Below are 230,686 nucleotides of genomic sequence, written 5' to 3'. Positions count from 1 at the left end.
CCGCCCCGCCGGGTCGACAGTAGCTTGCGTCGCCTCGCCGGCTGGGCGATGCTCTGACGTGGCCCCTGCGGACCGGACGGACGACGCCCGGCCGGGGCCTTGCCGCGCCGAAGCCCGGGAGGCCTGCATGACCAGCGATTCGACCAAAGCCCAGCCGACGCCGGATGGGGCCGCATCGAGGCGTCAGTTCCACAGGACGGCGACCGCGGCGGCGCTGGGCGCGTTCGCGGCCCCGGCCGTGGTTCGGGGGCGGAACCTCAACGAGAAGTTGAGCATCGCCTGCATTGGCGTGGGCGGCCGCGGCGGATCGAACCTGGCCGACGTGAGTTCCGAGGACGTCGTCGCCCTCTGCGACGTCTACGAGGGAGCCGTCGCCCGCGCCGCGCAGGCCCACCCCCGGGCCAAGAAATACCAGGACTTCCGCAAGCTGTTCGACGACCTCAAGAGCTACGACGCCGTCGTCGTGAGTACGACCGAGCACACCCACGCCTTCGCCACCCTGCCGGCCCTGCTGCTGGGCAAGCACGTCTACTGCGAGAAGCCGCTGACCCACGACGTCTGGGAGGCGAGGCTGATCCGCGAGGCCGCCGCCAAGGCCAGGGTCGCCACCCAGATGGGGACGCAGATCCACGCCGGCGACAATTACCGCCGGGTCGTCGAATTGATCCAGGCCGGGGCCGTCGGCGCGGTCAAGGACGTCCACGTGTGGGTCGGCCGCGCCTGGGGGCGTCAGTCCCCCGAGGATGCGAAGGCCAACGGCGACATCGTCTCGGTCACCGAGCGGCCGACGGGTTCGACGCCGATCCCGACCGGCCTCGACTGGGACCTCTGGCTCGGGCCGGTCGCGTCGCGGCCCTTCCACGAGGTCTATTTCCCTGGCCCGAAATGGTATCGCTGGTGGGATTTCGGCAACGGCACCATGAGCGACCTGGGGAGCCACTGGATCGACCTCCCCTTCTGGGCCCTGAAGCTCAAAACCCCCAGCACCATCGAGGCCTTCGGCCCGCCCCCGCACGCCGAGATCGCGCCGGCCAGCATGAAGGCAGTGTACGAGTACGAGGCCCGGGGAGAGCAGCCCGCCCTGACCCTGACCTGGTACCAGGGCGCCATGAAGCCCGAGCCCTGGACCACGGGGGCGATCCCGAAGTGGGACAGCGGCGTGCTCTTCGTCGGCGAGAAGGGGATGCTCCTCTCCGACTACGGCCGCAACCTCCTGCTGCCTGAGGAGCGGTTCCGCGACTACAAACGTCCCGAGCCGACGATCCCGAAGTCGCTCGGCCACCACGCCGAGTGGATCCACGCCTGCAAGACCGGCGCGCCGACCACGTGTAACTTCGAGTACGCGGGATGGCTGACCGAGGCCAACCACCTCGGCAACGTGGCCTACCGCGTCGGCCGGAAGCTCGAATGGGACGCCGCCGCGCTGAAGGCGACCAACGCTTCCGAGGCCGACCCGATGATCCGTCGCGACTATCGTCCGGGCTGGTCCCTGGGCTGAGGGGCGACTCCTGCGGCTCCTGGCGGTCGTTAGAGCCGCAGGGATTCCCATCCCTGGTGCTGGACGACCAGACGCTCCATCACGGCCTGGCTCGACAGGGCGTCCAGTTCGTCGACCGCCTCATACCGCGACGGCCAGCAATCGAAGACGTTGTACTGGATCCCCGGGGTGCCGTCGGGCAGCAGGAGGACGATCGCCATGGAGCGGCGAAAATCGCGTCCTCCCGCGGTCCGGGTGGCCACGAGATCGGCCCACCTCTCGAAGGTGTCGTCGTTAGTGCGGGGTCGTTCCAGGATGATCGGGGCGATTCGGGTCAGCCCCGGCGACGAGCGGCCGGCCCCGGGGTCGCCCCCCTCGCGCACGACGATCACGCTCGTCCTGCGGCGGAGCCCCCTGATCCGGGACACCCTCACATTCGCGAAGCCGTCGATCTCGACCGAGAAATTGGCGGCCTGATACGAATCTTCTGCGCTGGACGTGGCGGGCACGATGCGCCCCCCGATGGAACAAGGATCGCTTGTCTGACTCACATCTCGACGCGTCAGTGTACCAGGGCCGTATCGTACGAGTCGCGGATAGAGTCAGGGCGCGGCAGGGAAACGTCCCCTTCGTCCGAGTCCCGACGCCGTCCCCAGGACGCCGCTAGCATGAGGCCGCACGCGGCCCCGTCTCGGCACGCCGATTGCGATCGTGGTCGAGTCATTGCAAGGGATTCGACTCACACCGGGAAGCGGCTCACATGGACTCGATCAACCAGAATCAGCCGGAACAGAATCACGAAGACCTCCACGGCCCGAAGGCCGTCGCCGAGATCCAGACGATCGTCCGCAAGGCGGAAAACGGCTTCTTCTGCACCGTGCCGATGGCCGGCTCGCGGGGAACCCGGCCGATGAACGTCCGGCAGGTCGACGACCAGGGCCATCTCTGGTTCCTGGCCGCGAATGACAGTCATCAGGTGCAAGAGCTCCAACGCGACCCGTCGGTGAAGCTCTATTTCCACGGCTCCCAGCACTCCGACTTCCTCTATCTCGAAGGCCGCGCCACCCTTTCCGCGCACAAGGCGAAGATCGCGGAGTTGTGGGAGCCCGTCCTCAAAACCTGGTTCACCGGGGGGCAGGACGACCCGCGCATCACCGTGATCGAGGTCGCGCCGACCGAGGGCTATTACTGGGACACGAAGCACGGCGGGATGGTCGCCGGGATCAAGATGCTGGTCGGCGCCGCGATCGGCGTGACCCTCGACGATTCGATCGAGGGGACCCTGGACGTCTGAGGCGGACCGGGCCCGCGGTCCTTCCTCAACTCGGACAAAGACGGCCCGGCTACCGCTTCCTCGGCGCGGGCCACGAACCGGTCAGTCCGATCGTCAGCATGACGAAGCCGACGAAGAGGCACACCCCGGCCGTGAAGGTCGGGGCTTCGACGGGTGCGAACACGACGATCCCGCCCAGCGCGAGGCAGACGCCCGCCATGCCGAGGGCGAGCTTGCGGAACAAGGGACGCGCCTGGGCTTGCTCTGGGGAGGCCATCCGCTTCTCCGATTCGATCCGGTCGATCCCGATGGACTCGGCGAGGTCGACGGTATTTGGGGATTTCTCCAGGAAGCCTTCGCCGACCCGACGCGTTTCTTGACCGTGGAAGCGTGCAATTCGCAGTCCGACCGGGAGAATCGAGACGGAGGGCGGTGAGTGCGGCGTGATCTGTATCTCGCCGGCCGGGGCTGTTAGTCTCTGCGGGAGACGCTGCGCCCGAGTACGGCATCTCCGGCGCCGACATCCTCTCCCTCAGGAGTCCTGAACGTGCAGCATCGTTCCGCATCCCTCGCGATCGCCGCGGCCGTCGTCCTCGGGCTCGCGTCGACGGGGGCCGCCGCCGACAAGTCTCAGCCCGTTCGCATGGGCTGCGGCCTCATGACGTTCGACACGGTGCCGGGCTGGGGCCTGGGGACCGACGGGAAGTCCCTCATCGGGCCGACCCACGGCGGGGTGGCCGTCGACAAGGACGGCAACGTCTACACGAGCGCCCACGCCGGAGTCTTCGTCTTCTCGCCCGAGGGCAAGTTGATCGGCAAGTACCTGGGCGACCAGTACTCCGACATGCACGACATCGAGATCCGTGACGAGGCGGGCGGCGAGTTCCTCTACGGGGCGCGTAACAACAACGCCGAAGGGGTCAAGCTCAACGCCCGGACCGGCGAGATCGTCCTGCGCCTGCCCTTCCCGAAGGAGTCGGGGCTGGACCTCAAGAAGTTCAATCCCACGGCGATCACCGTCGCGCCCAACGGCGACATCTTCCTCTCGGACGGCTACGCCAGCGACCACATCTTCAAGTTCGACAAGGCGGGCAAATACCTGAAGCACTTCGGCGTGAAGGGGAACGGCCTGAAGGAGTTCAACACCGCGCATGGAATGACGCTCGACACGCGTTACGAGCCTCCCCGCCTGATCATCTGCGACCGCAACCACCAGCCCAAGGGTCGGTTGCTCCACTACGACCTCGACGGCAATTTCATCGAGGAGATCGTGACCGGGCTGGGCATGCCGACGTCGGCCTCGGTGCAGGGCGATTTCGTCTCGGTGCCGGACCTCCACGGCCGGGTGGTGATCCTCGACAAGACGAATACGATCGTCTCGGTCCTCGGCAACAACCCCGACCCGGCGAAGGGGGGCAACTATAACATCCCCCAGGAGCAGTGGGTCGAGGGGATCTTCAGCGGCACTCATGGTTCGTCATGGGACAAGGACGGCAACCTGTACGTCCAGGACTGGAACGTCTCGGGCCGCATCATGAAGCTTGTGCGGGTGAAATAGGTGAGAGTCCTGGCGATCGTCCCCTTGACCTCTCGATTCGACCGCTGGAGCTTGCCATGTCCGAGAATTTCGTCCTGACCGTGACCGGCCCCGACCGCATCGGGATCGTCGAGGAAGTGACCCGCCTAGTGCTCGTCCGCGGGGGCAACGTCGAGACCAGCCGCATGGCGCGTCTCGGCGGCCAGTTCGCGGTCCTGATGCTCGTCTCGACGCCCGAAGGCAAGGGCGACGGGATCGACGCCGATTTCGAGGGGCTGGCGGGCCGGGGTTATAAGGTCGCGGTCGGCCACGCCGATTCGGACGCGGAATCCCACGTCGGCTGGGCCCCCTTCCACATCCAGGTGGACGGAGCCGACCACGAAGGAATCATCCATGAGATCGCGAGCCTGCTGGCGCGACACGGGATCAGCATCGAGGAGATGGACTCCGAATCGGCGCCGGCGCCCACCAGCGCCGCGCCACTGTTCGCCATGCGGGCGTTGGTGCTGGTCCCGCCCGACGCCGACGACGCCTGGACGGCCGGGATCGAGGAGATCGGCTATCGCATGAACCTGGAGATCGACGTCGAGCCCGTCGCCGACGATGAGCCTTCGGAGGACTGACTAGGCCGCGCCGGCGCCTTCGCGGGGGGCGGGGTCGAGTGATGCGTAAACGCCGGGCCGGTCGAGCCCGGGGCGGCCTCGCCGTGGTCGCCCGGGTCTTGTATACTGGGCTTTTACCACGACCGGGTCCAGGCTCACCCACCAAGGTTAGGCGATGGCCAAGCACATCTTCGTGACGGGCGGCGTTGTCAGCTCGCTCGGCAAGGGGCTCACCTGCGCCTCGATCGGCATGATCCTGGAACAGCGCGGGCTGCGGGTGCGACTCCAGAAGTTCGACCCCTACATCAACGTCGACCCGGGCACGATGAGCCCGTACCAGCACGGCGAGGTCTACGTCCTGGACGACGGTTCCGAGACCGACCTCGACCTCGGCCACTACGAGCGGTTCACGCACGCTACGCTCACCAAGGACTGCAACTACACGACGGGCAAGATCTACCTCTCCGTCATCCAGAAGGAGCGCGAGGGGCGGTATTACGAGGGCAAGACCGTGCAGGTCATCCCCCACGTCACCGACGAGATCAAGGCGGCGGTCCACCAGCTCGCGACCGACGACGTCGACGTGGTGATCACCGAGATCGGCGGGACCGTCGGCGACATCGAGAGCCTCCCCTTCCTGGAGGCGATCCGCCAGTTCGCCATCGACGTGGGCCGCGAGAACTGCGTCTACATCCACCTGACGCTGGTCCCCTACCTCAAGGCCGCGGCCGAGCTGAAGACCAAGCCGACGCAGCACTCCGTCGGCGCGCTCCGCCAGATCGGCATCCAGCCCGACATCCTCATCTGCCGCAGCGAGCAGCCGATCCCGACCGACGACAAGGACAAGATCGCCCTCTTCTGCAACGTCGACAAGAAGGCGGTCATCGAGGAACGCGACCGGCAGTACAGCATCTACGAGGTGCCGCTGAGCCTGGTCCAGAACGGGCTCGACAACCTCCTCGTCAAGCGGCTGGGCCTCAAGGCCAGCCCGCTCGACCTGACGGAATGGACCGAGATGGTCGAGCGGATCGTGCACCCGAAGCACGAGGTGCGGATCGCCGTCGTCGGCAAGTACATGAAGCACCGCGACGCCTACAAGTCGGTCTACGAGTCGCTCGACCACGCCGGGATCGCCAACCGGGCCCGGGTCTCGGTCGTGCGCATCGAGGCCGAAGAAGTGAGCGCGCGGGGGGCGGACGCCCTGCTGGGGGGCGTCGACGGCGTCCTCGTCCCCGGCGGATTCGGCATGCGGGGGATCGAGGGCAAGATCGAGGCCATCCGCTACGCCCGCACCCGCGGCCTCCCCTTCTTCGGCATCTGCCTGGGGATGCAGTGCGCGGTGATCGAGTTCGCCCGCACCGTCCTCGGCCTCGAAGACGCGAACAGCACCGAGTTCGAGAAGGACTGCGACCATCCCGTCATCGCCCTGATGGAAGAGCAGATGGCCGTCACCCATCGAGGCGGAACGATGCGGCTGGGGGCGTGGCCCTGCGAGCTGACCCCCGACCGGCTCGCTCGCAAGGCGTACGGGGTCGAACGCATCTCCGAACGCCATCGCCACCGTTACGAGTTCAACAACACGTACCGCGAATCCCTGGAAAAGGCCGGCCTCGTGGCCTCGGGCAAGAGCCCGGACGGCCAGATCGTCGAGATCGTCGAGCTGTCCGACCACCCCTGGTTCGTGGCCGTGCAGTTCCATCCCGAGTTCCAGTCCAAGCCGACTCACCCCCACCCGCTCTTCCGCGAGTTCATCACCGCCGCCCTGCAGCGCCGGAAGGCCACGACGTCGTGATCGTCCGGGGACGAGATTGGGACGGCCCACGTCGGGTCCAAATCGAGACCCGGGCCGGCATGATCGAGCGAATCGACCCCCTCGACGGCCTCGCCGAGGACGGTGAAAACGAGCGCTTCATCGCCCCGGCGTTCTGGGACGTCCAGACGAACGGTCGCTGGGGCCACTCCTTCTCCAGCCCGGGCCTGACCGTCGAGCAGGTCGTCGCCATCGTCCGCGCCCAGCGCGGCCTGGGCGTCGCACGCCTCTGCCCCACGCTCATCACGGCCCCGGTCGAGCATACTCTGCATGGGCTCAAGACCATCGCCCGGGCCTGCGAGGCCGAGCCCGATGTCGACCGGATGGTCGTCGGCGTCCACCTGGAAGGACCGTTCCTGTCCGAGCTTCCCGGGTACCGGGGCACGCATCCCGTCGAGGCGATGCGGGATCCCGACTGGAGCCTGTTCGAACGCTTTCAAGAGGCTTCCGGAGGGCGTGTCGTACTGACCACGCTCGCCCCCGAGCGTCCGGGTGCGGCGGAGTTCATCCGCCAGGCGACGGCGGCGGGCGTCGTCGTCGCCATCGGTCATACGGCGACGGATCGCCAGACCTTGCGGGCGGCGGTGGAAGCCGGGGCGACTTTGAGCACACACCTGGGGAACGGGATCGCCTCGGAGCTTCCCCGCCACCCCAACCCGATCTGGTTCCAGGCCGCCGAAGACCGGCTAAATGCATCGTTGATCGCCGACGGCCATCACCTCGACCCGGACGTGCTCCGCGTCCTGGTGCGGGCGAAGGGCTGGCGGAGGCTGATCCTGGTCAGCGACGCCGGCTGGCTCGCCGGGCTCCCCCCCGGAAATTACGGCGCCTGGGACGTCGATCCGGGGGGGAAGATCGTCCTCGCCGGTACGCCCTACCTGGCAGGATCGACGCAGGGCCTGGAGGCCGGGCTGCGGTTCCTCAACTCGGTCGAACCGGCGTTTCCGCGCCCTCTGCTCGACCTCGTGACGCTCAACCCGGCCCGGCTGCTGCAGCGACCGGAGCCCCGTATCGCGGTCGGCCAGCCCGCGGACCTCGTCCTGATGCGTCGCGACCCCGCGGGGGGGCTCACCCTCGAACGAACCTGCGTCGGCGGCGAGTGGTTCCCCCGCTCGGATTAATTCTACTGTAACTGTTTTTCCAGGCTCCTCACCTCGGCCCAAGGAGATCGTTCCGGCGGCCGGTCTTCCCGTCCTTCGACGTCAGGCGGGATCGTTGTGCCAGGGGCATCGCCGCCACACTACATCGAATTCCTCGGCGGATAGCACCGCATCGGCCGAGCGATCCATCTCGGATTCATGGCCGTAACCGAGGCCGCCGAATCGGTCCTCACGATGCTCGTGGCTGTAGCGGAGGCGGACCCCGCCGTCGTACTCCTCAACTTGGCGGGAGGGAGACCCGTCGTCGCCGATCTCGAAATACCACCAAGAGCCACCCCAGCCGGCGTATTCGTCGCCTCGATCCTCGTCCCAGCGATATTTCAGGTAGTGCATGCGTGGCGCCGCCTAACCGGTATTCGGCCTCGGCCGTCGCGGGGGGAACGTCCCGGCGGCCTCGTGCCAGCGGTAGATCCTCGACTCCTCGTTACGCCGCAGCACCCGCGACACCACGCGGGCGATCTCCTCCGGGCTCGGCGGCGGGTCGCGGAGCAGCCGGGCCAGGATGTGCCGCGTCTGCGGCACGGTGATCGCCGGGGTTTCCCCCCCCGACCCGCCGTCGCTCCAGGCACAAGAACCATAACGCCACCAGCGACAGCGTCATGTGGTGGCGCCAGCCGACCCAGCTCCGCACCTCGTAGTGGTCCAGCCCGGCCTCGCCGTTGCCGGCCTCGAACATCTCCTCGATCCGGTGCCGTCGCCGCTGGGCTCGCACGACCTCCGCGAGCGGGACCTCGGGGCCGGCGTCGGTCAGGGCGTAGTCGATCCGCGACTCGCCGACCACGCGGATCACCACCAGGCGCTCTTCGGGACCGACCCGGCCTTCCTGCCTGGTTCTCACCCGGGCCGTCATCGCGTCCACGACCAGCGGGCCCTTCTCGCCGTCGCGCACCTCGATCCGCTCCCAACGCGACTCCGACCGGCTCGCCGCCCAGGCGTCGGCGCGGACGAACGGCGTCTCGCGCTTGCGGCCGACGCCGGCCCGCTTGCGCGGCGGTCGCCGACGTTCCAGGTCGCGCACCGTGGTGTTGCACGGCACGTCCAGGGCGTAGCGTTCCTTCCGCCGACGCAACGCCGCGCGGAACTCGGAGGCCCGGCCGAATTCGTCATCGCCGGCGATCCAGCCGTGGGCCAGGCCGGGCAAGCTCCGATCCAGCATCTCCAGGGCGATCTGCCACCTCTCGCGGAATGCGACCTCCGGCGGGACGTGGCGCTTCTCGCGGCGGGCCGCGTCGCCGGACCAATCCTCCGGCAGGTAGAGCCGACGGTCCAGCGGGGCATAGCCGTCGCCGGCCGCGTAGGCGAGGAAGACGCCGACCTGGCAGTTGTCCACCTTGCCGAGCCGGCCGCACCACTGCCGGGCGACCCCGCACGACTCGGTCCCCTTCTTGGGGAAGGAGCTGCCGTCGACCACCACGACGCCGTCGGAGTCGGCCATCTCGTCGCCGACGTGCGCCCGCAACTCGGACATGACAGACTCGTCGTCCCACTTGCCCGAGCCGACGAAGAACTGGATCGGCTTGCGGGGCAGCCCGGCCTCGATGGCGATCGGCTCGGAGGTCTTGCGCTCCAGGCCGCCGAGCCGGCCGCGGATGACCAGGGCCGCCGTCGCCCGTTGCTCGACCCGATAGAAGCGAGGCAGGTAGCGTTGGAGAAAATCCGTCAGGCGGTCGTCCCGACCCCGAACGGCGTCGGTGGAGACCACAGCGTCGGCCAGCAGGGCCTGGGCCTCGTGATGATCCAGGAGTGACATCGGGGCAGTTCCCTGGGGTGTGCGTATCCTCCACACCCGTCAGAATATAAGGCCCGACCCGGGGTGTCACGAGAAATCGGTTACAGTAGAATTAGGTTCAGCGCATGTTCCGGGTTCTCGCCGTCCTGGCTCCGGTGCGAGGATAGATAAGCGCCCCTGCGTCTCAGGGGGCCCTGCGCGTATGGACCAGCTCGACGGCCTTCTCTTCCTTCCCCGTTGAATCGGTCGTGTACCACGACAGGGTGAAGTGATCGGCGTCGGTGAGGGTGTAGACGGTACGCAGGGGACGGGATCGGCCGTCCTCACGATCGAGTCGTTCTCCCACGCAAGTGATCGTCCGGCCGTCGTCGGAGAGGGAGCCTTCGTTGTGCATCACCGCGGTATCCATGCTGTCCATCTTCAGCTCGACGAACCTCTTCTTGCTGCGGTCGAACCCGAGGTACTGCACGACCTCGAAGGGTCGTTTCTGGATTTCGCTGCGGTAATCCTGCCGTAGGAACCGGCCGTCGAGCACCCACTTCGCATCGCATTGGGCGGTCCCCTTCATCTCGCGATCGGGGCCCAGCCTGTAGGTCACGACCACGTCCCAGCGGCCCGCCATGGCGTTGAGCCGCTTGTGCTCCTCGCCGGGGGCGCGTAGGTCTTCCTGCTCTGTTCGTTTCTCCTGCTGGGCCCTCCCCTGCTCCGGCGACCCGAGGATCAGGAGGGCTCCCAGGATCAGTCCGATGGTCGCGTTCAAGTCACGTCGATTCATGCTGGACTCCCGTCGACCGAAGTGTCGGAAACCGTGCGCGGGCCGATGTCGCATCGGAGTTTAGCCGACGAGGCGGCGGACGTCGCGGGCGAACCGCCCTCGCCCGGCAGCCGTCCTCGCGGTCGGGTACGTCTCGCGCATGACGACGCCCCGCGTAACGGCCAGAGGCGCGTCCCGCGGGGCGTTGATGGGAACGGCGTCGATCCGCGCCGGAAATCCGGCGCGGATCGACGCCTGTCGGCTCAGGCGCCGGCGGGGTCCTTGCCGTCGACCCAGGTGCCGCCGAGCTTCTGGTACTCGGGAGCTTCGAGGAGCGAGCCGGTCTCGCCGGCGTTCCAGCCGATGACCTGGTTTGGCTTGCCGCGGAGCTTGCTGCGCTCTTCCCAGCGGGCGGCCCAGGCGGAGTCGGCGTCGACGACCTCGCCGTTCTCCTTGTTGATGTAGTACGCCTTGCCTTCGCGGTAAGACTTGACGCCGAGGTTGACCGTGGCGATCGCGGCGTAGCCGAGCTCGACCGGGCAGAGGGTCTCGGGGTTGCGCGACCGGGTGCACTCGAGGAAGTGCTCCCAGAGGGCGCGGGTGTCTTCGCGAGGCTGCTCGGGGGTGAACTTGTCGCCGCCCTCGCCCTGGTTGGCTCCCGGAGGGGCCGGCCGGCCTTCGAGCTTCTGCTGGACGACCGAGTAGCCCCCCTTGGGCGTGGGGTCGAACCGGACGGTCGCGGTGTGGCCGCGGATGACTTCGGGGAGCTGGACGTCGTTGCACATGGTGGCCGAGATGAGGACCTGACAGCCCTCGTCGTAGTCGGCCACCACCGTGGCGACGTCGGGCACGTCGCGGCCGTCGTACTCCATGTAGAGGCCGCCGGCGCCGACGACCCGCCGCGGCAGGCGGACGCCCATCGCCAGGATCAGGTGGGTGAGCTGGTGGACGAACAGGTCGGTGTACATGCCGCCGCCGAAGTCCCAGTAGCAGCGCCACTGGGCGTAGCGGGCGCGGTCGAAGGGCTGGTCGGGGGCCAGGCCGAAGTCGGTGCCGAGGAACATCTTCCAGTCGACCGTCTTGGGCGTCATGTCCTTGGTGAGCTTGTAGTACCGCCACTGGCCGACGTTGCTGTTGCGGTAGTACGACGTCTGGCCCTGCATCACCTTGCCGATCTTGCCGTCGGTGATGAGCTTGTTGGCCTCACGCCAGCGGGGGTCGGCGGTGGACTGGACGCCCACGGTGAAGACCTGCTTGGTCCGATTGACCGTCTCGACGAGCTTGCGGGCCTCCTCGATGGTGTGGGTCATCGGCTTTTCGCAGTAGACGTCCTTGCCCGCCTCCATCGCGTCCTGGCACATCTTGGCGTGCCAGTGGTCGGGGGTGGCGACCAGGACGACGTCGACGTCCTTGCACTCCAGGATCTTGCGGTAATCCTTGGTGATCCGGTCCTTGTCCTTCCCCTCGGCGTCCAGGCCCACCTTCTTGGCGGAGTAGTAGAGCCCGCGCTTGGCGTCGTCGTTGCCGTCCCAGACGTCGCAGAGGCCGATGATGTCGACCAGCTTCGTCTCTTCCTTCAGGTGGCCCAGGATGCGGATGTGCTCCTGGGCGCGTCCGCCGGGGCCGAGGATGGCGACGTTGATCCGCTCGTTGGCACCCTTCACGGCGCCGACCGCGGGGTGGGCGAAGGTGCCGGCGGCCACGGCCGCTCCGGTCGCGGCGCCGGCCGTCTCCAGGAAGGTGCGACGATTCACGAGGGGTTTGTTCTGCATGCTGTAGGTCTCCGGACCACGTGTAAAAGATCGGAGCGGGAGACGGACGCGAGCGGGCGGTGCAGCGGGGCGACGGGAGGCAGGAGCCCGCTCTCGCGTCCGGGCTGTGCAGGGCGGAACGCTCGGCCGATGGTTCGCCTTCAAGGCTAACTCTGGTCGGACCGGCCAGTCAAGGACTCGCCGACGCATGCGTCGCGGCGGCCGGCCTCGGCGCAACTATAGCCCGCTGCGGCCCTCCGCCGCGTCGCTGACGCTCCTGCGACGCCCGAAATCGCCGGGAGGACCGGTAAGCGTCGGCCAGGTCTTCGATATTTACAGATCGTCAAACTTTCCATAGTCTATCCCGATGATCAGTCCAGGCTTTCGGTCCCCCCGCGCGTAAAGGCGGCCAGGTTCATGCGTCGGTTCATCAAAGAATCACGGATCGACGCGTCGCCGGCCGACGTCTTCGCGTTCTTCGAACGCCCCGACGCCTTCGACCGACTGATCCCGCCCGGCGAGCCGGTCGAGGTCGTCCAGGCCCCGAATTCCCTCGAAGTGGGGACGCAGGTCGTGATCCGGACGCGACTCGGTCCGCTGCCGATCGAGTGGGCCGTCGAGCATATCGAGTACGAACCCGGCCGGCTCTTCGTCGACCGCCAGATCCGGGGTCCGTTCGCGTCCTGGACCCATCGCCACGAGTTCGCCGACGACGGCCGGTGCGGCACCCTGCTCAGGGACGTCATCGACTACGCGCCGCCGCTCGGCCTGCTGGGCGCCATGATCGGCGGCCGGTTCCTTGAACACAAGCTCCAGAAACTCTTCGACCATCGTCACGAGGTCATCCGCGCGGTGTTCCAATCGGCCGGTGGGACCGTCGTCGGATCCGCCTGAACTCCGAAGGGCCCCTGGGCGTCATGAACTTGGTGATCTCCTTCCGGACGAGCCGCCGGCGCTTCTCCGGCACCGGTTCCTAAGTTCCTTCTCGGCCGGACGTCAGTAGGATAGAATCGCGTGGGTGGGTCGATCGGACGGCGTGGCCCGATGCGGCCCCGCCGGACGACGGGGCGGCCTCGGGCGGAACAGGCGGACCGAAGGGATAGGCGACGGGATCATGCCGCGCACCATCAGTTGCGAACAGTGCAAGACGGTCCTCAACCTCCCCGACCAGGTTCCGGCGGGGAAGCGGTTGAAGTGCCCGAAGTGCGCCCATCGCTTCACCGTGACGCCGAATGACGCGAATTCCGCCTCGACCCGTCCCGGCGAAATCGACGCGGCCAACACGTCCACCTACGAGATACCCAAGGGTGGATTCCCCATCCTCGACGACTTGCCGTCGCCGCGGGCGGAAGGCGACCTGCGCGAGACGTTCGACCTGCCGATGCTCGCCGGCGACGCCGAGAAGAGCATCGGGAACGCTTCGGCCGCGATCAGCGACGCCGCAGCCCTGTTCAAGGAAGAAACCCGCCGCAAGAAGAAGGCCGTCGGCGCCGAGGCCCGCGCCCACGCCCGACGCTGCTCGCGCTGCGGCGGCCTCGTCCCCAAGGGGATGTCGCTCTGCCCGACCTGCGGCACCGATCAAGACACGGGGATGCACATCGGCCTGGAGGACGACCTGTATCCTCCGCCGCCGCCCCCGCCTTCCGGCATCCCGCTCCACATCGCCATCCCCGGGATCTTCTGCGCGTTGGCCGGCGGCCTGTTGACGCTCCTCGCGATCATCCAGTCGGTCCGCGTCCCCGCGGGCATGTACCAGTACGGCTGGCTCATGCTGGGCGTGGTCGCCGGGTACGGGGTCTACGGCTCGGTGCAGTTCTTGAGGGGGAAGTCGCTCAAGGTCCTGCTCCTCGCCCTGACGCTCGGCGCCATCGTCGACGTGATCGCCCTGATCGGGGTGCCGATCTTCGAGGCCAACTTCGCCGACCAGAGCGACGTCGTGACCCGCTCCACCGCGACGGCCGACGACCCCTACGCGAACGAGCTGTCCGACTACGAGTACAAGCCGCTCGTCGACCGCCTGGATCAGCAGCGGATCACGCTGGGCGTGACGTTCATCATCGTCTACGCCTTGTTCTCGGTTTATCTGAACTCGCCCCCGGTGAAACGCTTCTTCGCCAAACGGCAGGCGGCGTTTTAGCCGATGCTCTCGGCGACCGGGCCCGTCGACCCGACAGTGCCGGCCGAGCATCGACGGGCAAGGCGCTGGTGTGCGTGCTGGGCTCTTGCGACGTCGAGCGTCGTGCTCGGTTCCTTAGCCCTGAACCCGATCATCGGCGTACCGCTGATGTTGATCTCAGCCGCGGTGTCCTTCTGGACCGTCCGGGAAGTGGACCGCCCCTACGGCTACGGCGCCTATCACTGGTCGAAGACTTACGGTCGCCGACGCTCATCCTGATCTTCATCGGGCTTCCGGCGGCACTCGCGACCGGGCTATGTTTCTGCTCACGGCGAATTTCGCCCCCCTGGGCTCGCCACAGGACGTCGTCTCCAGCCACGGCTTCCGACTGATCTTGGAGACCCCCGTGGGCGTCGAGACCTACCAAGCCGACCTCTCGGTCATGAAGTGGGCCGAGGAGGTCGATCGACGGGCCATGGCGATCCTGCGATCGCCATTCGTGCGAGCCGCGATCGACGGGATGCCACCCTTCGAAGCGCCTTTCGCATGCGAGGGCACACCTGCCAAAGCCGGCGCCGATCTCGCCGCGCTGATAAACTCCTTCGAGACCGAGGCTGCCACGAGGGAGGACGCCGAAGTGCTGGCAGCCCTGAAGATCCTGGATTCGGCCCTGCGAAGGGCGCAGGAGGCCGGGATCGCTTTCGACTCGTGGCGACGCCGAGCTATCCCGGCAGCCAATACCTAGCCCTCAGCGGGTCGAGGCGAGGCTATGACTGAGCCCGAAGTTCGCTCGTCCCGCGCTCAGGCCGTGGCCGAGTCGAGCGGGCTGCGCCAGATCGGCTGGATGGGGAACAGGATGCGGGCGGCGTCGAGGGCGGTGGCTGTGGAGGCCACGAATCCGTCCTCACCGGCCGCTTCTTCGACGCCGACATGTCCCATGGCGAGGCGGACGAACGTCGCCGAGCGGAGCGTCAGGTGACGACGGCTGAGCTTGTCGGGCTCGACCCTCGAGTTCTTGCCGTCGGCGTGAATCAGCCAACGATGGTCGTCGACGGTCAGGCCGAGTTCGAGCGGAGCGGTCGAGCCGGCCTCCTGAACCCGTCGGCTCAGTTCCGGCAGGATCGCCTTGAGGAACCGGCCGACGTCGGGCACGTGGTACATCGAGACCGAGCCGTCGACGGCGTCCTGATCGAAGATCCGACCGCCGGCCGCCCGACAGGCCTCGAGCGCCGGATGGTCGACGGGGCCGTTGATCGTCACCTCGGGATAGGCGCGTTCCAGGGCCTCGGCGCGTACCCGGCCGAGGAGGGCCTTGAGCGCCTGCGGCTGCGCCGGGTCGGTGGCCATCTCCAGGATGCGATGGTCTTTAACGAAGGCATAGCCCCTCACGGCCTCGCCCTGGCAGGCGACCCAGATGACGTGGGCGTAGCGGCGGCCGATCAGCCAGCGCCAATATTCTTCGGATCGGGCGGCCGTCCCCGTGGTCGTGCGGAACTGCATGTCGTAGAGGGCCATGAGGTCGCCCAGTTCGACCTGCCGCCAGGGGCGGACGTGCCAGCCGCCTCCCTTCCCTTCGACGACGCCGTCGGTCGCCTGGGGCAGGTTTCGGCTCAGCGTCTGCCCGAAGGTCCGGCGTCCGCAAACGCCCCAGCCGAGCGGCTTGTAGAAGCGCGGCATTCGCGTGGTGAGGGCCTGGACGACGGCCCCCGTCGCGCGCGAGCGTTCGTCGGCGAGTCGCATCAGGTTCTGGGCGAAGCCGAGGCCCCGGAATTCCGGGAGGGTGCCGATCCACATGATGCCGTTCATGGGGATGGTGACGCCGCCGTAGCGGATCTCCCGCTCGGTGAGGTGGACGTGGCTGACGATCCGGCCGTCGACCTTGACGAGCAAACGCTCGTCGGGACGGTACGCGGGATCGCTCAGCGTGCCCAGGTAGGACTCGCGATCCGGGCCGTGAAACACGTGGAGCAGCGTCTGATAGACCGCCTCGTGGTCGGCCTCGGTCCCCAGGCAGTACTCGACCGAACCTCGACGAAACGGGAGCCGCGTCTCCTGGGTGGAGGCTTTCATCAGGTCGACCATCTTTCGGACGCGCCGCGAGGGGCGGGGGCTGTCAACCGTGGAACCGGCGAGGGCGTCGCTGCTCACGACGAGACGCCGTGCACACCCCATTGTACGGCCTGGGGGGCGCTTCCGCCCGAAAAAGTGGTCGCGGGAGGCGCTTTTTCCCCACCTCGGACCGCCTTATGCGATTGTCACGATTCGACCGCCTCGGCGGCCGGCTGGAGCAGCGGATTTGCGATGCCCAGCATCACCTGTCGCAAGCGAGCATGCGAGTGTAAGACCAGGGAGTATTCGCGACTGCGAGCCGTCCGATTCTCGTCCAGTTCGTGAACCATCCGCACGCGCTCTTCTCGCAAGAGCTGGATGCGATCCGCGACGAGAGGATGGAGCCTCTCGTTGATCGAACGGATCTTCCGAAATCGATCCCGGCGTTCGCGAGGGTCGACCGGGTTTTCGGCGATGATGCGACGCTTTTCGGCGACGAGGTCCTGCTCCTCGACGGTCGCCGATTGGGGCAGGTGGCGGTCGGGATTGTATTCCAGGCCCCGGATCTCGCGTTCAAGCGCGAAGAGCCCTTCCACCGAGGCCGGAGACTCGGGCAAGCCGAGCCACGAGGTCAGCGAAAGGGTCAGGAAGCTCGGCGGGGACGCCCCGAAGAACCGGCTCGCGACCACGTCGCCCAGCTCGTCGTACTTCGCGCCTCCGATCCCGTGGATGAACAGGTCGCTCAGCAGGAATCGGCTGAACATCGTCGTGGTCAGGGCCCGAGTGCGCAGGCGGACGTCGGTCGCCGACAGTTCCATGAGACGCTCGACCGCGCAACAGGCCTCGCGACCGGGAGCGAGCGGGAGTTCCAGGAAGGGTTCGAGTTCCTCGGCGATCTTGAGGAGCATCGTGGGTCCGTCCTGGCGGACCATCAGCGGCCGACGCCGGGGACGCCCTGCACGCCAGACCCAGAATGGGGCTTCAAGCCAATCGCCCTCCGCCTTCAAGGCCGATACGGGGTGGTTCTTGCTGCGGATCCCATAGAGCCGGCGGTATTCCCATAGGGCCTGGTTGTGGATGACCTGGAACCGGGGCAACTCGGCGAGCAGATGGGAAGTGAACCAGTGGAATCCCTCGGTCTGGCAGAGGCGGCTGAACGGCACTTCCAGGTTCGAGACGCCCCAGGACGCTTCGATGCGTCGACGCGCCGCCGCCATCCTCAGGCCGAGCGTCAGGCCGCTCTCGGAGTACCGAGCCAACTCCGGCCAGAAGTGGTCGATCAGAGGGTCGGCGATCAGGCCGCCGAGCCCATCGCGCACCCGATCGCCGAAGGAAGCGAAGACCGCCTCGTCGCGGACGGGCAGGTCCTCATAGGGCGCTTCGCCCTCCCAGCGGTCGAACTCGATCCGTCGCAGGGCCAGGCGACCATCCTCCCGGTGCGGGACGCGGATGGAGGCCGACTTCGGGATGTCGTCGTCGATGATCAGGTTGAGGGCCGAGGTGCCCGCTCGGGCGGCGATCCCTGCCGCGGCGAAGTTCTTGACCCACACCCCGGGGTGGAACAGCTCGGGTTGATGTCCGGTGACGACCAGGCCGTCGAGATTCCCGTCCTCGGCGTCGGTCGGGGCAGTCGGCTCGATGCCCAGGCTTTTGAGGAAGAGACGGGCTTCCTCGACGGCCTGGCGGCGGACGAGCCCGCGCAACCAGGAGGCCGGGCGACCCTGGAAGTCATGATCCCACGACGAGGCGCGGGCGACGTTCGCGTCGACGAGCGAGGCCGCTTGATCGAGGGGAGGCGTCGCCAGCAGGCCGCCGTCGCTGGAGGGAGCCCGCAGGCGGGTGCCTTTCATCCGCGACAACCTCCGGCCACTTCCAGGCCTGCGGCCTTGAGAGCGTCGGAGAAGACCTGGCGATAGTGATTCAGACGGTACGTCGAGTCGTCGAGCGAGCCGCCGAAGGCGCGCGATTCGTCCAGGTAGATCAAAGGCACCGGCGTCTCCACGATCCTCAGGCCATGCTGGACCGCCTGCACCCAGATCGGCAGGGGCATGGCGTAGCCGAGGTCGGTGACCTCGAAGCATTCCAGGGCGCGGCGGTTGTAAGCCTTGAACCCGCAGAACGCGTCGGTGAGGTTGAGCCCGAGGCACTCGTTCAGCCAGCGGGTGACCTCGACGTTGATCCGCCGACGTTCTTCCGGCGGGCGTTGGGAGGGGTCGAAGACCTGGAGATAGCGACTGCCGGAGACCATGTCGGCCTCGGCGAGCTTGGCCGCGACCTCGGGGATCAGGGCGGGCTCGTGCTGGCCGTCGCAGTCGAGCGTGACGAGGGCGTCGTACCCGCCGTCGAGGGCCGCGCCGAAGGCCGTCCGCAGCCCCGCTCCGTAACCGAGGTTGGTCGGATGGCGGATGACGCGGACCTCGGGGAAGCCCTTGAGCAGTTCCGGCGTGCGGTCTTTCGAGCCGTCGTCGACCACGAGCACGTCGTCCGCGTGGCGGAGGACCTGGCGAAGCACCTCTTCCAGGTACTTCTCCTCGTTGTGGACGGGGATCGCGGTGAGAAGCTTCATCGCCGGGGTTTCCCAGAAATCGAGTCGTCTGGCGAGGCCTGGGGCAAGAGAACCCACGCCGGCCGCCCTTCGGAACTTACGCATTCTAGGTCGGGCCCGGTCGAAGTCAACGAGCCTCGCCGGCCACCCCCCTTGACCGCCCTTGGCGATGCCTTCTAGCATGAATTCTCCCCCTATCGACCGAGGAGCGCGTCGCCGTCCTTCCGCCTCGGCCCGATTTCGCGATCATTCGGATTCTCTTGCCGGCTGAGTCTCATGACACGACCCGACGCCTCCTCGCCCGTCCCCGACAAGAAACGCGACCGCGACGACGCCGACCTCCGCCACGGCGGCCCCGTCCCCGAGGGGTCCGAACCGCTCGACGCCGACGCCGAGCCCGAGCCGCAACCCGAGCCCTGGACCCCCGAGCGCGTCACCGAGTGGAACGCCTACTACGACCTGTACGTGCTAGGCGCCGCGCTCTTGCTGACGTTCGTCGCCTCGTTCCTGAAGACGAATCACGCGCCCTTGTGGTCCAACCTCAAGGTGGGCCGGGAGATCATCGCCAGGGGGACGCCGCTGGTGGCCGACGCGTTCTCCTACACCGAGGAGGGGAAGACCTGGGTCAACGTCCCCTGGCTGTTCCAGGCGGCCTCGGCGGGGCTGTACAACGCGGCCTACAGCCTGGTGCCGGAGGCCCCCGACGATCCGACGGCGAACCGCGCCTCGGCCGAGCAGATCGCGACCGGCGCCCTGGTGGCCTTGACGGCGTTCCTCAGGCTCGCGACGGCCTTCGTCCTGATCAAGATCCGCCACAAGGGACCAGGGCTCTGGTGGGCTGCCCTCTGCACGGCCCTCGCGCTGGGCGCGGTCTTCGGTCCGGCCGGGCTCATGCTCGGGGGGATCGCCCAGCCGGCGGTCGTCGGGCCCTCGACCTGGGGTGACTTGTTCCTCGCCCTGGAATTGTTCCTGCTCTTCCGGGCGTTCGGCCAGTCGCGGGCCGGAGCGCTCTACGCGCTCGTGCCGCTCTTCCTGGTCTGGGCCAACGTCGACGAGTCGTTCCTCTTCGGGCTGCTCATCCTGGCGTCGGCCGTGCTCGGCAAGTTCCTGGACGGTCGAGGGGCGGATGTCGAGGCGGGCGCCCCGATCAAAGCCGGTGAGGAGACGCCCCGGCCGCCGGTCTCGGCCGGCTTCGCGACCGCGATCCTGCTGGCCAGCGCGCTGATCGTCCTGCTCAACCCCTCGCACATCAGGATTTACCCGGCGGCGCTGGAGCCGGTGACCAGCTTCTTCTCGAGCGACGCTCCGCCTCCCACCCTGGATCAGCTCTCGTACTTCGGCAGGACGATCCGGTCGCTGTATCCGGGCGCGTGGCACTGGCTGGCGCTCTTCTACGTCGTGTTCGTCGGCCTGGGCGCGGCCTCGTTCGTGGTCAACGTCGCGCGATTCTCATGGGCACGGTTCCTACCGTTCGTATTCGCCGCGTTCGCCTGGGCCGTCTACACGCGCTACAGCGCCGGGTTCGCCATGGTTTTGGCTGCGGTCGCCGCGCTCAACGGCCAGGAATGGTATCAGCGGCGGTTCGGCGTGACGGGTCGATTGGGGAGCGGCTGGACCCTTTGGTCGACCGGCGGCCGCCTCGTCTCGCTCGCGGCCCTTTTCGGCTTCGTCGCGGTCGCCATCACCGGCTATGGCAAATCGAAGGGCGACCAGCGGTTCGGATTCGGCTTCGATCCCGACGACTTCGCCTTCAAGGCCGCCGAATACCTGGCGGCCCACGACGACATCAAGGGGAACGTCTTCAACTGGAACTCCGCCCAGGGCGACGCCGTGGTCTGGAAGGCGGGGCCGACGCGGAAGTCGTTCGTCGACAACCGCGCGAACCTGTTCCCGAACGCCCTGCTGGAGCAGCATCGGACCCTCCTCAACGCCCTGCGCGACGACGATCCGGCGATCTGGAAGCCGCTGTTCGACGAGCACAAGATCTCGACGGTGATGATCGACGCCGATTCGGCGAGGAACACCTATCGCCGCCTGTTCCAGAGCCCCAACTGGATCCCATTCTACGACGACGGGCAGGTCGTGATGTTCGGCCGATCGGACGCCGCCGAGCCCGACGTGGCGACCTTCCGCGCGAACCGCCTGGATCCTGAGCTCCGGGCCTACAAGATCGTCGCCCCGACGCCGGCCGCCGACCGGCCGCCGACGCCGGTCGACTTCATCGACGACTTCCTCCAGAGCCGCTCGCTGACGCCGCCGCGGTCGCAGACCAACGCCGCCCGCCGCTGGCTCGGAGGCGGCCTGAGCGCCGACGGCTCCCCCGCCCCGCCCGACCCCGCCAGGTGCCTGCTGGCGATCCGCGAGGCTCGCTCGGCACTGGCGCAGAATCCCGACGACTACACGGCGTATCGCTTGCTCTCCGTCGCCTACCGGGCCCTGGCCCAGCAGGAGGCCGCCGTCCTTTCGGGTATCGCCTTGACCCCGGAGAACCGCGAGCGCATCGCCGCAATCAAGCCGGGCGGCACGCTGATGAGCGAGCGGCTTAGGCAGCTCGTGACCGCGTTGAACTACGCGGTCCAGACGTCGCCGCCGCCCCACACGCAGGCCGAACGCCAGGAGCTGATGTCCGTCCAGTACGAACTCTACGACGCATTCCTGCAACTCGGGTTCGTCGACCTGGCTCGCGAGCAGCTCAGGGCGCTTCTGGCCACGGCCAAACCCGGCGACCTGGCCTCCGAGCCACGTCTCCAGTATCAGGCCCTTATGGAGCAGCTCAATCAGCAGGTCGCCCAGATCGAGCAGGCCGTCAGCAACCTCCAGATCGAGCGTCAGGCCGGTCCCATCGAACTCGGCCAGTACGCGCTCAGCCAGGGTGCGGCGGGCCTCGCCATCACCCAGTTCGAGGACGCCAACCGGAGCAACCTCAGCCCGACCGTCGTCAAGCCGCGCCTGCTCGACCTGTATTGCAGCACGGGCCAGCCCGAGCGGGCTCTTGAGGTCATCGCTCCCTCGGGGGCTGCTGACCCGAACCTCGGCGATTCCGCCCTGGCCCCGTTCCGACAGGGCCTGGTGTACAAGCTGATGGGGAATTATTCCTACGCCACGATGCTCTGGCAGACCCAGGCCGTACCCCGGCTGGCGTTCGACCGGACTTCCAAGGCCATCGGCATCGCCGGTCGATCGATGCGCGGCGACCTCGTCGGAGCCGCGAACGACGGGGGCCTGATCCCAGAGCAGGTCTCGAGGCAGGCCAACTGGGAGTTCGACCTGGCCCAGTGCCTGCTGGAGTGGGGCGAGCCCGAGCGCGCGGCCGAGCACTACACACAGGCCCTCGAACTGGTCCCCGACCTCGCTCTGCGACCGCTGATCACGTATTACCTGGAGAAGATCGGCAAGCCTGTACCCGCCAAGAAGGCGGAGGCACCGTCGCCCGAGCCCGCCAAGCCGGCGGCCGACGTCCCCATCCCCGACGCGGCCTTCAAGGCTGAAGAGCCCAAGTCGGAAGCCGCCAAGGCCGACGAGCCGAAGCCGGCCGAGCCGAAAGTGGAGACGCCCAAGGCGGAGGCCGAGAAGAAGCCGTGACCTGGCGGTCGTCCCCTGCAATCGGGCCGTTCAAGGTTCGATCCGAAGCCTAACGTTTTCCAGGACGCACACCACGTCCTGGAAATCGTCGTTGGTCGAATATTCCCAGCCGATCAGATAGCTGTTGGGGATCGTCTTCCCCGTGGCCTTGTCGCGATTCGGGTAGATCATGGCCTTGTAGGGCTGGGCGGCGAGCCGCTTATTGACGCGGGCCACCAGCGAGGGCTCGGAGAAGACCCCGCCGTCGTCCAGGGCGTCGTTCGACGCCCAGACTCCGAAAAGGGCGTCGCCCGGGTCGAACGCGAGCGAGCCCCCGGGCTCGAGCGGCGGCGGCAGGTTCGCGCCCGATTCGAGGTCCCGGGTCGTATTCTTGAAGGTGTAAGTCCAGGTCTCGACCTTGACGGGAGCGTCCGCGCCGGGGCCCGGAAGATACCAGCCGCCGCGATTGCGGGTCTCCAGGCCGAGCGCGATGACGGGACGGTACGTGACGGGGCCGGGACCGGCCTTTCTAAAGAGCCCGGGCGTCTGCGCGGCCGTCGTGCGCACGGGGTTGAGCAGGTCGCCGAACATCGAGAGCCCGTAGCGATCCCGCAGGACCACGTCCCAGTCCGGCTCGTTCGGCCCGGGGACGACCTTGGGCTGCGCGGGGGTCTGGCCCGGCGCCGCGCCGACAGTCGCCATGGCGAGGGAAAGGGCCGCAGCGGCCGAGCGAAAGTACGATCTCTTCGTCATGGCGTTAGGCTCCTCGTTTCGGGCCGGCCTCATTCCAGGGGAGCGCGACGACGGGGCGGCGAAACGCATGGAGTGCGAAGCCGAACGCCGCGAGCAGCCCCGCGATCGAGAGCATCAGGCCGAGACGGAACGACCGCGGCTCGTACTTGTAGACCAGCTTATGCGTCCCCGCCTCGACGGCCGCCCCGCGCATCATGCGGTTGACCCGGTAGACGGGGGCGGGCTTGCCATCGATCGTCAGCGTCCAGCCCGGATAGAAGACGTCGGCGAGCACCACGATCCCGGGGACGTCGAGCGAGACCGAAAGCTCCACGCGACTCGCATGGGGATAGACGACCTGCACCTTCTCGGAGGGCCGGACGGGCGTGCCCCGGGTGTAAGGCGCGAGGGCGACGGCGTCCTGGTTCTCGACCCAGGCGAGCTGATGAGGGTCGTGCGAGATCATCGTCGGATCCCGCCAGATGGGGTCCTGGTCGTCGTACATGATCTCCATCATCGGGCCGGATCGGTCCGCGCGCGACATGCCCGTGACCGGCCTCAGGGCCCTCGCGCTCCGCACCACCCAGGCGCGGGGGAATTGCCGACGATTGCGGCGGATCTGGTAATCCTTGGTTTCCACCCATTCCTTCGCCTCGGCGGCTTTCTGGGGCGTCTCGGGGCCGTCGCCGCGGGGGTGGACCACCTCGGTCTCGGCCAAAAAGGCCGCGAATCCGCGATTCTCGTCCATCCAGTCGTTGGTGAACGACGGTAGGATGAAATAGCGGGTGTTCCACATGTCGAACGATCGCCGGGGAAAATAGACGACCTTCTGGCCCGGCTTAATGCCAAGACTGCGGGCGAATTCGGGGCTCGTGGAGAAGGGGAAGCCGCCGAAGAACCACTCGTAATCGTACAACTCGGCGACGCCCACCGTGTGCGTATATTCGACGCCCAGGGTGATCCCGTACTTGGGCTGGATCGTGGCTCGCTCCCACTCCAGGAACTCGCGGACGCGGTCGGCCGACTTCCGGCTGGACCAGCCGACGGGGCTCCAGAGCGGCGAACGATGGATGCGATACGGGCCGTCCGCCGGCTTCTCCTTCTCCGCGGCGCGGATGACCTCCAGGACTTCAGGATCGACCTCGAGGAGAGCCTGGGGGGCCGTGGCGATCATGCCCCGGTTGGCCATCCCGAGGTCGGCCGTGACCAGCAAAAGGGCGACGGCGCCGGCCAGTGCCGGCCGCTTCGCGACCATGGCCACGATCCCCAGCAGGGCCGCCGCGACCACCGCCGCCTGCCCGAGGCCGAACAGCGTCACGCGATATGCCGCCTCGACGTCGAACGGGCCGAACGAGCTGGCGAGCTGGGCCGACGGGAAGGCTCGAAAGAGCCATCCCCGCCCGGCGAATAGGCCGAGGAATGCCAGCATCGTCAGTCCGAGAAGCCCGCGGGCGAGCCGGACCACGGGACGCGAGCGTCCCCGGGCCAGGTCGTCCCAACCCAGACCCGCGAGAGCGGCGATCCCGAGCACGGAAAAGGTCATCAGCTTGCTGGGGAAGCGGAACTGCTTGAAGGCCGGCAGGAAAGTCGTCATCGCCCAGTACAGGCCGCCGTCGCCGTCGCGGAGGTAGCCGTCCTTGCGTACGGGGGTCGTGTCGTCGGGATCGAACGGGCCGACCGGCCCGACGCCGAGGTGCAGAGTCCTGACCGCGTGCCGGGTGGCCCAGATCGGGCTGGTGTACTGGCCGAAACTGCCGAGCAGCGAGATCGCGACGATCCACGAGAGCCACATCCTCATCGCGGCCCCCCTCCGAAAGGCCAGGGCCGGCAGCGCCAGGAGGACGACGGCCGCGCCGAGGTAGAGCGAAGGCGTCCACACCTTGCCCTGAGACTCCGAGATCTTGATGAGGTCGATCCAGCTCGCGTTGCCGTGAAAATACGTCCCGAAGATGTTCGGCCAGAACATCTCGACGATCCGGAAGGGCTCGACGCTGAACGGGTAGATCTCGTGAGGACCTTCCTCGGACGCGCGGACGGTTTGTTGCGTGAATTCGAGCACGGGCAGGAGCTGCGCCGCCGTCATCGCTGCCGCCAGCGCCGCCGCCGTCCCCAGGCCGAACGTCAGCCGCCAGAGGATGCGTCGCGCGGGCGTCGGCCTCGTCCTGCCGAAGTAGATCAGCAAGACCATCGCCCAGACGATCGGCACGACCATCGGCGCCCACAGCATCCAGGGCAGGGAAGGCGTCGGCTTGTCCGGGAGATGCCGGGGCCGCAACATGGGAGCGAAATGGGCCACGACGAGGGTGACGGCCGTCCAGGCGGCCGCTCCCAGGAGGCAGAGGGCCGCGAGCGCGACGCGACGCGATCTCTTGGGTTCGGGCCTGGAGGTTTCCTCCCGGAACGCTCGGCCCGAAGACCAGGCGGCTGCGGCCGCATACGCCAGCGAGCAGAGGCCCAGCAGGTACGCCGCCTGCGGATCGCCGCCGAGCGTCTGCATCCCCAGCACGAAGGCCAGTCCGACCAGGGCCAGCCGCCGCCCGGTTCGGACCCAGCGGTCGACCGCCAGGAAGCCCAGCGGCAGCCAGGCCGCCCCGACCAGGAAGATGACGTTGCAGTACTGGAAAAGGATCGGGCCGCAGAACGTGTAGGACAACGCGCTCAGTCCGGCGCCCGTCCAGCTCACTCCCAGGGATCGCATCAGGGTGAGCATCGCCATGAACGCGAGCGCGACGTGCATCACAATATAGGTGCGAGCCGCCCAGGCGTAGGGCAGGACGGCGTAGACCAGCTTGCCGGGATAGAGGACGGCGGCCGTGGGATTGCCCAACAGGGGCATCCCCGCATTTTCCTCGGCTTCCCAGAGCGGCCAGCGGCCCGCCTCCCACTCGCGCTGGACGCGTTCGTAGAGGGGGTAGTAATAGTGGGCCGCGTCGCGGTAGGAAAATTGGTGGTCGTCGAAGAAGACCCGGTGGAAGCAGACCAGCAGCAAGGCGGCCAGGCAGCCGAAGACCAGAACTTTGAGCGGCGCGGCATCGCGGTTCATGAAGGCGTCTCAAGGCCCGAGATCGAGGCGGATATGAGGATGAGGGCGACGAGACGCTATCCTATCACGCTCCGGGTCGGCAGTCGCATCCCGTAAGCGGGCGGCCCGCGCGTGGAAACGCCCGACGACCTCGGTTCGAGGAGGGTGTCGGGCGGGATCCAGGCTCGCGTATCGAGTCGGGCTCAGGCCCCGGGGGCCGTCAGCGCCGCGACGGGATCGGGGGACTTGCCGTCCGGGCCCGGCGGCAGCGCCTTGGGCAGCAGTTCGGCCGTCGTCTTCACCTCGCCCGTCAGCGCCTTCATGAAAGCGATGACGTCGGCGATCTCTTCGGAGGTCAGCTTCAGGGGCTTCATGTCCTCGTCGAGCGACGGGTTCGGGTTGCCGCCCTTGTTGTAGTGGTCCATCACCTCTTCGAGCGTCTTCAGGCTGCCGTCGTGCATGTACGGGGCCGTGAGCACCGCGTTGCGGACGGTCGGGGTCTTGAAGGCGCCGAGGCTGAGATCGTCCTTCTGGCCGATCGGCTCGGGGGCCCAGCGGCCGATGTCGTCGTGCTTCTTCTTGGCCTCGTTCCAGCCGACGCCGAGGTTGTGGAATTCCTCGTCGGTGAAGTTGGCGCCGGCGTGGCAGAGGGTGCACTTGGCCTTCTGAAGCTCGACGGTCGGCTCGTACTCGTCGTCGGGGTCGGGGCGGATCCCGAAGAGGACCATCCCGCGTTTCTCGCTCTCGTTCATCGCCTTCAGGTCGCCGGTGACGTACTGGTCGTACTTCGAGTTGCCCGAGAGGGCGGCGACCCGCTCGAACGTCGCGATCGCCTTGGCCATGCCGTCAAGGGTGACGTCGGTGCCGAAGACTTTGCGGAACGTTTCGCGGTAGGCCGGGATCTGGCGGATCCGCTTGACGATGACCTCGTGTTTCTGTTCGCCCATCTCGATCGGGTTGATCATCGGCCCCTGGGCCTGGCCTTCGAGGCTGGGCGAGCGGCCGTCCCAGAACATGTTCTTGCCGTACGCCGTGTTGAAGACCGTGGGGGCGTTGCGGTTGCCGCGCTGGCCGTCGATGCCGGTCGAGACCTTGCCGCCGTCGCTCCAGCCCTTGTCGGGGTTGTGGCAGGTCGCACAGCTCACCGTCCCGTCGAGCGACACGCGGGGATCGAAGTAGAGCAGTCGGCCCAGCTCGTACTTGCCCTTGGTGATCGGGTTCCCGAGCGGGACGACGGTCTTGGGCGTCAGCGGCGGCAGCCCCTTGGGCACGGTCACCTGGAGCGGCTCATCGCGGATCAGGCTGGGGTCGGGCCGCTGCCAGAGGAACTCGGCGGGGCTGGCGGGATCCTCGTCGGGCGGCTTGTTGGGCTCGTCCTGGAAGCTGGCGGCCACGTGCGAGCCGCCCTCGGCGGCGGCCTGCATCGAATGCTGGACGAGGACCAGCCCCGAGGCGAGGAGCAATCCGGGGACCAGCAGCCAGCGCGCTTTCATCGGCATCATCAACGGGCTCCGAATGAGAGGAGACGGGTGGGTCGATCGGCGAGGGGAAGGCGGAGCCCCTCGGCGGTGTTTCGGGTCGAGCCGAGCCCGGCGTCGGCGGGGATGCACGGTGCGTCGACTCGTCGTCGGCTCATTTCCGCTTCTTCGCCAGGAAGCCCTCGACGTTCCGTTGGGCCCGGTCGACGATCGCGTCCCAGGCCTCGTCGATGTACCACGACGGCCCCCCCTTCATCGCGACGCGACGAGCCACGTCGGGGGTGTCGACCATGGCGGCGGCGTTCCAGGGACACAGTTGCGCGCACTGCTTGCAGCCGATGCAGCGGTCCAGGTCGACCTCGCAGAACGACCCGGGCCCAGGACGGCCCTCGCCTTGCACCTTGTAGATGCACGCGGCCGGGCAGATCTCGAGGCAGGCCTCGCAGCCCGTGCAGCCGTCGGCGTGGATCACGGCGAGGAGTCTGGGCACGACCTTCCGTGGTTTACCAGCAAGAGACGTCGCCATCGCCGTCCTTCCTCGAATCTGCGACCCTCGCTACCACTTTACGACCGAGGAGGTCGGTGGAGATCGCCAGGCCGCGCGACGAGGCTGGGCTCGTCAGGCGGCCGAGTCTCTTATATCGTATCGGCGAGGCCCTAATCAAGAATCATTCTCGATTCCCGCCGATCGCGACGGGGGTCGTTGCGGAGCGCGACCGTGAAACAGACGCCGAGGACCGGGCTGACGGGCGAGATGGTCATCGAGGTGGTGGAGGAGAACTGCATCAACTTCGCCGACGGCCGGATGCCCGCGGTCCTCTCGACGCCGTGGCTGGTCGCCTACCTGGAGTACGTGGCGCGAGACGCCCTGGCGGCCTGTCTGGACGAGAACGAGCGGAGCGTCGGCGCCGTAGTCCAGATCGAGCACCTGGCCCCCAGCCCGCTCGGGAGCCGGGTGACCTGCCGCGCGCGGGTGATCCACGTCGACGGGCCGACGATCACCTTCCACATCGAGGCGTTCGACGAAACCGAGCCGGTCGCCCGGGGGCTGCATAAGCGTCGCGTCATCGACGCCGATCGCTTCGCGCGGCGAGTGGAGAAGAAGCGCGCCGCGAAGACCTGAGGGTGCCACCCGCTAACGATCGGGGAGGAATGGGGGAAATTCCCCGGCTCGGTGACGGCGGGCCATCTCGCAGTAGTGCCGCCAGGATCGTTCGAGCCGCTCTCGGGCCGAATCGCCGATGAGTCGCAGGACCCGCGCGGGGGAGCCGACCACGAGCGAGCCTGGCGGAACTTCCATGTTCTCCAGCAGCAAAGCGCCGGCGCCGACCACCGTGCCCGCGCCGACCTTCACGTTGTTGAGCAGGATCGCGCCCATGCCGATGAGGCAGTCGTCCTCGACCCGGCAGCCGTGGAGGATCGCCCGGTGGCCGACGGTGACGCGATCGCCGACCACGCACGGCACGCCCGGGTCGGCGTGGATCATGGTCATGTCCTGGATGTTGGTCGAGGACCCGATGCGGATCGACTCCGTGTCGCCGCGGACCACGGCCTGATACCAAACGCTGGAATCGGCCCCGATCTCGACGTCTCCCAGGATGAACGCCCCGGGGGCGACGAAGACGGTGGCGTCGATCCTTGGTTGCTTCGGGCTCGGAGAATCGGCCATAATCATGATTGAGTCGTGAGCCGAACGATGCGATCCGTCTCGATCCCCGAGACCGCCCCGAGGAGCACCTCCCTGCATGCCTCCGTATCGATCCCTCGTGGCCGCGTTCGGCCTGGTCGGGCTCCTGGCGGCCCCCGCGCGAGGGGCCGAGGCCCCCGCGGTGGACTTCAGCCGCGACGTCCTGCCCATTCTCTCCGAGAACTGCCTGCTCTGCCACGGCCCCGACGCCGGCACCCGGAAGGCCGACCTGCGGCTCGACGTCCGCGAAGGCGCCCTGCGGCGGAAAGACCCGATCATCGAGCCGGGCAAGAGTGCGGAGAGCGAGTTCATCCTTCGCCTCACGAGCGACGACGCGGACGAGAAAATGCCGCCTGCCAAGTCGGGCAAATCGCTCACGCCCGAGCAGGTCGCCACGCTCAAAAAGTGGGTCGACGAGGGAGCCCCCTGGGGCAAGCACTGGGCCTTCGAGACGCCGCGGCGTCCCGAGCCTCCGGCCGTGCGTCACGCCGAGCGGGTCCGCACGCCCATCGACCGCTTCGTCCTGGCCCGCCTGGAGCACGAAGGGATCGAGCCCGCCGCCGAGGCCGACAAGCCGACGCTGATCCGACGGCTCTCCCTGGACCTGATCGGATTGCCGCCGACGCCCGCCGAGATCGACGCCTTCCTCGCCGACGGCTCGGCCGACGCCTACGAGAAGGTCGTCGACCGCCTCCTGGCCTCACCGCGTTACGGCGAGGCGATGGCCAGCGACTGGCTCGACGCCGCCCGCTACGCCGACACGAACGGCTATCAGAACGACTTCGCCCGGACGATGTGGCCCTGGCGCGACTGGGTCATCGAGGCCTTCAACCGCAACATGCCGTTCGACGCCTTTACGATCGAGCAGATCGCCGGCGACCGGCTCCCGGCCGCGACCCTGGCGCAGAAGGTCGCCACCGGCTTCAACCGGAACAACCGCACCGTCACCGAGGCCGGTTCGATCGAGGAGGAGTGGCGGATTGAGAACGCCATCGACCGGGTGGAGACCACCTCGACCGTCTTCCTCGGTCTCACCATGGGCTGCGCCCGCTGCCACGACCACAAGTACGATCCGGTCACCCAGAAGGAGTTCTACGAGTTCCTCGGCTTCTTCAACAACGTCAACGAGAAGGGCGTCTACACCGAGACGCGCGGCAACGTGCCGCCCCTGATCGCCGTGCCGACGCCGGCCCAGCAGGACCGCCTCAGACGGCTCGAGGCCGACATCGCCGAGGCCGCCAAGGCCGTCCAGCAGGCCGAGACCGAGCTGGGAGCGAAGCAGTTCGCCTGGGAAGAGGGGATCCGTCGCCAGCCGCCGGACCCGGAACCGGCCGCCTGGGCGTTCCGCTTTCCCCTCTCGGGCGACGTTCAGGCCCGAGCCGGGGCGAGCGAGGCGATCGCGGGAACCTTTCGCGGCAAGGGCGAGCCGACCTGGGTCGACGGCCCGTCCGCTCGCGCCATCGCCCTCGACGGCCAACCCGACTCCTTCGTCGAGGCCGCGGCCGGCCCGAAACTGGAATCGACCGAGCCATTCACGGTCGCACTATGGGTCCGCCCGCTGGGCGACGGGGCCTGCCTGAGCAAGATGGACGACGCGGCCGCCTATCGGGGGTACGACGTCTGCATCCTCGACGGCAAGGTCACCGTCCATCTCGTCCACGCCTGGCCCGGCGACGCCATCAAGGTCAAGACGAAGGATCCGCTCCCCCGCGCGCCCTGGTCGCACGTCGTGGTGAGCTACGACGGGTCGAGCAAGGCCGCCGGCCTGAAGATCCACGTCGACGGCCGGCCGGTCGCGACGGAGGTCGAGGTCGACGCCCTCAAGAACATGCTGGCGACCGACCAACCCCTGCGGATCGGCAAACGCTCCACGAGCCTGCCGTTTCGCGGCGAGCTGGCCGACGTCCGCATCGATCGCCGCAACGTCTCGCCCGACGAGGCAAGAGCCCTGTACGAACGCCCGGTCCTGGAAATCGCCCGCGTCCCCGACGCCGATAGGACGGCGACCCGTCGCGGGATCCTCGGCGCCTACTTCCGCGCCTTCGTCGACCACGACCTTCGCCCGCTCGCCGAGCATGGCGCGAAGCTCCAGAAGGAGAAGACCGATTTCGAGCAGGCGATCCCGACCGTCATGATCATGGAAGACGCCCCCGCGCCGCGGCCCCTGCACCCGCTGAAGCGGGGACAGTACGACCAGCCCGACACGTCGATGGCGCTGTCGGCCGGCGTGCCGTCCTGCCTGCCCCCCCTGCCCTCCGGACCCGCGACCGACCGCCTGGCGCTGGGGCGTTGGCTGGTGTCCCCCGACAATCCCCTGACGCCGCGCGTGACCGTCAACCGCATCTGGCAGCGGCATTTCGGCGAGGGCCTGGTGAAGTCGTCCGAGAATTTCGGCCTCCAGAGCGACCCGCCCGCCAACCCGACGCTGCTGGACTGGCTGGCCACCGAGCTGGTCCGCGACGGCTGGGACCTCAAAAGGCTCCACCGCCTGATCGTCACGAGCACGGTCTATCGACAGTCGTCCCGGGCCCCCGCCGAGTTGCTCCAGCGCGACCCGGACAACCGCCTCCTGGCCCGCGGCCCGCGTTTCCGACTGGGGGCCGAGGCCGTGCGGGACAACGTGCTGGCGATCTCGGGCCTGCTCTCGTCCCATCTGGGGGGGCCGTCGGTCAAGCCGTACCAGCCGGCGGGCCTCTGGGAAGAGATGGCCGGCGGGGCCGGCGAGGCGCCCTACGTCCAGGACAAGGGCGACGACCTCTATCGGCGCAGCCTGTACATCTATCGAAAGCGGACCGTCCCCCACCCCGTGATGTCGACCTTCGACGCGCCGAGCCGCGAGATCTGCCAGGTCAAGCGGGCGCGCACCAACACGCCCTTGCAGGCCCTCGAATTGCTCAACGACGTCGTGTACGTGGAAGCCGCGCGCAGCCTGGCCGCCCTCATGATCGCGAACGGCGGCTCGACTCCCGAGGACCGCATCGCCTTCGCCTTCCGTCGGTCGACCGGCCGCGAGCCCAACCAGAACGAGCGCCGGGTGTTGCTCGCGGGGCTGAACAAGTATCTCGAAAGCTTCCGCACCGATCCCGGGGCGGCCGGCGTATTGATCAAGCAGGGCGAGAATCCCGGCCCGCCGGGTGTCGACCCGGTCGAGCTGGCCGCCTACGCCGCGACCGCCGGGGTCATCCTGAATCTGGACGAGACGATCACGCTCGAGTGAGCCGAGCGGGCCGCACGGAGAACGCCTCGTGGACGAGCTTCAGATCGCGCAGGAGATGAACCGCCGCCTGTTCCTCAGGCGGTCGGGCCTCGGTTTGGGATCGATGGCGCTGGGGTCGCTGCTGGGACCGCCCGCCGGCGCGGGCGACGCGGCCCGGCCCGAGGTCGCCTCGACCGGGGCCCTGCCCGGCCTCCCCCACTTCCCGGCGAAGGCCAAGCGGGTCATCTACCTGTTCCAGTCGGGCGCGCCGTCGCAACTGGACCTGTTCGACTACAAGCCGGCGATCCGCGAGAAGCGCGGCGTCGAGCTGCCCGACTCGATCCGGATGGGCCAGCGGATCACCACCATGACGTCGGGCCAGAAAAATCTGCCCGTCGCCCCCTCGATCTTCAAGTTCGCCCAGCACGGCCAGAGCGGCGCGTGGCTGAGCGAGCTGCTGCCGCACACCGCGAAGGTCGTCGACGACCTATGCATCATCCGGTCGATGCAGACCGAGGCGATCAACCACGACCCGGCCGTGACGTTCGTGCAGACGGGTTCTCAGCTCGCCGGCCGGCCCAGCATGGGCTCGTGGGTCGCCTACGGCCTCGGCAGCATGAACGTCGACCTCCCGTCGTTCGTGGTGCTCCTCTCCCGCGGCCGGACCGACCAGCCGCTCTACGACAGGCTCTGGGGCAGCGGATTCCTGCCCTCGCGGTATCAGGGGGTCAAGCTCCGTGGGGGGAAGGACCCGGTCCTCTACCTGGCGAATCCTTCCGGCTGCTCGCCCCAGCTCCGCCGCCGTCAGCTCGACGACCTCGGCGAGCTGAACACCCTGCGCCACCAGGAGACCGGCGACCCCGAAATCCTCACGCGGATCGCCCAGTACGAGCTGGCCTACCGGATGCAATCGTCCGTCCCCGAGCTGACCGACCTGAGCGGCGAGCCGAAGTCGATCATCGACCTCTACGGCCCCGACGTCCAGCGCCCCGGCAGCTACGCCGCCAACTGCCTCCTGGCCCGGCGGCTGGCCGAACGCGGGGTGCGGTTCATCCAGCTCTATCACATGGGCTGGGACCAGCACTCCGACCTCCCCAAGCAGATCCGATCGCAGTGCGGCGACACCGACCAGGCGTCGGCCGCCCTGATCGTCGACCTCAAGCAGCGCGGGTTGCTCGACGACACGCTGGTCGTCTGGGGCGGAGAATTCGGGCGGACCATCTACTCACAAGGCGCGTTGACGGCCACCGACTACGGCCGCGACCATCACCCCCGTTGTTTCAGCATGTGGATGGCCGGCGGCGGCATCAAGCCGGGTGTCGTCCACGGCGAGACCGACGATTTCTCGTACAACATCGTCAAGGACCCCGTCGAGGTCTACGACGTCAATGCGACCATCATGCACCTCCTGGGCGTCGACCACACCCGATTGACGTACAAATTCCAGGGCCGCGACTTCCGGCTCACCGACGTCCACGGCAAGGTCGTACAGCCGATCCTGGCCTGACGCCGAGAGAATCGCCAGGATTGGGAAGGCGCAACGCAGGGTCTAAGTAGGAAAGCAAGGTAAACGAGCTCGGAAATCCTTTGCGAGCCCCATTCCGACTGCTAGACTGAACAATCACCCTTCGCCGAATTCTTTCAGATCCGACATCCGCGAGACGACGGCCATGGAACCCGTGGTGATTCGCTGCGTCGGTTGCGGTAAGGCCATCCGCATCCGCCGTCCGGACATCGATCGGCGGCGCGACTGCCCGATCTGCGGGGCGTGTCTGCGCGTCCCGTCGTCCCACGCCGCGCCCGACGATCAACCGTCGGAAGGCCGAAGGACGTCGACGCCGATGGACAACGCCAGGCCGCTTCGACGACGAACGCTCGTCGGTTCCTCGGGCCTGCTGGAGTTGATGATCCTCTTGATGGTCGCCGCCCCGCTGGCCGTCTGGTCGACCGCGGCCTGGACGTCGGCCGCGGCGGCCTCGCCTCCGATCGAGTGGCGGCTGGATAGCTTCAGGCGTGCTTCCGCGGCGATTGAGCGGACTTCAAGCACGCCTCCCATCCCGGCGATGGGCCTATCGGCGTTCCTGACGCATGATTTCGAGGCGGATCGACCCGGATTGAGGCTGCTGAAGGACGTCGCGACGAGTCGATTGGCGTCACCCGGCGGTCTCGCCCACGCCTGCGACGCGGCGGCTCGGCTGGCCTCGGCGGCATCGCCGATCGGGCGCGCACTTCGATTAATCCCGCTGCTCCAAGAAGCGACCTCCACCCCCGCCCATGGCGACTCGATCCCGGTCCCACCGCCGGTGGCACCCGTTCCGCCCTCGCTCCTGACCCCGCCGGATTTCGGCGTGCCCTCGATGGAGACGCTCGCGGCGTCCTTCCCCGCGCCCGAGGTGAGCCGATTCCTCATCCGCAACGAGGCAGGGAAGCAGGTCGCGGCTCGCCTGCACGGCTGTCACGAGGGCAAGTCGGTGCTCATGCTCCCCGACGGCCGACTGGGGATCCCCTCCATGATGGTCCCCACGGACGAACCGTTCCGGCCGCTCTCGGCCGATGAGGTCGCCAAGGGACTGCAAAGCGGCCCCTTCGAGGATTTCAAGCTCCATCGCACCGAGCATTACCTGATCCTGCATCAGAGCCCCGCCGAAGGCCCCGTGGACGACGCGTTCGTGAGGGCCAACGGCGTGCTCCTGGAAGGCCTGTACAAGCGCCTGATGGAAGCCTTCCGCAAGCACGACGTGACGGTTCATGAGGCCGAGTTTCCGCTGGTGGCGGTGATCTTCAAAACAGAGGAGGACTTCCGCGCCTACAGCCGCCAGCCGGCGGACGTGCAGGCGTATTACGAGATCTACTCGAATCGCATCTTCCTCTACGAGCATCCCTCCCGCGACCGGATCGAGCCCGAGGTCCAGGCCCTGCTCAAGCCCCAGATCGTGGCTCACGAGGGGACGCATCAGGTGCTCCAGAACATCGGCGTCCAGCCCCGGCTGAGCGAGTGGCCGCTTTGGCTGGTCGAGGGCCTGGCCGAGTATTGCGCGACGCCGGCCTCCTCGCGCAAGGGGGGGCCCGCCTGGGACGGGCTGGGCCAGATCAACAACCTCCACATGGCGACGCTCCGCGAGATCGAGGACCCGGTCTCGCTCTCGATGCCGGGCCAGGACGTGCGAACGAAGTCGCTCTTCCGGGAGCCCGGGCAGCCGCTCGTCGAGGCGATGATCCGCCGCCGCGAGCTGACGCCCACCGAGTACGCGCTCGCCTGGGCGATCACCCATTACCTCGCGATGAAACGGAGCGACGATTTCACCCGCTTCCTCCGGGTCATGGCCGCCGCCCCGCCGCTTGAGCCTCGTTCGGCCGACGACCACGTTCGCGCCTTCCGCCAGGCGTTCGGCGACGACCTGGGAAAGCTCGACAAGACGATCTACGCCTACCTGAACCGGCTGACCAAGCAGAAGGGCTACGACCCCATGCCCTACTACGCGGTCCAGTTCGAGCAGCCGCTGCCGAACGGCCAACTCCGTCGCGCGGCGATGGTGAGCCAGTCGCCCCAGCTCATCAAGCAGTGGATCGACGAGATGTCCAACCCGGCCGCCGTCCTGCCCTCGTGGCAGGCCACGCCCTTCCCGAGCCGCGCCCGCGCCACCCTCGCCGTGCAGGACTGGATTCGCGGGAATTGACCGCGGCGATCCCGTCTGGGCCGGGTAAACCGTCACACCGACTCAGTCCGCCGGCTGAAGCCCGATGCCCTGGATTTTGCCGGCCTTGTCGAGCGAGAAGCCGATCTTGAGCGACTCGTTTTCGAAGTCCGCCCGATAGCTCAGCCTCAAACCTTCGGGAGTCTCTTTCCGCTCCCGGAGCACGAACGACTTCAGGGCGCCGAAGCCGGCCAGCCGCTCCTTATCTTCCTTGATGCGTGGGACGAGCTTCTCACGGGCCTGGTCCGTGAACCGTTCCGGGTCGACCTCGCCCTTGACCGCGGCCTCGATGACGCCGCGCAGCCGTTTCGTCGTCGTCTCGTCCGGATCGGCGATCGTCACCGCAGGCTTCTCCGCGAGCGCCGGCACGAAGCGGCCCGCGATCCCCTTCGCCAGAACGGACGCCAGGCCGGATTCCGAGTTCGTCAGCACGATCACCGTCAACTTGTCGTCGAGATAACGGGAGAGCTGGGTGGAGAAGCCCGGAATGCCGCCTCCGTGCAACACGACGCGGTGGCCGTCTTCCTTCGAGACCTCCCAGCCGAAGCCGTAGCCCGCCTCGCCCCCCTTGCCGAGCGTCGCGGGCGTCCACATCTGCTGCAGGCTCGCCTCGTCCAGCAAGGCGTGCGACGCGAGGGCGGCGTCCCACTTCACCAGGTCGCGCACCGTCGAGACGAGCATCCCCGCCGCGAAGGGCTGGGTCGGGCTGACGTACTCCCCGTTTTTGAGCGTCTTGCCGTCCCACTCGTAGCCCTGCGCGCGATTCGGGACGATCTCCCGCAGGTCGTTCACGCGGGTCTCCGTCATGCCCAAGGGCCGGAAGATGCGTTCCGACATGAACTCGCCATAGGGCTTGCCGGCCACCTTCTCAATGATCATCCCGAGCAGGAAATACCCGGTGTTGCTGTACTCGAACTTTTCGCCGGAAGGGAACTGCAACGGATCCTTGGCGACGAGGTCGAGGATCTCGCGACGGGTGTAATCCTTACGCATCGTCTTCGCAAAATCCGCGACCGCCGTATAACTCTTGATGCCCGAAGTATGGTTCAGCAGGTTGCGGATCGTCACCTTATCCCAGGCGGCGGGAAGGTCGCCCAGGCGTTCCGGGAGCTTGTCGTCGAGGGCGAGTTTGCCGTCCTTGACCAGCATCAGGATCGCCGTCGCCGTGAACATCTTGGTCACCGAAGCGAGCTGGTAGACGGTCCGCTCCGTGGCCGGCGCAGACAGCTCGACGTTCGCCAGGCCGTATCCTTTCGACAGGACCACCCGGCCTTCTCGCACCACGGCGATCGAGACGCCCGGGACGTGCCGCTTCGCCATCAGTTCGTGAACGTAGGCGTCGACTCCCGCCAGATCCACGACCCCGGCCGCTTGGCTTGCAGTCTCCGCTGGGCGGGGCGTCTGCTGAGCTTGCACGGCCGAGCCGCCGAGGATGATGCCGAGGCTGAGGAGGATCGCGGCCGTGGTCGAATTCATGGCAAGTTCCGAGGTATCCGGTTGGTTTGTTTTCGGCCGAATGACGAAGTGCCGCGCGCCGACCGACTCAGCTAACAAAACGTCGACGGCCGGCCTCGCTCCTATTCGCCGTCGGTCCCGAGATATTGAGGCGCCGGCACCGTATCGCCACCGCGATCATCGACTCGCCTCGATCAGGAGCGGCCGGGCCTCGGCTGGCACGGCGGCTCGGGGAGGATTACGCTCACAGCGGATCCGGATCGTTCGACCGCTTTGCTCGACGCGGATTTTTCACGTCTCAGGAGCCGGGATATGCGACAGAGCCGACGTGCCTGCTTGAAAACCGCGCTCGGGACCTCCGTCCTGCCCTGGGGGGTCGGACGCAGTCGAGCCGACGAGGCTCAGCGGGCGACCGCCGAGCGAATCGCCAGGGTCGCGGAAGCCCCCGTCTTAAGGACGGACGGGCTCAAGGATCCGGTCCGGATCACATCGGTGGATTTGCTCCGCAACCGCCGCGAATTCCTGGTCCGCGTCAGGTCGAGCGACGGGGCCGAAGGGATCGCGATCCCCAATTCCATGCACATGATTCACACGTACCCGATCTTCCTGAACCGGGTCGCCCCGTTCTTCGTGGGCAAGGACGCCCGCGACCTGGAAGGCCTGCTCTGGGAACTCTACCGCCACGACGACAACTACAAGTACCAGGGCCTCGCCCTCTGGGTCTGCGTCGCGGCGGCCGAATTCGCCGTCCTGGACCTGATCGGGAAGGTTGCGGGCAAGTCGCTCGGCGACCTGCTGGGCGGGACGCTCCGACGCGACATCGCGGTCTACCGAGCGAGCGGCAATCGGGGCAACTCGCCGGAAGAGGAAGTCGCCTATCTCCAGGAGATCGTCGCCGAGAGCGGCGCGAAGGCGCTGAAGTTCCGCCTCGGCGGTCGGATGAATAAGAACGTCGACTCCCGACCTGGCCGGACCGAGGCCCTGATCCCGCTCGTCCGCAAGACCTTCGGCGCGGGCATGACTCTTTACGCCGATTCGAACAGCTCGTACGACGCGACCGAGGCCATCCGGATCGGCCGGCTGATGGAGGAGCACGAATACGCCTTCTACGAGGAGCCCTGCCAGTTCGACCACCTGGAAGAGACCAAGGCCGTCGCCGACGCGCTCCGGATCCCGGTCGCCGCGGGCGAACAGGAGTTCAGCGAGGACCGCTTCCTATGGACGATCGCCAATCGCGGAGTCGACGTCGTCCAGCCCGACCTGCACTACTACGGCGGCTTCATCCGATCGATGCGCGTCGCCCGCATGGCCCATGAGGCGGGGATGCTCTGCACCCCGCACATGTCGGGCTCGGGCCTGGGCTACCTCGACGCGGCCCATTTCGCCTCCTGCATCCCGAACCCCGTCCCCTTCACCGAATACAAAGGGAGCGCCGACGTCCCGATCAGCAGCGAGACGTCCTCGCTCAAGGTCGAGGCCGGCATGATCCGGGTGCCGTCGGGCCCCGGCTTCGGGATCTTCGTCGATCCGAGCTTCGTGCGCGAATCCCGAAAAGTCACGACGAATTGATTGATTCCGGGATGTGCGGAAAGTCTCGGGGGAGTGGAGACGAAGGGGATCGAACCCTCAACCTCCTGGTTGCAAACCAGGCGCTCTCCCAATTGAGCTACGTCCCCGAAAGGCTCGGCAAGATCGATGGCAGCCCATTCGGCCTCGATGCCATCCCGCCGACCTCTGAAATTCTAACCCTTTTCCCGGGCTTGGAAAGCCGATTCTGAAACGCGGCCGTCGGCGAGCCGCCCCTCGGCGCGAGCGACGGCGACCACCCCCGCGTCGGCCGGTGGTTCGGGACGAGCGTCCAAACGGCCCAATCGCCGTTTCCGGACGTGGTAGAACAGCACCGGGAGGAGCAGGTCGATGACCTCGTCGGCGATGAGGAGGCCGCCGAGGACCGGCGCCGCCATGGGGCGGATCACGTCGGCGCCGGGACCGTCGGCCCAGAGGACGGGCGCCAGGCCGAGGATGGTCGTGCCCTCGGTCAGGAGCTTGGGCCGCAACCGGTGGACGGCCCCTTCCAGCGTCGCGAGCCGCAGGCTTCCCGGGGTCATCCCCTCCAATCCGCCGTGCCGCGCGACGGCGTCTCGGAGGTAGACGAGCATGATGATCCCCGTCGAGGTCGCCATCCCGAAGCAGGCGAGATAGCCGATCCAGACGGTCACCGAGAACGGGAAGCCCATCAGCCACTGGAAGAACACGCCGCCCGCGATCGCGCCCGGCACCGCCAGGAGCATGAGCGCGGCGTCGACCAGGTCGTGGTACGTCCAGTACAGGATCCCCAGGATGAGCAGCAAGATCACGGGCAGCACGATGAGGAGGGTCCTGCGGGCGCGGACCTCGTGCTCGAACTGACCCGTCCAGTCCACGGCGACCCCGATGGGCAGGGCCACCTTGGTCGACACGACGCGGCGGGCCTCCTCGACGAAGTCGACGACCCCGCGGCCCTTCACGTTGAGTCGGACGTAATTGCGCAGGAGTCCGTCCTCGCCCTTGATGGTGGCCGGCCCTTCGCCGATTCGGACGTCCGCCACCTGCTCCAACGCGACGAACCGGGGCCGACCGTCGGGGCCGCGGGCGGCCGTCGGCACGAGGATCTTGGCGGCGGAATCCTCGTCCGCGCGGAAGTCTCGGGCGTAGCGGATGCGGACCGGTCGTCGCTCGCGACCCTCGACCGTCGAGGTTGCGATCCGACCGCCCAGCGCGATCTCGACCGCGTCGTTCAGGTCGCCGACGCTCACACCCAGTCGGGCCGCCTTGGGGCGATCGGGCCGGATTGCCAAATAGCCCTTGCCGCGGATCGGGTCGGCGACCACGTCCGCGGCCCCCGGCAGCGTCTTCAACTCCCTCGCGATCGCCTCGGAGACGGCGACGACGTCCTCGACGCTGCGGCCCAGCACCCGGACGCCGACGGTGGTGTTTACGCCTGTCGCCAGCATGTCCACCCGGTTCTGGATCGGCATCGTCCAGATGTTCGACCAGCCGGGCACCTGCACCGCACGGTCCAGCTCGGAGCCGAAGCCGACCAGGTCGGCCCGCTCCTTCCGCCAGAGGATCAGGCGACGGCGGAACTCGGAACTCAGCGTCTCCTGGATCGCCTCCAATTGGGGAAGTCCCGGCAGCGCGGGGGCCTGGGGCGTGCGGCTCATGGAGTGACGATCGTTGCTTGGACCGTGATGCGGCGGGACGACGGCCGGCTTCTCGCGATGAGAGCGAAGCTGGGCGAGGCCCGCGTCGATCTCGGGGTCCGTGGAACCCGTGCGCTCCAGCAGGTCCTCGATGGCCAGCCTGGTGAAGACTTCCGCACCGCGCTCGACGAGGTCGGCGTCGAGGTCCTTCACGTGGTCGCGCCAGAGAGCGAGCTGGCCCGCCGTGAGGCCGTCGTGGGAAGGGGGACCGAGCGCCGCGGCCTCCCCACGCAGGAACTCGGCGTTCCGCAGGTAGGCGTACTCACGCATCTGCACGTCGAAACGGGGCATCACGGCGGCGAGGCAAGGCTCGATGGCCGACTCGCTCCCCGTCGACTGTGTGATGAGCTTCCTGGCGACGAGATCGTCGAGGATTCGCGCCACCTGCCGCGTCGCGTCGCCGAGGTCGATCGACCTCCGCGGCCAGAGGTCGCGGGGGCGGAAGTTGACCATGGTCTCGATCATGTCCATGGGGGCGGGGTCGGTGGGCGTCTCGGCCCGGCCGGCCTTGCCGACGACCATGTCGACCTCGGGGAACCGGCAGAGGATCATGTCGCGAGCCTTCAGGTCGTCGGCCGACTGCGCGACGGAGGCCCTCGGCACGGTGATCGGCATGTCCATGATCATCCCCTCGTCCATGGGCACGAGGAACTCGCGGGCGATCGGCGTCATGCTCGACTCGGCCGCGAGGGCGACGAGCACGAGCGAGCCCATCGCCGCGACCCGTCCTAGACGTCCGACGACGACCAGCCCCACGGCCAGGAGCGACGCTCCCAGGCAGGCCAGCAACAGGGGGCGATTGCCCACGGGCGCCAAACCCACCACGAAGGTCATGCCGATAACCCATGCGAGGGCTCCGGGAGCTTCGAGCAGATACGAGAGCACAGGCCGATAGACGTCGATCACCCCGCGGACCAGAGGGCTGGACTGTTCGCTGCGGATCCGCCCCCGTATGAGAATCGAGCAAAGCGCCGGCACGAGCGTCACGGCGAGCACCGCGACGGTCGCCAGCGCGAGCGTCTTACTCAGGGCGAGGGGCCGGAACATCTTGCCCTCGATCCCCCCCAGGGCGAACACGGGCAGGAACGAGAGGAGCATGATCAGGATCGAGAAGAAGATCGGCCGACCCACCTCGAGGCACGCCGGCAGGACGATCGCGCGCAGGTCGCCCCGGGCGGGACGGTCGCCGAAATGCTCGCGAAGCCGGTGCATGACGTTCTCGGCCATCACGACCGACGAGTCGACGAGCACGCCGATCGAGATGGCGATCCCCGCCAGGCTCATGATATTGAGCGGGACGTCGACCAGTCCCACGCGCCGCAGCGCCTCCATGATCAGGAACGATCCGAGGACCGTGAGCGGCAACGTAACCGCGACGACGAAGGAGGTCCGCACGTGGAGCAGGACGACCAGGACGCAGATCGTCGCAGTGATCATCGCCTCGATGATCGTCCTCCGGACCGAGTCGATCGCCCCTTCGATCAGCGGCGTGCGATCGTAGAAAGGCCGGATCGACACGCCCCGCGGCAAGCCCGCCTCCAGTTCGTGGATCCGGGCCTTGATCCGGCGTGTGACCTCCAAAGGGTTCTCGCCCGAGGCCATGAGGACGACGCCGCCGACGATCTCGCCGCCGTCCTTCTCCAGCACCCCGCGTCGCGGGCCGGGGCTGATGGAGACGTCGGCGACGTCCTTCAGGAGGACCGTACGCCCGCCCGGTGCCGCCAGGACGACCGATTCCAGGTCCCGCACGACGGCCGCGCCGCCGTCGGGCGAACCGGCCCCGAGCCAGCCCATCCCGCTGACGAAGTATTCGGCGTTTCCCTTCTGCACGGCGTGGCCGCCCACCGAGGAGTTCGAGCGGGCCACGGCCGACTCGATCTCGTGCAGCGTCACGCCGCGGGCGCGCAGGCGGAGGGGGTCGACGGCCACCGAATACTCGATGGGGTATCCCCCGACGCTGGCGACCTCGGCCACGCCCGGGACCGAGGCGAGTTGGGGCTTCACGTACCAGTCCTGGACGGCGCGGAGGCGGCCGAGGTCGATCCCTTGCGCCTCCACGCTGTACCAGTAGATCTGGCCCGTCGCCGGGGAGTCCGGCCCCAGCTTGGGCGCGATCCCCGGGGGGAGAGATGCGCCGGCCCTGGCCAGACGCTCGCCGACGAGGCGGCGGCCCTCGGCGACCTTCGTCGAGCCGTCGAGGATGACCTGGATCGTGGTCATGCCGAAGTCGCTCGACGTCCGCACCGAGCGCACACCCCTCAGGCCCTGGAGTTCCAGGGAGAGCGGATACGTCACCTGATCTTCGACCTCGCGCGGAGCGTGCCCCGCCCACTCGGCGTAGACGATCACGGCGTCCTCGGACAGGTCCGGGATCGCGTCGATGGGCGTGATCCGCATCGCGTAAACGCCCGCCGCCGCGAAGAACAGGCTGACGAGGACGACCGCCCCCCGCCGGCGGATCGAAGACGCGATGATTCGATCGATCATGGGTGATGAGCGGGGGAAGGGGCCGGTTTGAGCTTGGCGAGGTATTTTTCAGGCTGGGCGTTCAGGGCGTCGACGCAGCCGTCGCAGCAGAGCAAGAGCGGCCGTCCTTTGACGACCGCCCGCACGGGAGTCCCCATCGAGCCGAGCGGCTTGCCGGTCACCGGACACACCTTCTGGCCCAGCGCGAGCGCCCGATCCGCCGGCTCCAATCCGTCGATCGCCCGGGATTCTCGGCTGGCAGGGTTCGCCGTCGCGGGCGCCGCGGCGGCCGGCTCACCGCGCTTGGCCCCGAAGTAGGCGGCGGCGAGGCTCGGATTGAGACGCGTCTCGGCGTCGACCAGGAAGGCCCCGGCCTCGGCGACGCGCCAGCCGGCTTCCAGGCCCTCGACGACCGGGTAATCGTTGCCGCAGCGAGGGCCGAGACGGACTTCCACCCCGTCGAACGTGCCCGGCATGCTTTCGACGTAGACGAGTCGCCGGGCGCCGGTGTCGATCACGGCCGACTCCGGCACGGCGAGCACCTGTCCGACGGGACCGTATGAGACGATTCGCGCGACGAGCTTCATCCCGCCGCATTCCGCGCATTCGCGACCGGCGACGTCGGCCGTGACCTTCGGATGCATAGGGCACCACCAGCCCAGCACCTGATTCGCCGCAAGCCGCGTCCGCTCCAGCGGCTTCTCGTCCCGGGGGCAGCGTCCGGCCTGGAGGTGAATCTCGCCGGGATGATCGGGGCACACGAAGACCGACCTCGGATCGCCGGGGCGAATCGACGGCTCGCCGCGCGGCATCGAGCGAAAGGGCTCGCGGCCGGCCATCGGCACGCTGACGACCGCGACGGCGAACCCGCCGCGATCGGCGACCCCCCCGGAGATTTCGATCGTCACCCGCGTCTGCGAGTCGACCGAGATCACCCGGCCGGACTTCGGATCTGAACCATCGGACGGGTCGAGCGTGACCTTCGCCGCCTGTCCCGGCTCGAGCCACGAGGCCTCTTCCGGACTCGTCTCGGCCGCGAGCGTGATCCGCCCGTCCTGGACCGAAACCGAGCCGCCCAGCCGGATCTCCCTCGCGAGCGGCCTGTATTGCACGGTCGCCGCCCGGACCCCGGCGAGCATGATGCGTTCGGGAGAGAGCTGGACGCGGGCGACCACGCCGTTGGGCAGGGGCCCCATGTCCCCCTTCTTGCGTCGCACCAGCGCCATGTGGCAGATGGGGCATTTGGCCGGCCAATCCGAGACCACGCCCGGCTCCATGGGGCAGAAATACTCGGTGTCCGTGGAGATCGCCCCCATCGCCGAGTCCCGGGCCGCCGGCGCGGTCCAGTGATCCCAGTAGGTGCGGATGTGGTCCCACCGGCCCACGACCACGAAGGCCACCGCGAGAGCGACGAAGAACCGTGCCCGGACCCAGACGGCGGTCAACGCCCAGGGGACCGCGTGCGGAGCCTTCGCCTTGCCGCCCGCGGTCGTCATCGCGGAGCGATCTGGGGGAGCATCGGGCGCTGGCATGGGCCTCCTCTCGATCGCGTCGGGACTCAAGGACGCACGGGCGGCGGGCTCGGGGCGTCGTCCCCGTCGGGGTCCATTTTATGTTCCCAGTGCATCATCAGATCGTAATCCTCCTGGCGGAAGATCAGGATCGGGTCGGCGCCCATCACGAGGAAGCGCACGACGGCCTCTTCGTCGGGATGATGGAGACTCACCTTCAGGCTGAACGTCCTCTCACGAGGCGAGGCCGACTCGGCGAGCATCCGATAGCTCGCGACCGTCTGGCCCGGCTTGCGACTGGAATCGACGACCTGGATGCGAGGCCTCGTCGCCTCGACGACGCCCGTGGGCCTGCCTTCTTTCCAGAACTCCATCGCCCGTTCCACGGCCAGCCGGGCGCCGGCTGCATCGGGCACCAGGACGGTCGGGATCGGACGCGATTCGCAGCCCGCGAGCAGGGACGCGACGCACAAGCCGCCGAAGATCGGCCCCATGACGACGCGACCGGCTCGGATCATCCCGTTCGACCTGCCGCAGGATGCACTCTTGATCTTGTGGTCCTTGCGAGCGACCTGATAGCCTATCTGGGTTGAGCCGAGGCAGGCGTTCGAGGCTCGTGGGCGGGTCGTCCTTCAGCCCATCGTTACGACGATCGCCGACCGACATGATAAATCAAATCCCCTCCTGGATGAATCCCCCGGCTCGCCCGGGCCGCGTTCGGCGAGCCGCGTCGGCGACGGTTGCGCTCGCGATCATAGCCTTGGCGACGGGCGCGCAGCCGGCGAGGGCCGGTTGCCGCGGCGGAGCCGCCCCGACAGGCCCGGGACGCCTCTTCGCCCCGTCGGCGAGGACGATCGTGTCGATCCAGGAGACCGCGGAGCCCGTCCCCGCGACCCCCGTCCCGCGTTGCCAGGGTTCGTGCCGCACCGCCCCGGCGGATGCACCGCCCCCGACGACGAGCTGGGAGATCCCACCCCGACAGGAACTGTGGACTCAGGCCGACCACGGCCTCGACTCCTCACAATCTCATCCAATCTCCCGCCCGGCGACGAAGTTTCGTCCGATTGATCAGGCCTCTCAGATCGATCCCCCTCCGGAATCCGGCGTCTGAAGGTCTGACGGCTCGTGCCCCGTTCAAGGCAGCAGCCCACGGTCGGTCGGATTCATCGACGTCATGGCCCACACGCTGAAAGTGAGCCCGATCGGCTCTCGCCCACCGCGTCGCGCCACGGATGCCAACTCATACGAGGTCGCCGCCGCGGCGCAGGCGATCCGAATCCGTCATCATCCCTTCGTTCCAGGAGGATCACTTGATGATCCGTCGAAATCGCGGCTTCACGCTGATCGAGTTGCTCGTCGTCATCGCCATCATCGCCGTCCTGATCGCGCTCCTCTTGCCGGCGGTCCAGTCGGCCCGCGAGGCCGCGCGTCGGTCTCAGTGCACCAACAACCTCAAGCAGATCGGCCTCGCCGTCCACAATTACGCGAGCACGTTCCAGGTGCTGCCGTTCGGCAAGGGGAAGAACTACGTCGATTCGCTCCCGGGCTCGGCGACCTACGCCCGCTGGTCGGTTCACAGTCAACTCCTGATGTACATCGAGCAGGGCAACCTGTTCAATTCCATCAATTTCTTCCTCCCTCCGGAAACGCCCGGGATGGCCGGCGACGTGGCGTTCATGCCGCCGTATCAGAACCCAAACCGCGAGAACCAGACGTCCTCGCTGACGCAGGTCTCGGTTTTCCTCTGCCCGTCCGACGCCGGCGGGAACCTGACCTCGCAGTGGCCCGGGGCCAACAATTATCTGGGGAACCTGAACACCTGGGCGTGCGACCTCAGCGAGTCCGTCCCCACGGCGGTCGACGCTACGGCGAAGCCGTCCGGGATCTTCTACTACCTGAGCGCGGTCAAGCTGGCCGACGTGACCGACGGCCTGACCTCGACCGCCTTCTTCAGCGAGAAGATCCGCGGCAAGGACGTGAACGACGGCAACGCCCGCTCCGACTCGCTGGTGATGTCGGGGACGATCACCCCGTCGCCGACGGGCTTCGAGGCGACCAATCAGAACTGCGAGGCTCTGAATCCGCTGACCACGACGCGGCTCACCCGCCGCCAGGGGATGAGCTGGGTGATGGGCGAGATGTGCTGCACCTCCTACAACCACGTCGGCGTGCCGAACGGCAAGACGTGCGCGGGGGTCGGCTTCGCGGGCAGCATGGCCAACATGCCGATGCAGGTGCCGCCTTCCAGCCTGCACCCCGGCGGCGTCAACGCGATGATGGGCGACGGCTCGGTCCGCTTCGTGAAGTCCTCGGTCGGTTTGCAAACCTGGCGCGCCCTGGGGACTCGCAACGGCGGCGAGGTCATCTCCAGCGACGCCTACTGATCCGCGTTTGACCGGTTTTCAACTCGTCCGCGACCGGTCCGCGCCACGCCCTCGCGGCGCGCCCAATTCGCGGACGAGCTTTTCGTCTTCACCCATGATAGACCCGGAAGCGATCGATGCGATTCGCATTCACAAGCCTGATCTTGATGCTCCCGATGGCCGGCTGCGGCGATCCTTCGGCCCCCCTGACCTCGGTCCAGGACGCGCGAAAGGCTCTGGAGGCCGGGCTCGACGCGTGGAAGGCCGGCCGGCCCGTCTCGACCCTCGCCGCGGCGAAGCCCCCGATCGATTTCGTCGATTTCCAGTGGAAGGCCGGCCAGAAGCTGTCGAGCTATTCCGTGGCCTCCGACGCCTCCGACCCCGAGGGGCACACGTTCAAGGTGGGGTTGAGCCTGGCCGGCGAGCCCGCCCAGAAAGAGGTCAGCTACACGGTCGTGGGGATCGATCCGCTGCACATCTTCCGCGACGAGGACTACGCTCGCACCCTGAACATGGGGGACGCCCCGACCGTCCGCAAGTCAGCCAAGAAGACCCGCTGAGCGGACTCTGAATCCGGGGCTCCCAGGCGGGTCCAACCCGCGTCACGGCTTGAGGACCACCTTGATACAGCCGTCTTTCTTGTCGCTGAACGTCTTGTACATCTGCGGGGCGTCCTTGAGCGGGACCGTGTGCGTGATCACGAAGGACGGGTCGATGTGCCCCGACTGGATCTTCTCGAGCAGCGGCTGCGTGTAGCGCTGGACGTGGGTCTGGCCCATCTTGAAGGTCAGCCCCTTGTTCATTGCGGCCCCGAAGGGGATCTTGTCGGGATAGCCGATGTAGACGCCGGGGACGGACACGGTTCCCCCCTTGCGGCAGCACATAATGGCCTCGCGCAGGGCGTGGGCGCGATCGGTGGCCATCCCGACCGCCGTCTTCGCCTTGTCGAGCACGGCGTCGACGGCCCCGGTCGAATGGGCCTCGGCCCCGACGGCGTCGATGCAGCGGTCGGGCCCGCGGCCCTTGGTCATCTCCATGAGCTGGTCGTAGACGCCCACCTCGTCGAAGTTGATCGTCTCGGCCTTGCCGTGCCTCCGGGACATCTCCAGGCGCTCGGGCACGCGGTCGATGGCGATGACCCGGCCTGCACCGAGCATCCAGGCGCTCTGGATGGCGAATTGCGCCACGGGGCCGCAGCCCCAGACGGCGACCGTGTCGCCGGACTCGATCTCGGCGTTCTCGGCGCCCATGTAGCCGGTCGGGAAGATGTCGGAGAGGAAGACGACCTTCTCGTCGGGCAGGCCGTCGGGGATCTTCACCGGTCCGACGTCCGCGAAGGGGACCCGGAGGTACTCCGCCTGGCCGCCGGGGAAGCCGCCGAGCATATGGGAATAGCCGAAGAGCCCGGCCGGCGACTGCCCCATGGCCTTGCGGGCGATCTCGGCGTTGGGATTCGACCGGTCGCAGAGCGAGTACATCTTCCGCTCGCAGAACCAGCAGCTTCCGCACGAGATCGTGAAGGGGACGACGACGCGGTCGCCGGGCTTCAGCTTCGTGACCGACTTGCCCACCTCCTCGACGATGCCCATGGGCTCGTGGCCCAGCACGTCGCCGGCTTCCATCGTGGGCATGAAGCCGTCGTAGAGGTGGAGGTCCGACCCGCAGATACACGTCGTGGTGATCCGCACGATCGCGTCGCCCGGATCCTGAATCTTGGGGTCGGGCACGGTATCGACGCGGACGTCGCTCTTTCCGTGCCAGCAGAGGGCTCTCATTGAAGTCGATTCCTGGATGATCGAGGTGGGTGGGGAATATTCGCGACGAGCATGAGGAAGTTCAGGAGCTTGCAGCCTGGGCCGCTCAACGGCTCCGCGCGGGGAAATCCCCGGAAGCCAGGCGGCGGCTGGAACCGTCGGCGACGAACCGCCGGTGCGTGCTCAGGGAGCCGTGGGGGCGTCCGCTGTGGAGCCGCTTCGCACACCAGTAGTCCAGCCAGGTGATCCCGGCGACCACCGCGGTCGCCGCGGCCAGGTTCGCCTTCCTGGGATTGTCCGGGGTGAATCCCGAGCCCAACGCCGCCAGGTCGAGGGCGTCGCCGGCGACCCGGGCCCAGACTCCCGCGCGCGGCTGATCCATTTTGAGGATGGCCACGCCCGCGGCGATTTCGCGGACGCCGAAGGCGCGCAGCAGCCAGCTTTTGTCCTCCATGCCCAACGCTCGGCCCAGTTGCCGGCCCGCGACGACCTCGACCACGCCCAGGCCGATGCTGAACCAGCCCAGGCCGCGGGCCACCTTCATCTCGTCCATCTTCGAAGTCCTTGATCGTGACCCGCCGTCCTCGCGGCGCGACAGGCCGCTAGGCGAAGACGGAAAGAAATCACTTGATGGATCCGGCTTTACGCGATTCACGTGCCCGGGTTGAAAAAACGCGGCGCAAGGGGGGCGGCGTCGGACGGAATCGCCCCGCGCCGGCATCCCGACGGACTCGCTGAAGCTTCAGCGACCGCGTGAAGTGATCAAGATCCGCACGAAATGTCGTGCCAGTGATGCCAGGGCCAGAACAGCCGGCAGGAAGGGAAAGAGCTTCGGAGATGAAGGGAGGAAGGACGGAAGTTGGGCCGGATTCTCGAACTCCCGTCCGCCGTTGGAGTACGCCGGATCGCGGACCGCTCACACGGTCACGACGACCTTGCCGATCTGCTGGTTGGACTCCAGGTAGCGGTGGGCGTCGACGATCTCGTCGAGCGGGAAGGTTTTGGCGACGATCGGCTTGAGGCTGCCGCCGGCGAGCCCTTCGTTGGTGAACTGGACCGCCCGCTCCAGCCGCTTGGGATCGCTGGTGATCTCCATCATGACGTAGCCGCGGATCGTGACCCACTTGGCGAGGACCTCGAACAGGGGCAGCGGCGTCGGCTCGGTGCTCAGGGCGCCGTAGAGGAAGAGGATGCCCAGCTTCGAGGTGGCCTGCAGGAGCTTCTCCACGGTGGGGCCGCCGACGGGATCGAAGACGACGCGGGCCCCCTTGCCGTCGGTCAGGCTCAGGATCTCGGCGACCAGGTCCTGCTCGTCCGACGCGATCACGTGGGCCGCCCCGGCGTCGAGGAGGGCCTGCCGCTTCGACGTCCCGCGCGTCAGGGCGATCGGGATCGCGCCGACGCGGTTGGCGATCTGGATGGCCGCGAGGCCCACGCTGCTGGAGGCGGCGGGGATCACTACCGCGTCGCCCTTCGTGAGGCCGCCGATGTCGATGAGGGCCCCATACGCCGTGACGTACTGCATCCAGACCGAGGCGGCTTCTTCCCAGGAAAGCGAGGCCGGGTGGTGTACCACTGCATAGGCGGGGGCGTTGGCCAGGTCGGCGTAGAGGCCGTACGAATTGAGCGAGAAGCTCGGGATCACGCTGACCACGTCGCCGACCTTGATCTTCTGGACGTCCGGCCCGACCGCCTCGACAGTTCCGGCCGCCTCGTAACCAAGACGCGCGGGAAGCTTCGGATCTTCGAGATACTGCCCGCGGCGGAACATGGCCTCGGCCCGATTCAACCCGATCGCCTTGATGCGGATCTGCACCTCGCCCTTTCCGGGCGGCGGCACGTCCAGCTCCTCGATCCGAAGAACTTCCGGGCCGCCGGTTTCGTGGAAACGTACGACGCGCGCCATGGCTCTCTCCTGTCAGGGGTCTCGTCGGATCGTTGCGACCCCATTCTAGGACCGTCGACAATCCCCTCCGCTAAAGCACCTATCGGCCGGGCCGCCCTCAGGAAGGCCAGCCTGCGGGCGTACGTCGTTCAATGGCCTGGGCCGAAGAAGACGGCGTTGAGGAAGAATCGCTGGGTGGTGGGGGTCATGGCGCGGTAGTTGGGGTCGTCGACGAAGGCGACGACGTGGCCCTTGCCGAGGGCCTGGTAGACGACCAGGGGCTTGCCGGCCATCAGCTCCAGGGTCTGCGGCCAGCAGAAGCCGCTGACGAGTAGGTCGCGGGGGGCGAAGGTGATCAGGTTGCGGCCGTCGGCCGGCTTGAGGGGGGTCAGGATGAGGTCGGTGTTGACCAGCGGGAAGATCTCGGACGGGGATCCGAACGTGACGAAGTGGTCGTCGTAGACGCCGGCTCGAAAGAAGGCCCCGGGGACGGGGTCGGGCGATTCCTCGTCCGCCTCCGTCCGGGGCTCGTCGGAAACCTTCGGCTTGTCGCCCGCGTCGGTCGCCTTGGGGTCGGGCTCGCCGGCCGTTCGGATCGGCTTCTTCACCACCCTCGAGGCCAGCAGGCCGGCGGATTTCTCGGTCGCCCAGGCCGCGGCGCCTTTCACGAGGATCAACGTCCCGCCGCTTCGGACCCAGTCCTTCAACTTGGCCGCGAAGCCCTCGGTCAACGGACCGGGATAGCGGCCGTCGGGCAGGACGACGACGTTGTACTTCGTCAGGTCCAACTCGGCGATCGCGCCGCCCGGGACGCGGGTCGCCGGGTACTTCCAGACCTGGTCGAATAGGTACCACGTGTGCCCGACGAACGGGGAGGCCGGCCGGTCGACCAGCATCGCGATCCTGGGGGGCTTCACCCAGGAGATGTGGAAGCCGCCGAGGCCCGTCCCCTCGTCCACCAGGCCCGTGTCGGTCGCCGCGACCGAGAGGCCCAGCCGCGTCGCCAGCTCGCGGACCTTGCCGTGGAGGGCTTCGGGGTTCTCGATGGTCCTCAGCAGGAGCGTCCCCTTGGCGAACTTCACGCCCCCCAGGCGGACGGACTCGTCCAGGACCTGCACCCGGAAGCCGGCGCGGAGGAGTTCCCCGAGCGCGATCATGGCCGCGTCGTCCTCGGCGTGGATCAAATATCCCACATTGGCCTTCTCCGGCCCGACCACGTCTCCGGTCGCCTTCGGGTCGGCGACGGCCTCGCTCGTCAACGAAGCGGGCCCGTCGACGGCGAGCGAGGTCACGCCGTGGGTCAGGGCCAACGACCAGGCCGTGAGGTCGTAAATTTCGTCGTCCAGCCGCCGTTTCTTGCGGTCGAGCTGGCGCTCGCGGAAGGCCTCCCCCATGTCGAAACGGGCGTCGAGCAGCGAGCGGGCGAGGCGTCCCGCGGGCTGGGCGATCGGCACGTGGTAGCTGCCGACCGGGGCCGACCATTCCTTCACCGACGTCTCGGCGTCCTTGCGCGCCTTGACGGTGGCCGGGGCCGTGAGTCGACGGACCTCCACGCCGTTCTTCACCAGCAGATCGGCCAGCTTCGCGGCGCGGGCGGGCGTCGGTCCGGGAAGCAGGAGATAGTCGCGGATAGGCCCCTCGCGGCCGAGGGCGACGGCCGAGGCTCGGTAGTCGTAGAAGTCGCGGACGATCTCGCGCGCGTTGGCCGCCGCGGTCTCGACGGTCGAGATGCCGCTCACGTAATGGCGACGGACGCCGTCGTGATAGTGGAGCTTGGTCTGGTCCTCGCGATCGACGACCAGGCCCCGCGTGCCGGCCTGTTCCCAGAGGATGCCGATCGAGCCGTGGAGGGCCGGCCAGGTTGTGCCGTAGCCGGGATAGAAGCCGTCGTACAACTCGCGGCTCGTATAAAGGAACCCATACTGATCGAAGCGACCCGCCTGGCGCCGGCCGAAGCGACCGAACCACTCGCGCTGGCGAGGGGTGATCAGGTCGAGGACGGGGTCGGCCGGGGGATCGAAGTAGTACTCGTTGTTGGTCCCCATCTCGTGGGCGTCGATGAGGACGTGAGGCTGCCAACGGAGGTACGCGGCGATCCGATCGCGGCTCTCGGACTGGGTCTGGAGGAACCAGTCGCGGTTCATGTCGAAGATGTAATGGTTGTGGCGCCCGGTCGCCCAGCGCTGGACGCGTTCGGCGGCGAGCGGCTCGGCGTCGGGCTCGACGCCCCGGCCTTCGCGATGGAAGTTCACGAAGCGGTCGCGGCCGTCGGGATTTTGCATGGGGTCGATCACGACCACGACCCGCTCCAGCAGCTTCCGCGTCTCCTCGCGTCGGTCGGCCAGTAGGTGATAGGCCGTCAGGATGGCGGCGTCGCCCGAGGAGATCTCGTCGCCGTGGACGCCGTAAGCCATCCAGACGATCACCGGCAGGGCGTCGAGGATCGGCCGCGCGTCGTCGCGCGACGTCTTGCGCGGGTCCGACAGCCGGAGGTTGTCCTCGCGGATCGCGTCGAGCCGGGCCAGATTCTCGGGAGACGTGATCACCAGGTAGCAGAGCGGCCGTTTCTCGATCGTCCGCCCGTAGGGGACGAGGCGGGCCCGGTCGGGGGCCGCCGCGGCGAGCGCGATGAGATCATGCTCGATCTCCGAGGCGCTGGAGACGTCCTGGCCCCAGGCGTGGCCGACGACCTGGGCGAGCGTCGGGATCTTGGGATCGGCGTCGACCTCGGGCATGGGAAGGAGCCAGCCGGCCTCACCTTTGACAGGCGTGGGGGCCTCCTGCGCCGAGAGCACCGGGATCCCGATCAAGAGCGCCAGGATCCCCGCACAAAACCGCATCGCCGCACCCATGAGCCCTGTCTCCCCCGATACCCAGAACGATCGCGATCGATCGAGGGTAGCCGAGCCGCATGCCTGGGGGCAAGTTGCGGGCTATAGAGAGCCTACATAAGTCGCCGGGGCCGGCGCGATCATTCCGAGAATAGGAACTGGCGGGAGCTTTAATTCGAAATGGGCGAAGGCCGAGAATACGTCCCGGCCTTCGCTTTCTTGAATCGAGTGACTCAGTGGGTCCAGCTTAGACCTTGCGCTGGACGGCTTCGCCGGCCTCTTCGACCTTCTCGCCGGCCTTATGGGTCTTATCCTTCAGCCATTCCTTCGCCTCTTCAGCCTTCTCGCCGACGGTGTGGCCGACTTCGTGGGCCTTCTCGCTGGCGGCGTGGCCGGCTTCGTGGGCCTTCTCGCTGGCGGCGTGGCCGAACTCGGTCGCCTTCTCCTTGAGATTGTGGCCGACTTCGCCGGCCTTTTCGGAGATCTTGTGACCGACTTCCTTGGCCTTCTCGGCGGCTTCGTGGGCGATTTCCTGGGCCTTGTCTTTGATCGAATCGGACATCGTCGGCTCCTTCGTTTGGAGAGGGGGGCGCGAGCTGCCGGGGGCGTCCGCTTCGACGGAGAGCTTGAACATCGTCTCCCGGTTCGCGTCCGACGAAGGATCGGGTAACGCAAAGGTGATGCCATTCGGCCCTGGACCCGCGGCATTTTCCTAAGGCCGCTCGTCGCCGGATTTCAGCGTCTCCTGGCGGAAGTTCAGGGGCCGTCGCTTCGCGGGGTCGTCTGCGGGAGTTCGAGGTGTTCGCTGCTGACCACCCTCCCGCGATCGTCGTAGAGGTTGAGGAAGGCCGCGCGGACGCCGTCGGAGATCTTCGCCGAGGCGACCCTGGCCGTGGGATCGATGCGGGCTTCCGCGGCCTCCCAGAGTCGTCCCGTCCAGGGGCCGCCGTCCTTCGTCGCGAGCAACTCGGCCCGGACGATCGAGGCCGCCCCCTGATAGCTCGCCTCGACGCCTTCGCCCTTCCGCGTGAGCGGGCCGACGCGGGCCAGGCTCGGGCCCCCCTTGAGGATGGAATCGGCGAAGGCGTGGATCTCCTCGGGATTCTCGCCCGCCCCGCCGTGGCCGTGGGGCATGCGCAGTCGCACGGCCAGGGTCGACTCGCCCCCCGCCGCGCGATAGGACTTCTGCAAGGAGTCGAGCGGATAGGCGAAGTCGTTGGTCCCCGTCACCCAGAGCTTGGGCATCGTCCCTCCGGGGAGGTAGTGCGAAGGATCCCACAGCGCCAACCAGCGACGGCCGGTGTCTCCGAGCTTGTCGATCTCGGCCTTCCAGGTTGAGGCCTCGCCCAGGAAGCCGCAGCCGTACACCGGCGCGGCGAAGCGGAACCGGCCGTCCAGGCCCGAGGCGATGCACGTGAGGTAGCCGCCCCACGAGATGCCCGTCAGGCCGATGCTGTCGGGATCGACGTCGGGACGGGCCCGCAGCAGCGAGTGGGCGAGGAGCACGTCGGCGACCGCGTGGTACGGCCACTGGTCTTCGGGCGTCACCATGGCCTCGGCGAAGTTGTTGCCCGGCGGGCCGCCGGACTCGTGGCGCTCCCACTTGCCGTAGGTGCCGCGCGGGACCGTCCCGCAGGTGTCCATGGCGATCGCCGCGTAGCCTCGTCCGGTCCAGAGGCGCACCCAGGCCTCGAACGCCGTCCCGCCCCCGCCGTGCACCAGGACGATCCCCGGAGCCTTCTCACCGGGCTTCAGCGCGGGGACCCCGACCCAGGCGAAGACCTCGGTACGCTTCCCCTTCCAGGGCATCCCCTCGTAGAACACGGCCGACATCCCATCGGCCTGGAAACCCTCGGCCGGCCGGGCTTTCGGGGCGACGAGCATCTCGGGGGCCGCCCGCATCGGGGCGGGCTCCTGGGCGAGGGTCGACGTCGTCCAGACGAACAGGGCGAGCGAGAGCGGACGGAGGCGGCGGGCGAATGGCATGAGACTCGGCTCCGGGAGGGCGGCGACGATTCACCGTCATGGGTCATAACGGGATCGGGGGCGGGGAGCAAGCCTCCACAGGACCCTTCCTCGAACGGGCGAGGCCGATGCCCTACTAACGCCGCCGTCGCGATACTGGTAGCCTGGGAGGGGGCAGGCCGGGGCATCGAGTCGCGAGGCTGCGTCCCGTGCGGCCGGCCCGCGAGGCGAGGAGTCGGCCCGACCGTGCGCGAGGTCCTGACGCAGGCGTATTACTGGATCTCGGCCGAGCTGACGACCCTGCTCGGCTTCGGCCTGGCGATCGTCTTCTTCGCCTACCTGATCCGCCAGAAGCGCTCGCCGGCCAGCACCCTGGCCTGGCTGCTCGTCGTCATCCTGATGCCCTACGTCGGCGTGCCGCTCTACATCTTCTTCGGCGGCCGCAAGCTGCGCCGGATGGCCGCGCGGAAGGCCCCCGTCTACGCAGGCTCGGCGCACCGCACGACGCCCGCCATCGACCTCGACACGGAACGGCTGCTGCGGTCGTTCGGCATCCCCGAGGCCCGGCCCGGCAACGCCGTCGAACTCCTGGAGACCGGCGAGGAAGCGTACGCGCGGATGATGGAGCTGATCGACGAGGCCCGGTCGTCGATCTACGTCACCACGTTCGTCCTCAGGGACGACGACGTGGGGGTGGCCCTGATCGGGGCCCTCGCGCTCAAGGCGAGCCAGGGCGTGAAGGTGCGGCTGCTCCTGGACGACGTCGGCTCGTGGTGGCTGCGACGACGGGCCCTCGCCCCGCTGACCCGCGCGGGGGGCCGCGTGGCCTACTTCATGCCGATGTTCCACCTCCCCTTCCGGGGCCGGACGAACCTGCGGAATCACCGCAAGTTGGCCATCGCCGACGGCCGCACGGCGCTCGCGGGGGGCATGAACCTGGCCTCCTCGTACATCGGCCCCTACCCCAACCCGGAACGCTGGCGGGATCTGGCCGTGGCGATCGACGGGCCCGCCGTCGAGGACCTGGAGTGGCTCTTCCGCTCGGACTGGAAGTTCACGACCGGCGAGGACCTCCCGGCCAGCCCGCGCCGCCCGCCTCAGGTCCCCGGCGAGAGGCCGCCCGCCCTCGTCACGCGACCCGGCCATGCCGTCGTCCAGGTCGTCGCCAGCGGCCCCGACGTCGAGGGCGATGCGCTCTACGAGTCGCTGCTCTCGCTGATCTTCTTCGCCCGCCAGCGGGTCTGGATCGCGACCCCCTACTTCGTCCCCGACGAGATGCTCGTCCGGGCCCTCGTGCTGGCGACCCGACGGGGGGTCGACGTCCGGCTGATCGTCCCCTGGAAGTCGAACCACCCGATCACCGACCTGGCCCGGGAGGGCTACATCCGCGAGCTTCACGAGGCCGGCGCGGAGGTCCTGCTCTACCGCCCGACGATGCTCCACGCCAAGGCCGTGATGTTCGACGACCGCCTCGCCGTGATCGGCTCGGCGAACATGGACAACCGCAGCCTGTTCCTGAACTATGAGGTCGCCCTCTACGTCTTCTCGACCGAACGGGTCGCCGACGTCGGCCGCTGGATGGAGCGCCTGGCCGCCGGTTGCACCATTTATGAGCCCAAGCCGGGCGGGATCCGCGAGATCGCCGAGAACGTCCTCCGACTCTTCGCGCCCCTGCTCTGAGATGGCTTCGGTTTGGCTTCTTTCGTCCCTCGACCAACAAAGCCATCGGACGTAAAACGTTATAAATTATCGACTTAATGTCAGGAAATCGGCCTCGGAGTCGCCCCCCGCATTTTGATTTTTCGCCCCGTCATCTGTTGACCCGTACCTTCCGGGAGACGCTTACGGTTATGCGGCCAGGCTGAGTAGCCGATCGACGGCCGCTTGAATTTCTGGCTCGGCGACACCGGGGCGTAGAGCCGCATGAATCTCGTCGCTGAGCAATTCCCGCCGCCACGCCCTCCGCTTGTCCGCATGGCTCGGCCGCCGCACCAATGAGCCCCACGGCGAGTCCGAGCGGTCCACCAGATCTCCCTCGTCGCGGCCCCAGGCCCATGCCTCGGTCATCGTGAACGTCCGCAGGCAGACCTGGAACGCCCCGACGCTGGCATGGATGAACCGCACCCGCTGCTGCCCCGCCCCCACGTTCTGGTTGCAATCGCGGAACGTGATCTCCAGGCTGAAGCGGTCGGCTCTCGTCCCGAGGATGTCCGCGACCGCGGCCGCCGGGTCGGTGCAGAAGTACGCCACCCATCCCGTCGGCTCATCCACCAGCACCAGCCGGATCGCGCCGCCCGCCGGCCGCCAGGTCGCCGTGAATGTCTTGTACCGCTCGGCCTCCCTCCCTCCGTACAGGTCGAACAGGCACGCGGACCAGCCTCGCCGTTGCCCCGCCCGCCTCGCCAGATCGATGCGGCGCTCGCCATAGATCCGCGGCCGGCCGCGCCGGCCCTCCGGAGGTGGAACCGGGACCGTATAGAGCGCCGCGTCCTTGCGGAGTCGGCTGACAATCGTCATCCCCAGCGCCTTGGCCGGATTGAGGACATCCGCCTTGGCATAGGCCCCATCGGCTACGAACCAGATCGGCCTGTCGAGCAGGCCCAGCCACGGTTTCGCCCTGCGGAGCAGCTCGACGGCCAACGCCAACTTGGTGCGGAATTCCGGCCGATGCCTCGGGTGGAAGCCGGGCAGGTCCTTCCGGCGGACATGCAGCCGGGACGATAGCGGCAGCGCGATCACACCCCAGGCGGGGTGGGAAGCCAGGAGCCCCAGGACGACGAAGACGTGGCCGTAGACGAACGGCGCGCCGGCCGGGCCAGGGGCCGGGTTGTGATGAAGGCCGGCCCCCTGGACACGTGGCCCGCAGCGTCCGGTCGTGGTGTCATCGATGGCGAGGGTTAGCCGCTCAGCTCCCCTCACCAGCGGCTTGACGACCCAGAGAACGAGGAAAGCGGCGACCGTATCGGCCTTCTTGCCGGCCGCCGCGACGGCCGTGTAGCAGGGTCGGAATTGCTCGCTCAGCCCGGGGGCGCGGATCCAGGCGGTGACCGTCCGCCGCCCGCGTACGAGGAGGGCCCCGAGGAATAAGGGGGCGAGCCGTGCGCGGACCGGCGGTCCAGCGCGGAGGCGAGCCGGGCGAACCACTGGCACGGGGCGGGCGACCGCTGCGAAGATGTCATGGCTGGCTCCGTCCGGGTTGATGGCCTGGTGTGGCAACCGCCATCGTCCCGGCCGGGCCGGCATTCGTCCACTCGAAGCTATTTGGGCAATCCGGAAGCGATCCACCATGTCATACTCGGTGCCAGCTTCTTCGGTGATCGACTACCCCGCCGAGGCGATGGCCTCGTTCCCGATCTATGCGTTCGAGTGGATCGACAACCTCCACTTCATCCAACCCCCCGATCGGTTCCTGCCCGATCCCTCGGCCCATGTCGAGGCCGCACGAGCGGCATTCCTGCATGCCGGCTGGGAGGGTACGGGAGAGATCGGCCTGCTGTGGCTGCCGACCTTCGTCTTCCCTATGGATTCATGGCCGTCTTGGGACGGTGTCGCTCTGTGGCACGTCAAGCAATTCGAGGACGGCACATCCTGGCTGATGTCCCCGATAGAGTTGCCGTTCGATGTGTTCGTGCGATGCTTGCCCGACCTCGAATCGTGACCGAAAGGATTGTCATAGAGATGCCCAACCCTGTCATAAAATCCCGGAAGGTGTAGCTGTTGACCCCGAGTTTCCAAGAACTACCAAGCTACGCCGAGCCGCCTCGTCCCATTAAGGACGATACATCCGATTCGCCGATTGCGGAGCCGAATCGTGTCGCTCCGAGACGGATTCTGAAAATGGTCTCTGTCGCTCGACGACGTCCTTACCCTCGCGGGGGGAAGGCGTCGATGGGGCCTTCGGAACGAGAGGTTCAGGCCTCGCTGACCAGCTCGCCGATGCCGTCGTCGTCTTCGATAGGCACGGCGTCGGGGACGCCGGGCGCGAGGGCCTTGAGGAGGGGCGGGGCGAGGAACGTGGTGACGATCACCATGAGCGTGACGCCGCCGAACTGGCCGCCGTTGAAGACGCCCTTCGCGAGGCCCATCTGGGCGAAGATCAGGCCGACCTCGCCGCGGGGGATCATGCCGACGCCGACGATCCGCTTGTCGCCGCGGAACCAGAACGGGGCGTAGCCGGCCGCCAGCTTGCCGACGACGCCGGTCACCGTCAGCATCACGCCCAGGCCGATGGCCGCCAGGGCCCCCGGTGTACGCGGGTCGAGCGCCGAGAGATCGACCGAGGCCCCGACCGCCACGAAGAACAACGGGACGAAGAAGTGACCGAGCGTGGTCACCCCGTGTTCGATCTCCTGGGCCTTGGCCGTACCGGCGATCAGGACGCCCGCCGCGAAGGCCCCGATGATCAGGGCCGAGCCCGACTTCTCGGCCAGCCAGGCCAGGCCGAGGGCCAGGATCAACGCCAGGATCGTCGGCGTCCCCGGGACGTCGATCCGGCTCGCGACGCGGATCACCCAGGGGAGGACCAGCTTCCCGACCAGCAGCACCCCGGCCAGGAACCCGAACGCCTTGAGCGTGGCCGTCGCCACGCCGGCGGCCGTGACCGCGCCGCCGTCGGCCAGGCCGCCCACGACCGTCAGGATGACCAGGCCCAGGATGTCGTCGATGACCGCCGCGCCCAGGATCACCTGCCCTTCCGGCGACTTGAGCCGGCCCAGGTCGGACAGCACTCGTGCGGTGATGCCCACGCTCGTCGCCGTCAACGTCGCCCCGGCCATGATCGAGACCACCTCGCCCAGCCCCATCAGGCGGCAGCCGACGTAGCCCAGCCCGAACGGCGCGGCGACTCCGACCACCGCCACGGCCGCCGAGGTCCCGCCCACCTTCATCATGGAGCCCAGGTCCGTCTCCAGCCCGATCGCCACGAGCAGGATCACGACGCCCAGCTCCGAGAGCATGTGGATCGTCTCGACGTGCGGGTCCACGAGTCCCAGCACCGAGCCCCCCACGACGATCCCGGCGATCAGCTCGCCCAGCACGGCCGGCTGGCCGATCCGCTCCGCCAGCGCGCCGGCGACCTTGGCCGCCGCGAGCATCACCACGAGCATCGCGAACAGCTGGGGGACTTCGAGATGTTCCATCAGACGACCCTTCGATCGAAAACGCATGGCGGATCAACGGCTTCGGGTCGCGACCGACGGCGTCGACGCCCGGACCTCCATGTTATCGGCGAGGAGCGTCGGGGGCATCGGGCAGGGCCCCTTCGCCGGCGTGATGGATGGTGAACATGCGCCTCGCGGCATTTTCCTTCTGGATCAAAACGGGGGTTTCTTCGTACCATTGTTAGACGCGGGGATGGGTTCGGATTGCTGGAGCGGCGGCGAAGGTCGGCCGGGAGGCCCCTCACGGGGCGGAACGGGGGCGTTCGGTCGTCCGCTGGTTTGGGATCGACCGCACAAACGCCACGATACCGGGACGCGAGCTAGGAACACGATGAAGAGACGGGACGACATCCGGAACGTGGCGATCATCGCCCACGTCGACCATGGCAAGACGACCCTCGTGGACTCGATGCTCCGCCAGTCCGGGCAGTATCGCGCCTCGCAGCTGACGGGCGAGCGCATCCTGGACTCCAACGACCTGGAGAAGGAGCGCGGGATCACCATCCTGGCGAAGAACATCGCCATCACGTACCACGACGTCAAAATCAACATCATCGACACGCCGGGCCACGCCGACTTCGGCGGCGAGGTCGAACGGACGCTCCAGATGGCCGACAGCGCGCTCGTGCTGGTCGACGCCTTCGAGGGGCCGATGCCCCAGACCAAGTTCGTTCTCCGCAAGGCGTTCGAGTGCCACATCCGGCCGATCGTCGTCATCAACAAGGTCGACCGTCCCGACGCCCGCCCTGAGGAGGTCCTCAACGAGATCTTCGACACCTTCGTCGAATTGGGCGCCAGCGACGAGCAGTCGGACTTCTCGTACATCTTCGCCTCCGGCCGGTCGGGCTTCGCCTCGAACGACCCCCGCGTCCACGAAGGCGACATGCGGCCTCTGTTCGACCTGATCGTCGACCAGGTCCCCGGGCCCGTCGTCGACCTCGACAAGCCGTTCTCGATGCTCTGCACGACGCTCGACTACTCCGAGTACGTCGGCCGGATCGCGATCGGCCGCATCATGACCGGCAAGGTCAAGCGCGGCCAGAAGGCCAACATGTGGAAGCGGGGCGACGTCGTCACCCCGGGGACGATCACCGGCGTGCTCCTGTTCGACAAGCTCGGACGGGTCGAGGTCGAGGAGGCCGAGGCGGGCGACATCGTGGCGATCGTCGGCCTGGCCACGATCGACATCGGCGACACGATCGCGTCCACCGAGGTCACCGAGCCCCTGCCGCGGATCGAGGTCGGCGAGCCGACCCTGAGCATGCTCTTCACGGTCAACGACTCGCCGCTGGCCGGCGAGGGCAAATACCTGACGAGCCGGCACATCAAGGAGCGTCTCGACCGCGAGCTGCAGTCGAACGTCGCGCTCCGGGTCGACCAGGCCGAGGACCTCGACGCCTTCATCGTCTCGGGTCGCGGCCTGCTGCACCTCTCGGTCCTGATCGAGACGATGCGACGCGAGGGCTACGAGCTGTCGGTCGGCAAGCCCGAGGTCATCATCAAGAAGATCGACGGCGTCGATCACGAGCCCTACGAGTTCCTGGTCGTCGACGTGCCCCACGGCCACATCGGCCCGGTCATGGAGATGGTCGGCTCGCGCCGGGGCGAGATGAGCAAGATGGACGTCAAGGGGGCCTACGCCCACCTGGAGTTCCTGATCCCGGCGCGAGGGCTGATCGGCCTCCGCAGCCGGCTGATCTCGGCCACCCAGGGCGAGGCGATCATGCACCACAACTATCACGACTACCGGCCGTTCAAGGGCGAGATCCCTTCGCGGGCCAACGGCGTGATGATCAGCATGGTCCGCGGCCAGGTCGTCGGCTTCGCCCTCGACAACCTCCAGCAGCGCGGCACGATGTTCGTCGCCCCCGGCGATCCCACCTACGAGGGGATGATCATCGCCGAGAACGCCCGGGCCGACGACATGGTGGTCAACCCCTGCAAGGAAAAGAAGCTGACCAACATGCGGGCCTCGGGCTCGGACAAGAACATCCTGCTCAAGCCCCCCCGCGACATCACGCTCGAAATCGCCCTCGAGTACATCGAGTCCGACGAGCTGGTCGAGATCACCCCCTCGCGGATCCGCCTCCGCAAGCGTTACCTCAGCGAGGAGAGCCGCAAGCGCTCCGAACGCAGCGGCAAGAAGGTCGGCGTCTGATCCGACCCGATCAACCGAGCTTCGCGACCGGCGGCTCCTCGCCCGAGGAAGCCGCCGGTTCGCATGCGCGCTGGTTCCGGAGCTTCCGGTAGAAGAGGATCTCCAGCCGGTTGTTCCGGAGCGCGATGTGCGCCTCGCGGATGAGCTGCACGCAGGCCGCGAGCATCAGGCCCACCCCCAGGATGGCGAGCGTCGTCGGCACGATCAGCAGCCAGCCCCCGAGCAACGTATTGAGCGCCAGGGTCAGGCTCGTGCCGACGTACATGGCCATCGCCAGGTAGAGCAGCGTCAGCGTGCGGCGGATCAGGTCGCTGCGGAGGATCATCCGGTCGAGCTGGACCGCGATGTGCTCCAGCCGGTCCTCGACGAAGTCCGTCGGCTTCACGCCCCGGCAGAGGTCGTCCCCTTCGAGGTTGAGCTGGCGGATGCGGTCGACGATCCGCGACATCCGGTTCGACGTCGAGATGATCAACGACCCCGTCGCCGTCATGAACAGCGCGGGGGTGATCATGGCCGAGAGCGTGGCGTACGAGTCCGTCAGCGAGGCGGCGGGCATGGGTCGGCCTCTCAGGGCCGAGGTGCGGCCGGCGCGGGGGCGGGGCCGTCGACGACGTTTCGCATCCGCTTGCGGAAGACGTGCGGCGGCTCGAACGGCATGGCGCCGGCCGACTTCGCCGCGGCCATGACCTCGGCGGCGAGCTGCGGCAGGCCGTTGTCGCCGTAGAACGTCACCGTCTCCTCAGCGAGCCTGGCCGTCACGATGAGGACCGAGTAGTTCTTGCCGTTGACGATCAGATAGCCCAGCGTCCGGCCGTAGGGATCGAGCGTCGCCGAGCGGACCAGGTCGATCTTCGTCGCCGTCGCGAAGGCACCCTGGGCGAAGGCCCGGGCCTCCAGGCCGAAGGACTGGTCGTAGGGGATCTTGTGGGCGTCGTGGCGGGTCTCGGGCGAGTCGATGCCCAGGATCCGGACCGTCTCCTCGTCGCCCGGCCAGTGGATGACGACCGTGTCGCCGTCGTCGACGGTCACGAGGGCCGGGTCGACGGCCAGGGGCTGGCCCTGGGGACGCGGCTGAGGCTTGGGCGGTGGGTTCTGCCCCTTCGCCGCGGCGGGCTGCTGCGCGGGGGCCTGCGGGTCGCCCGGCCAGGCCCCGAGAGCCCCGCCGAGGAAGACCATCATGGACGAGGCGGCGGCGAGACCTCGGGCGAAGCGCTGCGACATGGGCGGGCGATCCTCGATCGGGGATGAATCGGAGTTCAGGCGATGTTCTTCTTGATGAAGGCCAGGCCCTCGCGGCAGAGGCCCTCGGCGTCGGGGAACAGGGGCCGCCAGACGCGAGTCGCGGCGGCGAGCGCGGGCAGGGCCAGACCGAAGGCCTCGATCGTCAGGTAGCCGTCGTAATGCGTCTGCTTGAGGCCGTCGAAGAACGACTCCCAGGCCACCTGGCCCGTCCCGGGCGTGCCGCGGTCGTTCTCGGAGACGTGGACGTGGATCGTCTCCTCCTTGACCAGGCGGATGGCCGCGGCCTGGTCCTTCTCCTCGATGTTGGCGTGGAAGCTGTCGAACATCATCCGGCAGAACGGGTGGTCCACCGCGCGGATGAACTTGGCCGTCTGCTCGGCCGTGGTCAGGAAGTAGTTCTCGAAACGGTTCAGGGCCTCGACGGCCAGCCGGATGCCGCGGGCCTCGGCCTTCTCGGCGACCTGCTGCAGGGTCTCGACGCCGTACTGGAATTCCGACTCGGTCGGCCCCTTGCCGGAGAAGAGGCCGATCGTGGAATGGAGCGGCCCGCAGAGGATCTCGCAGCCGAAATGCTGGCCGCATTCCAGCACGCGGTCGAGATAGGTCACGGCCGCCGCCCGCGATCGGGGGTCGGCGGAGATCGGGTTGATCTCAGGCCCGCCCATCACCGTGACGGCCGTCGCGCCCAGGCCCAACGCCCGCAGCCGATCGCCCAGCCGCTTGTAGTCGCCCAGGTCGTCGGTCTTGAAGATCGGCACCTCGACCGCGTCGAAGCCGATGGCCTTGATCAGCTCCAGGACGCCGTCCTGGGCCTCGCTCACGTGGTCGGTCCAGAGCAGCAGGTTCATTCCGGTCTTCATGGCGACGGTCCCGAGGCCGAGGTTGGTGGAGAGGTTCGCAGGGCCGGCGTGCTTGCTGGGGGCTCAGACAGGGACGACCGCCTCCCACTTCTTGTGCTCGGCCGAGTCGAGCACGGCGTCGCACACGGCTTGCGTGGCCAGGGCGTCGCGGAACGTGGGCGCGGTCGACTCGCCCTTGGCGAGGTTCTCCAGGAAGTCGGCGACCTGATGCACGAACGTATGCTCATAACCGATCTGAAGGCCGGGCACCCACCAGTGCTTCATGTAGGGCTGGTCGCCGTCGGTGACGTGGATCGACCGCCAGCCGCGGAGGATGCCGTCGTCGCCGTGGTCGAAGTAGTCCAGCCGGTGCAGGTCTTGGAGGTCCCACTTGATCGAGGCCTTCTCGCCGTTGATCTCGAACGTGTACAGCGCCTTGTGGCCGCGGGCGTAGCGGGTGGACTCGAACAGGCCGAGAGAGCCGTTCTCGAACCGGCAGAGGAAGGCGCAGGCGTCGTCGATGCCGACCGGCTGGACCTTGCCCGTCTGGGTGTGCTTGCGCTCCTTGATGAACGTCTCGGTCATGGCCGAGATCGTCGAGATGTGGCCGTTGAGCCAGAGCGCGGTGTCGATGCAGTGGGCGAGCAGGTCGCCCGTGACGCCCGAGCCGGCGGCGGCGGCGTCGAGCCGCCAGAGCCCCGCGCCCCCCTGGGGGAGGTCGGTCGAGATCGTCCAGTCCTGGAGGAACTCGGCGCGGTAGTGGAAGATCCGCCCCAGCCGGCCCTCGTCGATGAGCTGCTTGGCCAGGGTCACGGCCGGGACGCGGCGGTAGTTGTACCAGACGGTGTTGATCACGCCGGCCTTCTCGACCGCGTCGACCATCGCCTGGCCCTGCACCAGGTCCATCGCCAGCGGCTTCTCGCAGAGGATGATCTTGCCGGCCTCGGCGGCGGCGATGGCGATCTCGGCGTGGGTGTTGTTGGGCGTGCAGATGTCGATCGCGTCGATGTCCTTGCGCTCGACCAGCTTCCGCCAGTCGGTCTCGACCGACTCGTAGCCCCAGTTGTCGGCGAACGCCTGCGCGGCGGCCTTGTCGCGGCCGCAGACGGCTTTCAGCACGGGCCGGTAGGCGACGTCGAAGAAGTCGTTGACCCGCTTGTAGGCGTTGGAGTGCGTCCGGCCCATGAAGCCGTAGCCGACGAGGCCGATGTTGAGCGCTTTCTTCTCGGACATGATCTCACCTGATGGGATGTGCGTAGGCGGTTGGGTTCGGCGGAGTTCACTCGGTCCAGCCGTGGGCGTCGCGGACCTGGATCATCGCGGCGAGGATGTCGTTCCAGGTCTGGGGCTTCATCATGACCTCGTTGGGGAACATGCAGCCGTCCCAGCAGATGTGCTTGAACGCCCTCGTCGGCCGGCCGGTCTGGTCGCGGAGCCAGAAGCCGGCGTGGTGGGGGATGTCGAGCTTGCCGTCGGGGTCGTTCGCCAGGCAGTGGCGGCCGGTGTGGTCGTGCGACCCCGAGCCGAAGACCGAGGCGTCGTTCTGGGCGACGTGGAAGTCGAGCGTCCAGGGCCGGAGCGCGTCGGTCAGCGTCTTCAGGGCCTCGTCGAGGACGTGCTTGTCCTTCCAGTCGTAGCCCTCGGGGAGGATCCGGTCCTCGGGGGCGTTCTCGCCCAGCGTGTAGAGGAGCGTATGGGCCATGTCGGCCTGGAAGCCCACCACGCCGGGCTCGTCCACGCGTTCGAGCAGGTCGAGCATCTTCCGCCACGAGTGCATGCCGCCCCAGCAGATCTCGCCCTCGGCGGCGAGCTTCTCGCCGTGGTCCTTGGCGATGGCGGCGGCCTGCTTGAAGGTCTCGGCGATCTTCTTCTGGTTCCCCTCGGGGTCGGCCGACCAGGCCTCGGGGCTGCACGCGGAGTCGAAGCGGACGACGCCGTAGGGCCGCACGCCCAGCTCGCGGAGCTTCCTGGCGATCCGGCAGCCCTTCTTGACCTGTTCCAGGAACTTCTTGCGACCCTCGCCCTCGTCCATCGCGGAGCCGCCGCCCGTCGGCGGCCAGACGGGCGCCACGACCGAGCCGATCGTCAGGCCGCGCCGAGAGGCCTTGTCGGCCAGCTCCTTGATCTGGTCGTCGGTCGAGTCGATGTCGACGTGAGGCGCGAACAGGAACAGGTCGAAGCCGTCGAACTTGACGCCGTCCACCGCGGCGGCCGCGGTCAGGTCGAGCATGACGTCGAGGTCGATGCTGGGGTCGCCGTCCTCGCCCCCCTTGCCGACCACTCCGGGCCAGGCGGCGTTGTGCAGCTTCGGGAAGTTGTGCGTATGGGTCGGGCTCATCGAATCCACCTCGCGCGTCGTTTCGTCGGGAGAGTCAGGGGATCGTCCGGGAGTCGGTTCACCATCGGGCGAACGGGTCGATGAGGGTCTCGCGCAGGAGCCGGTCGACGCTGCGGACCCGGCGGATGCCGAAGAAGCCGATCGGCCCCCGCACGAGGGTGTCGAGCCCCTCGAAATAGAGGTCGCCGGTGCCGTCGGAGTACTCGAAGCGGGTCGTGTCGGCGATCATGCCGGGGATCAGCGAGAAGGCGTCGAGGCCGCCGTCTTGGGCGTCGTAACGGCCGATGATGACCCGCTGGTCGGTCAGGGCGTAGACCGTCCGGGCGAGCGACCACCGCCGGGCCAGCCACGACCCGGCGCGTCGCGAGAGGTCGAGCGCGATCAGGCCGCCGATGATCGCCGGGGCCAGGCCGAAGGTCGTCAGCAGCGTCCAGGGGTCGACCGGGCCCTGGGGCATGATCCCCAGCATCGCGGCGAGCGACACGCCCGAAAGGGCGGTCAACGCGGCCACGAAGATCAACGGCATGGCGCGAATCCGCCGCATCCGAGGGAGCGCCGGGCGTTCGGTCCAGAGCAGGGTCTCTCCGGGTGAGAGTTCTCCCCTCACGCCGTCGCGCAGCGGATCTTCGTCGTCGTCCGGGTCGCTCCAGCCTCGGTCATCCATCACGGGGAAGCCCTCGGGACGGTCGCGGGGTCGTGCGGGTCTACACTTCGCCTTCGATCGAACTTTTGGGGGCGGAGGCCTTCGAGATCAGGTGGTCGATCTCGCGGCGGGCGACGGATGCCCGCGAGCCCGTCCGCAGCTGGTACTCCTTGACGGCCTCGGCGGTCTTGCCCAGGCGTATCAACGCCATGACCGATTCGGGGACGTGCTCGTCGTGGCCGATGCCGAGGTGCGTGAGGATCAGGTCGAGCTTGCGGTCGATGCGGTCGATCTGCCAGTCGACGTCGCCGCCGGTGGCCGCCCGCGAGAGGCTGAACATGATCAGGACCGCGAACAGGCCCCCGAGGACCAACAGCAGGACGATGGCGAACGCGGCCCAGTTCAAGACCATGCGGCGGACCTCGAAGCGTTGCGACGGCCGGGTCCGCCCGCTCGGCTCGCGGACGGACCCCGCAGAGGGGCATCCCGGAGTTCAAGCCCGGGACCTCGTCAGTTTAGCCGACCTTGAGGTAGTCGCCCACCTTCGGCAGGTCCGAATGCGCGTCGGGCCCGAAGTAGCGGAGGCTCACGAACGGCTCGCTGCCGGTGTTCTTGAACGTCACGCCCTCGCCGGCCCTCTTGTGGGTGACGAAGACCTCGTCCTTGGTCACCTCGCCGAAGCGGATGAAGTTGGGGCTGTCGACGTCGAGCTTGCCGATGTGGCCGCTCCCCTGCACCACGACCAGGCCGTAGGCGCCCGGGTCCTTGATCGTGACCGAGCGGCCCGGCAGGACGGTCAGCTCGCAGGCGCTGAAGACCTGCTTGCCGGCGACCGTGCCGTAGACGATCCACTTGTCGACGAACCCTTCCTGCTCCGAGCCGGTGCGGACGATCGGCTCCAGGTAGTGGTTGGCCTTGAACTCGGGGTCGACGTTCTGCTCCCAGTCGAGCTGCTCGACGAGGTAGTCGAGGTCCTGGTGGTACTCCTTGGGGACGTCCTTGACCAGCAGCTCCCAGGGGACGCGTCGGCCCTCGACGAGCGACTGGTACATGCCGAAGACGTCGGATCCCCACTGGGGCTCATAGGTGACGAGCGACCCGGGGGCGTGGAGCACGTCGGGCGGGACGAGCCAGCCGGTGCCGGGCTTCAGGCGGTACGCCTTCGACAGGTCGAGGATGCCGTTGTCGCCCTTGTTCCAGTCCTCCAGGCAGCGGCGGACCTGCTCCTTCGTGGTGCCCGGCTCCAGGCCCATGAAGGTGTAGGGGAAGTTGTTGCCGGTCCAGTTGAGCTGGGGGGGGAAGTAGTAGCTCTCGGGCTTCCCCTCCAGGCCGATCTTCTCGGCCTGCTCCTGGCTCTGGTGCATGTGGTGGGGGATCGGGCCGAGGTTGTCGAAGAACTTGCTGTAGACCGGCCACCGCTTGTACTTGGCGTTGAGCGCCGGGCCGATCAACTCGTCGGCGTGGGCCCCCACGGCGTCGCGGAGCGTGAATTTGGCGCCGTCGTGGACGACGTAGCTCAGGCCCTCGTCGGGCGGGGCGCCCTCGTTCGCGGCGGGCGTGGTCGAGGAGAACCAGCGCTCGTCGATGCCGCCGCGGTGGGTGCCGAGGGCGTAGAGGTCCTCGCGCGACAGCTTCAGCCGGGCGCCCGGCATCAGGAAGGAACGGGGCACCCAGGTCGGGGCCAGCCTCAGGATCCCCTCGCCCGCGTCGAGGGCCGCGCGCGTCCGCGCCGCCACGTTCTGATCGCTCATCCAACCCTCTCTCGTCTCTGAGGCCGTCGGACGCCCCTGCGCCGAGGCCGATCCACCCCAAGCAACCGACGCCGCGCGACACCCGCGACCGCCGTGGTCTCTCGCACGACGAGGCCGAATCGGTTGTAAGTCCTCCCGCCTCGCGACGCAAGCGCCGAGAGTCGCCCGGCGGCGATTCGACGCCCCGTCGGGACGGTCCCGCGACATGGGCCGACCGTCGGGCCGACTGATGGCCGGGCCCCACGCCAGGAGCTCGTCCCTTGACAGGCCCGGGCCGTCGGGCGAGGATCCGCGGACCACGCCTTGACGCAGGCTCCTCCCCCCGCCCCGCGAGCCCCCGCCATGATGAACTCCCGCCGCGCCCACCGTTTCTTCGCCGTGGCCCTGGCTTCGATCGCCTCCGCCGGGACGATCGCCCGCGCCGAGGGGCCCGCGATCATCACCCACACCCTCGCCGCCCGGGGGGACGCCGCCTCGTACGACGAGGCGATGGCGGCGGCGACGCTCCAGGGGATCATCAACCGAGATTCGCCCCGCGTCTACATCCGGTCGAACGCCAACAAGCGTCCCGACTACTGGCTCGAAATCCTCCGCCGCCCGGGAGGATGGCTCGAAGTCCGCGGGGCGCCGACTCCGGTCGACCTCGACGCCCTGGTCGAGCTGGCGCGCGAGCATCTCCGCGGGGCCGTGATCTGGGATCCGGCCGTCCCGGCGACCGTGAACGTCGCCACGACCGTCGCGGGCGTCGAGGACGCGGTGGTCCTCAGCCCCGAGCTGGCCGAGTCGCGTTTGAAGGCCTGGAAGCTCCCCATCCTCATCGACCTTCGCAATCGATTCGACGGCAAAGAGACCGGCAGCAAGAAGAACGACGCCTACCGGTGGGCCGTACGCGAATATCTCGACAAGGGTCGCTGCTCCTCGCATCGCCTGCTTCTGAACGAGGACGCCGCCACGCTGCGGGCCGTCGGCGGTCTCGGCGACGTCGTCACCCGCGACTGGGCGGTCAAGAATCGGTCGTTCGTCTTCGACCTCTCCCCCTGGGGCGACGAGGTCCCCGGCGACGACCCGGGCCAGCGGCTCGGGCTCGACCTGGAAACCTACCGGCTGATCCTGGATTCGGTCGCCCGGCATGCGGCCGGCCGCGAGCTGACCGAGTTGGCCGGCTTCTTCTCGTTCGCCAAGTACGCCGCCGTCCCCGGCCACGCCAGCCGGCACGACCCCGTCCCGACCGAGTGGGAGACGGTGCGGCTGATCTCGCCGTTCGGCTGCTACCAGAACACGGTCACCGGCGACAGCTTCAACCAGTCGTTCCACAGTCAGGCCCCGCGGAAGCCGCTGGCCCAGCGCCGCCCGCCCGTCCGGCGCGGGCCCGGCGACACGACGTACATCGCGATGTTCATGGCCGATTACGACTCGACGATGCCGCTCTACGAGATCCTGCCGCCGAAGTGGGACTCCCCGGCGCGGGGCAAGCTGCCGCTGGCCTGGGGGATCAACCCGAACCTGGTCGAGTCGTACCCCGACCTCATCGCCCATTATTACGCGACCGCCTCGCCCAACGACCTGTTCACGGCCGACGCCAGCGCGGCCGGTTATTTGTAAGCGTCCGCTGAACCACGTCTGGAAAGTCGCCTGATTCGCGGCGACGATCTCCTCGGCGGGGCGACCACCCGCCCGGGGAGCCCACCATGCCGCTTCGCTACGCCGATCCTATCCCCTGGCGCCAGGTCTTCGACGACCAGCGTCGCAGCGGCCTCACCCAGGCCGAGTTCTGCCGCCGCCTCGGCCTCCCCCTCCACGCCTTCCGCAAGCGCCTCTACGCCCGACCCTCCCCCTCCCTCGCGCCCGAGCCCACCGCCGCCGCCCCGAGCCCGACCGATCGGCCTCGCCTCGTCCCCGTCACCCTGGTCGCCGACCCGGTCGCCCCCGAGTCCGCCCCGACCGCCGACGCCCTGGTCCTGATCCTCGACGGCCGCCGCCGGATTGCCGTCGCCCCCGGCTTCGACGCCGAGACCCTCCGACGCCTCGTGGACGCGATCGAGGGCCGCCCATGATCGGCCTGCCTTCGACCCTCCGCGTCTACGTCGCCGCCGCCCCGGTCGACCTCAGGAAGAGCTATGACGGCCTGGCGCAGGTCGCCCGCGACGCCCTCGGCCAGGACCCGACCTCGGGGCATCTGCTCGTCTTCGCCAACCGTCGCCGCGACCGGATCAAGATCCTGTATTGGGACAGGGACGGCTTCGCCCTCTGGATGAAGAGGCTCGAGGTCGGCACCTTCCGCTGGCCCGATCCCGCCGCCGCGGGGATCGAGTGGACCCCCGCCGAGCTCGCCGCCATGCTCGGCGGGATCGACCTGAAGGCCGCCCGGCGGCGGCCGCGATATTCCCTCGCCACGCCCTGAAAGCCTCGCGGTGTTGCGCCAACGCGCGATCATGCGTCGTCGTATAATAGGGTGATGCGAACCGACGACGTCTCGCTCCCCGACGACCTGGCCGCCGCCCACCTCCAGCTCCGCGAGCAGGCCGAGACCCTGCGTCGGCAGGGCCTGCTCATCAGCAAGCTCCAGCACCAGCTCGAGCGACTCCTCCGGCAGAAGTTCGGCAGGAAGGGCGAGCGGGTCGACCCCGCCCAGTTGCTCCTCTTCGCCGCCGACGTCGTCGAGGTCCCCGCCCCGGGGCCGACCGCCGAGGTGGAGGCCGACACGCCCCCGGCGAACCCCCGCGGCGGCGGCCGCAAGCCGCTGTCGGCGAGCCTGCCCCGCAAGCGGATCGTCCACGACGTCCCCCTCGAAGACCGCGCCTGCCCCGAATGCGGGGCCGAACGCCGCAGGATCGGCGAGGAGGCCCGCGAGCAGCTCGAGTACATCCCCGCCAGCCTCGTGGTCCTGGAGCATGTCCGTCCCAAATATGCCTGCAAGGATTGCCAGGCCCACGTCGCGATCGCCGAGCGGCTCCCCGAGCCGATCGAGAAGGGGCTGCCCGGCGCCGGCCTGCTGGCCCACGTCGCGGTCAGCAAGTTCGCCGACTACCTGCCGCTGTATCGCCTCGAGGGGATCTTCCGGCGGAATGGCGTCGCGCTGGCCCGCTCGACGATGTGCGACTGGATGGCCGCCTGCGCCGGACTCCTCGAGCCGATCGTCAAGGCGATGGCCCGCCGGGTCCTGACCTCGGCGGTCATCGGCACCGACGACACGCCGGTGACGGTCCAGGACCACGACGGCAAGGGGTCCAAGACCGGCCGGCTCTGGGCCTACCTCGGCGACCGCGACAACCCGTTCGTCGTCTATGATTACACCCCGGACCGGGGCCGCGCCGGCCCCGAGCGGTTCCTCGAGGGCTACCGGTCGGGCTATCTCCAATCCGACGCCTACGCCGGCTACGACGGCCTGCACAAGCGCGGCCTGGTGGAGGTGGGCTGCTGGGCCCACGCGCGGCGGAAGTTCCACGAAGCTCGCACCAGCGACCCGGACCGATCGCACGCGGCGATCGCGCGGATCGGCCGCCTCTACGCGGTCGAACGCGAGGCCCGGGACGGCGGGTGGGGCGATGTCCGACTGATGGCGGCCCGGAGCGAGCGGTCGCGGCCGGTTCTGGAGTCGCTGTGGGCGTGGCTGGATCACGAGGCGATGAAGGTGATGCCGAAGAGCCCCATCGGCGAGGCGATCGCCTACGCCCGGTCGAACAGGGTCGCCCTGACGCGGTATCTCGAGTCTCCGCACCTGTCGATCGACAACAACGCGACGGAGAACGCGATCCGGCCGATCGCCCTGGGACGGAAGAACTGGCTGCACCTGGGCAGCGACCGAGGCGGGCGCACGGCGGCGACGCTTCTGAGCCTGGTGCAGAGTTGCAAGGCCCTGGGCAACGAGCCGTTCGCCTACCTGCGGGACGTGCTCGACCGGGTGAGCACGCACCCGGCCAGCCGGATCGAAGACCTCCTACCGGATCGCCGGGTGTTGCCGTGGCCGTCGGGCGGCCGAAAGGGATAGATAATGGTCACCCCGCCGGCGGCTCTTCGCGACGCGGTGAAACGAGGGGTTTGACCGTCCCGGCCCGGCGGGGTTTTTGGCCAGCGAGGGCCAGCCCATGCGTGCCGGACTTTACGCCCGCGTCTCGACCCACGATCAGCAGACCCTCGGCCTCCAATCCGAGGCGATGGCGACTTACATCGAGAATCGTGGCTGGGTCGCCGCGACACAAATCGAGGACGTCGGCTCGGGGTCGAAGGAGCGTCCGGGGCGGAAGTCTCTCTTGATGGCGGCACGTCGCCGCGAGGTCGACGTGATCGTGGTCTGGCGTCTCGACCGCTGGGGCCGGTCGGTGGCCGACTTGATGACCACGCTCCGGGATCTGACCGAGCTGGGCATCGGCTTCGTGTCGCTGACCGAGGCCCTCGACCTGACGACCTCAGCGGGCCGAGCGACGGCGGGGATGCTGGCGATCTTCGCCGAGTTCGAACGGGAGATCCTGCGAGAGAGGGTCCGGGCAGGGATCGCCCAGGCCCGCAAGGAAGGCCGACGGCACGGCCGGCCCCGGACGGCGTCGCTGAAGTCCGAGGAGGTTCTCCGACTCAAGGCCGAGCGGGTGAGCCACTCCGAGATCGCGCGACGAGTGGGGATCGGCCGGTCCTCGGTGCGACGAATCCTGGAGGAGGCGGGCTGAACGAGCCGGATGGGGTAGAGATCGCAGGTCGCGTCAAGAGTGTGGACGACCGGACGCTTACGGTTATTTCAATCCGAACCTGGTCCCGGAATCGAGCCTGCCCCTGTTCGTCGGGCACAACCGCAAGTTCTTCCGCGAGGCCGACATGACGATCGCGCCCTTGATCCTCGACTGGGACCAGCCGACGGCCGCGGTCAAGGACGCCTTCCATGCGTTCGCCCCCGACGGCTACGCCACGATCGTGATGGACCTGCACGGCCAGGGCGGGAAGCCGCCGAAGACCCATCTCTGGAAAGGCATGCCCGTCACGGAATTGATCAGCGAGCCCTGGGATTTCACCCAGTCCGAGGCGGCGGCCGAACTGATCCACGGCCGGATCGCGAAGCGGCCGGCGGGCGAGCCCGCCTTCCTGCTGTATCGCATCGTCTGGATGTCGCCCGACGACGTCGTCCGCGCGTTCGACGCGCTGCGGGCGAAGCATCCCGAGGACCGGTTCGAGCTGGTCGACGTCCAGTCGTTCTTCGGCCTTCTCCGAGAGGACCTGGAGCGTCGGGCCCGCTGAGGCGACCGCACGGGCCGGTCAGCCCGCGATCGGCTCGGGCCGCGTCGGGGCGGTCGGGGCGTCGCGGAAGAAATCGATCACGCCGCCGAGGATCTGGTCGAGCGACTTGCGGGGCTGATATCCGATGAGCGCGTGGATCTTGGAAAGGTCCGGGACGCGCCGAGGCATGTCTTCGAAGCCGTCGCCGTAGGCCTGCTCGTAGGGGATGTGGACGATCTCCGAGGTCGAGTCGGTGAGGGTCCGCACGCGTTCCGCGAGTTGGCGGATGGTGACCTCCTCCGTCGAGCCGATGTTGTAGACCTCGCCGACGGCGCCGGGGTGGTCCATCAAGCCGACGAGCGCGGCGATGACGTCGCTGACGTCGGTGAAGCAGCGCGACTGGGCGCCGTCGCCGTAGATGGTGATCGGTCGGCCGGTCAGGGCCTGCTTGACGAACGTCGGCACGACCATGCCGTACTGGCCCGTCTGGCGGGGGCCGACGGTGTTGAACAGCCGGACCAAAACCGTCGGCAGCTTGCGCTCGCGCCAGTAGGCCAGGGCGAGGAACTCGTCGATGGCCTTCGAGCAGGCGTAGCTCCAGCGCCCCTTGCTGGTCGCGCCGAGCACGAGGTTGCCGTCCTCGCGGAACGGGACGTCCTCGCTCAGGCCGTAGACTTCCGAGGTCGACGCCAGCAGGACCTTCTTCTTCTTCTTGTTGGCGGCGGCGAGCACGACCTCGGCGCCGTGGACGTTGGTCTCGATCGTCCGCACGGGGCTCTCGACGATCAACTTGACGCCGACGGCCGCCGCGAGGTGGAAGACGACGTCGCACTGGTCGACGAGTTCCGCCACGGTCGAGGCGTGGTGTACGCTTTCGATGACGTAGTGGAACTTCGGCCGCGCGCGGAGGTGGCGGATGTTGTCGATGCTTCCCGTCGAGAGGTCGTCGAGGATGAAGACCTCGTCGCCCCGATCCAGGTAGGCGTCGGCCAGATGCGAGCCGATGAAGCCGGCGCCCCCGGTGATGAGCACGCGCATGGAAACCCGATCCCCTTTCGACCCGACCGTCCGGCGTCGGGCCCGTTCTCGACCGACGCGACAGCCTCCAGCGTATCGCCCGGCCGGCCGCGAAGGAACCCGGCCGCCCGTCGGCCGGGCCGGAAATCCCGGCGTCGCCTGTCCCTGAAGACTCGGACTTGATCATAATCCGGGCGTGGGTCATCCTCCGGGCTCCGAGGGCTTCGGAGCCGTCCCGCCCTCCTTGATGAACAATGGACCAGGAGCCGGGCCGATGGCCGACGTCGCGAGCATGCAGGGACTCCAAGAGGGATCGGCGGCGCCCGCGGGCCTCCGCGCGATCCGGGGGCTGCTGGCGACGCAGTTCCTGGGGGCCTTCAACGACAACGCCTGGAAGCAGTTCGTCATCCTCCTGGCGGTGGCCGCGGCCGCGACGGAGAGCCAGGGCCAGAGCCGGACGGCGATCGCCCAGATCGTGCTCATGGTCCCGCTCCTATTCGTCTCGCTGCCGGCCGGCGTGCTCGCCGACCGCGTCGGCAAGAAGTCGATTATCGTCTGGATGAAGATCGCCGAGCTCGGCCTGATGCTCCTGGGGACGTTCTTCCTCATGGTCCACCCGGCGGGCGGCTGGCCCGTCCTGCTCGTCCTGGGGCTGCTCGGCGTCCAGGCCGCGCTCTACAGCCCGGCGAAGTACGGGATCCTTCCCGAGATCCTCTCGCGCGGTGAGCTTTCCCGCGGCAACGGGCTGCTGGAGATGTTCACGAACGTCGCCATCATCGCCGGAACCGTCGCCGCCGGGCCGCTGTTCGAGGTCACCCGGAAGCAGCCGTGGTTCGCCGGCCTGCCGCTGGCGATCCTCTCGGCGATCGGCCTGCTCGCCGCGATGCGGATCCCCACGGTCGCCCCGGCGCGGAGCGCCGGCGGCCTCGCGGAGACCCTTCGCATGGCCTATGACGCGATCCGCGCCGACCGCGTGCTGCGGCTGGCCGTCGTCGGCCAGGTGATCGTCTGGAGCATCGCCAGCCTGATCCCGGCCCCGGTCCTGCCTTATGCGAAGGTCGTCCTGCACCTCGACGCCTGGCTGGCGACGCTGCCGCTGGGGGCCCTGGGGATCGGCATCGGAATCGGCTGCTACCTGGCCGGCAGGCTGTCGGGGGCGCAGGTCGAGTACGGGCTGCTGCCGCTGGGGGCGCTCGGGATGTCGCTCTCGGCGCTGACGTTCGCGGCCTGGGGACCCGGGCTGTACGGCACAATCCTGCTGATGGGGCTGCTCGGCTTCTTCGCGGGGTTCTTGCTCGTCCCCTTGAACGCGCTGATCCAGTGGCGGTCGCCGGCGGATCGGCGGGGCGCCGTGATCGCGGCCACGAACGTGCTCGTCTACGCGGGGATGCTCGCCGGCTCGGTGTTGGCCCTAGTGCTCGCCTGGGCGGAGGTCTCGGGACGGGGCGTCTTCCTGATGATCGGGCTCGGGCTGGCCGTCGGGTATCTGTGGGCGATGACGCTCGTGCCCGAGGCATTCTTCCGCTTCGTCTTCCTGAGCATGGGCGCCACGATCTACCGCATCCGGTTCGTGGGCCGGGAGAACGTGCCCAAGGAGGGCCAGGCGCTACTGGTCCCGAACCACGTCTCGTTCGTCGACGGCCTGTTCATCATGGCGCTGTCGGACCGGCCGGTGCGGTTCGTCATCTTCTCCGAGTTCTTCGATAAACCGATCCTGGGCCGGTTGCTCAGGGCCATGCGGGCGATCCCGATCTCGGCGTCGGGAGGCCCGCGGTTGATCTTGCAAGCCTTCCGCGAGGCCGGCCGGGCGCTCGACGCCGGGGAGTTGGTCTGCATCTTCCCCGAGGGCCAGCTCACGCGCACGGGCCTGATCGGCCCATTCCAGCGCGGCTTGCAGCGGATCGTCAAGAACCGGACGACGCCCATCATCCCGATCCACCTCGACCGGCTGTACGAGAGCGTCTTCGCGCCCGTGAGCGGCCGGCGGCTGCCGGGGCGGATCCCCTTGCCCGTCACGGTCTCGATCGGCGCCCCCCTTCCCCCGACGGCCTCGCTGTTCGAGATGCGTCAGGCGATCCGCGACCTCGACAACGCCGCCTGGACCTATCGCAAGAACGACTCGCGCCCCCTGCATCACGGTTTCATCCGCGAGGCCCGTCGCCACCCTCGGCGGCACGCCCTGATGGACCTCCAGAAGCCGCCCCTGTCCTACAGCCGCACGCTGGCCGGGGCGCTGGCGATCGCCCGACAGTTGCGGCCGCACTGGGACGGCGAGACGAACGTCGGCGTGATGCTGCCGGCGAGCTTGGGCGCGGCGGTGATCAACATCGGGGCCGCCCTCGCGGGCAAGGCGGTCGTCAACCTGAACTTCACGGCCGGTCGCGCGGGGATGGAGTCGGCCGCGAGGCAGGCGGGGCTGAAAACCCTGATCACCAGCCGCCAGTTCCTCGCGAAGGCCAAGCTCGAAGCTCCCGGCGGGCTCAGGCTGATCTACGCCGAGGATGAGATGGCGAAGATCACCCGGAGCGACAAGCTGAAGGCCCTGGCCCTGGCCCTGTTCGCCCCGATCAAGACGTTGGAACGCTACGCCGGGGCGACCAGGCCCGTGTCGCTCGACGACGTGGCGACGATCATCTTCAGCAGCGGCAGCACGGGCGAGCCCAAGGGCGTGGTGCTCACGCATTTCAACGTCATCTCGGACATCGAGGCGATCCGCCGGATGTACCGGGTGCTGCCGCACGACCGCCTGGCCTCGATCCTGCCGTTCTTCCACTCGTTCGGCTACATGATGTTCTGGTTCGCCAAGACGAGCGGCATGGGGTCGGCCTTCCACCCCTCGCCGCTAGACGCGATCTCGGTGGGCCAGCTCGTGGAACGTTTCTCGGTGACGGTCCTGATGGCGACTCCGACGTTCCTGCACCTCTACATCCGGCGCTGCACGCCGTCGCAATTCGGGTCGCTGCGGCTCGTCCTCGCCGGCGCCGAGCGATTGCCGGACTCGCTGCTGGCGGCCTTCGAGGATGCATTCGGCATCCGGCCGATGGAAGGCTACGGGGTCACCGAGTGCTCGCCGGTGGTCGCGGTCAACGCGTTCGACTTCCGGGCCCCGCGGTTCTTCCAGCCCGGGGCGCGGCGCGGCTACGTGGGCCAGCCGGTCCCGGGCGTGGCGGTCCGGATCGTCTCGGCGACCACCCGCGACACGATGGGCCCGAACGAGGAGGGCCTCGTCTACGTCAAGGGCCCGAACGTCATGCAGGGCTATCTCGGTCGCGAAGACCTGACGGCCAAGGCCTTCGTCGACGGCTGGTACAACACCGGCGACCTGGGTTTGTTGAGCGACGACGGCTTCCTCAAGATCACGGGCCGGCTCTCGCGGTTCTCGAAGATCGGCGGCGAGATGGTCCCCCACGGCCGCGTCGAGGAGGCCCTGCAAGAGGCGGTCAAGGCGGACACCCAGCAGTTCGCCGTGACCTCGGTCGGCGACCCCAAGAAGGGCGAGAAGCTCGCCGTCCTGACCACCCTGGACGACGCCAAGGTCGACGCGGCCCTGGGAAGGCTCGTCGAGATGGGCCTGCCCAACCTCTTCATCCCGCGCCGCGACCACGTCTTCAAGGTCCCGTCGATCCCCATGCTGGGCAGCGGCAAGCTTGATCTCCGGGCCGTCCACAAGCTGGCCGAGGAGTCGCTCGCGGCCCACGAACCCGCCGCCTCCCGCGCCTGAGTGCGTGCGGCCATCCAATTTATGTGATTCTCGCGAAAATGCGAAGCTCCGGCTGACAGCCCCTTGCTGCGCATTCGCCGGTGTGAGAACAGCTTACATAGCAACATGCATTGGATCGGGAAACCTCGACGCCTGTGCGTTGGAACCTATCCGTCCTCTTCGAGGAGTTTTCCACGGTGAGTATCGTCGACGTGATCAAGAATCAGCTCTCGGGAGACGTCCTGGGCAAGCTGAGCGCGGCCATCGGTGAGCCCGAAGACAAGACGCAGGCGGCCGCCGGCGCGGCGGTGCCGTCGGTATTGTCGGTCCTCGCCAACTCGGTCCTGACGGGGAAGGGCCTCGACGGCCTGCTCGGGGCGCTGCGGAACTTCGAGGGGACCGACGTCATCGCGTCCCTCAAGGCCCCGTCCTCGGGCGGTTCGGTCTCACCCCCCGCCGGCGGCGACATCCTGGGGTCGCTGCTCGGCCCCAACCTCTCGACGCTGATCAACATCCTGTCGAAGTTCTCGGGCCTCGGCGCCACGGCGATGAAGACGCTGATGACGTACCTCGGCCCGATCATCCTGAGCGCCATCGCCGCCCAGCTCAAGGGGAAGGGGGGCCTGAGCCCCGCCAACCTGACGAGCTTCTTCACGACCGAGAAGGCGAACATCACCAAGGCGCTGCCCGCCGGCCTGTCGCTGGCGGACATGCCCTCGATCCCCGGCGTGCCGACGCCCAAGGTCCCCGACGCGGGCGTTCCCTCCTGGCTGCTGCCGGTCGTGGCGCTCGGCCTGATCGGCGCGGCCGCGTGGTTCTTCCTGAAGTCCCCGGCGGAGGGCCCGCTCCCCGAGGTCCCCGTCCCCCCGCCGATGAACCGACCCAACGTGACGCCCCCGGCCCCGGTCGACACGGCCAAGATCCCACCCGCCCCGACGGACGCCGCCGTCACGATCCCCTCGGTCGACGAGGTCACGAAGAGCCTGAGCGACGTCTACACCGGCGCGACCCAGGCGCTCGTCGACGTCAAGGACGTCGCCACCGCCGAGACGGCCGCGCCGAAGCTCACGGACCTGGGGTCGAAGCTGGACCTGGTCAAGCCGCTCTGGGACAAGTTGCCGGCCGAGGCCAAGGCCGCCGTCGCCAAGGTGACCGTGGATCACCTCGACACCTTCAAGGCTCTGGTGGCCAAGGCCGTCGAGCTCCCCGGGGTCGGCGACAAGCTCAAGGCCATCCTCGACGCCCTCGTCGCCAAGCTGGCCGGCTTCACGGCCTGACCTGACGATCGTCGCAATCGCGATCCCTGCGCCCCGCCGGCTGCCACCTGGGAAGCCTGCGGGGCGTGTCGTTTGGTAGAATCGACGACCATGCACGACAAATACAAGAAACAATTTCGCGTCGGCGCCGCGACCCTCAAGCTTCGCCGGCAGATCGCCCTCGAAGCGGCCCGCCGGCTGCTCGACGCGTTCGACGTCGCCAAGGACGACCCGATCCCGCTCGACCGCCTCGAAGCCGCGACCGAGGCCGACTTCTACGCCGCCAAGCGGAAGGCCGCCGCCGTGCTCGGCCATCGCGTGCGCCCCGGCGACCTCCCCTCCGACGACGAGATCCGCGAACAGCTCGTCGTCCTCCAGAAACAGCGCGCGGAGGATGCGGACGAGGAGGAGTCCGGCGACGAAGCGGCCCCCCCGGAGCCCGCCGACGAGACGCCCGTTCCCTCGCTGGCCGAGGCGATCGACCGCTTCGCCGTCTACCGGCTGCGGCTGACGCCCCTCGAAGGGGTCAAGCAGAACCCGGAGACGCATCCCGAGGGCGACGCGCTCTATCACAGCCTGCAGGTCTTCCAGCACGCCCGCGACGCCCGGCCCTACGACGAGGAGTTCCTCCTCGCCGCGCTCCTGCACGACGTCGGCAAGGCGATCGACCTCCGCGACCACGTCGCCGCGGCCGTCGACGGGCTCCGGGGGGCCGTCACCGAGCGCACCCTCTGGCTCATCGCGCATCACATGGACCTGGTCGCCGATCGCTACCGCGCCCTCGGCGTCAAGCAGCGCCGGGAGATCGACGAATCGGAGTTCGCCGAGGACTTAAAGCTCCTGCGCGAATGCGACGACGCCGGGCGCGTGCCCGGCGTCGTCGTCGAAACGCTCGAAGAGGCCCTCGCCTACATCCGCGGCCTGGAAAGCGAGGAGTATCTCGACGCCTGAACGGGTCGAAAACGGTCGACCTCAGGAGTCGGGGCCGACCACCTCGCCCCCGGCGGGCGTCAGCAGCGAGCGCAGGGTCTCGGCGCTGATCGCGTCGCGGAGGAATCGGACCGAGCCGTCCATCAACGCCGTATGGGCTCCGCCGAGGTGACGCGTCAAGACGGCCTTGGGATCGAGATTCGCCGGGACGTCCCAGTCGTCGGGCCGCGTCCAGACGACCGCCTGATCCAGGGGCGTTTCCAGGACCATGATCGTATTGGACGTCCCGTCCGTCACATCCTTGATCGTGATCCCGACGGGCCCGGTGAACGCCGTCCCCGCGCCTCGTGGCGTCTTGTAGATCGTCGTCCCCGCCGGCGGCGATCCCCCCCGCTTCGAGGGGCAGGCGAGGACCTCGGGCATGCGGGCGACGAGGGCCTTGTTGTGCGGCGAGTCCCAGGGCTCGTTCAGGTGGAACTCCTTGTAGAGCGCGTCCTGCTCAAGATAGGGCAGGATCAACACGCGCCAACTCAACAGCGGCTTCCCGGCCGCATCCGCGAGGTAGGCCGGCGGAAACGTGCCGTGCACGGAGAGGTAGTTGTGCATCGCCAGCGCGATCTGCATCAGGTTCCTCATGCAGGTCGCCCGGTTATTCGCCTCGACCATGGGGTCGACGAAGGCCCGGGCCCATCTGGAGGCGGCGTCGCCCGCGAAGTCGATGACGATTCGGTCATCGTCGATCCGGGGGCTCACCGCCTCGGCCAGGCTCTTGATCTGGGGGACGAACGAGCCGATCTCCTTCGATCCCAGCATGATCTGAACTCCCTTGCCCCCGACGGCGGCGAGTTCCTTTGCGGCCGAGGCGTCCTCGGCCTGGACGAGGAGGCGGATCGTCGTCGACGGCCCCATCTGGAGAGACGCGGTGGCCCATTTCAGGCCTCGCGTGAGGATCGAGGTGGGGCCGCCGCCCAGTTCGGCCGGCAGCACGGTCGTCAGCTCGTCCACGACGCGACGCAGATCGCCGGGCGCCGCGAATGCGGCGACGGCGGCGACGTCGCCCGCGGATTCCAGCGCGGCGACGAGGTCGGGACGCGCGACGGCCTTGAGGTTCCGCGCCCGATCGAGCGCCGCGTCGTCGCCCGCCAGGACGGCCCCGCGGATCGAGGCGCAAGTCGTCCAACCCGCCGGCCCCCCCTTCTCCGCGCCGCCGCAGAGCAAGGCCCCGATCGCCTGGGCGTCCGCGCCGGCGACGAGCGGCACCAGGGCGACCGGCTGCGTGGACGGCCTCGGGGGGAGGTTCTCCAGGGTCGCGAGGATGTACAGGTCGTGCGCGCCCGCCTTCCGCAGGGCGTCGATCCAGGCCGCATAGGGCTTCGCGAACGCTGCGGCGTCGCCCAGCGCCTCGCCGAGCTTGACGGCGTCGACGCGATCCAGCCGAATCCGACACACGGCGGCCACCTGATCGTCGAGAAACGTCTCCAGCACGTCGCCGTAGGCCGTCGTCGATGGTGGTCCGCAGACGACGACCAGACAGGCGAGGAGCAAGCCGATTCGATGTTCCATGTCAGCATCCTCTCGAGAGAGTGTCCGTAGGACGTGCCGATTCAACGGGCGATGCGAATTTCATAAGCGACGGCCGAGTTTGGGACGTTTTCATAGCCGAGCGGTGCGGGGCCGGACAGGAAAGCCCGATCGCCATCCCGCTTGTAGGCGAACGGACCGCCGGTGACCGGGTCGAAGGGGGCGGGCGAGTCCACCAGGTCGTCCAGCCGGGTCGGCAGATCGCCGCCGTGTGTGGCGGCGTAGAGCCGGAGGGCCTCGACGGCCTGCAGAACCGCGAGACGTCGTTCGAACTTCGTCGTCGCGACGAACGCGCTTCGGGCCGCCGGGACGAGTTGCAGGAAGGGGATGCCGGGCGACTTCGAGGAGAACGCCTGCTCGGCCGCGGCCCAGCCCCTGGCTCCCTGCCACGCGGGGAGGTAGGACCATTTGGCGAAGTCGTCGCGGCCAGCCTGGAAGGTGCGGTACGAGTCCATCCCGACGACCTGGATCATCGGCATCGCGGCGAGACGCTCGGAGGCGACGCCCGACTCCAGCAGGGCGCCTTTGGCGCGGTGGTAGTCCCGCGCGATCCACACGAGCATCCCGGCCTGCGCCGGCAAGTCCTGGAGGGCGGGCCGTTGGAAAGTGCTCATCGACCGCGGCCAGCCCTCGAGGATCATCCCGAGCTTCGTCGCGAGGACGTCGGCGAAGCTGCGCGCCATCTCGATCGACCAGACTTCGCCCTCCAGCTTGCCCAGCATGGGGATCTCCTGGCTGAGCATCGTCGCCTCGGCCTCCGTGGGCCCACTCATATCGAGGAAAGGTCGGGGGAGCGACGCCAGGGCCCAGTAGAGGTTGGGGCAGGACGGTTTCTGGATGAGTTCCTCGAGAACCTGGAGCGACTGGTTGCCGCAGGCGACGGCGACCAGCGACTGGATGTAGCTGTCGCTGCGGCCGACGTCGCGCGCCAGGCTGAGGCCGGTCTTCACGTTCCGAAGGGCGTCTTCGATGCGTCCTTCTTCCATGTCGAGGCGGGCCCGCAGGGCGATCCAGGTCGCCAGCTCGCGCGTGTCCTGGATCTCGGGTAGGAGGAGCATGAAGCCCTCGTTCCGACGTCGGAAGCCCCAGTCGCAGGTCTCGCGGAGCGAGCCCAGTCGAGCCTCCTCGATCGCGCGATCCCGGCGCTCCACGAGCTTCGCCGCCTCGGCCTTCGGGAGCTTGTCGAGCGGGACCGTGAGCCAGAGATAGGCTGACTCGTAGGCGGAAGTCGTCGCCGCGGCCGGTTTTTCCTTGATGGCCTGGACCTCTTCGCGATGCCGCAGGCCGATCAGGGATTCCAGCGCCCGATGATAGAAGGGCGCGGCGTCGCCGGCGATCTGCTCCTCGCGTGACGGGAGCAGGCGGATCCGAAGCGCCGGGGTCGGCGGCTTCGCGGGGTGGAGCAGGAAGGACTTCTCGACGGGCTTGGGCGGCTCCTCCCCGCGGGCGGTCGCGGCGAGCGCGGCGATGAGACAGGACGTGAGCCAACCTCGTTTCATAGCGGTCCTCCGGGGATGGAACGCAGGTCGCCGTTGCGGCCGTGCAGGGGTTTGAGGGTCTCGACGGTGTCCTCGGGCAGCGGTCCGAAATGGGCCGCGGTCAGCAGTCGCAGGTTCGGCTCGTCGTCGATTTCCTCGCGGCGAAAGCCGCGCGTGCGGAGCGGCTGGGGCCAAGTGTCGAGCGAGTCGGTCGCGGCGGGCTCGCGTCGGGTCAGGATCACGACGGGCTCGGAGGTCGGCGGCGGCGCGGGCCTGGGATCGGCGACGATCACGACTCGTGCCGCGGGGCGGTTGGAAAGGACGAACGCCTGACCGACCGCGACGAGGGCGAGAGACGCGGCGAGCCCGGGCCAGATCCAGCTCGTTCGGCGCGCGCCCAGCACGGATCGTCGTCCGGCCTCGAACATCAGGCGGTCGCGATCGAGGCCGCTTCGCGCGGGGACGAGGTCGGCGAGCGAACGCTCCAACGCCTTCAGATCGGCTTCTTCCGGTTGAGACATGGCACCCCCAGGCGTTCTCTCATGGACTCCAGGCCTCGGACGTAAAGGCGGTGAGCCGTGCTCGACGACGTCCCGGACGATTCGGCGATTTGCTCGAATGTGAGCCCGCCCCAGAGGTGGGCGACGATGACCTCGCGCTCCTCCCTAGGCAAACCGGCCAGGACGCGCTCGGCCTCGGCCGGGTCGACGGAATCGGGACCTTGAAGCCGAGCGTCCTCAAACCAGGCGACCGCTTTCGCGGCCGCCTTCGCCTCGTGCTTGCGACGCCGGCCGGCCGCGAGCGAGGCGTCGAGGGCCAGGTTCCGGACGACCCGGAAGAGCCACGCGCCGGGGTTCTCGGGCGCCCGCTCGAGGACGCTCATCCGCAGGAAGGCCTCCTGGACGACGTCCTCGGGCGCGTCGCAGAGCTGACGCGCGAAGAGCGTCAACGCGGCGGCGTGGCGGTCCAGCAGTCGTCCGAGCGCTTCCGGTTCCATCGCGTCCTCGCCTGATCCGTCCGGGTCTTCACGAGTAAGACGATTGTCGGAGAGGGCCGTCCCAGAAAATAGGCCCGCCGGTACCCGGGTTGCGGACGGCGTCGCGGAGGCTAGAATGGAACTCCTTCGGGCGGACGGAAATGGGACGAGGAGCGTGGACGTGCGCGTCGGATATTTCGATTGCTTCAGCGGCGTCTCCGGCGACATGACCCTGGGCGCGCTCGTCGACGCGGGGGTCGACGGCCGCGCGATCCAGCAGGCCGTGACGAGCCTCGGCTTGCCGGGTGAACTGTCGTTCGAGACGGTCAAACGGGGCGGGATGCGGGCCACTTACGCCCGCGTCGAGACGCCCCACGAGCACGCCCACCGTCACTGGCACCACATCGAAGCCATCATCGATAAGGGGGCCCTCACCCCTCGGCAGAAGGACCTGGCGAAGCGAATCTTCCTCAAGTTGGGAGAGGCCGAGGCGCGGGTGCACGGCGTCGACCTGGCGAAGATCCATTTCCACGAGGTCGGCGCCGTCGACTCGATCATCGACATCGTCGGCTCGGCCGTCGGGCTCGACCTGCTCGGCGTCGACCGTTTCGAGTGCAGCGCCGTGCCGCCGGGTCGCGGCTGGATCAAGGCCGAGCACGGCCGCATGGCCCTGCCCGCCCCGGCCACCGCCGAGATCCTCAAGGGGGTCCCGCTCGCCGACTCGCCGGTGGAGATGGAGATGACGACCCCCACCGGCGCGGCGATCGTCACGACCGTCGCCGAGCGGTTCGGCCCCCTGCCCTCGCTGACCGTCGAGGCGATCGGCCTCGGCGCGGGGACCCGCGAGGTCGCCGGCCAGGCCAACGTCCTGCGGATCTTCGTCGGCGTGCTTTCGACGTCGCCCAACGGCGATCGGGTGTTCATGCTGGAGACGAACCTCGACGACCTTCCCGGCGAGGTCGTCGGCTACACGACGATCAAATTGCTGGAAGCGGGCGCGCTCGACGTCTTCACCACGCCGATCCAGATGAAGAAGAACCGCCCGGGCGTCATGGTGAGCGTCCTCTGCGACGAGGCCCAGATTCCGGCGATGGAGGCGATCCTGTTCCGCGAGACGACGACCCTGGGCATCCGTCGGTTCCCGGTGAGCCGCCACAAGCTCAGCCGGAAGGCCGTCGAGGTCGAGACCGAGTTCGGCGTGGTGCGCGGCAAGCTCGGCTGGCTGGAAAACCGGCCGCCGACCTTCAGCCCCGAGTACGACGACTGCGCGCGGATCGCCTCGGAACGGGGCGTGGCCCTCCGCGACGTCTTCGACTCGGCGAGCGCCGCGTACGTCAGAAAGGCGGCCGAATCGGCCCCGGCTCCGGCCCCGGAACACCCCCACGTCCATTGATCCGATCGGACGCCAGGGAAGGACCGGCCGACATGAACGACTCGTATTTCTGGCTCGCCACCTGCCTGACCTGCCTGCTGGCGCTGGTGGTCCTCGCGGCCGCGACGTGCCTGTTCCTCGTCCGGCGTCTCGACGGCCTGACTCGGGCCCACGAAGCGACCCAGCAGCGACTGGTCCAAATCGCCTACGACCTCCGGCGGCTTGAGCAGTGGGCCGTCGACCCCAGCCGCCCACGATTCCCCGAGGTCGAAGCCGACCACGGTGCGGCGGAAGGGATCCTCCCGCTGATCTCGGTCCCCGACATGGGCTTCGAGGGGAGAGCGGACGACGGATCGGGACTCGCCGAGAAGCATCGCGAGGTTTGGTCCCTGATCGAGGAAGGCAAGACGCCCCAGGAGATCTCGCTCGCGACGAGCCGACCCATCGGGCAGGTCGAGTTGATCATCGGCCTCTACCGCCAGCATCAGGCCTCGCGGCCGCAAGGACGCCATGACACTTCCTCCTGAGACGGCCCCGGACGCTCTCGATCCCGCCTCGACTCGATGGCTCGAGAAGACCCGTTCCTGGGTGCTCAACGTTCTCGTCCTCGACGGCCTCTCCATCCTCGGCTCGGCCCTGGCCATGCGGCGTTGGGGCGGGATCACGTTCGACGTCGATCCGCTGATGATGAAGAAGGTGCTCTTCGGCTCCTTGTTCGCCGTGTTCGTCGTCGCGATGTTCGTGCTACGCCGCACGGGCGGCCGCGAGCGGCTGGAGGATCCGCAGACGCGAGGGGCTCGCTTTTTCGGTTCGCGGGTCGCGGCCGTCGCAATCGGCTGGGCGGCCTTCCCCCTCGGACTGGCGCACGGCCTGCTCTTCGACCCGAATCTGCAGGCCGTCGCCCCGTTCTGGCTGGCGGCGATGGTGCTGGGCAAGCTGGCCTATCCGCGGGCCGATGATCTTGAAGGATTCGACGAGCCCATGGCGGCCGTCGATGAGGGCTCGGCATGACTCCGCTGCAATCGACGATCCTTTGGATCTACGCCGGGATCATCCTCATCTGGCCGATCCGCTGGATCGCCCTCAAGATCATCCTGAGCCGCGGCGAATTCCTCACGCCCGACTCGCCTCGGCTGGACGTCGCCGATCCCCCGCTCGTCTCGGCCGTGATCCCGGCCAAGGACGAGGAACTGATGCTCGACGCGTGCCTCTCGGCGGTCCGCGATCAGGACTATCCGAACCTGGAGATCCTCGTCGTCGACGACCGCAGCGAGGACCGGACCCTGGAGATCGCCCGGCGGCACGAGGCGGCCGACTACCGCGTCCGGGTCGTCCAGAACGAGTCCCTCCCCCCCGGCTGGACCGGCAAGACCTACGTCCTGCACAAGCACGCCGCGATGGCGCGCGGCCAATGGCTCTGGTTCCTCGACGCCGACACGAAGCACGAGCCGCCGTACCTGAAGGTGATGCTCGAATACGCCCGCGCGAACGACGCGGCGATGGTGAGCCTGCTCCCCGAGCTGCGCTGCGAGACCTTCTGGGAAAAGGTGATTCAGCCGCTGGCCGGGATCGTGCTCATGCAGTCGTTCCCGCCTCGCAAGGTCAACGACGACTCGTCGAAGCTCGCATTCGCCAACGGCCAGTCGATCCTGGTGACCCGCAAGGCGTATGATGCGGCCGGCGGCCACCGGGCGGTGCGCGATCGGTTCGTCGAGGATATCGGCATGGCCTTCAAGGTGAAGGGGCTGGGCCTGCCGATCCGCCTCGCCCTCACCAAGGGGCTGGTGACCTGTCGGATGTACGCCTCGCTCGGGCAATTGGTGCGAGGCTGGAGCCGGATCCTTTTCGATGCATTCGATCGAAAGCCCTGGCGGCTGATCCTCAAGCTGCTCGACCCGATCGTCTTCTGCCAGAGCGGCCACGTGATCTTGCTGGTCGCCCTCGGATTGACGGCCAGCGGCCACGGCGGGCCGTTCTCCGGGTGGCTCCTGGGGCTGTCGCTCGTGCACCATGCCTTGATGTACGCGGTCTTCCGGATCATCTACGACATCTCGGTGCCCGGCTCGCGGTACGTGGCCACGTTCCCGCTCGGCAACCTGGTGACCGATTACATCCTGATCCGCGCCATCCAGATGTGCGTCACCGGCAAGGTCGCCTGGCGCGGGACCAGCTACGACGCGAGCCTCTCGAACGCCCAGGACGATGCCGAGGTCTGAGACGGCGGATCAGTCCGGTTGCTGCTGCTGGCCCTGCTGCTGCCGGAAGTTCGCCTGCGACTGCGACTGCATCTGGGTCATCCGCCCGCGCTGGGACTGGCGTTCCGACTGGATCCAGGATGCGGCCGACCAGGGGGCGTCGGAGCCTTCGGACCACTCGCCCCAGTCGGTCGGCATGCGGGTGATCGGCTCGACCTTCACCGCAACGCTGATCGACTCGTCGGCCTGGCCGCGGTAGATGCCTCGGTTGGGCGGCACGTCGACGTAGTCGCGGCCGAGCGCGATGCGCACGTAGTCGTCGCCGACGATCTCGCCGCGGGTCGGGTCGACGTCGACCCAGCCGTTGCGGCCGGCCCACACCTGGCACCAGGCGTGGGTGGCGATCTCGCCGGGCTCGTGGATGTATCCGCTGACGTAACGAGCCGGCAGGTCGAAGCCCCTGCAGGCTCCCAGGAACAGATGGGCGAAGTCCTGGCAGACGCCGCGCCCCAGCGCCAGGGCCTCGCTGACGGGGGTCCGGGACGACGTCACCTTCTTCTCGTAGACGAGCCGCGACCGCGTGGCCGACATGAGCTGCTCGACGACGTCGAGGACCGAGCCCTTCGGCCGGGGGATGCTCTCCAGGAAGCTGGTCATCTCCGGGCTGTGGTTCACGAGCTTGCTGGGGAGCCGGTATTCGAGTGCGTCGACCGCCTGGAATTCCTCGGACTCGGGCTCGAAGGGGATCTCGGCCAGCTTGGGCCCGCCCGCCGCCCGGTGGGTGCGGACGACGCTGGTCGCCCGCAGCAGCAGCTCGCGGTAGGGCGTGTAGACGTTGAACAGGTCGACGCGATTGCCGAAGCCGTCTTGGTAGACCGTCACCGGCGCGCCGGGGGTGATCCGCAGGCGATAGCCGAGGCAGGTCTGGTCTTCCTCGGACGGGGGGCCCATGCGGGCCTCGAAGACGGTCTCGGAGACGTCGTTCGAGTAGGTCAGCTTGGTCTCGTGCTGGACGCGGAGCAGCATATCGGTTCGGCCCCCTCGGCGTTCGGTTCACATCAGGAAGAAGGAGCGCTGGATCTCGTCGCTGACGCGGTGGCAGGTGTGCTGGAGCGAATCCAGGAAGCGGAGGAGGCCGCGGTCGAAGATCTCCTCCACGTCGAGGTAGCGGAGGTCGCTCTCGAGGCGGCCGAGGATCCGCTCGGCCTCGCAGCCGTAGGCGTCGTCGTCGCCGCCGGAGATCGACTCGAGCGACTCCTGGCAGCGGGCCGCGCTGTAGCGGATCGACCGGGGGAACTCGGGGTCGAGCACGAGGAAGCGGATGACCCCCTCGGGCTCGACGCGCTCGCGCTCGGAGCGGAGGAACGGGCCGTGGGCCGAGCAGCTCCGCAGCAGGCTCGTCCAGCGCACCAGTTGCATCGCGGCCTCGGTCCCCTCGACCTGCTGGGTCAAGATGGGACACTTGGCGCGGAGGATCCGGCACAGGACGTCGAGACGTTCGAGGTGCCGTCCCAGCTCCAGGAAATGGTAGACCTCGTCGCGCGGCAGGGTGTTCTGGATCATGCCGTCGATGAGCAGGCACGAATTCTTGATGGTGTTGAGCAGGCTCGATGGGCCCCGGACGAACTTGCGCTGGGCTCGGGTGCCGCCCAGGAAGAGGTACAACCGGTTGACCTCGCTCCAGACGTCGACGCCGATCGCCTCCTGGGTGCCGCGAGCGTTCTCGCGGGCGCGGGCGATCATGCTGAGGATCGACTGCGTATTGCTGCGGTCGAAGGTGAGGAAGCGGAGCACGGCGTCCCGCGAGGGGGCCTCGACGTCGAGCGGGAAGGCGTCGCGGCAGGCGAGGATCGTCAGGGCGATCTCGACGGGCGAGAACCGCTCGCCGCCGCCCAGGTCGGCGTCGAGTTCGATGAACAGGCCGATGTCGAGCAGGCGGGCGACGTTCTCGGCGCGCTCGATGTAGCGGCCCATCCAGTAGAGGCTTTCGGCGACGCGGCTGAGCATCTCAGGACCTTTCCTCGGGGGTCGGCCGTCCCGGGGCGCGGCGGCCGTCGGCCCCGGACCCGTGGAGCACCCAGGTGTCCTTCGTGCCCCCGCCCTGAGAGCTGTTGACGACCAGGCTGCCTTCCGGGAGGGCCACGCGGGTCAGGCCGCCGGGCAGGACGAAAACGTCCTCGCCGTAGAGGACGAAGGGGCGGAGGTCGACGTGGCGGCCGTCGAGCCTGCCGTCGATGAATGTGGGATGGCGGCTGAGCTGGATGGTCGGCTGGGCGATGTAGCCGCGCGGGTTGTCCTCGATCTTGCGGCGGAACTCTTCGCGCTGGGCCTTGGTCGACGCCGGCCCGATGAGCATCCCGTATCCGCCCGAGGCGTCCACCGCCTTGACGACGAGCTTCTCCAGGTTTTCGAGGATGTGCTGCCGGTGCGACGGGACGAGCGGCCGATAGGTCTCGACGTTGTTCATGATCGGCTCTTCGCCGAGATAATACTTGATGATGTCCGGGACGAAGGGATAGATCCCCTTGTCGTCGGCCACGCCCGTCCCCAGCGAATTCGCCATGCCGACGTTGCCGGCGCGATACGCGCCCATCAGGCCGGCGACGCCGAGGATGCTGTCGGGCCGGAAGGCCAGGGGGTCGAGGAAGTCGTCGTCGAGCCGGCGATAGATCACGTCGACGCGCTGCAGGCCCCGGGTCGTGCGTCGGAAGATCTGGCCCCGGTCGTAGACGAGGTCGCGGCCCTCGACGAGGTCGAGCCCCATCTGGCGGGCGAGGAAGCTGTGCTCGTAATAGGCCGAGTTGTACATGCCGGGCGTCAGCACGACGACCGTGGGGTCGTCGCAGCCGTCGGGGGCGATGTAGCGAAGGACCGAGAGCAGCTTGTCGGTGTAGTCGTCGACGGGCCGGACGTTGTACTCGGTGAACAGGAACGGGAAGATCTGCTTCATCACCTGGCGGTTCTTGAGCACGTAGCTGACGCCCGACGGCGTGCGGCAGTTGTCCTCGAGGACCAGATATTCGCCGGCCGCGTCCCGGATCAGGTCGATCCCCGAGACGTGGATGTAGATGTCCTTGGGCACCCGCAGGCCGAGACAGTCGCGGCGATAACCCGACGCCCCGAAGATCAGCTCGGCGGGGACCACGCGATCCTTCAGGATCGAACGATTGTGGTAGACGTCGCGTATGAAAAGGTTGAGGGCCCGGACGCGCTGCTTCAGGCCGCGCTCGATCCCGTCCCATTCGGCGGCGGAGACCAGGCGGGGGATCGGGTCGAACGGGATGATCCGTTCCACCCCCTGGTCGCGGCCGTAGACGGTGAACGTGATGCCCTGGTTGCGCATCGTGAGGTCGGCCACCTTGTGGCGGCGCTCGATCTCGTCGGGCCCAAGCTTGATCAGGCGGTCGTACAGCGGCGCGTAATGCGGCCTCGGGGTGCGGTCCGGCCCGAACAGCTCGTCGTACGACGCGAGTTTGTAGCCGCTGAACAGCGCGGCGCTTTCATCCGAGTGGGTCGCTTGCATGGGCAGGAATCGGCGGACCGGGTGTGCGCGATGGTCGACAACCCCACGTACCTGGGCGCGTGGGAACGGGGCGCTGGCCAAGGGAGAGGTGGTGCGCGGTACGTCGGGCGGCCGACCCAGGGGGAGAGGACGGCCTTCGCCCGTGCGGACGCCCGCTCCCGACCGATGCAGGCCGGGTCGGCGTCCCGCCCCCGCTCGGTTTTCGTTCCGGACCCTCCGCGCAGCAATGTTGTATCAGGATGCGGGCCCCTTGACCAGTCGGAAGCGGCGCCGCCGGAGGTCGCCGGGGCCGAAACTTTGAAAAACCTCGGCGACGGCGAGTCATCCGCGGGGACGGACGTTAGAATCTTAGGATGGCCATTCTCGCCGACCCCCCAGATCGACCGTCGGCCCATCGGTGACGCTCATGTTCACGACCTCACGACTCGCCGCCGTCGCCCTCGCCTGTTGCGCGATCCCGGCCCTGGCCGCCCTCGCGCCGCCGACCGCCCGCGCCCAGCCCCAGCAGGCCCAACCGCAGCAACAAGAGCCGGCCGTCCTCGCCGGCGTCCAGTACCTGCAACGGGCGTATGCGGGCAGGCAGGTCGGCGAGACCGCCATGATCGCGCTGGGTTTGCTCAAGGCCGAAACCCCCGTCACCGATCCGGCGCTCGCCGCCTGCCTGGCCAAAATCCGTTCCCGGTTCGTGAGCGGGGGTTACAAGGCCGAGCGTAACGCGGGTTTCGACATCTACGAGGCCGCCGCCGTCGCGCTCGCCCTGTCCAACCTCGAGACCGCCGAGCGCGGCAGCCTGCTGGAGACGATCGGCGAATATCTCAAGCGCAAGCAGAAGCCCAACGGAAGCTGGGACTACGACCCTCGGCCCCACGGCGACGCGTCGATCTCCCAGTACGCAATCTTGGGGCTCTGGGAATGCGAGAACAACGGCGTCGCCGTCCCTCCCTCGGTCTGGGACCGGGCCGCGCAGTGGTACATGTCGGTGCAGAGCTCGGCGGGGAGCTGGAACTACCACCGCGACGAGAACGACGCCGACTCGATTTCGATGACCGCCGCCGGCGTCGGCAGCCTCCTGATCTGCCGCCGCCAGCTCGAGAATTATCGGAGCTTCCAGAAGGGCCTCAACCCTTACCTCACGCCGGTCGAGGACAACGGCCCGCGGGCCGACTACAAACCGGCCTCCAGCCTCGCGCAGATCAACGCGTCCATCGCCCGCGGGATGACCTGGATCGGTTCGAACTTCAGCACCGCCGACACCAAGATCTTCGGCAAGTCGATGTTCTACGGCCTCTACGGCATCGAGCGGATCGGCTCGCTGTCCGACCGCGAGGCGATCGGCCGGATCGACTGGTTCGCGAAGGGGGCCGCGTACATCCGCGGCAGCCAACGGCCCGACGGCTCGTGGACCTACCCGCCTTACAGCGACGACGTCACCACCGTCTGGGCGATTCTCTTCTTGACCCGCTCGACCAAGAAATCCCTCCAACGGTTGGACTCGCGCAAGCTGGGCTCGGGGACGCTCCTGGGCGGACGCTACCTCCCCAGCGACCTGACCACGATGACCGTCGCCGGGGGGCGGATCATCAGCCGGCCGATGAACGGGGCCGTCGAAGGCATGCTCGACGTGCTGGAAGACCCCCGGATCGCCGACGCCGACACGGCCGTCGCCGGGATCCTGGACCGCTACCGCAAGCAAGGCCCCGTCGCGCTCCGCCCCCATAAAGACCGATTTCGGCGGATGCTCCGGTCCCGCGACGCCGGCCTGCGCGAGGTCGCGTCGTGGGCGCTCGGGCGCAGCGGCGACCTCGACGCGGCCCCCGACCTGATCAAGGCGCTCGAAGACGGCGACGAGAGGGTCGTAGCCGCGGCGCGACAGGGCCTCCAGCTCATCGCCCGCAAGATCGACGGCCCCGGCCCGGAGCCGGGCGCGACGGCCGAGCGGAAACGCGCCGCGGCCGAAGCGTGGCGGACGTGGTACGAGGCCGTCCGCCCGCTCGACTCCACCTCGGCCGACGCGCCGGCGACGGCGAGCCCGCCCGCGGGAGGCAAGCCATGAGCGTCTCCGCCCCTCCCCTCGAAGCCGTCGAATCGAAGCCGAAAGTCGGACGCGAGCCTCGCGTGCTGGGCGAGTCGCGCTACGACCGGGTCACGTCGTTCCTGATGGCCGTGGTCATGGGGGCGCTGCTGGTCGTCGGCTGGCTCGCCCTGATCTTCGTCAGCAATCAGGAGTTCGCCTCGCGCGTGACCTCGCCCCTGCACATCGTCGAGGTCTTCGGCGGCGGCGGGGGCTCGCCCGACGGCACGGCGGGGTCGACGGAGAAAGTGAACGTCGCCGGGGCCGACGCCGCGGCCGTGGCCTCGAACAACGAGGAGACGCCCGGCGAGTTCGAGCAGCCCTCGGTCCAGACCACCCCCGGCGCGATGCTCGACGCGGCCTTGGAGGCCGGCAAGGCGATCGCCGAGGTCGACGTGGGCGCGGCGATGCCCAACGGCGGCGCCGTGGCGACCGGGCGGCGGGCCTCCAAGGTCGGCACGGGCGGCCCGGGCCTCGGCTTCGGCCCCGGCGACGGCGGCGTCAGCCGCGAGAACCGCTGGAGCATCATCTACCCGGAAGGCCAGCGCCCCGAGGAATACGCCCGCCAGCTCGACGCTTTGGGGGTCGAGCTGGCCGTCGTGTCGGGCAAGGACCAGCTCGTCTACGCATCCAACTTCTCCAGCCCCACCCCCACCCGCCGCAACGGCGGCAGCGGCGGCGAGGGCCGACTCTACTTCATATGGGAGGGGCGGGCCCGCAAGGCCTCGGACATCGTCCTGCTCCGCAAGGCGGGGATCGAGGTCGGCGAGGGGACCGTCTTCCAGTTCTACCCCCCCGAGGTCGAGCAGCGGCTGGCCGAGCTGGAACAGCGCTACCGGGGCCGCACGCCGGCCGAGATCCGGGTGTCGCGGTTCGCGGTCGTCCCCAAGGGCGGTGGCTACGACTTCAAGGTGGTCGCGCAGGAAACGCTCCGATGACTCAAGACGCCCCCCACCGGAGGCGGCCGACGCCCCATGGCCACTCTTGAAATCCACGAAGGACCCGGCAAGGTCCGCCTCGTCGAGCTGGATCGGGAGCACCCCGTCCTGCTAGGCTCCGCCGCCTCGTGCGACATCGTCCTGCAGGGCGGGGGGATCCTCCCGGTCCACGGCCGGATCCGCTGGCGCGGGCGCCGCTTCAAGGTCGACGCCTCGCCCGACGCCGAGTTCCTCGAGGTCAACGGCCGGAAGATCGTCTCCGCCACCCTGCATCAGGGCGACGAGCTGACCATCGGCCCCTGCCGACTCTTCGTCCTGACGCTCGACGCCCCGAAAGCGGAGGCGCCGTCGCGGTCCGAGAAAAAACGCCGAAGGCCCGCGAAGGAGGAAGAGGCCACGAAGGTCTTCCAGGGCGCGGTGCCGATGTCCTCCATCGAGGCCCCCGTCGTCGTGACAACGCCTGAACGACGACCCTCGGTCTTCGATCAGGACGACTTCCTCGACGACGTCATCGAGATCCCGCCCGACGAGGAGCCCGAGGTCGCTACGTCGAAGCGCGGCGAGGTCCGGGGTCGAGGCCGCGAACCGAAGGGGCCGGGGCCCATCGCCCGGTTGTTCGCCCGCTGGCGGGGCGCGCGAGAGGCGGAGGACGCACCGGGCCGCGAGGTCGTCGCGGCCTCGCCGACCGTCCTGGCCCTCGTCGCCTTGCTGGGCGTGCTCGTCGGGATGGGCTTCTGGCTGAATGCGATCATCGCCCGCACGATCGCCTCGCGGACGTACAACCACGCCATCGAGCTGATGGAAGACGGCGACAAAGCGACCGCGATCCGCGACTTCGACGCATTCGTGGCCAAAAACCCGGCCGACCCTCGCGTCGGCAAGGCGAGGACGCTGCGGGCGCTCGCAAACGTCCGGCAGTACATCGCGGTCTCCGGCGCGACTTGGTCGAGCGCCCTCGATGCGGCCCGCGAGATGGTCGAGACCGTGGGCGACCTGCCCGAGTTCCGCGACGAGAAATCGGAGCTGGCCGACCTCACGATCCGCATCGGCGAGGGCCTGGCCGACCGCGCCAAGCGCGACGTCAACGCCAAGGCGCTCGCCGAGGCGGAGTCCGCCATCCCGCTGCACGCGCGGATCGCCGGGGACTCGGCGCCGGCCTTCCTCACGAAGTCGCGCCTGCCCGGCGTGCTCAACGAGGCGCGGGCCGCGATCCGCAAGGCCGAGACGAGGCTGAAGACGTTGGCGGCGATGGATAAGGCGATCGAGGAGAAGTCGGCCTCGCGGGTCTACAAGGCGCGCGACGCGCTCTTGCAGACCTACGGCGACCTGTCGAAGGATCCGCAGCTCGTCGAGCGGATGGTGCGGGCCAACGACCTGATGCGTCAGGCGGCCAGAATCGATCCGTCCCGTCGGCCCGCCGAGACGACGGAACGGCCCGACCCGCTCGGGCCGCCGACCACGTTCGTCCTGCGGTCCAGAACCGACGCCCCCGGGGCTCCGACCGCCGCCGACGGGGTCGTCTTCGCGGTCGCGGACGGGTCGGCCTACGCGATCGACGGTCGCTCGGGCGCGCCCCTCTGGCGGACCTCGGTGGGGCTCGCCTCGCCCTTCACGCCGACTCCGGTCCCCGGCGACCCGAGCGTCCTGGCGGTCGACGCCCGCCGCAACGAGCTGACGCGTCGCGACGCCCGCACCGGCCGCCTGATCTGGAGGCAGGAGTTGGGCGAGGCCGTCGACGCCCCGCCGCTGGTCCTCGGCGAGCAGGTCTACCAGACGCTTCCCGCGGGCCGGCTGCTCGTGATCGGCCTGGCGACGGGCGAGGTGGAGGCGGCCGTCGACCTTGCGTTCCCCGTCACGCGCAGCCCCGTCGGCGACGAGTCGGGCCGCTTCCTGTACGTCATGGGCCGGAAAGACTGCCTCTTCACCATCGCCCGCGATCCGCTCGCCTGCGTCGACGTCCAGTACCTGGGCCACAGCGAGGGCGCGATCCCCTGCCCCCCCGCGCGGTTGGGCCGATTCCTCATCGTGGCCGAGAACGACCGCATCCGCGACGGCCGCTGGCGCATCCTGGTGCTCGACGAGGAAGGGGCGAAGCCGCGGGCCGTGCAGTCGATCGATCTTCCGGGCTGGACCTGGGACGCCCCCCCCTCCTCGGGCTCGTCGATCTGGGCGATCGGCGATCGCGGTGGCATGGAGGTCTTCGCCGCCGGCGATTACGCCAGCGCCGACCCCCTAAGGTCGCTGGCGAAATCGAGCCCCGACGCGACGGCCTCGGGCCCGGCCTTCGGGCTCGCCACGTCGGGGCGCGAGGTCTGGGTGGCCGCCGGCCGCAGCGGCCGCTACGATCTCGACTCCGAGGGGGGCAAGCTGACCAGCCGCTTCCTGCTGGGCGACCTCGGCGTCGCCGCCGCGCCCGTGCAGTCGGCGGGACGGCGGATCATCGTCTCGACCCAATCGCCTGGCGGCGGCGTGGATCTGCGCGGGATCGACCCGTCGAGCGGCAAGCCCGATTGGGCCACGGTCGTCGGCGCCGCCTGGCCGACGCCGCTCATCGCCTCATCGGACGGCCAGGGCCTCGAAGGGGTCGATCGGGCCGGTCGCCGCATCCGCATCGCACGCTCCGACCTCGAAGGCGGGGGATTCGTCTCGGCGCTCCTCCTCAAGCCCGGCGACCCCCGCGCGCCCGACGGGCGGCTGCGGACCGTGACGCAGGACGGGAAGACTATATCGGTGATCGTCCCCGAAGCGCGAGGGACCGAAATCTGGGCGGAGGATCCGAAGGAGGTCGGAGGCTGGAACGCCACGGAGCTACCCTCGAGCCTCGCGACGACGCCTCTCCCCTGGTCGGGCGGGCTCCTGATCCCCGGCGAAGATGGACGCGCCTACCTGATCGACCCGTTGACGGGGAAGTCGGCCGCCGAGCCGCTGGTCCCCGAGTTCGAGCGCGAGCGCGGCGGACGGTGGCTGGCGCCCGCCGCCCTCGACGCCGAGTCGGCCGTGCTGGCGGACGACGCGGGTCGGATCCGACGCCTCGTCGTCCAGGCGGCCCCCGTGCGGAGGATCGTCGCAGAGGCTGAAACGTCCCTGGATCAGCACCTCCTCGCCGACCCAGCCTGCACCGGCACGGCCGTGATCGTGGCGACCGCCGACGGCTCGATTCGCGCGCTGGCCGGCCGCGACCTCAGCCCCATCGGCTCGTGGAAACTCGACGCCCCGCTCCTGGGCCCCCCCCACGCCGTCGACGGCCGCGTCGTCGCCTTCGACGCCGCCGGCGGCGTGCTCTTGCTGGAGCGGGACGGCCGTCGGGCCTGGTCGACCTCGCTGGGGGTTCCGGCGGTGGGCGCACCGCTCATCCGCGACGACGTCCTGTGGGTCGTCGACCGCGCCGGCCGGGCCCGCGGACTGGCGATCGCCGACGGACGCGAGGTCGCGGCCATCGACCTCGGCGTCCAACCGGTGGGCGGGCTGATCGCCGTCGGGCCCGACGTCTTGGTCCCCTCGGGCCGGGGAGTCCTCCAACCGCTCCGCCTCGAACGCACCTCGGAGACCAGGCCATGACGCCGAACGGCGAACGCCTCCGATCCCGCCATCGCACGCGACGTTCGGCCCTCGCAACGTCGACGAGCCTCATCCTGCTCGTCGCCGTGATAACGGCGTCACCCGCCCAGGACGGCGCGCGGCCGGCCGGCGTGGTGGCGCCAGGGGAGCTCCTACGATCCTTCCCGTTCGACCGACTCACGTTGCTCGACGATTCGGTCATCCTCGTCGAGCCGGTCAGCCCGCGGCCGCTGCCGCCCCTGGAGATCCCCAAATCGTCCCCGGCGCGCGGCCGCGGGACGGGCCCCAAAATTCCCCTCGAAGGCAACATCGGCCTGCCGGGCGAGCCCAGCAAGTTCGAGGCGGCCGACGCCAAGAAGGAAGCTCCGAACAGCCCCGATTCGCAGATCACCGTGCATCTGGCCGAGGAAGCCGCGACGGGCCGCGGCGACGCCCGAGACTTCAAGATCAAGCGCGGGCATCTCAAGAAGGTCGAGTACTTCGAGGACATCCTGCTGGCCGAAGGCGAGCGGCTGCAGCTCGCCCGCGACTACACGCGGGCTTTCGAGCACTTCCTCCGGGTCCAGCAACGCGATCCCAAATGGCCCGGCCTCGCCGATCGCGTCCATGCGCTGCTGCTCGCCGAGGGGAAGCAGGCGCTCGGCGACGGCGACGTCACCCGGGGCCTGCGCCTCCTGCGCGAGCTGCACGCGCGGAAGCCCGACTACCCCGGGCTCGTCGACCAGTTCGCCGCCGCCTACTCCGGACGGATCGAGAACGCGATCGGGCTCGGGCTGTATCCCGAGGGCCGTCGCCTGCTCCACGAGCTGGATGAAGTGGCGGCCGACGTCCGCCAGGCGAAGGACCTACGCGCCAAGTTTCAGGAGATGGCGAAAGCCCGCGCCGCGCGGGTCGGCGACGGCACGAACGCCGAGCGGCTCGACGCCCTGGTCGAGGCCCTGAGGATCTGGCCGACCCAGGCGGGCCTCGACGCCGAGTACGCCAGGGCGTTCGGGGCGGAGCCGACCCTCGACGTGGCCGTCGTCGACGTTGCATCGCCGGTCGGTCCGTGGGACCGATCCCCGGCCGACGACCGGGTCGCCCCCCTGCTCTTCCGGCCGATCCTCGCCGACGATTCGGACGAGTCCCGTCGCGGCGAGCGTCCCGGCCAGCTGGCCGAGGCCCTGGAGTCGACCGACCTCGGCCGCCGCCTCGTGATCCGCGTGCGGCCGAACGTGCCCTGGTCGGACGGCTCACGAAACGTCTCCGCGATCGACGTCGCCCGCACGCTCATCGACCGCTGCGACCCACGCAACGCCTCCAAATATCAGGCGCGCTGGGCCGACCTCCTCGACAAGGTCCAGCCGATCGACGAGCATCAGGTCGAGCTGAAGCTGAAGCGGCCGCTGCTCAACGCGGCCTTCTGGCTGGACGGCCCGGTGGCGGCGGCCCATGCCGGGATCGACGGGCGGGTCGTCGTCTCGGCCAAGGAACGTCGGCTCGTGGGGTCGGGGCCTTTCGTGTGCTTCGACTCGTCGCCCCAATCGACCGACCTGCGGGCCGCGGCCGACGCCTCGGGCGGCGCGGCGGGGGGCAAGGTTCGTCGGATTCGCGAGGTCCGTTACGATCGCCCGGCCGCGGCGCTGGCCGCGTTCCTGCGAGGCGACGTCAGCCTTCTCGGCCACGTTCCTCCCGATCAGGCGGCCAAACTGGCCGCGACGTCGGGCGTCGGGGTGGGCAAGTTCGCGCAGCCCGCCGTGCACGTGCTGGCGCTCGACGGCCGATCGCCGGCCCTCCGCAATCGGACGCTCCGGCGCGCGATCTCGTACGCCGTGGATCGGAAACTCTTGCTCGAAGAGACCATCCTCAAACGCCCGCCCGCCGATCCCGACTTCCCCGCGGACGGCGTCTTCCCTCGGGGCGGCAACGCCGACGCGGCTGGGGTCAAGCCGCTGGAATACAACCCCGTCCTGGCCGTGGCGCTCGCCTCGCTCGCCAAGGGCGAGATCAAGGCCGACGCGATCAAGCTCAAGCTCGAATATCCCGCGGTCGCCGAGGTCGAGGCCGTCGTCCCCCGGCTCGTGGAGGCGTTTCGCCTGGCCCGCATCGAGGTCGTCCCCGTCGAGGTCCCGCAATCCCGACTGGAGTCCGAGCTGCGGGCCGGGCGGAAGTTCGAGATGGCCTACCGCGTCCTGCGATGCGACGAGCCCGTCCTCGACGCCGGGCTGATGATCTGCCCGGGCTATGACGCGCCCCCGTCGGCGAACGCCCTGGCCTCGGCCGCCAGCCCGCGGATCCTGCAGCTCCTGCTACAGCTCGAACAGGCGGCCGAATGGCCCACGGCGCGGGGGCTGGCCACGCAGATCGATCGAGAGCTTCGCGACGAGCTGCCGGTCATCCCGCTCTGGCAGCTCGGCGACCACTACGCCTGGCGGTCGCGACTGAAAGGTCCCGCCGAGTCGGCCGACCGCCTCTATCAAGGCCTGGAAAACTGGGAGATCGCGCCGTGGATCGCCAAAGACCCGTGGTCGAGCGAGTAGCCTTCCTGGCGCTTCTGCTCGCGACGTCCGGAGTCGGACGAACTCAGGAGACCCCGCCGCCGCTCGAAAATCGGCCCTACAGGATCGCGATCCACCTCGCCTCGGCTTCCGCCGCGCGACTCGATGCGGGCCGGCGCGACGAACTGGTCGCGCGATGGTCGGAGATGGTCCGGCGGTTCGTGGGCCCCGCGTGGTCGGTTCAGCTCGCCGAGACGCCGAGCCCGCTGGTCGGGGAAGGGCTGGAACGCCTGAAGGCCGAGGACCTCGCCGGTTTCGACCCCTCGTTCGACAAGGCCTGGCTCATCTGGGTCGACGTCGACCGGGACGACGACGCACTCGTCTTCTCGGGGAGGGAGTACGACGCGGCTACCCGCTGGCTGGGGCCGCTCCAGCGCCGCCAGGCCCTCTCGCCGATGGACGCGCCGCGCACCTTCTTCCTCTTCACGATCGACCTCTTCAGCCCGTCGGCGCTCATCGTCGGCCAGGAAGGCGGCCGGGCCCTGCTGAAGGTTCAGGGCGCGGCCATCACGGCGGCCAGCGAACTCGGGGCCGTGGTCGCCAAGGGGACGACGTTCATCCCCATCCGACTCGTCACGACGAAGGAGGAAACCGTTCGCATCACCCGGATCGCCTTCACTTACCTTGCGGCCGAATCCATCGAAGGCTCGATCGCGCGGTGCGCGATCCTGAGCGCGTTCCGCGACCCCCTGTCGCAGCGGATCTCCCGGCCCAACACGCTGGCGGCGCTCGGGATCAAGGCGGGCGATTCGGCGCTCCACCTACGGTTCGTCGACAAGACGACCAAGGCCCCGGCGGCCGGCTACACGCTCACCGAGCGGCCCGCACCCGACGGGCCAGTCCGCAACGTCGGCATGACGGACCGCTCGGGCCGGATCCTCGTCGAGCCCGGCCCGACCCGCTCGGTCGTCAAGCTACGCCTGCTGGCCGGCGATTCCGAACCGCTCGCCGAGTTCCCGATCATGCCGGGCGAGAGCGTCGAGGAACGCGAGATCGCCGTCGACCCGCTGCCGCTGGCCTCGAGATACCAGGTTCAGCTCGACGCCCTCCGCGACGGGATCGTCGACCAGGTCGCCATGCGGGGCAGGCTCGAACGCCTGATGCAGTCGCGTCTGGAGGGGGAGGACTGGTCCGGGCTCCAGGAGCTACTCAAACAGTACGAGCGGCTGCCGGCCCCTGCATCGTTCGGCGACGCCCTCAAGAAGCTCAAGGAGGAGGCCACGAAACTCTCTTACGAGTCCACCAAGACGACGGTCCTGACGCGGCATCTCCAGGCCCAGTTCGACGAACTCCAGGGCCTGATCGACGGCTATCTTGGCGAGGACGCCTCGCTGGCATTCGCCGAGGCGCTCAGCAACAAGAAGAAGGAACAGGCCGACGCCAAGGCGGCCACCAAGAAGAAGTTGGAGGCCCCGCCCTTGCCGCCTCCCGGGGCGGAGAAGTCCGCCGAGCCGAAGGTCGAGGCCCAGCAGAAGGCGCCGGTGCGAGACGCCGACAAGCCCGGCGCGCCCAGGGCGGATACGCCCTGAGCCTGGGCTCGAAGTTATTGCTCGGACGCCTCCTCCGCGAACTCGTCGGCCTCACCGGCCGAATCGGAGGCGTCGAAGCCGACCTTGCCGGCCTTGCCGCGACGCGAGAAGAGCTTGGCGATCAACGTCCCGCCCTTGAACAGGCGGAGCATGGCGGGTGTAGGGAGGTTCTCGATCTGGCCGTACCAGTCGGTCACCATCCGCGTGAACGCCAGCATCTTCTCGAGTTGCTCGCGGGTGTAGGCCTCGGCCTCGCCGCCGACCTTGGCCTCCTCGATGCAGTGTTCGAGGAGGCTGATCGTCGGGTCCATCTCGCGACGACGGCGCTCGGCCATGATGACCCGGAACGTGTCCATCACGTCCTTGAGCGCTTCGAAGCGGTCGCGGCGATCGCCGATGATGTGCACCCGGCGCACCACGCCCCAGGTGATCAGCTCGCGGAGACTCGTGGAGACGTTCGACCGACTGACGTCGAGGAGCGTGCTGATCTCCTCCGCGTCGAGAGCCGAAGGTGCGATGAACAGGAGGGCGTGGACCTGGGCCATCGTGCGGTTGATCCCCCACGCCTGGCCCATCTCGCCCCAGTGGAGCACGAATTTCTGCGCGGCAGGTGTCATTTCCACGATTGTCACCGCTTCGTCAGGTTGGACAGTTTCTACTGAAAATGTACCGCCTGTGAAACGACTGAACAAGTCGAAGAAAGAGAAACCTCCCATGCGACGACGCGGTCTTACGGCTTTTTCGGGTCGGCCGGGCCGGAATCGCCCGATTTCGCCCCGCGCTTCTCGAAGTCGATCGACGCCGAATTGATACAGTAGCGAAGACCGGTCGGGTTGGGACCGTCGTCGAAGACGTGGCCCAGGTGGGCGTTGCACTTTCGGCAGAGGACTTCGGTGCGGCGCATGAACAGGCTGTCGTCGACCTCTTCCTTGACTTCCTTGCCGTCGTCGACGGGCTGGTAGAAGCTCGGCCAGCCGCATCCGGAGTCGAACTTCGCCGCCGAGTCGAAAAGGGGTTCGCCGCAGCCGACGCAGCGGTAGACGCCGTCTTCCTTGTGGTTCCAGTACTTGCCCGTGAAGGCCCGCTCCGTGCCCTTCTCGCGCACCACGTGATACTGCTCGGGAGTGAGCTTCTTTCGCCACTCCTCCTCGGTCTGGGGGACCTCGGCCGCCGGGGCTTGGTTTTCGGTCGGCATGATCTTCGGTTTCTCCAGGATCGGCTGGCCGGCCGGGGACACGCGTGCGGGCCGAAAAGTCGCCGCGATCGCGAGCAGGGCCATCAGTCCGATCGTCGCCGTGAGAATCGTTCGCGTACGCATGGCAAGAGTTCTCCCGTGCTCATTCTAGGCGCGAGGGTGGAACAGGCGTCGGTAAAATTCCAGGTAGCCGTCGACCACTCCCGACGGCTTGTATGGGAAGAGCTGCGGGCGGAACCCACCCGCTCGACGCTCGAAAACGACTTGGGGGGCGACGAACTCGCGAAGCCCGAGCAGACCGTGGGTGCGGCCGAAACCACTGGCCTTGAAGCCGCCGAACGGGGCGGCCGCCGAAGCCGTGGGGGTCACCGCCTCGTTGACGCAGACCATGCCGGCGACGATCCGCTCGGCGACCGCCCGCGCGGCCTTGCGGTCCGCCCCCCAGACGCTCGCCGCCAGGGCCATGCGGCTGGCGTTCGCGGCCTCCACCGCCCGATCGACGTCGGCGAAGCCTCGGATCAGCAAGACCGGGCCGAACGCCCCTTCCAGGACGCGCTCCGGCTCGGGCGAGCGCGCCATCAGCAGCGTCGGCGCGTAGAAGCAACCCGGACCCTCGATCGGCCGGCCGCCGGCGAGGATCTCGGCGCCCGCCTCGACGGTCGCGCGGATGGTCCGATCGAGCCGCGAGCGGGCCTGATCGTGGATCATCGGGCCGACGTCGATACCGGGACGCGCGGGATCACCGACCCGAAGTCGACCGGTCGCCTCGGCGAGCGCACGCGCCAGGGGGGCGGGATCGCCGACCACGAGGATCCGTTTGACGGCGACGCACGTCTGGCCGCAGCCGACGAAGGCGGCCCAGAGCAGGCTCCGCGCCGTGCTCTCGACGTCGGCCCCGGGGAGCACGACGGCGGGGTCGAAGCCGGACAGCTCGATCACGGCCGAGACGCCCCGGGCCGCGACGGTCTCGAGGGCTCTGCGGCCCGTCTCGACGCCGCCCGTGAAGACCATCTTGGCGATCGGCGATTCGAGCAAGGCCCGGCCGACGTCGCCGCCCCCCTGGACGATCCCGACGAGGCCCTCCGGCGTGCCGGCCTCGAGCAGGCTCGCCTGGAGCCTGGCGGCCGATGCGATCGCAAGCTCGGAAGGCTTCCAGACGACCCCGCATCCGGCCGCGAGCGCCTGGGCCATCGGCCCGGCGTTGAGGAACAACGGGTAGTTCCAGGTGCCGATCATGCCCACGACGCCCAGCGGCCTCCAGCGCAGGCGTCCGGTCGGCGTCAGCAGGAAGCGCTGCCACGAGGGGCCCAGGCGTTCGTCGGCCAGCGCGGCGCCGCCGTTCTTGACCGTCCACCGCAGGGCGTCGAGCGTGGGGATGACGTCGCCGGCCATCGCCTCGACGGCGGGCTTGCCGATCTCGTCCCGGATGAGTTCCGCCCACTCCCGGGCGTCGCGGCTGAGGATCCGCCGCCAGCGATCCACGAGCGCCCTCCGCTCGCGCCAGGGGGCCTCGGCCCAGGATGCCTGCGCTCTTGTGGACCGCTCGACGACGGCGGCGACGGCGTCCGGCGAGGTCGCCGCGACCCGACCGATTTCGGCGCCGGTCGCGGGATTTCGGGTGATCAACGACTCATCGAGTGCGGTCGCCATGGGGTCCCTCCGGGACGGGCTCGCCGATTCGGCGTCGCGAGCGGAGCCCTGTCCGCGCCACGATAACAAAATCCAACGCAAGCGCCGCCCTCGACCGCGGCGGCGGACCGTCCCCCGAAAATCACCGATTTCGTTTGGAGGCCGGCCGGGGGAAGGGGTATGATCCAACCGTGTCGAAGGGTCCAGGCCGCAGCGAACTTGCACGGGGACTCGACCACGCTTTCGAGCCCGCGAACACCGTGCGACCCCCCGCTTCGTCCTCGCCCCCCCTCGCTGGAATTCCGGATCGCGGCTTGAATCATCCCTCCCTTGTCGTGCGAAACCTCGGACGGCGGGCCTCGCGCCCTGCATCGTCCCGGGCGTGGGCGTGGTGCATCGGTTGTCGACCTCGGACGTTCTCCCAACCGCCACTTGCATTCGCTGGAGCGAGCACATGACCGACCCTCAGAATGGCGCCTCGCGTCGTGACTTCCTGAAGACCGGCGGCGCGGTCGCGACGGCCGCGGCCTTCGCGCAATCGGCCGCCCCCCTCGTCCACGCGGGCGAGGACAACACGATCCAGGTGGCGCTCGTGGGCTGCGGCGGACGCGGCACCGGCGCGGCCGAGAACGCCCTGTCGACCAAGAGCGGGCCGATCAAGCTCGTGGCGATGGCCGACGTCTTCGAAGACAAGCTGAACGACAGCTACTCGCAGCTCGAGAAGATCTTCGCCGAGTCGAAGCAGGTCGAGGTCCCGGCCGAGCGCAAGTTCATCGGCTTCGACGGCTATAAGAAGGCCATCGACTGCCTCAAGCCCGGCGACGTCGCGATCTTCGCCACCCCGCCGGCCTTCCGCTGGGTGCACTTCTCGTACGCGATCGAGAAGGGCATCAACGTTTTCATGGAGAAGCCGGTCACCGTCGACGGCCCGACCTCCAAGCGTATGCTCGAGCTGGGAGAGAAGGCCGCCGCCAAGAACCTGAAGGTCGGCGTCGGCCTGATGTGCCGCCACTGCAAGGCCCGCGGCGAGCTGTTCGACCGCATCAAGGGAGGGGAGATCGGCGACATCATCACGATGCGCGCCTACCGCCAGACCGGCCCCGTCGGCTCGGCCTACGTGCCGCCCAAGCCGAGCGACATCAGCGAGCTGATGTACCAGATCCGCAAGTTCCACGGCTTCCTGTGGGCGAGCGGCGGCTGTTACAGCGACTTCCTCATCCACAACATCGACGAGTGCTGCTGGATGAAGGACGCCTGGCCGGTGAAGGCCGAGGCGAGCGGCGCCCGCACCTACCGCGGCGACTGCATCGATCAGAACTTCGACACGTACTCGGTCGAGTACACGTTCGACGACGGCAGCAAGTTCTTCCTCGAAGGCCGGAACATCGACGGCTGCAAGTCGGAGTTCGCCAGCTACGCCCACGGCTCGAAGAACTCGGCCGTCATCTCGACCGCCGCGCACTCGCCGGCCAAGTGCCGCATCTACAACGGCCAGAAGCTCGGCTCGAAGAAGGACCTCGTCTGGTCTTTCCCCCAGCCCGAGCCCAGCCCGTACCAGCTCGAGTGGGATCACCTCGTCGAGGCCATCCGCACCGATCACCCCTACAACGAGGTGAAGCGCGGCGTCGAGGCCAGCCTGGTCACCTCGATGGGCCGGATGGCCGCCCACACCGGCGAAGTCATCACCTTCGACGACATGCTCAACTGCAGCCACGAGTTCGCCCCCGACCTCGAGAAGCTGACGATGAACGGGGCCGCCCCGCTCCAGACCCTGCCCAACGGCAAGTACCCGATCCCGCAGCCGGGCATCGTCCGCGACCGCGAGTTCGGTTGATCGCGAGGGCCTGCCAAACAGGTTGCAAAGAACCCAAGAAGCCCCGGGCGGCGACACATGTCGCCGCCCGGGGCTTTCCTATTTCGCGTCTTGCATCTCCGGCACCCGTTCAGTGCGTGGGGGCGTCGCCTTTGGCGAGCAGCTGCGGGATCAGCTCGTCGAGCTTGCCGCGAGCCTCGACGGAGGCGAGCTTGCCCTCCTTGTCGACGACGAACAGCGAGGGGATCGAGTGGATGCCCCATGACGAGCTGAATTCGCTCTGCCAGTAGTTGCCCTGATAGTACTGCGGCCAGGAGATCTCGTTCTTGGCGACGAACTCCTTGAGCGCCTTGAGCCCGCCGTCGGCCTCGGACCGGTCGAGGCTGACGCCGATGAACTCGACGCCCTTTTCGTGGTATTTCGCGTAAAGCTCCTTCATGCGCGGCAACTCCGCGACGCAGGGGCCGCACCAGGTGGCCCAGAAGTCGAGGACGACGACCTTGCCCTTGAGGCCGGCGATCGACACGTCGCTCCCCGTCACCGCGTCGGCGAATTTCAGCTCGAACGGCTTGCCGACCGCCTCCTGCTGCTTGCGAAGGCCTCGGATCGACCCGGCCGAGTTCGAGGTGGGAAAGTCCTTGAGGATTCGATCCTCGATCACCCGCTTATGCGATGCGTCTCCCATCGTGCGAGCGATCGCATAAAGGAGCGTGGGTCCTCGCGGATCCGTCGGGGCGGTCCTCAGGAAGTCCTCGACGAGCGGCTCGACGGCCTTCGGATCACCGCGGTGCAGCCCCATCGACGCGACGACCTTGAGGTACATCGCCCCCGCCTTCAAATCTCCGTCGGCACCGCCGGCCAGGACGTGGTCGGCCTCCTTCATCAAGTCCTCGGGCTTATTCTCGATCATGAGATAGGGGCTGCGCCAGCGCTCCAGCATCAGCGAGGCGAGCCGGGGGTGATCGGGATGGCCTTGAAACAGCTCGAGAATCAGCCTGGAGCGATCCGAAGCGAATTTTCGAAGGGCCGTGCTGTACTCCAGCACCGCGGCGCGGTCCTTGGCCTTCTCGCGATCGAAGGTCGGCTTGGCGATCGCGTCGAGGTCCTTCAGGATCGCGTCGGCCGGTCGATCCTCGGCCCGCACGACCGCCGGCGACGCGACCATGACGACGAACATGGCGACGACGACCCGCATCGTGCTCGCAAGACTGGGCTTCATCTGGTTCTCCTTCGGAATTCGGGAGTTCTCGAACACAGCCTTGAATCCTACGGCGGCCCGTGTGGGCGCGGCGAGTAAGCTCCCCGGTATTTCAGGCCCCAAGTCTTCACGACGGGCCTCGGACGGCGCGTCTTCGCCATCCTCTCGGACGCTCGGGAGCCGGCCTCTTCGCGCGGCCATTCGAGCATCGTTCTCGCGGCAAATCGCGGCCTCAGTTCGCTCGCGCGGCCCGGGGTTGGTCCTTGAGAAACCCGCGGGGGTCTGGTACGAAGCTTGGGGGTCTTTTGCGGGACGGGGAACGACCGACTCCCGCCGATCTCGGAGGGTATGTGATGACCGAACGATGGACGAGGCGAGAGTTGCTGGCCTATTCGGCCTTCGGGGCCGCGGCGACGGGCCTCGCCCCACGCACCCGCGCCGGCCAGGACGCGCCGGCCGTACCGAAAGCCAGCGGTTCGCCCAACGAGGCGATCGTGCTGGGCTTCATCGGGGTCGGGGGCATGGGATCGGGCCTGCTGAACATCTTCAAAGAGTTCCCGGACGTCCGCGTCGCGGCGGTCTGCGACGTGTACGAGCCGCACGCTCGTCGCGCTCGGGAGGCCGCCGGCGGCAAGCCCGACGTCTACGGCGACTTCCGCAAGGTGCTCGACCGCAAGGACGTGGACGCCGTGGTGATCGCCACGCCCGACCACTGGCACGCGATCCCGACGATCATGGCCTGCCAGGCCGAGAAGGACGTCTACTGCGAGAAGCCGCTGACCCATCGCGTGGCCGAGGGCCGCGCTGTGGCGAACGCCGCCGCCAAGTACAAGCGCGTCACCCAGATGGGGAACCTGATCCACGCCGGCGAGAACTACCATCGCGTCGTCGAGATCGTCCGCTCGGGCGTGCTTGGGAAGATCACCAAGACGCGGGCCTGGATGGCCGCCTCGCGCGAGAACCTGGGCCGCCCCGCCGACGCCTCGCCGCCGGCCGGCTGCGATTACGACTACTGGCTCGGCCCCGCCCCCGAGCGGCCGTTCAACATCAACCGCTTCACCTTCAACTGGCGATGGTACTGGGACTACGGCGGCGGCATCCTCACCGACTTCTGCTGCCACCTGATCGACCTCGTCCACTGGGCGATGGAGGTCGACGCGCCCCGGACGATCTCGGCGACCGGCGGCCGGTTCGCGTCGGACGACTCGGCCGAGACGCCGGATACCCTCGAAGTCGCTTATGAGTACGAGAAGGGCGACGACAAGTTCCTCCTCTCCTGGAGCCAGACCGACGCCAGCGACCACGGCTTCGACGGCAAGCCGCAGGGCGTCATGTTCCAGGGGACCGAGGCCACACTGGTCGCCAACTACAAAGAGCATCAGATCTTCCCGGTGAAGGGGAAGACGATCGCCGAAGCGCCCAGGTCCCTGCCGCGCTCGGTGGGCCACCATCGCGAATGGCTCGACGCCATCCGTTCCCGGGCGACTTGCTCGTGCAATTTCGAGTACGGCCACCGGCTCACGTCCGTCGGAGAGCTGGGGAACATCTCGCTCTGGACCGGCGAGAAGCTGGTGTGGGATGCCGCCGCCGAGCGGATCACGAACCACGTCGAGGCCAACCAGTTCCTCACCAAGGAATATCGCAAGCCGTGGGTCCTGCCCACCGTCTGACAGCACCCTCCTCGCTTCTCGTCCCACTCTCGGAGAATGCCATGAAACGGATGATGATCGCCGCCGCCTTCGCCGCGGGGGCGTCGTGGCTGGCGTCGTCGGCCTCGGCCGGCGAGCCCAAGTGGAAGCAGCACACGATCAACGGCAAGAGCGAGTTCGAGGCGGCCGGCGTCCTCGACGTCGACGGCGACGGCAAGCTCGACGTCGTCTCGGGCGACACGTGGTACCAGGCCCCGGATTGGAAGCCGCACCCGGTCCGCCCCGTGGATCGCGTGGGGACGTACTACAACGACTTCGCCACCCTGCCGATCGACGCCGACGGCGACGGCGACATCGACGTGGTGACGGCTTCGTACTTCGGCAAGGACGTCGCGTGGCTCGAAAATCCCGGCAAGGGGGGCGGCAAGTGGGCCCACCACCCCATCGACACGCCGGGCACCAGCGAGGCCGCCGCGGCGGTCGACCTCTCGGGCGACGGCGTCCCCGACATCCTGCCGAATTCGACCAACGTCGTGGTCTGGTATGAGGTCGCCAAGAAGGCCGACGGCAAGGGCGTCGAGTTCAAGAAGCACGACTTCGGCACGGCGGCCGCCGGGCACGGCGTCGGCTCGGGCGACGTCAACGGCGACGGCCGGGTCGACCTGCTCACCCCCAAGGGCTGGTTCGAGGCCCCCGCCGACGCCTCCCGCGAAACGTGGGCCTGGCACCCCGACTGGGAACTCGGCACGACCGGCATTCAGATCACCGCCAAGGACGTCGACGGCGACGGCCTGTCCGATTTGGTCTACGGCATGGGCCACGACTTCGGGCTGTATTGGGCGAAGCAGTCCAAGGGCGTCGACGGCAAATCCGTCTGGACGAAGGCCCCGATCGACGAGACCGTCGCCTCCGTCCACACTCAGCTTTGGGCCGACGTCGACGGCGACGGCAAGGCCGACGAGCTGATCTCGGGCAAGCGGGTCTACGCCCACGAGATCGAGCCGGGCGCGACCGACGGCTCGCTGGTCGCCTGGTACAAGTTCGATCCCAAGTCCTCGAAGTGGAACAAGCACGTCGTCTTCCAGGGCCAGCCGGCGAAGAACGCTCCCGAGAAGGGCGCCGACCGCCTGGCGCTCCGCGACTTCCCCGCGGGCACCGCAGGCACCGGCCTCCAGGTCACGGCGATCGACATCGACCGCGACGGCGACGTCGACCTCGTCTGTCCCGGCAAGAGCGGGCTCTACCTCTTCGAGAACCTCGGCTCCGGCAAGTGATCTCAGGGTGAGTCGACCCATCGCGGCGCGTCTCCCGAGCACCGGTGACGCGCCGCGATTTCTTCGCCACGCCTTGGCGCGGCACGGCCAAGGCTTTACTCTGCAAAGTCGCAGCGATTGCGACGGCGGATCGAAATCGAGACTCCCAACAGCGTCGAGCCGCGAAGGGGCCGCATGGAACTCAAGGAAGCCTTGGTCCAGATCACCGAGATCCGCACCCAGATGGCGCGGTCCGAGGTGTTCCGCGGCTACCGGGCGGTGCCCGCGGCGTTTTCGGGCGCGGTGGCGCTGACGGCGGCCACCGTGCAGGCGTTGGCGATCGCCGACCCGATGCAGCAGTGCCCGGCCTATTTGACGTTGTGGATCGGCTCGGCGGTGGTGAGCGGCGCCTCGGCGGTGATGGAGATGGTCATCCGGGCCCGAAACGCCGGCTCCTCGCTCACGCGTGAGCAGACGGCGCTGGCGATGGAGCAGTTCTTCCCCTGCCTGGCCGCGGGCGGCCTGACGACGTTGGTGATCGCGCGGTCGGCGCCGGCGTTGGTCTGGATTTTGCCAGGACTCTGGCAGGTCTTCTACAGCCTGGGGATCTTCGCCACGTCGCGGCTGCTCCCCAGGCCGATGTCGGCGGTCGCCGTGTTCTACGCGGTCACGGGGTTGACCACGCTGGCGACGGCCCAGGGCGAGTGGGCGCTCAGCCCGCTGGCGATGGGGGTCCCCTTCGGGGTCGGACAGTTCCTGGCCGCCGCACTGCTCTACCGCACCCTGGAGCGCGACGATGACGCAGCCTGATCCCAAATCCGCCGAGCCGACGGGCCGCTTCGCCTACGACGGGCTGGAGCGGATCTTCCACGAGAAGGCGCGGCTGGGCATCATGACGTCGCTGGTGACGCACTCGCGGGGCCTGGTCTTCGGCGACCTGAAGGACCTCTGCCAGCTCACCGACGGCAACCTCAGCCGGCACCTCCAGATCCTCCACGAGGCCGGCTTCGTCGAGATCTGGAAGGGCTTCCACAAGAAGCGGCCGCAAACGCTTTGCCGGGTGACGGAAGGCGGCCGGCGGCGGTTCCTGGAATACATCAACGTCCTGGAGACCGTCGTGCAGGACGCCCTGAAGGCGGCCACCGGCTCGGCCGCGAACGCCAATTTGGCCGAGGGGTGGTCCCCGGTGTGATGGCCCAGGACGGGCGCGACCCGACCGATTCCCCGGGAACGCGGGGTGGACTCATGCCCGCCGAACTCTGGAGACCCTCGCTCGACCTGGCCCTGCACCGCAACCGGCATCATTACCAGATGCGCCTGGTGCAACTGGCGACGGTCCGCCCCGACAGCCGGCCATCAATCCGGACGGTCGTCTTCCGGGGCTTCCTCGACGACGCCCGCCGGCTGGTCTTCACGACCGACGTCCGGTCTTCCAAACGCGGCGAGATCGAGAACAATCCGTACGGGGAGATCTGCTGGTATTTTCCCGAGACGCGTGAGCAGTTTCGACTCGCCGGCCTGCTGAGCCTGGTCGACGACTGCACCCCGGACGCGGGCCTCCGCGAGGCCCGGGGCGACGTGTGGGGCGGACTTAGCGACGCGACCCGGCTGAGCTTCACCTGGCCCGCCCCGGGAGAGCCGCGCGACCACGACTCCCCCTTCCCCTCGGTCCCGCCGGACGCCTCGCATCCCGTCGAGACGTTCTGCCTGATGATCCTGACCGCGACGGAGGTCGACCACCTGGAGCTTCAGGGCGACCCCCAGCACCGCTGGAAGTACGAGGCCGATCCACGCGGTCGCTGGTCGGGCCGCGAGGTCAATCCCTGACGTCGCGGCCCGCCGTGAGAGGTCGATTTGCGCTCAGGGACGCTTCTGGGAGAGCATCCAGTCGATCGTCTCCGGGTCGTTGTAAGCCCGGTCCCAGCTGTTATGTCCCACCGCCCGATATTCGGTGTACTCGGGATGGGCGCCCGCGCTCTGTAGGGCCTCGATCAGCGTACGCATCCCGAGGTGGAGGCGAGGCGAGTCGGCGTCGCCCACGAAGCCGCGGATCGGCAGCGATAGGAAATGGGTGACGTCCTCGGGCCGCCCGGGTCCGCAGATGGGGGCGATCGCGGCGAACTTCTCGGGATGCTGCGCGGCGATGTTCCACGTCCCCATCCCGCCCATCGAGAGTCCCGTCAGGACGACGCGCTTGGGATCGACGCGGTACGCCTTCGAGACCTCGTCCAGGGCTTTGAGCGCAGCCTTGGCGTCGTCGGAGTCGGCCTGCCAGGTCTTGCGAGCCTGGGGGAACACCACGATGGCCGGGATCCCGCCTCGTTGGACGATCGCGGGGCCAAGTCCCACCTGGGACGAGATCACGCCGTCGTCGCCCCGCTCGCCGGCCCCGTGCAGGAAGAGGATGGCCGGATAAGTCTTGGATTCGTCATAGCCTTCGGGGACGTAGATCGTGTATTTGTACTCGCCCTGGTCGGTAGTGACGCTGCGGAGGTGGAAGCCGGCGGCCTTGGGGTCGACGGAGGCGTCGGGCGACGGCACGCGCTGGATCATCACGTCCTTGAACTGGACCTCCATCGCATCGCCCGCATGGACCTGCAAGGCGATGAGGCCGTCGCGGGCGATCGCCGGGTCGGTTTCCTTGTAATCGACGGCCGTCACGCCGTTGAGATAGATGGTGATCCGGTCGCCGAAGGCGCGGATCATGTAATGGTTCCAGTCGGACTTGTTGAGCTTGGCGAGGGCCTCGGCCGAGCCCGGTACGAGCGTCTTATTGCGGCGCGATTCGTCATAGAGGCTGGCCCAGTAGCCTTCGCCGATGTCGGCCTGATACCCCGACATCTCGGTCCCGGGGACGCGGACGCTCCGCAACTGCACCCCGCTGTTGCCCTTGCCATCGACGACGCGGAAGGTCAGCGAAAGCACGAAATCGCGGTAGGGCTCCTTAGTCGCCAGGAAGACGTTGTGATCGAGCTTCTGCGACTTCCCGACGATCATGCCGTCGTGGACCGACCATACGGAGGTATCACCTTCCCAGCCCGTGAGGTCGCGGCCGTTGAACAGTGGGACGAAACCGGCCGTCTCGACGAGCGCCGGCTCGCCGTCGAGCTTCCGCGACCAGTAGGTCATGATCGAGGCCGAGTAGATCCCGCCTGCGTTGCCTTGACCGTCGGGCGTGTTCGAAAAGGTGCCGTCCGATTTCCGGCAGCGGGCGATGAAGGCCCGCAGGCGGTCGAGGTCGGGCTTCTCCTTCAGAAGGAAGAGGGCCCTCATGACGCGATACGAGCTGCCGAGGTCGGACGGGCCGCCGTCCCGGGACCAGCCGCCGTCGGCGTGCTGGCCCGCCTTGATCGCCGTGACGGCCGCCTCGCGATTGAGGAGGCTCCCGCCCGAACGGAGGACCGTGGCGGCTACGGTCCCTGCGGCGAAGGCCTGGCCGGGTCCTTCGGCGAACGTGCCGTCGGGCTTGCCGAGCTTCGAGATCTGCTCGACCCAGCGCTGAAGGTCGGGCGATCGACCGTCGACGGCCTCCATGCCGGCGACCGCCATGCGGACCTGCTCGTCTTCCTTGGCGTTCTCGTGGAAGAAAGCCACCGCGCCGTCGACCATGGCCCGATCGACGATCTTCAATTCGGCGGCGGCCATCAGGCCGGTCGAGGTCGTCAGCGAATCCGCCTTGCCGCCGGGCGTGGGGGCGAACCCGCCGTCGGCCTGGCAAGACTTCACGTATTTGATGCAGGTCAGGACGTCGGGAATCGACCCGCCGAGATAGCGGAGGGTGCGCACCGCGCCGCTTGTCGAGCCCAGGGACGAAGGCTGTCCGGGCGCGGGCCCGAATCCGCCGTCCTTGTTCTGGAGCGAGGCGACATACGCCGCCGACTGCGCCCATTCGGCCGGGGTTTGCGCCCGGGCCGGCGGGAGGGACGACGCCCCGACGAGGACGACGGCGAGAAATCCGATCGAACGTCTCATGGCGGCGGATGCTCCTGGATTAGGGCTCGACGGCGTCGGGACGCGGCCCCGACGCGTGTCCTCGCGGTGATGCGATCCGGAACTCAGTCTGCCGCGCCGACGCCTATCGAACAACTCACTGCCCCCGAGTCTCGGGCTGTCTCTCGGACCGGAAACGTTGGCGTCGGGCGGACGCGGTCGACTAAGATATCTCGATCTACGGAAACGTCGCTCCCCGGTCACTCGACGAGGATCTCGATGAGCAGCCCGTCCGCCAGGCCCCAGCGGTCTCTTCCGCCGTCGAACATCACCGTCCTCCGGGCCCTGCTGGCCGCCGCCATGCTCGCGGCGCCGGTCTCGATGCGGGCCGCGGACGACAACGACCTGGCATTCCCGAACGCCTACGCCGTGAAAGGCGCCAAGCTGTTCATCGCCCCCGGCAAGGTCGTGGACGACGGCGTGCTGGTCGTGCGCGGCGGCCTGATCGAGGCGGCCGGCCCCGCGGCGGAGGTCGCCGTCCCGTTCGACGCCGAGGTCATCGACGGCAAGGGGCTGGTGGTCTATCCGGGCTTCCTCGACCTCTTCACGTCGGCCGGGCAGAAGGCAGGCGTCGAGCGTTCGGCCACCGGTCGAGGCCGGCCGGTCGACCTTTCCGAGACCACGCTCGCCGCGACGCCGGCCGACAACCGCAAGGGCCTGACCCCGGAATTCCAGGTCGCCGACGCGCTCGACCTGAACGACGGCCTCGCCGATCCCCGTCGCCGCGTGGGCTTCACCGCCATGCTCACCGCGCCGTCCGGGGCGATCGCTACGGGCCGCAGCGCCGTGGTGAGCCTCAGCGGCCTCCCCCGGCGCGACGCCCTGCTCAGGTCGCCCGTCGCCCTCCACATCCAGGTCGCCCCGCCCCAGGAGCCGACCGCCGGCGCGGGCCCGCCGACGCCCGGCACGCCCGGCGGCCGGGGCGGCCGCGGATTCGGAGCCCGCGAAGGGGCCGCCGAGAATCCCTATCCCCGGGTCTTGATGGGAGCCGTCGCCCACCTGCGGCAAGCGATGAGCGACGCCGAGCATCATCAGATGCTGCTGGCGTACGAGAAGGCCCACGGCGGCGCACCCGTCGCGGACGACCCGGCTCTCGACGTCCTGGCCCAGGCTCGGTCGAAGGAGTTGCCGGTCTGGTGGCAGGCCGAGACCCGCGACGAAATTCACCGGGCGCTCGACCTCTCCAAGGAGTTCGGCACGTCCGCCGTCATCGTGGGCGGCCGGGAGGCCTCCAAGGTCGTCGACCGTCTGAAGGCCGAGAACGTCGCCGTCGTCCTGCGACTAGACTTCCCGGAAGAGCCCAAGGTCCCGACCGAGGAGGAGTACCGCAAGCGGATCGACGCCCAGCGCGACGATCCGCTCCGGGTCCACGCCGAGTATCTCGAACGGTGGAAAGCCCGGGTCTCCACGGCCGCCTTGCTCGCCAAACAGGGCATCCCGTTCGCGCTGGGGACCGAAGGGATCGACAAGATCGAGAACGTCCCGGCCAGGCTTCGTGCCCTGATCGCCCAGGGACTCACTCCTGAGCAGGCCGTCGAGGGACTGACCCTGGGCGCGGCCAGGCTCATCGGCCTGGAGCGTCGGCTGGGCACCCTGGAGCCCGGTAAGCTCGCCCACGTCGTCGTCTACTCCGCCCCGTTCCAGGACGAGAAGGCCAAGGTCAAATACGCCTTCGTCGACGGCCGCAAGTATGAGATGAAGCCCGACGACCAGCCCGCCGAAGGTCGCCCCGGCGGACGTCGCGGTCCCGGCGCGCGGGGCGGACGGCCCCGCCCCGAAGGAGAGCCCGAAGAGGCCAAGACCGAGGAGAAGAGGGACGACGAGAAGAAAGATGACGAGCCGAAGGACGACAAGCCCGCCCCTGATGCCAACCAAGAGGAGAAGGCCAAGCCTGACGACAAGAAGGACGACAAACCCAAGCCCGACGAGAAGCCCAAGGAGGAGAAGGCGAAGGAAGTGCCCCCCGCTCCCTTCGTGGACGTCGCGACCGAGCTGGACGCCGACCGGAAGCCGCAGATCAAGACCGGCGGCGACGTCCTGATCAAGAACGTCGTGATCCTCACCGGGACCAAGGGGACGATCCCGAAGGGGTCGATCCTCATCGAGAAGGGCAAGATCAAGTCGATTGGACCCGACGTCACGGCGGCCGAGGGCGTGCCGGTGATCGACGCCGAGGGGATGGTCGCGGCCCCCGGGGCGATCGACACCCACTCCCACATCGCCGTCCAGGGGAGCGTCAACGAATTCAGCCTGTCCGTCGTACCGGACGTCGGCGTCAAGGACGTCGTCACCGGCGACGACGTCTCGATCTATCGGGCGCTCGCCGGCGGCACGACCACGGCCCGCGTTCTCCACGGCTCGGCCAACACCATCGGCGGCCAGGACGCCGTCATCAAGCTGAAGTACGGCCTCCCCGGCCGCGACCTGATCATCCGCGAGGGCCCGCAGGGCGTGAAGTTCGCCCTCGGCGAGAACGTCACCCGTTCGACGGGCCGGTTCCCGAACACGCGGATGGGCGTCGAGGCCGTGATCAGCGGGGCCTTCGAGGAGGCGCTCGCCTACAAGAAGGCCTGGAAGACGTACAACGACAAGGTCGCGGCCACCGGCGACAAGGCCGGCCCGGCCCCGCGTCGGGACTTCCGACTCGAGGCCCTGGAACGCATCCTCGACGGTTCGATCAAGGTGAACAGCCACTGCTATCGGGCCGACGAGATCCTCATGCTGCTGCGGACGGCCGAGCGCTACGGCGTCCGGGTCCAATCCCTGCAGCACGTTCTGGAAGGCTACAAGGTCGGGCCCGAGATCGCCGCCCACGGCGCCCACGCCTCGACTTTCTCCGACTGGTGGGCCTACAAGATCGAGGCCTTCGACGCGATCCCCTTCAACGCCATGCTGATGACCCGCGCGGGCGTCGCCGTGAGCATCAAGAGCGACAGCGAGGAGCTGATCCGTCACCTCTACCACGAGGCGGCGAAGATGGTGAAGTACGGCGGCGCGACCGAGGAGCAAGCCCTGGCCTTCGTGACGATCAACCCCGCCCTCGAACTCGGGCGTGAGGACCGACTCGGCTCGCTCGAGGTCGGCAAGGACGGCGACGTCGCGTTGTTCAACGGCCATCCCTTCGACGCCCTGTCGCGTTGCGAGATGACCCTGATCGACGGCGAGGTCTACTTCCAGCGCCGACCGCTCGTCGACGGAAAGTCCGCGACGCGTCCCGGCGATCATACGAAGATGCCGCAACCGGGCGAAGCCGCCAGAAACCGCGACCTGACCTTCACCGCCCAGCCCAAGCAGGATTACGCACTCCTCGGCGCGACGATCCACCCGGTGAGCGGGCCGGCGATCGAGAACGGCGTTCTAGTGGTCGTCGGCGGCAAGATCGCCGCAGTGGGTCCCGCGGGAACGCCCGTGCCGGCCGAGGCCCAGGCCATCGAGGTCAAGGGGCTCGACGTCTGGCCGGGCCTGATCGACGCCGGCACGACCGTCGGCCTCGCCGAGATCGCCAGCCTGAACGAGACCCTCGACTTCGCCGACTCCGGCCGCTTCCAGCCCGAGCTGCACGCGGCGACCGCGATCCGGGCCGACAGCGAGCACATCCCGGTCACGCGCGCCAACGGCGTGCTCGCGGGCCTCGTCGAACCATCCGGCGGCGCGATCTCGGGGCAATCGGCCCTGGTCAACTTCCACGGCTGGGTGCCGCGCGAGCTGGCCTTCGTCGACCCCGCGGCGTTGTCCGTGAACATCCCCCGGTTCGTCCACCGCCCGCTCGGTTCCCAGCCCCAGTCCCGGCCCGGCGGACCGGGAGCCGGCCTCCCCGAGAACCCGGATCCCAACGCCCGCCGCAAGGAGCAGCTCGAAGCCCTCAAGCAGCAATTCCTCAAGGCCAGGCGGTATGACGAGGTGACCGTCGAGGCTCGCGCCAAGAACCTGCCGGCGCCCAAGGTCGACCCCCGACTGGCAGCCCTCGCGCCGTACGCCAAGGGTGAGAAACTCGTCGTGCTGCACGCCGACGAGCGCACGGAGATCCTCGACGCCCTGGCCCTCGCCAAGGATCTCAAGCTCAAGGCGGCGATCTCCGGCGCGGCCGACGCCTGGAAGGTCGCGGACGCGATCAAGAAGTCCGGCCTCCCCGTGCTGGTGGCTGGGACGATGAACTTCCCAGCCCGGGAGTACGACCCGTACGACGCTCCCTACGCCAATCCGGCGAAGCTCCACGCGGCCGGCATCGCGTTCGCCATCCGGTCGGCCCCCGGGGCGTCTTCCCCGCGCAACAGCCGACTGCTTCCTTACGAAGCGGCCACGGCCTCCGCCTTCGGCCTCCCGGAAGACGAGGCTCTCAAGGCGGTGACTCTCTACCCGGCCCAGATCTTGGGGCTCGCCGAGCAACTCGGATCGCTCGAACCGGGCAAGCGGGCCAACATCGTCGTCACGGCCGGCCACATCCTCCAGCCGACGACCGAAGTCTTGCTGCTGTTCATCGACGGCAAGCCGGTCGCCCCGGAGAGCCGCCATACCGAGCTTTACGAGAAATACGGCCGGCGCCTGGACGACGTGAAATCGGGTCGGGCTCCGTTGGGGCTCGATCGCCCCTCGACCTCCGTCGACGCGGCCCCGAAGCCGGCCGGCAGCCCCGCCGCCGGCGCTCCCTGACCGCGAAGGCCTCTCCCCATCGCCGCCGGTTCCGCGACCCGCCCCCAGGGGGGTTCAAGTGTTGGCTCGGCGGCCTCCGACGCTCAGCGCGCCGTCCCGATCGGCTCGAACGACGACCTCGCATCACCCGCATCGGTCAGGGCTGGCGACGTCGTCGTCGACGATCTCCAATGATGTCCGGCGATCGCAGACGACTCCGGGGAATGGGCGCTAAGCACGGAGCCCAGGACGTCATGGTGGTCCGAGTCGCTGACGTACTCGTCGACGCCCAGTTGATATAGGACCGTGGCCTCCTCGACCTGATAATCCTGCGCGAGGATCATCACCGAGGCGGGCCGCGCCTGCGTCGAGTTCTTCCACAGAAGGGGCGCGACGTCGTCGGAAGAGCACTGCGACCGCTTCCAGTCGACGACGATCAGGCGGGGCTTCGCGTAGGCCAGCAGCCGTTCAGCTTCCGCGATCGACTCGGCCACGACGAGGCGTCCGCGACCCGCGGCGTGCAACGCAGGCCGCATACGGATGAGCCAGTCCGAATCCTTCGTAATCGTCAGGATTGTGATGCCTTTCATGATCCCGATCCACTCCCGCGCCATGAGTAAAGCCGGCTCTCGTGATGACCCGTCGCATATCGGTCGGGGCGATCCCGACCCTTGTTCGTGTTCCGCGTCCCGCCAAACAAAGAAACCGCGGAAGCGTAACTTCGACGACAGGCTTTGCGACCGAATCCTCCATGTCGTGCACGACGGCCCGGATCCACCATAAATCGTCGTGCCCATCGAGGAGATCCCATTCCGTCGTTCGGTCGGTGACGGCCCACTCTAAGTGATGCTCCGCGTTTCGTTTATACGGTTTGCAAATTTTCAAGGTGACGCTGCCCTTGAAGGTCGCGGCCTGAGGTTAATACCCGACGGCCGTGACGCAGATCAACGCCATGAGGACTTTTTGCGTCAACGGCGTCATGACTCCTGCGTGGCTTCTCAGCATGCGTGCTGGCGAAAACACTCGATTCGAGCGGAGGTTTCCGCCGCCTGGACGCTTGCGTTCGCATCCCGACCTGACCACGATCGACGGTCGACCAGAGGTCGCGATTTCGCGGCTTTCGGAAGAGTTCGAGGGAGGGACGACGATGACCACGCGACGTCGACGCGGCGATTGGAAGTTGGGTGTATTCCTCATCGCCGGCCTGACCGGCTCGTATCTTGGGTCAGGGCGAGCCGTGGCCCAGGCCGGGGGTGCAGCTCCCGCGGCGGGATTGCAGATCTATTTCGTCGACGTCCTGGGCGGTGCGGCGACCCTGGTGGTGACGCCCGAGCGAGAAACGGTCCTCATCGACTCCGGCTGGCCGGGGCAAGCGGACCGCGATCCTGAGCGCATCCTGCAGGCCCTCAAGGACTCCGGATCGAGCCAGATCGATCACCTCGTCACGACGCACTGGCACATCGACCATTTCGGCGGGGTGGCCGGACTGGCGAAGCGGGTGCCGATCGGCCGATTCTGGGATCGCGGGCTTCCCGAGGACGGTACGGTCGGCCAGGATTTCCCGGACGGCCCCAAGCCCGAAGACGCCCTCGGGATCGCCTATCGGGCGGCTTCGAAGGGTAAGCGGCAGGCCCTCAAGGCGGGCGACGCCCTTCCCCTCCGCGGCGGCGTATCGGCGATCGTCCTTGCGGCGTCGGGCAAGGTGATCCCGGCACCCGCCGGCTCAGCCGCCAACATCGAGTGCAGTTCGGCCCCCGCCGACCATCCCACCGACGGCTCCGACAACGCCAAGAGCGTCGTCCTGAAATTCCGCCTCGGCGCGTTCGACTTCCTCGATTGCGGCGACCTGACCTGGAACGTCGAGAAGCAACTCGCTTGCCCCGTCGACCTCGTGGGCCAGGTGGACCTCTTCCAGGTCACCCACCACGGGATGGATATCTCGAACCACCCGACCCTCCTGAGCACGATCGCGCCGACCGTGGCGATCATGGACAACGGGCCCCGAAAGGGGGGATCGGCCGAGACGGTCCGCCGCATCAAGGCCCTGCCCTCGATCCGCGCGGCCTACCAACTCCACCGCAACGCCCAAACAGGCGACGCGGACAACACGGACGCCGCCTTGATCGCCAACACGGATCCAGCCGGGGGTCGTTACATTCGGGTCGCCGTCGCCCCTGACGGGAAGACCTTCCAGGTCCGCCTCGGAGCCGACGGCCCCGAGCGCACTTTCGATTCACGTTGACCCGCCGTCCGCCCTCGTGCGGCCGCCCTTCGCAGGAGTTGGTCCCTTGATGAAACGCCGCTTCCTCTGCCTGATCGCGGCTGCCGGGTGCCTCCCCGCGGCGGCAGCGGACGACGCCGATCGTCCACCGATCCTCCCGTATCCGATCCGCAAGTCGACGCTCGACAACGGCCTGGGGATCGTCACCGTCCCCTTCGACTCCCCCGGCATCATCGCGTACTACACGGTCGTCCGCACCGGATCGCGGAACGAGGTCGAGAAGGGCCTGTCCGGTTTCGCGCATTTCTTCGAACATATGATGTTCCGGGGGACCGAGAAGTATTCGCAGGAGGCGTACAACGACGCCTTGAAGGCGCTCGGGGCCGACTCCAACGCCTTCACGACGGACGACTGGACGTGCTACCACATGACGATCCCGGCGTCGGCCCTGGCGAAGGCCGTCGAGATCGAGGCGGACCGGTTCCGGAACCTGAAATACGACGAGCCGGCCTTCCAGAAGGAGGCCCGGGCCGTCCTGGGAGAGTACAACAAGAGCGCGTCCTCGCCGTTCCTGAAGCTGGAGGAGGCCATCGCCGACACGGCCTTCACGACGCACACATACAAGCACACGACGATCGGTTTCCTGGCCGACGTCAAGGACATGCCCAACCAGTACGCTTACAGCAAGGTGTTCTTCGATCGCTGGTACCGCCCCGAGAATTGCACGATCGTGGTGGCCGGTCAGGTCGACCACGACGCCCTCCTGGGACTGGCGAAGTCGCACTACGGGACCTGGGCCCGGGGCGGGAAAACCGTGGACATCCCCAAGGAGCCGGCGCAGGCGGAGCCCCGGAAGGCGGCCCTGACCTGGCCCTTGCCCACCTTGCCAACCCTGGCCCTCGCCTATCACGCCCCGGCCGCCGATCCGGCCGATCCCGACGTCCCCGCCCTGCGGGCCCTGCAAGAAGCGGTCTTCGGCGAGACGAGCCCGCTTTATCGCGCCCTGGTGCTCGATGAGCAGAAGGCCGAAACCCTGAGCGCGTTCGCCGATCCTCACCGCGACCCCCACCTGTTCACGGTCCTCGCCCGCGGCCGCAAGGTCGAGTTCATGCCTGAGATCGGCGAGCGGATCCGCAAGGCCCTGGCGGACGCCGCCGTAATGCCGATCGCCGAGGATCGACTCAAGTCCATCCAGTCGCACCTCCGCTACGCCTTCGCCGCCGAGCTCGACAGCGCCGACGCCGTGGCACGGGCCGTCGGCGAATCCATTGCCATGACCGGGAGGCCCGAGGCGGTCAACGAACTCTACGCCGCCTACGACAGGCTGACGCCCGCCGACCTCCAACGCGTCGCGGCGAGGTACTTCGCGGCGACTCACGAGACGGCCGTCACTCTGGAAACGAAGGAGACGAAATGACCACGGCACTCCCCCGCCGCCCGGCCGCTGCGGCTCTGCTCGCAATGGTCCTCGTCGCGACGACGTGCGCCGCTGAGTCCCCCGACGCCCAGGTCGTGCTCGTGCCCACGAGCGGGCCGCTCGTTTCACTACGGCTGGTGTTCCGAGTCGGCTCCCAGGACGATCCCAAGGGCAAGGAAGGGCTCGCGGCGCTCACTGCGGCCATGGTCGCGCAGGGCGGCACGAAGACCCTGAAATACGAGCAGGTGCTCGACCGCTTCTTCCCGATCGCCGCCGCCCTCGACGGTAATTGCCTGAAGGAAGTCTCCGTCTTTTCGGGCTCCGTCCATCGCGACAACCTCGGAGTCTTCATCCCGCTGGCGACGGAGATGATCGCCTCGCCCCGGTTCGCGACCGAGGACTTCGAGCGTCTTCGGGACGAGGCGCTCGACCACCTGACCAAGACCTTGCGCGGCAATAACGACGAGGCGCTCGGCAAGTGGACGCTTCAGACCAGCCTCTACGAGGGTCATCCCTACGGACGTCCCGACACCGGCCTCGTGGCGGGGCTCAAGGCGATCACGCTCGATGACGTGAAGGATTTTCACCGTCGCCACTACACCCGAGAGGCCCTCTGGCTGGGCCTGGCGGGCGCCGCCGATCCGGGGACAGTCGGGCTGGTCGAGGCCGGCCTCACGCCGTTGGCTCGAGTCTCGGAAGTCAAGTCGGTCGCGCCGCCGCCGGTCGCCCCGAACGCGGGGCTGGACGTAACCATCGTCGCCAAGCCGGCGGATGCGACGGCGATCTCGATCGGGTTCCCGATAACGCTCACCCGATCCGACGACGACTTCTATGCGCTGGCCGTGGCGAATTCCTTCCTGGGCGAGCATCGGACGTTCAACGGCCGGCTCATGCAAGACCTTCGCGGTCAACGAGGGCTCAATTACGGCGACTATTCGTACATCGAGGACTTCATACAGGAAGGCCAGTCGACGTTCCCGATCCCCAACAACCATCGGTCCCAGCAGTATTTCTCGATCTGGGTCCGACCCGTCCCGACCGACAAGGCCGTCTTCGCCCTCCGCGCGGCGCTCTGGGAACTGGACCGACTCGTCGAGAAAGGGATGACCGCCGAGGAGTTCGAGGCGACCCGTTCATTCTTGCTGAATTACAGCAAGCTCTGGGTGCAGACGCTCTCGCGGCGGCTCGGCTACGAGATCGAGGGGCGCTTATACGATCGCAAGAACCTCGTGGCCGAGCTGGCCGATCGGTTGCCGCGGCTCACCGTCGATCAGGTCAACGCGGCGGTGCGCAAGCATTTGAAGCCGAGCGGCCTGAAGGTCGCGATCGTCGCCGGCAACGCCGAGGAATTGCGCGGACTGCTGATCGCCGCCAAGCCCTCGCCGATCGTCTACGACACCCAGGGGACGTCCGCCGACGTGCTCGCCCAGGACAGGGAGATCGAGGTCTTCCCGCTCCGCGACGTCAAGGTTCGGATCGTCCCGGTCGAGCAGATGTTCGAGAAGTGAGGGCGAGGCTCAGCCGGCGGCGACCTCGGTCCGGGCCGTTTCCGGTCGCGAGGCCTTCTTGCGCGGGGCGGGCTGGTGCTTCCAGCGGCGGTGGAGCCAGAGGTATTGCGTCGGGTCCTGCCGGATCAGCTCTTCGAGCGCGCTTGTGTAGCGCTGGGTGAGGAGCCGGGCGTCGTCGGCCCCGCCGGTGAACTCTCCCGGCTCGATGATCTGGGAGCACCGCATCTCGTAACGGAACCCCGGTCCGACCCGCCGAGCCACACCTACGACCACCGGCGCGTTGTGCTCGATCGCCAGCAGGGCGATGGCCTTGTGGGTCGACGCCGGGCGGCCGAAGAAGTCGACGAACAGCCCGCGCGGGCCGGCGTCCTGGTCGGCCAGCATGGACAGGGTCCGGTTCGTCTCCAGGACCTCCACGATCTGGTCGTAGCCGCCCGCCTTGGGGATCATCTGCTGCCCGGTGCTCTCCCGGAACGAGCGGAGGTAGCGTTCGAGGTAGGGATTGTCGAGCGTCCGCGCCACCGACCACGTCGGGAAGCCGAACAAGCCGAAAAGGTAGCCGGCGATCTCCCAGTTGCCGTAATGGCCGGTCAGCAGGATCATGGGCTCGCCGTCGAGCATCCGGTCGAGGATCGGCCCGTGGCCGGCGAGCTTGATGAACTGGCGATAGTTGTCGAGCCGGATCCGCTTCGGCGTGTGGAAGATCTCCATCAGCATCATGCAGAAGTGGCGGTAGACGCCCCGAACCACGGCGTCGCGCTCGGCCTCGGTCATGCCGTCGCCGTAGGCCTGGCGGAGGTTTTCCAGGCCCACCTCGCGATGCCGCCTGTCGACGCTGTACATCAGCCAGGCCAGGCCCCGCGCCAGGGCGTAGGACTGGGCGATGGACATCGACTGGACCGTGAAGACCAGGATCCGGACGACGACGTAGACGAGGTAGTCCAACCAGGGGCGTTTGATCTTCTTCCGGGCCATGTGCGGTCGCTCCTTGACCAGCGGCGCGAGGTCTCCGCGGAGTATCTCCGGGAACCCCTAGCCCGTCAAGGCTCGCCGAGGCCGGTCAGGAGGCGGACGGATCATCGACGAGCGGGAGCGGGACGGCCTTCCCCTCGCGGGCCGAGCGGTAGATCGCCCGGATGATCTCGACCGACCTCCGGCCCTCGCGACCGTCGACGAACGGCGGCCGATCCTCGTCGATCGCCGCGAGGAAGTCGGCGATCTGGTCGCGGTGGCCGACGTGCGCGATCCCCCGCGGGTCGCTCGCGCCCGAGTTCACGCCAGAGCGGCCGGCGATCGCCGCGAGGATGATGTTGTCGCTGGGGATCTTCTCCTGGAAGTCCCACAACGTGAGGTCGTCCTGCTCGACGCGGGCCGAGCCGCGGTCGCCGTGGATCTCGATCCGCTTGGACAGCCCGGGATAGGCGCTCGTGGCCGCCTGGATCGTGCCCAGGGCCCCGTTGCGGAAGCGGACGCTGGCGACGGCCGTATCTTCGACTTCGATCCGGAGATGGGTCAGCATCGCGGTGTGGGCCACGACCGAGTCGACGTCGCCCATCAACCACGAGAGCAGGTCCACGTTGTGGATCGCCTGATTCATCAGGGCGCCGCCGCCGTCGAGCCGCCAGGTGCCGCGCCAGCCGCCGGAATCGTAATATTCCTGGGTGCGCCACCATTTGACATGCGAGTCGCCCAGGGTCAGCCGGCCGAATCGGCCCGCGTCGACGGCCTCCTTGAGCCGGCGGTTGGCCGGCGAGAAGCGCGAAGGGAAGATCGCGCAAAGACGGACGCCCGCGTCGTCGCAACTCTTGATGATCACGTCGCATCGGGCCAGGTCGACCTCGAGCGGCTTCTCGACGATGACGTGTTTGCCCGCCCTCGCCGCCTGCACGGCGGGCTCCATGTGGGCCCCGCTGGGGGTGCAGACGCAGACGACATCGAGATCTGGCTGCCGGAGCATGGCGCCCAGGTCGTCGTAGATTCGGCAGTCGTGGCCGGCGAGCCCGGCGACTTTCTCGGCATTCATGCGCGTGCGGCTGTAAGCGGCGACGACGCGGGCCCCGTCGATCTCGTTGATCGCACGGGTGTGATATTCCGCGATCATCCCGCAACCGATAATCCCGATCCCATGTTCGGCCATGCCGTCCACCTGTTGCTGGAGTCCGTTCGAGGCGTCGTCGGCGTCAGACGAGGCGGATCTCGGCGATCTTCCGCTTGCCGACGCGGACGACGAGCCCGTCGCTGACGTAGATCATGGCCCGCGGGTCGCTCACCGGCTCGCGGTGGGGGCCGACGTTGAAGCCCCCCCCTTCGATCACGCGACGGGCGTTGGACGTGCTCGACTCGAGTCCCAATTCCTTGATCAAGCTCGGGGCTGCGATGCGGCCTTCGGCGTCGAGCTTGTCGGCCGAGAGGTAGGCGATCGGGATCTCGTCGGGATCTTCGCCCGACGAGCGCCGCCGGAACGCCGCGGCCGCCTGGTCGGCGGCCACCTGGCCGTGGTACTGCGCGACGACGTACTTGCCGAGCGCCTCCTTGGCGTCCCTCGGGTTGCTCCCGGGCGCCAGCCATTCCTCGATGCGGGCCGCGGGGATGTCGGTCAGCAGGGTGAAATATTGGGCCATCGGCTCGTCGGGGATGCTCATCACCTTGCCGAACTGGTTTTCAGCCGAATCGGCCACGCCGATGTAATTCCCCAGGCTCTTGCCCATCCTTCGCACGCCGTCGGTGCCCACCAGGATCGGCATCGTCATGGCGACCTGCGGGTCCTGGCCCCGGACGGGCTGGAGTTGGCGTGCGACCATCAGGCTGAAGAGCTGCTCAGTGCCCCCCAGCTCGACGTCGGCGTTGATCTCCACCGAATCCCAACCCTGCATCAGGGGATAGAGGCATTCGTGGAGATAGACGGGCTTCTCGGCGGCGATCCGCTTGGCGAAGTCCTCGCGGGCCGAGATCTGGCCGAGGGTCATGCGCCGCATCAGGTCGAGGACGTCGAGGAACTCCCACTTGCCGAACCAGTCGCCGTTCTGGTGGACCTCGGCCTTCTCCAGGTCGATGATCCGGCCGACCTGCTTGAGGTAGTCGCGGGCGTTCTCGGCGACCTGCTCCTTCGTCAGCGTCGAGCGGGTCTCGTCGCGACCCGAAGGATCGCCGACGAGCGCGGTGTAGTTGCCGATGATGATGACGGCGGTGTGCCCGAGGTCCTGGAACTGGCGCAGCTTGCGGAGCGGGACCGTGTGGCCGAGGTGGACGTCGATGCCCGTGGGATCGATGCCGTACTTGACGCGCAGGGGGCGATTCTCGCGGACCGAGCGTTCGAGCTTTTTGAGGAACTCGCCCTCGGGGACGATCTGTTCGACCCCGCGGCGAAGGATTTCCAGTTGGCCTTGCACGTCCAGCATCGTTTCGTCCGGCTCCTGAGAGTTCGCCGCGCGGGCGGCCGTCGGCCCGGCGAGGCGGGCGATCCGCCGATTCTAGAGACCGGCCCCCCACTTCTCAAGGTGGCCGGCGGCGGGGGGGGCTGCTACGATCGATCGATCGGAATCGAGCACGACGTGGTCGCCCCTAGCTGCGAGGTCCCATGACGTCCGTCCAGGTCCAGGAGTTTCTGCTTCACGCCGTCTCGCTGCTGATCGAAGCCCTGGCTTTCGGGATGGTCGCCGCCTGGATCTGGATGCTCGTGCGAGCCGTGCGCGGCAAGCGCCTCTTTCCGAAGGAAGCATTCTTTCGCCTCGCCCCCGCGACTTGGGGCGTCGGGACCATCCTGTTCGTGATGTGCCTGTACGTCGGCTCGAGCAGCATCACCGTCGACGTCGGCCGCGCCCTACTCGGGATCAAGATCGAACAGCTCTCCGACAGGGAGGACGTTCTCGGTTTGTCAGGGAAGGATCAAGGTTCTCCGGCGCAGAAGGCCGCCGAGGCGGAAACCAAGGCGCGGCGTATCGCGCGCGTAGCCCGCGACACGCTGATCCTGAACGCCGCGATCAACCTCGTGTTCCTGGCCCTCCTCCCCTGGACCTTCCGCAAGGTCTCGGGTTCGACGGTCGTCGTCCTGGGGCTGACGACGAAGCGCTGGACGTCTCAGATCGGGACCGGCGTCGTCGCCGCGCTCGTGGCCACCCCGGCTATCTATTTGATCCAGTTTCTCGCCTTGCGAGTCTACGAGTCCGAGCCTCACCCCGTTCAGAAGATGCTGACGGACCATTTCGACGCAACCATGGCCCTATTCGCGATCCTGTCCACCGTCGTGTTGGCGCCCTTGGTCGAAGAAACGTTCTTCCGCGGAATCCTCCAGGGATGGCTGACGGCGGCGAATCGCCGCGCCGCAGGCGCGCGGCCTCGACCGGCGAATCTCACTCCTCCGCCCTCGTTCGAAACGACGAGGGAAGCATTTCCCGATCAAGCGACCGAGTCGCTTGATCCCTCCGTCGCCTCCGCCGAGACCGCCGCAAACCAGGTGTGCTGGCCTGCAGTCGTCGCGGCCTCGCTGCCGTTCGCGGCCCTCCACATCCAGCAATGGCCCACGCCGATCCCGCTCTTCTTCTTCTCGATCGTGCTCGGGGCGGTTTATCAGAAGACCGGGAGCCTTCTGACAGCCATGGTCGTCCACGGGCTCTTCAACGGCTGCAGCACGATGATGATGATCGCCCAACAGTTGAGCGGATCGCTCAAGCCGCCGGGCGAAATCGACGCCTTGCCCCTGCCCGAAGGCGTCATCTGCGGGATCTGGAAATTGGCAGGGCAATTCCTGATCTAAATGATCGAGAAGTGTTGGTTCGATTGCCTTGACAAAACCGATACGAAATCGCCCGCGGCGGCCGTTTTTGCTGGACGGACGTGTGGGCGACTGATAGATTTCTGGGACGACGGGGACGTTCGGGCCTATCTGCCTTCGGGGGTCGACGTCGGAGGGCCGTTGCGGCTCGTCGCGAAATCGCCGGCTGAAGAAATAGCCGGATGCGTCCGATTGTGTTAGGGTTCGCGAGCGCCGGGCTAGAACGCCTGGATTCGTGCGATCCAGCCAGCCTGGAGCGACGCCATCGCGGGGGCCTTGTCCCCTCCACGGGCTTGCTTGCGACCGATGACCGGCGGACGATGCACCGCTAGGGCGTCCTGCCAGGTATGGCGATGCCGCGAAGGATCGGGATTCTTCGCGGTCCAAGGGAGTGGTGGAGCGTCGTCCGGAAGTTCCGGTCGGCGTATCTGCTTTCGGGAGTGTCTTTCGATGAGCGACGAGAATTGTAAGAAGCCGGCCGCACAGACGGGTTTCGAGTGGGCGGGCGCCGTCGCCCGGGTCCGCCGGGGGGGCAAGTCCGCCCGCGCCGGCCGTCGCGCCGCGTTGCTGGGGGCCCTGACCGCCGCCTACGCCAACTCCTCCCGCAACGGTCGGGCCGCCGACCGCACCGCGAACGAGCGTTGAATCGCCGCGGCGTCGAGGCCCTCAGCGGGCCTCCGCCGCCTCGACGCGGGTTAGACCCTCAGCTTCTCTCGACAGGCTCCGCTCCGCCGAACGATCTCTCCGACACATGGTCGGAAGGGGTGGTTCGGCTTTTTTTTGGGTGGGGATGGCCCCCCGTCGAAGTCCCTGCCCCCATCACAGGATCACGGCGATTCCCAGCGAACCCTCGGTCCAAACCGATGAAGCGGAATACGTGTTTCGGGACTGCGTCCTGACGGTGAAACGGGGACGCCCCCTGCCCCTGGGAGCCGTCGCCGAGCTGGGCGGCGTCAACTTCGCGGTCGTCTGCCGCCACGCCACGGCCGCGTGGCTCGTGCTGGGAGATCCCCAGACCATCGGGTTCGAAACCGAGATCGCGCTCGATCCCCGGCTCAACCGCACGGGGGATCACTGGCACGTCCGCATCGACGGCCTGCCTGAAGAGTTCTGCTACGGCTACCGCGTCGACGGGCCGCGCGAGAATGGGCTGCGGTTCGATCCCGGCGTGATCCTGCTCGACCCGTACGCCCGCGCCGTGTCGGCCCGGGGCCCGTGGGGGGAGCGTTCGCCGAATCCTCGACGCAGCCTCGTGAACGAGGCGATGACCGAGCACATGCCGGTCGTGGGCCCGAACACCCCGCTCGAAGAGACGATCATCTACGAACTTCACGTCCGCAGCTATACCGTCCACGAAAGCTCCGGCGTCCTCCACCCCGGCACGTTCGCCGGCCTGGCGGAGAAGATCGAGTACCTCCACGACCTGGGGGTGACGGCCGTCGAGTTGCTCCCCGTCGACGAGTTCGACGAGACCGACTGCGCGTACGTCAACCCGCTGACCGGCGAGCGACTGCTCAACCTCTGGGGATACAACACCATCGCCTTCTCCGCACCGAAGGCGACGTACGCCGTCAATTCGGGGCGGGCCGAGCCGTGGGACGAGTTCGGCGCGATGGTCGACGCCTTCCACGAGCGCGGGATCGAAGTGATCCTCGACATCGTCTTCAACCACACGGCCGAATCGGGCGACGACGGGCCGACCTACAGTTTCCGGGGCTTCGACAACGCCCTGTATTACATCCTCGACGAGAAGGGGCGCTATCTGAACTTCTCGGGCTGCGGGAACAGCCTCAACACCGACCATCCGGTCGTCCGCAATTTCCTCCTCTCCTGCCTCCGGAACTGGGTCGCCGAGGCCGGCGTCGACGGCTTCCGTTTCGACCTGGCCTCGGTGCTGGGACGAGATCGGCGGGGCAACGTGCTGGTCAATCCGCCCGCCATCAATCGCATATCCGAGGACTCGCTGCTCTACGGCACCAAGCTCATCGCCGAGCCCTGGGATGCGGGTGGGCTCTATCAGGTCGGGACGTTCCCCGGCGGCGGACGCTGGTCCGACTGGAACGGCCGCTACCGCGACGACGTCCGGCGCTTCTGGCGAGGCGAACCGGGCCTGACGGCCGAGCTGGCGACCCGTATCTGCGGCAGCGAGGACCTCTACGCCGGCCGAGGCCCTCTGCACTCGATCAACTTCATCTCGTGCCACGACGGCTTCACCCTTCACGACCTCGTCTCTTACGACCATAAGCACAACGAGGCCAACGGCGAGGGGAACCGCGACGGCAACGACGCCAATTTCAGCTGGAACTGCGGCGTGGAAGGTCCGACCGACGACCCCCGCATCGTCGCCCTCCGGATGCGTCAGGTCCGCAACCTGATGGCCACCCTGCTGATCTCGCAAGGCGTCCCCATGATCCTGGGGGGCGACGAGATCCTGAGGACCCAGCAGGGGAACAACAACGCCTGGTGCCAGGACAACGAGGTGAGCTGGGTCGACTGGACCTTCGCAGCGTCTCATCGCGACTTCCACCGCTTCGTTCGGAAGCTGATCGCCCTCCGCAAGGCGCATCCGGTCTTCCGTCGCCGCACCTTCTTCGTCGGGACGACGGCGGCGGGCAGCCCCGACATTCTCTGGCACGGCGTCCAACCCGTGCGGCCCGACTTCTCGGCGACGAGTCGGGCCCTCGCCTTCGCCCTCGACGGCCGCCGCTGCGACCGACCCGGGTACGTCGACCGCGACTTCTACGTCGCGCTGAACTCCGACGACCAAGACCTCGAGTTCAGGATTCCGTCCTCACCTTCCGGTCGCCGCTGGCGGCGCGTGGTCGACACGGCGCTCGCCTCGCCCGACGACGTCGTCGACCTCGACGCGGGACCCGACGTCGCGGTCATGTCGGCCTACACCGTACGAGGCCGCTCGATGATCATCTTGGCCTCGCTGGGCTGAAAACCGGGCGAGCGCAAAGAAAACGCCCCGGGAATCCGGGGCGTTCGCGGGATGGAGCCGAGACGGTCGGTCGCCTCAGCTCCCCGACAAGGACTCGAACCTTGAACCTAGCGGTTAACAGCCGCTCGCTCTACCGATTGAGCTATCGGGGAATACGCCCTGGAGAGTACCGGCTGGAACGGCTCGACTCAAGGGCAATCTCGAGAATTCCGAGGAAATCTCGTGTGTAAATGAGCATACTTCGCTGCGTCTTCGGCCCCGGGGGGTCGAGGCTCGGTTCAGGCGGACGGCGTCTTGGCGTGATGCTCGATCGCCTTTTCCAGGATGCCGACGATCAACGCGTTGAGCGAGGCCTTGTCTTCCTTGGCCCAGCTCGCGAGCTGCTCGTGAAGGACGGGTGGCATCCGGATCTGGAAGTGGACGACGGTCTCTGGCATCGGATCGACTCCTCGGAGGGGAAAGGGACGCGAAGGCGCGTAGCGTCGACGGGCGCCAGCCACCCACGACCCCGGCGTCGCCGGATCGGTCGCGGGCATGCATGAGCATTGTACCCGGGAGCACGCACCGTCTTACAGGATTTTTACCCGGAGAGGACGTTTCGTCGACCTCTATTGTGGGGCTTCCCGTCCTGGATGCAAGGTCGTCCTGGGAATAAGGTTTGCGATTCCGGCGAGGGCGGGTGTAGGATCGATCGGAGTCGTACGACCCGTCGACGGAGGCAGGCGTCCATCCATGAAAGACGCCATCAGCCGAACAAATTCGGACACTTCCGAATGACCCCGCGTCGGGACGCCCGCCACGCATAACCGACTTTCGGATCCTCCAATCATGGCGTATCGTGGGCGGAGTTGAAGGCTGTCCGAAGATGCGGTGGCGGGCCGCGCGGCGACGCTCGTATCTCGGGGGAGGTTACATGGATTCGCCGACCCTGGAACGCTCGGCCGACGGTCCGCCGGGGGGGCCGGAATCGGGTGCGGACGTCCTGATCCGACGCTTCGTCGAGCACTGGGGCATGATGGCCCGGGCGTGGGGGATCAACTCCACCATGGGGGAGTTGTTCGCCCTGCTCTACATCACCGGCGGCGACTGGACCGCCGAGGACCTCCGGGCGCGGCTCGACGTGTCCCGAGGCAATGTGAGCATGAATCTGCGGGAGCTGCTGGGGTGGGGCGTCGTCCGCAAGGTGCATCGATCGGGCGAGCGCAGAGAACTCTATCGCGCCGAGACCGACGTGTGGACCCTTTTCCAGCGGATCATGACCGAGAGGAAGCGGAGGGAATTGGATCCGACACTCCAGGTCCTCGACGACCTTGCGAGGGCCTCGGAATTCGAACCGCGGCTCGGCGAGCTACGGGAGCGAGTGGAGACGCTGAGGCGTTTCTTGGGGGCCCTGGACGGCCTCTCGACGCGACTGATGGCCATGGACAGCCGCGACGTGGCGGAAGTCAGCCGCCTGCTCGTCGACGACGAAGACTCCGCGGCCGGTTGAAACGAGAAGGCCCCTCGCGACCGAGGGTTCGCGAGGGGCCTTTTGAGATACAGGTCGAGACGCTGGATCAGGGCTTGTCAGGCGTCGCTTCCGCGGGCGGCGTGGTGGTCGCCGGCGGCGCGGCCTTCTGGGCGTCGTTCCGCGACTTGGGTTCGGTGAGCCGGTTGAGGGCGCGCTGGTTCACGGCCTCGCTGCGACCCACGACCGGGACGTTCATGTCATAGCCGAGGTAGGCCAGCAGGCGACCGAGAGTGATCGGCCGGATGCCGTTCTGACGCGCTTCCTTGACCATCTCGCCGAACCGCTGCTCGAACACGGCCTGCTGGGCGATCGAGGTATCCGACTTGGCGACGTAGTTCTCGCGGAGCGCGGGGCGTTCCTTCTGGTCGTCCGTGATGTACCACTGGATGCGGGCGGAGAGCTTGCCGCTCTCCTTGCCGGCGTTGGGCGGGGGCAGGTCGTACTCGATGCTGCCGCCGGCGGCCTCGATCATCCGCTTGAGGTCGTCGCGGTCGTCGCGACCGTCCCGGTTTACGTCGATCGGGCCGATGAGGGCGAACTTCATCGGCTCGTTGGGCGACCAGGTGGGCGAATAGACGATGTCGCCGACCCGCAGAGGCTCGATGGGGCTCGCGGTCCGCGTGATCTTGCCGATGCTGAACTGGTCGCCGACCTGGGTCAGCGAGATGTTCCCCTTGGGCTTCTCGGTGGGGATGCCCGGAGAGTTGGCGTCGAAGATCGTCATGTTCATCTGCGGCCGCGCGCCCTGGCGGCGGGTGAGGTCGACGTGGACCTCGTTGCGATCGAAGTCGACGAACGTAATGTGTCCGTCCGGGTGGTCGAGGACGTTTTCCTTGCGATCGAGCTGGTCGCGCTGCTCTCTAAGGATGGACGTGAGCTGTTCGATCTTGCGGCCGTCCTCCTCCTTCAGCTGGCGGATCTGCGTCGTCAGGTTGGCGTTGTCGGTCCGGGCCTGGTCAAGGTCCGTGGTGAGCTGATCGACCTTGCTGAGGAGGATCTGTCGATCTTGGTCGTGCTTGGCGTGTTCGGCCTCCAGGTCCGCCCTGGTGCTCTGGGCCGACTTGGTCTGGACGTCGATCTGCTGCGCGGCCACGCTCGTCGCCGATTCGAGGTTGTTCCGGAGCGAGGCCTCGTTGGCGGCCAGCTCGGAATCGACGAGGGAGAGATTCTCGAGCAGCTCGATCAGGCGGTCGAGGGCCGAGATGTAGTTCTTGTTGGGCTCTTTCCGGTAGGAATCGATCGCGAGTTGGACCTTCTGCTTGGCGTCTTCCAGCTCGGGGCCCTGGGCGCCGGCGGCCTGGGCCTTGGCGACCGAGGCGTTGACGATGTTGGCGATGCCCATCAGGCGGTCTTCGACCTTCTTCAGGTGGGTCGCGATCTCGGTCTTGGCGGGGTCGAATTCCGTGGCGCGGGCGCCGATCGTCTTGCGGAAATCGTCATACTGGGTGAGAGCCTCGTCGGCCTCGCGCTTGGCCTTGCCGGCCTTGTCCGTCTCCGACTGGAGCAGGCCTTCGGACCGCGCGTAGGACGAGTAGAGGAAATAGGACGTCACGGCCAGGATCACCGTGAGCGTCACGAAGACCGCGACGGCGATCTTGAGACCTTGGGATTCGTTGGAGGCGGCCATGAATCAAAACTCCCTCGGAGCGGAGCGAAGGCGACAGCGCATGCGGTCGGCCGGTTGCAGATACTATGTCACATGGGATGGGAGAACACGAAACTTGCGTCGGGAAATCTTGCGCGGGCGACCCAGCCGGAACGATATTTCCGGGTGAATCGACGGCGAGGTCCGGGCGGGGAGAAGGCGGACCACTCCAGAATCCCGCGCGACGGGCCGAAACATGACGGACGGGATCGGCGGCGCGGACGCCCGGGACGCATCCCGACCACCCCTGGGAAGACTACGATGGCGAACCGCCCGACGTTCTACATTCTGGACGCGTACTCCCTGATTTTCCAGGTCTTCCACGCGATCCCCGAGATGACCAGCCCGTCGGGAGGGCCGACCAACGCTTCGTTCGGGATCTTTCGCGACCTGCTCAACCTCGCCCGCGACCGCAAGCCCGACTACCTCGCCGCCGCCTTCGACGGCGCGGGCCCCGTCTTTCGGTCGGACATCTTCGCCGATTACAAGGCGAATCGCGCCGCGATGCCCGACAACCTGGTCCCCCAGATCGCCGTCATCCGCAGCATCTTCGAGGGGTTCAACGTCCCGGTCCTGGTCATGCCGGGAATGGAGGCCGACGACGTCATCGCCACTCTCGCCCGCCGCGGCGAGGAGCGGGGGCTCGACGTCTTCATCTGCACCTCCGACAAGGACGCCCGCCAGCTCATCAGCGATCACGTCAAGATCCTCAACCTTCGCAAGAACACCATCATGGATGAGGAGGCCCTCGAGAAGGATTGGGGGATCCGCCCCTCGCAGGTGGTCGATTTCTTGTCGCTGACCGGCGACACGGTGGACAACGTCCCCGGGATTCCCGGGATCGGGCCCGTGCTGGCGTCGGGGTACCTGAAACAGTTCGGCGACCTCGACACCCTGCTGGCCAATCCCGACCAGGTGAAAGGCCCCAAGAAGCAGCAGGCCATCCGCGAGCACGCCGATCTGGCACGCCGGGCCCGGACCCTCGTCGCGCTTCGCGACGACCTGGAGCTGGAACTGGACTGGGAGGCGTTGAAGGCGTCGCCGCCGAACGTCGCCGCCCTGCGTACGATTTGCATCGACTCGGGCTTTCACCGCTTCATCGCCGAGCTGAGCGAGTCCACGGGGCCCGAAACTCCCGAGACGCCCCGGGCCGAATGGGTCGCACAGTATTCGACGGTGGACACCCCCGAAGCGTTCCGAGATTTCTTGGAAGAGTTGCGGAAACAGGAGCGGTTCTGCATCGACACCGAGACGACCTCGCTCAATCCGCTCCTTTCGAGCCTGGTCGGGATCGCCGTCTCCTGGAAGTCCGGGGAGGGTTATTACATCCCGCTGAGGGCCCCGATCGGCTTCCGCATCCTCGACCCGCAACTCGTGCTCGACGGCCTGAGGCCGATCCTAGCCGACCCGAAGGTCGAGAAGATCGGCCAGAACCTCAAGTACGACATGCTCGCCTTCAACCGGGCCGGGGTCGCGATCGAGGGGCCGATCACCGATACGATGATCCTCAGCTATCTACTGGAGAGCGGCGAACGCAATCACAGCCTGGACCAGCTTTCGGACCGGCTGCTCGGCCACACGATGATTCCGATTTCGGCGCTGATCGGCAAAGGCAAGAACCAGCTCCGCATGGACCAGATCGACGTCCCGCGGATCGCCGAGTACGCCGGCGAGGACGCCGACGCGACCTGGCGCATCTACGAGATCCTCGCCCCCCGGGTCCGCGAGGAGGGCCTCTGGGAGCTGTATTCGGACCTGGAGCGTCCCCTGATCTCGATCCTGGCCGCGATGGAGGAAATCGGGGTGAAGGTCGACGTGCCCCGGCTGGAGCAGCTCTCGGGAGAGTTCGCCGTCCGGCTCGCCAGGATGGAAGAAGAGATCCATCACCTCGCGGGCCGTCCCTTCAACATCAACTCGGTGCCCCAACTTCGCCAGATCCTCTTCGAAGAACTCAAGCTCCCCAAGCTTCAGAAAACCCCCGGCGGCGAGCTGAGCACGGCGACCGAGGTGCTGGAGGAACTCGCGAGCAAGCATCCGCTCCCCGCCCTGCTCGTCCAGCATCGACAGCTCACGAAGCTCAAGGGGACCTATCTCGACGCCCTCCCCTTGCTCGTGCACCCCGAAGACGGCCGGATCCACGCCTCGTTCAATCAGGGGGTCGCCGCGACCGGGAGGCTCAGTTCGAGCGATCCCAATCTCCAGAACATCCCGGTCCGGACGGAAGAGGGGCGGCAGATCCGCCAGGCCTTCGTCGCAGAAGGCCCGGACAAGAAGCTCCTGACGGCGGACTACTCCCAGATCGAGCTTCGGGTCCTCGCCCACTTCTCGGGCGACCCGACGCTTCAGAGGGCTTTCGCGGCCGACCACGACATCCACCGTTCGGTCGCGGCCAAGATCTACGGCGTGTCCGAAGACCAGGTCGACGACACGATGCGTCGGGTCGCCAAGACGGTGAATTTCGGCGTCATTTACGGGTTAAGCCCCTTCGGGCTCGCCGGTCGCTTGGGGATCAAGCAGGCCGAAGCCGCGCGGTACATCGACGCCTACTTCCAGGAGTACCAGGGGGTCGACCAGTTCATCACACGGACGCTCGAATCGGCCCAGACGGCGGGGAGGGTCGAGACCATCCTGGGGCGGCGGCGGCCGATCGCGGGGATCAAGGCGACGACCGGCCGGAACCGCAACCTCGCGGAACGGTTGGCGGTGAACACCGTCATCCAGGGGTCGGCGGCCGACCTCATCAAGCGGGCCATGATCCTCGTCGACCGCCGGCTCCGCGAGGCGAAGCTCAAGGCTCGCATGATCCTCCAGATCCACGACGAATTGCTGTTCGAGAGCCCCGTCGACGAGCTGCCCGCCCTGGCCGCGCTGGTCCGCGATGAGATGACCGGCGCCCTGGCGCTCTCGGTCCCGCTGCGCGTCGACCTGGCGGTGGGGGCGAACTGGCTGGACGTCGAGACTCCCGATTTTTGAGACTGCGCCGGACGCGCCGCGCCGACGACCCGCCGGCGGACGCAGGGCTGGATTTCAGCGAATCGCCATTGCAGCGTGGCGGTGGAAGGCGTATAAGTTAGTGGATAAATCGTGTAAGGCCAGCTGCCGGCAACCGGTGCTTTCCCATCACCCCCATCATCTCCCTCCCGCGGCCCGCGCCCCCGTGACACGCCCGCGAGCGAGATGACGGCCACGAGATCTTCCATCGCCCGCCCGCTCTTCCGGAGCCGCACGCGTCGATCGCGAGCCCGGGATGAGTCGGATCGTCCGACCCGACGCCGGTCGAACCTGATCGTCCCGGCGTTCAGACATAGGATGACCTTTCACACGCCTTGGCGAACGCCCCCGCCGTCGAGGGCCGTGACCACGCCCTCATTCCCTTTCCCCCGACGTGAGCAGCAAATCCGTCATGCCCGAGTCGTCCACGACTATCGGCGAGCCGATCGCGCGAGCGAAGCGATGGAAGCACGGCGCGATCCCCGTCGTCGGCCTGATCGGGGGCGTCGGCGGCGGCAAGAGCGCCGCGGCGGCGGCCCTGGCGGCCCGCGGGGCCTTCGTGATCGACGCCGACTCCGTGGGGCACGCGACCCTTCGGCGTCCCGAGGTCGTCAGGCGCCTTGCGGAACGCTTCGGGGACGGCATTCTCGACGTGGACGGCGGTGTCGACCGTCGGGCCCTGGGCCGCATCGTGTTCGCCGACGAGGCCGCTCGACGCGACCTGGAGTCGATCGTCCACCCCCTGATGGTCGACGAGTTCGAAAGGCTCACGGCCGACGCCGAGCGTCGCGACGACGCCCGATTCGTCATCCTCGACGCCGCAGTCCTGCTGGAGTCGGGCTGGGACCGGGCGTGCGACCTCGTCGTCTACATCGACGCCTCGCAGGCCATCCGCCTGGAACGCGTCCGTCGCTCGCGAGGTTGGTCGGCCGAGGAACTGGAGCGTCGCGAGGCGGCTCAGTGGCCCGTCGATCGCAAGATGGCTCGCGCCGATCGCGTGTTGATCAATGATGGAGATGTTTCGGATCTCGAGTCGCAGGTCGACCGGCTTGTCGCCTGGCTCGATTCCGCGGTCCCGCCGACGGCCGACCGACGGCCTTCTCCGGGCCCGCTCCCATGAACGAAAACCCGGCGGGCTCGGCCCTCGCGGCGATTCTCGGCGGGGATCGACGGCCCCACCTCGTCCTTTCAAATCTCGGTTCGACGCTTTTCAAAGGCTGCTCCTCGGTCATGCCCCTCGTCATCACGCCTCAGCTCCGACGATCCCCTCCCAACGCGAGGCTCATCTTCGATCGCCCACCCGGCGGACGGTCGAAGTCGCCTCGCCCCGTGTCATCCCCTCGCTTCCCCGGCACGGCCGAATCACTCGTCTAGTCTGAACAGGAGAACGGTACATCATGGCCAACGAGACACGCCCCCGCCGGGAGCCTTCCGGTAGCTCCCGCATCCGCAAGACGACCGCGTCGACCCCTTCGCCAGCCCAGGACGAGAACGTCGGCTCCGTCGCATCGACTCCGAGCTACTCCCCGCCCGCCGAGGCCCCGAAGCCCGCCGAACCTTACCGAGAGCGCGAACGGCCGAGCCGCGAGCCGTTCCGCGAGGAAGGCCCCGCCGACCGCGAGCCCATCCGGTTCATCCGCCCCCGCGACCGCGCCGAGGCCGGGGCCGAACGGCCTGAGCGCGAACCCGGGATGACGATTCGCGAACGTCTCGCACGCGACCGAGCCGAGCGCGAGTCGGCCGGCTCCCCGCCCGCCCACGACGGCATCCCGCTCACGCGAGATCGCGACCGGGACCGGGAAGCCCCCTCCTCCGTCCGCGAGCGCATCCGCGAGGCTCGCGAGCCCGAGCCGACGCCCGTCTACCGCGATCGCGAGCGGCCCGAGCGCGAGCCCTCGTTCAATTCGCGCGACCGCGACTACGCGGCGCCTGCGAAGTTCGAGCGTCCCGCCGCTCCGCCGGCGTTCCCCGCCGAGGCGCCCGCCGAGACGTTCCCCGACGTCGACGACGAGGACGTCTTCGGCGACGTGGCGATCCACGACCGCTACGAGGACATCAAGCGCGGCGAGATCCACCTCACCGAGCTGCAGAAGATGACCATGCCCCAGCTCATCAAGACGGCGAAGTCCGAGGGCATCGCCGACTTCATGGGCCTGAAGAAGCAGGATCTCATCTTCAAGATCCTGAAGGAGCGGGTGAAGCAGAACGGCCTGATGTACGGCGAGGGGACGCTGGAAGTCCTCCCGGACGGCTTCGGCTTCCTCCGCAGCCCCGACTACAACTACCTCCCCTGCCCCGACGACATCTACGTCTCGCCCAGCCAGATCCGCCGCTTCGGGCTCAAGACCGGGGCCATCGTGTCGGGCCAAATCCGCCCGCCCAAGGAGAATGAGCGCTATTTCGCGCTGCTGCGGGTCGAGGCGATCAACTTCGAGGATCCCGACAAGCTCAGCGAGAAGGTCGGCTTCGACGACCTGACGCCGCTGCACCCGCAGGGCCGGATCAAGCTCGAGACGAGCAACGAAGAGATCAATATGCGGGTCGTCGACCTGGTGACCCCGATCGGCTTCGGCCAGCGCGGCGTGATCGTGGCCCCGCCGCGGACCGGCAAGACGATCCTGCTGCAGAAGATCGCTAATAGCATCCTGACCAACCACCCCGAAGCCTACGTCATGGTCCTCCTGATCGACGAACGGCCCGAGGAGGTCACCGACATGGAGCGGTCGGTCAAGGGCCCGACGGCCGAGGTGATCAGCTCGACCTTCGACGAGCCCGCCTCGCGCCACATCCAGGTCGCCGAGATGGTCATCGAGAAGGCCAAGCGGATGGTCGAGTTCGGCAAGGACGTCGTGATCCTGCTCGACTCGATCACCCGCCTCGCCCGCGCCTACAACACCGAGGCGCCGCACTCGGGCAAGATCCTCACGGGCGGCATTGACGCCTCGGCCCTGCAGAAGCCCAAACGCTTTTTCGGGGCCGCCCGCAAGATCGAGGAGGCCGGCAGCTTGACGATCCTCGCGACCGCGCTCGTCGACACCGGCAGCCGGATGGACGACGTGATCTTCGAGGAGTTCAAGGGGACCGGCAACATGGAGCTGCATCTCGACCGACGCCTGGTCGACAAGCGGGTCTGGCCGGCCATCGACATCAACAAGTCGGGCACCCGCCGCGAAGAGCTGCTCATGGAGGCCGACGAGCTGCGGCGGGCCTGGATCCTTCGCCGGGTCCTCAACGACATGAACCCCGTCGAGGCCATGGAGTTCCTCATCGGCCGGATGAAGAAGCTCAAGAGCAACGCCGAGTTCCTCTCCAGCATGAACCTGTCCTGATCCGGGCGGCCTCCGGCCGGGCTCATTCCCTCGGAAACGGGTCCGGCCGAGCCTCTTCAGGCTCGGCCGGACCTTTTCCGTCTCCACTCCGCCTCCATCCAACCCCCCGAACGACCATGCCGATCTACGAAGGCGATTTCTCCCCCCCCCCGGGCCGGTTCGCGATCGTCGTCTCCCGTTTCAATGCGCTCGTGACGGAGCCGCTGTTGGCCGGCAGCCGGGACGTCTTCGTCCGTCACGGCGTCGCCGACGACCGCCTTGACGTCTACTGGGTCCCCGGCTCCTTCGAGGTTCCGCTCGTCGCCCGCAAGCTGGCCGAGGCCGGCCGACACGCCGCCATCGTCTGCCTGGGCTGCGTGATTCGGGGCGAGACGGGCCACTACGACCATGTCGCCGGCCAAGCCGCCGGCGGCGTCCTCCAGGCCGGCCTGGCGACGGGCGTTCCTGTGATCTTCGGCGTCCTCACGACGGAGACCGTCGAGCAGGCCCTGAATCGCGCGGGGCTCAAAGCCGGCAACAAGGGGGGCGAAGCGGCCATGGCGGCGATCGAGATGGTCAACCTGCTCGCGAAGATCGGGACCCAATAATCGGTCTCGCAGGACGAAGACCTCGCGGATGGCTCGTCGTCGAGCGGTGTCGAGACGGAAATCGGGGGGACCATGAACGCCTACGACTCACAACGCAACCGCCACCTGACGATCGGCATCTGGCTCGTGGGCCTCGGCTTCCTCCTGGCCGCGCGGCGAATCTGGCCGGGAATCCTGTTCGTCGGCGGCGCGGTGGCGCTGGTTCAAGCGTACTACGACCCAGAGCGACGCAACGCCGGCCGCGCAGGGATCGCGATGATCCTCCTGGGTTTGTGGGCGATGCTCAGCTTCAGCGCGCCGGTCCTCTTCGTCGGGCTGGGCGTCTGGATGATCTTCTCCGCGATCGCCGCATCGACCGCCACGCGAAAGCCGTTCGTCGATCAGACCCTCGACTGACCCCGCCGTCGGGACACCGAGATCGGAGCCTTCCCGTGTCGACCATCCTGCTGCCCCAGGCCTTCTGGTTCCGGGTCACCGCCTCGTCGCCGAAAGTCGAGAGCATCCCGCGCGAGGGTGACGCCGAGCGGATTCTCGATCTTCCCAACACGTGCGTGATTCCCGATCTCGCGGCCCTCGACGGCCGGAAGTCCTGGGCGTCGGTGCGGGTCGGCTGGAACACCCGAGGGCTCGGGATCGCCGTCCACGCCGACGGCTTCGGCCCGAATGCGAAGGTCCCTGACCGCCCCGAGGGCTTCGCCACGATGGTGTTCTGGATCGACACCCGCGACACTCGCAACGTCAGCCGCGCCACCCGACATTGCCACCGCTTCCAGGCCCGCTTGACGCTGGCTCGCGACAAGAAGACGCTCCGATCCGAAGTCGAGCAGCGACCCATCGCCCGCGCCACGGCCGACGCTCCGCTCGCTTCGCCTTCCTTGCTCCGGCAACGGGCCGAGCTACTCAAGAACGGCTGGCGGTTCGAGCTGTTCTTGCCGGAGGCGGCCCTGCACGGCTTCGATCCCGAGACCAGCCCCCGCCTGGGTTTCGCCTATCAGATTTCCGACGGAGAACGCGAGGATCAGTTCCTCGGCATCGGCCGCGACTTCCCGCTCGGCGAGAATCCCAGCCTCTGGTCGTCGCTCGATCTGAAGCGCTGAGATCGGGGATCGGGAGACCGCCCGTCGGTCGATCCTGTCCCGGCCGGGCGGGAACGCATAAAATTAAGGTTCGTCAGCGCCTCGATCGCACGACGCGGGCAGTCTCGCACCGCGCGGCTGCAATCGGGGTCTGCTGGAGGAACCGACGATGCCCGAATTCGCCTACCAAACGCCTTTCCCGCTCCGCCCCGACACGACCGAGTATCGCAGCCTCGGCAAAGACTTGGTCTCGACCGCGATCTTCGAAGGCGAGGAGATCCTCAAGATCCGGCCCGAAGCCCTGACGCTGCTCGCCCGGGAAGCCCTCCGCGACCTCTCGTTCCTGTACCGCCCCGCCCACCTCAAGGCCGTCGCGGCCATCCTCGACGATTCCGAAGCGTCGCCGAACGACCGAGGCGTGGCCATCGCCCTGCTCCGCAACGCCGCCGTGGCCGCCGGCTTCCAGCTCCCCATGTGCCAGGACACGGGCACGGCGACGGTCGTCGCCAAGAAAGGCCAGCGCGTCTGGACGGGGTGTGGAAAGGATGAAGAAGCCCTCTCGCGTGGGATCTACGAGACCTACCTCAAAGAGAACCTTCGCTACTCGCAGACCGTCCCATTGACGATGTTCGACGAGGTCAACTCGGGCACGAATCTGCCCGCGCAGATCGACGTCTACGCCACGAACGGTTCGACGTATGACTTCCTGTTCGTCGCCAAGGGGGGTGGATCGGCCAACAAGTCGTATCTCTACCAGGAAACCAAGGCCCTTCTGAACCCGGCGAGCCTGGAGACGTTCCTGAAGGAGAAGCTCCGCTCGCTGGGCACCGCCGCCTGCCCGCCCTATCACCTCGCCGTGGTCATCGGCGGGACCTCGGCCGAGGCCACGATGAAGACCGTCAAGCTCGCCAGCGCGAAGTACCTCGACGGCCTGCCGACCGAGGGGAACAAGCTCGGCCAGGCCTTCCGCGACCCGGAGATGGAAGCGAAGGTGATGGAGATCGCCCGAAAGAGCGGGATCGGGGCGCAGTTCGGCGGGAAGTACTTCGCGCTCGACGCCCGGGTGATCCGCCTCCCCCGCCACGGGGCCTCATGTCCCGTCGGCCTGGGCGTCTCGTGCTCGGCCGACCGCAACATCAAGGGCCGCATCGACCGCGACGGCGTCTGGCTCGAGGTCCTGGAACGAGACCCCGCGCAATACATCCCCGCCCGCTACAGGTCGGGCCTCGGCGTCGAGCACGGCGTCCGGGTCGACCTGGACCGGCCGATGAAGGAAGTCCTGGCGGAGCTGTCGAATTATCCCGTGTCGACCCCCCTTAAGCTGAACGGTCGGATGATCGTCGCCCGCGACATCGCACACGCCAAGATCAAGGAACGGCTCGACCGCGGCGAGGGGATGCCCGAGTACCTCAAGGCGCATCCAGTCTACTACGCCGGTCCGGCCAAGACGCCGCCGGGAATGCCCTCGGGATCGTTCGGGCCGACCACGGCCGGCCGGATGGACAGTTACGTCGACCTTTTCCAGTCGCAGGGCGGGTCGATGATCATGATCGCCAAGGGGAACCGCTCGCAGGCCGTCACCGACGCCTGCAAGAAGCACGGCGGCTTCTACCTCGGGTCGATCGGCGGCCCCGCCGCCCTGCTCGCCCACGACAGCATCAAGAAGGTCGAGCTGCTGGAGTACCCCGAGTTGGGGATGGAAGCGGTCTACCAGATCGACGTCGTAGACTTCCCCGCGTTCATCCTGGTCGACGACAAGGGGAACGAGTTCTTCTCGCAGCTGCCCGTGATCGCCTGATGAGCGGAGCTGAAAAGGGCGCAACGGCCGGGGTGGCTTCTCAGGGGAGCACGCCCCGGCCTGCGAAGGCCGCGTTCGGCCCGAGAGCTTCTTCGATCCGCAGCAGCCGGTTGTACTTGGCGAGTCGCTCCGAGCGGGCCACGGATCCGATCTTGATCTGACCCGCCGCCGTGCCGACGGCCAGGTCGGCGATCGTCGCATCCTCGGTCTCGCCGGAACGAGCCGAGACGACGGGCCGGAAGCCCGATCGACGGGCCATTGCGAGTGCGTCCAGCGTCTCGCTGAGCGTCCCGACCTGGTTCACCTTGATGAGGACGGCATTCGCCGCGCCGATCTCGATGCCGCGGGCCAGGCGCGCCGTCTGGGTCACGAAGAGGTCGTCGCCGATGAGCTGGGCGGACGCCCCGAGCCTTTTCGTGAGCGCCTGCCAGCCTTCCCAGTCATCCTCGGCCAGGCCGTCTTCGATGGAAACGATCGGATAACGGTCTGTCCACCGCGCCAGCATCTCGACCATGGCGTCCGAATCGAGCGGGCGCTCGACCCCGGTGAGCCGATAGCTGCGCGAGGCCGCGTCGAAGAAGTGGGTCGACGCCACGTCGAGCGCGATCGCGGCGTCCTCCCCTGGCGTCAGCCCGCAGGCGAGCATCGCGTCGACGACGATCTGGAACGCCTGTTCGTCGTCCTTGAGCTTGGGACCATAGCCCCCCTCGTCGCCGACGAGCACCGATTCGAGCCCGAGACGGGCTAGCTCAGCGCCCACCGCTCGATACATCGCGACGATCGTCTCGAGCGCGTGGCTGTAGCTTTCGGCCCCGATCGGGATGAAAAGGATGTCCTGAATGTCGAGGTTGCGGCCGGCGTGCAGGCCGCCCGAGATCATGTTGACCATCGGTAGGGGGAGCGTCGGCGCCTTCGGGACGTCCTCGCCGAGGCCCTCGGCGCGAGCCCTCCAGAGACGATTGATATGGATAAACAATTCTTCTTCCCGCGCGGCCGCCGAAGCGTGGGCAACGGCCATGGAGACCCCGAGCAGGGCGTTCGCCCCCAACCGTCCCTTGTTCGACGTGCCGTCGAGAGCGATGAGCGCGGCGTCGATCGCCCCTTGGTCGTCGACGTCCATCCCCTGGATGGCCGGGGCGATCGTCGAATGGATGCCGGCGACGGCCTTCAACACGCCAAGGCCGGCGTAGCGTGCGGGATCTCCGTCGCGCCGTTCGAGAGCCTCGTGCCGTCCGGTGCTCGCGCCCGAGGGGACGATCGCGCGGCCGATCGCGCCGCCGGCCACGATGGCGTCGACTTCCACCGTCGGTCGGCCTCGCGAATCCAGGACCTGTCGCGCCTTCAACGCCTGCAGAATCGGCATCGCGGATCACCTCGAGAAACAGGATGGGCTCATGCCCGGGAATGGACGGCGGCGTCCAAAATCCGATGCATCGCGTCCCAGTCGGCGGCGGGCTGGGCGAACAGGGCCAAGGCCGAACGGCGAGCGACCGCGCGGCCGGCCGCGTCGAGATACTCGACCGGGCTCTTGCCGTCGACCCGGGCGAGAAGGCAAGCCGCGGTGTGCGCGACGCCTCGCGACGTCAACGCCGCCTGCGGTCCAAGCCGATCGCCCAGCCCTGCGAAGTAGGCCCCGAGGAAGGCGTCGACAAGACCGCGATAAGCCTCGTCGCCGACGACGCCGTGGATTCGCTTGAGGGCGAGGTGGCTGAGGAAGAAACCCAGGTCGAACGCCGGGTCGCCCAGGTGCGCGCACTCGAAATCCAGCAGGACCAGGCCGCCGGAGTGAACGAGGATGTTTTTGGGGCTGAAGTCGCCCAGGACCAAGGCGCGTCGCTCAAAAGGAAGGTTCATCGCGGCGATGAGCCCGTCGAACCGGGCCGCCAGCTCGGGATGGGCGCGGGCCGTGGTGCGGTAATAGGGATCGACGCGAAGCTCATCGAAGAGGCTCGTGTCGGCGAGCAAAGCCGCCCGCGCAGGATGCCCCGGCGCGTCGGCGTGGATCGTCGCGAGATACGTCCCGAGCCGCGCCGCCACCCGCGGGTCGGCGTCGCCGCGCATGAGCTGAACCTTCCAGGTCTCCGAATCGTCGGCCGCGCAGGTCATCGCGAACAGGAACTCGTCGCGATCCTCGAACAGGACCTCGGGGACGACGCCGGCCGGGAGGAGTTGCGAGAGCACCTTCAGCGTCGCATGCTCGACCCAGATGCGATCCAACCGTGCTAGCCATTCGACCGCGACCCTCAGTCGCTCGCGGCATTGCTTGACGACGAACGGGTGGCGGCCGGCCGCATCGACGCGGAGGACGACGTTGGAAACGCCGCCGCTCAGCTCTCGCACCGTGACGGCCTTCGCGGGGTCGATCCTCCTAGAGTCGCGAAGATAGTCGGCCGCGTTCTCGGACGTCAGCTCTTGCATGTGGGGGCGACTCAGAGGAGCGTTTCGAGCAGCAGCTTCAGCTTGCGGACCTCGACCTCGCGGTCGAAGGCGTTGTCGGGGAGGTCGAGGATCGCCACGGTCAACGCCCGATTGTAGCCGACCCGGAGGAGTTGGTTCACGATCCGCGCGTATTCGATCTGCCCCTGGCCGATGCGGACCTGGAATTCGTTCGCGTTCTTGCCCGTGTCGCGGAGGTGGATGTTCTGGACGTACGGGTAGAGCAGATCGACTTCCGACTCCTTGGCCGGCCCGTTGACGAAATGGCTGGGATCGAGCGTCAGGCCGAGGCCCGGCACCGACTTGCAGAGCCGAAGCGCCGCGGCGGGGTCGCCGGTGATGGCGTCGCGATGGGTGAGCAGGGCGAGCACAAGGCCTTCGCGCATGGCGGTCGCCGAGAGGCTCGTCACCCGCGCCATCTCCTGCTCGACGGTCGTCCCCGCCGGCGACGCCGTGAGCGTGAGCACGGCGACGTTCAGGAGCTTGGCGAACCGGCAGTGGTTGTCGAACCGCTTCTTCTGGACGGGGTCGGCCCAGTCGACCGGCCCGAAGTCGAGGTAGAGCGTCGAGGGGATGAGGGCCGGCCCCCGCTTGAGTCGCAGGATGGCGCCCTCGGGATCCTCGCCGACCTCGGACGGCCGCAGGTGTTGACCGCTCTCGACGACGGCGAGCTCGAACTTGTCGAATTCCAGCTCGGCGATGTGTCGCAGAGCGGACTCCAGGGGCTCGTTCGCGAAGCAGAGCGTGCTACAGGCTACGAACACCGGCGTCTCCTCCTTCTACCCCATCGCGGCCCGCGTCGTGCGTCGCTGGCGACGCCCGGGCGGGCTCGGCCCACGCCCCGGCGTCCGCTCAGGAAGCGGGGCGGCCCCGGTCTTCCACCGGGCGCGACGATCTTACCGCAGGGTGCGGTCCGGTGGTAGGGCAGAAGCCTCGGCGGCCTGGGCGGCCGCCGGACGCGACTCGGATGCGGGGGCCGTCCGGTCGCTCCGGACCAGGGCCAGGACGCCCGGATGCCTGGTCCAGTGCGAATCGGCCAGCCTGGCGAACTCCGCGTAACGCTGCTCGCGATAAGCCTGGAGCGCCGCCAGGAGGGTCCGCTGGGCGTTGAGCCGTACGGCCTTGGGCGCGATCTCGCCGCGGACCCGGACGTCGTCGATCCAAAGCCTGCCCGGGACCGTCGACTCGAATCGGAGCCGGACGGAGTCGAGGCCGCCCGGGGGCAGGTCCGAAGCCCGTACGACGAGAGCCCGCCATTCCGTCGCGACGACGGCGTCGGAACGACGGGCGAACGGTCGGCCCTCCTGCTCGCCCTCGATCCAGACCCGGACGGGGGCCTGATCCTTGTCCGCCCGGAGGAACGCCTGGACGAGCAACGTCGCGCCGGCTCCCGGAGCGAAGTCGCCGCTGATCAGCGAGGCCGGGCCCTGGAGAGACTCCAGCTTGAGGCAACGCTGGCCGGCGTGGGGGTTCTTCTGGTCCAGAGCCACGGTCGCGCCGCGACCGGCGGGATCGAGCCTCCAGCCCCCCGGAGCCGACGCCTGGGGATCGCCGGCCGTCGTCGAGACCGGCGTGACGGGCTCCTGTTCGAAGCCGGCGTTGGGCGGTTCGACGATGGGCTGGGCGAGGCCGCGATTCAGCAGGGCGAGCTGGCTCGAAAGCTCCAGAGAACGGGACTCCATCGCCGCCAGAACCGGCTCGGGCGGGTAGATCGCCTGCTTTTCGAGCACGACGTCGGCGGCCCCGACCCGCACGACCGAGACGCCGTAGGGCGCCAGGTCGACGACCAGCCTCCGGCCCCCGTCGGCCGCCTGCGGGGCCAGCTTCAGGTTGCGCCCGAGGTCCTCCACGGCCGCGTTCGGATCGCCCTTGACCACGCCGGCCAGGCGCATCGCGAATGGGGTGTCGTTGACGATCTCCAGGACGGTCCGGCCGCCGTCGGCGAGCGTGCGGACCACGACGCCCGAATCCTTGACGCCCGCCGACGGCGGCGTCGGCCGCGCGACCATCGGGATCCGGCGGTAGACCTCGGCGAAGCGACGCACCCGTTCCTCGCGGCCGGCGACGGCCGTGATCGGGACGACGATCCGTTGGGCGTCCAGCGCCGAGACCGCGTGCGCCAGCAAGCCGTCGGCCCCGGACGACTCGCCGGGGGGGAGCGCCCGGGCGACCGGCCGCGATCGGCGGCCGTCGGGGTCGGCGTCCTGGGCCGTATGAAGCAGGAAGCCGCGTCGAGAGAAGCCGACGAGCTGGGCGTCGAGGTCGGGGTGCGACGCCAGGTCGCGCGCCAGGCCGTCGTCCGACGATTTCGCGCCCCGCAGCAGGAGCGGTGCCTCAGGCCTCTTGGGCCACTCCTCGAGATCGAGCCCGAGACTTCGCCAGGCCTGGCTGGGAGCCAGCCCCGCTAGGTCGACCCGACGGGCCTCGGCATCGGTGGGCCCGTCGTCGAGCGTCGGCGTCGCCAGGACCAGGACGCCTCCCGGCGCGGCCTTTCGGGCGGCGGCCGCCAGCTCGCCGTACAGGCCGGCGACGGCCTTGGCGCGCCAGGTCAGCCAGGGCATGCGGCCGATACCGGCGAGATATCGGGAGCGGACCGCGAACCGATCCGCCTCGGTCGTGCCGAGGCCGGGGATCTCCTTGGCCGCATCGGGCCCGAAGGACTCGCGGACGAAACGGGCGAAGGTCTCGTCGTCCATGCCCGTATCGGGCGTCCCCAGGAGCGTCGGGCCGCAGCCGAGACGTACGAGCACGCCCGCGAAGCCGGGACGGCCATTGCGGTCGGCGAGAGACTCGACGATCCGCCGCTCCAGGGCCGCGTGGACCCGGGGATGCAGGGGTTGGTACGCCCCGCCGTCGGCCGCCCCGGTGGGCCCGATCCGAGCCAGTCCCTGCTGAAGCGCCTCGGCCGAGTCGGGCGGAGGGAGTTCGGGGAAGGCGTCGTGCCGCCGGAAATCAGGCTCCAGCCAGGCGGACATGCCACGGCGCCGGAGCACCCGAAGGACCATGTCCAGGCGATCGGGCCCGGTCGCGTCCTCGGCCAATCGACCGTTCAGCCGACGACGACGCGATCGATCCTCGAGGCGTTCCGGGAGGATCACGAAAGTGGAGCCGCAGGCGCCGAGGTAGCTGGCGAGGTTCTCGGCCGTCGCGAAGGCGTCCTCCATCCCCGGCTCCGTCGACCCTTCGAACCGTTCGAGCGCGTCCGAGCCGACGAGCTGGATGCCCACCTCGCGGCCCGAAGCAGCGGCGACCGGCGGGGTCGCAGCGACGGCCGCCGTGGGCTCCAATTCGATCAGCCGGATCGCGCCGACGGTCACGTCGAACGTTGGATTGCGGTTGAAAAGCACGAGGATGGGTTCGGCCGTTCCGGGCCAGACGATCCACTCGAGGGGTTGACGGGTCCCGGTTGGACTCTCGGCCACCGTCGCGGTCCCGCAAGCGTCGAGTAACACCCTGGGCCGGCGATCGGCCGAGCCGGCGTCGACTACCAGGGCCCCGAGGGCGGAAGGATCGCCCCCGGCGATGGTCACCGTCAGCCGATGCGGCCGGTCGGGGTGGGGAGATCGGAGTGCGACGGCCGTCCAGGCCAGCCCCGAGGCGTCGACGGGTCCCAGCTTGGCGGGCTCGGCGCCGGGCTTGGTGATGAAGCCGCGGAGCCACTCCCGCTCCCTGTCGCGCCGGGACGACTCGACAAGGACTTCCGCCGGCACTTCCCAGACCGAGCCGCCGGAGGCCACGGGCGACCGCCCCCACGCCGCGAAGCGTGCGCTCCGCAGACGCGAGAGTTCGAAGGAGTCCACCTCGTTCGGTCGACCGGGCGCTCCGGACGCTGCGAGCACGGCGGGCACCGCCTTCGTCTGCGAGGCGAGCACGGCCAGGACGACGCGGCGCGAGGCCGTGCTGACGACCCCGGCGGCGCGGCGACGGCGGATGAGCCGCCCGATCCGAGACCCTTCTCGGGCCCCGGCGGACTCCCAGGTCGCCTGCACTTCCAGGATGTAGCTGCCCTCTTTCGCCGGAGCCGGAACCGACCAGAGCCGCGCGGGCGGCTCGGGCAGATTGGCGGGCAGGACCTCCCGCTGTTCGAACTGCCAGACGGGGTCAGGCTTGCCGATGGGACGGAGGACGGCCGTGGTTCGGACCGTGACTTCCCCGGCATCGGCCTGCAAGATGTTGTAGCCGATCGTGACCGGGACGGCAGTCCCGGGGGCGGCGACGCCCTCTTCGGCCCCGGCCCCGAAGTCGATCGCCAGGACGTCCCAGGGGAGGCGCTGGACCGTCAAGCTCAGGCCCGAGGGCTGGGGGACCGTCTGCGGCCCTTCGAGGATCGCCGAGACCGGCAGCTTGACGACCTGGTCTCCTCGGCGGACGAGGAGGGTGGAGGCTGGGGTCGCCTCGATCCGCATCCGGACGCGCCCGCTGGGCTGCGAGCCCAACCGCCAGGCGCCGGAGGGCGTGGGCGCAGGATCGGCTTGCCCCCGCATCGACGTGTCGGCATCCCACGGCCATGCGACCGCTTCGGTCGCGCGACCGTCGGTCAGTTCCAGCACCACCTCTTGCGGCGGCGGCTCCAGGGCGGGGGCTTGATCGGCGGCACCGGGGACGCTCCAGGTCAGCTCGATCGACAGCCCCGAGCGGGGCGTGGATTCTTCCCCGCCGCGAGCCGCCGCGCGGGGCGCAGGGAGGAACAACGTCCCCATCGCGGACACGGCCAGGATCGCCAGGACCTCGCGCCCTCGTCTGCGCATGAGCCCTTCGCCGCCTCTCCTCGTTCGAAACTCGTGAGCGTTCATCGACCACATCGCGGCGTCCATGCCGTGCGGGCGATCGCGGAGCGGATCGACCGATCCTCCCCCATCGGGCGCGGAACGCGCGGCGGCGGGGCGCTTGCTGGAAGTGCGTCTCAGATCAGGGATCGGCGGTCGATCGGCCGCACTTCAATCGAAATCGAGAAATCCGGCAAGGTCGAAGCGATTCGGGCTTAATCGGGGAGGCGGCCGGTGAAGTCCGCAAAGCGTCCGGGATCGCGCAACGGAGGCCCGTGGCCGAAGGCGATCAGCCGAGGCTCCAGGGCCGCCATCCGCCTCGCCGACCGACGATTCGCCGCCGGATCCAGCGAGAAAATCCGCTCCGGCTCGCGGAGCGTCGGGATTCCCAGATAGATGTTCAGGTTCGCGACCACGTCGCCGAGGAGCAGCACGCGGTCGGACTCGCGCCAGAATGAGACGTGGCCCGCGGTGTGGCCGGGGGTCTCCAGGACGGTGAAGCCGCCGACCACGTCGCCCTCGCGAAGCCTTCTCGCCACGGGGTGCGAAGGGCCGGTCCAATGCGGGCCGACCGCGCGGGTGAGCCAGTGGGGAGGCATCCTGGACATGACGAGGCCTTCGGTCTCGGCCGCGTCGGCGTCGGCCTCTCCGCACCAGAGGGGCACGCCGAGCGTCTCGCAGATGGCGTGGCTCGCCCCCTGGTGATCGGGATGGGCGTGGGTCAGGGCGTGAGCTTCGACCCTCCGTCCCCGAAGCTGACGCAGGATGCGTCGCATCGCGAAGCGCGTCCCCGCATCGACCACGACGCCGCCCATCAGGTAGACGTTGAAAGCGTAAGGGGGAAATCCCCGGAGTAATTCCAGATCGTCGGCCAGTCGGATCATGCTTCGAAGTTACCCGTGGGGATCGACGTTGACCATCCGTCGCCTCTCCATCATGATCGCCCCGCGCCTGCTCGGAGGGATGTGGATCCTGTCGGGCGCGATCCCACCCCGGAGGAGCGATTGTGAAGGGGAGCCGCCCTTGGCTGGCCGTCCTGTTGCTGTCCGCAGTCCTCGTGCGGGCCGCCGCCGTGCTGGTCCTTCAGAGCCACCACGTTCCCCGGTCGACTTACGAGCACGGCGAGATCGCCGCCTCGCTCGTCGCGGGCCGAGGGTTCGCGATGCACTTTCTGGGCGTCGACGGCCCGACGTCGCAACAGGCCCCGGTTTATCCGCTCGTGGTCGCCGCCGCGTACGCCCTGGGGGGCGTTGAGCGACCGAGATCGCTGCTGATCCTGGAGCTGGGGCAGGCCTTCCTGGGCGGCCTGATGGTCCTCGGCGTTTTCCGACTGGCGACCTGGGCCGCGCCCGAGCGGCCGGCCGTCGCCTGGTCAGCCGCATGGATCGCCGCGCTGCATCCGACGCTCGTTTACGCCGCGACGCACGTCCAGGTCGCGCTTCTCGCCGCGACGTTGGTCGTCTGGACGTTCGTTTGGGCCGTCAGGGCGGGCGCTTCGGGTTCGAACGGGGACGCCATCATCGCCGGCCTGCTGCTTGCCCTGTGCGCCCTGACGGATCCGATCCTGGGACTCGTCGCGCCGGGGCTGTTCGCGGTGCTCGCCCTGTCGCGAACGGAAGCGTCCGCGTCCCGATCGAGCTGGTCGCTGGGTGCCGTCGTCGTCATGGTCGCCGCCCTCGGCGTCACGCCTTGGATCGCTCGCAACGCGTTCGTCCACGGCGAGTTCGTGCCGATCAAGAGCACGTTCGGTTACGCCTTCTGGCAGGGGAACTGCGCCATCAGCGAGGGTACGGACAAGGTCGTCCGCGCATCCGTCGAGGGGGTTATGGACGGGGCGAAAGACGCAGGCAGCCTCGCCGCCTACAATCGGACGGTCTGGGAGGCTCGGCACACGGCGGGATACATCGACGACGTCGCATTCACCGCGGAGGATCGTCGCTACCTGGAGACGCTCTCCGAGCCGGAGCGATCTCGCGTCCTGCTTCGAAGGGCGATCGCCGACATCCGAAAGGACGCCCTGCGATATGTGGGGCTCTGCGTCCGGCGATTTCGGTACTTCTGGCTCTTCGACGAGACGAACCCGAGGTCTCGGGTCTTCATTTACCGGGCGTCTCATCTGGGCCTGACGGGGCTGTCGCTCCTGGGACTGGCGACCGCCGGCGCGACCTTGCGGCGACGGTCGGCCCCGATGCTGGCGACGGTGGGGGCGATAAGCCTTTTCCACGCCCTGACGATCGTCTCGGCCCGATTCCACATCCCCATCGAGCCGCTGATGGCGATCTGGGCGGGAGCGGGCCTGGTGAGAACGCTCGACTTCGCTTGGGGACGGCTCCCGGGACGATCAGTAGCCGCGGCCGGCGGGCTCGAACATGTCGGGGTCGTAGGCCGGCTTGGCTGAGGCGGCGGCGTCGGTCGAGGTCGACCGCCGATGCGCCCGGTGGAGCAGCACGCCCAGGATCAGGGCCGTGGTCAGCCCTCCCAAGGCCAGGAACAGCGACATGCTCCAGATGATCGCCGTGAGCGGCAGTACGTCCGGCGACTCCCACGGGATCGATGCAGTCGCGATGAGCGCGCCCAGGATCGAGACGATCGGGACTCCGGCGCCGATCGCCACGACCGAACCGGGCCCAGGCAGCGGGGTCGAGGCGGGGACGGGGAGGCCCGACTTGAGGGCCTGCATCCGTTCCAGGTGCCGGTAATAGCGCCTCTGGCCCAGATTCTTGGTCAGCATAATCGTGGGGACCAGGATCAAGGGGAGGGCGATACCGGCCAGGGGGATGATCGTCGGTGGCATGTCATCGACCTCGATTGAAGGGCCGTCGGGTCCCGCCGGTCTGGCGACGCGGTCCTCGACTCATGGTAGTTTGAAACGAATACCGCGACCAGATCACCCTGAATGAGGCCCTCTCCCATGGCCCGCGATCATCTCCTCGTCATCGACCAGGGCACGACGAGCACCCGCGTGATCGTCTACGACCTCCGGCTCAAGCCCGTGGGCCAGGGCCAGCACGAGATTCCGCTGACATACCCTCGATCGGGCTGGGTCGAGCACGACCCCCGCACGATCGTCGCCTCGGTCGGGGCCGAAGTCACGACGGCCCTGATCAACGCCCGGGTTCGGGCCGAGCAGATCGCCGCCATCGGCATCACCAACCAGCGCGAGACTACGATCGTCTGGGACCGCGCGACCGGCGAGCCGATCGCGCCGGCGTTGGTGTGGCAGGACCGCCGCACCGCCGACGTCTGCAACCGGCTCCGCCGCAAGGAGGGCGTGGTCTCGCGTTTGACCGGCCTCGTGATCGACCCCTATTTCTCGGCCACCAAGATCGCCTGGCTCCTGGATCACGTCGACGGTGCCCGTCGCAAGGCCGAGGCCGGCCAACTGGCCGCGGGCACGGTCGACACCCTGCTCATCCGACACCTCACCGGAGGGGACCACCTGACCGACGTGACCAACGCCTCGCGCACGCTGCTGATGGAACTCGCGACCGACCAATGGTCGGACGAGCTATGCGAGCTATTCGACGTGCCGAAATCATTATTGGCCGAGATCCGCCCCAGCGCGGGCGATTTCGGCGCGACCCGGGGGCTCGACTACCTGCCGGACGGCATCCCGATCACGGGCGTGGCCGGCGACCAGCAGGCCTCCCTTATGGGCCAGGGGTGCGTTAGCGAAGGCCAGGCGAAGTGCACCTACGGCACGGGCGCGTTCCTCCTGGCCCACACCGGAGCGCGCATCATCCCGTCGACGCACGGGCTATTGACGACGCGCGCGGCCACGACCCGCGACGAGCCTCCTCAGTACGCCCTCGAAGGGAGCGTCTTCATCGCCGGGGCGGCCGTGCAGTGGTTCCGAGATGGGCTGAAGGTCATCCATGACGCCTCCGAGATCGGCGACCTGGCGATGAGGGGCGATCCCGAGGGCGAGGTCGTCTTCGTCCCCGCCTTCACCGGCCTGGGCTCGCCGCACTGGCAGCCCGCCGCGCGCGGGACGCTCTACGGGCTCACACGCGCCACGACCCTCGCCGACATCGCCCGCGCGGCGATGGAAGGGGTGGCGTTCCAGGTCGGCGACCTGATCGAAGCGATCGAGGAGGACCTCAGCGAACCGCTCGCGGCCCTCAACGTCGACGGCGGGATGTCTCGCTCCGACGCCTTCCTCGGGTTCCAGGCCGACGTCCTCGGCCGGCCGGTCGTGCGCAGCCCGGAGACCGAATCCACGGCCCTCGGCGCGGCGCTACTCGCCGGCCTGGGAGCGGGCGTCTGGTCGGATCGTGCGACCGCCCTGGCGCTGCTCGCCTCGGGAGGCCGGACGTTCGAGACCGCCCGCGGCTACCTGTGGCGGGCGAAGGCGCTTGAGCGGTGGCGCCGCGCCGTCGAGACGACTCGCGGGCACTATAGGCTGGAGGCCGACTGAACCTCGGCCGCACTCGACGAAGGGCTCGCCGACCGAAGTCGACCGGCGAGCCACAGACTCACGACCGTGAACGCCGCCGCGAAGTAGCCGACGCGATCGAATTGCAGCAGGGATCCGTCCGGAGCCTCGCGCAAGATCAGGCCTCCGACGTAGGCGGCCATCCCCGCGGCGAGGTGTTGTACGGCCGAGTTGGCGCTCATGAAGCCGCCGCGTTGCGAGGGCTCGACACTCGCCGTCACCATGGCCATCGCGGGGACCATTCGTCCGGCGTTCCCCAGCATCAAGCAGCCGAAGACGGCCGAAGCGACCCAGATCGGCACGACCCCGAGGTTCGTGATGGCGATCAGCAGGACGATCGTGACGGAGGCCACGATCCGGAAGACGCGCAGCTTGCCGAACCTGTCCGCCGCCCGGCCTATCAACGGGGCTCCGATCAGGGTCAGCAGCCCGCCGCTGACGAACACCCAGGAGAGGTCTCCCTCGCGGAAGCCGCAGTTCCGCACCAGGTAGGCGCTGATGTACGGGATGACCGTGAAGCCGCCGAACATGATCGCCACGGTGAGCGCGAAGGCCCGGATGTGGTTCGCGTGGGCGAACATCTCTACGGCCTTGCGCCAGACCGACGTCGACTCGCCGCGGCGGATGTGGGCCCGGAGCGGCGGCAATACCTTCAGGGCGACGAAAAGCGTAGGAAGCCCGAGGCCCGCGAGGACCAAAAACGGGATCTGCCAGCCGAACGCGGTTCCCAATTTCAGCCCGACCGGGATCCCCACGACCGAGGCGATGGCGAAGGCCGACATCAAGACCCCCGTCGCCCGCCCTCTGCGGCTTTCCGGGACGGCGTCGCCGACGATGGCCAACGCCAGGCCCCCCAGGATGCCGCCGAAGACACCCGTGGCCAGCCGCGCGGCGAGGAGCGTGGGATAATTCCACGCCAGTCCGCAGAGCAAAGTGCCCAGCAGGAACCCCGCGTAGAGCGTCAGGAACGCGGTCTTCCGGCCGAATCGGTCCATCACGAACGACGCGACGAAGCCGGCGATCCCCGCGGCGACCGTGTAGGACGACACGATCCGTCCAAACTGGTCGGGAGTGAGCCCCAGCACGCGCATGAGCTGCGGCCCCAGGGGCATCACGATCATGAAATCGACGATGCTCGTGAACTGCACCGAGGCCAGCATGAGCACCAGGATCAGCTCCCGGCGCATCTGGACCCGGAGGTCGTCGAGCGGGACCTCCGTTCGGACCTCCTCCGGGTTCACGGCCCGGCGAATGGGCTTCGCTTCCTCCCCAACGGCCTGCGCTTCCATCCCCATTGCGTCCCCTTCCCTCCCGTACTCCGTTCATCCCGCAAGACCGTCAGACCCTCGATCGCGGCGAAGGTTCCCGCTCGTCGAGGAAATTCCTGCGAGTGAGGCTCACAGCGTCCCTGACACGATCTCGCCCCCCGCCCGGGTCGACGTCGCCTGCCAGACGGCGGGATCGATCTCGTCGCCGACGAACGCCGCGTGGCCGTCGCAGTAGAGCAGATTCACGCCCCCCGGATGCTGGCTCCTCGCGGCCGTCCAGCCCGGGTTGTGGTACGTGATGCAATCGACGCGACGGCCGTTGGGGGTCTCGTGGTGATTATAGAGGGTGTTCAAGTGGTTCCCGTCCCACCAGCCCGACCCCTTGTAGAAGAGCCATCCCAGCGGCGCCGCGGCGCAAGACTCGTCCGTCAGGGGGGCCGCGGCCCGGGCGAAGGCGCGGGAGAGCGGATGTGGGATGGGGGTTGGAGTCGTCTGCGTGTAAGGTCCGGCGATCCCCAGGAGGTGTTCCGAGGTCGTAGCCGTCCCGCTCGTGCCGTCGAGAACGTCGCGGATCGAACGCGACGGGCCCAGGATGAAGAGCCCGTTGGCCCCGGTCGCATCGCCGCCGTTCGATCCGTCGCCGGTGCAGAAGGCGTAGCTCGTCGGCCCCGAGTCCACTGCGGGGGCCGGCGCCCCGTCGCTCGGGCAGACGAAAAGTGCGACCCGGGTCGCCATCGCCGTCGAGTTCGCCGGGTGAAACGGCCAGAAGGCCGAGGCGCCCGTGGGCCGGTAGCCGACCGCGAAATCGAAGTTCAGGGCGTGGAACAACGCCTGCTGTTCGAGGAAAGGCGCGAGCTGCGCCAGGGCCGACCAGCGGTACTGCGACACCGAGGTCGTCGCCGGGACGGGGGCCGAGGGCACCAGGAATCCGACCGGGAAGCTCCCCATCGCGTCGTGGTAATTCTGGAGGGCGATCCCGATCTGCTTCAAGCTGCTCGTGCACTGAGCCCGGCGGGCCGCCTCCCGCGCGGCCTGGACCGCGGGGAGGAGCAGTGCGATCAGGACCGCGAGGATCGCGATCACCACCAGCAGCTCGATCAGCGTGAAGCCGCCGCGTGCGACCGGCCGGCGGATCTCATTTCTTGCCGACATGGGCGACTCTCCACACGGTCCCCGAGGCGTCGTCGGTCACCATGAGCGAGCCGTCCTTCGCCACCGCGACGCCGACGGGACGTCCCCAGACGTTCCCGTCCGGCGTGACGAAACCGACCAGGAAATCCTCGTACTCGCCGGTCGCGACCCCCTTCTCGACCGGCACCCGGACCACCTTGTAGCCGGTGCGCCGCGCGCGATTCCAGGAGCCGTGCTCGGCGGCGAAGATGTGGCCGCGATACTCGGCGGGGAACGCCTCGCCGGTGTAGAACGCGAGGTCGAGCGACGCGGAGTGCGACTGGAGCAGGACGTCGGGCGCGATGACCTTGTCCTTCAGCTCGGGATGCTTGCCCTTGTGCCGCGGATCCTGGTTCGCTCCGCTGAGATAGTACCAGGGCCAGCCATAGAAGCCACCTTCCTCGACGTGGGTGATGTAGTCGGGGACGAGGTCGTCGCCCAGGCCGTCGCGCTCGTTGACCGAGGTCCAGAGCTTGCCCGTGGCCGGGTCGATCGCGAGCCCCACCGGGTTGCGGATGCCCGAGGCGAAGAGCCTCTCGTTTTTGCCGTCAGGATCGAACGCCAGGATGTCGGCGCGGCGGGTCTCGCTGGCGTCGTCGGTCACGTTGGACCGCGAGCCGACCGAGACGAAGAGCGTCCTGCCGTCGGGCGAGAACTGGACGTCGCGCGTCCAGTGGCCGCCGCCGCCGACCGCCTCGTTGCCGGTCGGGATGTCCTTGATGAGGACCTCGCCCTCGCCCGTCGCCTTGAGGTCGCCCGACTTGTACGGGTAGCGGACGACCGAGTCGGTGTTCGCCACGTAGACGTACTTCGGGTCGGCGCCGAGGGGGTGGAAGGCGATCCCGAACGGTCGCTTGAGCCCGGTTGCGAAGACCTCCTGAGCCTCGGGCTTGCCGTCGCCGTCGGCGTCGCGGAGGATCCGCACGCGACCCGCGGCGCTCTCGGCGACGAAGAGGTCGCCGTTGGGGGCGGTGACGATCACCCGGGGTTGGTTCAGGCCGGTGGCGAACTTCGACACTTCGAATCCCGCCGGCGCCTTGGGCCAGGCTCCCTCCGGCTGCGGCACGACCCGAGGATGATTCTGGGCGGACGGGGTGTCGAACGGCGTCGCCAGGTCGTCGAGCTTGATCAGGCGACGGACGCCCGGCCCGTCGGTCGTCCAGTCACCCAGGGCGGCCTTGCCCTTGAGCACGGCGGCGGCCGGAGGATCTTCGGCGGCCGGGATCGCCGGCGGGGCGAGAGCAAGGAGTCCGAGGGCGATCGGCAGGGCGTCTTTGAGGCGGATCGGCATGTCATCGTCCCGTCGAGGTGGCGTGGTCGAACCGGGTCGGCCGAACCTCTACGCGAGGTCGCGGCCGCCCGTCGATCGTGCCCGAAAAGGGGGAGCAAAAACAAGACCGTCGGACCAGGGGGTCCGACGGTCTTCGTGGTCTTCAGCTATCGGCGACGATCAGGTCACTTGTCGCGCTGGACGGCACCGAGCGCGGCCTGGGCGGCGGCCAGGCGGGCGATGGGGACGCGGAAGGGCGAGCACGAGACGTAGTCCATGCCGATCTTGTGGCAGAAGACGACGCTCTCGGGATCGCCGCCGTGCTCGCCGCAGATGCCCACCTTGAGGTGCTGGTCGTGCTTCTCCTTGCGAGCCTTACGGCCCCGCTCCGTGCCCATCTCGACGAGCTGGCCGACGCCGCGCTGGTCGAGGGTCTGGAACGGGTCGACCGGCAAGATCTTCTGGTCGACGTAGGCCGGCATGAACGAGCCGATGTCGTCGCGGCTGAACCCGAAGGTGAGCTGCGTCAGGTCGTTGGTGCCGAACGAGAAGAACTCGGCCTCCTCGGCGATCTGGTCGGCCGTCAGGGCGGCGCGGGGGATCTCGATCATCGTTCCGATGAGGAACTCGACCTTGGTCCCGGCCTTCTTGAAGACTTCTTCGGCGACGGCCAGGGCCCGCTTCTTGAGGATCGCCAACTCCTCGACGGTGCCGACGAGCGGGATCATGATCTCGGGCAGGACGCTTTTGCCCTTCTTCTTGACCTCGATCGCGGCCTCGAGGATGGCGCGGACCTGCATGTCGCCGATCTCGGGGAACTTGATCGGCAGGCGACAGCCGCGGAGGCCCAGCATCGGGTTCGACTCGTGTAGCTGCTCGACCCGTAGCTTGACCTTCTCGACCGGGATGCCGAGCTGCTTGGCGACTTCCTGCTGGCCGGCGTCGTCGTGGGGCAGGAATTCGTGGAGCGGGGGGTCGAGGAGGCGGATGGTGACGGGCAGTCCGTCCATCGCCTCGAAGATGCCGACGAAGTCCTCGCGCTGGTACGGCTCCAGGGCGGCGAGGGCCTTCTCGCGGCCGGCGGTGTCGTCGGCCAGGATCATCTTCCGCATGTCGACGATGCGCTGGCCTTCGAAGAACATGTGCTCGGTGCGGCAGAGGCCGATGCCCTCGGCGCCGAACTCGCGGGCCTTGCGGGCGTCGGCCGGGGTGTCGGCGTTGGTCCGAACCTTGAGCGTGCGGGCCTTGTCGGCCCAGCCCATCAGCTCGGCGAAGTGGCCGGAGATGCTGGGGTCGACGGTCGGCACCTGGCCGATCATGACGTCGCCGTTCGTGCCGTTGATGGTGACGTAGTCGCCGACCTTGACGTCCTGGCCGCCGATCGTCAGCTTGCCGCCCTTCTCGTCGATGACGATGCCTTCGCAGCCGACGACGCAAGGCTTGCCCCAGCCGCGGGCGACGACCGCCGCGTGGCTGGCCTTGCCGCCGGTCGCCGTGAGGATGCCCTTCGCCAGGTGCATGCCGGCGACGTCTTCGGGGCTCGTCTCCTTGCGGACGAGGAGGATCGGATCGTTGGGATGGGCCTCATGGTGGGCCACGGCGGCGTCGGCCGAGAGGATGACCTTGCCGCAGGCGGCGCCGGGGCTGGCGGCGATGCCGCGGGCCACGGACTTCACCTTGGCCTTGGGGTCAAGCTGCGGCAGCAGCAGGTGGTTCAGGCTGTCCGGGTTGACCCGCTTGAGGGCGGTCTTCTCGTCGATCAGCTTTTCCTTGACCATCTCGACGGCGATCCGCACGGCCGACGACCCGGTCCGCTTCCCGGTGCGGGTCTGCAGCATGTAGAGCGTGCCGTTCTCGACGGTGAACTCGATGTCCTGCATTTCCTTGTAGTGGGACTCGAGCTTCTTCCGGATGTCCATCAGCTGCTGATAGACCTTGGGCATCTCGGAGTCGAGCTTGGAGATCGGCTCGGGGGTGCGGATGCCGGCCACCACGTCTTCGCCCTGGGCGTTGATGAGGTAGTCGCCGTAGAAGACGTCCTCGCCGGTGTTCGGGTCGCGGGTGAAGGCGACGCCGGTCCCGGAGTTGCCGCCCGTGTTGCCGAAGACCATCGCCTGCACGTTGACCGCCGTCCCCTTGAGGCCGGTGATCCGTTCGATGCGGCGGTACTGGACGGCCTTATTGCCCATCCAGCTGTTGAAGACGGCCATGATGGCCTTCCACAGCTGATCCTTCGGATCCTGCGGGAAGCCCTCGCCCACGTGCTTGGAGTAGACGGCCTTGTACCGCTTGACCAGTTCCTTGAGGTCGGCGGCCGACAAGTCGGTGTCGAGCTTGACCTTCTTCTCATCCTTCAGCTTCGTCAGCTCGTGCTCGAAGTGTTCGTGGTCGACGCCCATCGCCGTCGAGCCGAACATGTCGATCAGGCGACGGTACCCGTCGTAGGCGAATCGGGGGTTGTCCGTCTTCGCCGCCAGGCCCTCGACGACGACGTCGTTCAGGCCCAGGTTGAGGATCGTGTTCATCATGCCCGGCATCGACAGGGCCGCACCGGAGCGGACGCTGACCAGGAGCGGATCCTTGGAGTCGCCGAACTTCTTGCCGGAGAGCTTCTCGACCAGCTCCAGCGACTCCTCCACCTGGGGCTTGACGGCCTCGGGGAGCTTGCGGCCGGCCTCGTAGTACTCGTGGCAGACCTCGGTGGTGATGGTGAAGCCGGCGGGAACGGGTATGCCGATGGAGCTCATCTCGGCGAGGTTCGCGCCTTTGCCACCCAGCAGTTCCTTCATGTCGGAGCGTCCTTCGGCCTTACCGCCGCCGAAGGTGTAGACGTACTTGGACTTGGACGTGGACATCGGACTCGAAAACTCCTGGACAGGGCCAGTCAAGAAAGTCCAACAGCTCCCGACGAGGACGAAGCCAGGGGGCCTCGGGGCCTGCACGCACGCCTCTGCTAGGAGAGGGAAGGAGCCGGTTCCATCCGGCTGTATCGCCGACTCGGGTGGGCCGCTGAACGGGAAATCGACGTTTCAGGTCGGACGTGGAAGGACGCCGGCCGCCGTCGAGAACGTTCAGATTCGTATTATCTTGTCACAATCCAAGTTAGCCGTTGCGAGGGCCTCCGTCAAGGAGGCAGTCCGACGATCGCGGCGCAGGGGCTTTCGCCGCGTCGGGCAGCCGGCGCGGCGGTCGAATTGGGGCCTCATCCAGCTTCATTCGGCGGGGATGCCCCGAGCCCGATCGAGTGAGCCCACCAGGAGCCGGGAGTCGGGATTTTCGGACTGCCAGTCGCGCCAGGTTTTGGTCGGAACGCGCTGGACGAGCGGCAGCGTCTTGCCCTTCAGCTTGCCGCTGAACGCCACGAGGCCGTTCACCTGGTCGACCCAGAGGCTCTCGGTCCCGCGATCGTAGAGGACGTGCTTGCGGCCGATGCTGAAGCCGCCGCAGCCCAGGGTGATCCGACGCCCGTCGATCCGGGGGTCGTAGACCGCGACGTCCGACTCCGCCGATCCCGAGGCCGCCACGAAGGGATCGTGGTGGACCAGGAGCGGCGTCCCGTCGATGAGATCGTTCACCACGAGGACCTTGGCCAAGACCATCTTGGGATACACGCAGGGGATCTTGCCCACGTCGAAGCCGGCGACGTGGGCGTTCGACGGGACGCGCTCCCAGATCGGTCCTCCGCTGGTCTCGACGGCGGGGTAATCGATGGCCCGGGCGACGTCACGGCCGACCGGGTCGCCGAGCAATTGCGGGTCGCAATCCTCGCTGAGGAGCTTGAACCAGCGGTGGCCCTCTCCATCCTTCCAGCCGGACCACACGAGAAGGTCACGACCCTCGACGCGTCGCCAGTCCGCGGGGCGGGCGGCCCGGGAGATGGCGGGATAGATGTTGGGATAGCCGATGACGGCGGAGGCGGCCGCCGACTCTTCTTCAACCAGCAACGAATTCCACTCGTGCCAGAGGAAGCGGCCCAGCAGCGCCATCGGGACGCCGAGGAGCAGGACGAAGGTCGCGGCGACGACCGCTCGCGGGCGACCTCGCGGGGCATCGAGCGGGACCGAGGACGCCGAATCGAGATTCAAGGCGGTGACGTGGGGCTGCATGGGCGAGACTCCCTCCGAGGACGTCCAGGACGGACGTGGGAAGACGGGTGTCGCGTCGTTATGACAAAGTCCAACGCCCACGTCAATTATCGAAATTTGGCCTACTTAAGATTTGTGCATGAGTCGTCCCGTGCTCCATGCGGCCGGGGAACGAACTCAGGCGCGCGAAAAGGCCGCCGGGGGGGCCGGCGGCCTTTCGCAACGTCGTCGATCAGGTTCGGGAGGGGGCGAGGTCGGTCAGGCTTTCGCGGTGGCCTTGGCCTCGGCCTGGACCCGCTTGACGATCTCTTCCTGGAAGCGCGAAGGCAGCTTCTGGTACTTGAGGAACTCCATGCTGAAGCCCCCCTTGCCCTGGGTCATGCTCCGGAGGTCGTTCGAGTAGCCGAACATCTCGCTGAGCGGGACCTCGGCCGAGATGACGGTGTAGCCCGACCGGCTCTCGGTGCCCAGGATCACGCCTCGCTTGGACGAGATCGCACCCGTGACGGGGCCCTGGAACTCGGTCGGCACCTCGACCTCGACCAGCATGATCGGCTCCAGCAGGACCGGGTCGGCCTTGCGGAAGGTCTCGCGGAAGCAGTCGCGGGCGCAGATTTCGAAGGCCATCGTCGACGAGTCGACGTCGTGGTACGAGCCGTCTTCGAGGACCATCTGCACGCCCATGACCTCGTAGCCCGCGACCGGGCCCTTGTGCATGGACTCGCGGAAGCCCTTCTCGACCGACGGGATGTACTCGTTGGGGATGCGGCCGCCGGTGACCTTGTTCTCGAAGACGAAGGGCTCGGCGGACTGGGGCTCGATCGGCACGAGCTTGCCGACGACGTGGGCGTACTGGCCCGAGCCGCCGGTCTGCTTCTTGTGCTTGTAGTTGAACGGCGTCTCGCGGGTCGGCGCCTCGCGGTAGCTCACCTTGGGGGCGCCGACGGTGCAGTCGACCTTGTACTCGCGGCGGATCCGCTCGACGTAGATCTCCAGGTGGAGCTCGCCCATCCCCGAGATGATGGTCTCGCTCGTCTCCGCGTCGACGTGCACGCGGAAGGTCGGATCTTCCCGCATGAAGCGGTTCAGCGCCTTCGACAGCTTGTCGTAGTCGGCCCGCTTGTTGGGGTTGATCGACAGGTCGATGACCGGCTCGGCGGCGAAGATGCTCTCCAGCGAGTAGTTCACGCCTTCGGAGCAGTAGGTGTCGCCGGTGGCGCACTCGATGCCCATGACGGCCACGATGTCGCCGGCCTGCGCCGAGTCGATGTCTTCCTTCTGGTCGGCGTGGACCCGCAGGATGCGGCTGATCCGGGCCCGCTTCTTCTGACGCGAGTTGTAGTAGAACGTCCCCTTCTGGAGCGTCCCCTGGTAGACCCGCATGTAGGTGACCTGGCCGAACGTCTCCTCGACGAGCTTGAACGCCATGGCGACCAGCGGGGCGTCGGGGTCGGTCGAGAGCGGCACCTCGGCCATGCCGTTGTTGTTGTCCTTGGCGAAGACCTCGCGGTCGAGCGGGCTGGGCAGGTAGCGGCAGACCGCGTCGAGCAGGGGCTGGATGCCCTTGTTGCGATAGGCCGTGCCGATCATCACCGGGCAGATCTGCGAGGCGATGGTGCCTTCGCGGATCGTCTTGTGGATCAACTCGAGCGGGACCTCTTGTTCTTCGAGGAGCAGCTCCATGACCTCGTCGGAGACCATCGAGAGGGCTTCCAGCATCCCCTGGCGGGCGCGGGCCGCCTCTTCGATCTGGTCGGCCGGGATCTCGCCGTAGCGGACGTCCTCGCCCTTCTCGCCGTCGAAGTAGATCGCCCGGCGCTCGATCAGGTCGATCATGCCCTGGAAGTTCGACTCCGAGCCGATCGGGATCTGCAGCGGCAGGGTCGTCAGGCCGAGCTTGGACTCCAGCTGGCTGATGACGTTGACCGGGTTGGCGCCGGTGCGGTCCATCTTGTTGATGAACGCAATCCGGGGGACGTTGTACCGCTTCATCTGGCGGTCGACGGTGATCGACTGCGACTGCACGCCGGCGACCGCGCACAGGACGAGCACCGCGCCGTCGAGCACGCGGAGCGACCGCTCGACCTCGACCGTGAAGTCGACGTGGCCGGGTGTGTCGATGATGTTGATCTCGCTGTCGTGCCACCGGACCGTGGTGGCGGCGGAGGTGATGGTGATCCCCCGCTCCTTCTCCAGCTCCATGTGGTCCATCACCGCGCCCTCACCCTTGACCTCCTTGATCACGTGGGTCCGGCCGGTGTAATACAGCATCCGCTCGGTGAGTGTGGTCTTGCCCGAATCGATGTGGGCCGAGATGCCGATGTTCCGAAGGCTTTTCAGGTTTTCCATGGTCCGATTACGTCTCTACGGGCGCCGGAGGGGTGGAACGCCCTTCCCGCGACCAGAAACCACACGCCGAACTCATCGAGACGGGTGCCGCCCGGTTCGTCGTTCCAAGAACGAATGGACGGCCAGCCGAGGGAAGCGGTGCGCATCAAGCACGGTAGGCCGGCGGCGTCTTGATGCGGGATCGGGATCGATCCGGGGAGGCTCGCAGATGTTCAGGACGAACCATCGTAACAGTCGTCCCGAACGCGTCAAGGCTCATCCTTATCGCCGCAACTGATTATAACCGTCCGGCCTTGGAGTTGGAAAGGCCCCGTCGGAACGTCGACGCAGGCGGGCATGCCGTGCACCAGGCCCCGGCGGCCGCCCGCTCCAATTATTTCGCGTTCCGGCGCGAAAATTGGGAAGAGAGATTCGGCATTGATCGTGTACTCTTTACCTGTATGCTCCCTTGCGGGAGGATCAGGATGATCCCGAGGACGCCCGCTCCCTTAGCCAGGCGATCTCATCGACCCGTCGAACCTGCCGCAAGGACCGCCCGACTCTCCCTCCCGTGCGTAGGCCCAGGCGACTTGCATGACGTTTCCACCCGCCGAACCACCGAAAGCCGGCCGACGTCCCGCGTCGGCCCATGCGTTCTCCACGAACGTGCCCCGGCTGACGTTCCTGGTCCCGGGCTTCGCCCAATGGTCCCAAGGACGAAGGACGCGCGGGCTGATCCTCGCGGGCCTGTATCTGATCTCGGCGGCCTCGGCGTTGCTGCTCTGGGGGAATCCGACGACCTGGCTCTTCCTCGTCGGCCTGGTCTTCATCCAGGCCTTGAGCTGGGTCGAGGGCGTGCGCCAGAATCCGTTCTCCGGATTGACGCCCACGCCCGTCCTGGCCGTCATGGGGGGCGGGCTGAGCCTGGCCCTGCACGCCCCGATCTTCGGGCTCCTGACGCTTCTCGCATGGCCGAGTTACGGACCCGACCCGGGCGGGGGGTCGTACCTGGTGAATCGACTCGCCTACAAGGACCACCTGCCATCGCCGGGCCAGTGGGTCTGGCTCGACGGCTCGACCACCGGCCTTCAGAGCGCCGCGAAGGTCGTGGCCGTCGGCGGCCAGGAGGTCGAGTGGACCGGCCGTCGCTGGCTGGTCAATGGTGAGGAGGTGGTGCTCGACCCGGGGCACGCCTCGGCGGGATACCCCAAGCGCTGGAAGTTCCGGGTCCCCAGCGGCCACGTCCTGATCGACCCGGGGAGCGGCGGCGCCCGCTCGGACGAGACTCGAGCGGCCCTGATCATGGTCCCGCGCGAACATATCGTCGGCCAGGTCTGGGCGCACTGCTCGCCTTTTTGGGAGCGCGGCCTGCTCTGACGGCGAGACGGTCGTTCGCCCCCAGCCCCCTCGGCCAGCCTCCGAGGAAGCGTCGTTTTCTCGGGTCGCGCGAGACAGGCGCTCCCTTAGCCTGGTATGATCCAGTTGGATCGCGCGAGCCAACACGCCGGACGTCATACGAGTGCGAACCGTCCTCTCGCGCCTGATCATTCTTCCCGCCGAAACCGAACGTCGGGCTCCGCCTCCAGCGAGGCGGGAGGACGATCGGACGGAGTTCCTCGACGTTGCTCGACCGCATCTGGGCGCCGTGGCGTGCGCAATATGTGTCCGGGGCCGTCCGAGACGCCCGGACGGACTCCGCCTGCTTCCTTTGCACCGGCCTGGCCGAGGATCGCGACGCCGAAAATTTGATCGCATGGCGCGGTCGCGAGACGGTCGTGGTCCTGAATCGCTATCCTTATAACAACGGCCACCTCCTGATCGCTCCCACGAATCACAAGGGGACCTTGCAGGAACTCAACGGGTCGGAACTCGTCGAGCCGATCGAGACGATCCGCTGGATGATCTCGATCCTCGATCGCATGATGAGGCCCCAGGGTTACAATGTGGGTTTGAACCAGGGCAAGGCGGCCGGCGCGGGCCTCCCCGGCCACCTCCACTGGCACGTCGTGCCTCGTTGGGACGGCGACGTCAATTTCATGCCCGTCCTGGCCGAGACCAAGGTGATCACCGAGAGCCTCGGGAGTTTCCACGATCGCCTGAGATCCGAGATCGAACTGGACCGGCGAGCCGGCGTCGGGCTCTGAACGAACGATTTCGTCCAGCTTTTTATTGCATCATACTTATCTTGGTTCGATGTCCGATTCATCCTGGCGGCTCGTTCATCGCGAGGTTTTCATCCCATGCTGCTCGTCCTGATTCGACTGACGTTCATCCTGGTGGTCGCGGGCCTGGGCGTGCGCCTCGCTCGGATCGTGGGCGAGAACGAGATCGGCAAGCCCTACGTCTTCTTCATCGGCCTGATGCTGGCGGCCATCGCGTTCGTGATGGGCGACCTCCTGACCCCGAGGAAGCGGATCCAGACGATCTCGGCCGTGTATTTCGGGGTGATCGTCGGCATCTTTCTCAGCAACCTGATCAATGACGCGGTCCAGCCCGCGGTGCAGCTCTACATCAATCCCATGATCCACTCGGCGATCGCCAGCGTCTTGACGATCTTCATCACGTACATCTGCATCTCGACCTTGCTTCAGACCAAGGACGACTTCCGCTTCGTCATCCCCTACGTCGAGTTCTCCAAGGAGGTCAAAGGGGCCCGTCCCCTGGTACTGGACACCTCGGTCGTGATCGACGGTCGGATCGCCGACGTCGCCGAGACCAAGGTGATCGACCAGCCCATGGTCGTCCCGCGGTTCGTCCTTCAGGAGCTTCAGGGCATCGCCGACAGCTCCGACAAGCTGAGGCGCAATCGCGGTCGGCGAGGGCTGGACATCCTGAACCGCCTCCAGAAGTCGCCGGGCATCGAGATTCGCATCGACGACGCCGAGATCCCCGAGCTGGCAGGCATCCGCGAGGTCGACCAGCGGCTCGTGATCCTGGCCAAGCATCTCGGCGGCAAGGTCGTCACCAACGACTACAACCTCAACAAGATCGCCCGACTCCAGGGCGTCGACGTGATCAACCTCAACGACCTGGCGAACGCGATGAAGCCCATCGTCCTGCCGGGCGAGAACCTCACGGTCAAGTTGATCAAGCGCGGCGAAGAGGCGGGACAAGGCGTCGGCTACCTGGACGACGGCACGATGGTCGTCGCCGAGCAAGGCGCGCATCATTTGGGCGAGATGGTCAAGCTGATCGTCACGAGCGTCCTCCAGACCAGCGCCGGCCGGATGATCTTCGGCCGCATGGAGTTGCTGGCCCCGCCGCCGAAGGCGGGCCCGGGGCCGAACCCGCAGGCCCAGCACGACAACGCTCCGCCCGCCCCTCAGGGTCGCAACCGCGACGTGTGAGCGCGTCCTGACGGCGTCGGCTTCAAAAGCGAGACGCCGCGACCCGGGCCCTCCGGCGGCCCGGGGTCGAGGCGTCGGGCGTTTCGGGTCGCTCAGTTCACGGCCTGTTCGAGGCGCAGGCAGCGGCCGATCTGGCGTACGGCCTGACGGAGGCGCTGGGCGTTCTCGACCAGGGCCATCCGCAGCGAGCCTTCGCCGGCCTCGCCGAAGCCCCGGCCCGGGCTGACGGCGACGTTCGCCTCTTCGAGCAGCTTCATGGCGAAGTCGATCGAGCCCATTTGGCTGCGCCAGGGCTCGGGCATGTTGGCCCAGACGAACATGCCGGCCTTGGGCGGCTGGACCTCCCAGCCCTGGCGACGGAGGCCGCGGACCATCACGTCCCGACGCTCCTGATACTCGGCCACCTGGGCCATGCGGCCTTCCTCGCCATGCCTCAGCGCGACGATCGCGGCCACCTGCACGGCCTGGAAGATGCCGTAATCGTAGTAGCCTTTGATCGCCTTGAGTGCGCCGAGCATGTCGCGGTTGCCGGCCGCGAAGCCCACCCGCCAGCCGGCCATGTTGTAGCCCTTCGACATCGTCGTGAATTCGCAGCCGACCTTGATGGCGTCCTTCACCGAAAGGAAGCTCGGCGGCTGGTAGCCGTCGAAGCCGATGTCCCCGTAGGCGAAGTCGTGGATGACGAAGAAGCGGTACTTCTTGGCCAGGCCGACGATCTCCTCGAAGAAGGCCGGCTCGACCACCGAGGCCGTCGGGTTGTGCGGGTAGTTGAGCACGAGGATCTTGGGTCGGGGGTGCAGGCTCTCGCAGACCCTCGCGATGTTCGTCAGGAACGCCTGCTCGTCGCGCACGTCGAGCGAGATGACGTTGGCCGAGGCCAGCGCGATGGCGTGGATATGGATCGGAAAGCTCGGGGCGGGCACCAGCGCCGTGTCGCCGGGGCCGAGGAGGGCCAGGCACATGTGGCTGAACCCTTCCTTCGAGCCGATCGTGGCGACGACCTCCTGGTCGGGGTCGAGCTTCACCCCGAAGCGGTTCTCATACTTGGCGGCCACCTCTCGGCGCAGGTTGTAGATGCCGGTGGCCACGCTGTAGCGATGGTTCCGCGAGTCGCGGGCGGCCTCGCACAGCTTGTCGATCACCCACTCCTCGGGCGGATCGGTGGGGTTCCCCATGCCCAGATCGATGACGTCGATCCCGGCGGTCCGCTTCCGATACTTCAACTCGTTGATCTTGCCGAACAGGTACGGCGGGAGGTTGCGCACCCGGGGCGCGACTTCGATGTCATAGTGCTCGGTCGACTCGTGCTCTTCGGATCCGGGATTGGTTTTCGGATCGATCATCGCGACCTTCGTCCTCGGCCCGCGGTAGGAATCATGGCGAGCGCCCGCCGTCCACCGGACCCGCCGGCGGGCTCTCCTCGAAGAAATTCGACGATGGCCGGGGCGTCGCCTCGCGGACGTTCCTCGGCCCAGGTTCCTCTTAATACCATACCGCAGATCGGCCGATCCTGGCAGTTCCTTTCCACGGACTGACGCCGATCGTCCGAGCACCCGCCCGGCCGGCAAATTTCGGCCGATCGGCGCATCCGTCTTGAATCGGGGCCAAGGTCTCGGATTGTGTGATTCCCGTGGAGCGGCAAGTCGATAACTCGTTCTACCACCAGGTCGACCCGTCGACTTCGTCGCAAACCTCCTCGATTGACCCCGCGGCACCAGGTCATTCTGGATTCTCATAGATCGAAGAAAGGGCGTCCCGGTTCGCACCGGGACGCCCTTTCTCGCTTCAAGACGGTCGATCGAGGACGATCGTCTCACTTCACCGGAGTAGCCTTGGCCAGCGACACGAAGCGGCTGCCGGCCTTGTTGGACTGGACGTAGAACGAAAGGACCTCGCTCTTGGCGGCCAGCTCCTGGAACGACTTCACGTCGCCCACAGGCTGAACGCTCTTGTCGCGGAGGATCTTGGTGATGACGTCGCCTTCCTTGATCCCCTCGGCGTCGGCGGGGCTGTTCTCCTTCACCTCGGCGACGAGCAGGCCCTTGACGTCCTTGGGCAGGCCCAAAGACTCGGCCAGCTCGGCGGTCAGCGGCTGGACTTCCAGCCCGAAGTCGCTGACGGAGGTCTTCGCAGGTTCCTTGGTCGCGGAGCCCTCATCGCCCTTGTTCTGGTCGCGTTCGACGTCGAAGACCACGTTCTCGGCCGGGGCCGGGACGATGTTCGCCGTCTTACGCTCGCCGTCGCGGTAGTATTCGACCGCGAAATCCTTGCCGGAGGGGCTGGCGGCCACCTTCAGGCGGAACGAGGGGATGCCGTCGACCTTCTCGCCGGCGAAGCCGACGATCACGTCGCCCTGCTTGAGGCCGGCCTTCTCGGCGGGCCCGCCGGGGACGACTTCGCCCACGAGGATCCCCTTGGCGGCGGCGTCCAAGCCGAGCTGCTTGGCGAGGACCGGCGTGAGCGGGTCGAGCTTGATGCCGATCCGCGAGCGGCTGACCTTGCCGTCCTTGATGAGCTGGTCGGCGACGTTCTCCGCCATGTCGATGGGGATCGCGAAGCCGATGCCGTCGTTGCCGCGGCTGCCGGTGACGATCGCCGAGTTGACGCCCACGACCTCGCCCGCCATGTTGACCAGCGGCCCGCCCGAGTTGCCCGGGTTGATCGCGGCGTCGGTCTGCAGGAACGACTCGTACTCGTTGATCCGGACGTTGTTCCGCTCGGTCGCGGAGATGATGCCGGTGGTCACGCTCTGGCTCAGCTCGAACGGCGAGCCCACGGCCATGACCAGGTCGCCGACCTTGAGCTTGTGGCTGTCGCCCTTGGGCAGCGCGGGGTAATTGGTCGTGTCGACCTTGATGACCGCCACGTCGGACTTCTCGTCGCGGCCGACGACCGTCGCGGGCAGCTCGATGCCGTCGTAGAAGGCCACGGTGATCTTCTCGGCCCCCTCGACGACGTGGTTGTTCGTCAGGATGTGGCCCTTGTCGTCATAAACGAAGCCCGACCCGACGCCCGTGCCGGGGCCGCCGAACTGGTTCTTCTCGGGCATCCCCTCGGGGCCGAAGAACCGCTTGAGCATCTCCTCGAAATCCTTCATGTCGCGGGGCGATTGGGGATTGCGGCCGTTCCCGCCCGGACCGTTGGGATTGCCCGGCATCGGGAACTGGAAGTTCCGTAGGTTCGGCCCGGTGGCCTTCTTCTTGACGCTGATCTGGACCGCCGAAGGCTTCACGAATTCGGCCACGGATTCGTAGGCCTGCGAAAGTGCCTCGGCCACCTTCTGACTCTCGGGAGACACCTTGGGGGCCGCGGGCATCGGACGCAACACGCCCGTCGAGCTGACCAACGCGGCCGACGAGACCACGAGGGCCGCCCAGGCGACTGGGGTACTCTTCATCATCAACCTGCTCCTGTTGTAGTCCCTGGAGGGACCGCGGTGATCCGCCCTTGCGGAAGCCGGCGGCCCCCGTCGAGCGCCATGCCGGACGACCGCCGAGCGAGCCCGTCGGCCGTCCTCAAACCTTGATCCGGCAGTCACTTGGACGAGGCGTCCCGGACCCGCCGGCCTGATTGCACGCGAATCTCCGTTTCCTACGACGGGTCCGTCCCGATGGTTTGTTCAAGGATTCGAAGTTTCTTGCGACGGCTCGAGAGCGACCGAATCCCCCATAAATGCGAGCGCATCGACCCACTTCGCCCTTACGGCGTTCGTCGAGGAGGCTCGGATATTGTGCGCCTGTCGGCGACTCTCCCGTTCGGCTTCGGTCTGGCTTCGGAATGGCTTCGGAATGGCTTCGATTCGGGTCCGCTCGGGTTCGTCCATCCCCTCGGCCAGGCCACGATACTCGCGTCAAACAAGGATCTCAGTTCGACGTAAACCACAAACTTGATGGAATTTATGGCCACCTCGAGTCTAGCCGATGTCCGGCGGAAAAACCTCGTCGGATTGGCTTCGATGGTGTTTTCGAAGGACTCGAAACCGAGGAGTCTCCTTGACTTAAGGGTGATCTCGATCGACCGACGCGCGAAATCCACTTGATAATAATGCACCATACCGCCTGGTCTCGAACGGGCCGCAGCACGAATCGCCGCGCCGTCTGGAATTCTTCGGCGGGTGTCGCTTCGCTATGCTGAGAGCCCTAGGACCACTCTCGGGTCGACCGTGGGAACGAATCAGGCGGGGAGACGACGCGACGATGGATCCGAGGAACGTCCGGCCGGGCGAGCTGGAGACGTGGGCGGCGGGCCGGGGCTGCGACGCCGGGGTCGCGCGAAAGCTGTTGTCCACCGTCTTCCAGCGCGGGGTGCTCGACCCGTCGCGCTGGATGGCGGAATCCCAGATCCCAAGGCGGCTCGCGGAGGCCGTCTCTCCCCTCCCCTTGCCGAGGCTCACGCTCGACGCCTCGGTCGTCTCGCCGGGCGACGGATTCCAGAAGCTGAGGTTCCGGACGAGTGAAGGGCTGGCGCTCGAGACGGTCCTGATCCCGCTCCACAAGCCGGGGGCGGTCAGCCTCTGTCTCTCGTCTCAGGTCGGCTGCGCGATGGGCTGCACGTTCTGCGCGACGGCCCGGATGACCTCGCGACGCAACCTGCAGGCCTGGGAAATCATCGACCAGTTCCTCCAGGCACGCGAGATCGTCCGCGGCCAGGGGCGGCGGGTGACGGGCGCCGTGTTCATGGGCATGGGCGAGCCGTTCCTCAACTACGACCACGTCCTGACGGCGGCCGACCTGCTGCGTTGCTCGTCGGCCGGCTCGATCGGGGCGAAGGCGATCACGATCAGCACCGTGGGCCTCGTCCCGGAGATCGACCGCTACACCCGCGAAGGGCATCGCTATCGACTGGCGATCAGCCTCGGCGCGGCGACCGACGCCAAGCGTCGCGAGTTGGTGCCGGTCGCGTCGCGCTGGCCCGTCGCCGAGGTCGTCGCCGCGGCCCGACGTTTCGCCCTGGCCCGCCGCTGCCGCGTGACCCTGGCCTATGTCTGCATCGCCGGGGTGAACGTCGGCGAGGACGACGCACAGGCCCTGGGCGTGCTGATCGGCGACACCCCCGTCCGCGTCGACCTGATCGAAGTCACCGACCCCTCGGGCCGGTACGCCCCGCCGACGACGGCGGAGCTGCAAGCCTTCCGCGACGCCCTGACCCGACATGTCGGCCAGCCGATCGTCCGGCGTTACTCGGGGGGCAAGGACATCCAGGCCGCCTGCGGAACCCTCGCCGGCGTCGGCTGAATCGCCGCGGACCAGGCCGCCGGACGGCGGCCTTCCGATGGTCGTCGAGGCCCGCCGGCCGCCTCTGGTGGGCTCGAAATCAGGCCAGTACAATCAGGCCGCCTCAAGTCTCGCGGCGCTCCCCTTTAGGATCGAGCGTTCCGCAGTTGGGGGATACGTTTTAGCCGTGCATCGCATGGCGTCGCACGGCTAACGTCGGGGGGTGAAACGCGAGTCCTGCGGCCGCAAGGCCGGAGGTCTCGCCGCCGGCCGCGGGAAACCGCGGTCCGCGATCGTCTTGCGTCGGTCAGGATACCTGTCGGAACTCGCCCCGAGCCATCGGCTCCCGGCGTGCCGGCATCAATGATCGGCCCGCGTTCGCCGATTCGTCCGGCACCAGCCCTCCGACTCGCCATCATCGGATCGTCCGTTCGCGTATCGCTCGCAGTCTCATTGCGCCCCCGAGAGGAGCCGGTCGTGTTCCGTCGCACGGTGATCGTCCGCGAATTCGAACGGGGGTTGCTCTATCATCACGGCCGATTCCTCGAGCTACTGCCCCCCGGACGTTACCGCTTCTGGAGCTGGCAGGACCGCCAAGTCGATCGCATGGACTTACGCGAAGTCAGCCAGACGGTCGAGGCCCAAGAGATCCTCACGGCGGACAAGATCGGCGTCCGCGTCACCCTGATCGCCCAGTACAGGGTCTCGGACCCGATCGCCGCTCGCCATCGCGTCGGCGACTTCCAGACGCAGCTTTACCAGGATCTGCAACTGACCCTCCGCGAGGCGATCGTCGGCCGCACCCTCGAGGAGCTGCTGAAAGAGCGCGACGCCCTCTCGCGCGACCTGCAGATCAGCGTCGCACCGCGAGCGAACGCCTTCGGGGTCGAGCTCACACGGGTCGGCGTCAAGGACATGGTCCTCCCCGGCTCGGTCCGCGCCGTGTTCCTTCAGGAAGTGGAAGCCGACCTGAAGGGCCGCGCCAACCTCACGTCCGCCCGCCATGAGGTCGCCGCGGCGCGGGCCCGCGTCAATACGGCGAGGATGATCCAGGATAACCCCTTGCTGCTGAAGCTCCAGGAGCTGGAAACCCTGTCGCAGCTGGCGTCCAAATCCGGCAACGTGCTCATCATCCCCGGCCTGGACTCGTTGCTTTCCCGCGCGTCCGACTCCTCGCCGCGGGCGGGATCCTCATGAGCGCGCGTCTCCCGCTGAGCCGCCTCGTCCCTGAGGGTCTTCGTCGCATGATCGCGAGGGACGCTGGGCCCTCCGACCAGACCGCAAGGCTGGCTGCGATTCTCGACATCGATGATGAGGAGTTGCGGGGGGTACGGCTGGGCCCTCGATACCATTATCGACCGTTCACCATCTCCAAGCCCGACGGCCGCGAACGTCGACTCCTGGCACCCTCGCCCTCGCTGAAGCGGCTGCAACGCAGGCTGCTGGACGGGTACCTGGTCAGCCTGCCGATCCATCCCGCCGCGACCGCATTCTATCCCGGGGCGACCACCGTCCTCAATGCGATTCCCCATGCGAGGAGCGCCCTGATCGCGACGGTGGACCTGCGAGACTTTTTCGAGACGACGCAGTCGGCTCGGGTGAGAGGATGCTTTCGCGCGCACGGTTGGCGTGGCGAGGCGTTGCAGGTTCTGATGCGGCTATGCACCTCGCGCGAGGGATTGCCGCAGGGCGCGCCGACCAGCCCCTGCCTGAGCAACCTGGTCAACGTCCAACTCGACGACCGACTGCTGAGACTGGTTCGTCGTTCACGCGGGATTTACACCCGTTACGGCGACGACCTGACCTTCTCCTGGCCCCACGACCGGATGCCGAGCGGCTTCCGGCGATCCGTCGAGGATGCCCTCGGGGATTCGGGATACGAGGTTCAGCCGCGAAAGGGCTGGCAGGTGGGCGAGGCCCGCGAACGGCCCCGCGTGACGGGTCTAGTGCTCGCCGGGGACGGTCGGCTACGCGTCCCCTGGGAACTGAAGTGGCGGACCGCAGTCTTGCGTTGGCGATCCTGGTGGACCCGGGATCCGGTCGACCTGGCGAGGCTGCAGGGCCGCCGTGAGTATCAGCGGATGGTCGAGCAGGTGCCCGAGGCCATCCGACATCGTCGTTCAGCACACGACGGCCGCTAAGGTGCGACCGTCGGGCTGCGGGCGCCTCAGGCCTTGCGAGAGCGAGCCACGCGGGCGGCGTGGTGCCGGAGGGCCGTTACGAGTTCAAGGGTGGCCTTGGCGAAAGGGCGGAGTGCGGAATGCTGCGCGACCCATTCCTCGGCCTGGGGGAGGGCGATGAACTGATGGCGGCCGTGCCGCGTCGACATTTCGACGACGCCCTGATCGACCAGGTAGAGGAGCACCCCCAGGCGGCGGTGGAGCGGGACTCGCGTCCAGTAGTCGGAACGACTGAGGTCGTTCTCCAGGTGCAGGCCGACGTAACGCAGCGTCTCTTCGTAAAGCGCGTTCAGATGCTCGTCGTTGCGATGCGCGTTGTAGTGGGCCAGGCGGCCCGTCCAGAAGGTGGCGAGTTCGCGGAGCGATGAAGGCGACAAGGCAGGTTTCCTCTGAGGCCCGTTCTGAGGCCGAATCGTCGGCCCCCTGAGATGCTTCTAAAACATAATACGCTTCAGGGCAAGTTTCAGGCCAACCAACCGTCCGAATCCACACCGCCTACCACCCCCCCGTCCCGGCGATCACGGCCCCAGTCGGCGAGGTCGTTTCGCTTTGACAGGGGGCCGACGATCGACTAGACTCGGCCCGGTCAACCAAAAAGCTTGCCGCTGGACGACTTGGGATCAAGAGACCGGCTTCCCGCTCGACGCCTTCAGGGTGGGAGTCGTCTGCTCCTCTACGGGAAACCGTACCGAACATGTTTCGTTTTCTCGCGGGTCTCGTGCAGCGTCGATCCTGGGTCGTCCTCCTGCTCTGGATTTCAGCGACAGCCCTGCTGTTTCTTTACGCACCGCGTTGGGAGGACGTGACCAAGGACGACGACGTCCGGTTCTTCCCGCGCGACTACCCCAGCGTCGTCGGGCAGGAGCTGCTCGAGCGCGGCTTCCCCAGGGACGCCTCCAGTTCGCAGGTGGTCTTCATCTTCGAGAGGCCCGCGGGCCCGCTGAGCCCGGAAGACCTGGCCTACGTCGAGAAGCAAGCGTCCGAGTTCTACAAATGGAGCGAGGCCGACCCCACCCTCGGCGTCAAGAAGATCGACACGCATCGATCGCCGGTCATCGGCCCGCGATTGATCGGCAAGGCCCACGACGGCCCCGGCCAGGCCGTGCTCTCGATCGCCGCGCTCAACGGCACCTACCTCTCGCGCAAGACCCGGATCGCCGTCGACAAGATCCTCGACTACCTGCACGAGCAGCCCCCCCTCCCCGAGGGCCTCACCCGATCGGTCTCCGGCTCGGCGCTCGTCGGCCACGACATGAACACCGCCGCGAACGAGAGCATCGAGAACACGACCACGGCGACCATCGTCCTGGTGATCGCCATCCTGCTGATCGTCTACCGATCGCCGCTGCTGGCGATGGTCCCCCTGGTGACGATCGCGTTCTCGGTCGTCGTCTCGATGAAGGCGATCGCGGCGCTGACGGCGATCCCGTTCCTGTCGTTCCAGGTCATCAACATCACCCGGGTCTTCGTCGTCGTGGTGCTGTTCGGGGCCGGGACCGATTACTGTCTCTTCCTGATCGCCCGCTACCGCGAGGAGCTGGCGCGGGGGCGGACGCGCGAGGACGCACTCCGCGAGGCGATCGAGCAGGTGGGCGGCGCGCTCGTCGCGAGCGCGGGGACGGTCATCGTCGGCCTGGGAATGCTCTATTTCTCCAGCTTCGCAAAGATCCGCTATACCGGACCCGCGATCGCGATGAGCCTGTCCATCGCCCTGCTGGCGGCCCTGACGCTGGCTCCGATGCTGCTCAGATGGCTCGGCGGCGTGATTTTTTGGCCCTTCCGGCCGCCCCACCACACTCCCGGCGCGGATCGCGAGGCCGAGAGCCTTCAAGAGATGCCGATGACCGGCTTCTGGGTCGGGGTCTCAAGCCTGGTCGTCCGCCATCCGGTCTGGATCCTGACCTTAAGCCTGGCCGCGCTCTTGCCCCTGGCCGTGATCGGGGCGAGGACGACGTCGAACTACAGCCAGCTCGCCGACCTCTCGCCCGACCGGCCGAGCGTCGTCGGGGCCTCGGTGATCCGCCGTTACTTCGCGGTCGGCGAGTTGAGCCCGACGATCGCGGTCGTCGAGAATCCCAAGGTCGATTTCCGGACTCCCGAAGGCCGCGAGAAGGTCACCGAGGTCACCCGTCGCCTGCTGGCGGTCCCAGGCGTGGCCGAGGTCCGCTCGCTTTCGCAGCCGACCGGCAAAACTCCGATGCTCGATTCGGAGATGAACTTCCTGCAGAAGATGGCCGACCGGGCCCTGCGTGCGGCGGCCGACGGCCGATACGTCAGCATCAAGCCACAAGATCGAAACGCCCCGAACCACATCACCCGGTTCGACATCGTCTTCGAGACGGATCCGTTCTCGCGGGCGAGCCTCACGAGCCTCTCCCGGGTCGGCGACACCCTGGACGCCGCGAGCAAGCCCGGAGGCCCGATCCAGGGCGCATCGGCCGTCGGCCTCGCCGGCTCGACGTCCGCCGTGAACGACCTGATGAGGGTGACGACGGGCGACGAGCGGCGAATGTATTTCCTCGTGACCTTCGGGGTCTACATCATCCTGGTCGCCCTGCTGCGGCGGCCGGGGACGTGCCTCTACCTCATCCTGACCGTCGTTTTGGGCTACCTGGCCTCCCTGGGGATCACCGAGCTGGTCTTCAAGGGCATGCACCACGGCACCGAACCCTGGGGCGGCCTCGACTGGACCGTGGGCTTCTTCCTCTTCGTGATCCTGGTGGCGGTCGGCGAGGACTACAACATCCTGCTGATGGCGCGCGTGATCGAGGAGGAAGCGAAGCACGGGGCCGTCGAAGGGACGCGCCGGGCGGTCGCGCATACGGGCGGCATCATCAGCTCGTGCGGCCTGATCATGGCGGGCACGTTCGGCTCGATGCTGACGGGGAGCCTGACGTCGCTCCGCGAGCTTGGCTTCTCGCTGGGCCTGGGCGTGCTGCTCGACACCTTCCTGGTGCGGCCGATCCTCGTGCCGGCGTTCGTGGTGGTCGCCGACAAGCTGTGGAACGAGGCCCCGAACGCCGCCAAGGTGAAGGCCAAGCAGCAGGCCGAGAAGGATGAGCGGACCGCCGCGACCTTCGCGGCCTCCGCGAACGGCAAGCTCGTCGAGGAGGACGAGGTGCGATCGATGGCTCCCGACGCGGTCGACTCCTGCCTCGGCCAGTTCTACGAGGAGTGAGCTGCCTCCTCGGGTGCGATCTCGATCGAAAGGATGCTCTTCGCGCGGATGATTCGGCGGCCGCCGTCTGGTTGCGCAAGCACGCTGGGGTCCACGCGACGCTCGACGAGATTGGGCGCGCCCAGGGCCGAATCGAGACGCGAAAGAGGGGGGCCGAAGCCCCCCTCTCTGCTGGATCGTCGCTTTGCTCACGCCGCCCCGGGGGCGGATCGAGTCGGGTCAGGCGTCGCCGCCGACCGCGGCGAGTTCCTGGCCCTTGGGCTCGTCGCCCTTCTTGACGGCGTCGAACTTGAGCTTCTTGATCTCGTCGCCCTCGACGTCGACCATGATCAGATTCTTGCCGCTGAAGGTCCCTCGCAGGATCTCCTCCGACATGGGGTTCTCGATCATGTTCTCGATCGCGCGGCGGAGCGGCCGGGCCCCGTAGTCGGGGTTGTAGCCCTTGGCGATGATCAGTTCCTTGGCGGCGTCGGTCAGGACCAGCTCCAGCCCGCGGTCGGCCATGCGGCCGCGGATCTTCGCCAGCTCGATGTCGACGATCCGCTTCAGGTCCGGCTGGGTCAGCGAGTGGAAGACGATGACGTCGTCCAGCCGGTTCAGGAACTCGGGCCGGAAGTACTTCTCGATGGCGACCTTGAGCCGCTCCTTCATCTCCTCGTAGCTGCCGGCCTCGTCACGACCGCGGTCGAACCCGAAGATGTTCGTGCTCGACGTCACCTCCGCACCGGCGTTGGTGGTCATGATGATGATCGTGTTCTTGAAGTCGACGTTGCGGCCGAAGCTGTCGGTCAGCCGGCCTTCCTCCATGATCTGGAGGAGCATGTTGTAGACGTCGGGGTGGGCCTTCTCGATCTCGTCGAGGAGGACGACGGCGTAGGGGCGCCGGCGGATCTTCTCGGTGAGCTGGCCGCCCTCCTCGTAGCCCACGTAGCCCGGAGGGGCGCCGATGAGCCGCGAGACGTTGTGCTTCTCCATGTACTCCGACATGTCGATCTGGATCAACGCGTCGGCGTCGCCGAACATGAACTCGGCCAGGGCCTTGGCCAGGTGCGTCTTACCCACGCCGGTCGGCCCGGCGAAGATGAAGCTGCCGATGGGCCGCTTGGGATCTTTGAGTCCGGCGCGGCTGCGGCGGACGGCCTCGCTGATCCGCTTGATGGCCTCGTTCTGGGAGATGACCTTCTTCTGGATCTCCTCTTCCATCCGGAGGAGGCGGGCGGTCTCCTCGGTCTCCAGGCGGGTGAGGGGGATGCCGGTCATCTTGCTGACGACCTCGGCGATCACCTCTTCGTCGACCGTGCCGTCGATCTCCTTGGAGCGCTCGCGCCACTCGCGGGTGATCGTCTCTTTCTTCTTCTTGAGCTTGTCGGCCTGGTCGCGGAGCGCGGCGGCCCGCTCGAAGTCCTGGTTGGCGACGGCCTCTTCCTTGTCCTGATTGAGCCGCTCGATCTGCTCGTCGAGCTCCTTCAGGTCGGGGGGCCGGGTCATCGCCTTGAGGCGGACGCGGGCGCCCGACTCGTCGACGACGTCGATGGCCTTGTCGGGCAGGCAGCGGCCCGTGATGTAGCGGTCGGACAGCTCGACGGCCGCCTCCAGCGCGTCGTCGGTGATCTGGACGCGGTGGTGGGCCTCGTAGCGGTCGCGGAGGCCGCGGAGGATCTCCAGGGCCTCGGTCTTGCTGGGGGGCTCGACGACGATCGTCTGGAACCGACGCTCGAGCGCGCCGTCCTTCTCGATGTACTTGCGGTACTCGTCGAGCGTCGTCGCGCCGATGCACTGGACCTCGCCGCGGGCGAGCGCCGGCTTGAGGACGTTGGAGGCGTCGATCGCCCCCTCGGCCCCGCCGGCGCCGACCAGCGTGTGCAGCTCGTCGATGAAGAGGATCGTGTTCTTGGCGCGGCGGACCTCGTTCATGACCGCCTTGATCCGCTCCTCGAACTGGCCGCGGTACTTCGTGCCGGCGACCATCATCGCCAGGTCGAGCACGACGATGCGGCGGTCGCGGAGCAGCTCGGGGACGCTGCCGTCGACGATGAGCTGGGCGAGGCCCTCGACGATGGCCGTCTTGCCGACCCCCGCCTCGCCGAGGAGGACGGGGTTGTTCTTGGTGCGGCGCGAGAGCACCTGGATCACGCGCTCGATTTCATTCTGGCGGCCGATGACCGGGTCGAGCTTGGTTTGCCGAGCCAGTTCGGTCAGGTCGCGTCCGAACGAGTCCAAGGCCGGGGTCTTGGACTTATTGCCTTTTGACGTGGCGCCGCGTTCACCCTCGCCGCCAGCGTCCATACCGTGACCGAGCAAGTTCAGCACCTCCTCGCGCACTTCTTCCAACTTCAGGTTCAGGTTCATCAAGACCTGAGCGGCCACCCCTTCCTGCTCGCGCAACAGGCCGAGCAGCAGGTGTTCGGTGCCCACGTAATTGTGATTCAGGTTGCGGGCTTCTTCGATCGCGTACTCGATGACCTTCTTGGCCCGGGGCGTCTGGGGGAGCTTCCCCATCGTGACCATCTCGGGCCCGGCCTGGACGATCTTCTCGACCTCGTTGCGGATCTTCCGGAGGTCGACGTCCAGGTTCCTCAAGACGTTGGCGGCCACCCCGCTGCCTTCCTTGATCAGCCCTAGCAAGACGTGTTCCGTGCCGACGTACTCGTGGTTGAAGCGCTGGGCCTCTTGGTTGGCCAGCTGCATCACCTTGCGAGCACGATCGGTGAAGCGTTCAAACATGCGGTCTACTCCGATCCGACGTTCTTGGCGGCGACGAGCCCTCTCTTGTCGTGCATTGTACACCCGGAGCCCCGCGCCGGTTCAAGTCGACCGGCGCCGTCGCACGGCTTTTCGCGCGGCCCGCGCCCGCCGCTCGAACGCGTACCACCGATCCCGACAAGCCCGCCGACGCGACCCCGGGGCCGCTCCCGATCCGGCTTCAAACGACGGCGGCTCGCGTCCTCTCGGGATCTCCCGAGGACCGCGAGCCTCGTCCGGCGTCGTTCCAAGGAGCCCAACCGCCTAGGATGCGGGACTATCGAGCGCGGCCAGGGCCCGCTCGACCTCCCACCGCCATTTGGAGCCGCCGTCCTGCTCCAGGCACTGGCGGAAAGCCCGTCGCGCCGCCTCGGGCTGATGCGTCCGCACGTGGATCGCCCCCAATTGCAGGAGGGCGTCCGCGTCGGTGTCGTCCAGGGCCAGGATCCGCTCGATCCGCCGCCGCGACTCGTTCCACTTCCCCTGCAGGTAGGCCTCGACGGCCTCCTGGAACAGCCGGTTGATCTCCTGGCGATGCCGCTCGGGATGGCACAGCCAGACCCACCAGGAGGTGTAGGCGAAGGCGACCGACCAGGTCAGGATGGCGGCGGCCGCGAAGAAATCAGCCCAGCCGGGGGCGAACGCCTCGACCCAGACCCAGCGCGCCGCGACCGCCAGGTTGACCGTCGCCGCGAAGAATCCGGCCAGCATCAGCCCGAAGACCTCCTGGCCGGTCCAGATTTGCGGAAGGCCCGGCCAGAAACACAACAGCCCGATCCATGGTCGCCTCGGCACCGTCGGCTCCTCCTACGCTACTCTCGCCTCGTCACGAGGCTCGAACGTCCTGATTGTATGTTCCGTCGCAGCCGGAATCAAGAATCGGAAACACGCGTGCAATCACCGGCCGGGCCGCCGTGGGTTCCGACGTCTCCGGGCCGCCTCTGCTCGATCAGATCGGGCGGCGCGGCGGCGTGCTATCAGGTGAAACCGGGGCGGAGGCGGATCGACGTCGTCAGGGACGTTGCAGCAGGCGCAATCGGGGCGGGAGGTCAGCGCAAGACCTTCTCCAGGTCGCGGCCGAGCAGCTTGACGCGCTGCTTGTCGAGCACGCTGACCTTCAGGTCGTCGACGGTGCCGCTCAGGCGGAGGCTGCCCAGGGCGTCGACGTTCAGTTCGAGGTCGGCGAGGAGCCGCTTGGCCCGGGCGGGGACGCGCTCGGCCAGGCCTTCGAGGCTCATGCGGTAGTCGAGCCGGCCGTCGAAGTCGGTCCAGCCGGTGATCACGAGGGGCGCGCGGGCGATGTTCAAGGCGAGCCTGCTGGTGGTGACCCGCCCTTCCTTGACGGTGAAGTCCGTACGCAACGAGCCGATTCGGCTCTTGGCGGGGATCGGCAGGCTCTTCTCGACCTCGGCCAGCAGCTCCGCGCCTTCGAGCTGGATGGGGTCGATCAAAATCCGGCCGTGGCCGACGAGCGTCTTCCGGAGGAGGTCGCGGGTCTCGCCGTCGCCGCGGAGGTACATCTCCATCGTGAGGTCGCCCTGGATCTTCGGCGTCGCCCCGGCGAGCACGGGGACCAAATATCGGAGGAACGACATGCCGTCGTCGAGCACGACGCCGTCCGCCCAGATCTGGCCTTCGAAACTCGGCCGGCCCGGGATGCGGTTGAGCGAGCCCGAAAGCTGGACCGCCCCCTGGTTGGCCGACCCGCTGAGGGTGCCGGTGATCGTCTTACCCTCTTCCCACGTACCTTCGCCGACGACCTCCGAGATGATGACGTCGGTGCGGGTGGGCTCGTCGATCAGGTGGACCTGGCCCCGTTTGACGTGGATCTGCAGGTTCGTGGGCCCGCTGCACACCTGGGCGTCCGCCGGCCGGTTCGTCGGCGACGGCGCGCGGACGAGGTCGCCGAGTTCGAACGTCCCGTCGGCCCGACGCTGGACGCGCAGGCGAAGGCCGTCGACGTCGAGCGAGGTCGCGTCGAGGCGGCCGCAGAGGATCTGCATCATGCCGACGTCGACGTGAACATTCTCGGCGTCGAGCCAGGGATCGGCCGGCGAACCAGGGGCCCCGATCCTGAGGTTTTCCAGGTCGATCCCGCCGCCGAAGCAGACGCGCAGCCGATTCAGGTCCACCGAGCGCCCGCTCGACCGTTCCAGCGCGGCGATGACATGCTTGCGGGCCCAGTTCGTCGGCGCGACCAGGACGATCAGGCACCAGAACAAGGCCGGCGCGACGGCGATCCCCAGGGGGATCAGCATGAGGCGGCGGAACCAGCGGCATTTCATCGGAATCCCTCCCGAGCACCCGAAGGGCTCGGCCCTTCCCCGGCCGTCCTGGCCGGGGCGACGATTGCGTCGGAGATCGACGGTGGTCGACTCCGAGAGGCAGCGAACCTTAAGCGAATCGAAGATCCCCTGCAAGGACACTTTGACCGCAGGCCTTCAGTCGGAGGCCGAACCCACGTCGCGGGGCGAGCGGCGGTTCATGCGTTTCCAGTGCGGCCGGGGGACGACTCGGGCCGGCGGGGCGTCGAGCCGCTCGGCGAGCCTCCGACCGAGGTCGGCGGCCTGCTGACGCAGCTCGCGGACCGCCGTCGTCTCCCAGAGGCTTCCTTTCAAGAGCGGGCCGATGGCATACCCCCGGTCCCACGCCTGGCCGTCGGCCCGCTTCAGCCGACCGTGCTCGTCGGTCGCGAGCCCCATCCCCAGAGTCCCCGGGATGGCCGTGCCACGCGCCAGGAGCGCTTGAGTCAGCGCCGACTCGTGGCGTCGGACGTCTCGAGCCGGCCCGGTGCAGTTGACGACGCGGCTCGCTTCCATCGTGATCGCGCCCGAGCATCGCGACGCGACCGCGAGGGCCGCGCCTTTGCGGTCACCGTCGATCCCGACCGGACGGCCCGCGACGACCCGAAATCGGCCCGTCGATTTCGCCCGCTCGACCGCCTGGAAAACGGCGGGGGCGACACGATGGCGGTGGATTTCCCAGTAGGTGCCCACGCGGTCGACGAACCGCCGCTTCTCGGCGTCGTCGAGCGCCCGCCAGAGTTCCGAGATCTGGGGCCGGAGCGCATCGACGACCGCACGCCAGTTCGCCGGGCCGTGGGGATCGCGCTCCAATGCGTCCCGGAAGCCGCGAAGCAACGACCGTGCGGTCCGCGGGAGTTCACGGCCTTCGAAAGGCGAAGCCGCGGGGCCGAGGGCCGGTGCATGGGGAGAGGGCGTCAAACCATGTCGCGACACGGCCCTGATCCTCCCGCGGAAGCCGCGAGCCTCGGCGTCCACCACCACGTCGACGGCCGTCAGGCCCGACCCGATGAGCACGACGTCGGCGTCGGCCTCCAGGCCGGCGAGCGGGTCGCAAGCCCAGGGGTCGCCGAGGTAGACGCTCCTCAGACGCAATTCATCCGGCACTGGGAAAGGGTCCCTGGGCCGCGAGTTTCCGGTCGCGAGCACCAGGGCGTCGACCCGATGCTCATCGCCTCGCTCGTCGCCGAGGTAGAGGCCGTCGGACTCCTCTCGGACGTCGACGATTTCGCCCTCGTGCATTCGAAGCCGGTCGGGATAGGTGGCGGCGGCCTCCTGGAGCATCTCCGCGAGGTACTCTCCATAAAGCCTCCGCGGCGCGAAGACGCCGGGGCCGGCGCCGGGGGTGCGGGCGATCAGCCAGTTCGCAAAATGGTCGGGCTCGTCGGGCCAGCCGCTCATCATCCGCGCCGGGACGTTGAGCAGGTGCTCGGCGGACGACGTCCCATACGCCACCCCGGGGCCGACCCGATGCGATCGCTCGAAAAGGTCGACGCGAACGGAAGATCGTGCGTGCCTCAGGATGTGAAGCGCGGTCATCGTCCCGCTGAATCCGCCGCCCACGATACCCACCGAGCCGTCCCGCAGTCCCGACGTCGAGCCCGATGGCATGGCCGCCTTCCTTCCATGATGAGAGGGGACGAGGAAGCCGAGACCTGCAAGCCGCACGCCGGGGAGATCCGGCCGGCGGCGTGGACGCTCAGAGCGAGATCATGCGCATGGAGGACCGCTGATCGAGGATCTCGTCGTGATCCCCGAAGATCGTCTCCGCGAGCCGGTAGCAGCGACTCGCGAGCAGCGGCGGCGAGTAGACGTGCAGGCTGACGAGGTCGGTCCCCGGCGGCTGCAGGTTGGCGACGAGGTGGATGTCCTTCCCCCGCGAGACCCCGACCGCCCCCTCGGGCACGACCACGGACCGAAGCGGCGCGAGGCGGCCGCTCCGACTTTTTTCGAAGAGGGTCTCGGTGGCGTTCCCCTGGACGACGAGCAGGCCGCAGGTCGAGTCGCCGTGATCGTGGATCGGGCTCCCCTGCCCCGATCGCCAGCTCAGCACCAGGGCCTCGAAATGTTCGCACTGGAAGATGCGCGTCCGCTGATAGCCGCGTTCGTCGAAATGGACGGCCTCGCCGAGCGCCTCGCGGTCGATGTGCATGGTCACCAGGCCGCGACGGATCAGCTCCTCGGGGAGCGTTGCGTTCAGCCGAGCCCAGCGTTCCAGGGTGGCGACGAGCCGGGTTCGGCCGTCGCCGCGCGCGGGCTCCGAATGGTGGTGCTGATGGTGCCGCGCGGGGGAGGCGACTTCGATGTGGGGCGCCATGCCGGCGGCCGAGACGGGCCGCCTCAGGCCGCCTTGGAGGAGTCTGCGCAGGCGATCCGCCTGGAATCCGCGCTGGCGTTTCACGCGTTCGGCCCTCCGTGGCCAGGGAAGATGTCCGGCTATGGCCGCACACCCTATCTCGGCCCTCCATTCGGCTCAAGGCGAACCTCGGGCTCTTGACGTCGCCCCGCGGCTTCGTCGCTCGCCGCATGGTTGCAGGACCGACCGGGATGCGACAAAATCGTCCCCGGCGAACGCATCCAGGAATCCCCACGTCCCCATCGAGCCGGCCCACCATGAAATCACGCGCGAGCTTCGTTTCGATCTTCGTCGCCTCGCTGGCGCTGGCTCTCGGCGGGACCTCGGGGACGACCCGCGGCGACGACCTGCCCATCGTGGCGGACGTCGAGTTCCAGCCCCTCAGCGCCCAGGCTCGACGCGTCGTCCAGGCGCTCGACCTCCTCGGCCAGCCGCTTTCGCCCGAGGAGAAGGGGCGGATCGAAGCGGCGATCGAGGCGGCCGACGAGGGGCCCGGGATCAAGACCATCCAGGAAGTGCTCGACGCCCACTGCCTCGTCGGGGTCGACGTCAATCCCGAGAGCCGCGTGAAGTCGACGCCGGGGCCCGCCGCTCCTCATCTGGTCCAGGGCGGCTGGAGCGTCTTCCTGGCCAAGGTCCACAACGAGGCGGGCGTCACGGCCGAGCTGATCGTCGAGAGCCCCAACGCCGGCCCGATCTACACGCGGTCGACCAGCAGTGCCGAGCCGAAGGACTCCATCCGCAAGGCCGACCTCGTGCAGCGCTGGTGCGACGTCGCGCTCTATCGCGACCGGCCCCTGTCGCGGAAGCTCTCGGGGCTCGCGGTCGAGTATCGGATCTTGCAGGTCGCCAGCCGCGACGCCGGCCGTCGCGAGGCCAAGTTGACGTTCAGCGTCGGCCAGGGGAGCCAGGACCTGGGCTTCCGCAGCGACGTCGACGTCCTATTCACCGTCGAGCCCGCCGTCGCCGTGACGCTCGACGTCCGCGACGAGGCCGGACGGCCGACGACCGCCTCGTTCATCTTCCGGGACCGGCTGGGGCGGGTCTATCCGTCGCCCAGCCGCCGGCTCGCCCCCGACTTCTTCTTCCACCCCCAGATCTATCGGGCCGACGGCGAGACCGTCCTCCTGCCGGCGGGTGCGTTTCAGGTCGAGTACACCCGGGGGCCCGAGTATCGCGTCATGACGAAGTCGATCGTCGTGCCGAAGGGGATCACGCATCGCGAGGCGTTCCAGCTCGAACGCTGGATCCACCTGGCGGCGATGAACTGGTTCTCGGGCGATCACCACGTCCACGCCGCGGGATGCGCCCATTACGAGAGCCCCACCGAAGGCGTCACGCCCGACGATATGTGGCGGCACATCCTGGGCGAGGACCTCGACGTCGGCTGCGTCCTGAGCTGGGGCCCTTGCTGGTACGCCCAGAAGGCGTTCTTCGACGGCAAGGTCCACAAGCTCTCGACGCCCGACAACCTCATGCGCTACGACGTGGAGGTCTCCGGCTTCCCCTCGTCGCACGCCGGCCACCTCTGCCTGCTGCGCCTGAAGGAAGACGACTACCCCGGCACGACCCGCATCGAGGAGTGGCCGAGCTGGGACCTGCCCGTCTTGAAGTGGGGCAAGGAGCAAGGGGGAGTCGTCGGCTTCTCGCACACCGGCTGGGGGCTCAAGACCGAGTCGAACGCGATCCCCACCGACGAGATCCCGCCGTTCGACGGCATCGGCGGCAACGAGTACATCGTCGACGTCGTCCACGACGCGGTCGACTTCCTCTCGGCCGTCGACACCCCGATCCCGTGGGAGTTGAACATCTGGTATCACACGCTCAACTGTGGCTTCCGGACCCGCATCAGCGGCGAGACCGACTTCCCCTGCATCTACGGCGAGCGCGTCGGCCTGGGGCGGGTGTACGTCAAACTTGACGGCAAGCTCGACTTCGACCGGTGGTGCCAGGGGCTCAAGGAGGGCCGGTCCTACGTCTCCGACGGCCACAGCCACCTCATCGACTTCCAGGTCGACGACCGCAAGGTCGGCGAGGAGGGGAGCGAGCTGAAACTCCCCGCCCCGGCGACCGTCAAGGTCCGCATGAAGGCCGCCGCCCTGCTCGCCGCCGCGCCCTCGTTCGAGACCGAGGCGATCCGGACGAAGCCCCTGGACGTGCAGCCCTACTGGCACGTCGAGCGGGCGCGCGTTGGGGCCTCGCGCAAGGTCCCGGTCGAGATCATCGTCAACGGCCTGCCGGTGGAACGCCGCGAGATCGAGGCCGACGGCTCGGTGCAGGACCTCGAATTCAACGTGCCGATCGCCAAATCGAGCTGGGTCGCCGCCCGGATTTTCCCCACGTCTCACACCAACCCGATCTTCGTGACAGTGGGCGACAAGCCCGTCCGAGCCTCCAAAAGGTCGGCCGAATGGTGCCTCAAGTCCGTCGATCAGTGCTGGTCGCAGAAGGAGCCGGCGATCCGCGCGAGCGAGAAAGACGCGGCGCGCCAGGCGTATGAGGCGGCAAGGGTCGCCTATCGCAAGATCCTGGCGGAATGCGAGGATGAGAAGCCGAAGGCCGCCGCGAACACCGCCACCGAGGAACTCAAGCCGTGATCCGTCCCCACGATGAAGATCTCGCAGGGGCCTTCGACGACCAGGCCGTGAAGTTCGAGCACTCGCCCGTGCAGAGCGACGCCGCGGCGCTCGAACGGCTCGTCCGGGCCGCCGACTTCCCGCCGGGATCGAGGCTGCTCGATCCCGGCTGCGGCCCGGGGCTGGTGAGCGAGGCGTTCTTGAAGGCGGGCCACCGCGTCGTCGGGGTCGATCTCTCGCCCGTCATGATCGAGCGCGCGCGGGCCCGCTGCGCGTTCGCGGGCGACGCCGCCCGCTTCGTCGAGGGCTCCATCCACTCCGCCGAGATCTCGGCGTTGGGGCCGTTCGACGGGTCGTATTCGCGTTATGTGCTGCACCACGTCCTCGACGCGCGGGCGTTCCTCTCCCGTCAGGTCGAGCTGGTACGCCCCGGCGGCCTGATCGTCGTGTGCGATCATCTCTCCGGCCCGGACGCGGCGCTCGCTCGGCGTCACCAGGAGATCGAGGAGGCGCGGGATCGGACCCACACGCGGAATCTCACCGGCGGCCAGCTCGTCGACCTCTTCGCCGCCGCCGGCCTGAGCGACGTCCAGTACCAGGAGGAGTCGTTCGCTCTGGATTTCGACGAGTGGTTCGACCGGGGCTCGCCGAGCGAATCCAAGGCGAGCGTCCGGGAGGTCCTGCTCGCCGGCCTGGACGCGCGGGGATTCCGCGTCGCTCCGGATCAGCGGCCGTCGATCCGGATCGATTGCGTGCGCGCCGTCGTCCGCGGCCGGCGGGGCTGATCCCGCCGGGCCGCGAGCGGGCGGATCAGCAAGGTGTGACGGCCCGGGAAACGTCGATCAGGACGCCCTTGCGTCGGAAGACGTTTCCCTGGACCACGAAGTTCGGGCATCCCAGATTCTGCACCGGGGCCCCGCCCGAATGGCTCGGGTTGACGAACAGGTAGTCGCGGAAGCCGTCGAAGAGGTTGCCGTCGCCCCCCGACCCGCCGATCTGGGCGTTGATCCGGCTCCCGATGCCGGCGATGCCGAACGTCGCCTCGGTGAAGTCGGGCGGCGTCACGAAGTAATTGCCGACGATCTGGACGTTGATCGCCCGCGGCTGATCGGCGAACATCGTCACGCCCGACCAGTTCCCCGCGAAGACGTTCCCGGCGATCCGCACCAGGTTGGGGGCGCTTCCCAGGTAGATGCCGCTGGCGGTGTTGCCGATGAAGTTGTTCCCCACGACCGAAGCGTAGCCCGTGAAGTCGTAGGCGAACTCGACCCCGTTCAGCCCGGGGACGGCCCCGAAGGTCACGCCGTTGTTGGCGAACGTGTTGCCGACCAGGATCGCCGTCGAGGCGTTGAAGAAGATCGCGCCGCAGCCCAGGATGTTCTGGGCGCTGTAGGAGTTGTACATCTCGACCCGGGCCGTCGTGTTCGCGATCACGCCGGAATGGCGGTTGCGCATGAGGACCGTGCCGTAAATCTTGGCCGTCGAGCTGCCGCCCACGATGATGCCACCGCCGTCGGCGCGAAAGTCGGGAGCGTATCCGTTGTCGAGGACCGTGCAGGCCGTGAAGACCCCGTTCGCCCCGTTGTCCAGGTAGACGCCGCTCCCGGTCTGGACGCCGTCGAACCGGCTGAAGAGGGCGTTGATGCTCGAAGACCGGCCGTTCTGGCTCCCGGCGAGGACGCCGATCCACTTCGTGAGATTCGTCCGGATCAACCCGGTGTTCGCCGACGAACCGAGCAGCACAAGGCCCCGCCCGTCGGTCCCGGCCGCTGCGAACCACATGTCGTCGAAGGAGATGTTGTCCGAGTTGAGCAGGAAGAAGCCGTCGCCGCGGGGGGGATAGATGACCGAGGACTGCATCCCCGTGCCGACGAATTTCAGGTTGCTCTTGGAGACGAGCTGGACGTTTTCGGTATAGGCGCCCGACATCAGGCGGATCGTCGTCCCGGGCGACGAGGCGGCCACGGCGGCGGCGATCGTCCGATAGGGCGAACCGTAGGCTCCAGCCCCCGAGGCGTCCCGACCCGTGGAGGGATTGACGAACAGCGAGTTCGCCGTCGAGAAGTTGCCGCTGAAGGGGATGCTGCCGTTCGCCCCGTACGCGTACTGCCCGACCGTAACCCCGTCGCGGTTGGGGTTGATGTACCACATCAACTGGCCGTTCGGCTGGGGCGCGACGACCGCCAGCCCGGGGTCGTGATTCCCGTAGAGATCGAACGCCAGCGGGGTCGCCCCCGGCGCGAAGCTCCCGAAATGGTACGTCTGGTCCGGGACGTGGTCGGCGTTGGTATCGACGAGCCACTGACCGCTGTTGTAGATCACCGGGTCGTCGGTGCCGTCGTGGTTGAAGTCCGCCATCACCGGGACGTCGCCCGCGGATCCTCCGTAGACGAAGCTCCGCGACGCCTGACCGCTGAGGTTGGTGCAGAAGAGCCAGGTTCCGTCGCTCGGGTTGTACAGGCCCAGGTCGGTCGTGCCGTTGCCGTCGACGTCGCCCGTTATCGGCTTCCACTGGGGCCCGCCGAACTGGAGGGCGATCGTGGCGGTGCCGCCGTTCGTGAGGTCCAGAAACCACGTCCCGGTCGACGGACGGTACACGCCGATGTTCGAGAGCGTCGTGCCGGCGAAGTCGCCGAACACCGGGATGTCCGTATCGACGCCGAAGGCTCGGGTGATGTCGGTCCGGCCGGTGATCGTGTTGTCGATGTAGTTGACCATCGCCCCGTTGGAGGGATAGGCGACCCCCAGGCCGGGCGTCAGGCCCGACATGCACAAACGATCCTCGCACCTCTCCAGGGCCGGGATGGACGGCCGGCGACGCCGACGTTTCCTGTTCCCGCCGGCCGATCCCATCTCAGCAAATCGTGGGGCGAAGCTCGTCGTCGACTTCAACATCAGGTGCTCCCTCTTCCGGCTGGCTCGCGACCAGGCTCAGAGCCGCTGTAATCAGCTTAAGACGCGTTTTCGGTTGCGGTGCAGAATCCCAGCCGTCTCCGTGGCTTCTTCCGACTCAGGCCAAGGCCGGAAACGCCGGGGGGAATCGGGCGAAATTTCGATTACGCCATGGTTCGGAATCGAGCGGCACCGATGGAAGCGAACTCGGAAAACGAGAAAAGCCCCACCCTCCGGCGTCGACGCCGAAAGACAAGGCCTTCAAGACCAACTCCCCCCGCCCCGTCGTGAGCGGGCACGCTCCCACGGTAACACCCCCGAAATCGAGATCAAGGGGAGTGACGCCTGGACGTTCCCGGTTATCGACCCTCGTGAGCATCCACGACCGACGCGCCAAGGCCGGATCAAAGCTCCTCCCGAGTCGTGGATCGTCGATCCTGCGCTCGATCGCCCCGGTCGATCTCGATCTATGGGCGACTTCGTCCTTACGGGATCGGGGATGTTGGCGTCGGAGCGGCCAAGGAACACTCTCCCGCCGAAGAACACGAGTCGCCCTCATCGCAAGACTTGAAACGAATCCTCTATCAACCTTATGTACGCGACGAAAGGACCGGAAATTACGTTACAAACTCCTTAACTGCTACATCGTTCATTTTGATAGATTTTCATGAACCCTCGAAACCCCACCGATGAATGGTTAGGAATTAGGAACCTTCGACCATCCGCCGCGCCTCCGTGGGGTCGCGGTGGGGTACGTTCGTGCCGGAGGCGTCGCCAGTCATGGATTCGACGGTGCAAATCCTCGAGGGCGCCACGCGTCCGTCCATCTCCCGCAGTCTTCGCCTCTTGATCGCGGGGCTGATCGTCGCCCGAGGCCTGGTCGCCCTCTGCGTCACGCCCCTCTTCGAAGGTTGGGACGAATATCAGCACATCGCCTACATCGTCCACATCCAGGACACTGGTCGACGGGCCGTCCTCAACCAGACGCTCGTCCCGTCTCGCATGATCGCGGCGGTCGTTCGCGAGTTTCCCCAGCCGGAGGCGGCTCGCGTCCAGTTCCCAAACCAGTTGAAACCGGACTCTTATGAGTCGTTCTGGATGCGAGATCGGCGAACGCCGCGATCGATCGCCCCCGGTTCGGCCGAAGCCGTGGCGCTCGCCTCGCATGAGGTGCGACTCTATCAGGCGCAGCATTCCTGGTGGTATTACGTCATCGTGTCGCCCGTATTCCAGGCGCTCGGGGGTGTGGACGACCTGCGAAACTCCGTGGCGGGATTGCGGCTGCTGAACCTGGCTTTCACCGTGGGAGCGGTGTGGATCGCCCTGGGAGTGGTGGCCGCGCGGGTCTCCGATCCTCGAACGGCGGGCTGGATAGTCCTCATGATCGGCGTCCAACCCCTCATGGTGACGAACGGCATCCGCGTGTCGAGCGATGCGGCCGGCGTGTTCTTCTCGATCGCCGCAGTCGCCCAGATGATTAAGTTAGCGGTCGATGATCGCCGCCTCGTCCGCGGTTCCTGCCTGGTCGGCCTGTTTCTGAGCCTCGCCATCGTGATGAAGGCGACGAATTTCGCGCTCCTGCCCGCGGTCGGGGTTGCCTGGACCGTGGCCGTGTTACGATCTCGGCCGCCTGTCCTCATGATGTTGGGATCCGCGGCTGTGATCGTCGGGGCCGTCGCCGCGTTGATCGGGCCGGACCTGGTGCACAACCTGAATCAGTACGGGATCGCGACCCCGATGCAGGAAGCCTTGGAGAATCGCTCGAAAGGTCGCGGGCTCCCCGAACTCTACAACGCATTCCGCGAATTCCATTCCGTCGCCTATGGCCGATGGCTGTTCGGCCAGGGCTTGTTCATCGCTGGAAATTGGTCGTTCGTCCTTCCGATCGACGACGTTCTTTCCCTGCACGGCCTCTTCCTCAAGTGCGCGGCCCTCGGGTTGATCCTCTCCACCGCAGCGGGTGTGATCCGTGGGGGCCTGGCCCGAGTCGGGCTGGTTTTCAAATCAGGCCAGGTCGAGCGGAAGTCTCCGATCGACGCCCTCGCGACTCCCTTGATATGTCTCACCGTGTGCGTTGGGTTCCTTGGAGCCCTGATCTACCACGCGGTTCAATCCGCGTTGGCGTGGGGTGTAACGACGACTGGTCCCTGGTACGCTTCACCCGCGATCCCCTGGTTTCTGCTCCTCGTCGGCATGGGCGCAAGTGGATGGCCCCGGTTCGTCGCCGCGGGGCTGGTGGCGGGCGTCGTCTTCCTCAGCCTGGCCGCCGAGCACTCGATGTGGTGGCTCCAGATGCTTCCGTTCTACTCCGGAGGCGCCCAGGGCCTGGAAGCCCTGCGACGGATCACCAGCCTCCAGCCCTGGTATCTCTCGATGACCACCTGCGCGGCCGCGATGACGGTGGGGCTCGTCCTGTTCGCGTCCGCCGTGCGGGCGATCGGCCTCGCAGGCCGCGACATCGAGGGGTTTGTCCTGACGCCGCACGAATCCTCGCCCGCGGCGAGGCCTTCCTGGCTGAACCTCGTGCGGAAGCGAGAGCGGATCGACGCACGATCCGATGCGGTCCCCGCTCCTTCGGTCCGGATGAATCAGGCCGCGCCGGAAGGCTCGCCCCGGGAATCGACCGACTGGGATGAGATTCCATCCTCACGCTGATCGGCGCAGATCCATCGGCTCAAGAACACAAGGAGCCGTCCGCCCCCAATTCTACTGCGGGCGGACGGCTCCTGTATTTTGCTCGCCTGTCACGTCAATCGGTCGCCTACCGTCCGTCGCTCCCACGCCCCACGGCCTGCGCCCGCGCCTTCCAACGTCCGACCTTCAGAGCCAGGCTTCGGAGCGATCGTGAGGCTTGCTGAGGAATCCAGGAACGCCTCGCCGCGACGGGGGCCGAGGTCCGTTCGAGGACCGCGATGATCTCGGTGTCGTTCAAGGTGAGTTCTCTGACCTCGAACGCGCCGCGAAGGTGGAGCTTCGCGCGATCGATGAAGTCGGCGAACGTGCTCGCATCCCAGACGTGGAAGTGGATGCTGTAGTTCGCCTCGGCGAGCCGACGGGCCTGGCGTTCGATCGCTTCGGGATCCTCGTTTCGATCCACGAAACGGGCCCATTCCTGGAAGTGGGTGAACCGCGTGGCCTCCGGGCCGTCGACGTCGTCGCGGACGAGATGTTCGAACGGCGTCAGGTCGCGGTCGCGATCGAAGCTGAAGTCCTTATTCGGCACGGCGAGGTACAGCGTGCCGCCGGGCCTGAGCTTCTTCAGGTGGTTCCGCATCGTGCCGAGCGGATTCTCGGTATGCTCGAGGAAGTGGTTGGCCACGACGAAGTCGAGCGAGGAGTCGGGGAGCGTCCCGAGGCGTTCGCCGTCGTCCACGACGTCGACGGGGACGAGGTTGTAGTTCCTCAGCTCCGGGTAATGGCTCCTCAGGCCGTCGACGTCCATGCGATCGACGTAGCGGACCCGGGCGCGATCGCTGATCTCCATCGGATGGTGCAGCGCGCCGACTTCCAGGCCGTCGCCGATCAGGTGCCTGTAGCTCAATCGGCGACGCTTCTCGAGCATCGCGGCCGGGATCTCGCTCATGGACATCTCCCTCGAGAGGACGTGGACGGCTGGACCGTCGGCTAGGAGTGGTTGGCTTCGTGATCGGACGTGTGGGCGAAGGCCGGAGACCGCATTCTTCTCCCGCCGTCGTGGGCCCGGTGGAGGAGTCGCGAACCGGGGCTCGCGGTCGAGACTTCGACGATTCCAGTCGCGTCGCCGCGATCGACCGCACTCTCGGCCGCGGCTCGGAAGAGCCGGGCGTACTGCTCGATCATGTCGGCGTGGCTGGGCAAAGCGCGAAGAATCCACGACGAGGCCTCGGCCATGGAGCGGCGCCTCACCGAGTCGCGCGTCAGGGAGTCGAGATGCCTCGCCAGCGTGCGGACGTCCCCCGGGTCGTAGAACAGCGCGTTGACGTCGCGTCGAACCTGCTCGGGGATCCCGAACACCGGAGTCGTGATGATCGGCAATCCGCGCCCGAGCGCCTCCAGCACGACGTGGGGATAGCTCTCGACGCGCGACGTGCAGCAGAAGACGTCGGCGGCCTGCCAGTACGCCGCCGTCGCGCCGGTCTCGTCGACGATGTGGAACCGCCCGCGACGATCCCATGCGAGCGAATCGGCCAGACGCCGCAGTTCCCGGCTATATTCGAGGCTGTCGCGGGCGCCGACCACCACGCACCGCACCGCATCGGCGACCTCGGCCGCCAGCGTCTGGAACGCGTGGACCAGGTCGTGCTGTCCTTTCCGCTCGCAGACGGTGCCGAGCAGGAGCACGCAGACCTCGTCTGAAGCCAGGCCCAGGGCGGCGCGAGCCTGGTCGCGCGGGAACGTCGCCAGCTCGGAGTGGAATCGTTCGACGTTCAGGGCGTAGCGCACCAGGCCGAAGTTGCCTCGCGTATCCAGGTCCCGCCAGACGGAGGCGGAGCTGTTCGCCGTGAAGACGACGCGGTACGGCCATTCCATGCAGCCCAGGCCGATTCGCGCGATCTCGCTCGGAAACTGGTCGAAGTACGTCTGCCAGGGTTCGCTCTCGTGGATGCTCCAGATGGAGGGTATGCCGGCCTCGCGCGCCGCGTCCACCGCCCAGAAGCCCTGGAGCGTATTCGCATGAAGTGCGTGGCAAGACTCGCGGGCGATCAGCTCGACCGTCCTCCGCCGTGACTCGGCATAGGCGGCATCGCCGCCGAAGATCGAGACGAGCGAAGGGTCGATACGAATCTCCACGCCGGCCTTTTCGTATTCGTCCCGAAGGGGACCGTCGACGGGGCTGACCACGATCGGCTCGACGGATCCGGACGCCTTCAGGCCCGTGGTCAGCTCCAGCTCGAACCGGGAAGCACCCTCCCAGTTCAGGTTGTGCGTGACGGCCAGCACGCGGATGGGCTGCTCGGAGGGTGCGACCGGGACGACCGTCGGCTGAAGTATGAAGGCTTCGCTGCGACCGTCGAGGTGCGGATTGAAGTAGGGGTCGCGGCGATGACCGTGGATGCGGCGATAATTCGCCTCCTCGCGGGGATTGTCGCCGAAGCCTCGGGTCGCGCCTTCATGATGGAACAGCTCGGCCTCCGCGCAGATCACGCTCCGCCAGCCGGCGTCGTGGAGCCGGTAACCGTAGTCGGCGTCGTTGTAGGCGACCCCGAAATCGGTCTCGTTGAAGCCGTTCATCTCCAGATAGAGCTTCCGGGGCGTGAGCATGCAGGCCGCCGTCACCGCGAGGCAGTCGCGGGTCGCCCGGGCGAGCCCCATGGCACCGCCGTCCCACCAGGGAGAGAGCTTGAACGCGTGGCCCGCGAGCCCCTCGTGCAGGCCGTGGACGATCCCCGCGTGCTGAACGCGACGATCCGAATAAAGGAGCCGCGCCCCCACGGCCCCCACGCCCGGGAGCCGCGACCAGCCTACCATCTGGCTCAGCCAACGCGGCTCGATGACCTCGACGTCGTTGTTCAAGAGCAAGATCAGATCGGCGTCGACGCGAGCGACGGCCGCGTTGTGAATCGCCGCATAGTTGAAGCGGCCGTCCATGTTGGGGATATGCAGGACCGGGTGCGGCTGCTTCGCCAGGTAGGTGAGAGTCTCGGGATCATCGCTCTCGTTGTCGATGACATAAACCCGATAATTTTTGTAGCTCGTCTTCTCGAGCGACCTGATCAGGTTTTGGAGCAGCTTCTTCTGGTTCTTGGTGGCGATCAGGATCGCGACGGACGGACCTTCATCCGCCATGACGGGCTGGAAGACCCCACAGCCGGCCTGGAGCGCCCACGCCGGCTGTTCGACGCGGCACGACACCCCGCGCCGGGCGAAGGCCTCCTCGACGGCCCGCCTGCCGGCCTCGAAGCTGTGCGGCTTTTCGTGTCCGCTCGCGGCCGTCGACCCCGGCAAGACCCGCCAGTGATAAAGGATCTGAGGGATGTGGCCGATCCGCCGCGCCCGCTCCGACGCCCTCAACCAGAAGTCGTGATCCTGCGAGCCCTCGAAGCCCAGGCGCATCCCGCCGACCTCGCGGTAGAGGCTGGTGCGGACCGCCGTCAGGTGGCCGGTGTAGCAGAAATTCAGCAAGAGCTCGGGCGACCAATCCGGCTTGAACTGGGGGGCCACGCGCACGCCGTCGACGCCCAGCTTATCGTCGTCGCTGTAGATGAGGTCGGAGTCCGGCGCACGGTCGATGTAGATCGCCACATGCGACAGTGCCTCCGGATGGAGGAGGTCGTCATGGTCCAACAGCACGAGGAATTCACCCGTCGCCAGCTCCGCGGCGGTGTTGGTGGCGGCCGAGATGTTCCCGTTGGCTTCGCGTCGCACGAGTCGCACGCGGGGATCGTCCGAGAGGCGGTCGGAGAGATACGCGGCCAGCCCGGGATCGTTGCTCGCGTCGTCGGCGAGGATCAGCTCCCAGTTCTCGTAAGATTGCGCGAGCACGCTTTCGATCGCCGCGTCGAGCAACTCCGGGGGTGTGTTGTAGACCGGGACGAGGATGGAGAACGTCGGCAGAAGTCCAATCGCCTCCACGACCTCGTCGATCCGCCCGGCTCGGAACGGCGCCGGCGCATTCACGCGACGCCAGGCCTCATAGAGGTCGAGAGGCGTCGACGGCTTGTAGTAGGAACAGGCCGCCTCCCCTCGGAGTCGAGCCGGGACGAGACGTCGGAGGACGTGGCGCGTCTTGTTCTTGATCTTCCGCGCGACCTTGCCGGCGGCCGCGCCGACGCCGTCAGTCCTGACGACCTGCACGAATCGCCGGGAGAGTCGCTTGACGCGCGACAGCCGTGCGCGCTGCTTCGCCGCACGCCCGACGAGGTCGCGGCGGATTCGCCTCCGCAAGGCGAGTCGAAGCGCCCGGCAGGCGTTGATCACCCCCATCGGCTCGGGCTCGGCGACCGCCGGCGGTGCCAGGGTGGCGGGAAGGACAGGCGCGATCGCCACGACCGGGGCCGCGACGGGCTCGGGCGGGACCGGGTCGGATGTCTCGACCGCCTCGGTCGCGACGTCTAGCGAGTCAGGATCGGCCGCTGACGGAACCGGCTCGGCGACCGCTTCCGGCCTCGGCGGCTGCGACCAGAGCACGATGGCCTCGCCGAGAGCCCGACGCGCCTGGAGCGAGCTTGAGGACGGCGTCAGCAGGACTTTGCGGTAGACCTCCACGGTCTCCCGGGCGGTCTTCTCCCAGGTCAGGACGCGGGCGCGTCGAAGTCCCCTCTCCCGTAGTTCGCGTCGCAGGTCGTCGTCGGACGCCATCCGCTGGAGGGCTCGCGCCAGGTCGACGGGCGACAGTCCGTCCGAATAGAGGACGTTCTCGCCGCAGACTTCGGATACCGAGGAGAAGGGCATCGCCACGACCGGGACGCCGGCCGCCATGGCCTCGATCGGGGGCAGGCCGAAGCCCTCGTAAAGCGACGGGAAGACAAGGGCGTCGGAGTTTTGATAGAGGGTGCGCAACGTTTCATCGCTGACCAGGCCCAAGAACCGCACGCCCGGTATCGTCCCACCCGATCGTGACGGGAACTCGGATTCCAACCTGGGAGCGCGGCCGGCGAGGACGAGGTCCGGGGGCACGCGGTCGGTGCACCATTCCCGGAAGATCGCATAGGCGTCCAGCAATCCCACGAGATTCTTGTGGGGATAATCCGACGCGAGGCTCAGGAAGTAGCGACCCTCGATGCCGAGTTCCCCGAAGACGTCGGCGGGTTCCCGCTCGCTCGGCGCGGCGGCGAAGGCGTCGGCGTCGACGCCCAACAGCACCGGGTGGATGCGATCGCCCGGGACGCCGAACTCGGTCGCGACCTCGCGGGCGGTGTTTTGCGAGTAAGTCACCACCGCCTGCGCCGCGGGAAGGATGAGGCGGCTCGTCTGCTGGTAGGCGTTGTAGTCGCCCTCGGTCGCGAAGACGTGGGCCATGCGATAAGCGATCAGATCCTGATATGTGATGACGACGTGGGCGCGCGACTGGAAGAGCAGCGTGGCGTGAGACCGGTCGAAGACCTGCGCCGGCTTGTGGAGGATGGCGACGTCGTCGGCCCATTCGTCGGGCGAGACCAACCGGCCCTCGATCCCGTCGGCCTGGAGGGGGTGGACGGCCAGCAGGGTGAGGTCGATCTCCGGCATGGCCGCCAGGGCCTTGCCCAGGCTCGAGGCGTACATCTTCGTCCCGTTCATCTCCAGCGGCAGATGGCGGACGTCGAGCGCGACCCTGATCTTCCTCGAGGCCGCATGATCGACCGCGTGGGACGCGATCGATCCGTCGAGCGTGCGGGCGTATCGCTCGACCTGCCCTTTCATGTAGACGTGTTTCTCGTGCAAAGACTCGTCGTCGGCCGCCGCGACGGGCTCCTCGGTCGCCGAGACGGCGTCGCGAAGCACCAGCGATCGGCAGGCGCGCCTGGCGAAGAAGCCCAACGAGCAGGCCCGCATCAGCCAGTCGTCGAGGGCCGCCTGGGGAGAATCGAGCGCGGGGTCGAGCAGGCCGACGGCGTCGAGCACGTCGCCCCTCAGGTAGTTCCCGGCCAGCCCCGAGCGAGGCGAGGAGAGCCACTCGGGAAGCCCCGCGAGCGCGTGTTTCAACGGTCCCTCGCCGAGCCCGGAGTCGAGCTCGAATCCGTCGCCGTTCGAAAGCGGGGCGACCAGCGCGACCCGCTCTTCCGAGTGGGCGGCCTCGGCGAGCGGTTCGATCCAGCCCGAGGTAGGCCGGGCGTCGGGTGCGAGCAGGACGACGTCGCCATGGCGTTCGGCCAGCCCGCGATTGGCATAGGCCACCCAGCCGAGCCCCCGAGGACATCGTAAGTGATGAAGTCGAGGGTCGGCCTCGGCCAACCCGGCCAGTCCCGCCGCCAGGACGCGATCGGCGCAGCCGTCGTCGACGACCAGCAATCGCGCGAGGGCCGGCCCGCTGCACTCCAGGATTCGGCGGATACGGCTCAGTATCGCGGGACCGCCGAGCGTGACGGGCACGATGACGTCGGCGGTTCGGTCCTGAGCCATGGTCTCCTCCGTAGGAATTGTCGGATGCCCCTCGACGGCGGGCGTCGTCCTCGCGGGCCGGACTTCGACTGCGCATGCGACCGGTGGTTTACATCAGCCGCCGAAGGGGGTCAAGACGGGTCGGCGACGGCCCGGGGAGGCTCGATTCTCGCCTTGCTGGATCGGGGCACCCGGCTATAATCCCGCGCCGATCCGCCCTCAATCCGTCTTGCGTCGGGCCAGGGCGACCATCACTTCCTCGGTCTTTCCCGGTCTCGAGAAAGGTAGTGAGCCCGCATGGCGAACTCGAATACCACCAACCCGCCCCGCAAGGGGCTGCTCGGCGTCCTTTTCCCCAGGACGTCGTCCGTCACCCTGGCCGGCGAGGGCGCCGGCAGGTCGGCGAACGTGCAGGCGATGGAGATGGAGATCTCCTGGCTGAAGATGCAGGTCGCCCAGTTCCAGAAGGAGCAGGCCCAGTTCGAGGGCCTGGATCCGTACTTCCTGGGGACGGAGCACCTCTCGGCCATCATCCCGCCGATCCCGGGCGCCGGCGTCCGGGCGACGGCCGGCAGCCCCTCGATGGCGGGCTACATCCTCAGCGGCGACGCCTGGCAGATCCTGCTGAGCAAGTTCCTCAAGCCGAACTCGCTGCTGCTGGACATCGGCTGCGGCAGCGGCAAGATGGCCCGCAACCTCGCCTACCATCCTTACGTCCGCAAGTACGTCGGCATCGACGTCCTCAAAGACAGCATCGATTTCTGCAACCAGGTGCTCGTCCCGCGGATCGGCGATAAGTTCGAATTCCATCACCTCGACGTTTTGTCGTGCTACAACCCCCGGGGGGCTGTCAAGCCGACCGAGGTGAAGTTCCCGGCGAAGGACGGGTCGGTCGACTTCGCCTGGGGCTGCTCGCTGTTCACCCACCTGCTCGAACCCGACGCCCGACACTACCTGCGCGAGGTGCGCCGGGTCATGGCGCCCGCCGGCATGTTCCTGCCGACGATCCACATCCACCCGACCCCGGGCACGCGGTACTCGGGCGACGAGGTCAAGATCGACGTCGACATCGACTACTTCGTCGAGATGTGCGACGAGGCCGGCCTGCAGCTCGCCGTCAAGCTCGGCGAGGTCCTCGGCCAGTACGCGATGCTGTTCAAGGTGAAGCCGGGCAGCCCGGCCACGACGATCGTGAACGTGGGCGGGGCCAAGAGCGAGGCCGAGGTCGCCGAGGCTTCCAAGCCCAAGACCGGCGGCGTCCCCGTCCCCCCCAACGACGGCGCGCTCACCGAGGAGATGCTCCGGCTCAACGAGCAGTGGGCCGAGAAGGAGCAGGTGACGAAGGTCGTCCATCCCAAGGACTTCATCTTCTGGTTCGTGGCGACCCACCCCGAGATGTCGCTTGAAGACGCGACGAAATATTACTTCGAGGACGGCGCCCGCTCGGCGGCCAAGCTCGACGGCCACCTGAGCCGGCTCTTCGGGGTGGACAAGCCGATCAAGCTGCTGGAGTTCGCCTCGGGCTACGGCTGCGTGTCGCGGCACCTGAAGAAGAACCCCCGGCTCGACCTGACGAGCTGCGACATCCACCCCGAAGCGATCGAGTTCCTGACGAACCAGATCGGCGTCAAGGCTCTCCAATCGGCGCACACGCCCGAGGGATTCGCCACGCCCGAGAAGTACGACGCGATCTTCGCGCTCTCGTTCTTCTCGCACATGCCGAAGTCCACCTTCGGGCGCTGGGTCAAAGCCTTGTACGGCTCCCTCGCCCCGGGGGGGCACCTGCTCTTCACGACCCACGGCGTCAAGAGCTGCAAGGGCCTGCAGATCACGGTCGACGACGCCGACGAGGAAGGCTTCTGGTTCCAGGCTCGCAGCGAGCAGCACGACCTCGACGCGGCGGAATACGGCCTGACCCTGAGCCTGGCCCAATACGTCGTCCCGACCGTGCAGAAGGCGGTCGACGCCACCATCGTCGACTTCAAGCAGGCCGAATGGTGGTACCACCAGGACCTCTGGATCGTCCGCAAGGGACGTTGATCCCGCTCATAGCTAGAACGATCCACGAGAGCCCCGGTCGATCAACGATCGGGGCTCTTTTTCGCGCGCGCCGCCTTGAGGTGGCGGGTCCAGTGATCCAGGATCTCGGGGGCGAGAATCTCCTGGATCGAAAGCCGACGATAACTCCCGTCCGAGAAGACCGCCGCGAGCCCGCCGGGGTCGTGGGGCGGCGGGAACCTGGCGATCTCCTCCAGCGTCACGTCCCGCGGCTCGGTCCACAGGATCGTCGAATCGGGCACCTCGACGATCACGATGCGACGCTTATTCGGCCCGCCCTGCCCCGCCGAGTCGAGGGAACAGCGGTCTCCGTCCAGGATCGCGGCGTAGTTGGTAGAGCATGCCGGACTGTTCTGCGAGTTGTGACACCATAGGTCCACCGGAACGGGCTGCGCGGCGGCGAGGTTCGCCGGGCTGTTCCACGGTTCGCTGAAGTCGTAGCGAGCCGCAAATTCAGGGGACCCGTAAGCCCAGACGACGGCCCGCCAGCTGTGCATCGGCCGCCCTTCCGAATCGAACATGACGGCGGGCGGCGGGTGGCCGTGTTCGGACTGATAATTCAGGAGCCAATGATACAAGAAAAGTGGATTATTGAGGCAGTTCGCAGCCCTCGCGTCCGTCCGGGCATGAACGATTGCGGCGCAGAGCGCCGTCGCAACGCCCGAGACGAGGACGCTCAGAACCACCGAGATCGCCAGATTATCGAGGCGAGTCCACGATCGAAGCATGCCGCATCCCCGCAGCCGGCGCTCCTGTCCGGCTCCAGGCTAACAGCGTCGCTGCGGTGAGGTAACCACCCTCGCCTCGATCACTCGGCTCACGCGCTCTCGCGAGACGCCTTCATCGAGCGTTCCGGCAAGGCGAGGGTCGGGCGCGTCTCTCGCGGGAAGACGAGGAAGTCGCGGGCGTGGAAGTAGGCCTCGGTGCAGACGGCCGCGGTCTGGTCGATGTGGAAGCGGGCCTCGAAGAGAGATCGGGCGCGGGCGCGGTGGGCGGCGTAGAGATCGGGATGGCGGAGGTAACGGAGCATCGCCGTGACCATCCGGTCGACTTCGAGGCTGCCATGCTCGTTGGATGGAGCGGCGAGCCCCGCGGTCCGTCGATCGAGCGTCAGCACGTCGTGGATCGGGCCCCGGTCGGGCGCGATGATCGGCAAGTGGCAGGCGAGGGCCGCCGCGATGTAGCTGGAGGTTTCGGCCGCGAGATTCTCGTGCGGAGCGAGGGCCGCATCGCACTGGGCGAGCACGGCCATGGAATCGCGAGGATCCGAACTCGTAAGTGCGACGCGGTTCGCGGTCGAGCCTCCCTGCCCATGCAGCGCGACCGACGCCGATCCGGTCAACACCAGACGGACTCGTCGGCCCCCGCGCTCGGCGGCGGGGAGTCGATTGAGGACGCGGACGGCCGACATCGCGTCCGCGCAGTCCCCTTGAGTCTCCGAGCCCCCCGCGATCAGGAAAACGAGGAACTCCGCATCCCGCCTTGCGATGGGTGGCGTCCGACTTTCCACGACGGCGTCGGGTTGCATGCCCGGAAAGAGGGGAATCCAACGCTTGCGGGACAGCTCGGGCGATTCCTCGGCCAGGGCGGGCGACGCCACGCCCTCGTAGAAGACGCCGGAGACCATGTCGACCGGCCGACTCGATCCCGCGTTTCCACCAGCCGGGCGTTCCTCGAACCATCCTCCGCGGCCCTCAGCGAGATGGACGAACCAAGGGAGGTTCAAATCGCCGTTGATCTGAGCGACGAGCCGGTCTGCCCTTTCATGTCGCGAGTGGATCACGTCGATTTCGTGGAACCGGATGAGTTCCTGGAGGATCGTCGCCCGAGCACGGCTCGCGGGCTCGACGCCCATCGGCCGAGGGCTCGACCAGGGTGTATTTCCGAGCGTCCCTTCGAGCAGAACCACGCGATCGTTCAACTGGGAGCGGAAACCCTCGTTCTCGTCGGCAGGCGAGGCGCAGCAGATGAAGACCTGATGTTCTCGCGCCAGTGCGTTGGCCAGGTGGATCGTCGAGGTCGCGGCCAGCCCGGTCTCCGAACCGTCGACCACGAGGAGGACTTTCAGCTCGGCCTGCACACCGAGCCTCCGCCGCATCAACTCTCGGATCCTGGCGAGCGGGGCCGCCGCACGAGCGTTGGACATGAGGGCCGCTCGCTTCAAGTCGAAGCGCTCGGTCATCATGTCGTATTCGAACAGCGTCTGGCCGAGGCTGCGAGCCATGGCGTCGAGCGAGACGTCGAACGTCTCGAAGATGCGGAACTTGACGTGCAGCGTTTCCTCGGCGTGCGTGTCCGCCTTGATCGACTGGAACGAGACCGATTGCTCGTGGCGTCGGTACGAGTTCAACGATTCCGGAACGAACGCGATCTTGCCGCCGCGTAGCATCATGGCGTAGAAGAGCCAGTCGCCCGCGAATCGCATGCCCGCCAGCTCCGCGGCGAAGTCCAGGCGCTCGGGCTTGCGAAAGACGACCGCGCTGGCGTTCGGGATCGTGTTCTTCTGACTAAGCCCCAACTCGGCCTCTTCGGCGGCTTCGGCCGTGTAGCGACTACGCCAGCGCTGGGGGTCGAGGTCGTCGGTATGTGCCAGGAAGTCCGCGGCCCAGGCCTCGCTCTTGGGGCCGATGAGTGCGGACTGGGCGTAAGCCAGGACGACGTCGCGGTCGTGGAATTCGGGCAGGAGCCGTTCGAGGAACTGAGGGTGGCAGGCGTCGTCGGATTCGGCGAGCCAGATCAGGTCGCCGGTGGCGAGCTCCATGCCCTTCATCCACTGCCGGAAAGTGCTCCCGCTGTTGCGGTCGTTGACGACGATCCGCATCGGCACCGGCGAGAGCGGGGCGAGCCGACGGGCGACCTCGACGCTGTCATCGGGCGATGCGTCGTCGAGGAAGATGATCTCGTGCGGCCGGACGGTCTGCTCGAAGACGCTGCGGAGCCGCTCTTCGAGATAGGGTGCGTGCCGGTAGTTGGGCACGATCACCGAGACCTTCAATTCCTGAGCCGGGCCGTAGCCGTACTGGGCCTTCAGGATGGCGACGAACTCGTCCATGAATCGCGGCCAGGTGAACGAGCGGCGGATCGTGTCGCGGCCGCGACGCCCCATCTCCAAACGCCTGGCATCGTCGGCGAGGAGGGCTCGCATCGCCTGGGCCATGGCCGAGACGTCGAGGTAGGGGACGGCCACACCGCCGCCGTTGAGCACCTCGGGCGCGCCACCGGATCCCTGGAAGGCGACGACGGGAAGGGCGCTCTCCATGGCCTCCAGGTTTGCGAACGGGCAGGGATCCTCGCGCGAGGTCAACGCGAACAGGTCGGCCGCGAGGAAGTAGGGCGCCATGCCCCCGCGAACGCCGGCGAATCGAATCCGATCGGTGAATCCGGACGCCTCGATATCGTGACGCAGCCAGTGGAAAAGGTCGGTGTTCACGACGTGGCCGAACCAGACGAACCAGGTCCGTTCGGCGAGCCCTGAGGCCTCCGGGTCGGAGAGCAGCCGCCGGGCCGCCTGCACGAAGAGGTCGGCCCCCTTGCGGAGATCGATCGTCCCGCAGCCGAGCACGATCCGCGCATCTTCGGGGAGCCTCAGCTCGGTTCGGACGCGCTCCCTCATCTCGTCGCGCGACAGGTCGCGGGTCTTGCCCTCAAGCCCGTAGCGGACCGTCTGGATCGCATCCGGATCGACGTCGAATCGAGTAATGAGCGCACTCCGCACGACGTCGGCGGGGACGATCATGCGGCGGCTCGCGGCCTTGATGCGGTCGATGGCCTCGACCCCGCCGAGGATCTCGATAAACGTCGGCAGCTCGTGGATCCAGGACAGGACCGGCACGTCGTGGGCGGCCAGGGCCTCGTGGAATTCGCTGACCGCCATCGTATTGCAGACCGCGACGCCGTTCCGAGCGTATTCGCGGAAGCGGGCGGCGATGACCTTCGGCGCATCACTCCAGGTGGCGAGGCCGCACTCGACGGTCTTCGCAAGTTCCAGCGTCGGCGCGTGGCGCTCGAACTCCGGCGCCAGCTCGCCGCTGGTCTTCAAAACGACCCAGCACTCCACATCCGGCAGCCTGGAGAGTTCCTCGGCGAGCCGGAGCAGGCACAACGGCGCCCCCGTGCGGCAGGCCGAGTGCGAGACGAGCAGGACCTTGAACGTCGCCCGGGTGCGGGTCTCGACGTCGCGCTTCCTCGTTTCAACCCCCTGCCACGGCAATTCGTCGAAGCGGGCGGGAGCGAGGGCCGGGATTCCTGCGGGGACGACCTGGGAGAGCGTCTCTACACCGATGCCAAGCGTCTTCTTGACCTTGCGGATCACGCGCCGCGACACCCTGGCGAGAGCCGGTCGAGGCCCATCGGACGCCGCGACGCGGAGGAAGCGTATCGACAATTCCAGGCATCGGCCATGCAGCCGGGTCCTGGGGAAGAAGCGATCCCGGGTGCCGCGACAACGCTCGATCAAGCGGAGAGCCGTGCTCCGCCGCAGCTCGTCCAGTTGCGCCATCGCCTCCGCGTAGTGGTGCTGGAAATGCGCCAGGTCGCGGCGAAGCCAGGGATTCTCGCGACCGAGGTCCGCGTGCTCCCGGGCGATGTCCTGATGGTTCTCGTCGAGGCCCGCGAGTTCCTCGCGGAGCATGTCGAGCTCCTCGCGAAGCGCGAGGTTCTCTTCCTCGGCTGCGAACTCGCTTCGCCACGTCTCGGGGCGACGACCCTCGGCTTCGAAGACCCCGAGGTCGAGGATCGCTTCCCGATCGAAGTTTTCACCTCGTCCGGCAGACGACGCCAGGCTTTCGCCGAGGCTCTTTCCGAGACGTGCGTAAACCGCCCGGATGGCATTCCTGCGGCCTGGGAACTTGTGGGCCTCGAAGAGCGGGTTGAGTCGATCGGGGATCTCACGACCGACCGCGATCAACCCGAGGCCCTCGCCATGCGTGAACTCGAAGGCGGGGTGGTTTCGCGAAAGATCATGGAAGCTCGCGTAAGAACCCAGCGTCCGGCCCTGTATGCACGTCTTGGGAAGCAGGATCACGGCGCGGTCCGAGAGCTTCGGCCGCCAGAGTTTGAAGTCGACCAGGAGATGCTCGACGTCCGCGGGGGTCGATGCGTGGAAGAGGTCGATCGACCCGTCCTCAATCGCGTCGACGATCTCGTCGGGGTCGATTCGGAGCAACTTCGAGATCGTCCCGTAGGATCGATCGTGGGCCTCTCGGACACGCCTCAGAGAGGCCTCCAGGAAGGCCGCTCCCGAGCCGGCGGCGGTCGATGGTTCGATCGCCAGGCACCGAGCGTCGAGGTTCAGCCGTCGTACGGCCTCGCAGAGCGAAAAGTAGACGCCCGGCTCGCGGCCGCCGAGCTGGACGATCTGGCTCGGCCGCAGAACGTCCACCAGCCAGTATGCAATCGGGCTGAACGGACTGTGGGAGAGCGGCTCGAAAGCGTGGTCGGGCGTCCAGAATGAGGCTTCCGACAAGTAGAACGAGACGTCCATGTCCTTCACGCTCCTCGGGTCCTCTCTCGAGCCAGCCCACCCGAAGAAGCCGCTGTCGCGACGTGGCTTGGCGACGCCCTGCCGCAAGAATTAACGCTTCTTCATTTTAGCAATGGGCCCGTCGAGTCGGGGACGCCCGCTCCTGAGTCAGTGCGACTTAATGACAGTACGCCCATCCCTTGTCAATCCGAAGCCCGACGGGCCGTCGTATTTCGGCTCCGGCCTCGCGACCCGATCAAGGCCTCGATGGACGATTCGTCGAGCTGCCGGAAGTCGGGCATTCCGGCCGATGGGTCGAGTTCCTTCTCGACGCGGATCGGGGATTCCCGAGCTTACAGAGTCCGGACCGAGTCCGCGCTCTTCAACCGTCATCATTTTTTCGGCCCCTTTCGACGCGCGGCTACAGCCTTATTGGGAAGGCGAGGCGGGATCGGCCCGATCGGCGCGCTGTGTGGAATGCGATCCGCCGCGACGCCGGCGCGCGAGTCGGATGAAATCGGCCTCAGGCCTTTCCTCCATCGATTGACAGAAGGGTCGGAACCCTTTAAATTCACGCGGCCGCGAGCTTGGGTCGGCGAGCGGACGCGTGATCATGTGCGTCGTCGGGGCATTTTTCCCGCGAACGGCGACGGATCTCGACCTCCGCCGCGAGAGCTTGTGCGGCTCGTCGACAAGAGATGCGGCGGTCCAGGACGGATCCGCCCGCCTCGGATCCCCACATGGGATCCGCGACGATGGCTCATCGCTCCGCCCGCGGCGCGAGGCCCAAATCCTTACTGGTGCAAAGGAATGCCCATGCACGTCTTCACGAGCATCACGGCCAACTACCTCCCGAAGGCCGCCTCGCTGGCCCACTCCGTCAAGCGCGTGCATCCCGAGGCGACGTTCCACCTCGTCCTGTCCGACGACATGCCGGACTGTCCGAGCCGGATCACCGAGGCCTTCGACTCGATCATCAACATCCGCGACCTGCCGATCCCCAACCTCTCGCGTTTCATCTTCCGCCACCGCATCGTCGAGCTGTGCACGGCCGTGAAGGGCGCGGCGTTCCAGCACATCGCCGACGTCCACGGGGCCGAACGCATCTATTACTTCGACCCGGACATCATCGTCAGCAACCGGCTCGACGATCTCGAACGGGCCCTCGACGCGGACAGCGTTCTGCTCACGCCGCACTCGATCGAGCCCGAGACCGAGCCGACGGCGATGGTCGACAACGAGCACACCTGCCTGCGCCACGGCATCTACAACCTGGGCTTCCTCGCCGTCCGCATGGACCGGAACGGCCGCCGATTCATCGACTGGTGGGCCGATCGGCTGAGCCGCTGGTGCTACGACGAGGTGCCCTCCGGCCTGTTCACCGACCAGCGTTGGATCGACCTGGCCCCCGCGATCTTCGATGGGATCAAGATCCTTCGCGATCCCCAGTACAACGTCTCGACCTGGAACCTGAGCCATCGCCGCGCCACGGGCCGGTCGCCGTACGACATCGCGATCAACGGTCGGCCTCTGGTGTTCTACCACTTCTCCGGCTTCGACAGCGGCGCCCAGCTCATGATGCTGGATCGCTACGGGTCGCACAGCCCGGTGCTCTACGACTTTCGCGAGTGGTACATCGACCAGTGCGAACGCCACGGCCAGTCGACGGTCGGCAAGATCCCCTGCCGCTACACGCGCTACGCGAGCGGGGCCAAGGTCGAGGACGCACATCGACTCACGTATCGCCAGCGTGATGACCTGATGACGTATTTCCCCGACCCGTTCGACGACTCGGCTCCCGAGAATTCTTATCGCCACTGGTACCGCACCTACTCCGAGACGCCTCCCGCCCTGCCGGTCGTCGATGCAGCGGCGGAGTCCGCTCCCGAGCCCTCGTCCGAGCCGGCCGGAGCGACCAACCTCCGCCGTGTGATCCGGGCGCACGCGCCCGAGCCGGCCGTGAAGGCATACCGATCGGTCCGGGCCGCCATTAAACGGCTTGCGAAGGCCGACTGAACGTCCTCCGCCGAGAGATCGACATCCACGAAGATCGACCCCATGGAGGGAGGCTCATGGATCCCAGCGAGCGCCGCAGGAACGTCGTGTTCGTGGTCGGGACGCGTCCAGAGGCCATCAAGACCGCGCCGATCATCCGGGCCCTGCGCGATCAGCCCTGGGCCCGGTGTCGGCTCATCTTCACGGCCCAGCACAGGGATCTGGCGAGGCCGATTTTCGATTTCTTCGACGTTCGCCCGGACGTCGACCTGGACGTGATGCGGCCCGGACAGTCCCTGGCGGACCTGAGCAACCGCCTGGTCGTCGCGCTGCATGCGGCCCTAAGTCGCGAAGAGCCCGACTGCGTCGTCGCGCAGGGCGACACGACGACGGTCCTCGCCGCCGCGTTGGCCAGCTATATGCTGGGAACGCCCTTCGCGCACGTCGAAGCCGGGTTGCGAACGTACCGGCTGGACGCCCCCTACCCTGAGGAGGCCAACCGCGTCGCGGCGAGCCACCTCGCCTCGCTGCATTTCGCACCGACCTCGGCCGCTCGGTCCAACCTCCTGCGCGAGGGGATCCCGCCCGAGTCGATTCACATGACGGGCAACACGGGGATCGACGCCCTCTTCATGGCGGCCGATCGCGAGGTCCCCTTGCAGGGACTCGACCCCGATTCGCGGTTCGTGCTGGTCACGGTCCACCGCCGCGAAAACCTCGGCGAGCCCTTGACGCGGATCTGCGAGGGAATCCGGAAGCTCCACGATCGACATCCCGACGTGGAATTCCTCTGGCCCGTGCATCCCAATCCGGGGGTGGAGCCCGTCGTCCGCGCCGCACTGGGCGGGCTGGATCGGGTCCGGCTGATCAGCCCGCTGGAGTACGGGCCGTTCGTGACCGCGATGAAGCGGGCCGCGTTCATCCTCAGCGACAGCGGCGGCGTCCAGGAGGAAGCCACGGCCCTGCGGACGCCCGTGCTCGTCCTTCGCGACGTGAGCGAACGCGAGGAAGCCGTCCACTGCGGCGTCGCGAAGCTCGTGGGCGACGATCCGGCCGCCATCCTGCACGAAGGGACGCGACGGCTCGCCGAACCGCGCCAGCCGGCCCGCACGACGGATGCGACCTCGCCGTTCGGCGACGGTCGCGCGGCCGCTCGAATCGCCACGATCCTCCATCGCAAGCTGGTGGTCGAGGCTCCGGCGGCCGTCGCCGTCTGAGGCGTCCCTCACATCGGCCGATCGACCCGAGTGGACCTTGGCTCGCCGTTCGGGCCCGTGTGACGAAGCCTCAGCCAGAACTGCTTGATCTGTCGACGCCCCTTCACGGCGACGCCGATGAGCGCGTTCGACTCGAACTTGTCGATTCGCCGTCGAAGCGCGACGTTCTCAAGCCAGCGCTTCTCCTCGCGTTCCAGCGAACGCACCAATTGCTGTTCCTTGCGGACCATCGTTTCTTGCAGCTCAACCAGTTGATTATGGACTTCCTCCCCCCGAGCGCGATCCGCCTGCCGGACTTCCTCCGCCCGGGCGCGATCCGCCTGCCATCGCCGGCGGTCCTGGTCGTGATCGGCCTGCGCGGTCTGATAGGTCTGCTGGAAGCTGGTGAGGAGCCGCTCCTGATGGTCATGAGCGTCGGCCACGCGTCGTTGGGATTCCGCCAGGGCCTGCTCGGTGAACGCGAGCACGCCCTGGGTGTGGGCGAGCATCTGCTCCGCCTGGACGCGTCGTTCCTGGTTCGAGACGAGCGTCTCCATCACCCGGGCCAGGTGTTTTTCCGTCTGTTCGAGACAGGTGCGGGCGAGTTGGAACCCTTTCTCGCTCTCGGCGAGGGCTTGCTGGGTCGCGGTCACCTCGCGTTCCATCAGGACGCACTTCAATCCCTGCTCGTTTACCTGCGCATTGGCTTCATTGAAAGCATGCTCCGCCTGGCGAAGCTGGACGATCGTCTTGCCAAGCTCGTTTCGCGTCGAGGTCAACTGGGAGTGGGTGGTTGATTCGTACTTCCGCGCGTCGGCGGCGAGTCGTTCGGCGTTCGCGGCGGTGTCGACGTCGGCCCACGCGTCGCTTCCCAACGCGTTCAGGGTGACTTGAGACGCGTGGGCGACGGCGGCCGGCTGATGGTGGACGCAGGACGGGTCGTAGACGCTACGGACGATGGCGTCGTTCCAGGGCAATCCGCAGGCTTCGGCGAGTTGCTTCGTATCGTCCCAGAAGCTCGCTGTGCCGAACCGGACGACGTGCGAGGTCGCCGCCTGCTCGTCCGCCACGACCTTCATCCGATCCAGGTGGACGCCGACGACGTCGAGCGCGTTCCAGTAGGGCATGTTGCCCCGGCTTCGAGTGCAGAGGCTCATGGCGATCTCATGCGGGGATCGCAGCAGGGAAGCCGCCACGATCTGCACGTTCTCGATCCGCTCGAACACCTTCCGCCAGAACGGCCAGACGAGGACCGTGCGGGGATCCTTGAATCCCGAGACGGGCCCGCTCTCGATCAGGACGCGCGTGATCCGTTCGGCCTCGTCAACCCACTCCTCCGGCAGAGCCCGATCGGTCGGCCAGGCGGCGCGCTCTTGAAGGAACCGGGCGAGAACCCTGGGGTCGTCGGGCACGTCGTCGGCGAAGCCGTAGGCCCACTCCTGGATGCGCCGATTCAGCGAGTGGAAAGGGATCGATTCGAAGTGCCCGTAAGGGTTGCTCGGGGCCGCCGCGATCAGCTCGAACGGCCCGAGCGACATGCCGAGCTTGTGCAGGATGTTCGCCGTGAGGCTCGATCCGCTGCGATGCATGCACAAGAGGACGACGAGCTTGCGTTTCGGTTCATCCATGACGTCCACCTCGAACATCCTTGAGTGGCGCACGACCTACGGCCGCCCGGTCGAGCGACGATGCTTCATCCGTTTCGACGCCCTCGACCTCCAGGCATGACGACTTTACCGCTTTCAGGCAAATTCGCGAAGTCCGGTTCAGCGGGCGTCGACCTTGGGAAAGAGCGGGGCCGGCTTGGCGTTGATGATCGGGGCTGTCACGTGGAGCGAGTCCACGACGGCGAAGGGGACAGCGGCCGTTCCATACGAGACGCTCGCCCAGGCCTGATGCGTTTCGAAATTGAAGGCCTGGTAGAACGTTTCGGCCGTCCTCGGGAGGAAAGGCTTGATCAGCACGGCCGCGACCCGCATCCAGTCGGCGAGGTTCGCCAGGACGACTCGCGTGGCTTCGAGGTCCGTCTTGGCCAGCTTGAAGGGCTCAGTCTCCTGGATGTACTTGTTCGCGGCATCGATGACCTCCAGCCAGATTCGCTGGAGGGCCGTCGCGTAGTCGAGCGTTCCGATCCGCTCGCGGAGGGTCTCCGCCAACGCCCGGAGGTCGAGCCCCCGACGCCAGACCGTCCTGTCCATCCCCGAAACGTCGCCGAGATCGCCCTGAAAGTACTTCAGGCACATCGTCAGGATTCGGCTGTAGAGGTTCCCCAGGTTGTTGGCGAGGCCGCTGTTGTAGGCGTCGGCGAAGCGTTCGAACGAGAACTCGCCGTCGCCGCCGAACGGACACTGGCTCATGAAGTAATAGCGAAAGGCCTCGGCCGAGAACTTCTCGATCAGGTCCATCGGTTCCACCACGTTGCCGAGGCTCTTGCTGAGCTTCTCGACCTCGCCCGTCTCCTCGTTCTTGCGATAGACGAAGCCGTGGCCGAAGACCTTGCGCGGCAGGGCCACTCCGGCCGACATCAGCATGGCGGGCCAGAGGGCGCAGTGGAATCGCGTGATGTCCTTGCCGATGACGTGGACGTCCGCCGGCCAGAGCCGGGCGAACCGCTCCTCGTCGCTCCCGTAGCCGACGGCCGTGATGTAATTGAGCAGGGCGTCGAACCAGACGTAGATCGTCTGGTCGGCGTCAAACGGGGCGGGAATGCCCCAGGTGAACCCCTTCCGGGTGATCGCCACGTCTTTCAGCTCGCCCTCGACCAGGCTGAGGATCTCGTTGCGACGGCTCTCCGGCTGGATGAAGTCGGGATTCGCCGCATAGTGGGCCAGAAGCCGATCGCGGTAGGCGGAGAGCCGGAAGTAGTAATTCTCCTCCTCGACCCAGGAGAGCGGCGTGTTGGGGTGGTTGGGACATCGGCCACCGGCCTCGGCGACCTCCTTCTCGGTCTTGAACGACTCGCAGCCGATGCAGTAGTGGCCGGCGTACACGCCCTTGTAGATGTCGCCGGCGTCGTAGACCGCCTGGATGAACTTGCGACAGCCGACGTGATGGCGCTGCTCGCTGGTCTGGATGAAGTCGTCGTTGGAGATTTCCAGGGCGCGCCAGACGTCCTGGAACTGGCGGGCCATGTCGTCGACGTAGGCCTTGGGCTCCAGGCCGAGTTCCCGGGCTCGGATGGTGACCTTGTTGGTGTTCTCGTCGTTACCCATCAGGAAATGGACCGACGCCCCTTCCATCCGCCGGAACCGCGCCTGGACGTCGGCGCCGATCTTCTCGAACGCGGTGCCGATGTGGGGGCGGCTGTTGGGATAGTCGATGGCCGTCGTGATGTAGAAGCGCTGCTGCTCGTCCATTGCCCGGTCCTTGCCTTGTCGGTCGCGAAGCCTCTGCCATGAGAATAGAGGCGGCCGTCAAGGGGAGGGTTCACCGTCCGCCTGGCGGGGTAGGCGAGTGTACCAAAAAGGGCCCACGCTCAGCGCGCCTGCGACGTTTCCCGCCGGCGCCTTATCTCGAGGGCCCCAACGGCCCCGGCGACGATCACGACCAGGGCCGACGGTTCGGGGACGCTGGGCGGCACGACGTTCGGCACCGGCGGGAGCAGCGGCGGCTCGACGGGCGCGGTCGGGATGTTCGTCGGCGGAGTGAGCGGAGGGACGACCTGGGAGATCGGCGGGATCAACCCTTGCGGCAGCCGAGGGCCGACGTAGGGATGATATGCGTCGAACCGGGCGACGTTCAGGTTCCGCCGCCAGACCAGGTACTCGATCAAAGGGCTGGCGGCCGCGACGGTCGGGTCGCCGTTGATCAGTCGCAGGACCGCGAGCCGAACGGCCGTCGTGTAGGGCGGGGAAGGTCTTGAGGCCCAGGTCGACGGGCCCGCCGCGAGGAAAGACGCCCAGGCCCCCGGCGTGGCTGTCGTAGCCGCCGGCGAAATCTCCTGGGCCGCCAGACGCCCGCGCGGCGTCCACCGGATCGGGGCGGCCCCGGCGGTCGCGACCGGCCATGCGAGCAGAGCCGTCGCAAGAGCCAGCCGGCAACGTCGCCGGACGATCGAGCCGGAATTCCCCCAGACCGCATCCATGCGTCACCCGCCTTGTCTACCTTGGCGAAGGGCCGTCCTGGCCTGCGCCCGGAATTACCAGGAAGTCACGGAACACCAAAGAAATCGGTTGATCCGGCTCCAACCGTTGACGGGAAACGAAGGATTGCGACGGCGAAAATGCCGGTTGTAGCGATCGAAGCAGTCCACGCCCACTCCATGACGGGATCGCCCGACGTTGTGCCACCCGACGCCGGGCCGTATCGTGGCAGCAGAGAACCACCCCCGAGCGAGCGTCGTTCCGGTGCGTCTTAACGAGCAACCCGAGAGATTCATCATGGCAGCCAACGCGTCGAGCCCGTCCGCGAAGCAGGACTTTCCCACCCGCATGTACATCGACGGCGCCTGGCTCGACGCGGACGACGGCAAGACGCTGGCCGTGATCAACCCGGCCGATGAATCCACCATCGCCGAGGTGGCCTACGCGGGGGGGAACGAGGCCCACGTGGCGATCGTGGCCGCGGCGCGGGCCTTCCCCGCCTGGAAGGCGTCGTCGGCCTACGATCGCGCGAGGATCCTTAAGAAGACCGCCGAACTGATACGCGAGCGGGCCGACTTGATCGCCCGCGCCATGACGATGGAGCAAGGCAAGCCCTTGCTGGAGGCGAAAACCGAGGCCCTCCACGCCGCCGAGACGTTCGAGTGGTTCGCCGAGGAGGCCAAGCGAGCCTACGGCCGCATCATCCCCCCCACGAACGTCGCCAAGCGCTACTATACGATCAAGCATCCCGTCGGCGTGGTGGGCACGATCACCCCCTGGAACTTCCCGGCTGCGCTCCCGAGCCGGAAGATCGCCCCGGCGCTGGCGGCCGGCTGCACGGTCGTCAGCCGTCCCGCCGACCAGACTCCGCTCACCCTGATCCTGATGTTCGAGTGCCTCGCCGACGCCGGCCTGCCCCCGGGCGTCGCGAACCTCGTCATCGGCCCGCCAAAGCCCTTCGCGGACGCCCTGTTCGAGCATCCCGCGGTGCGCAAGATCTCGTTCACGGGCTCGACGGCGGTCGGCAAGGAACTGCTTCGCCGCTCGGCCGACCAAGTGAAGCGTCTGAGCCTGGAACTCGGCGGTCACGCGCCGCTGATCGTCTTCCCCGACGCCGACGTCCAGCAGGTCGCCCAAGCGGCGGTCATCGGCAAGTTCCGGAACAACGGCCAGGTCTGCATCGCGCCTTCCCGGTTCTACGTCCACGACGAGATCATCAAGGACTTCACCGAAGCGGCCGTCGAGCTGACGAACAAGCTCAAGATCGGCAACGGCCTGGAGGAGGGCGTGCAGGTCGGGCCGATGGTCGAATCGCGTGCGCTCGACAAGACGCAGGCGCTGATCGACGACGCCCGCGATAAGGGCGCCCGGATTCGTACGGGCGGCGGCCGGTCGTCGAGGTTCGACAAGGGGTACTGGTTCGAGCCCACCGTCCTGACGAACGTCGACGGCACGATGAAGCTGATGACCGACGAGCCCTTCGCACCCGTGATGCCGATCCTGGACTTCGACAAGCTCGACGACGTGATCGCCGCCGCCAACGCCACGCCCTACGGCCTCGCGGCCTACGTCTTCACCAACGACCTGACCGTCGCCACCCGGATGGCCGAGGGCCTCGAGGCGGGGATCATCGGCATCAACGATCCGATCCCGGCGACCCCCCAATGCCCGTTCGGTGGAATGAAGGAGTCAGGCCTCGGCCGCGAGCTGGGGAGCGAGGGACTGGACGCGTACTTCGAGACGAAGTACGTCGCCGTCGGCCTCCGTCAGTCCTGAGGATTCGAAAGTCGGACGCCCCGGGGGATCGGCCCCGGGGCGTCAGGCATGTCGTCGCTGGCGGTTAGCTCAGTTCAGGACGGGGAGGCCCGACTTGGCCTGCTTCTTCTTTTCCTTCTCGACGAAGGAGGCGAGGGGCACGGTCGCTTCCTCGAACCGCTCGACTTCTTCAAGGAGGGCCTGGACCATGTCGGCTTCGAGGACGTGGCGGATGGGAACCCCGCGCTTGAAGATGATCCCCTTGCCGGAACCGGCGGCGATGCCGAGATCGGCCTCCTTGGCCTCGCCGAAGCCGTTGACCAGGCAGCCGAGGATGCTGATGCGGAGGGGATTGGTCAGGTTCTTCATCTTCTCCTCGACCTCGGCGACGATCCGCTCCAGGTCGATGTCCAGCCGGCCGCAGGTCGGGCAGGCGACGACCTCGGGCTTCGTCACGCGGCGGTCGCAGGCGCGGAGGATGTCGAAGCCGGCGTCGATCTCGGGGACCGGGTCGCCCAGGAGCGAGACCCGGATCGTGTCGCCGATGCCGCGGAGGAGGATCGAGCCGATGCCCGCGGCGCTCTTGAGCGTGCCGTATTCCCTCGAACCGGCCTCGGTGATCCCGACGTGGGTCGGGTAGTCGGCCTTCGCGGCGTACTCGGAGTAGCAGGCGACGGCCGTGGGGACGTGGCTGGCCTTGAGGCTGACGATCATCTGCTTGTAGCCGAGCGCCTCGGCGGTCTCGATGTGCCGCAGGGCGCTCTCGACCATCGCCTCGGGGCACGGGAAGCCGTACTTCTCGATCAGGTCCTTCTCGAGGCTCCCCGAGTTGACGCCGATCCGCATGGGGACGCCAGCATCGCGGGCCTTGCGGACGACCTCCTTGAAGCGTTCCTCACCGCCGATGTTCCCGGGGTTGATCCGGATCTTGTCCACGGCGCGGCGGCCCGACGGGGTGCGGGCTTCGAGGCAGGCGAGGGCCATCCGGTAGTCGAAATGGATGTCGGCGATCAGCGGGATCTTGATCTGGTCGCGGATCGCCTTGATGCCCTCGACGTCCTCTTTCTTGGGGACGGTGACGCGGACGACCTCGCATCCGGCCTCTTCGAGACGTCGGATCTGGGCCAGGGTGGCCTCGGCGTCGAACGTGTTGGTCGTGGTCATCGACTGGACCAGGATCGGGTTGTCCCCCCCGACCGGCAGGTCGCCGATCCCGATCTCCTTCGTCTTGTGGCGCTGGACGGTCGTCGCGTAGGCCATTGATCCTCGCCCTAATTTGTCGTCAAATCGGACTTTACCGCGTGCCGCATCCTTCTTGACGCATGAATCGATCGTAATCGACCTCCACGCGGCGGTCAAGCCTGCGCGAGCCCGCCGCAACCCAGCGACACATGAGCAAAATCCCCCTCCCCCACCCCGTGAAAGGCCCGCTGGTGGCCGCCTGGAACGAAGCCCACCGGCTTGGTTGGCTGGCCCGCGACTACGCCTCGGCCATGGCGTGCGGACGTGCCGAACGCTGCTCCGTCTGCGGTGAGAAGCGTTACATGTTCTACCGACGTCGGGTGATCCCCGCCCGACTCGTTGAATTGTGGGGGCTCACCAGGCGGCAGGCCGAGGCCCTGGCGCGGAAGGAGTCGTGCGACTGCGCCGGCTGCGGCGCGAAGCTCCGCGCCCGGAGGATGGCCGAGGTCCTTCTGGACCTCTACCCCACCGACGGGCGTCGCGCCCCGGACCTCCGGACATGGGCCCGCAGCGACGAGGCCGGCGCCATGCGGATCGCCGAGATCAATCGGATCGACGGCATCCACGAGACCCTGGAGAACCTCGCCCGTTTCCACCCCTCCGACTACATCCCCAACGCCCACCCCGGGGCCTACGTCAAGGGACTGCGTCACGAGGATCTCGCCCGACTGACCTACGAGGACGACCGTTTCGACCTCGTGCTGACCTCCGAAACCCTGGAGCACGTCCCCGACCTGGCGAGGGCCCTCGATGAGGTGCACCGCGTCCTCGTCCCCGGCGGCCTGCACGTCTTCACGGCACCCGTCTCGCCCCACTTCGCCGAAACGTTCCCGCGAGCCCGGCTCCGGCGCGACGGCTCGATCGAGGACCTGGCGACGCCGATCCGACATCCCGGCGGGGACGTGGGCTACCCCGTCTTCACCGAGTTGGGGATGGACTTCCCCGACTGGCTCGCACACGCGGGTTTTGAGACGGAGACCCGTTTCGGGCCCGTCCGCGACGACGATCTCGCCCAGGTCTACGTAAGTCGCAAGCCTACGGTTTGAGAAGTTGGGCCGCGCGGGCGACGTCCCCGGCGGTCAGCTTGTAGATCAAGATCGAGTGACCGATGCGCTCGACCGGCTCGAAGAGTCGGAAATAGCCGAACGGATCGTCCTTGGCGTTCCACGACGGGGACCAGGCCTCGTTGAGAAACGGCGTGGGATCGTAGAGCCGCCAACCCAGGCCGTAGACGAGCGAAGCGCTCACCGCGAACCAGCCGGGCTTCAGTTCCCTGGCGGGGCCGAGCAGCCGCGCAGGCGACGCGGGATCCATTCTGTCGACGTGGCCGGGCCGGATCGGCGGCAGGAACCAATCGAATCCGTCGCCCCGCAGCGTGAAGATGCCGGGATTTATCTGGCCGAAGTAGGCCAGACCGATCGGCTCGTCGGGGATGTTCTCTCGGCACCATCGGCGCAGGCCGACGAGGTCCTGGCCCCAGTCCAGGTTGCTGTCGATCAGCCTCGCGGGCATGCGGTCGGGGCCGCCGGAGACGTGATTGAAGTACGCCAGATAATCGGGATGGATCGCAAATGAGGAGAGCGCCGTGAGCCCCACGCAGGCGATCAATCCCGTTCGGCCGAAACTTCGACTCCGCCCGGCGAGCGACTCGACGAAGGGGACGAGCTTTCCTGCCTGGATGTAGAGGTACGGGAAGACGGCCAGGATGTATCGCAGGCCGAGGTTGATGTCGGTCAGGACGCTCATCGCCAGCAAGATGGCCGTTGGGACCGTCCAGAGCGTGATCTCGTCCACCCAGGACTCTCGCGAACGCCGGGCGACGAAGAGGAGAGCGATCGAAGTCAGGAGCAGCAGGCAGGACCCCTCTGGGACCTTGTAGGCGAGCGCCGCCAGATAGTAATACCACCATCCTGAGCCCCGAAGGACGCCGTTAAGATACACGCTGTACCCGGCCACGGAACGGTCGGACGAGCCGGCCAGGGCGAGGGCCCCGCTCCTGTCGCCGGCGTTCAGGGCGTTCCAGGCCTGGATGAAGCGGAGCGGGATGCCGTCGGCCTCGATCTTCTGCTCGTCGAAACCCAGGAGATAGTGCTCCGGCAGCGGCGCGGGCAGGTTCTCCAGGAAGGTCCCCCGGAATCGGTTCTGCGCGAACGGCCAGATCCAGGCGTAGAGCTGATTCCTGGTCGGCGGGGCCGTCCTCAGGCCGCCGGGCGGAGGCTTCGTCAGGCTCCCGCTCGCAAACTCGAAGCTCCCCAGCGGCCTGCCGACGCCTTCGAACATGTAGCCTGCGTCAATGGTCAGGATGCTCAGCGCCACGACCCAGGCCCCGTGAACCACACCCCGACCGATTCGAAGCGACCACGTCTCGACCGCCGGGGCGACGACCAGGCGTATCAGCCAGAGGAAGGGCCAGACGAGGTAGAGCAGCAGCATGCTGAACTTGGTGAGCTGGGCCAGCCCCAGCGCCACGCCGGCCAGGCTCGCGCGTCCCCAGCGAGGATCGCGCAGGTATCGCCAGAAAAGATACGTCGCGCCGGCGCCGAAGGCCGTCGAACCGACGTCCGAGGTCACCAACCGACCATGGGCGAGTATGTTCGGGCAGAACACCCAGAGCGCGAGGCTCAGCAGCCCCCCGCCCGCGCCGTAGAGGCGGCAGGACCAGGCGAAGACCACGAGGCCTCCGATGATCGAGAAGAGCGGCATCACCATCCGCGCCAGGTCGAACAGCTCGAAGTAGCGGTCGGCGTTCACGTAGGCGAAGTCGTGAGCGAAATTCGCCTGCGAAGGGTCGCGTTCGCTCCAGGATTTTCGCTGGTAGAGGGGCGCCAGCACCGGCCCGGCGAGCCAGACCGGCAGCGCCGCGACCATCTTCACCAGGGGCGGGTTGTGATGGTACAGCCGGAAGGTGTGCTGGTCCCAGTACGTCAATCCGGCCGGCATGTGCACGACCTCGTCGACCGTCGGGTTCTCCGTGAGCAGGCTCCGCTCGGCCAGTCCCAGATGCTGGCCCAGCAGGGCCACGACGGCGAGGCCGATCCAAAAAAACCTCCGGACGTCGCGGGGCGGGCCCTCGGGTCCGGTTTGATGCTCGCTCGCCTCGGGCGGCTCCCGACCATCCGACGGCGGGACGACTTCCGATCGCTGCGGCGCTCGGGATTTGCGAGCCAAACGGAGACTCCTGGCGAGGGCCGTGGACTGCCGGCTAGAGGCCCTCGGCCACCAGCGCGCTGATCTCCCGGAAAGAACCCTTCAAATGCTCGTACAGGCCCCGGTAGACCTTGTACGCCCGATCGTAGTACGCCTTGACCTGGGGATCAACGCTGGTGCTCTCGACGGTCATGATCGCGGCGTCGCAGGCCTCCGGGACCGTTGAGAATCCGCCCGTGCCGACCTGAGCCAGGAGCGCCGCGCCGTAGGCCGGGCCCTCGCTGGCGTTGATCGTGTGGACGTCGGCGCCGTAGATGTCTGCCTGGATCTGCTTCCAGAGGGCGTTCCGGGCGCCGCCGCCGGATACGCGGATCTGCTGGATCGCCACCTTCATGTCGCGGATCAGCTCGAGGCTGTCGCGCATAGCGAAGGTCGCCCCTTCGAGCACCGCGCGGATCATGTGGGGGCGGCCGTGGCGGACGGTCAGGCCGATCCACCCCCCTTTCGCGTCGGGGTCGAAGTGGGGCGAGCGCTCGCCGGTCAAATAGGGCAGGAAGAAAAGGCCTTCGGCCCCCGGGCCCGCGAGGGCGGCCTCGGCGGTCAGCACCTGATAAGGGTCGATGCCGAGCGACTTGGCGTGGGCGACCTCGGCCTTGCCCAGCTCATTCCGGAACCATTGCAGGCTGCCGCCTGCCGCGAGCACGACGCCCATAACGTGGTACGCGCCGGGGACGGCATGGCAGCCGCGCTGGAGACGACCCTGGGGATCGAATCCCAGGTGGTCGGAGTGGGCGAAGACCACGCCCGAGGTGCCCATGGTGGCCGAGACGACGCCCTGCCGCACGATCCCGTTGCCGACGGCCCCCGCAGGTTGGTCGCCGCCGCCGCCGACCACCCGCACGCCCTCGGGCACGCCCGTGGCCTCGGACCCGATCGCGCTCACGGTCGCCGAGACCTCGGGGCTCTCGTAACAGGGCGGGAGCAGCGAGGGGTCGAGATCAAGCTTCTCCAACAGCTCGCGGCTCCACCGGCGATTGGCGACGTCGAGCAAGAGCGTCCCCGAGGCGTCGCTGACCTCGGTGGCATACGTGCCGGTCAGGCGGTAGCGGATGTAGTCCTTGGGGAGCAGGACCTGACGGACTCCCTCCCAAAGTGCCGGCTCATGCTTGCGCACCCACAGCAGTTTCGGGGCCGTGAAGCCGGTGAGGGCCCGGTTGGCGACCATGCGTATCAGGGCCTCGCGGCCGCCGGCACGCTCCTCGATCTCGGCGCATTCGGCGGCGGTCCGCTGGTCGTTCCAGAGCAATGCCGGGCGCACGACCCGGCCTTCGCCGTCGAGGAAGACCGAGCCGTGCATCTGGCCGCTCAGCCCCACGCCCGCGACGTCCGACGCGGCGAAGGCGCCCGCGCCCAGCACCGATCGGAGCGTCTCCCGCGTCGCGGTCCACCAGAGTTCCGGGTCCTGCTCCGACCATCCCGGCCTCGGGTGCGAGCAGGGATACTCCGACGAGGCCGACGCCAGGATCTTTCCCGATTCGTCGATCGCCAGCGTCTTGGTCCCGGACGTCCCGACGTCGATGCCGATGGTGACGCTCACGGCTGAATCTCCCAGCGCTCGCCGCACTTCAACACCTTCGGCTCGACCCCGGCCGGCAGGCGACGCGCCTGATCCTCGAACTCGTGCACCGGGACTGTATTGAAGGTGAACATGTCATAGTGGTGTGGAACGAGATATCGAGGACGGACCCGCGCCGCAAGGTCGACGGCCTCGGCAGCGCTCATGTTCCCGGCAACGCCGCGCGAGGGCGCACGGCCGTTGATCGGCAGGAACATCACGTCGAAACGCTCGCCGCCCAGGGCCTCCGCTAGTCCTTCGTAGGCGAGCGTATCGCCGCTGTGGTAGAGCCGCAGGCCGGCCGCCTCGATGATGAACCCGAGGTACGGATGACGGCCTGAGGGGTCGCGGTCGAACTCCTCGTGGGCCGAGGGGATCGCTCGGACGCGAAAGCCCGCGCCACGGACCTCCGAGCCGGAGTCGACCCCGATGAGTCGGTCCTCGGCAAGTCCCAGTCCCGTCGCATGTCCCCGGATCGCTTCGGGAAGGACCAACATGGCCGAAGGCGAGGCCGCGAGGAGGGCCGGGACCGTGCCGGGGTCCAGATGGTCGGAATGCTTGTGGCTCGCGAGCATCAAGTCGACGTCCCTCAGATCCTCGCCGTTCAAGGGCGAGGTCGTCATCCGAACGTGGGGGCGAGGGGTGTCCTGGTATTTGCGACTCAGGTGTTCCGAAAGATAGAGATCCACGGCCAGGAGCCCCTGGGCCGACTTGATCAGGTAACCGCTCTGTCCGGTCCACCAGACGAAAACCCCGGTCGGCGGCGCGACGGTTTCCTCGATCTCCCGGACAAGCTCGGCCCCCTTGCGGACGGGCTCGATCATGGCGCTCACCCCGCCTCGACGACTCAGGAACGGTCCAGCTCGCGACGGACCAACGCGGCCCCCTCGGCGAGCGACCGCGACTTGGCCACCGCGACATGCCGTGACGTCTGCGAGAAGCCGCAGTCGGGCGTCACCGAGACCCGCTCCGGTCCCACGTATTTCAGGACCTGGCGGAGTCGCTCGGCCACCAACTCGGCCGGCTCGACCCAGGTGTTCTTCACGTCGACCAGCCCCACCGCCACGTCCATCGATGCCGGAAGCTCGGCGAGGATCTCGACCTCCGCCATCTCGCGGCTGGCGAACTCGAGCGCGAGCTGGTCGACCTTCGCGCGACCGATGTGCGGGAAGAGAGGGCGATACGACCTCCGACCCACTGCGCGCGCCCGGTAGTTCCCGAAGCACATATGCATGCTGATGTAGGCGTCGACCCCCTCGACCGTGCGACCGATGACGTCGAGGAAATAGTCGGGCGCATCGGGGTGGCAAGCGAAGCTTGGCTCGTCGAGCTGGATGAAGTCGACGCCGGCCGCGACGAGGGCCTTCAGCTCGGCCGTCACGATCGGGATCAGGGCCTCGGCGATCGACTGTCGGTCGCGATACACCTCGCCGCCCTCGATACAGCCCGCGAGGGTGAACGGGCCCGGGACGGGCGTCTTCACCGGCACGTCGACATACTCGCGAAGACGATGGTACTCCGTGACGACGCCGAGTCCGTCGGGGGCCGTCAGGGGTGCGACGCATCGGTAGCGATCCCGCTGATCGTGGGCCGGAGCCCCCCAATTCCGCGCTTTCCTCAAGGGCTCAAGGCCGCCCAGATACTCATAGAAACCCAGATTGAAGTCGACACGGCGCATCTCGCCATCGGTAATGCGATCGAGCCCCGCGCGGAGCTGGTCGTCGACGGCCAGGCGAACGGCGTCCCGGACGGCTTCCTCGCGGTCGACGGGGCCGTAAAGCTCGGGGTGCTCCTTGACGTCGAGCACGAATTTCTCGTACCAGCCAGGGAAGGACCAACTCCCGATCACGGTGGCGGGGATCAGGCGATCCGCCATTCCTCACCCTTTCTACAAGTTCCTCAAGATCCGCCACGGGCCGGACGATCCAATCAGTAAGCGGGGGTGCGAGCCCGCGGCTGACATACGACGAGTCGATCCGTCTCGCCGGCCGATATACGGCCTGTGCGGGAAGGAAGGATCGCTCGCGCGCTCAAGGCGGTTGGGCACGACACTCCGTTGACTGTAACCCTGGCTAGGGGGCGACGCCAGGGCCAGCCGTTGTGCGCCCGCAGGTGTCGCATGCGATCATCATAGCTCGCATGAAATCTGCCGGAGAAATTGTCACGATACGTTAACTTGAATATAGTAGTTGATAGAGGCAGCGCCCCTCCGAGGCTACGTCCGAACGAGTTCGTGGGGCATCGCCGCGGATTCCCCGCACCGACCGAGACCCTCTTCCCGAGGTGGTGCGATGACTCGATCGCCCGCTCCCGTTTCGCGGTCCGCCCTTCTCCTGCTCGCCTGCCTCGTGGGCGGTCTCGCCCCGACCTCGGCCCGGGCTCAGGAACGCGCGACGGTCCTAACCGCCGAGGATCGGGTCCAGTTGCGGCGTTACGCGGCCGACACCTGGCGATCGATGGAGAAGCTGGCGTTTCCGAGCGGGCTCCCTTCGGATCGCGTCCACCGCGAAGGCCCGGGCTGGCGCGAGCCGGTCCCGGAGACGACGCCGACGAACATCGCGGCTTACATCTGGAGCGTCATCGCGGCCGAACGGCTGGAGATCATCTCGCACGACGAGGCGCGGGAACGGCTGACCCGGACCATCCAGACCCTCGAAGCCATGAATCGCCCCCACGGCTTCTTCGCCAACGACATCGACCCCCGGAGCGGCAAACTGCTGTCCGCTTCGCCCGTCGATGCGTCGCCGCGACGGCCGTTGATTTCCACCGTCGACAACGCCTGGATGGCTATGGCGCTCATGATGGTCGTCAACATCCGGCCGGACCTCGCCCCCAGCGCGAATCGGCTGCTCGACGCCATGGATTTCGGGTTCCTATACGACTTCTACGACGACCACGACCCCATCCACCAGCCCGGCCTGCTCCGGGTCGGTTACTGGGTCGACGAAAACTCGTTCTACGGCCATTACGGCATGCTGAACACCGAGGCGCGGATGGCGAGCTACATCGCCATCGCCCGCGGCCAGCTCCCCCCCGACCATTACTACCGAATGTATCGGACCCTGCCCACCGAGGTCGCTCCGCAGGAGCAGACCCCGACCGGTGATATCCGCGAGTACAAGGGCGTAAAGGTCTTCGAAGGGGCCTACAACTATCTGGACATGCGGGTCGTGCCAAGCTGGGGCGGCAGCATGTTCGAGGCGTTGATGGTCACGCTCTTCGTCCCCGAAGCCGCCTGGGCGCCGAACAGCTGGGGGGTGAACCATCCGCTGTACGTTCGGGGTCAGATCGAGCACGGGCTCCGCGAGATGAAGTACGGATACTGGGGATTCTCCCCCGCGTTCCGGCCGACGGGGGGTTACGAGGTTTACGGCGTCAAGGGCCTGGGAACGAATCCCGACGGCTATCTCTCATTCGACGCCGCCTGGGGTTTGCCGCCACACATGGCCACCCTCACCACCGGCTCGATCCACGGCGTCGTCACGCCGCATGCGGCCTTCCTGGCCCTGCCCTTCGCCCCCCGCGAGGCCATGGACAACATCTACGCCTTGAAAGATCGATTCCCGGTCTACGGCCCATTGGGGTTCCAGGATTCCGTCGACGTCAGTTCAGGGATGGTTTCGGGCTACGTCCTGGCGCTCGACCAGGGGATGATCATGGCCGCGATCGCCAACGAGCTGGCCGACGACTTCATGCAGAAAGCGTTCACGACCGGGCCCGTCGAGAAGGCGATCCGCCCCCTGGTCGCCGTCGAGGAATTTACCGCCGGCGCCCCGGGGCGCTACCCCACCGCTCATCATT

The 230,686-nt window shown here is 67.8% G+C and carries 162 protein-coding genes, 2 tRNA genes and 1 pseudogene (1 of these 165 only partly in view); 77 read left to right on the top strand and 88 right to left on the bottom strand.

Going from position 1 to position 230,686, the window contains the following annotated elements; translation table 11 throughout:
* Nucleotides 1-127: 127 nt before the first annotated feature.
* A complete protein-coding gene (locus tag PZE19_RS05535; RefSeq protein WP_277859575.1) occupies nucleotides 128-1,498 on the top strand; it encodes a Gfo/Idh/MocA family protein in 1,371 nt (456 codons plus the stop codon).
* Nucleotides 1,499-1,527: 29 nt separating this feature from the next.
* On the opposite strand, the gene PZE19_RS05530 is transcribed toward PZE19_RS05535, so the two are convergent.
* Nucleotides 1,528-1,986, bottom strand: coding sequence for a phage tail protein (locus tag PZE19_RS05530; protein ID WP_277859574.1), 459 nt, complete (start codon nucleotides 1,984-1,986; stop codon nucleotides 1,528-1,530).
* A 251-nt stretch (nucleotides 1,987-2,237) separates the two neighbouring features.
* On the opposite strand from PZE19_RS05530, the gene PZE19_RS05525 reads away from it, so the two are divergent.
* The gene (locus tag PZE19_RS05525) at nucleotides 2,238-2,771 is read left to right on the top strand and encodes a pyridoxamine 5'-phosphate oxidase family protein (RefSeq protein ID WP_277859573.1); all 534 of its coding nucleotides are present in this window, start codon (nucleotides 2,238-2,240) and stop codon (nucleotides 2,769-2,771) included.
* A gap of 49 nt (nucleotides 2,772-2,820) precedes the next feature.
* On the opposite strand, the gene PZE19_RS05520 is transcribed toward PZE19_RS05525, so the two are convergent.
* Nucleotides 2,821-3,027, bottom strand: a complete 207-nt coding sequence (locus PZE19_RS05520; protein WP_277859572.1) for a hypothetical protein — start codon at nucleotides 3,025-3,027, stop codon at nucleotides 2,821-2,823.
* A gap of 270 nt (nucleotides 3,028-3,297) precedes the next feature.
* Between PZE19_RS05520 and PZE19_RS05515 the strand changes: the two genes are divergently transcribed.
* The 4 genes from PZE19_RS05515 to PZE19_RS05500 all read left to right on the top strand — a co-directional run bounded on the left by PZE19_RS05515 (nucleotide 3,298) and on the right by PZE19_RS05500 (nucleotide 7,820).
* On the top strand, nucleotides 3,298-4,308 hold the full coding sequence (locus tag PZE19_RS05515) for a 6-bladed beta-propeller (RefSeq protein ID WP_277859571.1): 1,011 nt from the start codon (nucleotides 3,298-3,300) through the stop codon (nucleotides 4,306-4,308).
* Nucleotides 4,309-4,364: 56 nt separating this feature from the next.
* Complete coding sequence (locus tag PZE19_RS05510; RefSeq protein ID WP_277859570.1) at nucleotides 4,365-4,910, top strand: glycine cleavage system transcriptional repressor; 546 nt, start codon at nucleotides 4,365-4,367, stop codon at nucleotides 4,908-4,910.
* A gap of 154 nt (nucleotides 4,911-5,064) precedes the next feature.
* Nucleotides 5,065-6,681, top strand: a complete 1,617-nt coding sequence (pyrG, locus tag PZE19_RS05505; RefSeq protein WP_277859569.1) for a CTP synthase — start codon at nucleotides 5,065-5,067, stop codon at nucleotides 6,679-6,681.
* Between the two features lie 59 nt (nucleotides 6,682-6,740).
* Nucleotides 6,741-7,820: an N-acetylglucosamine-6-phosphate deacetylase gene (locus PZE19_RS05500; protein ID WP_277859568.1), complete on the top strand. Its 1,080-nt coding sequence runs from the start codon at nucleotides 6,741-6,743 to the stop codon at nucleotides 7,818-7,820.
* 81 nt (nucleotides 7,821-7,901) lie between these two features.
* Here the strand turns inward: PZE19_RS05500 and PZE19_RS05495 are convergent, their stop codons facing one another.
* From PZE19_RS05495 to PZE19_RS05480, 4 genes are all read right to left on the bottom strand, one after another.
* Complete coding sequence (locus PZE19_RS05495; protein ID WP_277859567.1) at nucleotides 7,902-8,192, bottom strand: hypothetical protein; 291 nt, start codon at nucleotides 8,190-8,192, stop codon at nucleotides 7,902-7,904.
* Between the two features lie 91 nt (nucleotides 8,193-8,283).
* Nucleotides 8,284-9,609, bottom strand: coding sequence for an IS701 family transposase (locus tag PZE19_RS05490; protein WP_277859566.1), 1,326 nt, complete (start codon nucleotides 9,607-9,609; stop codon nucleotides 8,284-8,286).
* Between the two features lie 163 nt (nucleotides 9,610-9,772).
* Nucleotides 9,773-10,363, bottom strand: a complete 591-nt coding sequence (locus tag PZE19_RS05485) for a DUF1579 family protein (protein ID WP_277859565.1) — start codon at nucleotides 10,361-10,363, stop codon at nucleotides 9,773-9,775.
* Between the two features lie 242 nt (nucleotides 10,364-10,605).
* Nucleotides 10,606-12,114, bottom strand: a complete 1,509-nt coding sequence (locus tag PZE19_RS05480; protein ID WP_277859564.1) for a Gfo/Idh/MocA family protein — start codon at nucleotides 12,112-12,114, stop codon at nucleotides 10,606-10,608.
* 396 nt (nucleotides 12,115-12,510) lie between these two features.
* On the opposite strand from PZE19_RS05480, the gene PZE19_RS05475 reads away from it, so the two are divergent.
* The 3 genes from PZE19_RS05475 (at nucleotide 12,511) to PZE19_RS05465 (ending at nucleotide 14,954) form a co-directional block, all read left to right on the top strand.
* Complete coding sequence (locus PZE19_RS05475) at nucleotides 12,511-12,987, top strand: SRPBCC family protein (protein WP_277859563.1); 477 nt, start codon at nucleotides 12,511-12,513, stop codon at nucleotides 12,985-12,987.
* 220 nt (nucleotides 12,988-13,207) lie between these two features.
* On the top strand, nucleotides 13,208-14,230 hold the full coding sequence (locus tag PZE19_RS05470; protein WP_277859562.1) for a zinc ribbon domain-containing protein: 1,023 nt from the start codon (nucleotides 13,208-13,210) through the stop codon (nucleotides 14,228-14,230).
* A gap of 295 nt (nucleotides 14,231-14,525) precedes the next feature.
* The gene (locus tag PZE19_RS05465) at nucleotides 14,526-14,954 is read left to right on the top strand and encodes a hypothetical protein (protein ID WP_277859561.1); all 429 of its coding nucleotides are present in this window, start codon (nucleotides 14,526-14,528) and stop codon (nucleotides 14,952-14,954) included.
* A 56-nt stretch (nucleotides 14,955-15,010) separates the two neighbouring features.
* Here PZE19_RS05465 and PZE19_RS05460 read toward each other — a convergent pair whose 3' ends face one another.
* The 3 genes from PZE19_RS05460 to PZE19_RS05450 all read right to left on the bottom strand — a co-directional run bounded on the left by PZE19_RS05460 (nucleotide 15,011) and on the right by PZE19_RS05450 (nucleotide 18,824).
* Nucleotides 15,011-16,279, bottom strand: coding sequence for a GNAT family N-acetyltransferase (locus PZE19_RS05460; RefSeq protein WP_277859560.1), 1,269 nt, complete (start codon nucleotides 16,277-16,279; stop codon nucleotides 15,011-15,013).
* A gap of 185 nt (nucleotides 16,280-16,464) precedes the next feature.
* On the bottom strand, nucleotides 16,465-18,108 hold the full coding sequence (locus tag PZE19_RS05455; RefSeq protein ID WP_277859559.1) for a troponin: 1,644 nt from the start codon (nucleotides 18,106-18,108) through the stop codon (nucleotides 16,465-16,467).
* On the bottom strand, nucleotides 18,105-18,824 hold the full coding sequence (locus PZE19_RS05450; RefSeq protein ID WP_277859558.1) for a glycosyltransferase family 2 protein: 720 nt from the start codon (nucleotides 18,822-18,824) through the stop codon (nucleotides 18,105-18,107). Before PZE19_RS05450 ends, PZE19_RS05455 begins: the two co-directional genes overlap by 4 nt.
* Nucleotides 18,825-19,079: 255 nt before the next feature.
* On the opposite strand from PZE19_RS05450, the gene PZE19_RS05445 reads away from it, so the two are divergent.
* The gene (locus PZE19_RS05445) at nucleotides 19,080-22,385 is read left to right on the top strand and encodes a tetratricopeptide repeat protein (protein WP_277859557.1); all 3,306 of its coding nucleotides are present in this window, start codon (nucleotides 19,080-19,082) and stop codon (nucleotides 22,383-22,385) included.
* 30 nt (nucleotides 22,386-22,415) lie between these two features.
* Here PZE19_RS05445 and PZE19_RS05440 read toward each other — a convergent pair whose 3' ends face one another.
* From PZE19_RS05440 to PZE19_RS05425, 4 genes are all read right to left on the bottom strand, one after another.
* Nucleotides 22,416-23,117 (bottom strand): hypothetical protein, encoded by a 702-nt coding sequence (locus tag PZE19_RS05440; protein WP_277859556.1) that lies wholly within the window; start codon nucleotides 23,115-23,117, stop codon nucleotides 22,416-22,418.
* Between the two features lie 4 nt (nucleotides 23,118-23,121).
* The gene (locus tag PZE19_RS05435; protein WP_277859555.1) at nucleotides 23,122-26,139 is read right to left on the bottom strand and encodes a putative glycosyltransferase family protein; all 3,018 of its coding nucleotides are present in this window, start codon (nucleotides 26,137-26,139) and stop codon (nucleotides 23,122-23,124) included.
* Nucleotides 26,140-26,321: 182 nt separating this feature from the next.
* Nucleotides 26,322-27,620: a cytochrome-c peroxidase gene (locus PZE19_RS05430; protein ID WP_277859554.1), complete on the bottom strand. Its 1,299-nt coding sequence runs from the start codon at nucleotides 27,618-27,620 to the stop codon at nucleotides 26,322-26,324.
* A gap of 130 nt (nucleotides 27,621-27,750) precedes the next feature.
* Nucleotides 27,751-28,086 carry a ferredoxin family protein gene (locus PZE19_RS05425; RefSeq protein ID WP_277859553.1) on the bottom strand — a complete coding sequence of 112 codons (336 nt, stop codon included), beginning with the start codon at nucleotides 28,084-28,086 and terminating at the stop codon, nucleotides 27,751-27,753.
* Nucleotides 28,087-28,314: 228 nt separating this feature from the next.
* Between PZE19_RS05425 and PZE19_RS05420 the strand changes: the two genes are divergently transcribed.
* A complete protein-coding gene (locus tag PZE19_RS05420) occupies nucleotides 28,315-28,719 on the top strand; it encodes a thioesterase family protein (protein WP_277859552.1) in 405 nt (134 codons plus the stop codon).
* Between the two features lie 12 nt (nucleotides 28,720-28,731).
* Here the strand turns inward: PZE19_RS05420 and PZE19_RS05415 are convergent, their stop codons facing one another.
* The gene (locus PZE19_RS05415; RefSeq protein ID WP_277859551.1) at nucleotides 28,732-29,271 is read right to left on the bottom strand and encodes a gamma carbonic anhydrase family protein; all 540 of its coding nucleotides are present in this window, start codon (nucleotides 29,269-29,271) and stop codon (nucleotides 28,732-28,734) included.
* Nucleotides 29,272-29,341: 70 nt separating this feature from the next.
* Between PZE19_RS05415 and PZE19_RS05410 the strand changes: the two genes are divergently transcribed.
* The 3 genes from PZE19_RS05410 to PZE19_RS05400 all read left to right on the top strand — a co-directional run bounded on the left by PZE19_RS05410 (nucleotide 29,342) and on the right by PZE19_RS05400 (nucleotide 36,156).
* Nucleotides 29,342-32,500, top strand: a complete 3,159-nt coding sequence (locus PZE19_RS05410) for a DUF1553 domain-containing protein (protein WP_277859550.1) — start codon at nucleotides 29,342-29,344, stop codon at nucleotides 32,498-32,500.
* 55 nt (nucleotides 32,501-32,555) lie between these two features.
* The gene (locus PZE19_RS05405; protein WP_277860347.1) at nucleotides 32,556-33,986 is read left to right on the top strand and encodes a DUF1501 domain-containing protein; all 1,431 of its coding nucleotides are present in this window, start codon (nucleotides 32,556-32,558) and stop codon (nucleotides 33,984-33,986) included.
* A 334-nt stretch (nucleotides 33,987-34,320) separates the two neighbouring features.
* Complete coding sequence (locus PZE19_RS05400) at nucleotides 34,321-36,156, top strand: DUF1570 domain-containing protein (protein WP_277859549.1); 1,836 nt, start codon at nucleotides 34,321-34,323, stop codon at nucleotides 36,154-36,156.
* A gap of 42 nt (nucleotides 36,157-36,198) precedes the next feature.
* Here the strand turns inward: PZE19_RS05400 and PZE19_RS05395 are convergent, their stop codons facing one another.
* Complete coding sequence (locus tag PZE19_RS05395; RefSeq protein WP_277859548.1) at nucleotides 36,199-37,650, bottom strand: serine hydrolase domain-containing protein; 1,452 nt, start codon at nucleotides 37,648-37,650, stop codon at nucleotides 36,199-36,201.
* Nucleotides 37,651-38,121: 471 nt separating this feature from the next.
* Between PZE19_RS05395 and PZE19_RS05390 the strand changes: the two genes are divergently transcribed.
* Complete coding sequence (locus tag PZE19_RS05390; RefSeq protein WP_277859547.1) at nucleotides 38,122-39,198, top strand: mandelate racemase/muconate lactonizing enzyme family protein; 1,077 nt, start codon at nucleotides 38,122-38,124, stop codon at nucleotides 39,196-39,198.
* Between the two features lie 34 nt (nucleotides 39,199-39,232).
* Here PZE19_RS05390 and PZE19_RS05385 read toward each other — a convergent pair.
* From PZE19_RS05385 to PZE19_RS05370, 4 genes are all read right to left on the bottom strand, one after another.
* Nucleotides 39,233-39,305, bottom strand: a tRNA-Ala gene (locus PZE19_RS05385).
* Between the two features lie 66 nt (nucleotides 39,306-39,371).
* The gene (locus PZE19_RS05380; protein WP_277859546.1) at nucleotides 39,372-43,358 is read right to left on the bottom strand and encodes an efflux RND transporter permease subunit; all 3,987 of its coding nucleotides are present in this window, start codon (nucleotides 43,356-43,358) and stop codon (nucleotides 39,372-39,374) included.
* On the bottom strand, nucleotides 43,355-44,833 hold the full coding sequence (locus PZE19_RS05375) for a heavy metal-binding domain-containing protein (protein ID WP_277859545.1): 1,479 nt from the start codon (nucleotides 44,831-44,833) through the stop codon (nucleotides 43,355-43,357). Before PZE19_RS05375 ends, PZE19_RS05380 begins: the two co-directional genes overlap by 4 nt.
* A 62-nt stretch (nucleotides 44,834-44,895) precedes the next feature.
* Nucleotides 44,896-45,366, bottom strand: coding sequence for a hypothetical protein (locus PZE19_RS05370; protein ID WP_277859544.1), 471 nt, complete (start codon nucleotides 45,364-45,366; stop codon nucleotides 44,896-44,898).
* A 795-nt stretch (nucleotides 45,367-46,161) separates the two neighbouring features.
* Between PZE19_RS05370 and PZE19_RS05365 the strand changes: the two genes are divergently transcribed.
* Together PZE19_RS05365 and PZE19_RS05360 are read left to right on the top strand one after the other, a co-directional pair.
* Nucleotides 46,162-47,232 carry a DUF1559 domain-containing protein gene (locus PZE19_RS05365; RefSeq protein ID WP_277859543.1) on the top strand — a complete coding sequence of 357 codons (1,071 nt, stop codon included), beginning with the start codon at nucleotides 46,162-46,164 and terminating at the stop codon, nucleotides 47,230-47,232.
* 116 nt (nucleotides 47,233-47,348) lie between these two features.
* Nucleotides 47,349-47,771 (top strand): hypothetical protein, encoded by a 423-nt coding sequence (locus PZE19_RS05360; RefSeq protein WP_277859542.1) that lies wholly within the window; start codon nucleotides 47,349-47,351, stop codon nucleotides 47,769-47,771.
* Nucleotides 47,772-47,813: 42 nt separating this feature from the next.
* Here PZE19_RS05360 and PZE19_RS05355 read toward each other — a convergent pair whose 3' ends face one another.
* From PZE19_RS05355 to PZE19_RS05330, 6 genes are all read right to left on the bottom strand, one after another.
* A complete protein-coding gene (locus PZE19_RS05355; protein WP_277859541.1) occupies nucleotides 47,814-48,986 on the bottom strand; it encodes a zinc-dependent alcohol dehydrogenase in 1,173 nt (390 codons plus the stop codon).
* An 85-nt stretch (nucleotides 48,987-49,071) separates the two neighbouring features.
* Entirely contained in the window at nucleotides 49,072-49,518 is a 447-nt protein-coding gene (locus PZE19_RS05350; protein ID WP_277859540.1) for a hypothetical protein, read from the bottom strand.
* A 363-nt stretch (nucleotides 49,519-49,881) separates the two neighbouring features.
* Nucleotides 49,882-50,871: a zinc-dependent alcohol dehydrogenase family protein gene (locus tag PZE19_RS05345; protein ID WP_277859539.1), complete on the bottom strand. Its 990-nt coding sequence runs from the start codon at nucleotides 50,869-50,871 to the stop codon at nucleotides 49,882-49,884.
* Between the two features lie 128 nt (nucleotides 50,872-50,999).
* Entirely contained in the window at nucleotides 51,000-53,702 is a 2,703-nt protein-coding gene (locus PZE19_RS05340; protein ID WP_277859538.1) for a M14 family metallopeptidase, read from the bottom strand.
* 226 nt (nucleotides 53,703-53,928) lie between these two features.
* Complete coding sequence (locus PZE19_RS05335) at nucleotides 53,929-54,243, bottom strand: hypothetical protein (RefSeq protein ID WP_277859537.1); 315 nt, start codon at nucleotides 54,241-54,243, stop codon at nucleotides 53,929-53,931.
* A gap of 194 nt (nucleotides 54,244-54,437) precedes the next feature.
* On the bottom strand, nucleotides 54,438-55,667 hold the full coding sequence (locus PZE19_RS05330) for an alpha/beta hydrolase family protein (RefSeq protein ID WP_277859536.1): 1,230 nt from the start codon (nucleotides 55,665-55,667) through the stop codon (nucleotides 54,438-54,440).
* A 225-nt stretch (nucleotides 55,668-55,892) separates the two neighbouring features.
* On the opposite strand from PZE19_RS05330, the gene PZE19_RS05325 reads away from it, so the two are divergent.
* On the top strand, nucleotides 55,893-57,326 hold the full coding sequence (locus PZE19_RS05325) for a phospholipase D-like domain-containing protein (protein ID WP_277859535.1): 1,434 nt from the start codon (nucleotides 55,893-55,895) through the stop codon (nucleotides 57,324-57,326).
* Nucleotides 57,327-57,494: 168 nt separating this feature from the next.
* Here the strand turns inward: PZE19_RS05325 and PZE19_RS05320 are convergent, their stop codons facing one another.
* Nucleotides 57,495-58,796: an IS701 family transposase gene (locus PZE19_RS05320; RefSeq protein ID WP_277859534.1), complete on the bottom strand. Its 1,302-nt coding sequence runs from the start codon at nucleotides 58,794-58,796 to the stop codon at nucleotides 57,495-57,497.
* A gap of 136 nt (nucleotides 58,797-58,932) precedes the next feature.
* Here PZE19_RS05320 and PZE19_RS05315 point away from each other — a divergent pair, with 136 nt between their 5' ends.
* Complete coding sequence (locus tag PZE19_RS05315) at nucleotides 58,933-59,304, top strand: hypothetical protein (RefSeq protein ID WP_277859533.1); 372 nt, start codon at nucleotides 58,933-58,935, stop codon at nucleotides 59,302-59,304.
* Between the two features lie 253 nt (nucleotides 59,305-59,557).
* Here the strand turns inward: PZE19_RS05315 and PZE19_RS05310 are convergent, their stop codons facing one another.
* Nucleotides 59,558-60,784, bottom strand: a complete 1,227-nt coding sequence (locus tag PZE19_RS05310; protein ID WP_277859532.1) for a cation:proton antiporter — start codon at nucleotides 60,782-60,784, stop codon at nucleotides 59,558-59,560.
* Between the two features lie 352 nt (nucleotides 60,785-61,136).
* Here PZE19_RS05310 and typA point away from each other — a divergent pair, with 352 nt between their 5' ends.
* The gene (typA, locus tag PZE19_RS05305; RefSeq protein WP_277859531.1) at nucleotides 61,137-62,963 is read left to right on the top strand and encodes a translational GTPase TypA; all 1,827 of its coding nucleotides are present in this window, start codon (nucleotides 61,137-61,139) and stop codon (nucleotides 62,961-62,963) included.
* Nucleotides 62,964-62,973: 10 nt separating this feature from the next.
* Here the strand turns inward: typA and PZE19_RS05300 are convergent, their stop codons facing one another.
* The 8 genes from PZE19_RS05300 to PZE19_RS05265 all read right to left on the bottom strand — a co-directional run bounded on the left by PZE19_RS05300 (nucleotide 62,974) and on the right by PZE19_RS05265 (nucleotide 69,776).
* Nucleotides 62,974-63,519 (bottom strand): DUF2721 domain-containing protein, encoded by a 546-nt coding sequence (locus PZE19_RS05300; RefSeq protein WP_277859530.1) that lies wholly within the window; start codon nucleotides 63,517-63,519, stop codon nucleotides 62,974-62,976.
* Nucleotides 63,520-63,530: 11 nt separating this feature from the next.
* Entirely contained in the window at nucleotides 63,531-64,184 is a 654-nt protein-coding gene (locus PZE19_RS05295; protein WP_277859529.1) for a thermonuclease family protein, read from the bottom strand.
* A 35-nt stretch (nucleotides 64,185-64,219) separates the two neighbouring features.
* Nucleotides 64,220-65,065: a sugar phosphate isomerase/epimerase family protein gene (locus tag PZE19_RS05290; protein WP_277859528.1), complete on the bottom strand. Its 846-nt coding sequence runs from the start codon at nucleotides 65,063-65,065 to the stop codon at nucleotides 64,220-64,222.
* A 63-nt stretch (nucleotides 65,066-65,128) separates the two neighbouring features.
* The gene (locus tag PZE19_RS05285; RefSeq protein ID WP_277859527.1) at nucleotides 65,129-66,277 is read right to left on the bottom strand and encodes a Gfo/Idh/MocA family protein; all 1,149 of its coding nucleotides are present in this window, start codon (nucleotides 66,275-66,277) and stop codon (nucleotides 65,129-65,131) included.
* A 46-nt stretch (nucleotides 66,278-66,323) separates the two neighbouring features.
* Nucleotides 66,324-67,382, bottom strand: a complete 1,059-nt coding sequence (locus PZE19_RS05280) for a sugar phosphate isomerase/epimerase family protein (RefSeq protein WP_277859526.1) — start codon at nucleotides 67,380-67,382, stop codon at nucleotides 66,324-66,326.
* A 58-nt stretch (nucleotides 67,383-67,440) separates the two neighbouring features.
* Nucleotides 67,441-68,049 (bottom strand): hypothetical protein, encoded by a 609-nt coding sequence (locus PZE19_RS05275; RefSeq protein ID WP_277859525.1) that lies wholly within the window; start codon nucleotides 68,047-68,049, stop codon nucleotides 67,441-67,443.
* A 37-nt stretch (nucleotides 68,050-68,086) separates the two neighbouring features.
* On the bottom strand, nucleotides 68,087-68,437 hold the full coding sequence (locus PZE19_RS05270; protein WP_277859524.1) for a hypothetical protein: 351 nt from the start codon (nucleotides 68,435-68,437) through the stop codon (nucleotides 68,087-68,089).
* Between the two features lie 103 nt (nucleotides 68,438-68,540).
* Nucleotides 68,541-69,776: a hypothetical protein gene (locus PZE19_RS05265; RefSeq protein ID WP_277859523.1), complete on the bottom strand. Its 1,236-nt coding sequence runs from the start codon at nucleotides 69,774-69,776 to the stop codon at nucleotides 68,541-68,543.
* Nucleotides 69,777-70,118: 342 nt separating this feature from the next.
* Here PZE19_RS05265 and PZE19_RS05260 point away from each other — a divergent pair, with 342 nt between their 5' ends.
* The 6 genes and pseudogenes from PZE19_RS05260 to PZE19_RS05235 form a co-directional block, all read left to right on the top strand.
* Entirely contained in the window at nucleotides 70,119-71,378 is a 1,260-nt protein-coding gene (locus PZE19_RS05260; RefSeq protein ID WP_277859522.1) for a GxGYxYP domain-containing protein, read from the top strand.
* Nucleotides 71,379-71,464: 86 nt separating this feature from the next.
* Nucleotides 71,465-71,830 carry an IS66 family insertion sequence element accessory protein TnpA gene (tnpA, locus tag PZE19_RS05255; protein WP_277859521.1) on the top strand — a complete coding sequence of 122 codons (366 nt, stop codon included), beginning with the start codon at nucleotides 71,465-71,467 and terminating at the stop codon, nucleotides 71,828-71,830.
* On the top strand, nucleotides 71,827-72,177 hold the full coding sequence (gene tnpB, locus PZE19_RS05250; RefSeq protein ID WP_277859520.1) for an IS66 family insertion sequence element accessory protein TnpB: 351 nt from the start codon (nucleotides 71,827-71,829) through the stop codon (nucleotides 72,175-72,177). The genes tnpA and tnpB overlap by 4 nt, the downstream gene beginning before the upstream one ends.
* A 54-nt stretch (nucleotides 72,178-72,231) precedes the next feature.
* Entirely contained in the window at nucleotides 72,232-73,764 is a 1,533-nt protein-coding gene (gene tnpC, locus PZE19_RS05245) for an IS66 family transposase (RefSeq protein WP_277859519.1), read from the top strand.
* A gap of 97 nt (nucleotides 73,765-73,861) precedes the next feature.
* Entirely contained in the window at nucleotides 73,862-74,437 is a 576-nt protein-coding gene (locus PZE19_RS05240; protein ID WP_277859518.1) for a recombinase family protein, read from the top strand.
* A gap of 61 nt (nucleotides 74,438-74,498) precedes the next feature.
* Nucleotides 74,499-74,999 (top strand): annotated as a pseudogene (locus tag PZE19_RS05235) (hypothetical protein); the annotation flags it as partial.
* A gap of 18 nt (nucleotides 75,000-75,017) precedes the next feature.
* Here PZE19_RS05235 and PZE19_RS05230 read toward each other — a convergent pair.
* Complete coding sequence (locus tag PZE19_RS05230) at nucleotides 75,018-76,016, bottom strand: GDP-mannose 4,6-dehydratase (RefSeq protein ID WP_277859517.1); 999 nt, start codon at nucleotides 76,014-76,016, stop codon at nucleotides 75,018-75,020.
* Between the two features lie 253 nt (nucleotides 76,017-76,269).
* On the opposite strand from PZE19_RS05230, the gene PZE19_RS05225 reads away from it, so the two are divergent.
* The 3 genes from PZE19_RS05225 to PZE19_RS05215 all read left to right on the top strand — a co-directional run bounded on the left by PZE19_RS05225 (nucleotide 76,270) and on the right by PZE19_RS05215 (nucleotide 81,902).
* A complete protein-coding gene (locus PZE19_RS05225; RefSeq protein WP_277859516.1) occupies nucleotides 76,270-79,716 on the top strand; it encodes an MFS transporter in 3,447 nt (1,148 codons plus the stop codon).
* A gap of 176 nt (nucleotides 79,717-79,892) precedes the next feature.
* Nucleotides 79,893-80,972: a DUF937 domain-containing protein gene (locus PZE19_RS05220; protein ID WP_277859515.1), complete on the top strand. Its 1,080-nt coding sequence runs from the start codon at nucleotides 79,893-79,895 to the stop codon at nucleotides 80,970-80,972.
* Between the two features lie 90 nt (nucleotides 80,973-81,062).
* Complete coding sequence (locus tag PZE19_RS05215) at nucleotides 81,063-81,902, top strand: HD domain-containing protein (protein WP_277859514.1); 840 nt, start codon at nucleotides 81,063-81,065, stop codon at nucleotides 81,900-81,902.
* Nucleotides 81,903-81,923: 21 nt separating this feature from the next.
* Here PZE19_RS05215 and PZE19_RS05210 read toward each other — a convergent pair whose 3' ends face one another.
* From PZE19_RS05210 to PZE19_RS05195, 4 genes are read right to left on the bottom strand one after another with little or no spacing between them, the layout of a single operon-like run.
* Complete coding sequence (locus PZE19_RS05210) at nucleotides 81,924-83,444, bottom strand: DUF1559 domain-containing protein (protein ID WP_277859513.1); 1,521 nt, start codon at nucleotides 83,442-83,444, stop codon at nucleotides 81,924-81,926.
* A 41-nt stretch (nucleotides 83,445-83,485) separates the two neighbouring features.
* Complete coding sequence (locus PZE19_RS05205) at nucleotides 83,486-84,961, bottom strand: hypothetical protein (protein WP_277859512.1); 1,476 nt, start codon at nucleotides 84,959-84,961, stop codon at nucleotides 83,486-83,488.
* Nucleotides 84,958-85,461, bottom strand: coding sequence for a hypothetical protein (locus PZE19_RS05200; RefSeq protein WP_277859511.1), 504 nt, complete (start codon nucleotides 85,459-85,461; stop codon nucleotides 84,958-84,960). Before PZE19_RS05200 ends, PZE19_RS05205 begins: the two co-directional genes overlap by 4 nt.
* Nucleotides 85,434-85,937 carry an RNA polymerase sigma factor gene (locus PZE19_RS05195; RefSeq protein WP_277859510.1) on the bottom strand — a complete coding sequence of 168 codons (504 nt, stop codon included), beginning with the start codon at nucleotides 85,935-85,937 and terminating at the stop codon, nucleotides 85,434-85,436. The genes PZE19_RS05200 and PZE19_RS05195 overlap by 28 nt, the downstream gene beginning before the upstream one ends.
* A 160-nt stretch (nucleotides 85,938-86,097) precedes the next feature.
* Here PZE19_RS05195 and larC point away from each other — a divergent pair, with 160 nt between their 5' ends.
* The 4 genes from larC (at nucleotide 86,098) to PZE19_RS05175 (ending at nucleotide 89,504) form a co-directional block, all read left to right on the top strand.
* Nucleotides 86,098-87,309 carry a nickel pincer cofactor biosynthesis protein LarC gene (larC, locus tag PZE19_RS05190; RefSeq protein WP_277859509.1) on the top strand — a complete coding sequence of 404 codons (1,212 nt, stop codon included), beginning with the start codon at nucleotides 86,098-86,100 and terminating at the stop codon, nucleotides 87,307-87,309.
* A gap of 32 nt (nucleotides 87,310-87,341) precedes the next feature.
* On the top strand, nucleotides 87,342-87,815 hold the full coding sequence (locus PZE19_RS05185) for a hypothetical protein (protein WP_277859508.1): 474 nt from the start codon (nucleotides 87,342-87,344) through the stop codon (nucleotides 87,813-87,815).
* 61 nt (nucleotides 87,816-87,876) lie between these two features.
* Complete coding sequence (locus PZE19_RS05180; RefSeq protein WP_277859507.1) at nucleotides 87,877-88,299, top strand: hypothetical protein; 423 nt, start codon at nucleotides 87,877-87,879, stop codon at nucleotides 88,297-88,299.
* Nucleotides 88,296-89,504: a glycosyltransferase gene (locus tag PZE19_RS05175; RefSeq protein WP_277859506.1), complete on the top strand. Its 1,209-nt coding sequence runs from the start codon at nucleotides 88,296-88,298 to the stop codon at nucleotides 89,502-89,504. Before PZE19_RS05180 ends, PZE19_RS05175 begins: the two co-directional genes overlap by 4 nt.
* Before the next feature lie 9 nt (nucleotides 89,505-89,513).
* Here PZE19_RS05175 and PZE19_RS05170 read toward each other — a convergent pair whose 3' ends face one another.
* From PZE19_RS05170 to PZE19_RS05160, 3 genes are read right to left on the bottom strand one after another with little or no spacing between them, the layout of a single operon-like run.
* Nucleotides 89,514-90,509 (bottom strand): transglutaminase family protein, encoded by a 996-nt coding sequence (locus PZE19_RS05170; protein ID WP_277859505.1) that lies wholly within the window; start codon nucleotides 90,507-90,509, stop codon nucleotides 89,514-89,516.
* A 27-nt stretch (nucleotides 90,510-90,536) separates the two neighbouring features.
* A complete protein-coding gene (locus tag PZE19_RS05165; protein WP_277859504.1) occupies nucleotides 90,537-91,490 on the bottom strand; it encodes an alpha-E domain-containing protein in 954 nt (317 codons plus the stop codon).
* Between the two features lies 1 nt (nucleotide 91,491).
* Nucleotides 91,492-93,006, bottom strand: a complete 1,515-nt coding sequence (locus PZE19_RS05160) for a circularly permuted type 2 ATP-grasp protein (protein WP_277859503.1) — start codon at nucleotides 93,004-93,006, stop codon at nucleotides 91,492-91,494.
* A gap of 406 nt (nucleotides 93,007-93,412) precedes the next feature.
* On the opposite strand from PZE19_RS05160, the gene PZE19_RS05155 reads away from it, so the two are divergent.
* The 5 genes from PZE19_RS05155 to PZE19_RS05135 all read left to right on the top strand — a co-directional run bounded on the left by PZE19_RS05155 (nucleotide 93,413) and on the right by PZE19_RS05135 (nucleotide 103,639).
* Nucleotides 93,413-95,059, top strand: a complete 1,647-nt coding sequence (locus PZE19_RS05155; RefSeq protein ID WP_277859502.1) for a hypothetical protein — start codon at nucleotides 93,413-93,415, stop codon at nucleotides 95,057-95,059.
* A complete protein-coding gene (locus tag PZE19_RS05150; RefSeq protein ID WP_277859501.1) occupies nucleotides 95,056-96,015 on the top strand; it encodes a hypothetical protein in 960 nt (319 codons plus the stop codon). The genes PZE19_RS05155 and PZE19_RS05150 overlap by 4 nt, the downstream gene beginning before the upstream one ends.
* A gap of 36 nt (nucleotides 96,016-96,051) precedes the next feature.
* Nucleotides 96,052-99,573, top strand: a complete 3,522-nt coding sequence (locus tag PZE19_RS05145; protein ID WP_277859500.1) for an outer membrane protein assembly factor BamB family protein — start codon at nucleotides 96,052-96,054, stop codon at nucleotides 99,571-99,573.
* 182 nt (nucleotides 99,574-99,755) lie between these two features.
* Nucleotides 99,756-102,092 carry an ABC transporter substrate-binding protein gene (locus PZE19_RS05140; protein ID WP_277859499.1) on the top strand — a complete coding sequence of 779 codons (2,337 nt, stop codon included), beginning with the start codon at nucleotides 99,756-99,758 and terminating at the stop codon, nucleotides 102,090-102,092.
* The gene (locus PZE19_RS05135) at nucleotides 102,059-103,639 is read left to right on the top strand and encodes a spectrin repeat-containing protein (RefSeq protein ID WP_277859498.1); all 1,581 of its coding nucleotides are present in this window, start codon (nucleotides 102,059-102,061) and stop codon (nucleotides 103,637-103,639) included. The genes PZE19_RS05140 and PZE19_RS05135 overlap by 34 nt, the downstream gene beginning before the upstream one ends.
* Nucleotides 103,640-103,653: 14 nt before the next feature.
* On the opposite strand, the gene PZE19_RS05130 is transcribed toward PZE19_RS05135, so the two are convergent.
* From PZE19_RS05130 to PZE19_RS05120, 3 genes are all read right to left on the bottom strand, one after another.
* Nucleotides 103,654-104,256, bottom strand: coding sequence for a GbsR/MarR family transcriptional regulator (locus tag PZE19_RS05130; RefSeq protein ID WP_277860346.1), 603 nt, complete (start codon nucleotides 104,254-104,256; stop codon nucleotides 103,654-103,656).
* 113 nt (nucleotides 104,257-104,369) lie between these two features.
* Nucleotides 104,370-104,834, bottom strand: coding sequence for a peptide-methionine (R)-S-oxide reductase MsrB (gene msrB / locus PZE19_RS05125; protein ID WP_368411277.1), 465 nt, complete (start codon nucleotides 104,832-104,834; stop codon nucleotides 104,370-104,372).
* Between the two features lie 147 nt (nucleotides 104,835-104,981).
* The gene (locus tag PZE19_RS05120; protein WP_277859496.1) at nucleotides 104,982-106,484 is read right to left on the bottom strand and encodes an aldehyde dehydrogenase family protein; all 1,503 of its coding nucleotides are present in this window, start codon (nucleotides 106,482-106,484) and stop codon (nucleotides 104,982-104,984) included.
* Nucleotides 106,485-106,917: 433 nt separating this feature from the next.
* On the opposite strand from PZE19_RS05120, the gene PZE19_RS05115 reads away from it, so the two are divergent.
* A complete protein-coding gene (locus PZE19_RS05115) occupies nucleotides 106,918-108,297 on the top strand; it encodes a Gfo/Idh/MocA family protein (RefSeq protein ID WP_277859495.1) in 1,380 nt (459 codons plus the stop codon).
* Nucleotides 108,298-108,406: 109 nt separating this feature from the next.
* Here the strand turns inward: PZE19_RS05115 and PZE19_RS05110 are convergent, their stop codons facing one another.
* Nucleotides 108,407-109,495, bottom strand: coding sequence for a TlpA family protein disulfide reductase (locus PZE19_RS05110; RefSeq protein ID WP_277859494.1), 1,089 nt, complete (start codon nucleotides 109,493-109,495; stop codon nucleotides 108,407-108,409).
* 332 nt (nucleotides 109,496-109,827) lie between these two features.
* Here PZE19_RS05110 and PZE19_RS05105 point away from each other — a divergent pair, with 332 nt between their 5' ends.
* The 5 genes from PZE19_RS05105 to PZE19_RS05085 all read left to right on the top strand — a co-directional run bounded on the left by PZE19_RS05105 (nucleotide 109,828) and on the right by PZE19_RS05085 (nucleotide 114,203).
* Nucleotides 109,828-111,144, top strand: a complete 1,317-nt coding sequence (locus PZE19_RS05105) for a Gfo/Idh/MocA family protein (RefSeq protein WP_277859493.1) — start codon at nucleotides 109,828-109,830, stop codon at nucleotides 111,142-111,144.
* A gap of 41 nt (nucleotides 111,145-111,185) precedes the next feature.
* Nucleotides 111,186-112,397 (top strand): FG-GAP repeat domain-containing protein, encoded by a 1,212-nt coding sequence (locus PZE19_RS05100; protein WP_277859492.1) that lies wholly within the window; start codon nucleotides 111,186-111,188, stop codon nucleotides 112,395-112,397.
* Nucleotides 112,398-112,571: 174 nt separating this feature from the next.
* On the top strand, nucleotides 112,572-113,186 hold the full coding sequence (locus tag PZE19_RS05095) for a hypothetical protein (protein ID WP_277859491.1): 615 nt from the start codon (nucleotides 112,572-112,574) through the stop codon (nucleotides 113,184-113,186).
* Complete coding sequence (locus PZE19_RS05090; protein WP_277859490.1) at nucleotides 113,173-113,568, top strand: transcriptional regulator; 396 nt, start codon at nucleotides 113,173-113,175, stop codon at nucleotides 113,566-113,568. Before PZE19_RS05095 ends, PZE19_RS05090 begins: the two co-directional genes overlap by 14 nt.
* Before the next feature lie 53 nt (nucleotides 113,569-113,621).
* Nucleotides 113,622-114,203 (top strand): Npun_F5749 family FMN-dependent PPOX-type flavoprotein, encoded by a 582-nt coding sequence (locus PZE19_RS05085; protein WP_277859489.1) that lies wholly within the window; start codon nucleotides 113,622-113,624, stop codon nucleotides 114,201-114,203.
* Nucleotides 114,204-114,236: 33 nt separating this feature from the next.
* On the opposite strand, the gene PZE19_RS05080 is transcribed toward PZE19_RS05085, so the two are convergent.
* Complete coding sequence (locus PZE19_RS05080; protein WP_277859488.1) at nucleotides 114,237-116,348, bottom strand: 3-keto-alpha-glucoside-1,2-lyase-like domain-containing protein; 2,112 nt, start codon at nucleotides 116,346-116,348, stop codon at nucleotides 114,237-114,239.
* Nucleotides 116,349-116,585: 237 nt separating this feature from the next.
* Here PZE19_RS05080 and PZE19_RS05075 point away from each other — a divergent pair, with 237 nt between their 5' ends.
* Nucleotides 116,586-121,016: an amidohydrolase family protein gene (locus PZE19_RS05075; protein ID WP_277859487.1), complete on the top strand. Its 4,431-nt coding sequence runs from the start codon at nucleotides 116,586-116,588 to the stop codon at nucleotides 121,014-121,016.
* An 83-nt stretch (nucleotides 121,017-121,099) separates the two neighbouring features.
* Here the strand turns inward: PZE19_RS05075 and PZE19_RS05070 are convergent, their stop codons facing one another.
* Nucleotides 121,100-121,585 (bottom strand): response regulator, encoded by a 486-nt coding sequence (locus PZE19_RS05070; protein ID WP_277859486.1) that lies wholly within the window; start codon nucleotides 121,583-121,585, stop codon nucleotides 121,100-121,102.
* A gap of 557 nt (nucleotides 121,586-122,142) precedes the next feature.
* On the opposite strand from PZE19_RS05070, the gene PZE19_RS05065 reads away from it, so the two are divergent.
* From PZE19_RS05065 to PZE19_RS05055, 3 genes are read left to right on the top strand one after another with little or no spacing between them, the layout of a single operon-like run.
* A complete protein-coding gene (locus PZE19_RS05065) occupies nucleotides 122,143-123,237 on the top strand; it encodes a ComEC/Rec2 family competence protein (RefSeq protein WP_277859485.1) in 1,095 nt (364 codons plus the stop codon).
* 49 nt (nucleotides 123,238-123,286) lie between these two features.
* Entirely contained in the window at nucleotides 123,287-124,633 is a 1,347-nt protein-coding gene (locus tag PZE19_RS05060) for a M16 family metallopeptidase (protein ID WP_277859484.1), read from the top strand.
* Nucleotides 124,630-126,141: a M16 family metallopeptidase gene (locus tag PZE19_RS05055; RefSeq protein ID WP_277859483.1), complete on the top strand. Its 1,512-nt coding sequence runs from the start codon at nucleotides 124,630-124,632 to the stop codon at nucleotides 126,139-126,141. The genes PZE19_RS05060 and PZE19_RS05055 overlap by 4 nt, the downstream gene beginning before the upstream one ends.
* 9 nt (nucleotides 126,142-126,150) lie before the next feature.
* Here PZE19_RS05055 and PZE19_RS05050 read toward each other — a convergent pair whose 3' ends face one another.
* The 3 genes from PZE19_RS05050 to tyrS form a co-directional block, all read right to left on the bottom strand.
* Entirely contained in the window at nucleotides 126,151-127,116 is a 966-nt protein-coding gene (locus PZE19_RS05050; protein WP_277859482.1) for a lysophospholipid acyltransferase family protein, read from the bottom strand.
* Nucleotides 127,117-127,201: 85 nt separating this feature from the next.
* The gene (locus PZE19_RS05045) at nucleotides 127,202-128,278 is read right to left on the bottom strand and encodes a Gfo/Idh/MocA family protein (protein WP_277859481.1); all 1,077 of its coding nucleotides are present in this window, start codon (nucleotides 128,276-128,278) and stop codon (nucleotides 127,202-127,204) included.
* A gap of 43 nt (nucleotides 128,279-128,321) precedes the next feature.
* A complete protein-coding gene (tyrS, locus tag PZE19_RS05040) occupies nucleotides 128,322-129,539 on the bottom strand; it encodes a tyrosine--tRNA ligase (RefSeq protein ID WP_277859480.1) in 1,218 nt (405 codons plus the stop codon).
* Nucleotides 129,540-129,790: 251 nt separating this feature from the next.
* Between tyrS and PZE19_RS05035 the strand changes: the two genes are divergently transcribed.
* The 3 genes from PZE19_RS05035 (at nucleotide 129,791) to glgX (ending at nucleotide 133,856) form a co-directional block, all read left to right on the top strand.
* Entirely contained in the window at nucleotides 129,791-130,894 is a 1,104-nt protein-coding gene (locus PZE19_RS05035; protein WP_277859479.1) for a CPBP family intramembrane glutamic endopeptidase, read from the top strand.
* Nucleotides 130,895-131,362: 468 nt separating this feature from the next.
* Nucleotides 131,363-131,557, top strand: coding sequence for a hypothetical protein (locus PZE19_RS05030; RefSeq protein WP_277859478.1), 195 nt, complete (start codon nucleotides 131,363-131,365; stop codon nucleotides 131,555-131,557).
* 232 nt (nucleotides 131,558-131,789) lie between these two features.
* Complete coding sequence (glgX, locus tag PZE19_RS05025) at nucleotides 131,790-133,856, top strand: glycogen debranching protein GlgX (RefSeq protein WP_277859477.1); 2,067 nt, start codon at nucleotides 131,790-131,792, stop codon at nucleotides 133,854-133,856.
* 79 nt (nucleotides 133,857-133,935) lie between these two features.
* On the opposite strand, the gene PZE19_RS05020 is transcribed toward glgX, so the two are convergent.
* A tRNA-Asn gene (locus PZE19_RS05020) sits at nucleotides 133,936-134,008 on the bottom strand.
* A 126-nt stretch (nucleotides 134,009-134,134) separates the two neighbouring features.
* Nucleotides 134,135-134,293 (bottom strand): type II toxin-antitoxin system antitoxin, encoded by a 159-nt coding sequence (locus PZE19_RS05015; protein WP_277859476.1) that lies wholly within the window; start codon nucleotides 134,291-134,293, stop codon nucleotides 134,135-134,137.
* A 476-nt stretch (nucleotides 134,294-134,769) separates the two neighbouring features.
* Here PZE19_RS05015 and PZE19_RS05010 point away from each other — a divergent pair, with 476 nt between their 5' ends.
* Nucleotides 134,770-135,345: a GbsR/MarR family transcriptional regulator gene (locus PZE19_RS05010; protein WP_277859475.1), complete on the top strand. Its 576-nt coding sequence runs from the start codon at nucleotides 134,770-134,772 to the stop codon at nucleotides 135,343-135,345.
* 67 nt (nucleotides 135,346-135,412) lie between these two features.
* Here the strand turns inward: PZE19_RS05010 and PZE19_RS05005 are convergent, their stop codons facing one another.
* Complete coding sequence (locus PZE19_RS05005; RefSeq protein ID WP_277859474.1) at nucleotides 135,413-136,993, bottom strand: hypothetical protein; 1,581 nt, start codon at nucleotides 136,991-136,993, stop codon at nucleotides 135,413-135,415.
* Nucleotides 136,994-137,272: 279 nt separating this feature from the next.
* Here PZE19_RS05005 and polA point away from each other — a divergent pair, with 279 nt between their 5' ends.
* The 7 genes from polA to PZE19_RS04970 all read left to right on the top strand — a co-directional run bounded on the left by polA (nucleotide 137,273) and on the right by PZE19_RS04970 (nucleotide 146,792).
* Nucleotides 137,273-139,984, top strand: a complete 2,712-nt coding sequence (gene polA / locus PZE19_RS05000; protein WP_277859473.1) for a DNA polymerase I — start codon at nucleotides 137,273-137,275, stop codon at nucleotides 139,982-139,984.
* A gap of 430 nt (nucleotides 139,985-140,414) precedes the next feature.
* Nucleotides 140,415-141,122 carry a dephospho-CoA kinase gene (coaE, locus tag PZE19_RS04995; protein WP_277859472.1) on the top strand — a complete coding sequence of 236 codons (708 nt, stop codon included), beginning with the start codon at nucleotides 140,415-140,417 and terminating at the stop codon, nucleotides 141,120-141,122.
* Between the two features lie 277 nt (nucleotides 141,123-141,399).
* A complete protein-coding gene (gene rho / locus PZE19_RS04990; RefSeq protein ID WP_438269963.1) occupies nucleotides 141,400-143,331 on the top strand; it encodes a transcription termination factor Rho in 1,932 nt (643 codons plus the stop codon).
* 116 nt (nucleotides 143,332-143,447) lie between these two features.
* Nucleotides 143,448-143,918, top strand: a complete 471-nt coding sequence (gene ribH / locus PZE19_RS04985) for a 6,7-dimethyl-8-ribityllumazine synthase (protein WP_277859471.1) — start codon at nucleotides 143,448-143,450, stop codon at nucleotides 143,916-143,918.
* 72 nt (nucleotides 143,919-143,990) lie between these two features.
* A complete protein-coding gene (locus tag PZE19_RS04980; RefSeq protein ID WP_277859470.1) occupies nucleotides 143,991-144,314 on the top strand; it encodes a hypothetical protein in 324 nt (107 codons plus the stop codon).
* A gap of 35 nt (nucleotides 144,315-144,349) precedes the next feature.
* Complete coding sequence (locus PZE19_RS04975) at nucleotides 144,350-145,015, top strand: DOMON domain-containing protein (RefSeq protein WP_277859469.1); 666 nt, start codon at nucleotides 144,350-144,352, stop codon at nucleotides 145,013-145,015.
* 148 nt (nucleotides 145,016-145,163) lie between these two features.
* Nucleotides 145,164-146,792, top strand: a complete 1,629-nt coding sequence (locus tag PZE19_RS04970; protein WP_277859468.1) for a fumarate hydratase — start codon at nucleotides 145,164-145,166, stop codon at nucleotides 146,790-146,792.
* Between the two features lie 40 nt (nucleotides 146,793-146,832).
* Here PZE19_RS04970 and eno read toward each other — a convergent pair whose 3' ends face one another.
* The 5 genes from eno to PZE19_RS04945 all read right to left on the bottom strand — a co-directional run bounded on the left by eno (nucleotide 146,833) and on the right by PZE19_RS04945 (nucleotide 154,878).
* Nucleotides 146,833-148,155 carry a phosphopyruvate hydratase gene (eno, locus tag PZE19_RS04965; RefSeq protein ID WP_277859467.1) on the bottom strand — a complete coding sequence of 441 codons (1,323 nt, stop codon included), beginning with the start codon at nucleotides 148,153-148,155 and terminating at the stop codon, nucleotides 146,833-146,835.
* Between the two features lie 29 nt (nucleotides 148,156-148,184).
* The gene (locus tag PZE19_RS04960) at nucleotides 148,185-149,210 is read right to left on the bottom strand and encodes a phosphotransferase family protein (protein WP_277859466.1); all 1,026 of its coding nucleotides are present in this window, start codon (nucleotides 149,208-149,210) and stop codon (nucleotides 148,185-148,187) included.
* A gap of 11 nt (nucleotides 149,211-149,221) precedes the next feature.
* On the bottom strand, nucleotides 149,222-149,992 hold the full coding sequence (locus PZE19_RS04955; RefSeq protein WP_277859465.1) for a sugar phosphate isomerase/epimerase family protein: 771 nt from the start codon (nucleotides 149,990-149,992) through the stop codon (nucleotides 149,222-149,224).
* 132 nt (nucleotides 149,993-150,124) lie between these two features.
* Entirely contained in the window at nucleotides 150,125-153,976 is a 3,852-nt protein-coding gene (locus PZE19_RS04950; protein WP_277859464.1) for a hypothetical protein, read from the bottom strand.
* 233 nt (nucleotides 153,977-154,209) lie between these two features.
* Complete coding sequence (locus PZE19_RS04945) at nucleotides 154,210-154,878, bottom strand: MBL fold metallo-hydrolase (RefSeq protein WP_277859463.1); 669 nt, start codon at nucleotides 154,876-154,878, stop codon at nucleotides 154,210-154,212.
* 122 nt (nucleotides 154,879-155,000) lie between these two features.
* Here PZE19_RS04945 and PZE19_RS04940 point away from each other — a divergent pair, with 122 nt between their 5' ends.
* Complete coding sequence (locus PZE19_RS04940) at nucleotides 155,001-156,392, top strand: glycosyltransferase family protein (RefSeq protein ID WP_277859462.1); 1,392 nt, start codon at nucleotides 155,001-155,003, stop codon at nucleotides 156,390-156,392.
* Here PZE19_RS04940 and PZE19_RS04935 read toward each other — a convergent pair.
* The gene (locus tag PZE19_RS04935) at nucleotides 156,336-156,788 is read right to left on the bottom strand and encodes a hypothetical protein (RefSeq protein WP_277859461.1); all 453 of its coding nucleotides are present in this window, start codon (nucleotides 156,786-156,788) and stop codon (nucleotides 156,336-156,338) included. The genes PZE19_RS04940 and PZE19_RS04935 overlap by 57 nt on opposite strands.
* Before the next feature lie 117 nt (nucleotides 156,789-156,905).
* On the opposite strand from PZE19_RS04935, the gene glpK reads away from it, so the two are divergent.
* On the top strand, nucleotides 156,906-158,411 hold the full coding sequence (glpK, locus tag PZE19_RS04930; RefSeq protein WP_277859460.1) for a glycerol kinase GlpK: 1,506 nt from the start codon (nucleotides 156,906-156,908) through the stop codon (nucleotides 158,409-158,411).
* Here the strand turns inward: glpK and PZE19_RS04925 are convergent.
* From PZE19_RS04925 to fusA, 6 genes are all read right to left on the bottom strand, one after another.
* Nucleotides 158,390-159,724: an MFS transporter gene (locus tag PZE19_RS04925; protein WP_277859459.1), complete on the bottom strand. Its 1,335-nt coding sequence runs from the start codon at nucleotides 159,722-159,724 to the stop codon at nucleotides 158,390-158,392. The genes glpK and PZE19_RS04925 overlap by 22 nt on opposite strands.
* Nucleotides 159,725-159,826: 102 nt before the next feature.
* Complete coding sequence (locus PZE19_RS04920; RefSeq protein ID WP_277859458.1) at nucleotides 159,827-160,849, bottom strand: DUF1559 family PulG-like putative transporter; 1,023 nt, start codon at nucleotides 160,847-160,849, stop codon at nucleotides 159,827-159,829.
* Complete coding sequence (locus PZE19_RS04915) at nucleotides 160,833-162,158, bottom strand: PQQ-dependent sugar dehydrogenase (RefSeq protein ID WP_277859457.1); 1,326 nt, start codon at nucleotides 162,156-162,158, stop codon at nucleotides 160,833-160,835. Before PZE19_RS04915 ends, PZE19_RS04920 begins: the two co-directional genes overlap by 17 nt.
* Nucleotides 162,159-162,322: 164 nt before the next feature.
* Nucleotides 162,323-164,992, bottom strand: coding sequence for a pyruvate, phosphate dikinase (gene ppdK, locus PZE19_RS04910; RefSeq protein WP_277859456.1), 2,670 nt, complete (start codon nucleotides 164,990-164,992; stop codon nucleotides 162,323-162,325).
* Nucleotides 164,993-165,349: 357 nt separating this feature from the next.
* Nucleotides 165,350-166,243 carry a DUF3179 domain-containing (seleno)protein gene (locus tag PZE19_RS04905; protein WP_277859455.1) on the bottom strand — a complete coding sequence of 298 codons (894 nt, stop codon included), beginning with the start codon at nucleotides 166,241-166,243 and terminating at the stop codon, nucleotides 165,350-165,352.
* A 237-nt stretch (nucleotides 166,244-166,480) separates the two neighbouring features.
* A complete protein-coding gene (fusA, locus tag PZE19_RS04900; protein ID WP_277859454.1) occupies nucleotides 166,481-168,571 on the bottom strand; it encodes an elongation factor G in 2,091 nt (696 codons plus the stop codon).
* 573 nt (nucleotides 168,572-169,144) lie between these two features.
* Between fusA and PZE19_RS04895 the strand changes: the two genes are divergently transcribed.
* From PZE19_RS04895 to PZE19_RS04885, 3 genes are all read left to right on the top strand, one after another.
* Nucleotides 169,145-169,927, top strand: coding sequence for a hypothetical protein (locus tag PZE19_RS04895; RefSeq protein WP_277859453.1), 783 nt, complete (start codon nucleotides 169,145-169,147; stop codon nucleotides 169,925-169,927).
* 245 nt (nucleotides 169,928-170,172) lie between these two features.
* Nucleotides 170,173-170,694: an HIT family protein gene (locus tag PZE19_RS04890; protein ID WP_277859452.1), complete on the top strand. Its 522-nt coding sequence runs from the start codon at nucleotides 170,173-170,175 to the stop codon at nucleotides 170,692-170,694.
* A 96-nt stretch (nucleotides 170,695-170,790) separates the two neighbouring features.
* Nucleotides 170,791-171,897 carry a PIN/TRAM domain-containing protein gene (locus PZE19_RS04885; protein WP_277859451.1) on the top strand — a complete coding sequence of 369 codons (1,107 nt, stop codon included), beginning with the start codon at nucleotides 170,791-170,793 and terminating at the stop codon, nucleotides 171,895-171,897.
* Nucleotides 171,898-171,989: 92 nt separating this feature from the next.
* Here the strand turns inward: PZE19_RS04885 and PZE19_RS04880 are convergent, their stop codons facing one another.
* Nucleotides 171,990-173,240, bottom strand: a complete 1,251-nt coding sequence (locus PZE19_RS04880; RefSeq protein ID WP_277859450.1) for an aminotransferase class I/II-fold pyridoxal phosphate-dependent enzyme — start codon at nucleotides 173,238-173,240, stop codon at nucleotides 171,990-171,992.
* Nucleotides 173,241-173,710: 470 nt separating this feature from the next.
* Nucleotides 173,711-175,297, bottom strand: coding sequence for a trypsin-like peptidase domain-containing protein (locus tag PZE19_RS04875; protein WP_277859449.1), 1,587 nt, complete (start codon nucleotides 175,295-175,297; stop codon nucleotides 173,711-173,713).
* 796 nt (nucleotides 175,298-176,093) lie between these two features.
* On the opposite strand from PZE19_RS04875, the gene rlmN reads away from it, so the two are divergent.
* The 3 genes from rlmN (at nucleotide 176,094) to PZE19_RS04860 (ending at nucleotide 179,251) form a co-directional block, all read left to right on the top strand.
* On the top strand, nucleotides 176,094-177,131 hold the full coding sequence (gene rlmN / locus PZE19_RS04870) for a 23S rRNA (adenine(2503)-C(2))-methyltransferase RlmN (RefSeq protein ID WP_277859448.1): 1,038 nt from the start codon (nucleotides 176,094-176,096) through the stop codon (nucleotides 177,129-177,131).
* 456 nt (nucleotides 177,132-177,587) lie between these two features.
* Entirely contained in the window at nucleotides 177,588-178,307 is a 720-nt protein-coding gene (locus tag PZE19_RS04865; protein ID WP_277859447.1) for a slipin family protein, read from the top strand.
* A gap of 47 nt (nucleotides 178,308-178,354) precedes the next feature.
* A complete protein-coding gene (locus PZE19_RS04860; protein WP_277859446.1) occupies nucleotides 178,355-179,251 on the top strand; it encodes a reverse transcriptase domain-containing protein in 897 nt (298 codons plus the stop codon).
* A gap of 26 nt (nucleotides 179,252-179,277) precedes the next feature.
* Here PZE19_RS04860 and PZE19_RS04855 read toward each other — a convergent pair whose 3' ends face one another.
* Nucleotides 179,278-179,667, bottom strand: a complete 390-nt coding sequence (locus PZE19_RS04855; RefSeq protein WP_277859445.1) for a hypothetical protein — start codon at nucleotides 179,665-179,667, stop codon at nucleotides 179,278-179,280.
* 317 nt (nucleotides 179,668-179,984) lie between these two features.
* On the opposite strand from PZE19_RS04855, the gene PZE19_RS04850 reads away from it, so the two are divergent.
* Nucleotides 179,985-182,468: an MMPL family transporter gene (locus tag PZE19_RS04850; RefSeq protein WP_277859444.1), complete on the top strand. Its 2,484-nt coding sequence runs from the start codon at nucleotides 179,985-179,987 to the stop codon at nucleotides 182,466-182,468.
* A gap of 219 nt (nucleotides 182,469-182,687) precedes the next feature.
* Here the strand turns inward: PZE19_RS04850 and PZE19_RS04845 are convergent, their stop codons facing one another.
* From PZE19_RS04845 to PZE19_RS32870, 5 genes are all read right to left on the bottom strand, one after another.
* The gene (locus PZE19_RS04845) at nucleotides 182,688-185,192 is read right to left on the bottom strand and encodes an ATP-dependent Clp protease ATP-binding subunit (protein WP_277859443.1); all 2,505 of its coding nucleotides are present in this window, start codon (nucleotides 185,190-185,192) and stop codon (nucleotides 182,688-182,690) included.
* 282 nt (nucleotides 185,193-185,474) lie between these two features.
* On the bottom strand, nucleotides 185,475-186,005 hold the full coding sequence (locus tag PZE19_RS04840; RefSeq protein ID WP_277859442.1) for a tetratricopeptide repeat protein: 531 nt from the start codon (nucleotides 186,003-186,005) through the stop codon (nucleotides 185,475-185,477).
* Between the two features lie 254 nt (nucleotides 186,006-186,259).
* A complete protein-coding gene (locus PZE19_RS04835) occupies nucleotides 186,260-187,495 on the bottom strand; it encodes an AsmA family protein (RefSeq protein ID WP_277859441.1) in 1,236 nt (411 codons plus the stop codon).
* Between the two features lie 156 nt (nucleotides 187,496-187,651).
* Nucleotides 187,652-189,124, bottom strand: coding sequence for an FAD/NAD(P)-binding protein (locus PZE19_RS04830; protein WP_277859440.1), 1,473 nt, complete (start codon nucleotides 189,122-189,124; stop codon nucleotides 187,652-187,654).
* A gap of 88 nt (nucleotides 189,125-189,212) precedes the next feature.
* Nucleotides 189,213-189,914 (bottom strand): cysteine dioxygenase, encoded by a 702-nt coding sequence (locus PZE19_RS32870; protein WP_277859439.1) that lies wholly within the window; start codon nucleotides 189,912-189,914, stop codon nucleotides 189,213-189,215.
* 212 nt (nucleotides 189,915-190,126) lie between these two features.
* On the opposite strand from PZE19_RS32870, the gene PZE19_RS04820 reads away from it, so the two are divergent.
* Nucleotides 190,127-192,466, top strand: coding sequence for a CehA/McbA family metallohydrolase (locus PZE19_RS04820; RefSeq protein WP_277859438.1), 2,340 nt, complete (start codon nucleotides 190,127-190,129; stop codon nucleotides 192,464-192,466).
* Entirely contained in the window at nucleotides 192,463-193,230 is a 768-nt protein-coding gene (locus PZE19_RS04815; RefSeq protein ID WP_277859437.1) for a class I SAM-dependent methyltransferase, read from the top strand. Before PZE19_RS04820 ends, PZE19_RS04815 begins: the two co-directional genes overlap by 4 nt.
* Nucleotides 193,231-193,255: 25 nt before the next feature.
* Here PZE19_RS04815 and PZE19_RS04810 read toward each other — a convergent pair whose 3' ends face one another.
* Nucleotides 193,256-195,214 (bottom strand): right-handed parallel beta-helix repeat-containing protein, encoded by a 1,959-nt coding sequence (locus PZE19_RS04810; RefSeq protein ID WP_277859436.1) that lies wholly within the window; start codon nucleotides 195,212-195,214, stop codon nucleotides 193,256-193,258.
* Between the two features lie 1,125 nt (nucleotides 195,215-196,339).
* On the opposite strand from PZE19_RS04810, the gene PZE19_RS04805 reads away from it, so the two are divergent.
* Nucleotides 196,340-197,992 (top strand): glycosyltransferase family protein, encoded by a 1,653-nt coding sequence (locus PZE19_RS04805; RefSeq protein WP_277859435.1) that lies wholly within the window; start codon nucleotides 196,340-196,342, stop codon nucleotides 197,990-197,992.
* Between the two features lie 106 nt (nucleotides 197,993-198,098).
* Here the strand turns inward: PZE19_RS04805 and PZE19_RS04800 are convergent, their stop codons facing one another.
* Both PZE19_RS04800 and PZE19_RS04795 read right to left on the bottom strand, forming a co-directional pair.
* A complete protein-coding gene (locus tag PZE19_RS04800; protein ID WP_277859434.1) occupies nucleotides 198,099-198,920 on the bottom strand; it encodes a methyltransferase domain-containing protein in 822 nt (273 codons plus the stop codon).
* A 41-nt stretch (nucleotides 198,921-198,961) separates the two neighbouring features.
* The gene (locus PZE19_RS04795; protein WP_277859433.1) at nucleotides 198,962-204,355 is read right to left on the bottom strand and encodes a glycosyltransferase; all 5,394 of its coding nucleotides are present in this window, start codon (nucleotides 204,353-204,355) and stop codon (nucleotides 198,962-198,964) included.
* Between the two features lie 276 nt (nucleotides 204,356-204,631).
* On the opposite strand from PZE19_RS04795, the gene PZE19_RS04790 reads away from it, so the two are divergent.
* Nucleotides 204,632-206,374, top strand: coding sequence for a methyltransferase (locus PZE19_RS04790; RefSeq protein ID WP_277859432.1), 1,743 nt, complete (start codon nucleotides 204,632-204,634; stop codon nucleotides 206,372-206,374).
* A gap of 41 nt (nucleotides 206,375-206,415) precedes the next feature.
* Here PZE19_RS04790 and PZE19_RS04785 read toward each other — a convergent pair whose 3' ends face one another.
* Nucleotides 206,416-207,120, bottom strand: a complete 705-nt coding sequence (locus tag PZE19_RS04785; RefSeq protein WP_368411223.1) for a DUF1559 family PulG-like putative transporter — start codon at nucleotides 207,118-207,120, stop codon at nucleotides 206,416-206,418.
* A gap of 89 nt (nucleotides 207,121-207,209) precedes the next feature.
* On the bottom strand, nucleotides 207,210-211,874 hold the full coding sequence (locus tag PZE19_RS04780) for a glycosyltransferase (RefSeq protein ID WP_277859430.1): 4,665 nt from the start codon (nucleotides 211,872-211,874) through the stop codon (nucleotides 207,210-207,212).
* Between the two features lie 795 nt (nucleotides 211,875-212,669).
* On the opposite strand from PZE19_RS04780, the gene PZE19_RS04775 reads away from it, so the two are divergent.
* Both PZE19_RS04775 and wecB read left to right on the top strand, forming a co-directional pair.
* Nucleotides 212,670-213,869, top strand: coding sequence for a glycosyltransferase family protein (locus PZE19_RS04775; protein ID WP_277859429.1), 1,200 nt, complete (start codon nucleotides 212,670-212,672; stop codon nucleotides 213,867-213,869).
* Between the two features lie 56 nt (nucleotides 213,870-213,925).
* Nucleotides 213,926-215,065, top strand: coding sequence for a non-hydrolyzing UDP-N-acetylglucosamine 2-epimerase (wecB, locus tag PZE19_RS04770; protein WP_277859428.1), 1,140 nt, complete (start codon nucleotides 213,926-213,928; stop codon nucleotides 215,063-215,065).
* A gap of 8 nt (nucleotides 215,066-215,073) precedes the next feature.
* On the opposite strand, the gene PZE19_RS04765 is transcribed toward wecB, so the two are convergent.
* The 3 genes from PZE19_RS04765 to PZE19_RS04755 form a co-directional block, all read right to left on the bottom strand.
* A complete protein-coding gene (locus PZE19_RS04765) occupies nucleotides 215,074-216,672 on the bottom strand; it encodes a hypothetical protein (protein ID WP_277859427.1) in 1,599 nt (532 codons plus the stop codon).
* Nucleotides 216,673-216,810: 138 nt separating this feature from the next.
* Nucleotides 216,811-218,400, bottom strand: coding sequence for a methionine--tRNA ligase (gene metG / locus PZE19_RS04760; RefSeq protein WP_277859426.1), 1,590 nt, complete (start codon nucleotides 218,398-218,400; stop codon nucleotides 216,811-216,813).
* 119 nt (nucleotides 218,401-218,519) lie between these two features.
* Nucleotides 218,520-219,128, bottom strand: coding sequence for a hypothetical protein (locus tag PZE19_RS04755; RefSeq protein WP_277859425.1), 609 nt, complete (start codon nucleotides 219,126-219,128; stop codon nucleotides 218,520-218,522).
* Nucleotides 219,129-219,423: 295 nt separating this feature from the next.
* On the opposite strand from PZE19_RS04755, the gene PZE19_RS04750 reads away from it, so the two are divergent.
* Nucleotides 219,424-220,902, top strand: a complete 1,479-nt coding sequence (locus PZE19_RS04750; RefSeq protein WP_277859424.1) for an NAD-dependent succinate-semialdehyde dehydrogenase — start codon at nucleotides 219,424-219,426, stop codon at nucleotides 220,900-220,902.
* A gap of 69 nt (nucleotides 220,903-220,971) precedes the next feature.
* Here the strand turns inward: PZE19_RS04750 and ispG are convergent, their stop codons facing one another.
* Nucleotides 220,972-222,141: a flavodoxin-dependent (E)-4-hydroxy-3-methylbut-2-enyl-diphosphate synthase gene (gene ispG, locus PZE19_RS04745; RefSeq protein ID WP_277859423.1), complete on the bottom strand. Its 1,170-nt coding sequence runs from the start codon at nucleotides 222,139-222,141 to the stop codon at nucleotides 220,972-220,974.
* Nucleotides 222,142-222,272: 131 nt separating this feature from the next.
* Between ispG and PZE19_RS04740 the strand changes: the two genes are divergently transcribed.
* Entirely contained in the window at nucleotides 222,273-223,169 is an 897-nt protein-coding gene (locus PZE19_RS04740; RefSeq protein WP_277859422.1) for a class I SAM-dependent methyltransferase, read from the top strand.
* On the opposite strand, the gene PZE19_RS04735 is transcribed toward PZE19_RS04740, so the two are convergent.
* Genes PZE19_RS04735 through PZE19_RS04720 form a run of 4 tightly spaced genes read right to left on the bottom strand, consistent with a single transcriptional unit; the run spans nucleotide 223,159 to nucleotide 228,761 of the window.
* Nucleotides 223,159-225,291, bottom strand: a complete 2,133-nt coding sequence (locus PZE19_RS04735; protein WP_277859421.1) for an ArnT family glycosyltransferase — start codon at nucleotides 225,289-225,291, stop codon at nucleotides 223,159-223,161. The genes PZE19_RS04740 and PZE19_RS04735 overlap by 11 nt on opposite strands.
* Before the next feature lie 34 nt (nucleotides 225,292-225,325).
* Entirely contained in the window at nucleotides 225,326-226,867 is a 1,542-nt protein-coding gene (xylB, locus tag PZE19_RS04730) for a xylulokinase (RefSeq protein ID WP_277859420.1), read from the bottom strand.
* Nucleotides 226,864-227,709: an MBL fold metallo-hydrolase gene (locus tag PZE19_RS04725; RefSeq protein ID WP_277860344.1), complete on the bottom strand. Its 846-nt coding sequence runs from the start codon at nucleotides 227,707-227,709 to the stop codon at nucleotides 226,864-226,866. Before PZE19_RS04725 ends, xylB begins: the two co-directional genes overlap by 4 nt.
* Nucleotides 227,710-227,732: 23 nt before the next feature.
* A complete protein-coding gene (locus PZE19_RS04720) occupies nucleotides 227,733-228,761 on the bottom strand; it encodes a cobalamin-independent methionine synthase II family protein (protein ID WP_277859419.1) in 1,029 nt (342 codons plus the stop codon).
* Nucleotides 228,762-229,308: 547 nt separating this feature from the next.
* On the opposite strand from PZE19_RS04720, the gene PZE19_RS04715 reads away from it, so the two are divergent.
* A protein-coding gene (locus PZE19_RS04715) for a glucoamylase family protein (RefSeq protein WP_277859418.1) crosses the window boundary here: on the top strand, nucleotides 229,309-230,686 show its 5' portion. 53 nt of this gene lie beyond the right edge of the window; only the first 1,378 of its 1,431 coding nucleotides appear in the window; its start codon is at nucleotides 229,309-229,311; its stop codon lies beyond the right edge, outside the window.

It is taken from the genome of Paludisphaera mucosa, from assembly GCF_029589435.1.
Classification (GTDB): domain Bacteria; phylum Planctomycetota; class Planctomycetia; order Isosphaerales; family Isosphaeraceae; genus Paludisphaera; species Paludisphaera mucosa.
Note: the sequence above shows the minus strand (reverse complement) of the source record. Positions and strands in the feature narration are given on the sequence as shown.

Bases quoted from the DNA above. Each gene is read 5' to 3' on its own strand.
- PZE19_RS05535 (WP_277859575.1), top strand. From the start codon at position 128: ATGACCAGCGATTCGACCAAAGCCCAGCCGACGCCGGATGGGGCCGCA.
- PZE19_RS05525 (WP_277859573.1), top strand. From the start codon at position 2,238: ATGGACTCGATCAACCAGAATCAGCCGGAACAGAATCACGAAGACCTC.
- PZE19_RS05520 (WP_277859572.1), bottom strand. From the start codon at position 3,027: ATGGCCTCCCCAGAGCAAGCCCAGGCGCGTCCCTTGTTCCGCAAGCTC.
- PZE19_RS05510 (WP_277859570.1), top strand. From the start codon at position 4,365: ATGTCCGAGAATTTCGTCCTGACCGTGACCGGCCCCGACCGCATCGGG.
- pyrG (WP_277859569.1), top strand. From the start codon at position 5,065: ATGGCCAAGCACATCTTCGTGACGGGCGGCGTTGTCAGCTCGCTCGGC.
- PZE19_RS05500 (WP_277859568.1), top strand. From the start codon at position 6,741: ATGATCGAGCGAATCGACCCCCTCGACGGCCTCGCCGAGGACGGTGAA.
- PZE19_RS05495 (WP_277859567.1), bottom strand. From the start codon at position 8,192: ATGCACTACCTGAAATATCGCTGGGACGAGGATCGAGGCGACGAATAC.
- PZE19_RS05490 (WP_277859566.1), bottom strand. From the start codon at position 9,609: ATGTCACTCCTGGATCATCACGAGGCCCAGGCCCTGCTGGCCGACGCT.
- PZE19_RS05485 (WP_277859565.1), bottom strand. From the start codon at position 10,363: ATGAATCGACGTGACTTGAACGCGACCATCGGACTGATCCTGGGAGCC.
- PZE19_RS05480 (WP_277859564.1), bottom strand. From the start codon at position 12,114: ATGCAGAACAAACCCCTCGTGAATCGTCGCACCTTCCTGGAGACGGCC.
- PZE19_RS05475 (WP_277859563.1), top strand. From the start codon at position 12,511: ATGCGTCGGTTCATCAAAGAATCACGGATCGACGCGTCGCCGGCCGAC.
- PZE19_RS05470 (WP_277859562.1), top strand. From the start codon at position 13,208: ATGCCGCGCACCATCAGTTGCGAACAGTGCAAGACGGTCCTCAACCTC.
- PZE19_RS05465 (WP_277859561.1), top strand. From the start codon at position 14,526: ATGTTTCTGCTCACGGCGAATTTCGCCCCCCTGGGCTCGCCACAGGAC.
- PZE19_RS05460 (WP_277859560.1), bottom strand. From the start codon at position 16,279: ATGAAAGCCTCCACCCAGGAGACGCGGCTCCCGTTTCGTCGAGGTTCG.
- PZE19_RS05455 (WP_277859559.1), bottom strand. From the start codon at position 18,108: ATGAAAGGCACCCGCCTGCGGGCTCCCTCCAGCGACGGCGGCCTGCTG.
- PZE19_RS05450 (WP_277859558.1), bottom strand. From the start codon at position 18,824: ATGAAGCTTCTCACCGCGATCCCCGTCCACAACGAGGAGAAGTACCTG.
- PZE19_RS05445 (WP_277859557.1), top strand. From the start codon at position 19,080: ATGACACGACCCGACGCCTCCTCGCCCGTCCCCGACAAGAAACGCGAC.
- PZE19_RS05440 (WP_277859556.1), bottom strand. From the start codon at position 23,117: ATGACGAAGAGATCGTACTTTCGCTCGGCCGCTGCGGCCCTTTCCCTC.
- PZE19_RS05435 (WP_277859555.1), bottom strand. From the start codon at position 26,139: ATGAACCGCGATGCCGCGCCGCTCAAAGTTCTGGTCTTCGGCTGCCTG.
- PZE19_RS05430 (WP_277859554.1), bottom strand. From the start codon at position 27,620: ATGATGCCGATGAAAGCGCGCTGGCTGCTGGTCCCCGGATTGCTCCTC.
- PZE19_RS05415 (WP_277859551.1), bottom strand. From the start codon at position 29,271: ATGATTATGGCCGATTCTCCGAGCCCGAAGCAACCAAGGATCGACGCC.
- PZE19_RS05410 (WP_277859550.1), top strand. From the start codon at position 29,342: ATGCCTCCGTATCGATCCCTCGTGGCCGCGTTCGGCCTGGTCGGGCTC.
- PZE19_RS05405 (WP_277860347.1), top strand. From the start codon at position 32,556: ATGAACCGCCGCCTGTTCCTCAGGCGGTCGGGCCTCGGTTTGGGATCG.
- PZE19_RS05400 (WP_277859549.1), top strand. From the start codon at position 34,321: ATGGACAACGCCAGGCCGCTTCGACGACGAACGCTCGTCGGTTCCTCG.
- PZE19_RS05395 (WP_277859548.1), bottom strand. From the start codon at position 37,650: ATGAATTCGACCACGGCCGCGATCCTCCTCAGCCTCGGCATCATCCTC.
- PZE19_RS05380 (WP_277859546.1), bottom strand. From the start codon at position 43,358: ATGATCGATCGAATCATCGCGTCTTCGATCCGCCGGCGGGGGGCGGTC.
- PZE19_RS05375 (WP_277859545.1), bottom strand. From the start codon at position 44,833: ATGACGACCGCGGGCGGCAAGGCGAAGGCTCCGCACGCGGTCCCCTGG.
- PZE19_RS05370 (WP_277859544.1), bottom strand. From the start codon at position 45,366: ATGATCCGAGCCGGTCGCGTCGTCATGGGGCCGATCTTCGGCGGCTTG.
- PZE19_RS05365 (WP_277859543.1), top strand. From the start codon at position 46,162: ATGATCCGTCGAAATCGCGGCTTCACGCTGATCGAGTTGCTCGTCGTC.
- PZE19_RS05360 (WP_277859542.1), top strand. From the start codon at position 47,349: ATGCGATTCGCATTCACAAGCCTGATCTTGATGCTCCCGATGGCCGGC.
- PZE19_RS05355 (WP_277859541.1), bottom strand. From the start codon at position 48,986: ATGAGAGCCCTCTGCTGGCACGGAAAGAGCGACGTCCGCGTCGATACC.
- PZE19_RS05350 (WP_277859540.1), bottom strand. From the start codon at position 49,518: ATGGACGAGATGAAGGTGGCCCGCGGCCTGGGCTGGTTCAGCATCGGC.
- PZE19_RS05345 (WP_277859539.1), bottom strand. From the start codon at position 50,871: ATGGCGCGCGTCGTACGTTTCCACGAAACCGGCGGCCCGGAAGTTCTT.
- PZE19_RS05340 (WP_277859538.1), bottom strand. From the start codon at position 53,702: ATGGGTGCGGCGATGCGGTTTTGTGCGGGGATCCTGGCGCTCTTGATC.
- PZE19_RS05335 (WP_277859537.1), bottom strand. From the start codon at position 54,243: ATGTCCGATTCGATCAAAGACAAGGCCCAGGAAATCGCCCACGAAGCC.
- PZE19_RS05330 (WP_277859536.1), bottom strand. From the start codon at position 55,667: ATGCCATTCGCCCGCCGCCTCCGTCCGCTCTCGCTCGCCCTGTTCGTC.
- PZE19_RS05315 (WP_277859533.1), top strand. From the start codon at position 58,933: ATGTCATACTCGGTGCCAGCTTCTTCGGTGATCGACTACCCCGCCGAG.
- PZE19_RS05310 (WP_277859532.1), bottom strand. From the start codon at position 60,784: ATGGAACATCTCGAAGTCCCCCAGCTGTTCGCGATGCTCGTGGTGATG.
- typA (WP_277859531.1), top strand. From the start codon at position 61,137: ATGAAGAGACGGGACGACATCCGGAACGTGGCGATCATCGCCCACGTC.
- PZE19_RS05300 (WP_277859530.1), bottom strand. From the start codon at position 63,519: ATGCCCGCCGCCTCGCTGACGGACTCGTACGCCACGCTCTCGGCCATG.
- PZE19_RS05295 (WP_277859529.1), bottom strand. From the start codon at position 64,184: ATGTCGCAGCGCTTCGCCCGAGGTCTCGCCGCCGCCTCGTCCATGATG.
- PZE19_RS05290 (WP_277859528.1), bottom strand. From the start codon at position 65,065: ATGAAGACCGGAATGAACCTGCTGCTCTGGACCGACCACGTGAGCGAG.
- PZE19_RS05285 (WP_277859527.1), bottom strand. From the start codon at position 66,277: ATGTCCGAGAAGAAAGCGCTCAACATCGGCCTCGTCGGCTACGGCTTC.
- PZE19_RS05280 (WP_277859526.1), bottom strand. From the start codon at position 67,382: ATGAGCCCGACCCATACGCACAACTTCCCGAAGCTGCACAACGCCGCC.
- PZE19_RS05270 (WP_277859524.1), bottom strand. From the start codon at position 68,437: ATGGTCTTGAACTGGGCCGCGTTCGCCATCGTCCTGCTGTTGGTCCTC.
- PZE19_RS05265 (WP_277859523.1), bottom strand. From the start codon at position 69,776: ATGAGCGATCAGAACGTGGCGGCGCGGACGCGCGCGGCCCTCGACGCG.
- PZE19_RS05260 (WP_277859522.1), top strand. From the start codon at position 70,119: ATGATGAACTCCCGCCGCGCCCACCGTTTCTTCGCCGTGGCCCTGGCT.
- tnpA (WP_277859521.1), top strand. From the start codon at position 71,465: ATGCCGCTTCGCTACGCCGATCCTATCCCCTGGCGCCAGGTCTTCGAC.
- tnpB (WP_277859520.1), top strand. From the start codon at position 71,827: ATGATCGGCCTGCCTTCGACCCTCCGCGTCTACGTCGCCGCCGCCCCG.
- tnpC (WP_277859519.1), top strand. From the start codon at position 72,232: ATGCGAACCGACGACGTCTCGCTCCCCGACGACCTGGCCGCCGCCCAC.
- PZE19_RS05240 (WP_277859518.1), top strand. From the start codon at position 73,862: ATGCGTGCCGGACTTTACGCCCGCGTCTCGACCCACGATCAGCAGACC.
- PZE19_RS05230 (WP_277859517.1), bottom strand. From the start codon at position 76,016: ATGCGCGTGCTCATCACCGGGGGCGCCGGCTTCATCGGCTCGCATCTG.
- PZE19_RS05225 (WP_277859516.1), top strand. From the start codon at position 76,270: ATGGCCGACGTCGCGAGCATGCAGGGACTCCAAGAGGGATCGGCGGCG.
- PZE19_RS05215 (WP_277859514.1), top strand. From the start codon at position 81,063: ATGCACGACAAATACAAGAAACAATTTCGCGTCGGCGCCGCGACCCTC.
- PZE19_RS05210 (WP_277859513.1), bottom strand. From the start codon at position 83,444: ATGGAACATCGAATCGGCTTGCTCCTCGCCTGTCTGGTCGTCGTCTGC.
- PZE19_RS05205 (WP_277859512.1), bottom strand. From the start codon at position 84,961: ATGAAACGAGGTTGGCTCACGTCCTGTCTCATCGCCGCGCTCGCCGCG.
- PZE19_RS05200 (WP_277859511.1), bottom strand. From the start codon at position 85,461: ATGTCTCAACCGGAAGAAGCCGATCTGAAGGCGTTGGAGCGTTCGCTC.
- PZE19_RS05195 (WP_277859510.1), bottom strand. From the start codon at position 85,937: ATGGAACCGGAAGCGCTCGGACGACTGCTGGACCGCCACGCCGCCGCG.
- PZE19_RS05185 (WP_277859508.1), top strand. From the start codon at position 87,342: ATGAACGACTCGTATTTCTGGCTCGCCACCTGCCTGACCTGCCTGCTG.
- PZE19_RS05175 (WP_277859506.1), top strand. From the start codon at position 88,296: ATGACTCCGCTGCAATCGACGATCCTTTGGATCTACGCCGGGATCATC.
- PZE19_RS05170 (WP_277859505.1), bottom strand. From the start codon at position 90,509: ATGCTGCTCCGCGTCCAGCACGAGACCAAGCTGACCTACTCGAACGAC.
- PZE19_RS05165 (WP_277859504.1), bottom strand. From the start codon at position 91,490: ATGCTCAGCCGCGTCGCCGAAAGCCTCTACTGGATGGGCCGCTACATC.
- PZE19_RS05160 (WP_277859503.1), bottom strand. From the start codon at position 93,006: ATGCAAGCGACCCACTCGGATGAAAGCGCCGCGCTGTTCAGCGGCTAC.
- PZE19_RS05155 (WP_277859502.1), top strand. From the start codon at position 93,413: ATGTTCACGACCTCACGACTCGCCGCCGTCGCCCTCGCCTGTTGCGCG.
- PZE19_RS05150 (WP_277859501.1), top strand. From the start codon at position 95,056: ATGAGCGTCTCCGCCCCTCCCCTCGAAGCCGTCGAATCGAAGCCGAAA.
- PZE19_RS05145 (WP_277859500.1), top strand. From the start codon at position 96,052: ATGGCCACTCTTGAAATCCACGAAGGACCCGGCAAGGTCCGCCTCGTC.
- PZE19_RS05130 (WP_277860346.1), bottom strand. From the start codon at position 104,256: ATGACACCTGCCGCGCAGAAATTCGTGCTCCACTGGGGCGAGATGGGC.
- msrB (WP_368411277.1), bottom strand. From the start codon at position 104,834: ATGCCGACCGAAAACCAAGCCCCGGCGGCCGAGGTCCCCCAGACCGAG.
- PZE19_RS05120 (WP_277859496.1), bottom strand. From the start codon at position 106,484: ATGGCGACCGCACTCGATGAGTCGTTGATCACCCGAAATCCCGCGACC.
- PZE19_RS05115 (WP_277859495.1), top strand. From the start codon at position 106,918: ATGACCGACCCTCAGAATGGCGCCTCGCGTCGTGACTTCCTGAAGACC.
- PZE19_RS05110 (WP_277859494.1), bottom strand. From the start codon at position 109,495: ATGAAGCCCAGTCTTGCGAGCACGATGCGGGTCGTCGTCGCCATGTTC.
- PZE19_RS05105 (WP_277859493.1), top strand. From the start codon at position 109,828: ATGACCGAACGATGGACGAGGCGAGAGTTGCTGGCCTATTCGGCCTTC.
- PZE19_RS05100 (WP_277859492.1), top strand. From the start codon at position 111,186: ATGAAACGGATGATGATCGCCGCCGCCTTCGCCGCGGGGGCGTCGTGG.
- PZE19_RS05095 (WP_277859491.1), top strand. From the start codon at position 112,572: ATGGAACTCAAGGAAGCCTTGGTCCAGATCACCGAGATCCGCACCCAG.
- PZE19_RS05090 (WP_277859490.1), top strand. From the start codon at position 113,173: ATGACGCAGCCTGATCCCAAATCCGCCGAGCCGACGGGCCGCTTCGCC.
- PZE19_RS05085 (WP_277859489.1), top strand. From the start codon at position 113,622: ATGCCCGCCGAACTCTGGAGACCCTCGCTCGACCTGGCCCTGCACCGC.
- PZE19_RS05080 (WP_277859488.1), bottom strand. From the start codon at position 116,348: ATGAGACGTTCGATCGGATTTCTCGCCGTCGTCCTCGTCGGGGCGTCG.
- PZE19_RS05075 (WP_277859487.1), top strand. From the start codon at position 116,586: ATGAGCAGCCCGTCCGCCAGGCCCCAGCGGTCTCTTCCGCCGTCGAAC.
- PZE19_RS05070 (WP_277859486.1), bottom strand. From the start codon at position 121,585: ATGAAAGGCATCACAATCCTGACGATTACGAAGGATTCGGACTGGCTC.
- PZE19_RS05065 (WP_277859485.1), top strand. From the start codon at position 122,143: ATGACCACGCGACGTCGACGCGGCGATTGGAAGTTGGGTGTATTCCTC.
- PZE19_RS05060 (WP_277859484.1), top strand. From the start codon at position 123,287: ATGAAACGCCGCTTCCTCTGCCTGATCGCGGCTGCCGGGTGCCTCCCC.
- PZE19_RS05055 (WP_277859483.1), top strand. From the start codon at position 124,630: ATGACCACGGCACTCCCCCGCCGCCCGGCCGCTGCGGCTCTGCTCGCA.
- PZE19_RS05050 (WP_277859482.1), bottom strand. From the start codon at position 127,116: ATGGCCCGGAAGAAGATCAAACGCCCCTGGTTGGACTACCTCGTCTAC.
- PZE19_RS05045 (WP_277859481.1), bottom strand. From the start codon at position 128,278: ATGGCCGAACATGGGATCGGGATTATCGGTTGCGGGATGATCGCGGAA.
- tyrS (WP_277859480.1), bottom strand. From the start codon at position 129,539: ATGCTGGACGTGCAAGGCCAACTGGAAATCCTTCGCCGCGGGGTCGAA.
- PZE19_RS05035 (WP_277859479.1), top strand. From the start codon at position 129,791: ATGGTCGCCGCCTGGATCTGGATGCTCGTGCGAGCCGTGCGCGGCAAG.
- PZE19_RS05030 (WP_277859478.1), top strand. From the start codon at position 131,363: ATGAGCGACGAGAATTGTAAGAAGCCGGCCGCACAGACGGGTTTCGAG.
- PZE19_RS05015 (WP_277859476.1), bottom strand. From the start codon at position 134,293: ATGCCAGAGACCGTCGTCCACTTCCAGATCCGGATGCCACCCGTCCTT.
- PZE19_RS05010 (WP_277859475.1), top strand. From the start codon at position 134,770: ATGGATTCGCCGACCCTGGAACGCTCGGCCGACGGTCCGCCGGGGGGG.
- PZE19_RS05005 (WP_277859474.1), bottom strand. From the start codon at position 136,993: ATGGCCGCCTCCAACGAATCCCAAGGTCTCAAGATCGCCGTCGCGGTC.
- polA (WP_277859473.1), top strand. From the start codon at position 137,273: ATGGCGAACCGCCCGACGTTCTACATTCTGGACGCGTACTCCCTGATT.
- coaE (WP_277859472.1), top strand. From the start codon at position 140,415: ATGCCCGAGTCGTCCACGACTATCGGCGAGCCGATCGCGCGAGCGAAG.
- rho (WP_438269963.1), top strand. From the start codon at position 141,400: ATGGCCAACGAGACACGCCCCCGCCGGGAGCCTTCCGGTAGCTCCCGC.
- ribH (WP_277859471.1), top strand. From the start codon at position 143,448: ATGCCGATCTACGAAGGCGATTTCTCCCCCCCCCCGGGCCGGTTCGCG.
- PZE19_RS04980 (WP_277859470.1), top strand. From the start codon at position 143,991: ATGAACGCCTACGACTCACAACGCAACCGCCACCTGACGATCGGCATC.
- PZE19_RS04970 (WP_277859468.1), top strand. From the start codon at position 145,164: ATGCCCGAATTCGCCTACCAAACGCCTTTCCCGCTCCGCCCCGACACG.
- eno (WP_277859467.1), bottom strand. From the start codon at position 148,155: ATGCCGATTCTGCAGGCGTTGAAGGCGCGACAGGTCCTGGATTCGCGA.
- PZE19_RS04960 (WP_277859466.1), bottom strand. From the start codon at position 149,210: ATGCAAGAGCTGACGTCCGAGAACGCGGCCGACTATCTTCGCGACTCT.
- PZE19_RS04950 (WP_277859464.1), bottom strand. From the start codon at position 153,976: ATGCGCAGACGAGGGCGCGAGGTCCTGGCGATCCTGGCCGTGTCCGCG.
- PZE19_RS04945 (WP_277859463.1), bottom strand. From the start codon at position 154,878: ATGATCCGACTGGCCGACGATCTGGAATTACTCCGGGGATTTCCCCCT.
- PZE19_RS04935 (WP_277859461.1), bottom strand. From the start codon at position 156,788: ATGCCACCGACGATCATCCCCCTGGCCGGTATCGCCCTCCCCTTGATC.
- glpK (WP_277859460.1), top strand. From the start codon at position 156,906: ATGGCCCGCGATCATCTCCTCGTCATCGACCAGGGCACGACGAGCACC.
- PZE19_RS04925 (WP_277859459.1), bottom strand. From the start codon at position 159,724: ATGGGGATGGAAGCGCAGGCCGTTGGGGAGGAAGCGAAGCCCATTCGC.
- PZE19_RS04920 (WP_277859458.1), bottom strand. From the start codon at position 160,849: ATGTCGGCAAGAAATGAGATCCGCCGGCCGGTCGCACGCGGCGGCTTC.
- PZE19_RS04915 (WP_277859457.1), bottom strand. From the start codon at position 162,158: ATGCCGATCCGCCTCAAAGACGCCCTGCCGATCGCCCTCGGACTCCTT.
- ppdK (WP_277859456.1), bottom strand. From the start codon at position 164,992: ATGTCCACGTCCAAGTCCAAGTACGTCTACACCTTCGGCGGCGGTAAG.
- PZE19_RS04905 (WP_277859455.1), bottom strand. From the start codon at position 166,243: ATGCAGCCCCACGTCACCGCCTTGAATCTCGATTCGGCGTCCTCGGTC.
- fusA (WP_277859454.1), bottom strand. From the start codon at position 168,571: ATGGAAAACCTGAAAAGCCTTCGGAACATCGGCATCTCGGCCCACATC.
- PZE19_RS04895 (WP_277859453.1), top strand. From the start codon at position 169,145: ATGACGTTTCCACCCGCCGAACCACCGAAAGCCGGCCGACGTCCCGCG.
- PZE19_RS04885 (WP_277859451.1), top strand. From the start codon at position 170,791: ATGCTGCTCGTCCTGATTCGACTGACGTTCATCCTGGTGGTCGCGGGC.
- PZE19_RS04880 (WP_277859450.1), bottom strand. From the start codon at position 173,240: ATGATCGATCCGAAAACCAATCCCGGATCCGAAGAGCACGAGTCGACC.
- PZE19_RS04875 (WP_277859449.1), bottom strand. From the start codon at position 175,297: ATGATGAAGAGTACCCCAGTCGCCTGGGCGGCCCTCGTGGTCTCGTCG.
- rlmN (WP_277859448.1), top strand. From the start codon at position 176,094: ATGGATCCGAGGAACGTCCGGCCGGGCGAGCTGGAGACGTGGGCGGCG.
- PZE19_RS04860 (WP_277859446.1), top strand. From the start codon at position 178,355: ATGATCGCGAGGGACGCTGGGCCCTCCGACCAGACCGCAAGGCTGGCT.
- PZE19_RS04850 (WP_277859444.1), top strand. From the start codon at position 179,985: ATGTTTCGTTTTCTCGCGGGTCTCGTGCAGCGTCGATCCTGGGTCGTC.
- PZE19_RS04845 (WP_277859443.1), bottom strand. From the start codon at position 185,192: ATGTTTGAACGCTTCACCGATCGTGCTCGCAAGGTGATGCAGCTGGCC.
- PZE19_RS04835 (WP_277859441.1), bottom strand. From the start codon at position 187,495: ATGAAATGCCGCTGGTTCCGCCGCCTCATGCTGATCCCCCTGGGGATC.
- PZE19_RS04830 (WP_277859440.1), bottom strand. From the start codon at position 189,124: ATGCCATCGGGCTCGACGTCGGGACTGCGGGACGGCTCGGTGGGTATC.
- PZE19_RS04820 (WP_277859438.1), top strand. From the start codon at position 190,127: ATGAAATCACGCGCGAGCTTCGTTTCGATCTTCGTCGCCTCGCTGGCG.
- PZE19_RS04810 (WP_277859436.1), bottom strand. From the start codon at position 195,214: ATGTCGGGCCTGACGCCCGGCCTGGGGGTCGCCTATCCCTCCAACGGG.
- PZE19_RS04805 (WP_277859435.1), top strand. From the start codon at position 196,340: ATGATCGCGGCGGTCGTTCGCGAGTTTCCCCAGCCGGAGGCGGCTCGC.
- PZE19_RS04800 (WP_277859434.1), bottom strand. From the start codon at position 198,920: ATGAGCGAGATCCCGGCCGCGATGCTCGAGAAGCGTCGCCGATTGAGC.
- PZE19_RS04795 (WP_277859433.1), bottom strand. From the start codon at position 204,355: ATGGCTCAGGACCGAACCGCCGACGTCATCGTGCCCGTCACGCTCGGC.
- PZE19_RS04790 (WP_277859432.1), top strand. From the start codon at position 204,632: ATGGCGAACTCGAATACCACCAACCCGCCCCGCAAGGGGCTGCTCGGC.
- PZE19_RS04785 (WP_368411223.1), bottom strand. From the start codon at position 207,120: ATGCTTCGATCGTGGACTCGCCTCGATAATCTGGCGATCTCGGTGGTT.
- PZE19_RS04780 (WP_277859430.1), bottom strand. From the start codon at position 211,874: ATGGACGTCTCGTTCTACTTGTCGGAAGCCTCATTCTGGACGCCCGAC.
- PZE19_RS04775 (WP_277859429.1), top strand. From the start codon at position 212,670: ATGCACGTCTTCACGAGCATCACGGCCAACTACCTCCCGAAGGCCGCC.
- wecB (WP_277859428.1), top strand. From the start codon at position 213,926: ATGGATCCCAGCGAGCGCCGCAGGAACGTCGTGTTCGTGGTCGGGACG.
- PZE19_RS04765 (WP_277859427.1), bottom strand. From the start codon at position 216,672: ATGGATGAACCGAAACGCAAGCTCGTCGTCCTCTTGTGCATGCATCGC.
- metG (WP_277859426.1), bottom strand. From the start codon at position 218,400: ATGGACGAGCAGCAGCGCTTCTACATCACGACGGCCATCGACTATCCC.
- PZE19_RS04755 (WP_277859425.1), bottom strand. From the start codon at position 219,128: ATGGATGCGGTCTGGGGGAATTCCGGCTCGATCGTCCGGCGACGTTGC.
- PZE19_RS04750 (WP_277859424.1), top strand. From the start codon at position 219,424: ATGGCAGCCAACGCGTCGAGCCCGTCCGCGAAGCAGGACTTTCCCACC.
- ispG (WP_277859423.1), bottom strand. From the start codon at position 222,141: ATGGCCTACGCGACGACCGTCCAGCGCCACAAGACGAAGGAGATCGGG.
- PZE19_RS04740 (WP_277859422.1), top strand. From the start codon at position 222,273: ATGAGCAAAATCCCCCTCCCCCACCCCGTGAAAGGCCCGCTGGTGGCC.
- PZE19_RS04725 (WP_277860344.1), bottom strand. From the start codon at position 227,709: ATGATCGAGCCCGTCCGCAAGGGGGCCGAGCTTGTCCGGGAGATCGAG.
- PZE19_RS04720 (WP_277859419.1), bottom strand. From the start codon at position 228,761: ATGGCGGATCGCCTGATCCCCGCCACCGTGATCGGGAGTTGGTCCTTC.